Annotated in this window: 212 protein-coding genes, 1 tRNA gene, 1 other RNA gene and 1 riboswitch (1 of these 215 cut by a window edge); of the genes, 120 read left to right on the top strand and 94 right to left on the bottom strand. The window is 68.6% G+C overall.

Going from position 1 to position 222,823, the window contains the following annotated elements:
* The first annotated feature begins 61 nt into the window (after nt 1-61).
* On the top strand, nt 62-688 hold the full coding sequence (locus tag AC1RRW_RS13955) for a DUF2272 domain-containing protein (protein WP_492901371.1): 627 nt from the start codon (nt 62-64) through the stop codon (nt 686-688).
* 3 nt (nt 689-691) lie between these two features.
* On the opposite strand, the gene dapD is transcribed toward AC1RRW_RS13955, so the two are convergent.
* Nucleotides 692-1,537 (bottom strand): 2,3,4,5-tetrahydropyridine-2,6-dicarboxylate N-succinyltransferase, encoded by an 846-nt coding sequence (gene dapD / locus AC1RRW_RS13960; protein ID WP_492901372.1) that lies wholly within the window; start codon nt 1,535-1,537, stop codon nt 692-694.
* A 190-nt stretch (nt 1,538-1,727) separates the two neighbouring features.
* On the opposite strand from dapD, the gene AC1RRW_RS13965 reads away from it, so the two are divergent.
* Together AC1RRW_RS13965 and AC1RRW_RS13970 are read left to right on the top strand one after the other, a co-directional pair.
* Nucleotides 1,728-2,012, top strand: a complete 285-nt coding sequence (locus tag AC1RRW_RS13965) for a hypothetical protein (RefSeq protein ID WP_492901373.1) — start codon at nt 1,728-1,730, stop codon at nt 2,010-2,012.
* Nucleotides 2,013-2,333: 321 nt separating this feature from the next.
* Nucleotides 2,334-2,585, top strand: a complete 252-nt coding sequence (locus AC1RRW_RS13970) for a hypothetical protein (protein ID WP_492901374.1) — start codon at nt 2,334-2,336, stop codon at nt 2,583-2,585.
* A gap of 7 nt (nt 2,586-2,592) precedes the next feature.
* Here the strand turns inward: AC1RRW_RS13970 and AC1RRW_RS13975 are convergent, their stop codons facing one another.
* Together AC1RRW_RS13975 and nth are read right to left on the bottom strand one after the other, a co-directional pair.
* Nucleotides 2,593-3,126 (bottom strand): MarR family winged helix-turn-helix transcriptional regulator, encoded by a 534-nt coding sequence (locus AC1RRW_RS13975; RefSeq protein WP_492901375.1) that lies wholly within the window; start codon nt 3,124-3,126, stop codon nt 2,593-2,595.
* A 66-nt stretch (nt 3,127-3,192) separates the two neighbouring features.
* Complete coding sequence (gene nth, locus AC1RRW_RS13980) at nt 3,193-3,906, bottom strand: endonuclease III (protein WP_492901376.1); 714 nt, start codon at nt 3,904-3,906, stop codon at nt 3,193-3,195.
* Nucleotides 3,907-3,926: 20 nt separating this feature from the next.
* Here nth and AC1RRW_RS13985 point away from each other — a divergent pair, with 20 nt between their 5' ends.
* Both AC1RRW_RS13985 and AC1RRW_RS13990 read left to right on the top strand, forming a co-directional pair.
* Entirely contained in the window at nt 3,927-4,457 is a 531-nt protein-coding gene (locus AC1RRW_RS13985) for a DUF2244 domain-containing protein (RefSeq protein WP_492901377.1), read from the top strand.
* Between the two features lie 193 nt (nt 4,458-4,650).
* The gene (locus AC1RRW_RS13990) at nt 4,651-5,568 is read left to right on the top strand and encodes a methylated-DNA--[protein]-cysteine S-methyltransferase (RefSeq protein WP_492901583.1); all 918 of its coding nucleotides are present in this window, start codon (nt 4,651-4,653) and stop codon (nt 5,566-5,568) included.
* On the opposite strand, the gene AC1RRW_RS13995 is transcribed toward AC1RRW_RS13990, so the two are convergent.
* Entirely contained in the window at nt 5,569-7,152 is a 1,584-nt protein-coding gene (locus AC1RRW_RS13995; RefSeq protein ID WP_492901378.1) for an ABC transporter substrate-binding protein, read from the bottom strand. It abuts the gene before it with no gap.
* A 486-nt stretch (nt 7,153-7,638) separates the two neighbouring features.
* Between AC1RRW_RS13995 and AC1RRW_RS14000 the strand changes: the two genes are divergently transcribed.
* Nucleotides 7,639-8,637 (top strand): AraC family transcriptional regulator, encoded by a 999-nt coding sequence (locus AC1RRW_RS14000; RefSeq protein WP_492901379.1) that lies wholly within the window; start codon nt 7,639-7,641, stop codon nt 8,635-8,637.
* An 8-nt stretch (nt 8,638-8,645) separates the two neighbouring features.
* On the opposite strand, the gene AC1RRW_RS14005 is transcribed toward AC1RRW_RS14000, so the two are convergent.
* Nucleotides 8,646-9,578: a polysaccharide deacetylase family protein gene (locus tag AC1RRW_RS14005; protein ID WP_492901380.1), complete on the bottom strand. Its 933-nt coding sequence runs from the start codon at nt 9,576-9,578 to the stop codon at nt 8,646-8,648.
* 96 nt (nt 9,579-9,674) lie between these two features.
* The gene (locus AC1RRW_RS14010) at nt 9,675-10,214 is read right to left on the bottom strand and encodes a flavin reductase family protein (protein ID WP_492901381.1); all 540 of its coding nucleotides are present in this window, start codon (nt 10,212-10,214) and stop codon (nt 9,675-9,677) included.
* Nucleotides 10,215-10,348: 134 nt separating this feature from the next.
* On the opposite strand from AC1RRW_RS14010, the gene AC1RRW_RS14015 reads away from it, so the two are divergent.
* Together AC1RRW_RS14015 and AC1RRW_RS14020 are read left to right on the top strand one after the other, a co-directional pair.
* Nucleotides 10,349-11,500, top strand: a complete 1,152-nt coding sequence (locus tag AC1RRW_RS14015) for an MFS transporter (protein ID WP_492901382.1) — start codon at nt 10,349-10,351, stop codon at nt 11,498-11,500.
* Between the two features lie 108 nt (nt 11,501-11,608).
* Nucleotides 11,609-11,779 carry a hypothetical protein gene (locus tag AC1RRW_RS14020; protein ID WP_492901383.1) on the top strand — a complete coding sequence of 57 codons (171 nt, stop codon included), beginning with the start codon at nt 11,609-11,611 and terminating at the stop codon, nt 11,777-11,779.
* A 69-nt stretch (nt 11,780-11,848) separates the two neighbouring features.
* Here AC1RRW_RS14020 and ggt read toward each other — a convergent pair whose 3' ends face one another.
* The gene (gene ggt / locus AC1RRW_RS14025; protein ID WP_492901384.1) at nt 11,849-13,444 is read right to left on the bottom strand and encodes a gamma-glutamyltransferase; all 1,596 of its coding nucleotides are present in this window, start codon (nt 13,442-13,444) and stop codon (nt 11,849-11,851) included.
* A 151-nt stretch (nt 13,445-13,595) separates the two neighbouring features.
* Nucleotides 13,596-13,698, top strand: a riboswitch (TPP riboswitch).
* A gap of 70 nt (nt 13,699-13,768) precedes the next feature.
* Here ggt and thiC point away from each other — a divergent pair.
* From thiC to thiE, 3 genes are read left to right on the top strand one after another with little or no spacing between them, the layout of a single operon-like run.
* Complete coding sequence (thiC, locus tag AC1RRW_RS14030; RefSeq protein WP_492901385.1) at nt 13,769-15,631, top strand: phosphomethylpyrimidine synthase ThiC; 1,863 nt, start codon at nt 13,769-13,771, stop codon at nt 15,629-15,631.
* An 8-nt stretch (nt 15,632-15,639) separates the two neighbouring features.
* Nucleotides 15,640-16,395 carry a hydroxyethylthiazole kinase gene (locus AC1RRW_RS14035; RefSeq protein ID WP_492901386.1) on the top strand — a complete coding sequence of 252 codons (756 nt, stop codon included), beginning with the start codon at nt 15,640-15,642 and terminating at the stop codon, nt 16,393-16,395.
* Nucleotides 16,392-17,033, top strand: a complete 642-nt coding sequence (gene thiE, locus AC1RRW_RS14040; protein ID WP_492901387.1) for a thiamine phosphate synthase — start codon at nt 16,392-16,394, stop codon at nt 17,031-17,033. Before AC1RRW_RS14035 ends, thiE begins: the two co-directional genes overlap by 4 nt.
* 2 nt (nt 17,034-17,035) lie before the next feature.
* On the opposite strand, the gene AC1RRW_RS14045 is transcribed toward thiE, so the two are convergent.
* Nucleotides 17,036-17,953, bottom strand: a complete 918-nt coding sequence (locus AC1RRW_RS14045) for a hypothetical protein (protein ID WP_492901388.1) — start codon at nt 17,951-17,953, stop codon at nt 17,036-17,038.
* Nucleotides 17,954-18,239: 286 nt separating this feature from the next.
* On the opposite strand from AC1RRW_RS14045, the gene dnaK reads away from it, so the two are divergent.
* The gene (dnaK, locus tag AC1RRW_RS14050) at nt 18,240-20,156 is read left to right on the top strand and encodes a molecular chaperone DnaK (protein WP_492901389.1); all 1,917 of its coding nucleotides are present in this window, start codon (nt 18,240-18,242) and stop codon (nt 20,154-20,156) included.
* Nucleotides 20,157-20,311: 155 nt separating this feature from the next.
* Nucleotides 20,312-21,442 (top strand): molecular chaperone DnaJ, encoded by a 1,131-nt coding sequence (gene dnaJ / locus AC1RRW_RS14055; protein ID WP_492901390.1) that lies wholly within the window; start codon nt 20,312-20,314, stop codon nt 21,440-21,442.
* A 177-nt stretch (nt 21,443-21,619) separates the two neighbouring features.
* On the opposite strand, the gene AC1RRW_RS14060 is transcribed toward dnaJ, so the two are convergent.
* The gene (locus AC1RRW_RS14060; RefSeq protein WP_492901391.1) at nt 21,620-21,811 is read right to left on the bottom strand and encodes a CsbD family protein; all 192 of its coding nucleotides are present in this window, start codon (nt 21,809-21,811) and stop codon (nt 21,620-21,622) included.
* A gap of 216 nt (nt 21,812-22,027) precedes the next feature.
* Between AC1RRW_RS14060 and AC1RRW_RS14065 the strand changes: the two genes are divergently transcribed.
* Genes AC1RRW_RS14065 through AC1RRW_RS14080 form a run of 4 tightly spaced genes read left to right on the top strand, consistent with a single transcriptional unit; the run spans nt 22,028 to nt 25,234 of the window.
* The gene (locus AC1RRW_RS14065) at nt 22,028-22,642 is read left to right on the top strand and encodes a LysE family translocator (RefSeq protein ID WP_492901392.1); all 615 of its coding nucleotides are present in this window, start codon (nt 22,028-22,030) and stop codon (nt 22,640-22,642) included.
* 5 nt (nt 22,643-22,647) lie between these two features.
* The gene (locus AC1RRW_RS14070; protein WP_492901393.1) at nt 22,648-23,001 is read left to right on the top strand and encodes a hypothetical protein; all 354 of its coding nucleotides are present in this window, start codon (nt 22,648-22,650) and stop codon (nt 22,999-23,001) included.
* A 38-nt stretch (nt 23,002-23,039) separates the two neighbouring features.
* On the top strand, nt 23,040-24,875 hold the full coding sequence (gene recQ / locus AC1RRW_RS14075) for a DNA helicase RecQ (RefSeq protein WP_492901394.1): 1,836 nt from the start codon (nt 23,040-23,042) through the stop codon (nt 24,873-24,875).
* A 59-nt stretch (nt 24,876-24,934) separates the two neighbouring features.
* Nucleotides 24,935-25,234, top strand: a complete 300-nt coding sequence (locus AC1RRW_RS14080) for an Rdx family protein (RefSeq protein WP_492901395.1) — start codon at nt 24,935-24,937, stop codon at nt 25,232-25,234.
* A 46-nt stretch (nt 25,235-25,280) separates the two neighbouring features.
* Here AC1RRW_RS14080 and AC1RRW_RS14085 read toward each other — a convergent pair whose 3' ends face one another.
* The gene (locus AC1RRW_RS14085) at nt 25,281-25,700 is read right to left on the bottom strand and encodes a type II toxin-antitoxin system HicB family antitoxin (protein ID WP_492901396.1); all 420 of its coding nucleotides are present in this window, start codon (nt 25,698-25,700) and stop codon (nt 25,281-25,283) included.
* Complete coding sequence (locus AC1RRW_RS14090) at nt 25,700-26,062, bottom strand: type II toxin-antitoxin system HicA family toxin (RefSeq protein ID WP_492901397.1); 363 nt, start codon at nt 26,060-26,062, stop codon at nt 25,700-25,702. The genes AC1RRW_RS14085 and AC1RRW_RS14090 overlap by 1 nt, the downstream gene beginning before the upstream one ends.
* Between AC1RRW_RS14090 and gyrB the strand changes: the two genes are divergently transcribed.
* Entirely contained in the window at nt 26,061-28,499 is a 2,439-nt protein-coding gene (gene gyrB, locus AC1RRW_RS14095) for a DNA topoisomerase (ATP-hydrolyzing) subunit B (RefSeq protein WP_492901398.1), read from the top strand. The two genes, AC1RRW_RS14090 and gyrB, sit on opposite strands and share 2 nt — an antisense overlap.
* A gap of 33 nt (nt 28,500-28,532) precedes the next feature.
* Here the strand turns inward: gyrB and AC1RRW_RS14100 are convergent, their stop codons facing one another.
* The 4 genes from AC1RRW_RS14100 to AC1RRW_RS14115 form a co-directional block, all read right to left on the bottom strand.
* Nucleotides 28,533-29,465 carry a glutaminase gene (locus AC1RRW_RS14100; protein ID WP_492901399.1) on the bottom strand — a complete coding sequence of 311 codons (933 nt, stop codon included), beginning with the start codon at nt 29,463-29,465 and terminating at the stop codon, nt 28,533-28,535.
* Nucleotides 29,466-29,561: 96 nt separating this feature from the next.
* Complete coding sequence (locus AC1RRW_RS14105; RefSeq protein ID WP_492901400.1) at nt 29,562-30,116, bottom strand: NADPH-dependent FMN reductase; 555 nt, start codon at nt 30,114-30,116, stop codon at nt 29,562-29,564.
* A gap of 16 nt (nt 30,117-30,132) precedes the next feature.
* Nucleotides 30,133-30,939: a class I SAM-dependent methyltransferase gene (locus tag AC1RRW_RS14110; RefSeq protein ID WP_492901401.1), complete on the bottom strand. Its 807-nt coding sequence runs from the start codon at nt 30,937-30,939 to the stop codon at nt 30,133-30,135.
* A 122-nt stretch (nt 30,940-31,061) separates the two neighbouring features.
* Nucleotides 31,062-31,817 carry a Crp/Fnr family transcriptional regulator gene (locus AC1RRW_RS14115; RefSeq protein ID WP_492901402.1) on the bottom strand — a complete coding sequence of 252 codons (756 nt, stop codon included), beginning with the start codon at nt 31,815-31,817 and terminating at the stop codon, nt 31,062-31,064.
* 204 nt (nt 31,818-32,021) lie between these two features.
* On the opposite strand from AC1RRW_RS14115, the gene AC1RRW_RS14120 reads away from it, so the two are divergent.
* The 3 genes from AC1RRW_RS14120 to AC1RRW_RS14130 all read left to right on the top strand — a co-directional run bounded on the left by AC1RRW_RS14120 (nt 32,022) and on the right by AC1RRW_RS14130 (nt 35,288).
* Nucleotides 32,022-33,830, top strand: coding sequence for an ABC transporter ATP-binding protein/permease (locus AC1RRW_RS14120; RefSeq protein ID WP_492901403.1), 1,809 nt, complete (start codon nt 32,022-32,024; stop codon nt 33,828-33,830).
* A gap of 145 nt (nt 33,831-33,975) precedes the next feature.
* Nucleotides 33,976-34,254, top strand: coding sequence for a hypothetical protein (locus AC1RRW_RS14125; RefSeq protein WP_492901404.1), 279 nt, complete (start codon nt 33,976-33,978; stop codon nt 34,252-34,254).
* A 155-nt stretch (nt 34,255-34,409) separates the two neighbouring features.
* The gene (locus tag AC1RRW_RS14130; protein WP_492901405.1) at nt 34,410-35,288 is read left to right on the top strand and encodes a transglutaminase family protein; all 879 of its coding nucleotides are present in this window, start codon (nt 34,410-34,412) and stop codon (nt 35,286-35,288) included.
* A 6-nt stretch (nt 35,289-35,294) separates the two neighbouring features.
* Here AC1RRW_RS14130 and AC1RRW_RS14135 read toward each other — a convergent pair whose 3' ends face one another.
* Genes AC1RRW_RS14135 through AC1RRW_RS14145 form a run of 3 tightly spaced genes read right to left on the bottom strand, consistent with a single transcriptional unit; the run spans nt 35,295 to nt 37,709 of the window.
* Nucleotides 35,295-36,905, bottom strand: a complete 1,611-nt coding sequence (locus AC1RRW_RS14135) for a sensor histidine kinase (protein WP_492901406.1) — start codon at nt 36,903-36,905, stop codon at nt 35,295-35,297.
* A gap of 35 nt (nt 36,906-36,940) precedes the next feature.
* A complete protein-coding gene (locus AC1RRW_RS14140) occupies nt 36,941-37,501 on the bottom strand; it encodes a sigma-70 family RNA polymerase sigma factor (protein ID WP_492901407.1) in 561 nt (186 codons plus the stop codon).
* Nucleotides 37,488-37,709 (bottom strand): NepR family anti-sigma factor, encoded by a 222-nt coding sequence (locus tag AC1RRW_RS14145; protein ID WP_492901408.1) that lies wholly within the window; start codon nt 37,707-37,709, stop codon nt 37,488-37,490. Before AC1RRW_RS14145 ends, AC1RRW_RS14140 begins: the two co-directional genes overlap by 14 nt.
* A gap of 232 nt (nt 37,710-37,941) precedes the next feature.
* On the opposite strand from AC1RRW_RS14145, the gene AC1RRW_RS14150 reads away from it, so the two are divergent.
* The 3 genes from AC1RRW_RS14150 to AC1RRW_RS14160 all read left to right on the top strand — a co-directional run bounded on the left by AC1RRW_RS14150 (nt 37,942) and on the right by AC1RRW_RS14160 (nt 40,082).
* Entirely contained in the window at nt 37,942-38,739 is a 798-nt protein-coding gene (locus tag AC1RRW_RS14150) for a response regulator (RefSeq protein WP_492901409.1), read from the top strand.
* Between the two features lie 192 nt (nt 38,740-38,931).
* Complete coding sequence (locus tag AC1RRW_RS14155) at nt 38,932-39,096, top strand: hypothetical protein (RefSeq protein WP_492901410.1); 165 nt, start codon at nt 38,932-38,934, stop codon at nt 39,094-39,096.
* A 173-nt stretch (nt 39,097-39,269) separates the two neighbouring features.
* Nucleotides 39,270-40,082, top strand: a complete 813-nt coding sequence (locus AC1RRW_RS14160; protein ID WP_492901411.1) for an extensin-like domain-containing protein — start codon at nt 39,270-39,272, stop codon at nt 40,080-40,082.
* Between the two features lie 14 nt (nt 40,083-40,096).
* On the opposite strand, the gene AC1RRW_RS14165 is transcribed toward AC1RRW_RS14160, so the two are convergent.
* Nucleotides 40,097-40,387 (bottom strand): hypothetical protein, encoded by a 291-nt coding sequence (locus AC1RRW_RS14165; protein WP_492901412.1) that lies wholly within the window; start codon nt 40,385-40,387, stop codon nt 40,097-40,099.
* Between the two features lie 92 nt (nt 40,388-40,479).
* Between AC1RRW_RS14165 and AC1RRW_RS14170 the strand changes: the two genes are divergently transcribed.
* Both AC1RRW_RS14170 and AC1RRW_RS14175 read left to right on the top strand, forming a co-directional pair.
* Nucleotides 40,480-40,971, top strand: coding sequence for a DUF992 domain-containing protein (locus AC1RRW_RS14170; RefSeq protein ID WP_492901413.1), 492 nt, complete (start codon nt 40,480-40,482; stop codon nt 40,969-40,971).
* A 161-nt stretch (nt 40,972-41,132) separates the two neighbouring features.
* Complete coding sequence (locus tag AC1RRW_RS14175) at nt 41,133-41,492, top strand: response regulator (RefSeq protein WP_492901414.1); 360 nt, start codon at nt 41,133-41,135, stop codon at nt 41,490-41,492.
* Between the two features lie 7 nt (nt 41,493-41,499).
* Here the strand turns inward: AC1RRW_RS14175 and AC1RRW_RS14180 are convergent, their stop codons facing one another.
* The 6 genes from AC1RRW_RS14180 to AC1RRW_RS14205 form a co-directional block, all read right to left on the bottom strand.
* Nucleotides 41,500-42,873 carry a sensor histidine kinase gene (locus AC1RRW_RS14180; RefSeq protein ID WP_492901415.1) on the bottom strand — a complete coding sequence of 458 codons (1,374 nt, stop codon included), beginning with the start codon at nt 42,871-42,873 and terminating at the stop codon, nt 41,500-41,502.
* Between the two features lie 100 nt (nt 42,874-42,973).
* Nucleotides 42,974-43,393, bottom strand: coding sequence for a hypothetical protein (locus AC1RRW_RS14185; RefSeq protein ID WP_492901416.1), 420 nt, complete (start codon nt 43,391-43,393; stop codon nt 42,974-42,976).
* Between the two features lie 3 nt (nt 43,394-43,396).
* The gene (locus AC1RRW_RS14190) at nt 43,397-43,771 is read right to left on the bottom strand and encodes a glycine zipper domain-containing protein (RefSeq protein ID WP_492901417.1); all 375 of its coding nucleotides are present in this window, start codon (nt 43,769-43,771) and stop codon (nt 43,397-43,399) included.
* A gap of 148 nt (nt 43,772-43,919) precedes the next feature.
* The gene (locus AC1RRW_RS14195) at nt 43,920-45,062 is read right to left on the bottom strand and encodes an AI-2E family transporter (protein WP_492901418.1); all 1,143 of its coding nucleotides are present in this window, start codon (nt 45,060-45,062) and stop codon (nt 43,920-43,922) included.
* A gap of 84 nt (nt 45,063-45,146) precedes the next feature.
* Nucleotides 45,147-48,191, bottom strand: a complete 3,045-nt coding sequence (gene polA, locus AC1RRW_RS14200) for a DNA polymerase I (protein WP_492901419.1) — start codon at nt 48,189-48,191, stop codon at nt 45,147-45,149.
* A gap of 251 nt (nt 48,192-48,442) precedes the next feature.
* The gene (locus AC1RRW_RS14205) at nt 48,443-48,844 is read right to left on the bottom strand and encodes a c-type cytochrome (RefSeq protein ID WP_492901420.1); all 402 of its coding nucleotides are present in this window, start codon (nt 48,842-48,844) and stop codon (nt 48,443-48,445) included.
* A gap of 210 nt (nt 48,845-49,054) precedes the next feature.
* Between AC1RRW_RS14205 and dxs the strand changes: the two genes are divergently transcribed.
* The 8 genes from dxs (at nt 49,055) to AC1RRW_RS14245 (ending at nt 58,754) form a co-directional block, all read left to right on the top strand.
* A complete protein-coding gene (gene dxs, locus AC1RRW_RS14210) occupies nt 49,055-51,028 on the top strand; it encodes a 1-deoxy-D-xylulose-5-phosphate synthase (RefSeq protein ID WP_492901421.1) in 1,974 nt (657 codons plus the stop codon).
* A gap of 5 nt (nt 51,029-51,033) precedes the next feature.
* Nucleotides 51,034-51,990: a 4-hydroxy-3-methylbut-2-enyl diphosphate reductase gene (gene ispH, locus AC1RRW_RS14215; protein WP_492901584.1), complete on the top strand. Its 957-nt coding sequence runs from the start codon at nt 51,034-51,036 to the stop codon at nt 51,988-51,990.
* Nucleotides 51,991-52,027: 37 nt separating this feature from the next.
* Nucleotides 52,028-53,017 carry a magnesium chelatase ATPase subunit I gene (gene bchI / locus AC1RRW_RS14220; protein WP_492901422.1) on the top strand — a complete coding sequence of 330 codons (990 nt, stop codon included), beginning with the start codon at nt 52,028-52,030 and terminating at the stop codon, nt 53,015-53,017.
* A gap of 202 nt (nt 53,018-53,219) precedes the next feature.
* On the top strand, nt 53,220-54,995 hold the full coding sequence (locus tag AC1RRW_RS14225; protein ID WP_492901423.1) for a magnesium chelatase subunit D: 1,776 nt from the start codon (nt 53,220-53,222) through the stop codon (nt 54,993-54,995).
* Nucleotides 54,996-55,097: 102 nt separating this feature from the next.
* Nucleotides 55,098-55,985 (top strand): alpha/beta fold hydrolase BchO, encoded by an 888-nt coding sequence (gene bchO / locus AC1RRW_RS14230; protein WP_492901424.1) that lies wholly within the window; start codon nt 55,098-55,100, stop codon nt 55,983-55,985.
* Between the two features lie 22 nt (nt 55,986-56,007).
* Entirely contained in the window at nt 56,008-57,555 is a 1,548-nt protein-coding gene (locus AC1RRW_RS14235; protein WP_492901425.1) for a phytoene desaturase, read from the top strand.
* Nucleotides 57,536-58,594: a phytoene/squalene synthase family protein gene (locus AC1RRW_RS14240; protein WP_492901426.1), complete on the top strand. Its 1,059-nt coding sequence runs from the start codon at nt 57,536-57,538 to the stop codon at nt 58,592-58,594. Before AC1RRW_RS14235 ends, AC1RRW_RS14240 begins: the two co-directional genes overlap by 20 nt.
* Nucleotides 58,595-58,610: 16 nt before the next feature.
* Nucleotides 58,611-58,754: a hypothetical protein gene (locus tag AC1RRW_RS14245; RefSeq protein ID WP_492901427.1), complete on the top strand. Its 144-nt coding sequence runs from the start codon at nt 58,611-58,613 to the stop codon at nt 58,752-58,754.
* 168 nt (nt 58,755-58,922) lie between these two features.
* Here the strand turns inward: AC1RRW_RS14245 and AC1RRW_RS14250 are convergent, their stop codons facing one another.
* Nucleotides 58,923-59,696, bottom strand: a complete 774-nt coding sequence (locus tag AC1RRW_RS14250) for an enoyl-CoA hydratase (RefSeq protein WP_492901428.1) — start codon at nt 59,694-59,696, stop codon at nt 58,923-58,925.
* Between the two features lie 86 nt (nt 59,697-59,782).
* Entirely contained in the window at nt 59,783-60,673 is an 891-nt protein-coding gene (mutM, locus tag AC1RRW_RS14255; RefSeq protein WP_492901429.1) for a bifunctional DNA-formamidopyrimidine glycosylase/DNA-(apurinic or apyrimidinic site) lyase, read from the bottom strand.
* Between the two features lie 96 nt (nt 60,674-60,769).
* On the opposite strand from mutM, the gene ubiE reads away from it, so the two are divergent.
* Both ubiE and ubiB read left to right on the top strand, forming a co-directional pair.
* The gene (gene ubiE / locus AC1RRW_RS14260; RefSeq protein WP_492901430.1) at nt 60,770-61,549 is read left to right on the top strand and encodes a bifunctional demethylmenaquinone methyltransferase/2-methoxy-6-polyprenyl-1,4-benzoquinol methylase UbiE; all 780 of its coding nucleotides are present in this window, start codon (nt 60,770-60,772) and stop codon (nt 61,547-61,549) included.
* A gap of 142 nt (nt 61,550-61,691) precedes the next feature.
* The gene (ubiB, locus tag AC1RRW_RS14265) at nt 61,692-63,248 is read left to right on the top strand and encodes a 2-polyprenylphenol 6-hydroxylase (protein ID WP_492901431.1); all 1,557 of its coding nucleotides are present in this window, start codon (nt 61,692-61,694) and stop codon (nt 63,246-63,248) included.
* 3 nt (nt 63,249-63,251) lie between these two features.
* On the opposite strand, the gene mutS is transcribed toward ubiB, so the two are convergent.
* A complete protein-coding gene (gene mutS / locus AC1RRW_RS14270; protein ID WP_492901432.1) occupies nt 63,252-65,972 on the bottom strand; it encodes a DNA mismatch repair protein MutS in 2,721 nt (906 codons plus the stop codon).
* Between the two features lie 104 nt (nt 65,973-66,076).
* On the opposite strand from mutS, the gene AC1RRW_RS14275 reads away from it, so the two are divergent.
* A complete protein-coding gene (locus AC1RRW_RS14275; protein ID WP_492901433.1) occupies nt 66,077-67,915 on the top strand; it encodes a methyl-accepting chemotaxis protein in 1,839 nt (612 codons plus the stop codon).
* A 132-nt stretch (nt 67,916-68,047) separates the two neighbouring features.
* Nucleotides 68,048-70,333: an NADP-dependent malic enzyme gene (locus AC1RRW_RS14280; RefSeq protein ID WP_492901434.1), complete on the top strand. Its 2,286-nt coding sequence runs from the start codon at nt 68,048-68,050 to the stop codon at nt 70,331-70,333.
* Nucleotides 70,334-70,474: 141 nt separating this feature from the next.
* Here the strand turns inward: AC1RRW_RS14280 and AC1RRW_RS14285 are convergent, their stop codons facing one another.
* Both AC1RRW_RS14285 and AC1RRW_RS14290 read right to left on the bottom strand, forming a co-directional pair.
* Nucleotides 70,475-70,786 (bottom strand): plasmid stabilization protein, encoded by a 312-nt coding sequence (locus AC1RRW_RS14285; protein WP_492901435.1) that lies wholly within the window; start codon nt 70,784-70,786, stop codon nt 70,475-70,477.
* Between the two features lie 76 nt (nt 70,787-70,862).
* Nucleotides 70,863-71,069, bottom strand: a complete 207-nt coding sequence (locus AC1RRW_RS14290) for a hypothetical protein (RefSeq protein ID WP_492901436.1) — start codon at nt 71,067-71,069, stop codon at nt 70,863-70,865.
* Nucleotides 71,070-71,300: 231 nt separating this feature from the next.
* On the opposite strand from AC1RRW_RS14290, the gene AC1RRW_RS14295 reads away from it, so the two are divergent.
* A tRNA-Arg gene (locus AC1RRW_RS14295) sits at nt 71,301-71,377 on the top strand.
* A gap of 195 nt (nt 71,378-71,572) precedes the next feature.
* On the opposite strand, the gene pta is transcribed toward AC1RRW_RS14295, so the two are convergent.
* The 4 genes from pta to AC1RRW_RS14315 all read right to left on the bottom strand — a co-directional run bounded on the left by pta (nt 71,573) and on the right by AC1RRW_RS14315 (nt 76,437).
* Nucleotides 71,573-72,580 carry a phosphate acetyltransferase gene (gene pta, locus AC1RRW_RS14300; protein ID WP_492901437.1) on the bottom strand — a complete coding sequence of 336 codons (1,008 nt, stop codon included), beginning with the start codon at nt 72,578-72,580 and terminating at the stop codon, nt 71,573-71,575.
* Between the two features lie 120 nt (nt 72,581-72,700).
* Entirely contained in the window at nt 72,701-74,476 is a 1,776-nt protein-coding gene (xsc, locus tag AC1RRW_RS14305; RefSeq protein WP_492901438.1) for a sulfoacetaldehyde acetyltransferase, read from the bottom strand.
* Between the two features lie 164 nt (nt 74,477-74,640).
* Nucleotides 74,641-75,069, bottom strand: coding sequence for a RidA family protein (locus AC1RRW_RS14310; protein ID WP_492901439.1), 429 nt, complete (start codon nt 75,067-75,069; stop codon nt 74,641-74,643).
* Nucleotides 75,070-75,090: 21 nt separating this feature from the next.
* Nucleotides 75,091-76,437, bottom strand: coding sequence for an aspartate aminotransferase family protein (locus tag AC1RRW_RS14315; RefSeq protein WP_492901440.1), 1,347 nt, complete (start codon nt 76,435-76,437; stop codon nt 75,091-75,093).
* A 165-nt stretch (nt 76,438-76,602) separates the two neighbouring features.
* Between AC1RRW_RS14315 and AC1RRW_RS14320 the strand changes: the two genes are divergently transcribed.
* From AC1RRW_RS14320 to AC1RRW_RS14365, 10 genes are all read left to right on the top strand, one after another.
* Entirely contained in the window at nt 76,603-77,394 is a 792-nt protein-coding gene (locus AC1RRW_RS14320) for an SDR family NAD(P)-dependent oxidoreductase (RefSeq protein WP_492901441.1), read from the top strand.
* A gap of 69 nt (nt 77,395-77,463) precedes the next feature.
* Nucleotides 77,464-78,501, top strand: a complete 1,038-nt coding sequence (locus AC1RRW_RS14325; RefSeq protein ID WP_492901442.1) for an ABC transporter substrate-binding protein — start codon at nt 77,464-77,466, stop codon at nt 78,499-78,501.
* 43 nt (nt 78,502-78,544) lie between these two features.
* Nucleotides 78,545-79,420, top strand: a complete 876-nt coding sequence (locus tag AC1RRW_RS14330) for an ABC transporter permease (RefSeq protein ID WP_492901443.1) — start codon at nt 78,545-78,547, stop codon at nt 79,418-79,420.
* Nucleotides 79,410-80,240 carry an ABC transporter permease gene (locus AC1RRW_RS14335; RefSeq protein WP_492901444.1) on the top strand — a complete coding sequence of 277 codons (831 nt, stop codon included), beginning with the start codon at nt 79,410-79,412 and terminating at the stop codon, nt 80,238-80,240. Before AC1RRW_RS14330 ends, AC1RRW_RS14335 begins: the two co-directional genes overlap by 11 nt.
* Nucleotides 80,233-81,336: an ABC transporter ATP-binding protein gene (locus AC1RRW_RS14340; protein ID WP_492901445.1), complete on the top strand. Its 1,104-nt coding sequence runs from the start codon at nt 80,233-80,235 to the stop codon at nt 81,334-81,336. The genes AC1RRW_RS14335 and AC1RRW_RS14340 overlap by 8 nt, the downstream gene beginning before the upstream one ends.
* 3 nt (nt 81,337-81,339) lie before the next feature.
* On the top strand, nt 81,340-82,095 hold the full coding sequence (locus AC1RRW_RS14345) for an SDR family NAD(P)-dependent oxidoreductase (RefSeq protein ID WP_492901446.1): 756 nt from the start codon (nt 81,340-81,342) through the stop codon (nt 82,093-82,095).
* Nucleotides 82,096-82,106: 11 nt separating this feature from the next.
* The gene (locus tag AC1RRW_RS14350) at nt 82,107-82,880 is read left to right on the top strand and encodes an SDR family NAD(P)-dependent oxidoreductase (RefSeq protein WP_492901447.1); all 774 of its coding nucleotides are present in this window, start codon (nt 82,107-82,109) and stop codon (nt 82,878-82,880) included.
* A gap of 17 nt (nt 82,881-82,897) precedes the next feature.
* Entirely contained in the window at nt 82,898-83,989 is a 1,092-nt protein-coding gene (locus tag AC1RRW_RS14355) for an LLM class flavin-dependent oxidoreductase (RefSeq protein ID WP_492901448.1), read from the top strand.
* A 43-nt stretch (nt 83,990-84,032) separates the two neighbouring features.
* Nucleotides 84,033-84,647: an NADPH-dependent FMN reductase gene (locus tag AC1RRW_RS14360; protein WP_492901449.1), complete on the top strand. Its 615-nt coding sequence runs from the start codon at nt 84,033-84,035 to the stop codon at nt 84,645-84,647.
* 166 nt (nt 84,648-84,813) lie between these two features.
* Nucleotides 84,814-85,677 (top strand): MurR/RpiR family transcriptional regulator, encoded by an 864-nt coding sequence (locus tag AC1RRW_RS14365; RefSeq protein ID WP_492901450.1) that lies wholly within the window; start codon nt 84,814-84,816, stop codon nt 85,675-85,677.
* Here the strand turns inward: AC1RRW_RS14365 and AC1RRW_RS14370 are convergent, their stop codons facing one another.
* On the bottom strand, nt 85,678-86,613 hold the full coding sequence (locus AC1RRW_RS14370; RefSeq protein ID WP_492901451.1) for an acetamidase/formamidase family protein: 936 nt from the start codon (nt 86,611-86,613) through the stop codon (nt 85,678-85,680).
* 223 nt (nt 86,614-86,836) lie between these two features.
* Between AC1RRW_RS14370 and AC1RRW_RS14375 the strand changes: the two genes are divergently transcribed.
* Nucleotides 86,837-87,946 carry an AbrB family transcriptional regulator gene (locus AC1RRW_RS14375; protein ID WP_492901452.1) on the top strand — a complete coding sequence of 370 codons (1,110 nt, stop codon included), beginning with the start codon at nt 86,837-86,839 and terminating at the stop codon, nt 87,944-87,946.
* A gap of 1 nt (nt 87,947) precedes the next feature.
* Here AC1RRW_RS14375 and AC1RRW_RS14380 read toward each other — a convergent pair whose 3' ends face one another.
* Complete coding sequence (locus AC1RRW_RS14380; RefSeq protein WP_492901453.1) at nt 87,948-89,111, bottom strand: glycosyltransferase; 1,164 nt, start codon at nt 89,109-89,111, stop codon at nt 87,948-87,950.
* Nucleotides 89,112-89,218: 107 nt separating this feature from the next.
* Here AC1RRW_RS14380 and AC1RRW_RS14385 point away from each other — a divergent pair, with 107 nt between their 5' ends.
* Nucleotides 89,219-90,229, top strand: a complete 1,011-nt coding sequence (locus AC1RRW_RS14385; protein WP_492901454.1) for a glycosyltransferase family 2 protein — start codon at nt 89,219-89,221, stop codon at nt 90,227-90,229.
* 4 nt (nt 90,230-90,233) lie between these two features.
* Here AC1RRW_RS14385 and AC1RRW_RS14390 read toward each other — a convergent pair whose 3' ends face one another.
* The 3 genes from AC1RRW_RS14390 to AC1RRW_RS14400 all read right to left on the bottom strand — a co-directional run bounded on the left by AC1RRW_RS14390 (nt 90,234) and on the right by AC1RRW_RS14400 (nt 95,080).
* Nucleotides 90,234-91,496, bottom strand: coding sequence for an O-antigen ligase family protein (locus AC1RRW_RS14390; protein WP_492901455.1), 1,263 nt, complete (start codon nt 91,494-91,496; stop codon nt 90,234-90,236).
* Nucleotides 91,497-91,540: 44 nt separating this feature from the next.
* Nucleotides 91,541-93,949: an exopolysaccharide transport family protein gene (locus tag AC1RRW_RS14395; protein WP_492901456.1), complete on the bottom strand. Its 2,409-nt coding sequence runs from the start codon at nt 93,947-93,949 to the stop codon at nt 91,541-91,543.
* A gap of 75 nt (nt 93,950-94,024) precedes the next feature.
* Nucleotides 94,025-95,080, bottom strand: a complete 1,056-nt coding sequence (locus tag AC1RRW_RS14400; RefSeq protein ID WP_492901457.1) for an endo-1,4-beta-xylanase — start codon at nt 95,078-95,080, stop codon at nt 94,025-94,027.
* Between the two features lie 154 nt (nt 95,081-95,234).
* On the opposite strand from AC1RRW_RS14400, the gene AC1RRW_RS14405 reads away from it, so the two are divergent.
* On the top strand, nt 95,235-96,467 hold the full coding sequence (locus AC1RRW_RS14405) for a lipopolysaccharide biosynthesis protein (protein WP_492901458.1): 1,233 nt from the start codon (nt 95,235-95,237) through the stop codon (nt 96,465-96,467).
* Nucleotides 96,468-96,471: 4 nt separating this feature from the next.
* Here the strand turns inward: AC1RRW_RS14405 and AC1RRW_RS14410 are convergent, their stop codons facing one another.
* Entirely contained in the window at nt 96,472-97,377 is a 906-nt protein-coding gene (locus AC1RRW_RS14410) for a DUF6492 family protein (RefSeq protein ID WP_492901459.1), read from the bottom strand.
* Nucleotides 97,374-98,126: a WecB/TagA/CpsF family glycosyltransferase gene (locus AC1RRW_RS14415; RefSeq protein WP_492901460.1), complete on the bottom strand. Its 753-nt coding sequence runs from the start codon at nt 98,124-98,126 to the stop codon at nt 97,374-97,376. Before AC1RRW_RS14415 ends, AC1RRW_RS14410 begins: the two co-directional genes overlap by 4 nt.
* 386 nt (nt 98,127-98,512) lie before the next feature.
* Here AC1RRW_RS14415 and AC1RRW_RS14420 point away from each other — a divergent pair, with 386 nt between their 5' ends.
* The 3 genes from AC1RRW_RS14420 (at nt 98,513) to AC1RRW_RS14430 (ending at nt 102,060) form a co-directional block, all read left to right on the top strand.
* Entirely contained in the window at nt 98,513-99,970 is a 1,458-nt protein-coding gene (locus AC1RRW_RS14420) for an undecaprenyl-phosphate glucose phosphotransferase (RefSeq protein ID WP_492901461.1), read from the top strand.
* Between the two features lie 73 nt (nt 99,971-100,043).
* Nucleotides 100,044-100,790, top strand: a complete 747-nt coding sequence (locus tag AC1RRW_RS14425) for an SDR family NAD(P)-dependent oxidoreductase (protein WP_492901462.1) — start codon at nt 100,044-100,046, stop codon at nt 100,788-100,790.
* Nucleotides 100,791-100,800: 10 nt separating this feature from the next.
* The gene (locus AC1RRW_RS14430; RefSeq protein ID WP_492901463.1) at nt 100,801-102,060 is read left to right on the top strand and encodes an allantoate amidohydrolase; all 1,260 of its coding nucleotides are present in this window, start codon (nt 100,801-100,803) and stop codon (nt 102,058-102,060) included.
* Nucleotides 102,061-102,074: 14 nt separating this feature from the next.
* Here AC1RRW_RS14430 and AC1RRW_RS14435 read toward each other — a convergent pair whose 3' ends face one another.
* Together AC1RRW_RS14435 and AC1RRW_RS14440 are read right to left on the bottom strand one after the other, a co-directional pair.
* The gene (locus AC1RRW_RS14435) at nt 102,075-102,449 is read right to left on the bottom strand and encodes a response regulator (protein ID WP_492901464.1); all 375 of its coding nucleotides are present in this window, start codon (nt 102,447-102,449) and stop codon (nt 102,075-102,077) included.
* On the bottom strand, nt 102,442-103,965 hold the full coding sequence (locus AC1RRW_RS14440) for a sensor histidine kinase (RefSeq protein ID WP_492901465.1): 1,524 nt from the start codon (nt 103,963-103,965) through the stop codon (nt 102,442-102,444). Before AC1RRW_RS14440 ends, AC1RRW_RS14435 begins: the two co-directional genes overlap by 8 nt.
* A 325-nt stretch (nt 103,966-104,290) precedes the next feature.
* On the opposite strand from AC1RRW_RS14440, the gene AC1RRW_RS14445 reads away from it, so the two are divergent.
* The 3 genes from AC1RRW_RS14445 (at nt 104,291) to AC1RRW_RS14455 (ending at nt 108,414) form a co-directional block, all read left to right on the top strand.
* Nucleotides 104,291-105,703: a sensor histidine kinase gene (locus tag AC1RRW_RS14445; protein WP_492901466.1), complete on the top strand. Its 1,413-nt coding sequence runs from the start codon at nt 104,291-104,293 to the stop codon at nt 105,701-105,703.
* Between the two features lie 8 nt (nt 105,704-105,711).
* Nucleotides 105,712-107,607 carry a putative bifunctional diguanylate cyclase/phosphodiesterase gene (locus tag AC1RRW_RS14450; RefSeq protein WP_492901467.1) on the top strand — a complete coding sequence of 632 codons (1,896 nt, stop codon included), beginning with the start codon at nt 105,712-105,714 and terminating at the stop codon, nt 107,605-107,607.
* Between the two features lie 111 nt (nt 107,608-107,718).
* Nucleotides 107,719-108,414, top strand: a complete 696-nt coding sequence (locus AC1RRW_RS14455; RefSeq protein WP_492901468.1) for an OmpW/AlkL family protein — start codon at nt 107,719-107,721, stop codon at nt 108,412-108,414.
* Here AC1RRW_RS14455 and AC1RRW_RS14460 read toward each other — a convergent pair.
* The 6 genes from AC1RRW_RS14460 to AC1RRW_RS14485 form a co-directional block, all read right to left on the bottom strand.
* Nucleotides 108,402-108,686 (bottom strand): hypothetical protein, encoded by a 285-nt coding sequence (locus AC1RRW_RS14460; protein ID WP_492901469.1) that lies wholly within the window; start codon nt 108,684-108,686, stop codon nt 108,402-108,404. The genes AC1RRW_RS14455 and AC1RRW_RS14460 overlap by 13 nt on opposite strands.
* Nucleotides 108,687-108,710: 24 nt before the next feature.
* Nucleotides 108,711-109,913, bottom strand: a complete 1,203-nt coding sequence (locus tag AC1RRW_RS14465; protein WP_492901470.1) for a geranylgeranyl diphosphate reductase — start codon at nt 109,911-109,913, stop codon at nt 108,711-108,713.
* Nucleotides 109,914-109,918: 5 nt separating this feature from the next.
* Nucleotides 109,919-111,256, bottom strand: coding sequence for a BCD family MFS transporter (locus AC1RRW_RS14470; protein WP_492901471.1), 1,338 nt, complete (start codon nt 111,254-111,256; stop codon nt 109,919-109,921).
* A complete protein-coding gene (gene chlG, locus AC1RRW_RS14475) occupies nt 111,256-112,176 on the bottom strand; it encodes a chlorophyll synthase ChlG (protein ID WP_492901472.1) in 921 nt (306 codons plus the stop codon). Before chlG ends, AC1RRW_RS14470 begins: the two co-directional genes overlap by 1 nt.
* Nucleotides 112,177-112,269: 93 nt before the next feature.
* Entirely contained in the window at nt 112,270-113,724 is a 1,455-nt protein-coding gene (gene ppsR / locus AC1RRW_RS14480; RefSeq protein ID WP_492901473.1) for a transcriptional regulator PpsR, read from the bottom strand.
* A gap of 75 nt (nt 113,725-113,799) precedes the next feature.
* The gene (locus AC1RRW_RS14485; protein WP_492901474.1) at nt 113,800-114,648 is read right to left on the bottom strand and encodes a cobalamin B12-binding domain-containing protein; all 849 of its coding nucleotides are present in this window, start codon (nt 114,646-114,648) and stop codon (nt 113,800-113,802) included.
* 515 nt (nt 114,649-115,163) lie between these two features.
* Here AC1RRW_RS14485 and bchF point away from each other — a divergent pair.
* The 14 genes from bchF to hemA are packed head-to-tail and all read left to right on the top strand — an operon-like array spanning nt 115,164 to nt 130,922.
* On the top strand, nt 115,164-115,682 hold the full coding sequence (gene bchF, locus AC1RRW_RS14490) for a 2-vinyl bacteriochlorophyllide hydratase (RefSeq protein ID WP_492901475.1): 519 nt from the start codon (nt 115,164-115,166) through the stop codon (nt 115,680-115,682).
* Nucleotides 115,679-116,968, top strand: a complete 1,290-nt coding sequence (locus AC1RRW_RS14495; protein ID WP_492901476.1) for a ferredoxin:protochlorophyllide reductase (ATP-dependent) subunit N — start codon at nt 115,679-115,681, stop codon at nt 116,966-116,968. The genes bchF and AC1RRW_RS14495 overlap by 4 nt, the downstream gene beginning before the upstream one ends.
* A 2-nt stretch (nt 116,969-116,970) precedes the next feature.
* Nucleotides 116,971-118,647 (top strand): ferredoxin:protochlorophyllide reductase (ATP-dependent) subunit B, encoded by a 1,677-nt coding sequence (gene bchB / locus AC1RRW_RS14500; protein WP_492901477.1) that lies wholly within the window; start codon nt 116,971-116,973, stop codon nt 118,645-118,647.
* On the top strand, nt 118,622-122,371 hold the full coding sequence (locus AC1RRW_RS14505; RefSeq protein WP_492901478.1) for a magnesium chelatase subunit H: 3,750 nt from the start codon (nt 118,622-118,624) through the stop codon (nt 122,369-122,371). Before bchB ends, AC1RRW_RS14505 begins: the two co-directional genes overlap by 26 nt.
* Complete coding sequence (bchL, locus tag AC1RRW_RS14510) at nt 122,368-123,291, top strand: ferredoxin:protochlorophyllide reductase (ATP-dependent) iron-sulfur ATP-binding protein (RefSeq protein WP_492901479.1); 924 nt, start codon at nt 122,368-122,370, stop codon at nt 123,289-123,291. Before AC1RRW_RS14505 ends, bchL begins: the two co-directional genes overlap by 4 nt.
* Before the next feature lie 13 nt (nt 123,292-123,304).
* Nucleotides 123,305-124,036: a magnesium protoporphyrin IX methyltransferase gene (bchM, locus tag AC1RRW_RS14515; protein WP_492901480.1), complete on the top strand. Its 732-nt coding sequence runs from the start codon at nt 123,305-123,307 to the stop codon at nt 124,034-124,036.
* Nucleotides 124,033-125,466 carry a BCD family MFS transporter gene (locus tag AC1RRW_RS14520; RefSeq protein WP_492901481.1) on the top strand — a complete coding sequence of 478 codons (1,434 nt, stop codon included), beginning with the start codon at nt 124,033-124,035 and terminating at the stop codon, nt 125,464-125,466. Before bchM ends, AC1RRW_RS14520 begins: the two co-directional genes overlap by 4 nt.
* A 24-nt stretch (nt 125,467-125,490) precedes the next feature.
* A complete protein-coding gene (puhA, locus tag AC1RRW_RS14525; RefSeq protein WP_492901482.1) occupies nt 125,491-126,267 on the top strand; it encodes a photosynthetic reaction center subunit H in 777 nt (258 codons plus the stop codon).
* Nucleotides 126,264-126,935 carry a photosynthetic complex putative assembly protein PuhB gene (gene puhB / locus AC1RRW_RS14530; protein ID WP_492901483.1) on the top strand — a complete coding sequence of 224 codons (672 nt, stop codon included), beginning with the start codon at nt 126,264-126,266 and terminating at the stop codon, nt 126,933-126,935. Before puhA ends, puhB begins: the two co-directional genes overlap by 4 nt.
* 13 nt (nt 126,936-126,948) lie before the next feature.
* The gene (gene puhC / locus AC1RRW_RS14535) at nt 126,949-127,425 is read left to right on the top strand and encodes a photosynthetic complex assembly protein PuhC (protein ID WP_492901484.1); all 477 of its coding nucleotides are present in this window, start codon (nt 126,949-126,951) and stop codon (nt 127,423-127,425) included.
* Nucleotides 127,422-127,742 carry a hypothetical protein gene (locus tag AC1RRW_RS14540; RefSeq protein WP_492901485.1) on the top strand — a complete coding sequence of 107 codons (321 nt, stop codon included), beginning with the start codon at nt 127,422-127,424 and terminating at the stop codon, nt 127,740-127,742. Before puhC ends, AC1RRW_RS14540 begins: the two co-directional genes overlap by 4 nt.
* Nucleotides 127,739-128,809, top strand: a complete 1,071-nt coding sequence (gene acsF / locus AC1RRW_RS14545) for a magnesium-protoporphyrin IX monomethyl ester (oxidative) cyclase (RefSeq protein ID WP_492901486.1) — start codon at nt 127,739-127,741, stop codon at nt 128,807-128,809. Before AC1RRW_RS14540 ends, acsF begins: the two co-directional genes overlap by 4 nt.
* A 14-nt stretch (nt 128,810-128,823) precedes the next feature.
* A complete protein-coding gene (puhE, locus tag AC1RRW_RS14550) occupies nt 128,824-129,681 on the top strand; it encodes a putative photosynthetic complex assembly protein PuhE (protein WP_492901487.1) in 858 nt (285 codons plus the stop codon).
* Between the two features lie 29 nt (nt 129,682-129,710).
* Nucleotides 129,711-130,922 (top strand): 5-aminolevulinate synthase, encoded by a 1,212-nt coding sequence (gene hemA / locus AC1RRW_RS14555; protein ID WP_492901488.1) that lies wholly within the window; start codon nt 129,711-129,713, stop codon nt 130,920-130,922.
* Nucleotides 130,923-131,039: 117 nt separating this feature from the next.
* Here hemA and AC1RRW_RS14560 read toward each other — a convergent pair whose 3' ends face one another.
* Both AC1RRW_RS14560 and AC1RRW_RS14565 read right to left on the bottom strand, forming a co-directional pair.
* Nucleotides 131,040-132,236, bottom strand: a complete 1,197-nt coding sequence (locus AC1RRW_RS14560) for an O-succinylhomoserine sulfhydrylase (protein ID WP_492901489.1) — start codon at nt 132,234-132,236, stop codon at nt 131,040-131,042.
* A 99-nt stretch (nt 132,237-132,335) separates the two neighbouring features.
* The gene (locus tag AC1RRW_RS14565) at nt 132,336-133,073 is read right to left on the bottom strand and encodes a pyrimidine 5'-nucleotidase (protein ID WP_492901490.1); all 738 of its coding nucleotides are present in this window, start codon (nt 133,071-133,073) and stop codon (nt 132,336-132,338) included.
* 646 nt (nt 133,074-133,719) lie between these two features.
* Between AC1RRW_RS14565 and AC1RRW_RS14570 the strand changes: the two genes are divergently transcribed.
* On the top strand, nt 133,720-135,174 hold the full coding sequence (locus AC1RRW_RS14570) for an AMP nucleosidase (protein ID WP_492901491.1): 1,455 nt from the start codon (nt 133,720-133,722) through the stop codon (nt 135,172-135,174).
* Nucleotides 135,175-135,195: 21 nt separating this feature from the next.
* Here the strand turns inward: AC1RRW_RS14570 and typA are convergent, their stop codons facing one another.
* The 3 genes from typA to AC1RRW_RS14585 form a co-directional block, all read right to left on the bottom strand.
* The gene (gene typA / locus AC1RRW_RS14575; RefSeq protein WP_492901492.1) at nt 135,196-137,019 is read right to left on the bottom strand and encodes a translational GTPase TypA; all 1,824 of its coding nucleotides are present in this window, start codon (nt 137,017-137,019) and stop codon (nt 135,196-135,198) included.
* A gap of 159 nt (nt 137,020-137,178) precedes the next feature.
* On the bottom strand, nt 137,179-137,475 hold the full coding sequence (locus AC1RRW_RS14580; RefSeq protein ID WP_492901493.1) for a helix-turn-helix domain-containing protein: 297 nt from the start codon (nt 137,473-137,475) through the stop codon (nt 137,179-137,181).
* A 398-nt stretch (nt 137,476-137,873) separates the two neighbouring features.
* Complete coding sequence (locus AC1RRW_RS14585) at nt 137,874-139,160, bottom strand: TAXI family TRAP transporter solute-binding subunit (RefSeq protein WP_492901494.1); 1,287 nt, start codon at nt 139,158-139,160, stop codon at nt 137,874-137,876.
* 102 nt (nt 139,161-139,262) lie between these two features.
* Here AC1RRW_RS14585 and AC1RRW_RS14590 point away from each other — a divergent pair, with 102 nt between their 5' ends.
* The 7 genes from AC1RRW_RS14590 to AC1RRW_RS14620 are packed head-to-tail and all read left to right on the top strand — an operon-like array spanning nt 139,263 to nt 145,667.
* Nucleotides 139,263-139,952, top strand: coding sequence for a phosphoribosylanthranilate isomerase (locus tag AC1RRW_RS14590; protein WP_492901495.1), 690 nt, complete (start codon nt 139,263-139,265; stop codon nt 139,950-139,952).
* Nucleotides 139,949-141,196: a tryptophan synthase subunit beta gene (gene trpB / locus AC1RRW_RS14595; RefSeq protein ID WP_492901496.1), complete on the top strand. Its 1,248-nt coding sequence runs from the start codon at nt 139,949-139,951 to the stop codon at nt 141,194-141,196. The genes AC1RRW_RS14590 and trpB overlap by 4 nt, the downstream gene beginning before the upstream one ends.
* A 22-nt stretch (nt 141,197-141,218) precedes the next feature.
* Nucleotides 141,219-141,605, top strand: a complete 387-nt coding sequence (locus tag AC1RRW_RS14600) for a DUF488 domain-containing protein (RefSeq protein ID WP_492901497.1) — start codon at nt 141,219-141,221, stop codon at nt 141,603-141,605.
* A gap of 55 nt (nt 141,606-141,660) precedes the next feature.
* Entirely contained in the window at nt 141,661-142,509 is an 849-nt protein-coding gene (trpA, locus tag AC1RRW_RS14605) for a tryptophan synthase subunit alpha (RefSeq protein WP_492901498.1), read from the top strand.
* Between the two features lie 37 nt (nt 142,510-142,546).
* Entirely contained in the window at nt 142,547-143,443 is an 897-nt protein-coding gene (gene accD / locus AC1RRW_RS14610; protein ID WP_492901499.1) for an acetyl-CoA carboxylase, carboxyltransferase subunit beta, read from the top strand.
* 33 nt (nt 143,444-143,476) lie between these two features.
* The gene (locus AC1RRW_RS14615) at nt 143,477-144,799 is read left to right on the top strand and encodes a bifunctional folylpolyglutamate synthase/dihydrofolate synthase (protein ID WP_492901500.1); all 1,323 of its coding nucleotides are present in this window, start codon (nt 143,477-143,479) and stop codon (nt 144,797-144,799) included.
* A gap of 22 nt (nt 144,800-144,821) precedes the next feature.
* Entirely contained in the window at nt 144,822-145,667 is an 846-nt protein-coding gene (locus tag AC1RRW_RS14620) for an aldo/keto reductase (protein ID WP_492901501.1), read from the top strand.
* Nucleotides 145,668-145,671: 4 nt separating this feature from the next.
* On the opposite strand, the gene AC1RRW_RS14625 is transcribed toward AC1RRW_RS14620, so the two are convergent.
* From AC1RRW_RS14625 to AC1RRW_RS14635, 3 genes are all read right to left on the bottom strand, one after another.
* Nucleotides 145,672-146,424, bottom strand: coding sequence for a sulfite exporter TauE/SafE family protein (locus AC1RRW_RS14625; protein ID WP_492901502.1), 753 nt, complete (start codon nt 146,422-146,424; stop codon nt 145,672-145,674).
* A 468-nt stretch (nt 146,425-146,892) separates the two neighbouring features.
* Nucleotides 146,893-147,783, bottom strand: coding sequence for an aldose epimerase family protein (locus AC1RRW_RS14630; protein WP_492901503.1), 891 nt, complete (start codon nt 147,781-147,783; stop codon nt 146,893-146,895).
* A 29-nt stretch (nt 147,784-147,812) separates the two neighbouring features.
* Nucleotides 147,813-148,580, bottom strand: coding sequence for an IclR family transcriptional regulator domain-containing protein (locus AC1RRW_RS14635; RefSeq protein WP_492901504.1), 768 nt, complete (start codon nt 148,578-148,580; stop codon nt 147,813-147,815).
* 82 nt (nt 148,581-148,662) lie between these two features.
* Here AC1RRW_RS14635 and AC1RRW_RS14640 point away from each other — a divergent pair, with 82 nt between their 5' ends.
* The 7 genes from AC1RRW_RS14640 to AC1RRW_RS14670 all read left to right on the top strand — a co-directional run bounded on the left by AC1RRW_RS14640 (nt 148,663) and on the right by AC1RRW_RS14670 (nt 154,154).
* Entirely contained in the window at nt 148,663-149,520 is an 858-nt protein-coding gene (locus AC1RRW_RS14640) for a CoA transferase subunit A (RefSeq protein WP_492901505.1), read from the top strand.
* Nucleotides 149,517-150,290 carry a CoA-transferase subunit beta gene (locus AC1RRW_RS14645; RefSeq protein WP_492901506.1) on the top strand — a complete coding sequence of 258 codons (774 nt, stop codon included), beginning with the start codon at nt 149,517-149,519 and terminating at the stop codon, nt 150,288-150,290. The genes AC1RRW_RS14640 and AC1RRW_RS14645 overlap by 4 nt, the downstream gene beginning before the upstream one ends.
* Complete coding sequence (pcaH, locus tag AC1RRW_RS14650; RefSeq protein WP_492901507.1) at nt 150,287-150,997, top strand: protocatechuate 3,4-dioxygenase subunit beta; 711 nt, start codon at nt 150,287-150,289, stop codon at nt 150,995-150,997. The genes AC1RRW_RS14645 and pcaH overlap by 4 nt, the downstream gene beginning before the upstream one ends.
* Nucleotides 150,987-151,577 (top strand): protocatechuate 3,4-dioxygenase subunit alpha, encoded by a 591-nt coding sequence (gene pcaG / locus AC1RRW_RS14655; RefSeq protein WP_492901508.1) that lies wholly within the window; start codon nt 150,987-150,989, stop codon nt 151,575-151,577. The genes pcaH and pcaG overlap by 11 nt, the downstream gene beginning before the upstream one ends.
* A gap of 63 nt (nt 151,578-151,640) precedes the next feature.
* Complete coding sequence (locus tag AC1RRW_RS14660) at nt 151,641-152,552, top strand: 2-dehydro-3-deoxygalactonokinase (RefSeq protein ID WP_492901509.1); 912 nt, start codon at nt 151,641-151,643, stop codon at nt 152,550-152,552.
* On the top strand, nt 152,549-153,457 hold the full coding sequence (locus tag AC1RRW_RS14665) for a ribokinase (RefSeq protein ID WP_492901510.1): 909 nt from the start codon (nt 152,549-152,551) through the stop codon (nt 153,455-153,457). Before AC1RRW_RS14660 ends, AC1RRW_RS14665 begins: the two co-directional genes overlap by 4 nt.
* Before the next feature lie 181 nt (nt 153,458-153,638).
* Nucleotides 153,639-154,154: a retropepsin-like aspartic protease family protein gene (locus tag AC1RRW_RS14670; RefSeq protein WP_492901511.1), complete on the top strand. Its 516-nt coding sequence runs from the start codon at nt 153,639-153,641 to the stop codon at nt 154,152-154,154.
* A gap of 13 nt (nt 154,155-154,167) precedes the next feature.
* On the opposite strand, the gene AC1RRW_RS14675 is transcribed toward AC1RRW_RS14670, so the two are convergent.
* The 8 genes from AC1RRW_RS14675 to crtD all read right to left on the bottom strand — a co-directional run bounded on the left by AC1RRW_RS14675 (nt 154,168) and on the right by crtD (nt 164,278).
* Nucleotides 154,168-155,397, bottom strand: coding sequence for a methyl-accepting chemotaxis protein (locus AC1RRW_RS14675; protein WP_492901512.1), 1,230 nt, complete (start codon nt 155,395-155,397; stop codon nt 154,168-154,170).
* 165 nt (nt 155,398-155,562) lie between these two features.
* Nucleotides 155,563-156,690 carry a DNA replication/repair protein RecF gene (recF, locus tag AC1RRW_RS14680; RefSeq protein ID WP_492901513.1) on the bottom strand — a complete coding sequence of 376 codons (1,128 nt, stop codon included), beginning with the start codon at nt 156,688-156,690 and terminating at the stop codon, nt 155,563-155,565.
* Between the two features lie 13 nt (nt 156,691-156,703).
* The gene (gene dnaN, locus AC1RRW_RS14685) at nt 156,704-157,819 is read right to left on the bottom strand and encodes a DNA polymerase III subunit beta (protein WP_492901514.1); all 1,116 of its coding nucleotides are present in this window, start codon (nt 157,817-157,819) and stop codon (nt 156,704-156,706) included.
* A 129-nt stretch (nt 157,820-157,948) separates the two neighbouring features.
* On the bottom strand, nt 157,949-159,502 hold the full coding sequence (dnaA, locus tag AC1RRW_RS14690; protein ID WP_492901515.1) for a chromosomal replication initiator protein DnaA: 1,554 nt from the start codon (nt 159,500-159,502) through the stop codon (nt 157,949-157,951).
* A gap of 788 nt (nt 159,503-160,290) precedes the next feature.
* Nucleotides 160,291-160,557, bottom strand: coding sequence for a 30S ribosomal protein S20 (gene rpsT / locus AC1RRW_RS14695; protein ID WP_492901516.1), 267 nt, complete (start codon nt 160,555-160,557; stop codon nt 160,291-160,293).
* A 192-nt stretch (nt 160,558-160,749) separates the two neighbouring features.
* Nucleotides 160,750-161,742 carry a threo-3-hydroxy-L-aspartate ammonia-lyase gene (locus tag AC1RRW_RS14700; RefSeq protein WP_492901517.1) on the bottom strand — a complete coding sequence of 331 codons (993 nt, stop codon included), beginning with the start codon at nt 161,740-161,742 and terminating at the stop codon, nt 160,750-160,752.
* Between the two features lie 113 nt (nt 161,743-161,855).
* Nucleotides 161,856-162,767 carry a carotenoid 1,2-hydratase gene (locus tag AC1RRW_RS14705; RefSeq protein ID WP_492901518.1) on the bottom strand — a complete coding sequence of 304 codons (912 nt, stop codon included), beginning with the start codon at nt 162,765-162,767 and terminating at the stop codon, nt 161,856-161,858.
* Nucleotides 162,768-162,769: 2 nt separating this feature from the next.
* Nucleotides 162,770-164,278, bottom strand: coding sequence for a 1-hydroxycarotenoid 3,4-desaturase CrtD (gene crtD / locus AC1RRW_RS14710; RefSeq protein WP_492901519.1), 1,509 nt, complete (start codon nt 164,276-164,278; stop codon nt 162,770-162,772).
* Nucleotides 164,279-164,420: 142 nt separating this feature from the next.
* Here crtD and AC1RRW_RS14715 point away from each other — a divergent pair, with 142 nt between their 5' ends.
* From AC1RRW_RS14715 to pufM, 11 genes are all read left to right on the top strand, one after another.
* Entirely contained in the window at nt 164,421-165,290 is an 870-nt protein-coding gene (locus AC1RRW_RS14715; protein WP_492901520.1) for a polyprenyl synthetase family protein, read from the top strand.
* Between the two features lie 175 nt (nt 165,291-165,465).
* Entirely contained in the window at nt 165,466-166,602 is a 1,137-nt protein-coding gene (locus AC1RRW_RS14720) for a methyltransferase (RefSeq protein ID WP_492901521.1), read from the top strand.
* A 107-nt stretch (nt 166,603-166,709) separates the two neighbouring features.
* Nucleotides 166,710-167,642 (top strand): chlorophyll synthesis pathway protein BchC, encoded by a 933-nt coding sequence (bchC, locus tag AC1RRW_RS14725; RefSeq protein WP_492901522.1) that lies wholly within the window; start codon nt 166,710-166,712, stop codon nt 167,640-167,642.
* Nucleotides 167,643-167,683: 41 nt separating this feature from the next.
* Entirely contained in the window at nt 167,684-168,655 is a 972-nt protein-coding gene (locus tag AC1RRW_RS14730) for a chlorophyllide a reductase iron protein subunit X (RefSeq protein ID WP_492901585.1), read from the top strand.
* A gap of 7 nt (nt 168,656-168,662) precedes the next feature.
* Nucleotides 168,663-170,201 (top strand): chlorophyllide a reductase subunit Y, encoded by a 1,539-nt coding sequence (bchY, locus tag AC1RRW_RS14735; RefSeq protein WP_492901523.1) that lies wholly within the window; start codon nt 168,663-168,665, stop codon nt 170,199-170,201.
* Nucleotides 170,201-171,652, top strand: coding sequence for a chlorophyllide a reductase subunit Z (bchZ, locus tag AC1RRW_RS14740; protein ID WP_492901524.1), 1,452 nt, complete (start codon nt 170,201-170,203; stop codon nt 171,650-171,652). The genes bchY and bchZ overlap by 1 nt, the downstream gene beginning before the upstream one ends.
* 82 nt (nt 171,653-171,734) lie before the next feature.
* Complete coding sequence (locus tag AC1RRW_RS14745) at nt 171,735-171,968, top strand: hypothetical protein (RefSeq protein ID WP_492901525.1); 234 nt, start codon at nt 171,735-171,737, stop codon at nt 171,966-171,968.
* 132 nt (nt 171,969-172,100) lie between these two features.
* Nucleotides 172,101-172,319 (top strand): light-harvesting antenna LH1, beta subunit, encoded by a 219-nt coding sequence (gene pufB / locus AC1RRW_RS14750; protein WP_492901526.1) that lies wholly within the window; start codon nt 172,101-172,103, stop codon nt 172,317-172,319.
* A gap of 16 nt (nt 172,320-172,335) precedes the next feature.
* Nucleotides 172,336-172,536, top strand: a complete 201-nt coding sequence (pufA, locus tag AC1RRW_RS14755; RefSeq protein WP_492901527.1) for a light-harvesting antenna LH1, alpha subunit — start codon at nt 172,336-172,338, stop codon at nt 172,534-172,536.
* 142 nt (nt 172,537-172,678) lie between these two features.
* Entirely contained in the window at nt 172,679-173,506 is an 828-nt protein-coding gene (gene pufL / locus AC1RRW_RS14760) for a photosynthetic reaction center subunit L (RefSeq protein ID WP_492901528.1), read from the top strand.
* A 57-nt stretch (nt 173,507-173,563) separates the two neighbouring features.
* The gene (gene pufM / locus AC1RRW_RS14765; RefSeq protein WP_492901529.1) at nt 173,564-174,532 is read left to right on the top strand and encodes a photosynthetic reaction center subunit M; all 969 of its coding nucleotides are present in this window, start codon (nt 173,564-173,566) and stop codon (nt 174,530-174,532) included.
* Nucleotides 174,533-174,728: 196 nt separating this feature from the next.
* Here pufM and AC1RRW_RS14770 read toward each other — a convergent pair whose 3' ends face one another.
* Entirely contained in the window at nt 174,729-175,667 is a 939-nt protein-coding gene (locus AC1RRW_RS14770; RefSeq protein ID WP_492901530.1) for an aldo/keto reductase, read from the bottom strand.
* 126 nt (nt 175,668-175,793) lie between these two features.
* Here AC1RRW_RS14770 and coaBC point away from each other — a divergent pair, with 126 nt between their 5' ends.
* The 5 genes from coaBC (at nt 175,794) to AC1RRW_RS14795 (ending at nt 179,546) form a co-directional block, all read left to right on the top strand.
* Nucleotides 175,794-177,086 carry a bifunctional phosphopantothenoylcysteine decarboxylase/phosphopantothenate--cysteine ligase CoaBC gene (gene coaBC, locus AC1RRW_RS14775; protein WP_492901531.1) on the top strand — a complete coding sequence of 431 codons (1,293 nt, stop codon included), beginning with the start codon at nt 175,794-175,796 and terminating at the stop codon, nt 177,084-177,086.
* Nucleotides 177,083-177,589, top strand: a complete 507-nt coding sequence (dut, locus tag AC1RRW_RS14780; protein WP_492901532.1) for a dUTP diphosphatase — start codon at nt 177,083-177,085, stop codon at nt 177,587-177,589. The genes coaBC and dut overlap by 4 nt, the downstream gene beginning before the upstream one ends.
* Entirely contained in the window at nt 177,586-178,038 is a 453-nt protein-coding gene (locus tag AC1RRW_RS14785) for an RrF2 family transcriptional regulator (protein ID WP_492901533.1), read from the top strand. Before dut ends, AC1RRW_RS14785 begins: the two co-directional genes overlap by 4 nt.
* An 84-nt stretch (nt 178,039-178,122) precedes the next feature.
* Nucleotides 178,123-179,109, top strand: a complete 987-nt coding sequence (cysK, locus tag AC1RRW_RS14790) for a cysteine synthase A (protein WP_492901534.1) — start codon at nt 178,123-178,125, stop codon at nt 179,107-179,109.
* On the top strand, nt 179,106-179,546 hold the full coding sequence (locus AC1RRW_RS14795) for a GNAT family N-acetyltransferase (RefSeq protein ID WP_492901535.1): 441 nt from the start codon (nt 179,106-179,108) through the stop codon (nt 179,544-179,546). The genes cysK and AC1RRW_RS14795 overlap by 4 nt, the downstream gene beginning before the upstream one ends.
* A 10-nt stretch (nt 179,547-179,556) precedes the next feature.
* Here AC1RRW_RS14795 and AC1RRW_RS14800 read toward each other — a convergent pair whose 3' ends face one another.
* From AC1RRW_RS14800 to AC1RRW_RS14810, 3 genes are all read right to left on the bottom strand, one after another.
* Nucleotides 179,557-180,417 carry a VOC family protein gene (locus AC1RRW_RS14800; protein ID WP_492901536.1) on the bottom strand — a complete coding sequence of 287 codons (861 nt, stop codon included), beginning with the start codon at nt 180,415-180,417 and terminating at the stop codon, nt 179,557-179,559.
* Between the two features lie 121 nt (nt 180,418-180,538).
* Nucleotides 180,539-181,780, bottom strand: coding sequence for an NAD(P)/FAD-dependent oxidoreductase (locus tag AC1RRW_RS14805; RefSeq protein ID WP_492901537.1), 1,242 nt, complete (start codon nt 181,778-181,780; stop codon nt 180,539-180,541).
* Entirely contained in the window at nt 181,780-182,835 is a 1,056-nt protein-coding gene (locus AC1RRW_RS14810; RefSeq protein ID WP_492901538.1) for a YihY/virulence factor BrkB family protein, read from the bottom strand. The genes AC1RRW_RS14805 and AC1RRW_RS14810 overlap by 1 nt, the downstream gene beginning before the upstream one ends.
* 209 nt (nt 182,836-183,044) lie before the next feature.
* On the opposite strand from AC1RRW_RS14810, the gene AC1RRW_RS14815 reads away from it, so the two are divergent.
* Complete coding sequence (locus tag AC1RRW_RS14815) at nt 183,045-183,779, top strand: outer membrane protein (RefSeq protein ID WP_492901539.1); 735 nt, start codon at nt 183,045-183,047, stop codon at nt 183,777-183,779.
* A 54-nt stretch (nt 183,780-183,833) separates the two neighbouring features.
* Here the strand turns inward: AC1RRW_RS14815 and recR are convergent, their stop codons facing one another.
* The 4 genes from recR to ffs all read right to left on the bottom strand — a co-directional run bounded on the left by recR (nt 183,834) and on the right by ffs (nt 187,074).
* A complete protein-coding gene (gene recR / locus AC1RRW_RS14820; RefSeq protein ID WP_492901540.1) occupies nt 183,834-184,439 on the bottom strand; it encodes a recombination mediator RecR in 606 nt (201 codons plus the stop codon).
* 232 nt (nt 184,440-184,671) lie between these two features.
* On the bottom strand, nt 184,672-184,992 hold the full coding sequence (locus AC1RRW_RS14825; RefSeq protein WP_492901541.1) for a YbaB/EbfC family nucleoid-associated protein: 321 nt from the start codon (nt 184,990-184,992) through the stop codon (nt 184,672-184,674).
* Between the two features lie 35 nt (nt 184,993-185,027).
* Nucleotides 185,028-186,890 carry a DNA polymerase III subunit gamma/tau gene (locus AC1RRW_RS14830; protein ID WP_492901542.1) on the bottom strand — a complete coding sequence of 621 codons (1,863 nt, stop codon included), beginning with the start codon at nt 186,888-186,890 and terminating at the stop codon, nt 185,028-185,030.
* An 87-nt stretch (nt 186,891-186,977) separates the two neighbouring features.
* Nucleotides 186,978-187,074: signal recognition particle sRNA small type (gene ffs / locus AC1RRW_RS14835), an RNA gene on the bottom strand.
* A 269-nt stretch (nt 187,075-187,343) separates the two neighbouring features.
* Here ffs and rpmH point away from each other — a divergent pair.
* The 7 genes from rpmH (at nt 187,344) to argB (ending at nt 192,549) form a co-directional block, all read left to right on the top strand.
* Entirely contained in the window at nt 187,344-187,478 is a 135-nt protein-coding gene (gene rpmH / locus AC1RRW_RS14840) for a 50S ribosomal protein L34 (RefSeq protein WP_067253664.1), read from the top strand.
* Between the two features lie 52 nt (nt 187,479-187,530).
* Complete coding sequence (gene rnpA / locus AC1RRW_RS14845; protein ID WP_492901543.1) at nt 187,531-187,941, top strand: ribonuclease P protein component; 411 nt, start codon at nt 187,531-187,533, stop codon at nt 187,939-187,941.
* Nucleotides 187,942-187,981: 40 nt separating this feature from the next.
* Nucleotides 187,982-189,850 (top strand): membrane protein insertase YidC, encoded by a 1,869-nt coding sequence (gene yidC, locus AC1RRW_RS14850; RefSeq protein ID WP_492901544.1) that lies wholly within the window; start codon nt 187,982-187,984, stop codon nt 189,848-189,850.
* 39 nt (nt 189,851-189,889) lie between these two features.
* Nucleotides 189,890-190,522, top strand: coding sequence for a CatB-related O-acetyltransferase (locus AC1RRW_RS14855; protein ID WP_492901545.1), 633 nt, complete (start codon nt 189,890-189,892; stop codon nt 190,520-190,522).
* 8 nt (nt 190,523-190,530) lie between these two features.
* The gene (yihA, locus tag AC1RRW_RS14860; RefSeq protein ID WP_492901546.1) at nt 190,531-191,202 is read left to right on the top strand and encodes a ribosome biogenesis GTP-binding protein YihA/YsxC; all 672 of its coding nucleotides are present in this window, start codon (nt 190,531-190,533) and stop codon (nt 191,200-191,202) included.
* On the top strand, nt 191,199-191,567 hold the full coding sequence (locus AC1RRW_RS14865; protein WP_492901547.1) for a DUF423 domain-containing protein: 369 nt from the start codon (nt 191,199-191,201) through the stop codon (nt 191,565-191,567). Before yihA ends, AC1RRW_RS14865 begins: the two co-directional genes overlap by 4 nt.
* Before the next feature lie 85 nt (nt 191,568-191,652).
* The gene (argB, locus tag AC1RRW_RS14870) at nt 191,653-192,549 is read left to right on the top strand and encodes an acetylglutamate kinase (protein ID WP_492901548.1); all 897 of its coding nucleotides are present in this window, start codon (nt 191,653-191,655) and stop codon (nt 192,547-192,549) included.
* Here argB and AC1RRW_RS14875 read toward each other — a convergent pair.
* The 3 genes from AC1RRW_RS14875 to AC1RRW_RS14885 all read right to left on the bottom strand — a co-directional run bounded on the left by AC1RRW_RS14875 (nt 192,536) and on the right by AC1RRW_RS14885 (nt 195,284).
* A complete protein-coding gene (locus tag AC1RRW_RS14875) occupies nt 192,536-193,408 on the bottom strand; it encodes a C40 family peptidase (RefSeq protein WP_492901549.1) in 873 nt (290 codons plus the stop codon). The two genes, argB and AC1RRW_RS14875, sit on opposite strands and share 14 nt — an antisense overlap.
* Nucleotides 193,409-193,454: 46 nt before the next feature.
* Nucleotides 193,455-193,808 (bottom strand): MarR family winged helix-turn-helix transcriptional regulator, encoded by a 354-nt coding sequence (locus tag AC1RRW_RS14880; RefSeq protein WP_492901550.1) that lies wholly within the window; start codon nt 193,806-193,808, stop codon nt 193,455-193,457.
* 75 nt (nt 193,809-193,883) lie between these two features.
* On the bottom strand, nt 193,884-195,284 hold the full coding sequence (locus AC1RRW_RS14885) for a leucyl aminopeptidase family protein (RefSeq protein ID WP_492901551.1): 1,401 nt from the start codon (nt 195,282-195,284) through the stop codon (nt 193,884-193,886).
* A 114-nt stretch (nt 195,285-195,398) separates the two neighbouring features.
* On the opposite strand from AC1RRW_RS14885, the gene AC1RRW_RS14890 reads away from it, so the two are divergent.
* Nucleotides 195,399-196,268 carry a tetratricopeptide repeat protein gene (locus tag AC1RRW_RS14890; protein WP_492901552.1) on the top strand — a complete coding sequence of 290 codons (870 nt, stop codon included), beginning with the start codon at nt 195,399-195,401 and terminating at the stop codon, nt 196,266-196,268.
* Between the two features lie 172 nt (nt 196,269-196,440).
* Here AC1RRW_RS14890 and AC1RRW_RS14895 read toward each other — a convergent pair whose 3' ends face one another.
* The 9 genes from AC1RRW_RS14895 to AC1RRW_RS14935 form a co-directional block, all read right to left on the bottom strand.
* Nucleotides 196,441-197,418, bottom strand: coding sequence for a type II secretion system F family protein (locus AC1RRW_RS14895; RefSeq protein ID WP_492901553.1), 978 nt, complete (start codon nt 197,416-197,418; stop codon nt 196,441-196,443).
* A gap of 7 nt (nt 197,419-197,425) precedes the next feature.
* Nucleotides 197,426-198,403 (bottom strand): type II secretion system F family protein, encoded by a 978-nt coding sequence (locus tag AC1RRW_RS14900; protein ID WP_492901554.1) that lies wholly within the window; start codon nt 198,401-198,403, stop codon nt 197,426-197,428.
* A gap of 15 nt (nt 198,404-198,418) precedes the next feature.
* Nucleotides 198,419-199,882: a TadA family conjugal transfer-associated ATPase gene (locus AC1RRW_RS14905; RefSeq protein WP_492901555.1), complete on the bottom strand. Its 1,464-nt coding sequence runs from the start codon at nt 199,880-199,882 to the stop codon at nt 198,419-198,421.
* An 84-nt stretch (nt 199,883-199,966) separates the two neighbouring features.
* A complete protein-coding gene (locus AC1RRW_RS14910; protein ID WP_492901556.1) occupies nt 199,967-201,235 on the bottom strand; it encodes a CpaE/TadZ family protein in 1,269 nt (422 codons plus the stop codon).
* The gene (locus tag AC1RRW_RS14915; RefSeq protein ID WP_492901557.1) at nt 201,235-201,948 is read right to left on the bottom strand and encodes a CpaD family pilus assembly protein; all 714 of its coding nucleotides are present in this window, start codon (nt 201,946-201,948) and stop codon (nt 201,235-201,237) included. Before AC1RRW_RS14915 ends, AC1RRW_RS14910 begins: the two co-directional genes overlap by 1 nt.
* Nucleotides 201,949-202,010: 62 nt before the next feature.
* A complete protein-coding gene (locus tag AC1RRW_RS14920; RefSeq protein ID WP_492901558.1) occupies nt 202,011-203,444 on the bottom strand; it encodes a type II and III secretion system protein family protein in 1,434 nt (477 codons plus the stop codon).
* Entirely contained in the window at nt 203,441-204,214 is a 774-nt protein-coding gene (gene cpaB, locus AC1RRW_RS14925) for a Flp pilus assembly protein CpaB (protein WP_492901559.1), read from the bottom strand. The genes AC1RRW_RS14920 and cpaB overlap by 4 nt, the downstream gene beginning before the upstream one ends.
* A gap of 129 nt (nt 204,215-204,343) precedes the next feature.
* Entirely contained in the window at nt 204,344-204,856 is a 513-nt protein-coding gene (locus AC1RRW_RS14930; RefSeq protein WP_492901560.1) for an A24 family peptidase, read from the bottom strand.
* Nucleotides 204,857-205,009: 153 nt separating this feature from the next.
* Complete coding sequence (locus AC1RRW_RS14935) at nt 205,010-205,183, bottom strand: Flp family type IVb pilin (protein WP_492901561.1); 174 nt, start codon at nt 205,181-205,183, stop codon at nt 205,010-205,012.
* 415 nt (nt 205,184-205,598) lie between these two features.
* Here AC1RRW_RS14935 and AC1RRW_RS14940 point away from each other — a divergent pair, with 415 nt between their 5' ends.
* From AC1RRW_RS14940 to AC1RRW_RS14950, 3 genes are all read left to right on the top strand, one after another.
* The gene (locus AC1RRW_RS14940; protein ID WP_492901562.1) at nt 205,599-206,105 is read left to right on the top strand and encodes a pilus assembly protein N-terminal domain-containing protein; all 507 of its coding nucleotides are present in this window, start codon (nt 205,599-205,601) and stop codon (nt 206,103-206,105) included.
* 150 nt (nt 206,106-206,255) lie between these two features.
* On the top strand, nt 206,256-206,858 hold the full coding sequence (locus AC1RRW_RS14945; protein ID WP_492901563.1) for a TadE/TadG family type IV pilus assembly protein: 603 nt from the start codon (nt 206,256-206,258) through the stop codon (nt 206,856-206,858).
* Complete coding sequence (locus tag AC1RRW_RS14950; RefSeq protein ID WP_492901564.1) at nt 206,855-207,496, top strand: TadE/TadG family type IV pilus assembly protein; 642 nt, start codon at nt 206,855-206,857, stop codon at nt 207,494-207,496. The genes AC1RRW_RS14945 and AC1RRW_RS14950 overlap by 4 nt, the downstream gene beginning before the upstream one ends.
* Before the next feature lie 20 nt (nt 207,497-207,516).
* Here the strand turns inward: AC1RRW_RS14950 and AC1RRW_RS14955 are convergent, their stop codons facing one another.
* From AC1RRW_RS14955 to AC1RRW_RS14980, 6 genes are all read right to left on the bottom strand, one after another.
* Nucleotides 207,517-209,016 (bottom strand): phosphomannomutase/phosphoglucomutase, encoded by a 1,500-nt coding sequence (locus AC1RRW_RS14955; protein ID WP_492901565.1) that lies wholly within the window; start codon nt 209,014-209,016, stop codon nt 207,517-207,519.
* A gap of 163 nt (nt 209,017-209,179) precedes the next feature.
* On the bottom strand, nt 209,180-210,343 hold the full coding sequence (locus AC1RRW_RS14960; protein WP_492901566.1) for a Gfo/Idh/MocA family protein: 1,164 nt from the start codon (nt 210,341-210,343) through the stop codon (nt 209,180-209,182).
* 64 nt (nt 210,344-210,407) lie between these two features.
* Nucleotides 210,408-211,376 (bottom strand): substrate-binding domain-containing protein, encoded by a 969-nt coding sequence (locus tag AC1RRW_RS14965; protein WP_492901567.1) that lies wholly within the window; start codon nt 211,374-211,376, stop codon nt 210,408-210,410.
* Between the two features lie 29 nt (nt 211,377-211,405).
* Nucleotides 211,406-212,425, bottom strand: a complete 1,020-nt coding sequence (locus AC1RRW_RS14970; protein WP_492901568.1) for an ABC transporter permease — start codon at nt 212,423-212,425, stop codon at nt 211,406-211,408.
* Nucleotides 212,412-213,929 (bottom strand): sugar ABC transporter ATP-binding protein, encoded by a 1,518-nt coding sequence (locus AC1RRW_RS14975; RefSeq protein WP_492901569.1) that lies wholly within the window; start codon nt 213,927-213,929, stop codon nt 212,412-212,414. Before AC1RRW_RS14975 ends, AC1RRW_RS14970 begins: the two co-directional genes overlap by 14 nt.
* A complete protein-coding gene (locus AC1RRW_RS14980; RefSeq protein ID WP_492901570.1) occupies nt 213,926-215,077 on the bottom strand; it encodes an ROK family protein in 1,152 nt (383 codons plus the stop codon). Before AC1RRW_RS14980 ends, AC1RRW_RS14975 begins: the two co-directional genes overlap by 4 nt.
* 267 nt (nt 215,078-215,344) lie before the next feature.
* Here AC1RRW_RS14980 and AC1RRW_RS14985 point away from each other — a divergent pair, with 267 nt between their 5' ends.
* From AC1RRW_RS14985 to AC1RRW_RS14995, 3 genes are all read left to right on the top strand, one after another.
* Nucleotides 215,345-216,403 carry a sugar phosphate isomerase/epimerase family protein gene (locus AC1RRW_RS14985; protein ID WP_492901571.1) on the top strand — a complete coding sequence of 353 codons (1,059 nt, stop codon included), beginning with the start codon at nt 215,345-215,347 and terminating at the stop codon, nt 216,401-216,403.
* A gap of 93 nt (nt 216,404-216,496) precedes the next feature.
* Nucleotides 216,497-216,643: a hypothetical protein gene (locus tag AC1RRW_RS14990; RefSeq protein ID WP_492901572.1), complete on the top strand. Its 147-nt coding sequence runs from the start codon at nt 216,497-216,499 to the stop codon at nt 216,641-216,643.
* Nucleotides 216,640-217,041, top strand: coding sequence for a hypothetical protein (locus tag AC1RRW_RS14995; protein ID WP_492901573.1), 402 nt, complete (start codon nt 216,640-216,642; stop codon nt 217,039-217,041). Before AC1RRW_RS14990 ends, AC1RRW_RS14995 begins: the two co-directional genes overlap by 4 nt.
* Here the strand turns inward: AC1RRW_RS14995 and AC1RRW_RS15000 are convergent.
* Genes AC1RRW_RS15000 through AC1RRW_RS15010 form a run of 3 tightly spaced genes read right to left on the bottom strand, consistent with a single transcriptional unit; the run spans nt 217,005 to nt 220,598 of the window.
* Nucleotides 217,005-218,882, bottom strand: a complete 1,878-nt coding sequence (locus tag AC1RRW_RS15000) for an SUMF1/EgtB/PvdO family nonheme iron enzyme (RefSeq protein ID WP_492901574.1) — start codon at nt 218,880-218,882, stop codon at nt 217,005-217,007. The two genes, AC1RRW_RS14995 and AC1RRW_RS15000, sit on opposite strands and share 37 nt — an antisense overlap.
* Nucleotides 218,872-219,348: a DUF4399 domain-containing protein gene (locus AC1RRW_RS15005; protein ID WP_492901575.1), complete on the bottom strand. Its 477-nt coding sequence runs from the start codon at nt 219,346-219,348 to the stop codon at nt 218,872-218,874. Before AC1RRW_RS15005 ends, AC1RRW_RS15000 begins: the two co-directional genes overlap by 11 nt.
* Nucleotides 219,345-220,598 (bottom strand): DUF4399 domain-containing protein, encoded by a 1,254-nt coding sequence (locus AC1RRW_RS15010; RefSeq protein WP_492901576.1) that lies wholly within the window; start codon nt 220,596-220,598, stop codon nt 219,345-219,347. The genes AC1RRW_RS15005 and AC1RRW_RS15010 overlap by 4 nt, the downstream gene beginning before the upstream one ends.
* 169 nt (nt 220,599-220,767) lie before the next feature.
* Between AC1RRW_RS15010 and AC1RRW_RS15015 the strand changes: the two genes are divergently transcribed.
* Nucleotides 220,768-222,213 (top strand): caspase family protein, encoded by a 1,446-nt coding sequence (locus AC1RRW_RS15015; protein ID WP_492901577.1) that lies wholly within the window; start codon nt 220,768-220,770, stop codon nt 222,211-222,213.
* 35 nt (nt 222,214-222,248) lie between these two features.
* Nucleotides 222,249-222,823, top strand: partial view of an OmpA family protein gene (locus AC1RRW_RS15020; protein ID WP_492901578.1) — the 5' end (the start) only. Its footprint extends 604 nt past the window's final position; only the first 575 of its 1,179 coding nucleotides appear in the window; it begins with the start codon at nt 222,249-222,251; its stop codon lies off the right edge, out of view.

Here is a 222,823-nt window from a genome sequence, read left to right on the forward strand (position 1 = left end):
CCTCGTCTCACCAACCGAATGCGCAAACTACCTCAAAAACGCAGGATACGCTTCCGTGTAAATGAAGCATGCTCTAGCTGAGAATTGTCGGAGCGAATATCAGCGCTGGGATGAAGGTGCAGGACGCGAAACACAAGGTAAGGATGAAGGCTTCGCGAAAGACTTCTACCTATTCGTTAAAGAATATTGGGTCAGTATCGGGAACAACAACCTGACCGGCCGAACCGTCGTAAATGGCAAGCGCCCGGCTTGGTCATCCGCCTTCGTTTCTCACTGCATCAAAAAATCACAGGCCGGCCCTCGCTTCCTCTATACTCAGGCACACTGCCACTATATCAATAGAGAGATGATCGCCGCTGAGAATCCCTCGGACGATTTCGGTTATGTTGCACGACTGACTACCGAGTATAAGCCTCGGATAGGAGACATTCTCTGCGGTGGGCGCGAATACGCCAAGAGATATGACTACGCTCAAGCGCGACTAATCTACGAAGCTGACAGCTTCTATCCATCTCATGGCGACATTATCGTGGACGTTTCACCTCAGCGCGTGACCACGATCGGCGGCAACATCATCGACAATGTGGATAAGAAAACATTCCCTCTGACATCGGCTGGCTATATACGGGACCGCATCGTCGATGGCACGTCGATCCCATGGATCGCGGTTCTCAGCTGTAGGCTGTGAGCATCAGTCCCGCAGCAATTCGTTGATCCCGGTCTTCGATCGCGTCTGCGCGTCGACCGTCTTGACGATGACGGCGCAGGAGAGCGAGGGGCTGGGCGTGCCGTCCGAGAACGGCTTTCCGGGCAGCGAGCCCGGCACCACCACCGAATAGGGCGGCACCTTGCCGACATGGACCGCGCCGGTGGCGCGGTCGACGATCTTGGTCGAGGCCGAGATGAAGACGCCCATCGAGAGCACCGAGCCCTCGCCGACGATGACGCCCTCGACGACCTCGGAGCGGGCGCCGATGAAGCAGTTGTCCTCGATGATGGTCGGGTTGGCCTGCAGCGGCTCGAGCACGCCGCCGATGCCGACGCCGCCCGAGAGATGCACGTTCTTGCCGATCTGGGCGCAGGAACCGACGGTCGCCCAGGTGTCGACCATCGTGCCGGAATCGACATAGGCGCCGATGTTGACGAAGGACGGCATCAGCACGACGTTCTGCGCCAGATAGGAGCCACGGCGCGCCGCCGCCGGCGGCACGACGCGGAAGCCCGCGGCGCGGAAGCGGTTCTCGCCCCAGCCGGCGAATTTCGACGGCACCTTGTCCCAGAACACGGCGTCGCCCGGGCCGTTGGCGATGATCATGTTGTCGGTCAGGCGGAAGGAGAGCAGCACCGCCTTCTTCAGCCATTGATGCACGACCCAGTCCGCGCCCTGCTTCCCGGCGACGCGGGCCTGGCCTGAATCGAGCAGCTCGATCGCGGTCTCGACCGCCTCGCGCACCGCGCCTTTGGTGTTGACGCCGATCTCGGCGCGCGCCTCCCAGGCGGCGTCGATGGTCTGGCTCAGATCCGCATTCGTCGTCATGGCTCAGGCTTTCTCGTCATGGTCGGCCTCGTGCCGGCCATCCACGTCTCGCGACGCGGACAAGATGAAGACGTGGATGCTCGGGACAGGCCCGGGCATGACGGGGGAGCGATGGCCGATGAGGGCGGCCGCGTCAAGGGAACGAGCGCGCCTTCGATGTGTTGGAAGGCATGCCACGATGGAGACGCCGATGAACCGGATCGCCCTCACAGTCCTGCTCCTGCTCGCCGCGCAGCCGGCGCTGGCGCAGCCGCGCCCTTCCTCGCCCGAGCGCAGTTGCGCCGCGAACCGGCAGAGCGTCGCGGCCAGCGGCGCGGTCGTGCTGGGAACGGGCGGCTACACCTATGACCGCTTCGTGCGCGACCGCAGCTTCTGCGAGCATGGCGACTATCTGGAGCCCGCCTTCGTGCCGAGCCGCGACACGCAGAGCTGCTTCGTCGGCTATCGCTGCAAGGTCGACCTGCCCTGGGATTGAGGCCAGCGGCCGGCCTTGCCGCCGCGCCGGGCCTGTGGGAGCGGCTTTTTGCGGCTCGTTTCAGGATCGGTCATGCGTCTCAGGATCAGCAACGCTCCCGGCATCTTCGTCGAGGGCGCGGCCATCGCCGAACTCGTTCCCGCCGGCGGCGCGACCCGTCGACGCGAGCTTCGACGCATCGAGCCATGTCGTGCTGCCCGGCCTGCTCAACACGCATCATCATTTCTACCAAATGCTGGCGCGGGTCCATCCGGCCCGTCCGGAATCTTGACTTAATTTGGGCTTTCGCTGAGCGCCGCGAGCTGAAGGAGCCGAAACGCCATGAAAATGCGGGTGATCGCCGTTCTGGGGCTGGCGCTGCTCGGCGGCGGCTGCATCACGCTGGAAGAGCGGCGCGCGCTCGACGCCGAGCAGTGTCGCGGCTACGGCTTCCGCGCCGGAACCGATGCCTTCGCGCAGTGCATGCAGGAGATCGACCTCGACCGCGCGGCGAGCCGCAGGGCCTGGGCCTATCGCGATTTCGGCGGCCCCTATGGCGGCTTCGGCTTCGGTTACGGCTTCCGCCGCTGGTGAACGCGGATCAGGCGCCGTCCCCGGGCGGCGGCCTGAAATCGCGGAGTTCCGGCAGCCTGGCATGGAGCCGGCGCAGATAGCCGGTGAGTTCGGCCCGCTCATCGTCGGAGAAACCGGCGAGCATGAGCTTTTCGCGCGCCGTCGCCAGCGCGATCAGCCGGTCGTGCAGGGCGTAGCCGCTCGGCGTCAGTTCCAGCACCTGACGGCGGGCGTCGCGGACATCGGGGTTTTCCGCGACATGACCGGCCGCGACGAGGGCCGCGACCGAGCGGCTGACCGCGCCCTTGTCGAGCCCGATCACCTCGCAGATGCGCTGCGCCGCGATGGCGGGCTCGATCGCGAGCTGCGAGATCACGCGCCATTCGGTGACGCCGACGCCGAACTGCTCGAGATAGAGCCGGGAGGACGAGCGCGACCAGGCGTTGGAGATCGCGGTGAGGAAATAGGGCACATAGCCCTGGAGATCGAGGACATCGCGCATCGTCCCGCCCCCTTCGCCCAGCGTGTTTCGGCCCGCCCTGTGGCGCATCGTCGAGGGCATGGCGTCTCCTTCGTCCCGGCCGCCCATCTTCCATGCGCCATGGCCGCGGGCAAGCACGATAGGAGGTCAGGCGACGCGCTTGTCGGCCGAGTCGCAGAGATCGGCGAGCAGGCAGGAGGGGCAGGCAGGCCGCAGCGCCTTGCAGGTGTAGCGGCCGTGCAGGATCAGCCAGTGATGGGCGTGGCGGCCGAATTCCTCCGGCACGGCCTTCTCCAGTCCGAGCTCGACCTGCAGCACGTTGCGGCCCGGCGCGAGGCGCAGCCGGTTGGCGACGCGGAAGACATGGGTGTCGACCGCGTGGGTGATTTCGCCGAAGGCCGTGTTGAGCACGACGTTGGCCGTCTTGCGGCCGACGCCGGGCAGGCTCTCGAGCTCGGCCCGCGTCGTCGGGACCCGCCCGCCGAATTCGGCGATCAGCTTTTCGCTGAGCGCGATCACGTTCTTCGCCTTGGTGCGGAACAGCCCGATGGTCTTGACGAGCTCGCGCACCCGCTCCTCGCCCAGCGCCAGCATCGCCTGCGGCGTGTCGGCGAGCGCGAAGAGCTTGCGCGTCGCCTTGTTGACCCCGGCGTCGGTCGCCTGCGCCGAGAGCACGACCGCGACCAAGAGCGTGAACGGGTTGACGTGTTCGAGCTCGCCCTTGGGCTCGGGATCGGCGGCCTGGAAACGCAGGAAGATCTCGCGGATCTCGCCTGGCTTGCGCGGACGGACGGCGCCGGCCATGCGGGCGGCCGGGACCGTCCCGGTGGCGCGGCGTTTCACCCTGTTCTCCTGCCTCATCGCGGCGTTATAGTGCCGCCATGAGTTCCGGCAAGCCTGACTCCAGCGCCAGCGCCGCCGCCATGGCGGAGCGGCCCGTCTTCGACGCGACGATCACGCCGCACCGTTCGCTCGGCCAGAACGGCTTTCGCACCGTGATGACGCTCGTCTGCCTGATCAGCGTCGCGGCCTCGATCCCGTTCATGGTGCTCGGCGCCTGGCCGGTGGCGGGCTTCTTCGGCCTCGACGCGATCGCGCTGTTCATCGCCTTCCACGTCAATTTTCGTCATGCCCGCGCCTTCGAGCGGATCGTGGTCACGCCGCTCGAGGTGCTGCTGCGAAAGGTCTCGCATCATGGCCGCGAGGCGATCTGGCGCTTCAACCCGGCCTGGACGAAGCTGGAGCGCCAGACCGACGAGGATTACGGGCTGCTTCATCTCAAACTGGTCTCGCGCGGGCAGAGCGTCCCGGTCGCTGCGGCGCTGTCGCCCGACGAACGCGAGGGTTTCGCCGAAGCGCTTGGGACGGCGCTGGCCAGCGCGCGACGGGGCGGCGATTTCGGGACGGCGTGAAGTGGGGCCTGCCTACGACAGGCCGTATCGTCTTCCCAGCTTTCGGGTGGAGACGGCTTGCCGCGACGCCTAGTTTCGCATCATCAGATCCAATGCGAGGTGCGATAGAGCCATGACCGCCGCGATCCAGAAACTCAACGCCATGACGCCGACCCGCTTTTCCAACGCCGTGCTGGCGCGCGCGGTCGAGGCGATGCCGCGGGAGGCCGATTTCCCCTCGACCGCGCCCGGCTCCGACTACGACACCGTCCGGCGCGTGCTCGCCTTCATCACCGAGACCTGGCGCGAGCAGCCCTCGATCGAGGCGATCGCGGAGGCGGCCGGCGCGACGCCGACCGACGTCCATCACCTGTTCCGGCGCTGGTGCGGGCTGACCCCCAAGGCCTTCCTGCAGGCGATCACGCTCGACCATGCCAAGGGCCTGCTCGGCGCGTCCGCCAGCGTCCTCGACGCCAGCCTCCAGGTCGGGCTTTCGGGACCGGGCCGGCTGCACGATCTCTTCGTGACCCATGAGGCGATGTCGCCGGGCGAGTGGAAGGCTGGCGGCGAGGGGCTGGTCCTGTCATACGGCTTCCATGCCTCGCCCTTCGGCGAAGCGCTGATCGTGACGACGCCGCGCGGGCTCGCCGGGCTCGGCTGGGTCTCGACCAGCGTAGACGGCGGCAAGGTCGTCGGCGGCCGGGCGGAGGCGCTGGCCGACATGATGCGGCGCTGGCCCCATGCCGATTACCGCTTCGACCCCCAGACGACCGCGTCCTACGCGGCGCGCATCTTCGATCCGAACGCCTGGCAGGCCGAGACGCCCCTGCGCGTCGTCCTGATCGGCACGGATTTCGAGGTCAGGGTCTGGGAGACGCTGCTCAAGATCCCGGTCGGCCACGCCACCACCTATGGCGATGTCGCCAGCCATATCGGCAAGCCCACCGCCTCCCGCGCGGTCGGCGCGGCGGTCGGCAAGAACCCGATCTCCTTCGTCGTGCCCTGCCACCGCGTCATCGGCAAGTCTGGCGCGCTGACCGGCTATCACTGGGGCCTGACGCGCAAGCGCGCCATCCTCGGCTGGGAGGCCGGCCAGACGGGCGGCCAAGCAGGCAGTTCCGTCGCCGCGTGATCAGACCCGGCGCAGGCCCCAGGGATAGGGAGCCGAGCCCGGCAGCATGCCGGTGAGGTTCTTGCGCCAGGCGGTGCGGATGACGAACTGGCCCAGCGGGATGGTCGCGACCTCCTCAAGCGCCAGCCGCGCCAGGGCGACGGCGGCCGTCTTGCGACCGGCGTCGTCCTCCGCATAGAGCCAGGTTTCCGCCAGTTCCTCGGCCCTGGCGCTCTCCCACCAGCCGAACCAGCCCTTGGCCCCCTGTCCGCGCACCAGCAGCGACAAGGCAGGGTTGCCCCAGCCGCTCGCCGGGCCGGTCGTGTGGAAGATGCTCCAGCCGCCTTTCTCGACGCTTTCGCGGTTGCCGCGGCGCTGCACCACCGTGCCCCAGTCGCTGTCGGCCATCTGCACGTTCATGCCGAGCCTCTGGAGCAGTTCGCCGGTGACCTGACCGAGCGGGCCGATATCGGGAAAGTCGGTCGGGTTGATGATCACGACCCTCTCGCCGGCATAGCCGGACGCCGCCAGCGCCGCCTTCGCCTTGTCGAGACTCTGGGGCATCAGATCCTCCTGCTCGCCGGAATAATAGGGCGTGCCGCGCGGCCAGAGGCTGCGGCAGCTCTGCCAGAGCGAGGTGTCGTCGCCCTGGGTGGCGCGCATATAGTCTTCCTGCTTCACCGCCATGCGGACGGCGGCCCGGACCTTCGGATTGTTGAAGGGCGGATGCAGGTGGTTCAGCCGCATGATCGCGAGGCGGCCGGACGTGTCGGTGGCCTCGCGCACGATATCCGGGCTCTTCGCCAGCATCGGATGGAGATCGGCGAGCGGGCGCTCCCACCAGTCGACCTCGCCTTTGATCAGGGCGGCCGCGGCGGTCGCGGGGTCGGGCAGGATCTGCCACTCGATCCGATCGAAATGCGCGACCTTGCCGCCGGCATTGCGACTCGGCGGCTCCGGACGGGGCCTGTAACCTGCGAACTTCTCGTAGACCGCCTTGCTGCCGGAGACGTATTCGCCCGCGACGAAGCGGTAGGGCCCCGAGCCCGTGATCTCCGCTACCTGCTTGTTGGCGTCGGTCGCGGCGAGCCGCTCGGGCATGATGAAGAGCGGCGTGTCGACCTTGGCGAGCGCATCGAGAAGGGTCGGGAAGGCGCGGCTCAGCCTGAGCTCGAAGGTCAGGTCATCGAGGGCGGCGATCCCGGCCGTGACCCTGCCCAGCAACTGGCCATAGCTGTCGCGCTGGCACCAGCGCTTGAGGCTGGCGGCGCAGTCGGCGGCGCGCACGGCCTGGCCGTCATGGAAGACGAGGCCGTCGCGCAGCCTGATCCGCCAGACCTTGCCGCCATCCAGCACCTCATGCCCGGCCGCCATCTGCGGCTGCGGCCTGAACGCCATGTCCATGCCGTAGAGCGTGTCGTAGACGTAATAGCCGTGATTGTTGGTCACGGTCGCGGTCGTCCAGATCGGGTCGAGCGCGCTGAGATTGGCCTGCGGCACGAATTTCAGGACGCTTCGCGCGGTCTGGGCCGCGGCGAGACCGAGGAGCGAGGGGCCGGCCAGGCCCGCGCCGGCGGCGGCCTTCAGGAATGTGCGGCGCTTCATGCGATCTCCCCTCTCGACCAGACCGGCCGCTGCGCCGGATCGTCATGATCAAAGCCGAGATCGCGCGCCTTGTCTGCATGACATTCGCAGATGGGGCCGAGAGCGCGCCGGCGCCGCAATGCCCGAGCGTCGCGTGCAACTGTTCTTACTGTCAGAGGATTTTATCGGCATCAGATCGGCAATCCTACTTCACCAGACCGACAATCCTGGTTCATCAATTACGCAAACTCCAAAATAATTCACTTCTCCGGAGACATTTTTTTATCGACCGGGCAATTTCAAGAACGTAGTCTTCCGATCAGCCGCTTGATATCCGTGTCAACAGCATGCGGCATACCGATTGGCGTTCGCCGCGACGAGTGGGAATTCGGGGGTCTTCGACATGGTCGCGACGGCGTTCGATGTGGCGACCGGACCCGGTCGCCACAGAAGCATGGATTTCCGGACCGGGCGTCGATCCCGCCAGGATTACGGCAGGCGTCCGTCATGACGCCCGAGCTATCTTCCGCGCCGACACAGTCCCGCTACCCAAGACATTTCGCCACCCACGACGTCGCCGATGCGACGGAACATTTCCGCGACGCCGGCATCGACGTGCGCATCCGGCCGCTCGGCAATCACTCCGGGCGCATCGCGCTGTCGTCGATGAAAGGGATCATAGAAGGCGTGAATTTCGCCTGCGCGGCCTTCGAGCAGCCTGTCGAGATCATTGCGCGCGAGAGCTTCGAGGCGGTGGAACTGCTGTTTCCGGTCATGGGATCGACCGACATCACCCTCGGCCGGCGCACCCTCACCTTCGCCGGCCGGAACGCGGCGATCTTCGACGTGCAGCAGATGCGGTCGCTGAAGCGGTCGCCCTCGTCGGAGAATTACGGCATCTTCATCGATCAGAGCATGCTGACCGGCCGGCTGTTCGAGCTGACCGGAACGCCGGTGACGCGCAAGCTGGAATTCGCGCCCGAACTCGATCTTGCGCAGCCCACGGCCGTCGCCCTCAGAGACTTCCTGACCGGCCTCGGGCAGGCCAACATCCTGCCGGAGCTCACCCATGCGCCGCAGAGCAGAAGGCGGCTCGCGGCGCTGGTCGCGGACATGGTGCTGGAGCTGCTGCCGCACAACTACCGGGACGCCCTGCAACGCGCTCCCGGCATGATCGCGCCCAAGCACGTCAAGCGGACGGTCGACTACATCCACGCCCATGCGCAGTCCGGCTTCAGTTCGGAGGATCTGGTGCGGGTCTCGGGCGTCAGCCTGCGGGCGCTGCAATACGGTTTCCGCAAGTTCCTCGACGCCTCGATCTCGGAATATGAGCGCTCCGTCCGGCTCGACCGCGCCCGGTGCGATATCGAGGCCGAGCCGGGCGAACGGATCGCCATGATCTGCCAGCGCTGGGGCTTCTCCAACTTCACGCGCTTCAACCGGCAGTTCGAAGCCGCCTTCGGCGTCAGCGCGGTCACGCTGCGCAGGAAGCTGCTGCAGCGCTGAGGCGGATCTCAACCCGCTCCCGGGCCTGGCTCGGCGTCGGGGCAGGCCGCGAGGAAATGCCGCGCGATCTCGGCGCGCGGCGCGATCCAGGCCGCGCCCGAGCCCGCGACATGAGCCAGGATTCGGTCGAGCGCCGCCATCCGGCCCGGCCGACCGATCATCCGCAAATGCAGGCCGATCGAGAGCATCCTCGGCGCATGCGCTCCCTCCTTCGCCAGCCAGTCGAAGGCGCCGATCACGTAGTCGGCGAAATCGGCGCCGCTGAAGCGGTTGGTGTGGAAGAAATGCATGTCGTTGGTGTCGAAGGCATAGGGCATCACGAGGTGCCGCTTGCCGGCCACCGTGACGCGATAGGGCAGGTCGTCGTTGTAGGCGTCGCTGTCGTAGAGGAAGCCGCCCTCCTCGACGAGCAGCCGGCGCGTGTTCGGCGAGGCCGCCGAGCGCGTGTGCCAGCCGACGGGCCGCCGCCCGGCGACCTCCGCGATGGCGGCGACGGTGCGGGCGATCGCGACGCGCTCCTCGTCCTCCGCCATGCCGGCATGGCTCTGCCAGCGCCAGCCATGGGCCGAGACCTCGTGGCCGCGCGCGACGGCGTCGCGCGCCAGCTCCGGATTGCGCAGCACGGCGAGCCCGCAGGCGCTGACCGTCGCCTTCGCGCCATGGCCGTCGAGCGCGTCCATCACCCGCCACCAGCCGGCGCGGGTGCCGTATTCGAAATGGCTCTCGATGCAGGGATCGGGCCCGTCCAGCCTGTGGTCGACCTCGTAGATCGCCTCGTTGCGGCCGTCCCCGCCGGAAACGGTGAACTCCGCGCCCTCCTCGAAATTGACCACGAAGGAAACCGCGACCTTCGCGCCGCCCGGCCAGCGCGGATGGGGCGGCCTGCCGCGATAGCCGGCGAAGTCGCGATGGGACGCGGCGGGATCGGTTCTACTGCTCATGGGCTCGGGCCGTCGGTTCTGATCATGACGATGGCGCGCGACGCGCCGTGATGATGCTCATGCCCTCTCGCCGGCCATCAGGGCAAATCCGGCGCGTCAGCCGAGGCCGGCCTCGTCGACGGGGCGCAGCACGCCGGCATGGAACAGCAGCGGCCGGTGCGGCCGCGATCTGATCGCGACGACCTCGCCGATCAGGATGACATGGTCGCCGCCATCGTGACGGGCCCAGACGCGGCATTCGAGCAGCGGCTCGATGCCCGCCAGCACCGGCGCGCCGGTGACGCCCGGGCCATGGGCGAGGCCGACGAACTTGTCCGCCTTGCGGCTGCCGGCGAAACGCAGCGCCAGCTCGCGCTGGCCGGCGCCGAGAAAATGCACCGCATAGGCTTCCGCCGCCATGAAGGCCGCGAAGCTCGGCGTCGCCTTCGCCACGCTCCAGAGCACGAGCGGCGGATCGAGCGAGACCGAGGCGAAGGAATTGACGGTCATGCCGACGAGCCTGTCGGGCCCCGCCGCCGTGACGATGGCGACGCCGGTGGGGAACTGCCCCAGCGCCGCGCGGAAGGCGGCTGGGGTCGGGCGTCTGGATGGCTTGGGCTCGGCCGGCTTGGCTTGCGGCATGGTTCTGACGGTCATGGCCTGATCGACATCCTGGCCGGCGGAGAGGCGCAAGCGCTGGGCGGATGCGTCTCATAGACGAATCGGGGCCTGCGTCATAGCAAGCAGTCGCGGCCTCTCGGTCCGCCCCGAGCGCCGGAGCCGAGTTCCCGATGCAAAGCCCTATCCCGCCCGCGCCAGCAAGGATCGGCACGGCGCGGCAGCACGCCACCCGCGTCGCCTTCTTCATCGCCGGCTTCGCGATCGCGGCCTGGGCGCCGCTCGTGCCCTTCGTGCAGGCGCGGCTCGGGCTCGATGCGCAGGGCCTCGGCCTCGTGCTGCTCTGCCTCGGCCTCGGCTCGATGCTGGCGATGCCGCTGGCCGGCGCGCTGACGGCAAGGTTCGGCTGCCGGCGCATCCTCGTCGCGACCACGCTTCTCGCCTGCCTCGCCTTTCCGCTGCTGGTGATCGTCGAGAACCATCTTGCGCTGGCGCTCGCGCTTTTCGTCTTCGGCGCGGGGATCGGCTGCCTCGACTGCGCCATCAACATCCAGGCGATCGTCGTCGAGCGTGCGGCGGCGCGGCCGATGATGTCGGGCTTCCACGGCCTGTTCAGCGTCGGCGGCATCGCGGGCGCGGGCGGCGTCAGCCTGATGCTGCTCGCCGGCGCGACACCGCTCGCGGCGGCGCTCGGCGTCGTCGGCCTGACCTTGCTCGCGCTGTTCTCGAGCGCGCGGCATTTCCTGAGCGAGGGCGGGGAAAGCTCGCGGAGCGGCTTCGCCTGGCCGCGTGGCGTCGTGCTGCTGATCGGCGCGCTCTGCTTCGTGCTGTTCCTGGCCGAGGGCGCGCTGCTCGACTGGAGCGCGGTCTTCCTGACCGGCGTGCGCGGGGTCGATCCGGCGCAGGCCGGCTTCGGCTATGCCGCCTTCGCCGCGACGATGACGCTCGGCCGGCTGTTCGGCGATCGCATGGTGAGACGTGTCGGCGCAGGCCGCATCGTCGTGCTCGGCAGCCTGATCGCGGGCTCAGGCTTCGTGCTGGCGACGCTGCTGAGCGACTGGCGGCTGGTTCTGCTCGCCTATGCCCTGGTCGGCGTCGGCTGCTCCAATGTCGTGCCCGTTCTCTATTCGGCGACCGGCCGCCAGCGCGTCATGCCGGAGAGCCAGGCCGTCTCGGCGGTCACCACGCTGGGCTATTCGGGCATCCTGCTCGGCCCCGCCGCGATCGGTTTCGCCGCCCAGGCGACGAGCCTGCCCATCGCCTTCGGCGGCATCGCCGGGCTGCTGGCGCTGGCGGCGCTGGCCGGATCGCGCCTGCGGCCGTGAGACGGGGATGAGGAGCCTCCCGCCGAAGCGCTGACGAAGGATAAATTTCTCTTCTGTCGCATCAGGAGAGACGGCTTTTCGCTTATTCTCCGTCGCAGCCCGCGCGCGATGAAATTTTCCTCTTGCGACCTCGTCGCGGCGATGAAGAACGGCGAGGTGGTCGAGGCCGGGCCGATCGGCGAAGTCTTCGGGTCGGCGCGCCATCCTTATACGAGGGCGCCGCTCGACTCGATTACGGGGCGGGATTTCGGGCCGAAGCCGGCGCTGGTCAGCGCCTGACGGCCTGAAGTGACGGCATTCCACCTGTCGTCATCGCGAGCGCGGCGAAGCAATGACGATGGAGCCGCCTCACACCGCCAGCGCCATGCCGTCCTTGCGGTGGTCGGAGGCGCCGTACATCACGCCGCGCGCGCGATCGAGCTGGACCGCCTGGCAGCCGCCGAGCGGCGAATCGAGATACTGGATCGCGTGGCCCCGGCCGGCGAGATCGTCGGCGACGGTCTTGGGGATGGTGGTTTCGAGCTGAAGCACGCCATCGACCGCGAAACTGCGCGGAAGGTCCGAGGCCTGCTGCAGGTCGAGCCCGAGATCGACGAGCCCCGAGAGGAACTGCGCGTGGCCGGTCGCCTGATACTGCCCGCCCATCACGCCGAAAGCGATGAGCGGCTTGCCGTCGCGCTCGATCAGGCCGGGAATGATGGTGTGCATCGGCCGCTTGCCCGGCGCGATGGCGTTCGGATGGCCCTCGATCAGGCGGAAGCCCGTGCCGCGATTCTGCAGCAGCACGCCCGATTTCGGCGCGTAGATGCCGCTGCCGAAGGCGTGGAAGAGCGAGTTGATGAAGGAGACCATGTTGCCGTCGCGATCGGCGACGCAGAGATAGACCGTGTCGCGATGCACCGGCATGTCGAAGGCGGAGGCCTCGCTCGCCTGATTCAGGCTGATCCTGGCTCGCAGCGCCGCCACCATCTCGTCCGAGAGCAGCGCCTCGACATCGAACGGGCTGAAGGCCGGGTCGGCGACCAGCGCGTCGCGCCGGCGATAGGCCGCCCTGCTCGCCTCGGCGAGCAGGTGGATGCGGTCGGCCTCGCTCAGCGTCGCGTCACTCAGGTCGAAGCCCGAGAGGATGCGCGCGATCAGGAGCGCCGCGACGCCCTGCCCGTTGGGCGGGCACTCGACGAGGCGATGGCCGCGATAGTCGGTCCCGATCGGGTCGCCATAATCCGATTTCGTCCTCGCCAGATCCTCGGGCTCCATCAGCCCGCCCAGCGCCTTCAGCGTGGCGGCGATCTCGTCGGCGACCGCGCCCTCGTAGAAGGCGGCGCGGCCCTCCTTCGCGACGCGGCGCAGCGTCTCAGCCAGAGCCGGATGCGTCATCTTCGCGCCGACGCCCGGCGCGACGCCGCCGGGCATGTAGACCGGCGCGCCCGCGCCCTGACGCAGGATGCGCGCGCCGTTGCGGCCCCAGTCGAAGGCGACGCGCGGCGTCACCACGAACCCCTCCTCGGCGGCGCGGATCGCGGGCTGGAGCACCTCGTCCAGCCCTTTGCGGCCATGATCGGCGGAGAGCCGGCACCACGCGTCGATCGCGCCCGGCACGGTGACGGCATGGGGCGATTCGAGCCCGATCGTCTCCAGCCCCCGCGCCTTGAACCAGCCGAGTTCGGCCTTGGCCGGGGCGCGGCCCGAGCCGTTGATGGCGACGGGCTTGCCGGAAGCGGGCGCGTAGAGCGCGAAACAGTCGCCGCCGACGCCGGTCATCAGCGGATCGACGACGCATTGCACCGCGACCGCCGCGATCGCCGCGTCGACCGCATTGCCGCCCGCCCGCAGGATGTCGACGGCGGCCAGCGTCGCCGCCGGATGCGAGGTCGCGGCGATGCCGCGATCGCCCACCACGAGCGAGCGCCCCGGCGCCATGTAGTCGCGCGATCCCCAGGCCATGTCCGTCTCCGACAATCCGATGGCGCCATGTGGCACAAACTCGGGGTGGCGTCACGCCGGCGCAGCCCGCGATGCGCCTGCCGGGACCGCATGCGCGGGGCAGCCATGTCCTTTGCCGGTTGCGCATGCAGGCCATCGCGCCTAACCTGCGCCTCGTTCCGAGGGGTGCTCGCAAGAGCTGAGATGGCGATGAGCCGAACCCGTCGAACCTGATCCGGGTCATACCGGCGGAGGGACTGGAACGCGGCTTGTAGCCTTGCCGCAGACAGCGACGAACCGCTTCGACGCCGGATCTCCTGGACCTTGGACCAAGGAGGAGATCCCATGAACGCCCACACGAAAACGCCGAAGAACGGCGTCAAGGCCGCGCCGCGGTCGGTCACCACCGGCCCGATCATCGGCTCGCGCAAGATCTATGTGCCGACGCCGGAGGACGCCTCGATCCGCGTGCCGTTCCGCGAGGTGCGGCTCACGACCGATTCCGAGCCGGCGGTGCGCATCTACGATCCGTCGGGCCCCTTCACCGAAACCGACGTTCGGATCGACCTGAACCAGGGCCTGCCGCAGATCCGCCGCGCCTGGCTCGACGCCCGCGGCTTCGACGCCATCCCCGGCCGTGCGGTCACCGCCGCCGACAACGGCAACATCTCGGCCGAGGCGCTGGTGCCGGCCTGCCCTGCGCGGCGCCCTGTGCTGACCGCGAAGAACGGCCGGATGGCGACGCAGTTCGAGTTCGCCCGCGCCGGCATCGTCACGCCCGAGATGATCTATGTCGCGCATCGCGAGAATCTCGGCCGCGCCGCCATGCTGGAGGGCGCGAAGGAGCGTCATGCCGACGGCGAGAGCTTCGGCGCATCGGTGCCCGAATTCGTCACGCCGGAGTTCGTGCGCTCCGAGATCGCGCGCGGACGGGCGATCATTCCCGCCAACATCAACCATCCCGAGTTGGAGCCGATGGCGATCGGCCGCAACTTCCTGGTCAAGATCAACGCCAATATCGGCAACTCCGCCGTCACCTCCGGCGCGGCCGAGGAGGTCGAGAAGCTGGTCTGGGCGATCCGGTGGGGCGCCGACACGGTGATGGACCTGTCGACCGGCCGCAACATCCACAACATCCGCTCCTGGATCCTGCGCAACTCGCCGGTGCCGATCGGCACCGTGCCGATCTACCAGGCGCTGGAGAAGGTCGGCGGCGATCCGATCAAGCTCGACTGGGAGGTGTTCAAGGACACGCTGATCGAGCAGGCCGAGCAGGGCGTCGACTACTTCACCATCCATGCCGGCGTGCGGCTGCCCTATGTGCCGCTGACCGCCTCGCGCGTCACCGGCATCGTCTCGCGCGGCGGCTCGATCATGGCGCGCTGGTGCCTGGCGCATCACAAGGAGAGCTTCCTCTACGAGCGTTTCGACGAGATCTGCGACCTGATGCGGAAATACGACGTCTCCTTCTCGCTCGGCGACGGCCTGCGTCCCGGCTCGATCGCCGACGCCAACGACCGGGCCCAGTTCGCCGAGCTGGAGACGCTGGGTGAGCTCACCAAGGTCGCCTGGGATCGCGGCTGCCAGGTGATGATCGAGGGCCCCGGCCACGTGCCGATGCACAAGATCAAGGAGAACATGGACAAGCAGCTGCGCGAATGCGGCGAGGCGCCGTTCTACACGCTCGGGCCGCTGACGACCGACATCGCGCCGGGCTACGACCACATCACCTCCGGCATCGGGGCGGCGATGATCGGCTGGTATGGCTGCGCCATGCTCTGCTACGTCACGCCCAAGGAACATCTCGGCCTGCCCGACCGCGACGACGTCAAGACCGGCGTCATCACCTACCGGATCGCGGCTCATGCCGCCGACCTCGCCAAGGGCCATCCGGCGGCGAAGCTCAGGGACGACGCGGTCAGCCGCGCTCGCTTCGATTTCCGCTGGGAGGACCAGTTCAACCTGGCGCTCGATCCCGACACGGCGCGTAGCTTCCACGACGAGACGCTGCCCAAGGACGTCCACAAGGTCGCGCATTTCTGCTCGATGTGCGGGCCAAAGTTCTGCTCGATGAAGATCACGCAGGATCTGCGCGCCGAGGTGCTGGCGATGGGCGACAACGAGCGCGCCGCATTGGAGGGCATGGCCGCCAAGTCCAGGGAGTTCCTGGACAAGGGCGCGCGGATCTATCTGCCGGCGGCGGAATGAGCAGGATTTTGGCCGCGGAACGTCTCGACGCCGCACGCGTCGCAGGCGTTCTGGCGCGCGTGGCGGACATCCGCCCGCGCGTGCAATGCCTGACCAACACGGTGGCGCAGAACATCACCGCGAACATGCTGCTCGCCTTCGGGGCGATCCCGTCGATGGCGATCCATGTCGACGAGGTCGCGGCGATGGCCGACGGGGCCGGCGCGATCCTGATCAATATCGGCACGATCAACGCCGAGAGCGAGCTTGCCATCCCCAAGCTGCTGGAGACGGCGCGCGACAAGGCCAAGCCGCTGGTCTTCGATCCGGTCTTCGTCGAGCTGTCGCCTTTGCGCCAGCATGTGGCGCGCGAGGCGCTGCGGCTGAAGGACACCGTCGTGCGCGGCAACGCGACGGAGATGGCGGCGATCGCGCCTGCGATCGCGGCGGCGGCCGACCGCAACCTGACGCTGGTCACGACGGGCAAGGTCGACCGCGTCAGCGGCGCGGGCGGCGCATTCTCGGTCGCCCATGGCCATTCTCTGATGACGAAGGTGACCGGCGTCGGCTGCGCCGCCGGCGCGCTGATCGCGGCCTGCTGCGCGGTCGAGAGCAATTTCTCCATCGCCTCGGCCGCGGCGCTGACCGCTTACGGCATCGCCGGCGAGATCGCGGCCGAACGCTGCCGGGGGCCGGGCTCGTTCGAATGGGAGCTGATCGACGCGGTGGCGGCGATCGACGAGGCGGTGCTGCGCGCGCGGATGCAGGCCGGAAGCAGGTCATGAGCGTCGACATCCTGCTCTACGGCATCGTCGATCCGCAGATCGCGCGCGGCCGCTCGCTGGCGGAGCTCGCGGCGGCGGCGGCGAGAGGCGGCGCGACGCTGCTTCAGTACCGCGCCAAGCAGGCCTCGACGCGCGAGATGGTGCGCGAGGCGAAGGCGATCCATGCGGCGCTCGCCGGAACGGCTGTGCCGCTGCTGGTCAACGACCGGATCGACGTCGCGCTCGCCGCCGGCGCCGAAGGCGTCCATCTCGGCGCCGACGACATGGAGCTTGCCGACGCTCGCCGGCTGCTCGGCGAGGCCGCGATCATCGGCGCGACGCTGAAGCACGAGCGCGAACTGCCCTATCTCGCCTCTGCCCGCATCGACTACGCCTGCATCGGCGGCGTCTTCCCGACCGCGCACAAGGACAACGCCGCCGCCCCGCTCGGCCTCGCCGGCTACCGCGCCCTGCGCGAGGCGGCACGCAGGGCTTTGGGCGACCTGCCGATCGGCGCGATCGCCGGCATCACGGCGCAGAATGCGGCCTCGGCGATGGCGGCAGGCGCGGACGGCATCGCGGCGATCGGGGCGATGTTCGGCGGCGACGATATCGAGGGCGCGACGCGGAGGCTGCGCGCGGCGCTGCGGACCGCCTGAAACTACTGCGTCGGCGCAAGCGGCAGCGGGGCCGGCCGCGGAGCGGCGGGCCGCGGCTTCGGCTTGACGGCGGGCTTGGGTGCGTCGGTGATGCCGAGCCTGGCGCGGATCGAGGCGGCGCGGGCCTCGGTGATGCGCGCGCCGCAGAAGCCGATCTGGCCCTCGCGCTGGAAGTCGCGGCAGATCAGCTCGCGCTCGGCCGAAAAGCCGGCCTGCTCGCGCGCGATGGCGCGCTGGTCGATCGGATCGGCCTTGGCGGTCAGGGCGCGGTAGCCCTCGCGCACGGCGCGCTCGGCCACGCCGCGCGCCGTCTCGATCTCCTTGGCGCGGGCCGGCAGCGTGCGCGAATCCGGTCCCCATAATCCGCGCGGATCGATGCGGCATTGCGCGGCCGTCACGAGGCAAGGCTGCGTCGGCTCGACCACGAGGAAGGCCCCGTCCAGCACGTCGAAGACGATCGGGCAGGCGGCGGCCTCGAGCTTGTAGCGCGGCACGCCGGCCGGCCGGCCCTGCGCGCTCACGGGCACCGGCGCATCGCCGAAGGAGACGGCGCAGGGCTCGGTCAGGTTCTCGGACTGGAAACCCTGCACGCTGAGCTTGAGGCCGTGGCCGGTCGCGGTCTTCTCGAAGGTCGCCTCGCCGAGCCCGCCATTGCGCCGCAGCGGCCGGCCGAGGATCGCCTCCTCGCCCGCGACCTTGATCGCCGGCATGTTGGGCGGACGCGGCGTCGCCGGAGCCGCGCCCGGCGGCGCGCTCTGCTGGGCGCCGGCCGGGTTGAAGGGCTGCGCGCCAGGCAGTTGCAGCGGCTGGGCCGCGGCATGCTCCGGCCGGCCGGCGAAAGCCAGCATGGCGAGGCAGACGAAAAGGCACGGCGGGCGGTGCAAATCGCGATCCCGGGACGGCACGAACAGGCTCTGCATGAAATGTCATGCCCGTGTGCGCAAGGGCGCTGGCGCAACACCGGGCAGGAATGCGCGAGCGACGGCCTCCGCGCCGGCCTCCCGGCGGATTCTTAATCGGCTTGAATGTCTTGCAAGGGGGGCGACCCGCTCCCTATATACGCCGCCAAGAGGCGGTTCGACACACCGCCCGACGTGGAATGCCGGTTCCGCTCGCCGCGATCGTGGGTGCGGGCCGGTCCATGGGCTGGAAGGCGGCGTATCGGCCGCAGGCCGGCGATCTGCTCAATCGAAAGGGATCCCCTCCATGGGTAAAGTCATCGGTATCGACCTCGGCACGACCAATTCCTGCGTTGCGGTGATGGAAGGCTCGACGCCCAAGGTCATCGAGAATTCGGAAGGCGCCCGCACCACGCCGTCGATCGTCGCGATCACCGACGACGGCGAGCGCCTTGTCGGCCAGCCGGCCAAGCGCCAGGCCGTCACCAACCCCGAGCGCACCTTCTTCGCGATCAAGCGCCTGATCGGTCGGACCTTCGAGGATCCGATGACGCAGAAGGACATGAAGCTCGTCCCCTACAAGATCAAGAAGGCCTCCTCGGGCGACGCCTGGGTCGAGGCCGACGGCGCCGACTACTCGCCCTCGCAGATCTCGGCCTTCACCCTGACCAAGATGAAGGAGACGGCGGAGGCCTATCTCGGCCAGAGCGTGACGCAGGCCGTGATCACGGTGCCGGCGTATTTCAACGACGCCCAGCGCCAGGCCACCAAGGACGCCGGCCGCATCGCCGGCCTCGAGGTGCTGCGGATCATCAACGAGCCGACCGCCGCCGCGCTCGCCTATGGCCTCGACAAGAAGCAGGCCGGCACGATCGCGGTCTACGACCTCGGCGGCGGCACCTTCGACGTGTCCGTGCTGGAGATCGGCGACGGCGTCTTCGAGGTGAAGTCGACCAATGGCGACACCTTCCTCGGCGGCGAGGACTTCGACATGCGCCTCGTCGAGTATCTCGCCGAGGAGTTCAAGCGCGAGCAGGGCATCGACCTCAAGAAGGACAAGCTCGCGCTCCAGCGCCTGAAGGAAGCGGCGGAAAAGGCCAAGATCGAACTCTCGACCACGGCCCAGACCGAGATCAACCTGCCCTACATCACCGCCGACGCCTCCGGGCCGAAGCACCTCGCCATCAAGCTCTCGCGCGCCAAGTTCGAGAGCCTGGTCGACGATCTCGTCCAGCGCACCATCGAACCCTGCAAGAAGGCGCTCAAGGACGCCGGGCTCTCGGCCGGGCAGATCGACGAGGTCGTCCTCGTCGGCGGCATGACGCGCATGCCCAAGGTCCAGGAGGTGGTGAAGCAGTTCTTCGGCAAGGAGCCGCACAAGGGCGTCAATCCGGACGAGGTCGTCGCCATCGGCGCCGCGATCCAGGCCGGCGTGCTGCAGGGCGACGTCAAGGACGTGCTGCTGCTCGACGTGACCCCGCTCTCGCTCGGCATCGAGACGCTGGGCGGCGTGTTCACGCGCCTGATCGACCGCAACACCACGATCCCGACCAAGAAGAGCCAGGTCTTCTCCACCGCCGAGGACAACCAGAACGCGGTGACGATCCGGGTCTTCCAGGGCGAGCGCGAGATGGCGGCCGACAACAAGGCGCTCGGCCAGTTCGACCTGATGGGCATTCCGCCCTCGCCGCGCGGGATGCCGCAGATCGAGGTGACCTTCGACATCGACGCCAACGGCATCGTCTCGGTGACGGCGAAGGACAAGGCCACCAACAAGGAGCAGCAGATCCGCATCCAGGCGTCGGGCGGGCTGTCCGAGGCCGACATCCAGAAGATGGTCAAGGACGCCGAGGCCAACGCGACGGAAGACAAGAAGCGTCGCGAGGTCGTCGAGGCGAAGAACCAGGGCGAGAGCCTGGTGCATTCGACCGAGAAGTCGCTGAAGGACTATGGCGACAAGGTCTCCGCCGCCGACAAGACGGCGATCGAGACCGCGATCGACGCGCTCAAGGCGGCTCTGGCCGAGGACAACGCCGAGACCATCACGGCGCGCTCGACCGACCTGATGCAGGCCTCGATGAAGCTCGGCGAGGCGATGTATGCCGCCAGCCAGGCGGAAGCGCCGACGGCCGGGGGCGGCGAGCAGCCGGCCGAGGCCAAGAAGGACGACGTCATCGACGCCGACTTCAAGGACGTCAGCGACGACAAGAAGAAGAGCGCCTGAGGGCGCGTAGCCACAACCGACGACGTCATGGCCGGGCTTGACCCGGCCATTGCGTTCGCGGATGGCGTCGTGAGGAATTGATCGCTGTCATGCCGAAGATGGCCGGGTCCAAGCCCGGCCGTGACGCGCAAGGGAGCGAAGGGGCTGCTGTTTCGATGTCCAAGCGCGACTACTACGAAATCCTCGGCGTCGCCAAGACGGCCAGCGATGCGGAGCTGAAGAGCGCCTTCCGCAAGCTCGCCATGACCTGCCACCCCGACCGCCACCCCGGCGACAAGGGCGCCGAGGCCAAGTTCAAGGAGTTGAACGAGGCCTATCAGGTGCTCTCCGACGGCCAGAAGCGCGGCGCCTATGACCGCTACGGCCACCAGGCCTTCGATCAGGGCGGCGGCCAGCAGGGCCCGGAATTCTCCGACTTCATGTCGGACATCTTCGATTCCTTCTTCGGCGACGCACGCGGTCGCGGCGGGCCGCGCGCCGCCAACGGGCGCGAGCGCGGCGCCGACCTGCGCTACAATCTCGAGATCGGGCTGGAAGAGGCCTATGCCGGCAAGAGCGCCTCGATCCGCGTGCCGACCTCGGTTTCCTGCGAGGCGTGCTCGGGCTCGGGCGCGAAGCCCGGCTCGAAGTCGCGGACCTGCCCGACCTGCGGCGGCCATGGCCGGGTGCGCGCCAACCAGGGCTTCTTCTCGATCGAGCGGACCTGCCCGAGCTGCAACGGCCGCGGCGAGATCATCGACGACCCGTGTAAGAGCTGCTCCGGCGCGGGCCGCGTCACGCGCGAGCGCACGCTCTCGGTGACGATCCCCGCCGGCGTCGAGGACGGCACCCGGATCAGGCTCGCGGGCGAGGGCGAGGCCGGCCTGCGCGGCGGGCCGGCGGGCGATCTCTACATCTTCCTGTCGATCAAGCCGCACGCGATCTTCCAGCGCGACGGGGCCGACCTGTTCTGCCGCGTGCCGCTGGGCCTGACCTCGGCCGCGCTCGGCGGCGAGATCGAGGTGCCGACGCTGACCGGCGAGCAGGCTCGGGTGAAGATTCCCGAGGGCACGCAAACCGGCAAGCAGTTCCGCCTCAAGGGCAAGGGCATGAGCGTGCTGCGCTCGCGCGACTTCGGCGACCTCTACATCCAGGTCCTGATCGAGACGCCGCAGAAGCTGACGCCGCGCCAGCGCGAGCTGCTGCAGGAGTTCGAGCGCGAGAGCTCGCATTCGACCCACCCGGAATCGGCCGGTTTCTTCGGCCGGGTCAAGGACTTCCTGGGCGGCCTCGGCGGGGCGGCCTAGAGGCAACCCGCCGGGCCGATCTCCGCGTCATCCCGGACTAGCGGCGAAGCCGCGCAGCTCCGGGATGGATGCCGGGTCCGCGCTTCGCTTGCCCGGGATGACGTGGTGCTTTCCAGGCAAAACAAAAAAGCGGGCCGCCTTCCGGCGGCCCGCTCTTCGGTCAGGCTCTGATCGGGATCAGGCCTTGTCGACCACCTTCTTGACGGCGTCCTTGCCCTTGCCGAGCGCCTGCTGGGCCTCGCCCTTGCGCTCCTGGGCGATGCCCTCGGCCTCGAGGCCGGGCTTGTTCGCGGCGCGGCCGGCGGCCTGCTTGACGTTGCCGGCGGCCTCGTTGGCCAGACCCTTGACCTTGTCCATCGTGCTGCCCATCGCCGTATTCCCTTCTCTCGTCCTGAATTGAATGTCGTGCCGCCCGTGCGGCTGGTGCCCGAACAACGGAAACCTCCGGCGAAAGTTCCCGGCCGTTTCGCCGTTCCGGCGGAAATTTGCGACGCGGCGTCGACCGGGAACAGGCAGGTCATGGCGCTGCGCCTTTCGGCGCTGTATCGTCCGGCCCGTCGAAAAGCCGGTTGAAGGAACGACGCGATGGATCTGGCAGGGCTTCTGGTCTTCGCGGGCGTCTATTTCCTGGCCGTCGCCTCGCCCGGACCGGCCGTGGCGGCGCTGGCCGCGCGCTCGCTGTCGAGCGGCTTCCGGCGTTCGCTGCCCTTCGCGGCCGGCATCGTCTTCGGCGACCTGATCTGGTTTTCCTGCACGGCGCTTGGCCTCGCCGTTCTGATGCAGGGCTTCCACGGGCTCTTCGTCGCGATCAAATATGCCGGCTGCGCCTATCTGCTTTATCTCGCCTTCAAGCTCTGGACCGCGCCGGCCGAGGCGCTGCGCGAGGCCGCGCAGGCGAAGGGCGAAGGCGTCCGGCTGTTTTTCGGCGGCGTCGCGCTGACCATGGGCAACCCCAAGGTGATGGTCTTCTTCCTCTCGATCCTGCCGCTGGTGGTCGATCTCGACGCGATGACGCCGCTGCTCTTCGCCGAGATCGCGCTGCTGCTGACGGCGATCATCGGCTCGACCATGCTGGCCTACGCCTTCATGGCCGACCGGGCGCGGCGGCTGGTGGCGAGCCCGCGCGCGATGCGCCGGATCAACCGCCTGACCGGCGGGGTGATGGCGGGCGCGGCGGTGGCGATCGCGGCGCGGGGCTGACGCCGGTGCTGGCGGCGGCCGGGCTGATCGATCTCGGCTTCGCGCTGTTTCACGCCGCCTTCTGGCGGCTCTTCGGCTGGCCGGAGCGGCTGCGGCCTTCCGGCGGCCTGAATACCGCGATCACGCAGACGCTGAACGTGATGCTGAGCTTCGTTTTCGTCATCTATGGCGTGGCGCTGCTCTGGCAGGCGCAGGCCGGCGCGCCCGCCATGGCGTTGCCGCTCGCGGGCGGCCTGTTCTGGCTGCTCAGGCTGGCGCTGCAGTTCCTCTGGTTCGACCTGAAGCCGCTCGCCTCGCGCGCCATAGCGGCCGTCTTCGCGCTGGCCGCGCTGGTCCATCTGTTGGCGGCGCTGGCCTGAGGCTGGCCATGGCGCGGCATCTCGGGCAAACCGGCCCGATGCCGCTTTCTCGCGAATCAGACGCCCGCGCGATCCTCAAATCCGTCTTCGGCTACGACGATTTCCGCCCCGGCCAGTGGGAGGTGATCGGGGCCGCGCTGTCGGGCCGCGATGTCTTCGCCGTGATGCCGACGGGCTCCGGCAAGTCGATGTGCTACCAACTGCCGGCGCTGGTCGCGGGCGGGCTGACGCTGGTCGTCTCGCCGCTGATCGCGCTGATGCGCGACCAGGTCGGTCAATTGACGCGGGCCGGCGTCGCCGCCGCCTCGCTGAACTCGACGAATACGGAGAGCGAGGCGGCCGAGGCCTGGGACAGGCTCAACGCCGGCGACCTGAGGCTGCTCTTCGTCTCGCCGGAGCGGCTGGCCGGCGAGGGGCTGGTCTCGCGGCTGCGCCGGCTCGGCGTGACGCGGCTCGCCATCGACGAGGCGCATTGCGTCTCGCAATGGGGCCACGACTTCCGCCCGGAGTACCGTCTGCTCGCCAAGGCCCGCGAGGCGCTCGGCGGCGTGCCGGTGACGGCGCTGACCGCCACGGCGGACCGGCAGACGCAGGCCGACATCGCCCAGCAGCTCTTCCCGCGACCGCCGCATCTCGTGGTGCATTCCTTCGACCGGCCGAACCTCAAGCTCGCCTTCGCGCCCAAGGACCAGCCCAAGCGCCAGATCGCCGATTTCCTGACCCGGCATCGCGGCGGCTCGGGCATCGTCTACTGCTCCTCGCGCGGCCGCACCGAGCGGTTGGCCGAGGGCCTGCGCGGCAAGGGCTGGAACGCCCTGCCCTACCATGCCGGCATGGAGCAGGGCGTGCGCAACCGCAACCAGGACGTCTTCCTGCAGGAGGACGGGGTCGTGGTCTGCGCCACCATCGCCTTCGGCATGGGCATCAACAAGCCCGATGTCCGCTTCGTCGTCCATGCCGACATGCCGGGCTCGATCGAGAGCTACTACCAGGAGATCGGCCGCGCCGGGCGCGACGGGCTCGCAGCCGACACGCTGACGCTCTACGGCATCGAGGACATGGCGCTGCGCCGCCGCCAGATCGACGAGAAGGCGATCGACGACGAGCGGCGACGGATCGAGCACAAGCGGCTCAACGCGATGATCGATCTGTGCGAATCGGCGCTCTGCCGCCGCGGCGCGCTGCTCTCCTATTTCGGCGAGGAGGCCCAGAGCTGCAAACATGGCGACGCGCCGCTCCGCTGCGATCTCTGCGGCGCGGATGCGCAGCTCATCGACGCCACGCTCGACGCGCGGAAACTGCTCTCGGCGGTGGCGCGCTCGGGCCAGCGCTTCGGGGCGGCCCATCTCGCCGACATCCTGACCGGGACGGTGACCGAGGCGATCCGCCGCCAGAACCATGACGGCCTGAAGACGTTCGGCGTCGGCAAGGACAAGCCGAGAAGCGCCTGGACGGCGCTGGCTCGCAAGCTCTTCGCGGCCGGCGCGCTGGCCGAGGCCAGCGTCGAGCATGGCGGCTTCTGCCTGACGCAGAAGGGCGACGAGATCCTGCTCGGGCGCGAGCCGATCGCGCTGCGGGCGGACCCCTATGCCGACCGGCGGACGCGGCGCAGCGAACGCGAGGCCGCCCGCGCCGACGGGCTCGACGAGGGCACGGCCGGGCTGTTCGAGCATCTGCGCCGCCTGAGGCTCCAGATCGCCCGCGAGGAGGGCGTCGCGGCCTACATCATCTTCACCGACCGGACCCTGATCGCGATGGCGCGCGAGCGGCCGGTGGGGCTCGACCAGATGCGCGCGATCGAAGGCGTCGGCGAGCGCAAACTGACGCAATATGGCGAGGCGTTCCTGGAAGCGATCGCTGGCTTCGACGGCTGACCGGCTTGCGGTCGCCAAACGATCTTGTCAGCGCAGGCCGATCTTGCCACAAGCGGGCCATGACCGAGACCTCAGCCAAACCCCGCGTCGTCATCACCTATTGCAGCATGTGCCAGTGGCTGCTGCGCGCCGCCTGGCTGGCGCAGGAGCTGCTCTCGACCTTCGGGCAGGATCTCGGAGAGGTCGCGCTCGTTCCCGGCTCCGGCGGCATCTTCGTGATCACCTGCAACGGGCAGGCGATCTGGGACCGCAAGGCCGACAACGGCTTCCCCGAGGCGAAGATCCTGAAGCAGCGCGTGCGCGACGTGATCGCGCCGGAGCGCGACCTCGGCCACAGCGACACGCCCCGCCTCGACTGAGGCGAAGCGTGACAACCCGCAAACGACTGCAGGCCCCGACGGGCCGTCAGGCTGCCTCCTGGACCCCGATGTCGAACGTCTTGCCGATCGCAGACATCGCAGCCTCGATCTGATTCAGCCGCGAGGCATGGTCGAGCCGGAACAGTCGGTCGACCGATTCCCGCTTCCAGCCCAGCCGCCGCGCCAGCTCGGCCCGGTTGATCCCGGCTTCCCTTAGCGCCCGATACAACTCGACCTTCAGCGTGGTCAGCATCGGGAGGCGCACTAGCGTACCGGCCGTATCGGCGGCTGGAATCTCCTCGCCGTCGGCGATCATGCTGGCCAGCGCCGTCGCGATCGCGTCTCTGGCGTTAAACAGCGCCTCTTCCCGCGTTTCGCCATAGGTCGCGACCATCGGCACGCTTGGACAGAGCACCAGCAAGGTGTCGTTGTCGTCCGGCGTCAGTTCAACGTGATAGGCGAGCATCACTTCAATCCCAGTTGCTTCTTGATCGCATTGACGAGCCCGGCGCCCAGTTCCTTGCGCGCGCCATGCATGGGTATCTCAGATTTCAAGGCGCCGCGCCGAACGACGAGATGGCCCGATCCGCCCTTTTCGGGGTCGAAGGCGCAGCCGCGCGCCGCAAGCCACTTCGTCAATTCCTGCGCGTTCATCACCATGTCACAGTCAACACTAGTGTTGAATTCAACAGAAATGTTGAGGCGCTTTAGCTGCTCTCGCGCGCACGCACGCGTATGCGCGTGAAAAAGCCGCACTGAACGGCTATATTCGTGATACGAATCGAGACGATCGCGGACGCGCCGCCGCCCGCCGAAGGACCCCGACATGAACGAAGCTGCCCGCGACCTCGAGGACGCCGCCTATGGCGCCGATTCCATCAAGGTTCTCAAAGGCCTGGATGCGGTGCGCAAGCGGCCGGGCATGTATATCGGCGACACCGACGACGGCTCGGGCCTGCACCACATGGTCTATGAGGTGGTCGACAACGCGATCGACGAGGCGCTCGCCGGCCATGCCGACCTCGTCACCGTGACGCTGAACGCCGAGGGCTCGGTCACCGTGACCGACAACGGGCGCGGCATCCCGACCAATATCCACAGCGAGGAAGGCATCTCGGCGGCCGAGGTCATCATGACCCAGCTCCATGCCGGCGGAAAATTCGACCAGAACTCCTACAAGGTCTCGGGCGGCCTGCACGGCGTCGGCGTCTCCGTCGTCAACGCGCTCTCGGTCTCGCTGAAGCTGCGCATCTGGCGCGGCGGCAACGAGCACTACATGGAGTTCCGCCACGGCGACGCGATCTCGCCGCTCGCCGTCGTCGGGCCGGCCGGCGACAAGCGCGGCACGGAGGTGACGTTCACCCCGAGCCAGGACACCTTCACGATGATCGAGTTCGACTACAAGACGCTCGAACATCGCCTGCGCGAGCTCGCCTTCCTGAATTCCGGCGTGCGCATCGTCCTGACCGACGCCCGCCATGCCGAGGTGGTGCGCGAGGAGCTGATGTATGAGGGCGGCGTCGAGGCGTTCGTGCGCTATCTCGACCGCGCCAAGAGCCCGATCATCTCCAAGCCGCTGATGCTGACCAACGAGAAGGACGGCATCACCGTCGACGTCTCGCTGTGGTGGAACGACAGCTACCACGAGAACGTGCTCTGCTTCACCAACAACATTCCGCAGCGCGACGGCGGCACCCATCTCGCCGGTTTCCGCGCCGCGCTGACGCGCCAGATCACCGGCTATGCCGAAAGCTCCGGCATCCTGAAGAAGGAGAAGGTCACGCTCACCGGCGACGATTGCCGCGAGGGTCTGACGGCGATCGTCTCGGTGAAGGTGCCCGATCCGAAATTCTCGTCGCAGACCAAGGACAAGCTCGTCTCCTCGGAGGTCCGGCCCGTGGTCGAGAACGTCGTCAACCAGGCGCTGGCGACCTGGCTGGAGGAGCACCCGCCCGAGGCCAGGCTGATCGTCGGCAAGGTGGCGGAAGCCGCCGCCGCCCGCGAAGCGGCCCGCAAGGCGCGCGACCTGACGCGGCGCAAGGGCGCGCTCGACATCGCCTCGCTGCCGGGCAAGCTGGCGGACTGCCAGGAGCGCGACCCGGCCAAGTCGGAGCTCTTCATCGTCGAGGGCGACTCGGCCGGCGGCTCGGCCAAGCAGGGCCGCGCCCGCGAGTACCAGGCGGTGCTGCCGCTGCGCGGAAAGATCCTGAACGTCGAGCGGGCGCGCTTCGACAAGATGCTCTCGTCGGAACAGGTCGGCACGCTGATCACGGCCTTGGGCGCCGGCATCGGCCGCGAGGAGTTCAACATCGAGAAGCTGCGCTACCACAAGATCATCATCATGACCGACGCGGACGTGGACGGCTCGCATATCCGCACCCTGCTGCTGACCTTCTTCTACCGGCAGATGCCGGAGGTGATCGAGCGCGGGCACCTCTTCATCGCCCAGCCGCCGCTCTACAAGGCGGCGCGCGGCAAGAGCCATGTCTACCTCAAGGACGAGCGCGCGCTGGAGGACTATCTGATCGAGACGGCGCTCGACGGCGCGGTCTTCAAGACCGGCGCAGGCGACGGAATAACCTTCGCCGAGCGCGGCGGCGCCGATCTGCGCGTGCTGATCGAGGAGGCGCGCGGCGTCCGTTTCACGCTCGGCCAGCTGCATTCGCGCTACGACCGCCGCGTCGTCGAGCAGATGGCGATCGCCGGCGCGCTGCACCCGCTCGCGAGCGACAGCGACGCGGAGGCCGCCGCCAAGGCTGCCGCCGTGGCCGTCCGGCTCGATGCGGTCTCCGACGATCTGGAGCGCGGCTGGGAAGGCCGGATCGCCGATGGCGGCTTCCTGTTCTCGCGCATGGTGCGCGGCGTGAAGCAGGTCGCGGCTCTGGACGCGGGCCTGCTCGCCAGCGCCGAGGCGCGCAAGCTCGACGCGGCCGCCGCCTCCCTGCGGGAGGCCTACGCCAAGCCTGGCGTGCTCAGCCGCAAGGGCGACGACCATGCCGTCAACGGGCCGACCGACCTGTTCGACGCCGTCATCGCCATCGGCAAGAAGGGCGTCTCGCTGCAGCGCTACAAGGGGCTCGGCGAGATGAACCCGGACCAGCTCTGGGAGACGACGCTCGACCGCGACGCGCGCTCGCTGCTGCGCGTCCGCAACGACCAGAACGACGAGGCCGACGACCTCTTCGTCAAGCTGATGGGCGACGTGGTCGAGCCGCGCCGCGAGTTCATCCAGAGCAACGCGCTGAACGCGACGGTGGATACGTGACCACGGTCGGGCGGTCGGCCTCGTCCAGCCAAATCAGCCGGAGCCGAACACCGACCAGCCCGTCGCCTCGGCCAGCCGCTCCAGCGCCTGCGTGCCGAGCATCGAATTGCCGTTGGCGTTGAGGCCTGGCGACCAGACCGCGATCGCGGCCTTGCCCGGCGCGATCGCGAGGATGCCGCCGCCGACGCCGGACTTGCCCGGCAGGCCGACCCTGAAGGCGAAATCGCCCGAGGCGTCGTAATGGCCGCAGGTCAGCATCAGCGCGTTGATCCGCCGGGCGCGCTGGGCCGAGACGACGCGCGGGCCGCCCGGCTCCAGCAACCCGCCATGCATCAGATAGCGCCCGGCCATGGCGAGCTGGCGGCAGCTCATCGCGATGGCGCATTGGTGGAAATAGACGCCGAGCGTCAGCTCCGGCGCGTGCTGGATGTTGCCGAAGGCCTTCATGTAGTTGGCCAGCGCGACGTTCCGGAAGCCGGTCCGCTGTTCGGCGCGGGCGACGTGCTCGTCGATCGCGATCCCGTCGTCGTCGGCGAGGTAGCGCACGAAGCGCAGCAGTTCGCCGATGGCGACGCGCGGCTCGTGGCCGGCGAGGTTGACGTCGGCGACGACGAGCGCGCCGGCATTGACGAAGGGATTGCGCGGAATGCCCTGCTCGCGCTCGAGCTGGACGATCGAGTTGAACGGGGTGCCCGACGGCTCGCGGCCGACGCGGCGCCAGAGCGTGTCGCCGGTCTTGCCGAGCGCCTGCGTCAGCGCGAACACCTTCGAGACGCTCTGGATCGAGAAGGTCTCGTCGGCATCGCCGGCGGCGTGCACGGTCCCATCGGCCAGCACGACGCAAAGTCCGAAGCGACGCGGATCGATCCGGGCGAGCGGCGGGATATAGGTCGCGACCTCGCCACGCTCGGGCGCGGCGGCCATCGCCTCGGCAATGTCGCGGACGAGCCGCGCGATCTCCGTCACCGCAGGGCCCCTCCCCGGTTCGCGAGCGGCAGAAGGCCCGGCCGGAGCCGCGCGGTCAAGCTCGCGTCCGGCCTCGGCGGCTGGATGTCCGGATGGTCAGGCCGGCGCGGCGGCCAGTTTCAGAAGCCGGGCCAGCGCCGCGTCGAGCGTCTTGGCATTCGCCTCCGCGACGAAGCCGCCGGCCTCGTCGAAAGCCTTGTCGGCATGCGGCACCGAAACCATCTCGGGAATGACCAGCGCCCCGAAGCCGAGCTCCAGCACGGTGCGCAGCTGCGTCAGGCTGCGATAGGCGCCGCGCGGGCTCGGCGACGCGCCGCCGAGCGCGACGACCTTGCCGGCGAGCGCCGGCCCGCCCGGCCGCGCCAGGCTGATCCAGTCGAGCGCGTTCTTCAGCGCCGGCGCGTAGCCGGAATTGTATTCGGGGCAGGCGATGAACAGGCCGGCGTGCCCTCCGACGAGAGCGCCGAGCGCGGACGCTTCCGGCGTGGGATGGCCGCGATGCGATTCATCCACGAACGGCAGCGGATAGTCGAACAGCGAGATCAGGGTCGCGCCGGCGCCGAGCTTGCGCGCCGCGAGCGCCGCCAGCGTCGCATTGAGCGATCCGGGCCGGTCCGAGCCGGAGAGGACGAGAACCTTTGGCGCGGGCATGGATCAGGGCTCGCCTTCAGTTGGCGCGGCGGTAGACCCAGACGCGGGCGGGGGGGATGTTGCGCAGAACCCAGTCGGAGACGAAGGCCTTGAGGCCGGAGCCCTTGCGCGGCACCGGCGAGATCACCGAATAGGTGAACTGGATCAGCGGCGCGCCGTCCGCCAGCAGCCTGAAGACGTCGCGGGCGAAGGCGCTGCGCATCGCGGGCGGGCGCGAGAACAACGGCAGGCTGGAGACGACCGCGACCGCCTTGCCGTCGAGATGTCCCGCGAGCGTCGTCGAAAGCGCATAGGCGTCGCCCTCGATCACGGTGGCGCGGGGAAAGCGCTGGCGCAAAAGCGTGCAGAATTCCGGGCTGTATTCGACCAGGATCAGCCGCGCCTCGTCGATGCCTCGCTCGAGCAGCGCCTCGGTGACGGGGCCCGTGCCCGGACCGATCTCGATCACGGGGCCGGCGATTTCGGGGTCCACGAAAGAGGCCATGCGCCGGGCGAGCGCCGGGCTCGACGGCGTCACCGAGCCGGTGCGCATCGGGGCGTCGAGCCAGGAGCGGATGAAACGCGCCTCGTCGCCGAGCTTGTTCCTGGCCTCGTCGGCAGCCTTGCTGACACGGGTCCTGAGGCGGCCGGCGGTGAGGCGGACCTCGTCCTCGACCTTGTAGCGGACGGTGGCGACCTTCAGCCGGACCTCGGCCACGCTATCGACGAGATCGGCCGCCGTGACGCGCACCTCGTCCTCGATGCGCGCGGCCACGCTGGACCGGCCGATCCGCGCCGCGAGCGAGGGCGCGCGCGAGCGCCTCTGCCGGACAAGTTGAGACATCTGACCTCTGACGCCGCTGCGACGGGCAGCATAATGACGGAAACGCGACGTTACCGACCCCTCATATGGGGTCAAGACGCCTTGAGGTCCAGAGGTTCTTGCAAGGCCTTCGCGATGGTCGGTCAGATCAGAGGGCGCGGCCGGAATTCCTGTTCGAAGAGCGAGGCCATGCGCGCCGTCAGACGCGGATTGAGCAGCGTCAGCCGGCCGCCGCCGATGGAGAAAAGGCCGGCCCGGCGCAGGCGCGACCAGGTCTTGCTGGTATGGACCAGCGACAGGCCGAGCGCATCGGCCAGCTGCTGCTGCGACAGCGGGAAGGCGAAGCCGCCATCCGTCACGAGGCCGAGCGCGTCGGCACGGCGATAGAGCGAGATCACCATCGCCGCGATGCGCTCTCCGGCGCTGCGCTGGCCGACCGAGGTCAGGTTCTCGTCGATCAGGCTTTCCTCGCGCGATCCGAGCCAGGCGATCTCGTAGGACAGGCTCGGCATCCGCACGAACAGATCCCAGATGCGCTTGCGCGGAAACACGCACAGCTCGACATCGGTCAGCGCCTCGATGCCGTGCTGGGCCGCGCTGAGCAGCGAGGCCTGCAAGCCCACGAGATCGCCCGGCAGCAGGAAGTTCAGGATCTGGCGGCGGCCGTCGGGCAGCGACTTGTAGCGAAAGGCCCAGCCGGAGAAGAGCGTGTAGAGTTCGGCATCCTCCTGGCCCGGATGGATGATGTCGCTTCCGGCTGGAACCTGACGATGATCGACCTTCATCGACTGGATGAAGCGGACCTCGTCGTCGGGCTTGTCCTTGAAGGCCGGTTTCAGACGCAGCGGACAAGCCAGGCACGGCACGCCGAGACGGCTTTCTCTCACAATCCCCGTCATCGCCTGGACGCTTTCCCCCGACCCGCCGCCAGACTGCCAGCCTTCCTGCGTCCGGCTCAAGGTCAAATGACGTAGTTCTGCTACCTGTGCATTGCAGCATGATGCTGGCAAGCAGGGAACCGGCGGCGGCGGCATGCGGTTCTGCTGATGCGTCGGATGCCGCCGCCTCGATCCGTCTGTCCGCCACGCCTGGAGCCGCCGCGCATGACCGACCTGCCCAGCACCACGGAGCGTTCGCGCATGCGCCGTTTCTTCGCGGTCGCCTTGCCGTTCTGGACGGGGCCGACGCGCTGGCGCGCCTGGCTCCTGACGCTGGCCGTGCTGGCTTTCGTCGCGGCCCAGATCACGACCGCCGTCGGCGTGAACGCCTGGAACCGGATGTTCTTCGACGCGCTGGAGACGCGCGAAGCGGCCAATGTCTGGAGCGTGGTCGCGTGGCTTCCGCTGCTCGTCGTGGTCTCGTCGCTGACGCTGTCGGCGCTGGTGATCAGCCGGATGCTGCTGCAGACGCGCTGGCGCGAATATCTGACGCGGCGGCTCGCCGGCTGGTGGATCGCCGACCAGCGCTACTACCGGCTTCAGTTCATCGCCAAGGAACAGACCGCGCCCGAATACCGCATCGCCGACGATGTCCGGCTCGCGATCGAGCCGCTGGTCGAGTTCGCGATCGGGCTGATCAGCGCCGCCGTCACGGCCGCGACCTTCGCCACGATCCTCTGGGTCGTGGCCGGCTCGGCCTCGTTCACGCTGGGCGGCGTCGCGATCGTGATCCCGAGCTATATGGCGCTCGCCGCGATCCTCTACGCCGTGGTCGCGTCGCTGGCGGCCTATTTCGCCGGCCGGCCGCTGGTCCGCAAGATCTCGGCCAAGAACGAGACCGAGGCGCAGTTCCGCGCCGAGATGACACGGCTGCGCGAGAACGCCGAGAGCATCGCGCTGATCCGCGGCGACGCCGACGAGCGCAGCTCGGTCGGCGAAAACTACGGCCGCGTCGTCGCGGCATGGCTCAAGGTCATCCGGCAGCAGGGCGTGATCGCGCTGGTGCTCAACACCAACGGGGCGCTGTTCCCGATCGTGCCGCTTCTGCTGATCGCGCCGAAATATCTCTCGGGCGAGGTTTCGCTCGGCGCCGTGATGCAGGTGGTCGCGGCCTTCAGCGCCGTGCAGGCGGCGCTGATCTGGTTCGTCGACAACTTCGTCAGGCTGGCGGAGTGGTTCGCCTCGGTCAGCCGCGTCGACGAATTGCAGGAGGCGCTGGAAGCGCTCGATCTCGGCACGATCATGGAGGGCGACACCCGGATCCAGATCGGCGAAAGCGAGGACGGCGCGATCCATCTGGAGAATCTCTCGATCGCCCACAGCAACGGCCGGGCGGTGATCACCGACGCCTCGACCGTGATCGGGCTCGGCGAAAAGGTGCTGATCGTCGGCGAGAGCGGCACCGGCAAGAGCACGCTGATCCGGGCGCTCGCCGGCCTGTGGCCATGGGGCTCGGGCTCGATCACCGTGCCGCGCGGCAAGTCGATGGCCTTCGTCCCGCAGAAGCCCTACCTGCCGATCGGAACGTTCCGCACCGTGCTGCTCTATCCGGAGGCCGAACTGCCGGTGACGGACGGGACGATCGTCGCCGCGCTGAAACGCTGCGGCCTCGGCTACATGGCCAGGCGGCTCGACGAGACCGACGCCTGGGACCGCATCCTGTCCGGCGGCGAACGCCAGCGCGTCGCCTTCACCAGGCTCGTGATCCAGCGGCCCGACATCATCATCATGGACGAGGCCACCTCGGCGCTCGACGAGGACAGTCAGAATTCATTGCTTTCGCTGCTCGAGAGCGAGCTCGCCCGCTCGACCGTCATCAGCGTCGGCCACCGGCCCGGCCTCGAGGAGTATCACGACCGCAAGATCACGCTGGAGAAGCGCCTCGCCGGCGCGCACCTGACCTCGCGACGGCTCGGCAAATCACTCTGGCGCCTGTTCCGCACCAAGGAGGCCGCCAACGATCCGGTGACCTGAACCCGGCATCCGTTCGGAAGGACGCGTTCACGAAAACGGCATCTCGCCAGGCGACCTGTCCCGAAACGGAACCTGTACGCGGGAGCGACGTTAATCCGTCATGAAATCGGCCTTTGGCGGCCGGTCACGGCGACGGGAGAGACAGATGTTGACCAACAGCCTTGCCCCCATCAAGCGCGCCAGCCTCTTCTTCGGCTTCATGGGCATCGCTGTCGCGACCCTGACCTTCGGCGCCGGCATCCGGGCTCCGGCCGACCAGAGCTCGACATCGGTCGAGCAGGCCAAGATCGAGCGCAACATTCCGACCGACGTCAGGTTCGCCGCCGTCAATCCCGGCGAGCGCGCCGTGACGAACGTCAAGCGCGCCATCCCGAGCGCGCAGCAGGCGAGTCTCGCCGTCCCGGCGAACACGGTCACCCGCTGAAAATATTTCGATGCGGCGGGAACCGCTTCGATCCCGTTGCGTTCTTTGCAATAGCGCTCCCTCGCGCGACACCTCCAAAGCCGCCTTCGGGCGGCTTGTTTTTTGCGCCGCCCCGATCACGGGCGGCGGACGGCCCGCTTCTCCCGAGGACGACGATGTATCTGCGCATTCGGCATGCGACGACCTACAACTATGCCGGGCCGGTCCAGTTCGGACCGCACCGTCTGATGCTGCGGCCACGCGATTCCTTCGACCTCCGCGTTGTCGACACCGCGCTGACGATCACGCCGCAGGCACGGCTGCGCTGGATGCACGACGCCTATGGCAACTCGGTCGCGATCGCGAATTTCGACGTGCAGGCCGACACGCTCGACATCGTCAGCGAGCTTGTGATCCAGCGCTTCGGCTCGGCCCTGCCGCGCACGGAAATCGAGACGACCGGCGCGATCACCGGCGTGGTCTACAGCGACGCGGAACGGGCCGTGCTGCAGCCCTATCTCGATCTCGCCGCGGCCGACCCCGACGGCTTGCTCGACCAGTGGCTGGCGGATTTCCGCGCCAGGATCGGACAGGGCTCCGGCCATCTGCTGCGCGATCTCGCCCACGCGATCTATACCGGCCTGAGCTATGCGCTGCGTTACGACGAGGGCACCCAGCATCCGGCCGACACGATCAGGCAGGCGGCGGGATCGTGCCGCGACTATGCCTGGCTGTTCATCGAACTGGCCCGCCGGATGGGCTTCGCGGCGCGTTTCGTCACCGGCTACATCCATGACCGCTCGCCGGATGCGGCCGGGCTCGTATCCTCGGTCGGCCTCACCCACGCCTGGGCCGACGTCTTCATCCCGGGCGACGGCTGGGTGGAGTTCGACCCGACCAACGACCTCGTCGCCGACCGCCAGCTGCTGCGCGTCGCGGTGGCGCGTGTGCCGGAGGACGCGTCGCCCGTCTCCGGCAGCTTCACCGGGCTGACCGGATCGTTTCTGGGCCTCAGCGTCGGCGTCTCGATCGAGATGATCGACGCCCCCGCCTGAGGGCCTTCAGCCGGACGTTCCGATTCGCCAGGCGCCGAGCGCGCGGCCTTCCGGCTTGACGGTCTGGACCGCCTCGATCTGGGCGACCAGCCCGGCGAACAGCTTGGGCGGTTCGCTATGGGGCAGCTCGCGATCCGCCGTGATCTCGACCTCGATGCCGCTTTCGTCGTGAGCGCGCGCCGTCAGGCCGATGCTGACTTTCGCCGTGTCCCGCAGCGCGCGCGAGACGACATCGACGATCAGGAAGCCGAGCGGGATGATACGGTCGACCGAGAGCGTGGCCTGCGTGTCCAGCGTGGCCGATATCCACTGGTCGCGATTGCGCAGCAGGTTCGAGATCATGGTCACGACATCTTCGAGGAAGAGATCGACGCGGACCGGCTGCATCTCGCCATCGGCCAGGGTGAAACGGTATGCGGCCGAGAGCACATGCACGCGGCATTCGGCATCCGACAGGGCCAGCCTGGCCTCGCCGCGATAGTCGCGCTTGGTCAGTCCGATATAGCTCTGCACCACCTGAAGGCTGTTCTTGACGCGGTGATGCAGTTCGCGGACGAGGAAGCGGTTGTCGTCGAGCGCGGTCTGGAGCTTGCGCTGCCGCACCTCCTGCTCCTCGACCATGCCGTTGAACGCCTCCGCCACGCTGCGGATATCCGAGGGCATGTCGTCGGCCACCACGGCGCGCGCGCTGGTCAGGGTCGAACGCGCCCGCGCGGCCGCCTCGATGCCGCGCAGCCAGCGCACGGCATGCTGGTCGATCGCGCGCAGATAGACGACGCAAAGCAGCGCCAGGGTCACGAGCGGCGTCAGAAGCAGGATCAGAAACTGGGTGAAGGCCGCGCTCTCGGCGCGATCGTCGAAGCTCGCCAGCACGTAGAAATCCGGCTCCGCCACCATGCGCGCGGCATAGGCGCGCATGGTCCCGGACTGGCTCCCGGCGTCCCAGCGCATGGCCTGACCCGGTATCAGCGGCCGTCGCGGAAGCCAGGACATGTCACGCTCGCCCGCGCCGCGAGCCACCAGCGGTCCATCCGAGCGGCTGACCAGCGCGATCTTGAAACCGGCATCGGCTTCGCCGAGATCGAAGACCGTGTCGAGCAGTTCCTGTGCGATCAGCAGCAGGCCTTCGCGCATCGACCGCGATGCATCGGTGTTGCGGGAATAGACGGCGAAATAGCGCTGTCCGCCGATCGAGACGACGTCGTACCGGACTTCGGCCAGTTCGACGCCGGCCCAGACGCGCACCGAGGGACGCGACGACAATGCGACTGTCGCCGCCGCCATGTCAGCAGCCGATATGGCGGCATCGAGCGCGGCGCCGCAGCTGACCCCGTTCTGCGCGCTGACCCGAATGGCGCGAAAGCCGACAGTCTGGGCCAGCATCGCGGCCGCGGACGCCGTGCAATCCGCGGCTTGCTCCCGCGTCAGGACCGATCCGGCCGCCAGCAGCGCGCGCAGGTTGCCACGATACCAGACCCGCGTTCTGACGGCGTAGTCGTCGGCCGCGCGCACCTGCCCGCTCCGGATCGCGGTCATCACCGTCTGGTAGGTCGTGACGGCCGTGATCGCCGTCAGCAGCGCGATCGGCAACGTGATCAGGACAAGCAACGCCAGCAACCGGCTCCTGACGGTCCTGAACCGCGTCAGCCGCATCAGATGCCGACGATTTCCGAGCCGACCCTTTGCAGCGCGGCCGCGCTTTGCCGGTCAGGGCCGAGATCGTCGAGACCGCCGATCGAGAGAAGCTCGGCGAGCTTCGTGCGCGCCCGGTTCACCCGGCTCTTGATCGTGCCGATGGCGACGCCGCAGATTTCGGCCGTCTCCTCGTAGGACAGGCCCGTCGCGCCGACCATGATGAGCACCTCGCGCTGCTCCTCGGGCAGCTTCGCCAGCGCCTTGCGGAAATCTGCGAGGTCGAGATGGCTCTCCTGGTTGCCGCGCACGGCGAGCCGCTCGGCATAGGTGCCCTCGCTGTCCTGCACCTCGCGGCCGCGCTTGCGGTAGAGCGAATAATAGGTGTTGCGCAGGATGGTGAAGAGCCAGGCGCGCAGACTCGTGCCGGGTTCGAACTTTTCAGAATTGCCCCACGCTTTCAGAAGGGTGTCCTGCACGAGGTCGTCGGCGAGTTGCATCGAGCCCGAGAGCGACGCCGCGAAGGCGCGCAGGTTCGGGATTTCCTTGATGAGGCCGTCCTTGAACTCAGTGGCGCTCATCGGTCGCGTCCCCCGCGGCGCGGCGCTCCTGCGCTTCGAGTTGCGCGAGCAGAACCAGAAACTTGTCCGGAACCGGCGCATTGACGATGTCGTCGTAATGCGCCTTCAGCGAGCGCCCGATCGACTCCTGAACCTTCGGGTCCAGAAAAACATCGGCGTCGTCCGGCCCCCCGGTCGGATCCGCCACACCCGTCTCAATCCCGTTCATCATTACCCTCGCGCCCGTGGCGGCCTACTTTTCCAGAAGGTCGCGCCATGATCATCTTCAACACCAACCGTGAAGGATTGCTCCGCCAAAGTTGAAACATCCGCCAACCACACACATATACGACACCGAAACGGCCGGTTCCCGGAAAAGTTCCAAAGCGAACGTAAAATAAATCGCTTGTCAGCAAGCCGCCGCCAGTGCTCATTTCCGCGCACGTGACAGAGGACGGATTATGTCGATCGCCAAGGAAATTGCGCCCCATCTGCCCTATTTGCGCCGGTTCGCCCGCGCACTCAGTGGCACTCAAACAGGTGGAGACGCCTATGTCGTGGCGATGCTGGAGGCGCTGATCCTTGATCCGTCGTCGTTTCCCCGCGCCCTCAACCCGCGCGTCGGCCTCTACAACATCTTCCTGAAGCTATGGTCCTCGGTGGGCCTCAACACCACGCCCAGCGGGCAAACCGAACTCGACCGCTCCTCCGCCGAGCGCAATCTCGAGGCTCTGACGCCACGTCCGCGCCAGGCCTTTCTGCTGCGCACCGTCGAAGGATTCTCGATCGAGGAGGTCGGGCAGATCATGGACGTCAACGCGGCAGAAGCGGCCGCCCTCGTCCAGACAGCCGGCCAGGAGATCGCCGAGCAGGTCGCGACCGACGTGCTGATCATCGAGGACGAGCCGATCATCGCGCTCGACATCGAGACCATGGTCGAGGAACTCGGCCACACCGTCACCGGCGTCGCCCGCACCCATCGCGAGGCGATCGCGCTCGTCGCCAAGAAGCGCCCCGGCCTCGTGCTGGCCGACATCCAGCTCGCCGATGGCAGCTCCGGGCTCGACGCCGTCAACGAGATTCTGGGCTCGATCGACGTGCCGGTGATCTTCATCACCGCCTATCCCGAGCGCCTGCTCACCGGCGACCGGCCCGAGCCCGCCTTCCTGATCACCAAGCCTTTCCAGCCCGAGGCGGTGAAGGCCGCGATCAGCCAGGCGCTGTTCTTCGACCGCCGCGCCGGCCGCAAAGCTGCCTGACGGGAAGGCTGCCTGACGGGAAATACCCCTGAAGGCGAGCCCGCTTTCGCATCCGGAGGCCCGCGACGCAGCACGCGTCGCGGGCCTTTCGCGTTCAAGCCGGATCGGCATCGGTCCCGGGAACAAAACAGCGTCGGCGCCGTTCTGGCCAAGATGGGGAAGAGGTCGGGATCTTCGGGAGGAGCGACGTTCATGCTGATGATTTTCGTGGCGGCCGTGGTCGCGGCCGCATCGATCGCAACCGCCCTGTTCGGCGGGCTCGTTTCCACCGACGTTCCGATGACCGAAGCCTTGTCCCTGCTGCTCGCCGCGACGACGGCAACCGCCGTCGCTGGCGCTTCCGCGCTCGACGGCTGACCCGCGATGCGGGACGGTCAGGGCGCGTGAGGCGCTTTCCCCGTTGGCTGGCGGCCGTCATGCTTGCCGTGACAATGCCGGCCGATGCGCAGAGCGTGAGTGCGGAGCAGACACGCACAGCCCGCGAACTCCTGCCGCCACGACGGCCGGCCAGCCTTCCGCGCCTCTCGCCGATGGAGCCGGCCAAGGTCCAGACCAATTCCACGCCGGCGGAAACGGACGTCAAAACCGCCAATCCGGCGGAACCGGCCATGCCCACTCCGCCGACCTCGCTGTCCTGCACGGTCGGCCTGTCCGCCAGCCATGGCGACGGCATATCGCCGATCGATCCCGTCAAGCTGAACGCCGGGATCGATCCCGGCTGCCGCGTCGAGGAGCCGGTTCTGGTGCGCAGGCTCACGCTTCGTCAGGGAGAAACCGCGGAGACTCTGGCGTTCGACCCGCCGGCGACGATGGCCTGCGACCTCGCCGCGTCGATTGCCCGCTGGGCTCAGACGGGACTGCGGCCTCTGGGCAAGGGTCACTTCTCGCAACGCGTCACGCGCCTGCGCGTCGGCGGCGGCCATGAATGCAGGCGACGCAACCGCTCCAGCAGCGGCCCGCTCAGCGAGCATTCGACCGGACGTGCGCTCGACATCTTCGGCGTCGTGCTCGAGAAAGACAAGTCCGCCGATGCCGGCACAGCCGCGGCATCGTCCGACGGCAGGGCTTTCAGCGACGGCCAGAGCCCGCAAGACAGCAAGACTTCGCGGAACAGGAAGACGCAACAAGACGGCAAAGGGCTCGACAGGGCGACCTCCGAAACGGTCATCAGCGTCGAGCGCCCCAGCGGACCGGAGCAGATCGCCTTCCTTGAGGCGGTGAGGCAGTCGGCCTGCGGCGCCTTCACGACGGTTCTGGGACCGGGGGCAGACGCGGCCCACGCCAATCATCTGCATGTCGACATACAGGCCCGTCGCTCGGGCTCGAGCCGCTTCTGCCAGTGACGGGGATGGTCTTGCTAGGACAGGCTTTCCCGATGCGCGGTTCTGGAGAACGAGACCCCGGCATGCACGCCCCAACCATGACCGAAACCATGGCCGGCGCGATAGTCGCGTCGGGCGGAGATCACCAGCAACGCCTCGGTGAGATCGCAGCCGGCCGCGATCAGCGCCTCCAGCTCCCAAAACGGCGTGGCAGCGATTGCATCATCCTCGCGCATCGCGAAGATGAGACTCCGGTTCTGTCCGCGTCCGGGATATTGGCTCTGTTCAGGGGACATCGTCGGCCTTCCGTCCGGCTTTTGATCCATAACGCCACATATCCGGTCGGGTTCCGAGTCAAGGCAGGAACTGTGGAGCGATTGCGGCGTTTTCCGGCAACCACGATGACAGGAGATTGAGAATGTTGAACCGAGCAAGCCTCGCCGCCTTCTGCACCGCGGCGGCTCTCATTTCGTCCGACGTGGCCCAGGCGCAGTCCGATGCGCCGGCCGGCCGGCTGACCTGCGCCGTCAGTGGCGCGATCGGCCTCGTCGTGACGTCGCAGCGCTCCATGGACTGCCGGTTCGCGCCGCGCCGCGGCCCGACGCAGCGCTATGTCGGCACGGTGCGCAGCTTCGGGCTCGACCTCGGCACGATCCGGGGCAGCGCGATGTCGTGGCGCGTCTATGGCCCCTATGCGCGAGCGCCTCTCGGCGTCCTCGCCGGCCGCTATGTCGGGGCGAGCGCGGGCGCGTCGGTCGGCGCCGGCGGGGCCGCGACGGCTCTGGTCGGCGGCGCCGACAATCAGGTCCGGCTCCAGCCGCTGTCCCTGCAGTCCACGCGCGGCATCAACGTGGCGGTCGGCGTGACCGGATTCGAACTGACGCCGGCCCCTTCGCGCGGGCGGAGATGAGCGGACGGACACTTAGGATTTGCTAACCCTTTTCTTGCAAGTTGAATCGAATTCGATCCAATCACCTGTAGATTACGGGCGTTTGGGGGAACCTCGGGAAAGCTGTGACGTTGACCGATCACATCGAAGCCGATTCAATTTTAGAAAGGGAGGCTGGATAGATGTCAGATATCCGAATCCTGATCGTGGAGGACGATCCGTTCATCGCGATGGACATCGAATCCGCAGTCGCCGAGGAACTCGGCGACACGGCGGAGTTGATCATCGTCGAGTCGGTGAAGGACGCGCGGCTTGCGGTGGCGTCACCGCTCTCCTGCGCCCTGCTCGATATCGACGTCGTCGGCGGCAAGACGTTCGGCGTGGCGGAAAGCCTGCTCGCCAGCGGCACGCCGTTCGCTTTCGTCTCGGGCTCGGCGCCCAAGGACGTGCCGCGTCCGCTGCGTGATGTCCGCTTCCTGCGCAAGCCGTTCTCGACCCGGGAGATCGCGAGCTTCGTTTCGAACGCCGTCGAGACGGTCTGACCTTCGCTCAGTCCCGCTTCGGAAACGTCACCGTGACCTTCGTGCCCGGCCGCTCAGCGTGGCCGGGCACTAGCGCATCGGAAGACATGACGGCGCGCATGCTGCGCATCAGGCTCGCGACGACCGTCTGGCCAAGCCCCTTGGCGCCGGCATCCCTGGCCATGCCGACTCCGTCATCCTCGACCGAGAGCGCCAGCGCCGGAACGCCCTCCAGTTCGGTCGCGACGAAGCGCACGACGATGCGGCCCGCCATTCCGCCGGGGAAGGCGTGCTTGATCGCGTTGGTGACCAGCTCGTTGACGATCACGACATAGGAGACCGCGTCGCGGCCCGGCAGCCTGATATCGTCCATCGCCAGCTCGATCGTGACAGGCCGGCCCTCGGTGGCCTTGCCGATCTCCTCGATCAGGTCCTCCATGTAGGGCCGGGCGTCGATCTCGTCGGTCTCGATGTCGAGCCGCAGCCGCCGCTGGCCCGCCGCGATCGCCTGGATGCGCGATTGCGCCTGGCTCAGCGCGACGGTGACGGCGGGATCCCTGGCCTGACGGCTCTGCACGTTCAGGAGCGCCGAAATCATGGCGAGGTTGTTGCCGACGCGATGATTGACGTCCCGCAGCAGCGCCTCGATCCGCAGCCTCTCGTCCTCCAGCTCCCGCGTGCGTTCGCCGACGATGCGTTCGAGCTGGGCGTTCGAGATCGCCAATGTCGTGCTGCGCCGCTGGCGCTGGCGCAACTGCGCCCATGCGGCGAAGGCGAGGCTGGCCAGCGCCACGACGATGCCGGCGCTGGCGAGCAGGCGACGCTCTTCCTCACGCCGGTTGAGCGCCACCAGCCTGAGGTTCTCGGCGAGCTGGATCTGGAGCACCGTCTCGCGCAGCGCGTTCATCGTCACCTCGCCAAGCCCCTCGTTGATCTTGGCGAGCGCTTGCGCGCGCTTGCCGTCGCGCGCCAGAGCGACGGTCTCGTCGAGTTCTCCGAGCTTGCTGCGCGCTTCGTTTCGCGCTTCGGCGACGCGGCTGCGCTGCTCGGCATCGGCGGCGGCGAGCCGTTCGAGCGCGTCCAGCTCGGGCATGGCGGCGGCGCGGCCGGAGGTGAAGGGCGCGAGATACTCGGGATCGCCGGTCAGAAGATAGCCGCGCTGGCCAGTCTCGGCGTCGCGCATATGGCCGAGGAAACGCTCCGCCCGCTCGCGCATCTCGATCGAATGCGAAACCTGATTGGCGGCCTCGCGGGCCCGCGCGTTGATCCAGACCGCCATGAGAATGGCGATGCCGACGACCGCGATCGCGGTGATCGTCGTGCTCGCGGAGCGAAGCCTCGCTCCCAGGACCGGCAAAGTGTGCAGCGCGAGGCGGTTGCGAGACCTGATCTGAGCAGACATGGCGACCGTGTTACAGGACGACGTCCGCAACCCCAATGTAAAAAGACAGGCGCTAACCGCGACGGGAAGGGCCGCCGAGGTCCGATCGACCTTCCGGGGCTCAGGCTTCCTCGTCCCCGTCGCCGCCGAAGATCTGCTTGCCGAGCACGGCCGCCAGCACGACGGCCGCGCCAGCGAGCCCGGCTTTCCAGCCGATGCGGGAACCGAGCAGCTTGGCGGCGACCGGCGCGGCGACCAGGGCCGTCTGCGCCAGAGGCCGCGGCGGACGCCGGCGGCTCTTGACGTAGGCCGCCACGCCGAAGCTGATCAACCCCGCCACCACGAGCCCGCCCGCGATCCACAGGCTCGCCGCGACCGCGCCATGGCGCAACGTCAGCACGGTATGAAGCGCATTCAGCGCATAGCCGCCGGCGCAGAGAATGAGGAAGGCGCCGAAGCCGTAGAGCCCCAGCACCGTCAGGTTGCGCTTCACGACACCGGAAATCTCCGAGGCGATGAAGGCCGTTATCCCCCCGAGCATCGTCTATCGCGCCGACAGGAAGCCGACGAAGAGACCGACCGCGGCCGCGAGTCCGAGCGCGCGAAGCGGGCGCTCGCGGATCTCGTCCTCGATCAACTGCTGCAGGTCCGTCGCCTGCTCGCGCGCGACCTCGACCAGCTTGTCGGCATCGAGGCCGGCGGAGCGCAGCCGGCCGGACACGGTGGCGGCCAGCTCCTCGGCGCCGCGCGTCAGGCTCGCCTCGATCTCGCCGGCCTCGCGCCTGACGCGGCGTGCCGTCGTCTTTGCCGCCGCCTTGGCCTCGCCGGCGACCTCGCCGGCCCCTGTCACGGCATCGTCCTTGGCGCGCTTCGCCGCCGAGGCGGCCTGGCGTTTGGCGGAGGCGGTGGTCGTGGCCATGTCTCTCGTTCCTTGTCGCTTGTCTTGAGGTCCATAGTCGCCCGCGAGTCCCGAGCGACCGATACGGGCGGGGATTACCCGGGTTGAACGCGCCTGCCGTCCCGGCGGTTCCGCCGTTCATGACCTGGCGCGCAGGATTCGCCGCGACTCAAGCGGCTTTCGGTTGCGCCGCCGGCTCGGCCGTTTCCCCCTCGGCCTGGGCCCGGCGATATTCCGCGAATTCCTCCTGCGCCACCATGGCGACGAGCAGGATCGGAGTCGAGAGCACGGCCCCGACCGGCCCCCAGAGCCAGAGCCAGAAGATGAAGCCGATGAAGACGAGGAAGGGCGAGACGGTCAGGCTGCGGCCGACGAAGACCGGCGTCACCGCATTGCCCTCGATCAGATGCACGATGAAATAGGCGCCGGCCGGCACGATCGCGGCCAGAAGCGACGGCGCATCGAGCAGCGCGCCGGCGAGTATCATCACCGTGACGATGATCGGCCCGATGAAGGCGAGATAGTTCAGGAGGAAGGCGAGCGCGCCCCAGAACACGGGATAGGGCAGGCCGGCGAGCCATGCGATCGTCATGGTCACAAGCCCCATGCCGAGATTGATCAGCGTCACCAGGCCGAAATAGCGCGCCACGCGGATCTCGATCTCCTCGAAGAAGGAACCTGCCGATTTGCGCGCGCCGCGCCCGAGGCACAGCCGCAGCACGCGGGCCTTGAGATGGCGGCGCGTCGCCAGCCAGAAGTAGACGGTGGCGACGAAGACGAGCATGCCGCCCGCCGCCGCCGACGACGACATCGCTATGTCGAGCAGAGGATTGCCCTGCGAGACGTTGACCTCCGCCCCGTTCTTGCCGGCGAGCGACGCGATGGCGCGCTTGACCTCGTCCATCACCGTGAAGACGCCGCCGAGCTTGGCCTTGAGAGCCGCCATCATGGCCGGCGCCTGGTCGGCCCAGCCGGCGATCGGCACGGCGAGCACGGTCAGCGCGGACAGCAGCACGCCGAGCCCGAGCAGCACGATCAGCGCCGCCGCCAGATGCTGCGGCACATTGCGCCTGACCAGCCAGTCGACCAGCGGACCGAGAACGAGGCCGAAGATCACGCCGGCCGTCACTGGCAACGCGATGACCTTGGTCAGATAGAGCGTCGCGGTGGCGAGGATGACGAAGATGCCGACGATCGCATAGCGGACGATCAGGTCATGCTCCTGCGGCGTGACGTCGTCCTGAGACGACGCCACGGTCTCGATCTCTTCCCGATAGCGCGGAAACGGCTTCCAGGCGGATGAGCTGAGCATGGTTCGGCTCCAACGCGGACGAACCGCGCCCCCCGGCGCGTCGCGACATACAACGTTGGACTGGAAGGGAAAGTTCCGGCGTTCTCAATGCGCCTCGTCCCAGTTTCCCGCTGCCCTGGCATCGACCTGCAGCGGCACCCTCAGCGCCAGCGCGGGATGGGGAGCGTCGACCATGACCTTCGTGATCACCGGCAGCGCCGCCTCGACCTGGGCGTCCGGGATCTCGAAGACCAGTTCGTCATGGACCTGCAGCAGCATGCGGGCGTCGAGCTTCGCCGCCGCCAGCGCCGGATCCATCCGGATCATGGCGCGGCGGATGATGTCGGCGGCCGAGCCCTGGATCGGCGCGTTGATCGCCTGGCGCTCGACGAAGGCGCGCTCGGAAGGGTTCTTCGAGGCGACCGCCGGGAAATGGCAGACCCGGCCGAAGATCGTCGTGACATGGCCGTTGGCGCGCACGAAGGCCTTGGTCTGGTCCATGTAGTCGCGGATGCCCGGGAAGCGCTCGAAATATTTGCGGATATAGGCGCCGGCCTCCTCGCGGCCGATGCCGAGCTGGTTGGCGAGACCGAAGGACGAGATGCCATAGATGATGCCGAAATTGATCGCCTTGGCGCGGCGGCGCACCTCGCTCGGCATGCCGGCCACCGGCACGCCGAACATCTCGGACGCCGTCATCGCATGGATGTCGACGCCGTCGGCGAAGGCCTGCGTCAGTTGCGGGATGTCGGCGATGTGGGCGAGCAGGCGCAGCTCGATCTGGCTGTAATCGGCCGAGATCAGCTTGTGGCCGCTCGATGCGACGAAGGCAGTGCGGATCTTGCGGCCGGCCTCGGTGCGGATCGGGATGTTCTGCAGGTTGGGCTCGGAGGAGGAGAGCCGGCCCGTGGTCGTCGCCGCCAGCGCAAACGAGGTATGAACCCGGTTGGTCCGCGGATTCACATAGGCCGGGAGCGAATCGGTATAGGTGGATTTCAGCTTGGAGAGCTGGCGCCATTCGAGGATCTTCGACGGGAGCGGGTGGCCCTGCTCGGCGAGCTCCTCGAGCACGCCGGCCCCTGTCGCCCATTGCCCGGTCGCGGTCTTCTTCGCGCCGGCGAGGCCCATCTTGCCGAACAGGATGTCGCCGAGCTGTTTCGGCGAGCCGATGGTGAACTTCTCGCCAGCGATCCCGTAGATCTCGTCCTCCAGCCGCGCCAGCGATTGGGCGAATTCGCCCGAGAGCCGCGACAGGATCCGCCGGTCGATGCTGATGCCGCGCGCTTCCATCCGCGCGAGCACGTCGATCAGCGGCCGCTCCAGCGTCTCGTAGACGGCGGTGCGGCCCTCGGCCGCGAGCCTGGGCTTGAGCACGCGCCAGAGCCGCAGCGTCACGTCGGCGTCCTCGGCGGCGTAGTCCGTGGCCTTGTCGAGCGCGACCCTGTCGAAGGTGACCTGCGCCTTGCCGGCGCCGGCGACCTGGCCGAAGCTGATCGTCTCGTGGCCGAGATGCAGCTCCGACAGCCTGTCCATGCCGTGGTTGTTGTTGCCGGCATCGAGCGCGTAGGAGATCAGCATGGTGTCGTCGACCGGCGCGACATCGAGCCCGTAGCGCCTCAACAGGACGAGATCGTATTTCAGGTTCTGGCCGATCTTGAGCACGCCGGGGTCGGCGAGCAGGGGTTTCAGCGCCGCGACCGCCTGCTCGACCGGAATCTGCCCTTCGAGAATGCCCTCGCCGAACAGGTCGGCGCCGCCGCGATGCTGCAGCGGGATGTAGCAGGCCTTGCCGGGCGCGACCGCGAGAGAGACGCCGACGAGATCGGCCTGCATCGGATCGAGCGCGCTGGTCTCGGTGTCGAGCGCGACCGCGCCCGCCTCATGGGCCCAGCCGATCCAGCGCTCCAGATCGGCCAGCGTGCGCACGCATTCATAGCCGGCGAGGTCGATCCTGGCCTCGGCGGCCTCGGATTTGCGCGCGGCGGCGAGGTCGGCGGGCGTCAGCCAGCCATCGTCCGACAAGGCTCTGGTCGGCTCGACCTGACCGGACGGATCGGCAGGCGCGGCCGACGCGGACAGGCCGTCGGAGGCGTCTCCGCCGGCATAGAGCGCCCTGAGTTCGGCGGCGCGCGAGCCGCCGGGAGCCAAAGCCTCGTCGGCGTCGATCGCGGAGGCCTCGGCGCCATAGGCCTCGGCGACGCGCCTGGTGATCGTGGTGAACTCCATCGCCTTGAGGAAGGCGATCAGCTTCGCCGGCTCGGGCTCGCTCAGCGTCAGATGCGCGAGCGGCGTCTCGACCGCGACATCGTCGACCAGCGAGACCAGCCGTCGCGAGATGCGGACCTGCTCGACGATCCCGGGATCGGTCAGGGTCTCGCGGCGCTTGGGCTGCTTGATCCCGGCCGCGCGGGCGAGCAGCGTCTCCAGGTCGCCGTATTCGCCGATCAGCTGGGCCGCCCTCTTGATGCCGATGCCGGGCGCGCCCGGCACGTTGTCGGTGGCGTCGCCGGCCAACGCCTGCACGTCGACGACCTTGTCGGGCGTCACCCCGAAATACTCGACGACCTCGGGCTCCCCGATCCGGCGCTCGGCCCGGAAACCCTTGCCCTTGGCGGCGTCGCCCGAGGCGGGATCGTACATTGCGACGCCCGGCCGGACGAGCTGCATCAGATCCTTGTCGGCCGAGACGATCAGGACGTCCGCGCCCGCCTCGCGCGCCAGTTTCGCATAGGTCGCGATCAGGTCGTCGGCCTCGTAGACATCCTGCTCGACCGGGATCAGCCCGAAGGCGCGCACCGCCTCGCGCATCAGCGGGAATTGCGGGACCAGGTCGGGCGGCGGGTCGGAGCGATTGCCCTTGTAGGCCGGATAGATCTCCTTGCGGAACGAGTTCTCCGACTTGTCGAAGACGATGGCGAGGTGGGTCGGCCTCACCCCGAGCACGCCGTCCTTGACGAACTGGAACAGCTTCGTCGCGAACAGCCGGACCGCGCCCGAGGGCAGGCCGTCGGAGCGGGCGTTGTATTTCCGGTCCTGGTTGATCGACTGGAAATAGGCCCTGAAGATGAAATTCGAGCCGTCGACCAGGAAGAGATGGTCGCCGGGCTTGAGGTCAGGGGCCGCGGCGGGTTTCGTGGCTGTCTCGCTCATGGCGGGGACCATAAGGCGCGCGCGCGAGACGGTCCATCGGTCGGCGGCCCCGAATTCGCGGATGCGCGTCAAAGACCGTCAGCAACCCGCAGGCGCGAGGCAGTTTCAGCTGCAATAGGGACGGCCCTCATCCCGAGGAGGTCACACAGCGACCGTCTCTCGAGGAATGTTCCAGATTGCGCCGGCTCGAGCATCCTTCGAGACGCGCTTGGCGAGCGCTGCTCGGGGATGAGGGCCAGAGAAGGGGGAGGTTACTTCTTCTTTCCGTCCGGGCCGAACTGCTTGAGATAGGCGATCAGGTTCTTGATCTGAGCTTCGTCCTTGATGCCCGGAAAGACCATCTTTGTGCCCGGCGTGACGCCGCGCGGATCCTTGATGTAGGTGGTGAAATTGGTCTCGTCCCACGTCTTGTCGAGGCCTTTGTAGGCTGCCGAATAGGCATAGCCCTCATGCGTGCCGGCCTTGCGGCCGTCGAACAGGCCGTTCAGCACGGGGCCGACGCCGTTCTTGGCGGTCTCGCCGATCTGGTGGCAGGCGCGGCACTGCAGGAAGACCTTCTCTCCGGCGGCCGCGTCCTGGGCCTGGGCCGGTCCGGTCAATCCGGGAGCGAAAGCGAGGAAGGCTGCGGCGACTGCGTAGGCAAGATGTTTCATGGCGAGCATCCTCCATAGACTTCGTCTAAATCAACTAGAGCGCCGCAAGTTCCGCGCAAGCCCTCCGGCATGCCACGCTCCCCAGCCAGCGCGGCCTCGCGGAAGCGCCAAAGCGATTGCATCTCCCGCGACTCCTTCGTAGTGTATCGCCGAGTTGACAGCAATGTGTTAATTTTAGTTGACACACTGGCCTAGCGACGGGGATGCGACATGCTGGAGACCCCCCTTCTCGACACCGTCTCGATCCCGGCCGACATGCGGCATTTTCAGCCCGAGCAACTGAGACAGCTCGCCGACGAGTTGCGGGCCGAGACGATCGACGCGGTCTCGGTCACCGGCGGCCATCTCGGCGCCGGGCTCGGCGTGGTCGAGCTGACGGTGGCGCTGCACCACCTCTTCGACACGCCGCGCGACACGCTGATCTGGGATGTCGGCCACCAGGCCTATCCGCACAAGATCCTGACGGGGCGGCGCGACCGCATCCGCACGCTCCGGCAGGGCGGCGGGCTTTCCGGCTTCACGCGACGCTCCGAAAGCGAATACGACCCCTTCGGCGCGGCGCATTCCTCGACCTCGATCTCGGCCGGGCTCGGCATGGCCGTGGCGCGCGATCTGGCGCGCACGCCCAACAACGTCGTCGCGGTGATCGGCGACGGCGCGATGTCGGCCGGCATGGCCTATGAGGCGATGAACAATGCCGGGGCGCTGGGCAAGCGCCTGATCGTCATCCTGAACGACAACGACATGTCGATCGCCCCGCCGGTCGGGGCGCTCTCGGCCCATCTCGCCAAGCTGCTCTCCGGCAAGGCCTATCTCTCGCTGCGCGACCACGGCCGGCAGATCACCAGGAAGCTCGGCAGGAGGATCGACAAGACGCTGACGCGGGCGATCGAGCATGCGCGCGGCTATCTGACCGGCGGGACGCTGTTCGACCAGCTCGGCTTCTACTATGTCGGCCCGGTCGACGGCCACAATCTCGACCATCTGCTGCCGGTGCTGCGCAATGTCCGCGACGCCGGACACGGGCCGATCCTGGTCCATGTCGTGACCCAGAAGGGCAAGGGCTACGCTCCCGCCGAGGCCAGCGCCGACAAGTACCACGGGGTGGTCAAGTTCAACGTCCTGACCGGGACGCAGGAGAAGGCGCCCTCCAGCGCGCCGTCCTATACGAAGGTCTTCGCCAATGCGCTGGTGAAGGAAGCCCAGGCCGACGACAGGATCGTCGCGATCACGGCCGCGATGCCGTCCGGCACCGGGCTCGACCTCTTCGCCAAGACGCATCCGGCGCGCTTCTTCGATGTCGGCATCGCCGAGCAGCACGGCGTCACCTTCGCGGCCGGCCTCGCCTGCCAGGGCTACAAGCCGTTCTGCGCGATCTATTCGACCTTCCTGCAGCGCGCCTACGACCAGATCGTCCATGACGTGGCGCTGCAGAAGCTGCCGGTGCGCTTCGCGCTCGATCGGGCCGGGCTGGTGGGAGCCGACGGGCCGACCCACGCGGGGGCCTTCGATACGGCCTATCTCGGCTGCCTGCCCGGCTTCGTGCTGATGGCGGCCGGCGACGAGGCCGAGCTGGTCCATATGGTCGCGACCGCGCGCGCCCATGACGAGGGGCCGATCGCGCTGCGCTATCCGCGCGGGGACGGCGTCGGCGTCGAGACGCCGGAGACCGGCGTTCCGCTCGAGATCGGCCGCGGCCGCATCGTCAAGGAAGGCGCGCGGGTCGCGCTCCTGTCCTACGGCACGCGGCTGGCCGAATGCCTGCGGGCGGCCGAGGCGCTCGACGCGCATGGACTCTCGACCACGGTCGCCGACGCCCGCTTCGCCAAGCCGCTCGACCGCGCCCTGATCCGGCGGCTCGCCCGCGACCACGAAGTCCTGATCACGGTGGAGGAGGGCTCGGTCGGCGGCTTCGGCTCCTTCGTGCTGCATGCGCTCGCCGATGACGGCCTGTTCGAGAACGGGCTGAAGGTGAAGACGCTGCATCTGCCGGACCTGTTCCAGGATCACGACACGCAAGGCCGGATGTATGCCCAGGCCGGGCTCGACGCGGACGCGATCGCGGCGACCGCGATCAGCCTGTGCCGGCCGGGCTACGCCTTGCGCGCGGCCGGCGCGAACGGCTTGAGGCTCCTTTCCTCGCACCATGCCGGAACCGCCGCGCTGCACGGAGCCTCGACATGAACGCGATGTCGCCCGTCAGGCGCCCGCTCGCCGTCCTGCTGGCGAAGCCGCGCGGCTTCTGCGCCGGCGTGGTGCGCGCGATCGAGATCGTCGAGCGCGCCGTCCGGCAGCATGGCGCGCCGGTCTATGTCCGCCACGAGATCGTCCACAATACCCATGTCGTCGAGGGACTGCGCGCGCAAGGCGCGGTCTTCGTCGGCGAGGTCGACCAGATCCCCGAGCACGCGACCACGATCTTCTCGGCCCATGGCGTCTCGAAGGCTGTCGAGGCGGCGGCCGCCGCGCGCGGGCTCGACGTGATCGACGCGACCTGCCCGCTCGTCCAGAAGGTCCACAACCAGGGCCGGCGCTATGCCGAGATGGGTTACGACGTCGTGCTGATCGGCCATGAGGGCCATGCCGAGGTCGAGGGCACGCGCGGCCAGGTGTCCGGCCGCCTCCATGTCATCGCCAGCGCCGCCGAGGTCGCCGACCTTCTGGTGCGCGACGACGGCAAGGTCGCCTACATCACCCAGACAACGCTGTCCGTGCAGGATACGCGCGACGTGATCGCCGCGCTGAGGCGGCGCTTTCCAGATATCGTCGGGCCGGACACGCGCAATATCTGCTACGCGACGCAGAACCGGCAGGCGGCCGTGCAGGCGATGGCGCCGTTCTGCGACCTGATCCTCGTCGTCGGCTCGCGCTCCTCGTCGAATTCGAGCCGCCTGCGCGAGGTCGGTGAGCTCGCCGGCGTCGAGAGCCGTCTGATCGAGGGCCCGGACGCCGTCGACGAGCGCTGGTTCGACGAGGTCGAGACTGTCGGCTTCTCCGCCGGCGCATCCGCGCCCGAGCGGCTGATCCAGGAAACGATCGACCGCCTGCGCCGCTTCCGCGATGTCAGCGTGCGCGAGCTCGACGGCACGGAGGAGGAGGTCGTCTTCCGCCTGCCGCAGCGCCTTGCCGAAGCGGTCTCGGCCTGATCATCTAAGCGCCCGCTCCGCCGCCCAAGGTCCGCGCATGGCTACGCCTTTCCCGTTCTCGGCCATCGTCGGACAGGAGGAGATGAAACGGGCGCTGCTGCTGGCGGCGATCGATCCGACGATCGGCGGCGTGCTGATCTTCGGGGATCGCGGCACCGGCAAATCGACCGCGGTCCGCGCGCTGGCGGCGCTGCTGCCGCGGATGAAGGCGGTCGTCGGCGATCCCTACAACCGCGCGCCCGACGCCGCGATCAAGGGCCAGAAGAGCCATCTCGTGCCGGTCCCGGTGATCGATCTGCCGCTCGGCGCGACCGAGGACCGCGTCGTCGGCGCGCTCGACCTGGAGAAGGCGCTGGCGAGCGGGGAAAAGGCCTTCCAGCCCGGCCTGCTGGCGCGCGCCAATCGCGGCTTCCTCTATATCGACGAGGCCAACCTGCTCGAAGACCATCTCGTCGACGTGCTGCTCGACGTGGCGGCCTCGGGCGAGAACGTCGTCGAGCGCGAGGGCCTGAGCATTCGCCATCCGGCCCGTTTCGTTCTGGTCGGCAGCGGCAATCCGGAAGAGGGCGAACTCAGGCCGCAACTGCTCGACCGCTTCGGTCTCTCCGTCGAGGTGACGACGCCGTCGGACCTGCCGAGCCGCATCGAGGTGGTGAAGCGCCGCGACGCCTTCGACCGCGATCCGGAGGGCTTCACGACGCTCTGGCGCGGAAAGGACGAGGCGATCGGGCGCAAGCTCGCCGCCGGCCGCAGGAAGCTCGCGACGATCGTGACTTCGGAAGCGGCGCTGAAGCGCGCCGCGCAGCTCTGCCTGCACCTCGGCACCGACGGGCTGCGCGGCGAACTCACCCTGATCCGCGCGGCGCGCGCGCTGGCGGCGCTGGAAGGCAAGGCCGAGGTGCGAGACAGCCATATCCGCAGCGTCGCGCCGATGGCGCTGCGCCACCGGCTGCGCCGCAGCGCGCTCGACGAGGCGCGCTCGACCGTGCGCGTCGACCGCGCGCTGGAGGAGATCTTCGGGCCATGAGCCGCTTTGTCGCTTCATTTGAAGGCGGGCGTCATCCCCCTCCCCCCGCTTGCGGTGGGGAAGGGTTGGGTGCAGGAAGAGGCTCGACGACCGTTTCAGACGGCGGCCTAGACTCTCCCCCCCGCCCCGACCCTCCCCACCGCAAGCAGGGGGAGGGAGAAGAGGGCGGCGCGCCCTTTGATTTCGTCAAAGGCCGTTTCGCATGAGCGAGGCCGGCGACAATACGGTCGCCGCCGCGCCCACGCCCTGGCAGATGGCCGAGCTGGCCGCCGCGCTCGTCGCGCTCGACCCGGCCGGCATCGGCGGCGCGACCCTGCGCGCGCCGGCCGGCCCGATGCGCGATGCCTGGCTCAGCCGGCTAATGACCTTGCTTGGCGGCAGGCCGCTGCTGCGCATGCCGGCCGGGATCGGCGATGCGCGGCTGCTGGGCGGGCTCGACCTTGCCGCGACGCTTGCCGCGGGGCGCCCTGTCGCGGAGCGCGGCCTGCTGGCTCAGGCGAACGGCGGCGTGGTGCTGGCGGCCATGGCCGAGCGAATCAGTCCGGCCACCGCCGCGCGGATCGCTCTGGCGATGGATGCCGGCGGGATCGCGGTCGCGCATGACGGGCCGGCGGACAAGGCTCCGGGCCGCTTCGGTGTCGTCGCCTTCGACGAGGGCATCGCGCCGGACGAACGCCCGCCGGAAGCGCTGAGCGAGCGGCTGACGCTGCGGCTGGACCTCGGCGAACTCTCGCACCGAGATATTGAGCCGGCTATCTTTACTGTCGAGGATATCGCAGAGGCGCAGCCCCTGCTGCCCGAGGTCACGATCGACGATGCCGCGATCGAGGCGCTCTGCGGGGCCGCGCTGTCGCTCGGCGTCGGCTCGGCGCGCCCGGCGCTGCAGGCGGTCAGGATCGCGCGCATGGTCGCGGCGCTGATGGGTCGTGACACCGTCGCGCGGGAGGACGCGGCGCTCGCCGCCGCCTTGGCGCTCGCGCCACGCGCGACCCGGATGCCGGCGATGGCCGAGGAGGAATCGCCGCCTCCGCCGCCGGAGCGGCCGGACGATCAGTCGCCGCCCGACGAGCACGCGCAGGACAAGGACCAGCCCACGGATCTCGACGACCTCGTGCTGGAGGCGGCCAAGGCCGCTATCCCGGCCGGGCTTCTGGCGCAATTGCTGGCGCGGGCCGGACGGGCGCGGGCGCGAGGCTCCGGCAAGGCCGGCCAGTTCCAGAAGGCGGCCATGCGCGGCCGTATCGTCGGCTCGAAGGCCGGCGAGTTGCGCGGCGGCGCGCGCCTCGACGTGGTCGAGACCCTTCGCGCGGCCGCGCCCTGGCAGGCGCTGCGCCGGCGCGAGCCGGACATGGCGGATCGCAGCGGCATCATCGTCCGCCGCGACGATTTCCGCGTCGCGCGCTACAAGCAGCGCGGCGAGACCGCGACGCTGTTCGTCGTCGACGCCTCGGGCTCCTCGGCCTTGCAACGGCTGGCCGAGGCCAAGGGCGCGGTCCGGCTGCTGCTGGCCGAATGCTATATCCGCCGCGACGAGGTCGCGCTGATCGCCTTCCGGAAGACGCAGGCCGATCTTGTGCTGCCGCCGACGCGCTCGCTGGTCGCGGCCGAGCGGGCGCTGGCCGCCCTGCCCGGCGGCGGCGCGACGCCGCTCGCGACCGCGATCGGCGCGGCGGCCGCGCTCGCCGACGCTGTCCGGCGCAAGGGCCGCACGCCCGCGATCGTGTTCATGACCGACGGCCGCGCCAATATCGACCGCGACGGCCAGCCGGGGCGCGTCAAGGCGCAGGCCGATGCGATGGCGGCGGCACGGGCCTTGCAAATGGAGGGCGTGAGCACGCTGCTGATCGACACCTCGCCGCAGGCCCAGCCCCAGGCCGCCGAACTCTCCGCCGCGATGGGCGCGCGCTACGTGCCGCTGCCGCATGCCGATGCGGCCGGCGTGAGCCGGGCGGTGAATGCGCTTCTGCCGGGGCGGTAAGGGCATGGCGGCGGTGTCTGAAATGGAATGGCGCGCCCAATCGAGACCGGCGCGAAACCTGTCCCCTTCTCCTCGCTTGCGGCGGGGAAGGGGACAGCCCCGATGACCGCCCTCTCCTGGCCGAGCGACGGGCGCGACTGGCCCAGCCGCGAGGCGAGCCGCTTTCTCTCCGCCGGCGGTTTGCGCTGGCATGTGCAGGTGATGGGGGCCGGCCCCGTCCTGCTGCTGCTGCACGGCACCGGGGCATCGAGCCATTCCTGGCGCGATCTCGCGCCCCTGCTCGCCGCCGATTTCACCGTCGTCGCGCCCGACCTGCCCGGTCACGGCTTCACGCAGGCGCCCCATAGCGACCAGCTCTCGCTGCCGGCGATGGCGCGCGCCATCGCGGCGCTGCTGAAGACGCTCGATCTCGATCCTGATCTTGTCGTCGGCCACTCGGCCGGGGCGGCGATCGGCCTGCGCATGGCGCTGGACAAGAGCATGGCGCCAAAAGCGCTGGTCAGCCTGAACGGGGCGCTGCTGCCGTTCCGCGGTGTCGCCTCGCAGCTTTTCCCGTCGCTGGCGCGTCTGCTCGTGCTCAACCCCTTCGCGCCGCGTTTCTTCGCCTGGCGGGCGGGCAGCGCGGGAGCGGTCGATTCGCTGCTGCGGGGCACCGGCTCGCGGCTCGACGCGCGCGGGCTTGCGCTCTACCAGCGCCTGTTCTCCAACCGCGTCCATATCGCCTCGACGCTGGCGATGATGGCGAACTGGGATCTCGACGCCCTCGGGCGCGGCTTCGGCAAGCTCGATCTGCCGGTCGTTCTGGCGATAGGGGCCAACGACAAGGCCGTGCCGCCCGGCGATGCGGCGGAGGTCGCGAGGCGGCTGCCGCAGGCCCGGGTCGAGACCATCGCGCAGGCCGGCCATCTCGCCCATGAGGAGAGGCCGGACGAGGTCGCGGCGCTGATCCTGCGCGCCGCGCGCGAGCACATGCCGCTTGCGTCCGGTTGAATGACAGATACGATGTCAGCCCATGTTGACGGATATGGCTCCACCCGATCTGGTTTCCCGGCCGGCCCGTCGGGCGAAGCCCGGTGCGCGGCCCCATGCGCTCGTCATCGGCGCGGGCTTCGGCGGGCTTGCGGCGGCGATCAGGCTCGGCGCGCGCGGCTACCGCGTCACCGTGCTGGAGCGGCTCGACCAGCCGGGCGGCAGGGCCCGCGTGTTCCGGCAGGACGGCTTCACCTTCGACGCCGGGCCGACCATCGTCACAGCGCCCTTCCTGTTCGAGGATCTCTGGACCCTCTGCGGTCGGCGGATGGCTGACGACGTCAGGCTCACCGCGCTCGACCCGTTCTACCGCCTCGTCTTCGACGATGGCTCGACGCTGGATTGCAGCGGCGACGATGCCGCGATGCGGACGCGGATCGACGCCTTCGCGCCGGGCGATCTCGCCGGCTACGAGGCGTTCCTGAAAGCGGCCGAGGCGATCTACGAGGTCGGCTTCGAGCAACTCGCGGACATCCCGTTCAGCACGCTCGCCGACATGCTCAAGGCGTTGCCCGCAATGGCGCGGCTGCGGGCGGATCGCAGCGTCCACGGCCTCGCCGCGCGCCACGTCAAGGACGAGCGGCTGCGCACGGCGCTGAGCTTCCACCCGCTCTTCATCGGCGGAAACCCCTTCGCGGCGACGGCGATCTACGCGCTCGTGATCCATCTCGAGCGCAAATACGGCGTCCATTTCGCCCATGGCGGCACCGGCGCGCTGGTCGAGGGGCTGGTCGGGCTGATCGAGGGCCAGGGCGGCGCGATCCGGCATGGCGCGGAGGTCGCGGAGATCACCGTCCACGCCGGCGCGGCGACCGGCGTCAGGCTGACGGGCGGCGAGACGATCCCCGCCGACATCGTCGTCTCGAATGCCGACGCTGCCCATACATATGGCGCGCTGCTGCCGGCCCCCCAGCGCAAGCGCTGGAGCGACCGCAAGCTCGCCAAGGCCCGCTATTCGATGAGCGTCGTCGTCTGGCATTTCGGCACGAGGGGCCGTTACGAGGGCGTGCCGCATCACACGATCCTGTTCGGGCCGCGCTATCGCGAACTGATCGACGACATCTTCGAGAACAAGGTGCTGTCGGAGGATTTCAGCCTCTACCTGCACCGGCCGACCGCCACGGATCCTTCGCTCGCGCCGCCGGGCTGCGACGCGTTCTATGCGCTCGTGCCGGTGCCGAACCTGCAGGGCGCGACCGACTGGGAGACGCAGGCCGAGCCCTTCCGCCGTCGCATCCAGCGGCGGCTGGACGCGACGCTGCTGCCGGCCTTGAGCGATCGCATCGTCACCTCGCGCCTGATGACGCCGCCCGATTTCCGCGACGACTATCTCTCGGTGCATGGCGCGGCCTTCGGACTGGAGCCGCGCCTGCTGCAGAGCGCCTGGTTCCGCCCGCACAATCTCAGCGAGGAGGTCGACCGGCTCTATCTGGTCGGCGCGGGCACGCATCCGGGCGCAGGCCTTCCCGGCGTGCTCTCCTCGGCCAAAATCCTGGATACGGTGGCGCCCCATGCGACCGAACTGGCCTGAGCCCGCCGCCGCCGATCTCGACGCCTGCAACCGCCTGCTCAAGGCGGGCTCGAAATCCTTCCACGCGGCCTCGCTGCTGCTGCCGCGCGAGACGCGCGGGCCGGCGACCGCGCTCTACGCCTTCTGCCGTCTCGCCGACGATGCGATCGACGAAGGGCCGGGCGACGAGGCGACCATCGCGCTGCTCAAGGCACGGATCGCCGCCGCCTATGCCGGCCGGCCGGAGGACCACGCCGCCGACCGCGCTTTTTCCGCGACCGTCAGGCGCTTCGCGCTGCCGCAGGTCGTGCCGCTGGCGCTGATCGAGGGCTTCGCCTGGGATGCGCAGGCGCGCCGCCACGAGACCTTCGAGGACCTCTGCGACTATGCCGCCCGCGTCGCCGGCGCCGTCGGCGTGATGATGACGACGGTGATGGACCGGCGCGCGCCCGAGGTCCTGGCGCGCGCGGCCGATCTCGGCGTCGCGATGCAGCTGACCAACATCGCCCGCGACATCGGCGAGGATGCGCGCAAGGGCCGGCTCTACCTGCCGCTGGCCTGGCTGCGCGAGGCCGGCATCGTGCCCGAGGCGTTCCTGGCGCGCCCGGTGTTCAGCCCGGCGCTCGGAGCGCTGGCGGCGCGCCTGCTGGCCGAGGCGGACAGGCTCTATGCCCGTGCCGATGCCGGCATCGACCAGCTGCCGCGCGGCTGCCGCGCCGGCATCCGCGCCGCTCGCCTGATCTATGCCGAGATCGGCCACGAGGTCGCCCGCGCCGGCTTCGACTCGGTCTCGCGCCGCGCCGTGGTCTCGAAGGGCCGCAAGCTCGCGCTGCTCGCCCGGGCGCTGGTCGCCGCCGCGCCGGACGCTGGCAAGCTCGCCTTGCCGCCGCTGCCGGCGAACGCCTGGCTCGTCGCGGCCGTCGCGACGCCGCATCCGGCGCGGATGACGGCCCGTATCGGTTCCGTGCCCTGGTGGAACCTGATCGGTCGCACCAAGATCGTGATCGAGATGTTCGAGCGGCTCGGGCGGATCGAACGGTCGGCGATCCGCGGCCCGTGAAACGGGAGGCAGAACCATGTCGTCCACCGCGATGTTCCTGGCCGAGGTGACGCTGACGCTCGGCGTGGCGCTCGGCTTCGGCTTCTGGCAGCTCTGGGACCTGCGGAAGATCAAGGTCAGGGCCGCCGCCGAGAAGGCCGGCAAGCGCGACGACATTTAATGCATGGTGATTTCGCACGGAAACACACCGTCATCCCGGGTTTGACCCGGGTGTGGATCCATCATGGAGCGCGGTTGCATCCCTACGATGGATACAGGCCGGCGCGACCGCGCCGCTTGTCCGGGATGACGGCGGCGGTTCCGAGCGAGGCGAACGGGCTCAATGCGCTCAGCGGTTCTTGAAGTCGGGCCTCCGCTTCTCGACGAAGGCGGCCATGCCCTCTTTCTGGTCTTGCGTGGCGAACAGCGAGGAGAACAGTCGCCGCTCGAAGCGCAGGCCCTCATTCAGCGTCACCTCGAAGGCGCGGTTGACCGCCTCCTTGGTCATCATGACCGAGGGCAGCGACTTCGCCGCGATGGCGTCGGCCGCCTTCATCGTCTCGGTCATGAGGTCGGCGAGCGGGACGACCCGCGCGACGAGGCCGGCGCGCTCGGCCTCGGTCACGTCCATCATCCGGCCGGTGAGGCATAGGTCCATCGCCTTGGCCTTGCCGATCGCCTTGGTCAGGCGCTGCGTGCCGCCGGCGCCGGGGATGACGCCGAGACTGATCTCGGGCTGGCCGAATTTCGCGTTGTCGGCGGCGATGATGAAGTCGCACATCATGGCGAGTTCGCAGCCGCCGCCGAGCGCGAAGCCGGCGACCGCCGCGATGATCGGCTTGCGGCGCTGGCCGATGCGGTCCCAGTCGGCGAATTTGTCGTCGAGATAGGTCTCGGGGAAGGTGCGCGCCTGCATGTCCTTGATGTCGGCGCCGGCGGCGAAAGCCTTCTCCGAGCCGGTGACGACCATGCAGCCGATGGCGGCGTCCTTCTCGAAAGCGTCGATCGCCGCGTTGACCTCTCCGATGAGCTGGCCGTTGAGCGCGTTCAGCGCCTGCGGACGGTTCAGCGTGACGACGCCGACCTTGCCCTTCGTCTCGACGAGGATGGTCTCATAAGCCATGGCGGCCTCCCGGATGCTCTTGTCGAGGCAGCATTAGCGGGGCGCGATGGGGCGGTCCATGCGCGCGGGCGCAACGCCATATGGGGTCAGCGTCTCGGCTGGCAGGTCTCGCAGAGGAAGGTCGAGCGGCCGGACTGCACCAGCCGGCTGACGGTCGTGACGCAGCCGGGCGCGGTGCAGGGCTCGCCCTCGCGGTCATAGACCCTGAAGCGATGCTGGAAATAGCCCAGCGAACCGTCGGCATGGGCGAAATCGCGCAGCGTCGATCCGCCGGAGACGAGCGCCTCCTCCAGCACCTCGCGGATGATCCTGGCCAGGGCATGCGCGGCCGGGCGCGGCCGGCCGGTCGGTGTCGCGATCGAGCCGGCCTCGGCTTCCGGATGCAGGCCGGCGCGGAACAGCGCCTCGCAGACATAGATGTTGCCCAGCCCCGCGACGAGGCGCTGGTCGAGCAAAGCGGCTTTGAGCGGCGCGAACTTGCCGGCGAACAGCGTCGCCAGCGTCTCGCCCGAGAGCTCGTTGCCGAGCGGCTCGACGCCCATGCCGGCGAAATGCTTCGAGGTCGCGAGATCGGCGCGCGGCACGAGGTCCATGAAGCCGAAGCGGCGGGCGTCGTTATAGGTGACGCGCGCGCCCGACCCGAGATGGAAGACGACATGATCGTGCCGCAGATGCCGGCCGATCTCGTTGTAATAGGCGCCGGGCTCGACCGGCGGGGCGCCGGACGCCTCGACCACGAAGCGCCCGCTCATGCCGAGATGCATGACCAGCGCCTGCCCGTCGTCGAGATCGGCGATCAGGTATTTCGCCCGCCGCGACAGCGCCTCGACGCGCCGGCCGGTCAGCCGCGCGCCAAAGCGATCGGGCAGCGGAAAGCGCAGGTCGGGCCGGTTCTGCTCGACGCGCGCGAAGACCTGGCCGAGCATGGCGGGCTCCAGGCCGCGGCGGACGGTCTCGACCTCGGGAAGTTCGGGCATCGCGCTTCACTCTTCAGCATGCGTCGAGACGGGCCGCGACAAGGCCCGCGCGTTTGGCTATGCATCGCTTGAGCAAAGCACAAGAGCGGCCCACACGTGACAGCAGCCCAAAATATCGACAACCGGGACACCACCCATTTCGGCTATGAAACCGTGCCGCTGGCCGAGAAGCAGGCCAAGGTCGACGACGTCTTCCACAAGGTCGCGGGCCGCTACGACCTGATGAACGACCTGATGTCGGCGGGCCTGCATCGTGCCTGGAAGAGCGCGCTGATCACCGCGCTCAGGCCCGCGAGGGACCGGCCCTTTCGCCATCTCGATGTCGCGGGCGGCACGGGCGACGTGGCCTTCGCCGTCCTGGAGGCAGGCGGCGCGCGGACCGACGTCACCGTGCTCGACATCAATGCCGAGATGCTGGCCGTCGGTCGCGCGCGCGCCGGGAAGCGCTTTCCGGACGACGGACGCATCCGCTTCGTTCAAGGCAATGCCGAGGAGCTCGCCGGCCTGCCCGACAACCAGTTCGACGCCTATACGATCGCCTTCGGCATCCGCAACGTGCCGCGCATCGACGCGGCGCTGGCGCAGGCCTATCGCGTGCTCAGGCGCGGCGGGCGCTTCCTGTGCCTCGAATTCAGCCATGTCGACGTGCCGCTTCTCGACAAGGTCTACGAGGCCTATTCCTTCAACGTCATCCCGCCGCTGGGACGCATGGTGACGGGCGAGGCCGAACCCTACCGGTATCTCGTCGAATCGATCCGGAAATTCCCGAAGCCGCGGGTCTTTGCCGGCATGATCGAGGATGCCGGCTTCCGGCGGGCCAGTTTCACGCCGATGACCGGCGGGGTCGTGGCGCTGCATTCCGGCTGGAAGCTGTGAAGCACGCCCTGCCGCAGCTTACGTCTCCGTCATGGTCGGGCTTGTCCCGACCATCCACGTCTTCCCTTCACCCATCCCGTAAGACGTGGATGCTCGGCACAGGGCCGAGCATGACGGGTGAGGACGAGGCGGCTCGATCCGCATGATCTCCTCGCTCTTCCACCTCGCCCGCTCGGCGCGCGTCGGCTTCGTGCTGGCGCGCGAGGGGGCTCTGGCGCTGGTCGATCCGGCCGTGCTGCCGCCGCTGGCGCGGGGCGCGATCCGGCTCGGGCGGCTGATCGAGCGCAAGGGCGCGGGCTCCTCGGCGACGCGGCTCGCGGCGGCGCTGACCCGGCTCGGGCCGTCATACGTCAAGTTCGGCCAGTTCCTGGCGACGCGGCCGGACGTGGTCGGCATGAAGATCGCGTCCGACCTCTCGGCCCTGCAGGACCGGATGGAGCCGTTCCCGATGGACCAAGCGCGGGCCGCGATCGAGACCGCCCATGGCCGGCCGGTCGAGGCGATCTTCGCCGAGTTCGGGCCGCCCGTCGCCGCCGCCTCGATCGCGCAGGTGCATCGCGCCCGCCTGCATGACGGCTCCGAGGTCGCGGTCAAGGTGCTCAGGCCCGGCATCCGCGACCGCTTCCATCGCGATCTCGCCGCCATGCGGTTCGGCGCGGAGATGGCCGAAAGCCGCTCGGCCGAGGCCCGCCGCCTGCGCTTCTCCGGCGTCGTCGAGACGCTGGCGCGCTCGGTCACCATGGAGATGGATCTGCGGCTGGAGGCCGCCGCCCTCTCCGAATTCGCCGAGAACACGAAAGGCGATCCCGATTTCCGCGTGCCGGAGCCCGACTGGCAGCTGACCGCGCGCGAGATGCTGGTCGACGAGTGGATCGACGGCGTCAGGCTGTCGGATACCGAAGCGTTGCGCGCGGCCGGTCACGATCTGCCGGCGCTCGGCAAGATCGTGATCCAGTCCTTCCTGAAGCACGCGATCCGCGACGGCTTCTTCCATGCCGACATGCATCCGGGAAACCTGTTCGTCGATGCGCAGGGGCGTCTCGTCGCGGTCGATGGCGGCATCATGGGTCGGCTCGGTCCGAAGGAACGGCGCTTCCTCGCCGAGATCCTGCTTGGCTTCATCACCCGCGACTATACCCGCGTGGCCGAGGTGCATTTCGAGGCCGGCTACGTGCCGGCCCACCATGCCGTCGCCGATTTCGCCCAGGCGATCCGCGCCGTCGGCGAGCCGATCCACGACAAGAGCGCCGACCAGATCTCGATGGCCAAGGTGCTGACGCTGCTGTTCGAGATCACCGGCCTGTTCGACATGGCGACGCGGACCGAACTCGTCATGCTCCAGAAGACCATGGTCGTGGTCGAGGGCGTGGCGCGCACGCTCGACCCGCATCTCGACATGTGGACGACGGCCGAGCCCGTGGTGCGCGACTGGATCAGCCGCAATCTCGGCCCGCTCGGCAAGCTGGAGGATGCGGGGCGGGGGCTGAGCGCGCTCGGTTTCAGCCTGGCGTCGCTGCCGGAGACCGTGGGACGCGCCGAGCGCGTTCTCGCCCAACTGGAAGAGAACTCCCGGCACGGTTTCGCGCTGGACGAGCGCTCGATCGCCGCGATCGGCCGAGCCGAGGCGCGGCGCAACCGCTGGGGCAACTGGGCGCTCTGGGTGATCGCGGCGCTCGTGGCCTACGGCGTTTTCGGCTGAGGCTTACTCCAGACCCTTGAGGCGATAGAGCGCCTCCAGCGCCGCGCGCGGCGTCATCTCGTCGAGATCGAGCGCACCGAGCGCGACCCGCAACGGGTCTTCGGCCGGCGCAGCCGGTACGGGCGCGGCGGCCCGCCTGACCGGAGCGGCGAAGAGCGGCAGGTCGTCGACCAGCGAGGCGACGGGCTTCTCGCGCTCGGTCTTCTCCAGCTCGCTCAGGATGGCGCGGGCCCGTTCGACCACGGCCGGGGGCAGGCCCGCGAGCTTGGCGACCTGGATGCCGTAGGAGCGGTCGGCCGCGCCGGACACGACCTCGTGCAGGAAGACGACCTCGCCATTCCATTCGGTGACGCGCACGGTCGCGTTGGCGACGCGCGCGAGCCGATCCCCGAGCGCGGTCAACTCGTGATAATGCGTCGCGAACAGACCCCGGCAGCGGTTGATCTCGTGGAGATGCTCGATCGCCGCCCAGGCGATCGAGAGACCGTCGAAGGTCGCGGTGCCGCGCCCGATCTCGTCGAGGATGACGAGCGCGCGCGGCCCGGCCTGGTTCAGGATCGCGGCGGTCTCGACCATCTCGACCATGAAGGTCGAGCGCCCGCGCGCGAGATCGTCGGCCGCGCCGACGCGCGAGAACAGCCGGTCGACGATGCCGATATGGGCGCTCGAAGCCGGCACGAAGGAGCCCATCTGCGCCAGCACCGCGATCAGCGCGTTCTGGCGCAGGAAGGTCGATTTGCCGGCCATGTTGGGGCCGGTGATCAGGCAGATCCGCCCGCCGCCGTCTCCGCCTGGCGGCGAGAGCTCGGTCTCGTTGGCGACGAAAGGCTTGCCGTCGCGCTTCAGCGCCGCCTCGACGACGGGGTGGCGGCCGCCCGTGATCGCGAAGGCCGCGCCATCGTCGATCCGCGGGCGACGCCAGTCCTCGCGCGCGGCAAGCTCGGCCAGCGCCGCCGTCGCGTCGATCTCGGCCAGCGCCTGCGCGACCAGCTTGATCGCCTCGGCCTGTCCCCGCACCGCCTCGCTCAGCGCCGCGAAGATGCCGAGCTCGAGCCGCAGCGCCCGGTCCGAGGCCGAGGCGATCTTCGCCTCGAGTTCGCCGAGCTCGACCGAGGAAAAGCGCATCGCGTCGGACATGGTCTGGCGATGGACGAAGACCGCCCGCCAGGGCTCCTTCAGGAAGTCCTCGCCGGCGACTTGCGGCGCCTCGATGAAGTAGCCGAGCATGGAGTTGTGCTTGATGCGCAGCGTCCGGCAGCCGGTTTCGGCCACGTAACGGGCCTGAAGCTGCGCGATCACCTTGCGGGAATCGACCTGCAGCAGCCGCAGTTCGTCGAGCGCCGGATCGTGCCCTTCGCGAACGAAGCGGCCGTCGCGGCGGTTCAGCGGAAGCTCGTCCGCCAGGGCGTCGGTCAGGCGGGCGGGCAGGCTCGGGTCGCTTGCCGCAAGCGCCCGCGCCGCCTCGTCGAGCGCGGCCGGCAAGCCGGCATGGCGTCCGAGCCTGTCGGCGATCTCGCGGGCCGCCGTCAGTCCCGCGCCGAGCGCCGCGAGATCGCGCGGGCCGCCGCGATCGAGACCCAGCCGCGAGAGCGCGCGGGCGATGTCGGGCACCTTCGCCAGAGCGCGGCGCAAGTCCTCGCGCAGGACAGAGTCCTCGGCGAGCGCCTCCAATGCGTCATGGCGGCGGCCGATCGCGGCGATCTCGGTCAATGGGCCGGCCAGCCGCTCGGCGAGCAGGCGCGCGCCGCCCGGCGTGACCGTACGGTCGATCGTGGCGAGCAGACTGCCTGCTCGCTCGCCCGAAAGCGTGCGCGTCAGTTCGAGATTGGCCCGCGTCGCGGCGTCGATCAGCATGGCCGAGCCGCCGCCGTCGCGCACCGGCGGCGAAAGCGGCGGGCGGGCGCCGAACTGGGTGCGCTCGACATAGGCGAGCGCCGCGCCGGCCGCCGCGATCTCGGCGCGGGTGAACGCCCCGAAGGCGTCGAGCGTCGCGACGCCGAAGAATTCGCGCAGGCGGCGCTCGGCGGAAGCCGCGTCCAGCCCCTCGCGCGCCAGCGGCGTCACCGGAATGGCGATCTCGCGCCAGAACGCCTTGAGCTCGGGGTCCTCGTGGATCGCGTCGGGGCAGACGATCTCGCGCGGCTCCAGCCTTGCGAACTCGACCGCCAGCCGGTCCCGCGGCGTCTCCAGCACGCTGAAGCGGCCGGTCGAGATGTCGATCGCGGCCAGGCCGTAGAGCGCGGTCGAATCGCTCGGCCGGCGGCGCGCGACGGCGACGAGCAGGCTCGCCCGGCCGGGCTCGAGCAGGCGCTCCTCCGTGATGGTGCCGGGCGTGACGAGGCGCACGACGTCGCGCTTCACGACCGATTTCGCACCGCGCTTCCTGGCCTCGGCCGGATCCTCGGTCTGCTCGCAGACGGCGACGCGATGGCCGGCCGCGATCAGGCGCTGGAGATAATCGTCGGCGCGCTCGACCGGCACGCCGCACATGGCGATGTCCTCGCCCATATGCTTGCCGCGCCTGGTCAGGACGATGCCGAGCGTGCGCGAGGCGATTTCGGCGTCGCCGAAGAACAGCTCGTAGAAATCGCCCATACGGTAGAACAGCAGGCTTTCGGGATTGGCGGCCTTGATCTCGATGTACTGCGCCATCATCGGCGTGACGCGTTGCGCCTCCGCGACGGTTGGCGGCAGCGCGGATTCGGGCTCAGGGATTGGACGCATGGCGACGGGACGCTAGCAAAATGCGCGGCCAAAGCCATCCGTTAGGACGACCTTCAACAATTGAAACCATGGTTGCCAGAGTCTTGGCGATCGGGCTGTCCGGAATGATTCTGCTGCTGAAACTTGTCGAGAGCCTGGCGTTCGTGCTGATGGCGGCGCTGCTCCTGACCTTGCTGCTGCCCAAGCTGGGGCGGCGCATCTGGCTGCGGCAGACCATCGTCGGCGTCGTCTTCGCGATCGCGGGCCTCGGCAGCATGGAAGACCCGTTCATGCTGACGCCAGGCGTGCTGATCGATTCGCGAAATATCGTCGCCGTGCTGTCGGCCCCCTTCGGAGGTGTCCTCGGCATGGTGCTGGCGACGGCGCCGCTGCTGGCGATGCGGAGCGTCGTCGGCGGAGCGGGAGTGCCCGCCGGGCTGGCCGGAATCGGCTTCAGCGCTGCCGCCGGCCTTGCCTATATGCTGCTGCTCCGGCGCCAGAAGCGCCAGATCACGGTGCGGGACGTGCCGGTGCTCGGCCTGCTCGCCAGCCTGAGCGTGGTGGCGTCGATGATCTTCCTGCCGAGCTGGGCGGTCGTCGAGACGGTCATCCGCCAGGCGCTGCTGCCGATGATGTCCGTCAACATGCTCGGGACCGCGATGGCCGGCCTCATCCTCTGCGCCGATGCCGAGCGCGTCGATACGCTGCGCCGTCTCGAGGCGTTCACCGCTAACACGCCCGGCGTGCTCTACCAGAAGATCATCGCGGCCGACGGGTCCATTTCGTACCGTTTCGCCAGCAACGGCATCGAGAAGATGCTCGATGTCACGCGCGAGGAAGTCGAGCGCGATCCCGAGAGCTGGCTGCGCTGGATGGTGCCCGAGGATCGCGAAAAGCTCCGCCAGATCAACGCCGAGCTCGCGCGCAACCCCGTGCTGCGGCGCTCGCGCTTCGAGGCGCGGCACCGGCGCGACGACGGCTCGATCCTCTGGCTGCGCAGCGACTCCGCGCCGCGACGGCTCGCCGACGGCTCGATCTCCTGGGACGGAATCATAACCGACGTCACCGCCGAGCGCACGCTCGACGACCGCCGGCGAGAACTGGAAGGAGGCCGCAAGACCGCGCTGGAAGACCTCGCCAACCAGCTCGAGGTCACGGTCGGAAAAGCCCTGCAGGAGGTCGGCCAGTCGGTCCGCGACATGCACGAGGCCGCCGGGGCCATGGCCGGCAGCGCCGAGAAGACGACGATGCGCGCCGTCGAGGCCACGCGGCAGGCCGAAACAGCCTCGCACCGCGTCGGCAGCGTCGCGGTGGCGGCCGAGGAGATCGAGGCCTCGATCCGCGAGCTGACGCGGCAGTTCTCGCATGCGGACGCAATGGCGCGCGAGGCCGCGAGCTATGTCCGCACGACGCATCAGGACATGGCGGCGCTGACCGGCGCGGCCGACAAGGTCAGCGCCATCCTCGGCTTCATCGAGGAGATCGCGTCGCGGACCAATCTGCTGGCGCTCAACGCCACGATCGAGGCCGCCCGCGCAGGCGTGGCCGGGCGCGGCTTCGCCGTCGTCGCCGGCGAGGTCAAGAACCTGGCCGAGCAGACGCAGAAGGCGACACGCGACATCGCCGAGACGCTGCAGGACATCCGCGGGGCCGCCGCGACCGCGTCCGAGGCCATCGCCCATATCGAGGGCACGATGACGACGATGGAGGATTCCTCGGGCATCCTCGCCGACGTGGTCAACCGGCAGGCCGACATCGCATCCGGCATCGCCGCCGATGCGCAGGCCGTCGCCGGCAGCACCAGCTCCGTCACGGACAGCATCGGCTCCGTCGGCAGCGAGGCGCGCGTCACCGGCGACGCCGCCGGGCGCGTCGTCGAGGCGGCGCGCAACGTCGCCGAACGGACGCAGGCGCTCGACCGCTATGTCGGCGACTTCGTGAAAAGCGTGCGCGGCCGGCTCTGAGGCCCCAGCAACAGTCGACGCGATTTTCGCCGATCCGGCATGAGCGCTTGGCGGCGCCAGCGCCTTGTGGGCGGGCGGACGCTTGCCTATGGTCCGCCTCCCTCAGGAAACGCTCTCAAAAAGAACCAGCGCATGTCCGACCAGCCGCCGATCAAACGCTCCCGCCCGACCTTCACCGATCAGGAGGCGCTGCTGTTCCACTCGCAGGGACGGCCGGGCAAGCTGGAGATCGTCCCGACCAAGCCGATGGCGACGCAGCGCGACCTGTCGCTGGCCTATTCGCCCGGCGTCGCGGTGCCGGTGCTGGCGATCGCAGAGGATCCGAGCAAGGCCTACGACTACACGACGCGCTCCAACCTCGTCGCGGTGATCACCAACGGCACCGCGATCCTCGGCCTCGGCAATCTCGGCGCGCTCGCCTCCAAGCCGGTGATGGAAGGTAAATCCGTCCTGTTCAAACGCTTCGCCGACGTCGATTCGATCGATCTCGAGGTCGACACCGAGGACGCCGACACCTTCATCAACGCGGTGCGCTATCTCGGCCCCTCCTTCGGCGGCATCAACCTGGAGGACATCAAGGCGCCGGAATGCTTCATCATCGAGCAGCGCCTGCGCGAGCTGATGGACATCCCCGTCTTCCACGACGACCAGCACGGCACCGCGATCATCGCCGCCGCCGGCCTGATCAACGCGCTCGACCTCACCGACCGCGACGTCAAGACGACCCGCCTCGTCATCAACGGCGCGGGCGCGGCCTCGATCGCCTGCACCGAACTGCTCAAGGCGATGGGCTTCAAGCCCGACAACGTCATCCTCTGCGACACCAAGGGCGTGATCTACCAGGGCCGCGCCGAGGGCATGAACCAGTGGAAGTCGGCCCATGCCGCGATCACCGACCGGCGCACGCTCGGCGACGCGATGGAAGGCGCGGACGCCTTTTTCGGCCTGTCGCAGAAGGGCGCGGTGACCAAGGAGATGGTCGCCTCGATGGCGAAGAACCCGATCATCTTCGCGATGGCGAACCCCGATCCCGAGATCACCCCGGAGGAGGTCGCCGCCGTCCGCGACGACGCGATCATGGCGACCGGGCGCTCGGACTACCCGAACCAGGTCAACAACGTGCTGGGTTTCCCCTTCATCTTCCGCGGCGCGCTCGACTGCCGCGCCACCACGATCAACATGGAGATGAAGATCGCGGCCGCGGAGGCGCTGGCCTCGCTGGCGCGCGAGGACGTGCCAGACGAGGTCGCGGCCGCCTATCAGGGCGCGCGCCCGCGCTACGGCAAGGACTATATCATCCCGGTGCCGTTCGACCCGCGCCTGATCCATGTCGTGCCCTCCGCCGTGGCCAGGGCGGCGATGGAGACCGGCGTCGCCGGCAAGCCGATCGTCGACATGAACGCCTACAAGGCGCAGCTCTCGGCCAGGCGCGATCCGGTCGCCGGCACGCTGAACCGCATCTTCGAACGGGTCAGGCGCTACCCCAAGCGCGTCGTCTTCGCCGAGGGCGAGGAGGAGCAGGTCATCCGCGCCGCGATGTCCTTCGTCGGACAGGGGCTCGGCCACGCCATCCTGGTCGGTCGCGAGGATCGCATCAACGAGACGGCGGAAGAACTCGGCGTCGATCTCGCCGCCAAGGGCATCACCATCGCCAACGCCCGCCTGTCGCACCGCAACACGGCCTATGCGCAATATCTCTACGAGCGGCTGCAGCGCCACGGCTACCTCTTCCGCGACTGCCAGCGCCTGATCAACCAGGACCGCAACCACTTCGCCGCCGCCATGGTGGCGCTGGGCGACGCCGACGCCATGGTCACGGGCGTCACCCGCAACTACTCGATCGCGCTGGAGGAGGTCCGCCGCGTCATCGACGACCGGCCGGGCCACAGGCTGATCGGCGTCTCGATCGTGCTCTCGCGCGAGCGCACCGTGCTCGTCGCCGACACGGCGATCACCGAGATGCCGACGGCGCGGCAATTGTCCGAGATCGCGATCGAGGCCGCCGGTGTCGCGCGGCGGCTGGGCTACGAGCCCAAGGTCGCGATGCTCGCCTTCTCGACCTTCGGCCATCCGGCCGGCGAGCGTTCGGAGAAGGTCCGCGAGGCGGTCAAGCTCCTCGACGGCCAGCGCGTCGATTTCGAGTATGACGGCGAGATGGCGGCCGACGTGGCGCTCAACCGCGACCTGATGAGCCAGTATCCGTTCTGCCGCCTGACCGGGCCGGCGAACGTGCTGGTGATGCCGGCTTTCCACTCGGCCTCGATCTCGACCAAGATGCTGCAGGAACTCGGCGGCTCGACGGTGATCGGTCCCCTGATCGTCGGCCTCGACAAGCCGGTCCAGATCGTGCCGCTCGGCTCGAAGGATTCCGACATCGTCAACATGGCGGCGCTGGCGGCGTTCAACATCGGCGGGTGAGGGCGTCCGCTCGGTCCAGCTCGTCATCTCGGCCTTGTGCCGGGCATCCGCCTCCTGAACACCGCACTCGCCCAGCAAGGACGTGGATGGCCGGGACGAGCCCGACCATGGCGGGAGGCCGTGCCGCGCCGAGCACGGAGGCTACGACGCCTTCTCGCGGGTCGCGGCCGCCTTCCTGGCCGAGGCGGACCGTGCCGCCGCCGGGCGTTTGGCCGAGGCCTCGCCACCCTTCTCGCCGCCGATCGCGCCGCCGCGTTTCGCCGAGATCTTGGTGTCGGGCTTGCCGCGGCCGGAGCCTGACAGGTTGCCGCCGCCGCTCTCCTTGTTGACGGTCGCCCAGGCGATCGCCTCGGCCTCGTCCCGCGGGCGGCCCTGGTCGACATAGCCCTCGGTGATATGTCCGGCCTTGCGCTTCTGCTTGTCGGTATAGGCGGATTTGTCGCCGCGCGGCATGGCGCTTCTCCCTTCGCAGGTCATCCCGCGGGAAACGCCAGATTGTTTGCGCGGTTCCGAAAGCGGTCCGGCGGCGTCAGGCCGGCCCGAGCGCGGCGTCCAGCCCGGCCTGCAGCACCTCGCGGCAGGCCGCGAGCTGGGTGCGCGCCGAGGCCAGGGTGACGAAGGGCGCGATGTCGGCGAGATCGCGCAGCGCGACCTCGACCGCCGTGACGAGATCGATCTCGGGAAGCGCGTCCTCCATGTCGACGACAGGAAGGCGGAACTGCAGAACTTGACCCATGGCACTGAACGCTCGAACGAATCGGACCCTCAGAATCACCCGGCATGGACCAAGGGGACGTTAACGGCGCAGGGTTTCGCGAAAGCAGCACGCAGGGCGATCCCGCCGCGAAAGGCGCGGAGGAAAGGTCATGCCCGCGCCGCGACCGGGTGTCCGCGAAGGTGGCGAAGCGCCGCTCGCAAGCCGCTGTTGCAGATCGACCCCCGATCGGCTATCCACCCATCACGAAATGCGCCCGTAGCTCAGCTGGATAGAGCGTTGCCCTCCGAAGGCAAAGGTCACACGTTCGAATCGTGTCGGGCGCGCCATTTCGGTACAGATCTGCGAACTTCCTGCACGCTGGCGTGGCCGTCCTTGACGGCCTGCGCCAGCATGTGAAACCGCTCGATCGCCTGGCTCAGCGGCCCGCGCCAAGCCGCTCCGACAGAGTCGAATTCATAGAATTCATGATTTAAGCTGTATATATAACCTGCAGTACAGCTCAGATACGAAGCCGCGCTCCTTTACGTATTTCTATTTTTCTTTGCCTGAACGACGGTAAGAGCAATCATGTGATAGACGTCATCGGCGCTGCATCCGCGGGAGAGGTCGTTTGCCGGCTTGACAAGGCCCTGAAGGATCGGGCCTATCGCGGTGGCGCCGCCGATACGCTGGGCGATCTTGTAGCCGATGTTCGCTGCTTCCAGGCTTGGGAAGACGAAGACGTTGGCTGGCCCACCGAGAGCCGAATGCGGCGCCTTGGCTCTGCCGATGCTCTCGACAAAGGCGGCGTCGAACTGGAGCTCGCCTTCGACCGCGATCTGCGGCGCGGCCAGCCTCGCCAGACGTGTGGCGTCGGCGACCTTAGAGACGCGCTGATGCGTCGCGCTGCCCGCGGTCGAGAAGGACAGCATCGCGACCTTGGGGATTTCGCCAGTCAGGTGTTCGTAGGAATATGCCGAAGCGATGGCGATGCTGGCGAGTTCGGTGGCGTCTGGCTCGATGACCAGCCCGCAATCGGCGAAGACGAAGGCGCCTTTCTGGGGGTGATGCGGCTGGCATAGCAGCATCAGAAAGAAGCTCGAGACAAGCGCTTGTCCGGGCGCCCGGCCGATGATCTGTAGCGCCGCCCGCACCGTCTCGGCAGTCGTATGGGCTGCGCCCCCGACCGTTCCGTCGGCGTCGTTCCGGCGCACCATCATGGCGGCGAAGGCGAGCGGGTTCTGCATGGCCGCCGAGGCCTGCTCGAGCGAAATTCCTTTCCCACGACGCAGCGCGGCATAGGTTTCGGCATAAGCGGCGGCGAGGTTCGATCGGGCGGGATCCTGGATCATCGGGCGCTCGACAGCGGTGCTCTGCCTCGCGAGGGCCGCCGAGATTTTTTCCTCGTCGCCAACCAGGATGATCTCGGCCAGGCCGTCGCGCATGGCACGTAGCGCACCGGAGATCACGCGTGGATCGGCGCCGTCCGACAGCGTGATGCGACGCGGATTGGCGCGAGCTGCCGCGACGAGGCGATCAAGCGGCTTCACCGGAAGGCTACAGGGACATTCGGCCCGGGAAGGGCGAGCCCGGTCGCAAAGATCTGCATGGTCGACCTTCCAGCGTGAGGGGGCCTGGCGCCGGGCCGGGCCGATGCCGATCGTGAGGGCTCAGGCGACGGTTGGGGGTCGCATGTCGCCGGGGTCGATGCCGGCGACCATGACCGGCTTCTTCATCGCGTCGCGCCGGAAGGGCTCGCCGAGCTCCTGGTTGAGGATGACCTCGATGAAGGTGGTGATGCCGTCCTTCTGCGCGGCGCAGGCCTGCAGGAGCGCTTCGGTCAGCTGATCCTGCGTCCTGACCGTCACGCCCTTGAGGCCGCACCCTTCGGCGACGCGCGCATAGCTGAGATGTGGATCGAGCTCGGTGCCGACGAAGTTGTCGTCGTACCAGAGCGTCGAGTTGCGCTTCTCGGCGCCCCATTGGTAGTTGCGGAAGATCACCATGGTGACGGCCGGCCACTCGCTACGGCCGATCGAGGACATCTCGCTCATCGAGATGCCGAAGGCGCCATCGCCGGCAAAGCCGACGACCGGCACGTCCGGGCAGCCGATCTTGGCGCCGATGATCGAGGGGAAGCCGTAACCGCATGGGCCGAAGAGGCCGGGGGCCAGGTATTTGCGCCCCTTTTCGAAGGCGGGGTAGGCGTTGCCGATCGCGCAGTTGTTGCCGATATCCGAGGAGATGATCGCGTCCTTGGGCAGGGCCGCCTGAATGGCGCGCCAGGCCTGGCGCGGCGACATCCGCTCGGGATCGCGCTGGCGGGCGCGCGCGTTCCAGCTGGTGCCGGCATCGTCGTCCTCATGGTCCATGCTCGACAGCAGCTGGAGCCATGCCGATTTCGTCGTGTGGATCAGCGCCTTGCGCTGCTCGCGCCCCTGATCGCCCGCGGACGGCGCGAGCTGCGCGAGGATCTGGCGCGCGACCTGGCCCGCATCGCCGCAAATGCCGACGCTGACGGGCTTTGTCAGCCCGATCCGGTCGGGATTGATGTCGACCTGGACGATCCTGGCGGCCTTCGGCCAATAGTCGACGCCGTAACCCGGCAGCGTCGAGAACGGATTGAGGCGTGTGCCGAGCGCAAGCACGACATCGGCCTTGGCGATCAGCTCCATCGCCGCCTTTGAGCCGTTGTAGCCGAGCGGGCCGCAGGCCAGCCGATGGCTGCCGGGAAAGCTGTCATTATGCTGGTAGTTCGAGCAGACCGGCGCATCGAGGCGCTCGGCCAACGCAGCGCAGTCCGGGATCGCGTTGCCGATCACCACGCCGGCGCCGGACAGGATCACCGGGAACCTCGCCTCGGACAAAAGCCGGGCTGCCTCGGCAATCGCCTTCGCGCCGCCGGAGGGACGCTCGAACTCGATGATCGCCGGCAGCTCGATATCGACCACATGGGTCCAGAAATCGCGCGGCACGTTGATCTGCGCCGGCGCGGAAAGACGCTTCGCCTTGGCGATGACGCGGTTCAGCACCTCGGCCATGCGGCTGGGGTCGCGCACCTCCTCCTGGTAGCAGACCATGTCGCGAAACAGCGCCATCTGCTCGACTTCCTGGAAGCCGCCCTGACCAATCGTCTTGTTCGCCGCCTGCGGCGTCACGACCAGCATCGGCGTATGGTTCCAGTAGGCGGTCTTCACCGCCGTCACGAAACCTGTGACGCCCGGACCGTTCTGGGCGATCGCCATCGCGATCCTGCCGGTCGCGCGGGTGTAGCCGTCGCAGATCAGCCCGCCATTGGTCTCGTGAGCCACGTCCCAGAACGTAATCCCGGCCTTGGGAAACAGGTCCGAAATCGGCATGAACGCCGAGCCGATGATCCCAAACGCATGCGCGATCCCATGCATCTGCAAAACCTTCACAAACGCTTCTTCCGTCGTCATCCTCACGGGAGTCTCCCCTTGTGAACTGTTTGGCGCCGATCTCGCTCCGTTGCGCCGCAATCCGGCCCTTTCACGCGGGCTCCGGCCGAGCCCGCATCGAGCGGATGAAGATTGATGCAGGCGCCGGCATGCCGTGCGATGCGCCGACCTTGTCTCGACGGCCTGCCTGATCATCCCAACGTGATCGCGAAGCGATGTTCCGCTTCGTCAGGGTTCCCGCGGCGATAGGCGGTGACCTCGAATTCGACCTTGAGTTCCGGTTTGCCGAGCGGCGTGCAGAGCGTGGTGTTGGCCGGATCGATCCCCTTGAAGGTCTCGCCGATGATCCTGTTGACGATCTCCTTGTCCTTTCGGTCAGGTACGAAGATCCGGATGCGCACCACGTCGCGCAGGCTCGCTCCGACCGAGGCCAAGGCTCCCTCGATGTTCTTGAGCGCCTGCCTGGCCTGACCGGCAACGTCTTCGGGCAACTCGCGCGTGACGTAGTTCCGTCCCGCCGTGTTCGAGACGTAGATCGTGTCGCCGGCGACGACGAGCCTGGAGTAACTTGAAGTCTCTTCCGTGAGATTACCGGATTTGACCTTGACGATTTCAGCCATCGCTATTGCTCCTTCCGTCATTCACCGGCGCGAGCGCAGGACGTCCTCGACGGCGCTGTCGAGCTTTTCGACGATCTCGTCGAGATGGCTTTCCTCGACGATGTAGGGCGGCGCCAGCATGACGTGGTCGCCGAGCATGCCATCCACGAGACCGCCCATCGGGTAACAGACGAGTCCCTTCTCCAGGGCCGTCTTCTTGAGCTGCGCAGCAAAGCCGGGTTCCGCGAACGGCGCCTTGCTCGCACGGTCGGCGACGAACTCAACAGCCAGGAAGAGGCCTCGCCCGCGGATGTCGCCGACATAGTCGCGCGCGCCGAAGCGATCCTCGAGCCGCTTCTTGAGCTGCCTGCCGCGCTCGGCGACCCGGGCGAGCAAATCCTCGTCCCTGATCGCGGTCTGGACCGCCAGCGCGGCGGCGCAGGCAGTGGGATGTCCGGTATAGGTATGGCCGTGCTGGAAGAAGCCGGTGCCCTCGACGATCGTGTCGAAGACCCGCGCGGACGCGATCACCGCCCCGATCGGCTGATAGCCGGCGCCAAGCCCTTTCGCGATGCAGACCAGATCCGGACAGACGCCCTCCTGCTCATAGGCGAAGAGCGAACCCGTCCGCCCCATGCCGCACATCACCTCGTCGAGGATCAGCAGCACGCCGTACTTGTCGCAGATCCGGCGGATCTCCCGCAGGTAGCCCTTCACCGGCGGTACCGCGCCGAGCGTCGCGCCCCCGACCGTCTCCGCCAGGAAACACATCACGTTTTGCGGGCCCGCCGCGAGGATCGCAGTCTCGAGTTCGCCGGCGGCGCGAAGGCCGTATTCCTCTTCGGTCTCGCCCTCCTGGCGCTCGCGGTACTCGTAGCAGGGCGCGATACGGGTGACATCGACGAGAATCGGCTCGAACATCTTGCGCCGCCAGAGATTGCCGCCGGCCGCCAGCGCACCCAAGGTATTGCCATGATAGCTCTGCCGGCGCGAGATGATGCGAGACCGCGCGGGCTCGCCCTTTTCGACATAGTACTGGCGCGCTAGCTTCAGCGCGGCCTCGACCGCCTCCGAGCCGCCGGACAGATAATAGACGTGGTCGAGATCACCGGGAGCGGCCTGCGCCAGGAAGGCCGCCAATTTTTCCGCCGCCTCGCTGGTGAAGAAGCTCGTATGCGCGAAGGCGAGTTGCGCGACGGCTTCCTGCACCGCCTTGATGGTCGGCTGGTGGCTATGACCGAGACAGCTCACCGCGGCGCCGCCGGATGCGTCGAGATATCGGTTGCCCCGATCATCGATGATGTAGGGCCCTTCGCCCGCGACGGCGCGAGGCATGTCCACTTTCGGGAACCGGTGAAAAACGCTGGATCTGTTGAGGGTCGCGCTCATGGAGGCTCGCTGAAGCAAGGGGCCGATACGGGTCCAGACCCCCACAGGCCGGCATCATCTGATGCCGTTGCAGATAGCAGCGCCGTTCGCAAGATGCAACAAATGATTTATCTATTGACATAATAATCCAAATGTATGATCTTCGGTTCATCGAGGACAGAACCGATGGTCGACACCATGAGCGCCCAGCCCGAAGCCTCTCCGTTGCCGACATCACAGGAATTCGCAGGCTGCGTCGGCGTGGTCACCGGCGCCGCGGGAGGCCTTGGCCGCACCTTGTCCTGCCTGCTGACCGAGCGCGGCGCGGTCATCTATCTCGTCGACCTCGACCGGCGCGGCGTCGAGATACTGGCGGACAAACTCCGTTCTCGTGACGGCAAGGCGCACGCCGCCCCCATCGACGTTGCGAACGAGGAAGAGCTGAGCGAGTTCCGGTCACGCATCGTAAGCGAGCAGCAGGGGCGGCTCGATTTCATCATCAACAATGCCGGCGGCTGGCGTTATGGCCGGGCCCACGAAATCACCATGACGGATTGGGACTGGACCTTCCGGACCAACGTCACCGGCACCTTCCTGGTGTCGCGGATGCTGATGGGCCTGATGGTCGAGCGCCAGTACGGGCGCATCGTCAACGTCGCCTCGGCCGACGCCTACCGCGGCAAACCGAACCTGCCGCATTACGCCGCCGCGAAGGCGGCGGTGGTCAGCTTGACCAAGTCGCTCGCGCTCGAGCTTGCCCCGGCGCAAGTGCTGGTCAATGCGGTCAGCCCGGGCGCGATCGCGACCGATGCCAATCTGAGCCAGGAGTGGTTCGCCGAACGGGTCGCATCGACACCGCTCGGCCGCGGGGCCGCGCCGGAAGACATTGCGGAGGTGATCCTGTTCCTCGCCTCAAGCCGCAATCGCTACATGGTCGGGGAAACCGTGATGGTGAATGGCGGCGCGCTGATGCGCTGAAGGAATGCCTATTGGCCGGCGCAAGATCGGCAAAACAATCAACCCAAGGAAAGAGAGGGGAATTCAACGATGAAAGACCGTAATTCGCATATCAACCGCCGTGGATTTCTCGCAGCCGCAGGCGTCGGCACACTCGGCTTGGCCGCTGGCCTGCCCGAGACGACGCGGGCCCAGCCGAGCCGCATGATCATGGCGACAGGCGGCGGCGCCATAGAAGAAGCCTATCGCAAGACCGTCTTCGCGCCCTGGAAGGAAAAGACGGGGATCGACATCATCACCACCAGCAATGAAGGCGCGCGCCTGAAAGCCATGGTGGAGCAGGGCAAGACCGAGTGGGATGTGCTGCAAGGCGCCGCGGAGGAGATCATCGTCTACGCCCGCCAGGGCCTGCTGGAAAAACTCGACGCCTCGAAGCTCGACAAGACGCAGATGTTTCCCGGCTCGGTCCACGACCATTTCCTGCTGACCGATTTCGCCGCCTACTGCATCGCCTGGAACAAGGAGAACGTGAAGACGAACCCGCCGAAGGACTGGAAGGAGCTTTGGGCTCTCAAAGGCCGTATCGGCTTGTGGAAGCGTCCGTTCCAGACGCTTGAAGTCGCCCTTCTGGCCGATGGCGTCGCGCTGAAAGACCTTTATCCACTCGACGTGGAGCGGGCCTTGAAGAGCCTCGACACGATCAAGTCCAAGATCGTCTGGTGGGCACGCGGCGCGCAAGGCGCGCAACTCCTGCTCGACGGCGAGGTCGAGGCCGGCGCGATCTGGAACGGCCGCGTCCATGCGCCGAAGCTCGCCGGCGCGCCGGTCGACTTCACACTCAACCAGTCGATCCTCGTCAGCGACGCCTGGGCCATTCCCAAGGGCGCTCCGAACGCCGCCAAGGCGCAGGAGCTGGTCGCGCTCGGCTCCACGGCCGCCGTGCAAGCTGCGTTCGCCAAGCAGTTGCCCTACGGTCCGGCCAACAAGGCGGCCCTGGCCCTGCTCGGCGACGACGTGAAGGCGAGCCTGCCCCAGCCCGGCGACAACAACCGCCTTCTCGACCTCGAGTATTGGGCGGCCAATGGCGCGGCGGTGAACGAGCGCTTCAACAAGTGGCTGCTCGCCTGAGGCAGGTTCGCCGGGGGACCGCGAGGCTCGCACGATGGCGCAGATGAACCCAAGGCAAGGCGGGGCTCGCAAGAACTCGTCCTGGAGCGTGGCAGACTTCAATCGTCTGCTCGCGATCCCTCCGGGAGCGGTGCTGGCGCTGTTCTTCGTGCTGCCGATCTTAGGCGTCATCTGGCGGAGCTTTTCCGATCCGGCGATCGGCCTGGCGAACTATCGCAGGCTCTTCGCCGACGGCCCCTATCTCCAGTCGCTCTGGCTGACGATCACGACGGCGCTGCTGGTCACGGCGCTGTGTCTGGTGACGGCCTATCCGGTCGCCTATGTGATGGCGCGAGCCCGCACGTCGATCCAGCAATTGATCGGCGCGCTGGTGGTCATCCCGCTCTGGACCAGCGTCGTCATCAGGTCCTACGCCTGGATGGTGGTGTTCCAGCGTCGCGGCATCCTCAACCAGGCGCTGACCTCGACCGGATTGGTCGACACGCCGGTCAACTTCATACCCGGCAGCATCGCCGTCTATGTCGGCATGGTCCACATCATGCTGCCGTTCATGATCCTGCCGCTCGTGGCGAACATGCGCTCTATCGACGGGCGTCTGCTCGCGGCCGCCGGCGTTCTCGGCGCCACCCCGGCACAAGCATTCCTGCGGATCTTCCTGCCGCTGTCCCTGCCGGGCGTGCTGGCCGGCTCGGCGCTGGTCTTCATGATGTCGCTCGGGTTCTACATCACGCCGGCTCTGCTCGGCGGACCGCGCCATATGATGGCGGCGGTGCTGATCGAGGAGCAGGCGAACCGTCAGCTCGACTGGGGCCTGGCGTCGGCGCTGGCCACGGTGCTGCTGGTCCTGACCGTCGCGGTTTACTCGCTCTATGTGCGCCTTTCCAATCGCGTCGAGGGGGGGCTCGCCCATGGCCGCTAGCGCGATGCTTCCCTGGCGCTATCGCATCGGCGGGCTTGCCCTCGCGGCGGTGGTGACGCTGATCCTCGTCTATCTCATCCTGCCCCAGTTCATCATTCTGCCGCTATCGTTCAGCGACAAAAGCTACCTGTCCTTCCCGCCCACGGGCTGGTCGTCGCAGTGGTATTTCAAGATCGCCGAGAACCTGTCCTGGGCGGAAGCCACGGCGAACTCCCTGATCATCGGCATCCCGGCCGCGGTGCTATCGATGATCTTCGGTACGCTTGCCGCGCTGTCGCTCAAGCGTGGAGCCTGGAAAGGCGCAGGCGTCATGTCCGCGGCCGTGGTTGCGCCGACGATGCTGCCGCACGTCATCCTCGCGATCGGGCTCTATCCGATGATGATCAGGCTCGGCCTGCTGGGCACGCATCTGGCGGCGATCATCGGGCATACGATCATCGGGATACCTCTGGTCTTCATCACCGTGACCGCCGTGCTGGCGAGCCAGAACGGAGCGCTCGAGCTCGCGGCGATGACCCTCGGGGCCACGCCTTGGCAGACCTTCTGGCGCGTGACGTTCCCGATGATCCGTATCGGGGTCTTCATCGGCGGCATCCTCGCCTTCGCCGCGTCCTTCGATGAGCTGATGCTGTCGCTGTTCCTGACGGGCGCCGGCACGCGGACGCTGCCGAAGTTGATCTGGGAGCAGCTCAACGAGTTCCTCACCCCGACGATCGCAGCGGTCGCGACGCTGATCTTCGCCTTCACGCTCGTGCTGCTCGTCATCGCCTCCTTCCTCCAGGTCGTCGGCTCTCGCAATCAGGTTACGGCCAATGGCTAAGCACGGCGCTCACATCTCCCTGATCGACGTCGAAAAGGTCTATGGAACCGTCACCGCCCTCCACCCCACCAATCTCGACATCCAGCCCGGCGAGTTCTTTTCGATCATCGGCCCGAGCGGTTCGGGCAAGACCACGCTGCTGGGCGCGATCGCCGGCTTCACGCCTCCCTCGAACGGGCGGATAGAGGTCGACAAGGTCGATATCGCCGCTCTGCCGCCCTATCGGCGCAACATCGGCATGGTGTTCCAGAACTATGCGCTCTTCCCGCATCTGAGCGTCTTCGAGAACATCGCCTTTCCACTGAGGCTGCGGAAGCTCCCGAAAAGAGGCATAGCCGAGCGCGTCGCGGCAATGCTCGCCACCGTCCAGCTGACGCAGATGGCGGATCGCAAGCCGAGTCAGCTCTCCGGCGGCCAGCAGCAGCGCGTCGCCCTGGCTCGAGCGGCTGTCTACGACCCGCGAATGTTGCTGATGGACGAACCGCTGGGGGCGCTCGACAAGAATCTGCGCGAGGAAATGCAGAACGAGATCAAGGCTTTCCACCGCAAGATCTCGGCGACCGTCCTCTACGTCACGCATGATCAGGACGAAGCCACCGCGATGTCGGACCGCATCGCCATCATGAACGCCGGCCGTGTCGCGCAATGCGGCGCTCCGCGCGAACTCTACGAGCGCCCCAACAGCGCCTTCGTCGCAAGATTTCTCGGGGGAGCCAATCTATTCAAGGTCACGGCGGTCGAGGCGCGCGGCTCGGGCGCAGTGACCTGCCGTACCGTGGAAAACCAAGTCTACGACGCGGTTGGAAGTTCGTGTGGCATCGCGCCGGGCGAGCCTCATGTCCTGTGCGTTCGTCCCGAAGCGATCGAAATCGCTGACACCGACAACGTCCCGGCAGACGGCTTCAACCGGGCCAAGGGCTCGGTGGTCGACGCCGTCTATACCGCCGGAACCTTCCGCTACCAGGTCGATATCGGCGCTTCGGAGCCAGTTTCCATACGCCGCGCCGCGGCGCACCGCACGGTGATGTTCCAGCCGGGCCAGGAGGTCCTCGTCTCCTGGCCGGCCAGCTCCACCCTTCTCATTCCGGAGACATGAGCCATGACTGAACTTGCAGGAAAGGTCGCCTTCATCACGGGCGCCGGCGATGGGATGGGCCGCGCGCATGCCCTGCTCATGGCCGAGAGGGGAGCCGATATCGCGATCGTCGACCTGCGCGGCGAGTTCGCCGAGGAGACCGGCCGTCTGGTGCGCGAGAAGGGACGCAAGGCCTTCGTCGCCGAAGTCGACATGGCCGATATCGCGGCGGTGCAGCGATCGGTGAGCGAAGCGACTGAGGCCCTCGGGTCGATCGACATCCTCGTCAACAACGCCGGCTACGGCCAGCGCAAGCTCATCGAGGAGATCACCGAGGAGGATTTCGACCGCATGTACGACGTCCACGTGCGCGGATCGTTCTTCTGCGCGCAGGCCGTCATCCCGGCGATGAAGGAGAAGCGCTACGGCAAGATAATCAACATCTCCTCAATGTGGGGGATGAACGGCGCGCCCGTCGCCTCCCATTACTGCTCGGCCAAGACCGCGCTGCTCGGCTTCACCAAGGCTTGGGCGCACGAGCTCGCGCCCTGGAACATCCACGTCAACGCGGTCGCGCCCGGCGGCGTGCGCTCCGGCGGACCAATGAAGCTCGACGATAACGACGTGCTGCGCGCCAAGGAGGCCAAGGTGCCGCTCAAGCGCTACTGCCAGCCGATCGAAATGGCATACGCGGTCGCCTTTCTCGCCTCGCCCCAGGCCGATTTCATCACTGGCCAGGTTCTCAGCCCCAACGGGGGCGAAGTCATAGTCGGCTATTGAGGAACGAAATCATGACATCTGGACATGACAACGCGCGTTTCGAAGGCAAAATCGCCTGGATCACTGGCTCCGGCCGCGGCATGGGCAAGGCCCATGCCCTGCTGATGGCGGAGCGCGGCGCCGACATCGTCGTGCATGACGTGCTCGAGGCGGAAGCGGCGGAAGTCGCCGCCGAAATCCGCCAACTCGGCCGGCGCGTGCTCGTCGCCAATGACGATATCGTCAGCCCCGCGGCAATGAAGGCGCTCGCGGCCCGCATCGAGAAGGAACTCGGCCCGATCGACATTCTGGTAAACAACGCCGGCATCGGCGACCACAAGAAGATCGAGGAGATCACGCCCGAAGCCTATCAGAGGATGTTCGACATCCATGTGAAGGGCGCCTTCTTCTGCACGCAGAGCGTCGTGCCCGCGATGAAGCAGCGCGGCTACGGCCGCATCGTCAACATCTCCTCGATCTGGGGCATGACCGGGACGAACACGGCCTCGCATTACTGCGCCGCGAAGGCTGCGATCCTCGGGCTCACCAAGGCCTGGGCCAAGGAGCTCGCGCCCTGGAAGATCATGGTCAACGCCGTCTGCCCCGGCGGCGTGATCACCGAGATGCCGATCCGCGTCCAGGGCTGGGACAAGATCCGCGAGAAGGAAAAGAAGGTTCCGATCGGCCGCTGGGCCCAGCCTGAAGAGATCTCCTATTCCGTCGCGTTCCTCGCCTCAGACGAGGCCGCCTTCATCACCGGGCAGGCAATCAGCCCCAATGGCGGCGAAACCATCGTCGGCTTCTGAGATCACGGAGGAAGATCATGCATTTTGGTTTGTTCTGCCTGTCGACACAGCGCGACAGGAACAAGACAGCTGGCGAAGTCTATCGCGAGACGGCAGATCATGTCCGCGTCGCCGAACAGGCGGGGATCGAGATCGCCTGGTTCGCCGAACATCACTTCTCGAATTACTGCCTTTGCCCCTCTCCCCTGACCATGGCGGCCTACATGGCCGGGCGGACCAAAACGATCAAGCTCGGCCCTGCCGTGATCGTGGCGCCGCTCTACGAGCCGATCCGGATGGCCGAGGATATCGGCATGATCGACCAGCTCAGCGAGGGGCGGCTCGTGCTCGGCTTCGGCACCGGCTACCAGGAGTACGAGTTCCACAAGTTCGGCCGCAACGTGAAGGAGGCGCGCGGCAAGCTGCTGGACACGCTTGACTTCATCGACGCCTATCTCAAGCGTGATGTCGTTTCGTTTCAAAGTGCCGATTTCAATTTCCCGGAGACCACCTTCTCGGTGCGCCCGCGCCAAGGCGCGATCCCCATCTATCTCGCCGGCATGGCGACCGACCTCGAAGCTCAGCGGCGCGCTTTCGAGCGCGGCTATACGCCGTTCTTCACCACCGGCTGGAACGCGGTGGAGACCGTTCGCCAGACGCGTGAAGGACTGGAGAAAACCTACTCCGAAGCGGGTGGCGATCCCAAGAACATGCCCTTCGCCATCCAGCGCTACGTCTTCGTCACCGATGACAAATCCGCAGCCCTGCGTGCCGCCAACGGAGCCCGCTATGTCCGGCGCATCGCAATGGCGATGCGCGGCAAATATGGCGAGCTCGACGGCGCTTTCCTGAAGGAAATGCCGGCTGCCGACGAACCCTCGCTCGAGGAGATCGCAGCGCGGTTGCCCATCGGAGACCCCGACACCGTCGCCGAGCGGCTTGCCGCCGATATCGAAGCTGTCAATCCGACACATGTCAGCATGTTCATGGGCATACCCGGCGTGCCGCAGCAGGAGACGCTGAAGTCGATCGAACGCTTCGGCGCGGAGGTCCTGCCTCGCCTTACCAAGCGTTTCGGCAATCTGGGCCATCTTGGCGGAGCCGCCTGGCCGACGCTGAAAGTGGCCTGACGCGGACTGCCGCTCCTGAACCTCTCACAGCGATGAGGCGATCATGACGACCCTCGTGCCGAAACGACCTCTCATCCTCGGCGTCGGAGGCACCGCACGCAATGGCTCATCGACCGAGAGAGTGCTGCGCGCGTGCCTCGACATCGCCGTGCAGAACGGCGCCGAGGTCGAGATCTTCACGGGCGAGGAGCTTCTGCTCCCGATCTACGCGCCCGGCTCGCTGGAGCGGAACGCGAGCGCGCGCCGGGCCGTCGATCTCTTTCGTCGGATGGACGGCATCGTCGTTGCCAGTCCGGCCTATCACGGCTCGATCTCGGGGCTGGTCAAGAACGTACTCGACTATACCGAGGATCTGCGCAGCGATGAACGCGTCTATTTCGACAATTGTGCTGTCGGCTGCATCTGCTGTGCCGGCGGCTGGCAGGCCGGTGGGCAGACGCTTGCGGCGATGCGGTCGATGGCACATGCGCTGCGCGGCTGGCCCACGCCCTTCGGCGCGATGGTCAATACCTCGCTCCCGATTTTCGACGAGAAGGGATGTCTGACCGACGAATCGGTGACGAACCAGTTGCGAATGGTCGGCGAACAAGTTGTACAGTTCGCGAAGATGCGAATGGCGATGGTCGCGGCTCAAGGCGTCGCCGCAGGAGCGGCCTAGAACGCGGCCTCGGCCCCGAAGAGGTCGGCGGCCGGTCGTGCGAGCGGCAACGTTCGTCGATATCGCAGGGGTCGGGTATCGAAGAGGAAGAGTCGAATCGCCTGCGTCCGGGCTTTCGGTTCAACGATAAAGTCGGGCGTTCTGCGGTCTTAATCGGAGTTTGCCCTTGTCCGACAGCCATGTGTTGCGAGAGTTGAAAGAGAAATTTCCAACGTTCAGCCCTCAGCTGCGCAAGGCGTCGCGTTTCATCATCGACAATCCCAATGAAGTCGCGATGCATTCAATGCGCGCCCTGGCTGGGCAGGCCGGCGTGCAGCCGAGTGTGATGATCCGGTTGGCGAAGGCGATCGGCTTCGAGAGCTACGAGCCGTTTCGCGAGCATTTTCGCAGTTGGATGAGCAAAGGCACGAACAGCTGGGAGCTGCGTGTCCGTAGACTGACGAACAAGGCGAAATCTGAACAATCGTTCTTCGACAACGTCATTCAAAGCGATATCGGCAGCATCGCGGGAATTATGAACGAAGAGAATATCCCTCACTTGAAGCAAGCAGTAAATCTAATCAATAATTCCGACAGGATTTATGTTTTTGGCCTGAGAAGCATGTTCTCCGCAAGTTATTACTTTCACTACCTGATGCGTCTTTTCGGCAGCAAGACCGTGCTGATAACCGGTATCGGCGGCGCGACCGCGGACGCTCTCCGCGATATCTCGGCGAAAGATGCGCTCGTCATCTTTAGTCTTCAACCCTATACGCGCGACGCGGTGACCGCTGCTCAATTCGCGCGGGACCGCAATGTCGGAATTGTCGCGATTACCGACAGCAAGGTGTCGCCAGTGGTATCCGAGCACGGTCCAAACATCGTCGTCACCAGCTCGACCGATGCTCTCCTGCCCTCCATTCTCCCTGCGACGGCGGTCGCGCACCTGCTGGCGACCATGGTTCTAGTTGCCAACGAGGGAGACGAAGCGATGGTCCATATCAAGAGAAGCATGGCCCAGCTCGACCATTTCGAAGTTTACACACCCTAGCTAGGCCACCACGCTCTTCGCCAGCATGCAATGCACGCCCTTCGAGCCGTTCACCGTCTGGGTGATGCGCAGATCGGCCGCGAGCGAGCACAGCATATAGGCCTGCTCGCGCGTCAGCGACGTGCGCTCGCGGATCAGCCCGATCATCTCGCGCAAGGCGTCCTGCGCGCAGATGTCGAGGTCGGGATGCATCGCCATGGTGATGTGGTGGCTCGGCGTCTCGGCGCGCGGCGTGCTGAAGGACAGATCCTCGCGCAGGATGATCTCGAACGTGCCCTCCAGGGCGGTCTCGATCGCGGTGACGCAGACCTCGCCGTCGCCCTGCACGGCATGGCCGTCGCCGCAGGAGAACAGCCCGCCCTCGACGAAGACCGGCAGATACAGCGTCGCGCCCGCGCCGAGTTCCTTGTTGTCGAGATTGCCGCCGAAGGCGCGCGGGACGAGCGAGGTCAGCCGGCCCCAATGCGGCGGCGGCGCCGTGCCCATCACGCCGAAGAAGGGCGCGAGCGGCAGCTCCATGCCCCAGGGCAGCGTGCCGATGCGCCGCTCCGCATCGAGACGGGTATGGATCAGCGCATGCTGGTCGAACTCGTCGGGCAGCGTGCCCGCGAGCGGCTTGATCATGGTGTAGCCCCAGTCGGTCCTGAGCCTCACCTCGCGGATGCGCACCTCCAGCACCTGTCCCGGTTTGGCCCCCTTCACCGCGACCGGGCCGGTCAGGATATGGCCGGGCGCCATGCGCTCGGCCTTTTCATGGATCTCGTGGATCTCGGGCAGCGCATGGAAGCCGCTCGTCGGCTGATGCGCCGGCCCGCCGGTGACGGTGCGGATCGTGACGCTGTCGCCGCTCCCGATCGTCAGGACCGGCTTCAGGCTCGCGTCGAAATAGCCCCAATGGCAGGTGGCGAGGCCGGCTTCGATCAGGTGATGGCTCATGGATATCCAGCTCCGGGTGGAGAGCGCAGCATCGGACGGGCGCGCCCGCGCCGCCAGAGCAAGGCGGGCATGACGCCCATCCTTGCGGGTCGATGTCGCGGCAGGCAGGAATCCGTTGCGGGGCCGTCATTCGGCCTTCGCACTGTCGATCCGGCGCGAAGCCCTGTAGGAGCCGTCCTGGCGAAGGGCGCGTGGGTCCGTGGCGCGGAGGTCTGGCGACGGCATGAGGGAGCTTTGGTCCGGCCTTGTCGGCGGCCTGCGGTCGTTGTCGCCCCGGCGCTTCCCCTATCGCCGGTTCGCCTTCGCGCTGCTGCTCGGCGGGCTCGGCGGCTGGCTCTTCGTGCAGGCGAGGCTGCCGCTGCCATGGATGCTGGGCTCGATGGTGGTCTGCACGGCGGCCGCCCTGCTCCGCCTGCCGGTCGCCGCCCCGCCGGTGATCCGCCCGCCGATGACGGCGGTGATCGGCGTCATGCTCGGCGCGGGCTTCAGGCCCGACATCGTCCAGCAATTGCCGAACTGGCTGCCGACCATCGCGGGCCTCGTGCTGTTCATGGCCGCCTGCGCGCTCTGCAGCGTCTTTTACTTCCGCCGCGTCGCCGGCTTCGATCCGGTCACGGCCTTCTTCTCCGGCATGCCGGGCGGATTGGTCGAGATGGTCACGGTCGGCGAGGAGAAGGGCGGCGACGCCCGCATCATCGCGCTGATCCACTCGGCCCGAATCCTGCTCGTGGTGATGACGCTGCCCTTCATCGTGCAGTGGATCGAGGGGGTCTCGCTCGGCGGCGCGCGTGTCGCCGGTCCCTCGCTGGCGCAGACGCCGCTGTCCGCCGGGCTTGTCTTGGTGGCTTGCGGCGTCGCGGGCGTCGTGGTCGGCCACTGGCTCAGGCTGCCGGCGACCTATCTGCTCGGCCCGATGCTGGTCAGCGCGGTCGTGCATCTCGCCGGCTGGAGCGATTCGGCTCCGCCCTATGAGATCGTCAATGCCGCGCAGCTCGTGCTCGGCGTGACCATCGGCTGCCGCTTCATCGGCACGCCGCCTTCCGTGATCCTGCGCGTCCTCATGCTGTCGGTCGGCTCGACCGCGATATTGCTCGGGCTGACGCTCGCCTTCGCCTGGGCCGTGGCGCAGGTTTCGGTGCACGGCTACGTCCCGCTGATCCTGGCCTATTCGCCCGGCGGCCTCGCCGAGATGAGCCTGATCGCGCTGGCGCTGCGCACCGAGGTCGCCTTCGTCGCCGGCCACCACATCATCCGGGTCTTTCTGGTTATGGTCGGCGCCGGCCCGGTTTTCGGGCTGATGGGACGAAAAGGCGGCGGGAAGCCGGCCGAGTAGTTCAGGCGGTCGCGGCCGCGAGCCCGCGCCCCAGCCCCGCCGCCAACGCCGCCTGCTGGCGGGCGAGAAACGCCGCCCCGTCACGGCGCTGCGGATCGCCGGCCCTGATCTCCGCCAGCCGTCGCAGGAGCGACCCGGCAAAGGCCTCCGGCGTGTCGGCCAGCGTGAAATTGTCGGGAATTTCGGTGAAGCCGCGGCAGGACAATGTCGTGCTCACCGCCGGCAGGCCGAGCTCCATCGCCTGCACCGTCTTGAGCTGGACGCCGGTGCCGGCCCGGCTCGACAAAGCGACGAGCCGGCAGGAGCGCAGGAAGTCGTCGGCATCGGGCACGCGCCCGAGCGGTCTGACCTGCGGCGGGGCGGCGAGATCGGGCGGCAGCCGGCCGGCGACCGCGATCGTCACATCGGCCGGCAGCAGCGGGCAGACCTCGCGCAGGAACCAGTCGAGCCCGATGAAGTTGGGCGCCCAGCTCCAGGTTCCGATCAGCCCGATATCGTAGGCGGGGGCTGCGTCGGTCACCGTGGATGCGGTCGCAACGCCGGAAACCAGCGGCAGCACGGCGGCTTTGTGCTGATACGCCGGCCCCAGAGCCGCCTTGTCCTCCTCGGCGAGCGTCCAGATGAAGCGCGATCTGTCCCAGAGCCGTCGCTCGATCGTTTCCAGCAGTCTTGCCTCGCGGGCATAGAGCCAGCGCATAACCGGGTTGCCGGCATGGGCGGCGCTCTGCCGGGCCGAAACATGCTCGATGTTGTGCTCGACGAGGACGCAAGGCGCGATTTCCAGCAGCTCCGGAAACGCGCCGGGCAGCATCACCGAGTTCAGGATCAGCGCGTCGAACGGCCCCCGCGCCCGCACCGCCTCGACCAGCCTGCCCGCGCCCGCGAGCCGGAGCTTGGCGCAGGCGACCGGCAGCTTGGCGCGCACGGCCTCCACGAGCCATCGCAGCTTCTGCCCCTTGCCGGCCTCGGCGTTCTCGATCGCGACATGGTCGATCACCACGCTCCGCTCCGGATCGGCCGGCGTCTCGCCCGGCCGCAGGAAACCGAAGGCGACGACCTCGTGGCCGGCCGCGCGCAGCGCCGAGAGGATCGCCGCATTGGCGATCTCGAAGCCGGTGTCGGGTTTTTCGACCGGGATCAGGGCGGTGAGGAAGGCGAGGCGCAAGGGCATGTCCGGCTGCGGAGGCTGCCGCGAGGAAGGCCGCGTTTGCGCGCGCCGGTCAAGAGCCGCGCTCACCGAACCTTAAGCGCGCCAGCCTAGTCTCAAGCGCCATGACCCCGACCCCACAGATGCGGATGGATGATCCCGAAACCTTCGTCGTCGTCGCGCGATCGCCGCCGGAGGCGCTCGCCGAGGTCAAAAGCGTCGTCTGCGTGCCGACCTTCAAGCGCCCCGACATGCTGGAGGAGACGTTGCGCTCGCTGGCGGCCCAGGCCGGCGGGCATGATGTCGCGGTCGTCGTGGTCGAGAACGAGGGCATCGCGCGCGAGGGCGCGGCCCGCGCGACCGCTCTGCTCGAGGCCGGCCTGTTCAAGGGCCTCGTCATCGTCGAGCCGCGCCAGGGCAACTGCAAGGCCTACAACGCCGCCTGGCGCTGCGCGCTGACAAGGTTGCCGGAGCTGCAAAACGTGCTCGGCGTCGACGACGACGAGCAGGCCGAGCCCGGCTGGCTAGACGCCTTCCTGCGGGCGGCGGGGACGGCTCCGGCCGAACTCTTCGGCGGCGCGGTCGTGCCGCGTTTCGAGGACGCCTCGCGTGCCTGGCTCGTCGCGCATCCGGTCTTCCGCTCGCACTACGACGCATCCGGACCGGTGCCGATCCTCTATTCCAGCGCCAACTACCTGATCCGGCGCGAGGTTCTGGAGCGGCTCGGCCACCCCTTCCTCGACGAGCGCTTCGATTTCACCGGCGGCGGCGACAGCGATTTCTTCACCCGCGCCAAGGCCGCCGGCTTCCGTTTCTGGTGGGTGCAGGAGGCGCTCCAGCGCGAGACCATGCCGGCGCGGCGCACGGAAACCGACTGGATCGCCGCCCGCGCCCGCCGCAACGGCGCGATTTCGGCCGCGATCGAGCGCCACAGGTTCCCCGGAGCGGCTGGACGGCTGCGCGTGCTGGCGAAGTCGCTGGCCCTGCTTGGCGCGGCGCTGCCGCGCGGGCTTCTCCTGGGACTGAAGACGGGCTCCGTGCTGATCGGCCTCTACCATCTTCAGGTCGCGCTCGGCCGCCTCGCCCTGGAGGTCGGCGTCGCGGCCGAGCAATATCGCAAGCCCGAGACGAACTGAGGTCTTACGGCGAGACCCGGTATTTCGAGGTCAGCCTCAGCCCGATCACCGAGATCAGCATCGCGAACCAGATCGGGTCGGCCCGGCGGAAGAAGAAGCTCTCCAGGCAGGCCGAATAGATCGCGAACAGCCAGATCCGGAAGAACAGCTCGGCCAGCGCCTTGTTCTCGAAGGTGGCGATGACGCGGTGGTGGTCGCGCAGGGGCAGCAGGACCAGCACGATCGTCCCCAGCACGAGGCCGGGAATGCCGAGCCCGATGGCGAGGTCGACATAGCCGTTATGGCCATGGACCATGCCGTTCGAGATGCCGCTCTCATATTCCTTCGGTTCGGCGAAGAGCACGAAATCGCTGCCCCAGAAGCCCTCGAAGCCGTAGCCGAAGATCGGCCGCTCCCAGAGCCGGTCGAGCGCGAAGCGCCAGATCTCGGTGCGGCCGGTGAAGGTCTGGCCCGGGCTGAGCGACTGTACGATCTCGTTGATCGGCTGGTAGAGCACCGAGCCGATCGTCGCCGTCAGCAGCAAGGCGAGCGGTCCAAGCGCGATCAGCCCGCGCAGCCAGATGCTCCTGATCCGCGCGCAGGCGAAGCCGAGCAGGACGACGAAGGGCCCGAGCCCCATCGAGGTCTTCGAGCCGGTCATGAACAGGAACGTCGCCGCCAGCCCAAGGATGACGAGCCCGAAGAGCATCGAGTAGGAGGCGGCGACGAAGATGCCGATCAGCATCAGGATCACCATCATTGCGCCCGCGATATTCTTGTGGTCGAACAGGCCGCGCCAGGCGCCGGCATGCTGGGGCTCCAGCGCGTCGCCGCTGGAATGCGTCGCGACGTCGCGGAAGAGGACGATGCCGGCATAGCAGATCGCGAGCACGATCAGGGCAGCCAGGCCGAGCAGCAGCGCGAAATGGCGCTGGCCGCGCGGCAGCAGCATCAGCGTTCCGGCGATCACCAGCACCACCAGCGTGAAGCTCAGCGCCCGCATCGAGATCTCGGGATTGGCCGAGTAGATGACGCCGATCATCATCCAGGCGATCAGCAGCAGCCAGGCCGGGCGGAGATAGGCCAGCGCCGCCCGCCCGCCCGAGCCCGCCGCGCAGAACAGCCCGAGCACGGCCATCAGCGAAAAGGCGATCTGGTTGACGACGTTGCTCGTATTCTCGGCGGCGACATCGTAGGAGCCCCGGAAAGGCGAGGTCGAGACCCAGACCAGGAGCACCGCCGCGACGAAGACGACGCTGCGAAGATAATGGCCGGCGTCGGCGGACATGTCCGCCGTGCCCGCGTGACGGTCCGTGGCGCCCGCCGCGCTCATCAGGGCTGGTTGACGACGAAGCCGCGGATACGCGCGGCGTTCGCGCCGAGCACCGCGTTGGCCCGCTCGAGATCGGCCACGCCGACTTCGCCTTCGCGGATCACCAGCACGATATCGTCGACGACCTGCGCAAAGCTGTCGGTCAGGCCGTCGCTGCCGATCGCCGCGCCGTCGATGATCACCGGGCCGAAGCGCCGCGCCGCGCCGAAAATCTCATGGGCGATCTGGTCGACGCCAACCGCCTCGCCGCGGCCCGCGCGCGGCAGGAAGAACAGCCCCGTGCCCTCGTCCTGGCGCGCCACGCGGACCAGGCCGGCCGCGCCCGTCGCGATCTCGTGCAGGCCGAGTTCGGCGTCGGACGCATAGACATGGGTCAGGCCGGCCTCGCCGAGGCCTGCGTCGATCAGCAGCGCCGGCCGGCCCGAGGTCGCGGCGTCGAGCGCGAGATTGAGCGCGACCGTCGAGGCGCCGGCCTGTCCGCGCAGGCCGACCACGAGGATGCGGCGCGGCCGGCCGTCTTCCGAGAGCGCCGCGCCGAGGCCGCGGATCGCCCGGGCGAAGCTGGCGTCGGGCTTGTCGAGAACGTCCACGAGATGCGTCTTGAGCTGGAAGACCGAGCGCGCCTCGCCGTCATGGCGCCGCCAGCGCCGGTGGCGGACCGCGGGCACGGTGGCGAGCAGCGGCGCGGCCGCCGCCTGCAGCACATCGGGGAGCCTGTCGGCCTGCCCGCCCTTGATCGTGGTGAAGCGGCGCGCCGGCGCGCCGCCAGGCTGGGCCGGCGCGGTCATGGCGCGGCTGGCGGCCGGAGGCTGCGTCTCCGCGGCGGCCGAGACAGCCGCTTCGATCGGCTCCTCCCGCGCAGACTCGCGGCGGCTCCATAAACGGAAACCGCGGGGCCCCTTCCCTGGAAGGGTCGGGGCGGGTGGTGACTGATCCATGCCGGCCGGCCGCGTCAGCGCCATGCCCAGCACCATGATCGCGCCGATCGCGCCGCCGCCCATGCCGCCGAGCATGGCGATCGCCCGCCGGCTCAGGCCGGATTTCTCCAGCGGCGGCATGGCGTAGCTGATGATGCGGGCATTGGTGGTGTCGATGCCGGCAAGCTCGCCGGTCTCGCGCGCGCGGCGCAGGAAGGCGTCGTAGACGACGCGGGAGGATTCGACCTCGCGTTCGAGTTCGCGCAGTTCGACCGAGGCGCGGCCGGCGGCGTATTGCGAGGTGGTCAGTTGCGCCACGCGCTGGGCGATCTGCTTCTCGGACTCGACCGCGCGGTCGTATTCAACCTTGGCGGCGCGGGCGATGCGCGAGAGTTCGTCGGCGATCTGGCGGCGCGCGTCGCGGACCTGCGCCTGCGCCGCGCTGAGCGCGGGGTGGCGCGCGCCGAGCGAGGCGAGCAGGTCCGCCTCCTTGCTCAGCGCCGCGCCGAGCTGCGAGCGCAAGGCCGTCATGGTGTTGGAGGCGACGGCCTCGGGGATCGCGCCGGCCTCGACGCTGCTGGCGCGCACGGCCAGCGTCTGGTCGTATTTCGCCTTGGCCTCGGTCGCCTTGATGCGCAGCGCGACGAGCTGGGCGTTGTTCAGCGCGAGCTGCTCCTCGCCGATAGATTTCCCGCCGACGCCGACGATGTTGTTGGCTTCCTTGTATTTCTCGGCCTTTTCCTCGGCGATGCGCAGGCGGTTGCGCAGCTCTTCCAGGCGTCCCGTCAACGCGCCGGTGGCGCGCTGGGCGGCGTCGGCGCGCACCGAGGCCTGGTCGTCGAGATAGGCGTTGGCCAGCGCGTTGGCGATGCGGGCGGCCTTGGTCGCCTCGCGCGAGGTCACCGCGATGTCGATGACGAAGGTGCGCTCGCCGCGCCGGACCGCGACCTGCTTGTCGAGCGCGGCCAGCGCGTAGAGCAGCCCGTCGCGGGGCGGCTCGCCGCCTCGCGGCAAAAGATCGGCCAGAAGGCGCGACAGCCCGGTCTTGGTCGCCTCGCCGCCGAATTCGGGGTCCTTGTCGAGCCCCTCGGTTTGCACCACGCGCGACTTGATGCTGTCCGACGCGATCACCCGCGCCTGGCTTTCGAGATAGCCGGTTGTCGATGTCGGATCGCCGCCCGTGGCGTTGGGCGAGACCTCGTTCTGGAGCACGCGCAGGTCGCGCGGGTCGATGAAGAGCTGCGCGGTCGAGACGTATTTCGGCGGGATGAACAGGCTGGCGAGCGCCGCGAGGACGATCCCGGCGACGGCCGCCAGCAGCACAAGCCGCTTTCGCGCCCACAGCGTCCGCATCAGCCACGCCGGGTCCGTCAACTGTGCGAGCACGGGCGGGCGCGGCTCGCCCGGCGGCGCGGCGCGCCTGCCCCGGTCCTGCCGCCGCTCCGCTTCGCCAATGGCCGTATCGGTGTTGAACATGACGCTACGCTTCACTCTGCAACCTCTGGCCGGTCGCGGACGGCGAATGTCGCCGCCGCGCTGGCTTCGTCCATCGTCGGGAACCGGTCATCAGCTTGCGCCGCGCCGGTAGCGGTCGAGCACCTTCATCATCGGTTTCGGGCGGAACTCGGCGTCGAGCGGCAGCGGGCGGGCGCTGGCGCCGTCCTTGCGCGGAAAGGTCTCGTGAATCCAGGAATAGCGGTCGCTCAGCCCCCAGGTCACGATCGCCTTGGGCCGGCGCACCGAGACGATGGTGTTGAGATAGGTCGAGACCAGACTGGCCGCGGCGCGGTCGCGCGTCTGCATGTCGGCCGGCAGCTTCCAGTCGATCACGTCGAGTTCGGTGATCTCGACATCGAGGCCGAGTCGGCCGATCTCGTACATGAACTGCTGCAGGCCGTTCGTGTCGATCGGGTTCTCGCCATAGAGATGCGCCTGCATGCCGATGCCGTGGATCGGAATGCCCTTGTCCTTCAGCCTGCGGCAGATATCGAGCGCGATCTTGCGGCGCAGCGCCACGCCCGGCAGCGGCTCCTCGAAATTGAAGTCGTTCAGCACCAGCCGCGCCGAGGGATCGGTGCGGGCGGCCGCGCGGAAGGCGATCTCGATATGCTCGGGGCCGAGCAGGCGCTGCCAGATCGTATCGCGATAGGGCTCGCCCGGCGTCGGGTCGAAGCGGATGACCTCGTTGACCACGTCCCAGGTCGCGATCCTGCCCTTGTAGCGGTCGACCACGGTCTCGATGTGGCGCACGAGTTCGCGCTCGGCCTCGGCCTTCGTCGTCATCGTCCTGGCCCAGGCCGGCAAAGCCTCGCCCCAGAGCAGGGTGTGGCCACGCAGGGCCTGGCGATTGGTCTGCGCGAAGGCGACGAGTTCGTCCGCGCCGGAAAAGTCGAAGCGCGCGCGATCCTGGCGCAACGCCTCCCATTTCAGGTCGTTCATCGGCACGATCACATCGCAATGGCGGCGCAGCGCGTCGCGATAGCGCGGGTCGCTGCGGAAGATCTCGATCTGGGCGGCCGAGCCGATCGGTATCGGCGCGGGGCTGGCCGTGGCGGGACGCGCGCCGATACCCGAGGCGGCCAAAGTGGCCGCGCCCGAGATCAAAGCCTTTCTGCGCGTCATCGCATTCATGTGTCGTTCCAGGCCAATATGTTTCGGAAAGCGCCGAAACCTGTTTCGTTTAGGGTCGATCAACGCCTTCCGGGCTAAACAGAATGCCTTCGACGGACCCGCTCAGGCAGGGTCCGGGCCAGAAGAAGCCGTCCGAACGGACCCCATGTCGCCTGATCGCGCCGCCATTTCCGCCTACCTCACGATCCTGAGCGGCTCGGCCGGCCGGCTCGTCATCTCACTTGTCTACTTCCTCATCGTTGCGAATACGTTGACCCTCGGAGAATTCGGTCTGTTCGCGACCGCTTCCGCCACCGGGCTGATCCTGTCGCGCCTGCTCGCCTTCGGCTTCGTCTCGCCGGTCTATCGCATCGCCACGGTCAAGCCGCGTCTGCTTGGAGCCTATGCGGCAGGTTTCGCCGCCCTCGCCGCCGTCTCGATCCCGGTGATCGTCGTCGCGGCGGCGGCGGTCCATGCCGCGCTGTTCTCGGGGAGGCTCGCGCTTTTGCCGTTCGCGCTGATCGTGACGGCGGAGGTGCTGGGCTGGCGTCTCGTCGAGGTCGTCGCCATCGTCAACAACGGGCTCAGGCGCTTCCGGCAGGCGGCGCTCCTCGTCATCCTCGGCTCGTCGCTGCGCACGTTCGCGGCCATCGGCTTCCATCTGTTCGGCCAGGCCAGCCTGACGATCTGGGCCTTCGCCTATCTCGGCGCGACGCTGGCGACGGCGCTGATCGCCCTCGTCGTCTTCATGCCGGCGCTGCGCTGGCGCTTCGACAAGCGAATCTATCCCCGCCGCATGCCGGACGCCGTCTTCGCCGCCGCCGCCGACATCGTCTTCTACATCCAGGCCGAGTTCGACAAGCTCCTGGTGCTGGCGCTCGCGGGGGAGCGGACGGCGGGCCTTTACGCCATCGCGATGCGCGTCATCGATCTCACCGCCATGCCGGTGCGCAGCTTCAGCCAGATGATGGTGCAGAAGATCATGAAGGAGCGCGGCCTTGTGGGAGGTCTCAGCCGGCGCGCCGTCGTCGAGGCCGGCATCGCGCTGATCTCGATCGGCGGCCTCGCTGCCGTCATCCTGATGCTGAAACCCTTTCCCGGGCTGCTCGGCCGCAACGTCTCGGAAGCCGCCCATCTCTTCCTGCCGATGCTCGCGGTGCCTGCTTTCCGCAACCTCGTCGAATACCACGCCGAGCTGCTCTACGCCCGCGAGCGCACCGGCTCGCGCATCGCGCTGCTCTGCGCGATCACGGGGCTCAAGGCCGCGCTCATCTCATGGGTGATGCTGCAATTTGCGCCTGGCGACGCCTGGGCGATCTGGCTCAACGGCGTGTTCGGGCTGGTCTATCTGTTCTCGGCGGCGGTGACCTACCGGCTGCTCCGACAGGCCGGGCGCTGATGCGCTACTGGGCCTCGAACAGCGCCTTCAGCCGCGCGATCGGCTGGCCGATGAAGGATTGCACACCGACCGCGACCTGGCCGCGTTCCAACACCTCCTCGAAGGAGCGCAGCGACGCGATGCCGCCGGCATCGCCTCCCCAATAGACCTTGCAGAGCTCGTGGCTGTCGGCGACATGGCCCGACGCGGCAAGGCCGAGCACGCGTTCGACGAAATAGCCGTAGATCATGTATTCCGAGAACTGGCGCTGGCGGGCGATCGCGGCGACCCAGTCGCGTCCGCTGGTCGCCTCGATGTGGCGGTGCAGGGCGAGCACGTTGTCGCGCCGCCAGCTCACCAGATTGTTGATGTAGTCCGGGCTCGGCATCGCGGGCGCGGGCAGGCCGAGCAGTTCGGCCGCCATATCGCACCAGGAGAGATGCTCGGTCATGCCGGCCGTGATGCCGTCGGGCTTTGCATAGAGCCTGACCGCTCCCTCCGTCGTCAGGCTTTCCAGCGAGAACGCCCGCAGGAACAGCATGTCGGAATCGGCGAAGAGCACGACGTCCTCGCCGCTCACCGCCGGCAAGGCGAGTTTGCGCAGCTGCTGCGCATGCCAGCCGCGCAAGGGCGGCACGCCGCGGCGGAGCGCCCCAAGCCCGGTCCAGACCCGGCGTCGGCCGAGGCTGACCGGGTCGGGCCGCGCCTTGAGCCAGGGCGGCAGCAGCGCCGCTTCCGGCAGCACCGTCCGGCGCGGGCCTTCCAGCGGCTTGAACAAGGCCAGATCGCCATCCTCGACGAGGATGTAATGCATGGCATGGCCGCTGACGAAGCGGTCGATGCTGGCGCAGAGCAGCCGGCAGCGCTCGATGTCGCCGGAATAGCTCGGCGTCGCGATGCAGTAACTCGGATCGCTCCGGCCCGGGCTCATGGCGCGGGCCGCCGCGCGAAAAACTTCAGGCGCAGCATGCGCAGCAGGAAGACCGGGTTGCCGAGCACATAGCGCCGCCAGAGCCGGGCGGGTTCGAGCCAGAGCCGCCAGGCCCATTCCAGCCGCAGCGCCCGGACGGTCTCGGGCGCGCGCGCGACCTCCCCGGCCAGGAAATCGAACAGCGCCCCGATCCCCGCCGCGACATGGGCATGACGGGCGTCGATCCGCCCGGCGATGAAATTTTCCTGCAGCGGATTTCCGAGCGCGACCAGCAGCAGGTCGGGCGGGTCGGCCGCCAGCCTCTCCAGCATGGCGGCTTTCTCGGCCTCGCCGACGAAACCGTGACCCGCGACGTCGAAGCGATGCCGCGGAAAATCCTGAGCGAGCCTGGCGGCGGCCTTCTCGGCGACGCCAGACTTGCCGCCGAACAGGGCGACGCGCAGCGAATGCGTCTGCGCCGCCAGCAGCGCCGGCGTGAAATCCGTGCCGTTGAGATTGGCCGGGAAGGGCGCGCCATGCAGCAGCCGCGCGCCGATATCGACGCCGATCCCGTCGGCCAGAACAAGGAAGTCGGCGAGCTGGCGGCGCAAGACTTCGTCATGCGCGGCGAGGTTGACCAGATGGGCGTTGCAGAAGGCGAGCTTGAGATGGCGCCCGGCGCTCGTCGCGTCGCCGACCAGAGCCAGCGCCGCCTCGCGATCGAGCACGGCGATCGCGACGCCGCCGATATCGCGCGTCGCAACGCTCATTGGCGCCGGCGCGGACGCGGCGGCCGAAGGGGCAAGGGTCAGGCTGGCGGGCACGATGGATCTGTCCGGACGTCGCGACGACCATGTCATGGCGCAACCGCGCGCCGGGTCAAGCCGAAGCCCGCCGGAGGGTGAATGCGGTCTTCGCGAAAGTGGATATCGCCTGGCCGGGCTCATTGTCCCGGCGATGTGCCGGTTTGGCGCAGGGAGCGGGCCGAACCGTGCGACAGACCCGTGCAAACCTTCAGATCAACTGAAAACCAGGCTTCCTAGCTTCGTTTTGACGCAAGGACATGAGGCACGCCGCTTGCGGCTGCTCCGGCGGAAGGCATTCGCGATCGGACATCTGTCCCGTTCCGGATCGCCGCTGCGCTGGGATGCCGGGCATGATGAGCGTCAACGATCTGAACTACGCCGCCGCGACCGCGGCCGAGGAGCGCGCCAATTCCTGGCGTCACTGGGTCGGCTTGGCTACGGCCCTGACCGACGCGGGCGTGGTCTTCGGCATCGTCGCGCTCGCCTCGGTCGCTTATCACCTGCAGGCCTACGGCCATCTCGGGAACCCTCAGGTCACCTTCGAGCTGGCTGGCATGATCGCGGCGATCTTCGTCTTCACCAACCTGCTGCGCGGCCGCTACCAGATCGCCAACTATCTCTCCACCAAGGGCCAGATCGCCTCGGCCTTCACGGTCTGGAACATCACCATGGTCGCCTTCATCGCGATCGGGTTCATGGCCAAGATCGTCGACCATTATTCGCGCGCGGTCGTGATCGCGACCTATCTCGCCGGCATCCCGCTGATCTCGCTGGCGCGCTCGGGCATCGTGCGCACCATCTCGATGGCCAGCAAGACCGGGCTGATCACCTCCGAGCGCGTCTTTCTCATCGGACGCGAGCAGGACGTGATGTCGTTCGTCTCGCGCCATCAGCCGTGGAACATCGGCTTCGTCATCATCGACGTCGCCTTCCTGCGCGATGCCCAGAGCCGCCGCATCAACGATCCGGCCGCCGCGCTCGCCGCCGATCTCGCCACGGCCGTCGCCCGCTGCCGGCAGATGCAGCCGGACGCCGTCTTCATCGCCATGCCCTGGGCCGACCAGGACACGATCGACGCCTGCGTCGACGCCTTCATGAACCTGCCCGTCGCGATCCATCTGACGCCGGAGCGAATCATGGACCGCTTCGACAATCCGCACATCGTCCGGATCGGCTCGCTCGCCAGCCTGCGCCTGACGCGGCCGGCCCTGTCCTCGCTCGAGATCGCGGCCAAGCGCGTCTTCGACATCGTCGCGGCGAGCGCCATCCTCGTCATGGCGATGCCGTTGCTGCTTGCGATCGCGGCGCTGATCCGGCTCGATTCGAAGGGCCCCGTGCTGTTCCTGCAGCGCCGCTACGGCTTCAACCGGAAGGCCTTCCGCATCTTCAAGTTCCGCACCATGTCGACGACCGACGATGGCGACGTGATCCGGCAGGCGACGCGCGACGACCCGCGCATCACCCGGATCGGCCGCATCCTGCGGCGCTATAATCTCGACGAGCTGCCGCAATTGCTCAATGTGATCGCCGGGCAGATGTCGCTGGTCGGGCCGCGCCCGCACGCACTCGCCCATGATCACGAGTTCCAGCGCAAGATCGCGCGCTACGCAAGGCGCCACAACGTCAAGCCCGGCATCACCGGCTGGGCCCAGGTCAATGGCCTGCGCGGCGAGACCGACACCGAGGACAAGATGGCGCGGCGCATCGCCTGCGATCACTGGTACATCGACAACTGGTCGTTCTGGCTCGATCTCGCCATCCTCGCCCGCACCGTCGTGAGCGCGCGCTCCTATCGGAACGCTGTGTGAGCGCGGCTCGTGCTTTGCAGGCCGCGAGGCGTGATCTAGGGTCGCGCCTCGTCGTCTCGAAGCGGGCCTCGCCATGAACCGGATCGATCTGAACGGCCGCGTCGCCATCGTCACCGGCGGGGCGCAGGGCATCGGCCGGGCCGTCGCGGCGCGCTTCGCGGCGAGCGGGGCCAAGGTCGAGATCTGGGATCTCGACGGCAGGCTCGCGACCGAGGCGGCGGCCGAGATCGGTCCGGATGCGCGGGGCATCGCGATCGACGTCACCGACGCCCCGGCCGTGAAGAAGGCGGCCGATGCGCTGGAGGTCCGCCTCGGCAGCGTCGACATCCTCGTCACCAGCGCCGGCATCGCCGGCCCCAACCACAAGACCTGGGAATATCCGGCGCAGGACTGGGCCAGTGTGATGCGGCTCAACGTCGACGGCACGCTGCATTGCTGCCAGGCGGTGATCCCGGGCATGCTGAAGCGCAATTACGGGCGGCTCGTGCTGGTCGCCTCGATCGCCGGCAAGGAGGGCAATCCCAACGCCTCGGCCTATTCGGCGTCGAAAGCGGCGGTGATCGCGCTGACCAAGTCGCTCGGCAAGGAGCTCGCCGCGCAGGACATCGCCGTGAACTGCATCACCCCGGCGGCCGCCCGCACCCGAATCTTCGACCAGATGAGCGAGGAGCATATCGGCTACATGCTGGCGAAGATTCCGCGCGGGCGCTTCCTGCTTCCGGACGAGGTCGCGTCGATGGTCGCCTTCCTCGCCTCGGCCGAGAACAGCTTCACCACCGGCGGCGTTTTCGACCTTTCGGGCGGCCGCGCGACTTATTAGTCTCAGGCTCATGACCCAGACGCTTCCCTCCGCCGCCGTTCTCGGCGCGCGCGCCTTCGCCGCGCTCGATGGCCTCAACCGCTTCACCGACGAGCCCGGCAAGCTGACCAGGCTCTATCTCTCGCCCGCCCACCGGCAGGCGGCCGAGTGGACGCTCGGCGCGATGGAAGTGGCGGGGCTCGCCGCGCATATCGACGCGGCGGGCTCGGTGCAGGGGCGGCGCGAGGGGCCGGTTCCGGGCGGGCCTTGCGTGATGATCGGCTCGCATATCGACACCGTGAAGGATGGCGGCCGCTTCGACGGCAATCTCGGCGTGGTCGCGGGCATCCTCGTCGCGCAGGCGCTGCGCGACGCCGGTATCGCTCTGCCCTTCGCGCTGGAGGTGGTCGCCTTCGGCGACGAGGAGACCGTGCGTTTCCCGACCTCGTTCTCGACCTCGGCCGCGCTGGTCGGGCGTTATGACGAGGGCTGGTTCTCCGCTCGCGACGCCGACGGCGTCGTGCTGCGCGACGCGTTGATCGGCTTCGGAGGCGATCCGGACGGCATCCCGGCGCTCGCGCGGAAACCCGGCTCGATCAAGGCCTATCTCGAGATCCATATCGAGCAGGGCCCGGTGCTGGAGGCGCGTGGCGAGCCGGTCGGCATCGTCACCGCGATCAACGCGCAGAAGCGGGCGCGGGTGAGGATCGCGGGCGAGGCCGGTCATGCCGGCACGGTGCCGATGCGGCTGCGCAGGGACGCGCTCGCCGCGGGCGCCGAAATGGCGCTGGCGCTGGAGGCGATCGCCAGCGCCCATGACGATGCGGTCGGCACGGTCGGCGTCTTCAGGCCCGACCCCGGCGCGACCAATGTCGTTCCCGGCGCGGTCGAGTTCACGATCGATTTCCGTGCGCCGCGAAACGAGACGGTCGCGAGCATGGACAAGGCGATCGGCGAAAAATTCGCCGCGATCGCGGCGCGGCGCGGCGTCGGGCTGACGATCACGCCCTATTCGCACGACCAGGCGACGCCGATGACCGATGCGCTGCAGGACGCGTTCGCCGCCGGAATCGCCCGCACCGGCTCCAATCTCAGTGCGCGTCGCCTGCCCTCGGGCGCGGGTCACGACGCGATGATCATGGCGCGGCTCTGCCCCGCCGCCATGCTGTTCGTCCGCAACGAGAAGGGCATCAGCCACTCGCCGCTGGAGAACATGACCGAGGCGGATGCCGGGCTCGCGATCCGCGTGCTGCTCGAAACGGTGCTCGAGCTGGCGCGCCGGGAGGGCTGACGGCCGGCGCCGCCTCAGGCCGCCCGGACGCCGAGGCAGGCGTTGATCTTGCCGAGCAGGCGCGGCAGGTCGATCGGCTTGGTGTCGAAATCGGCGCAGCCGACCTCGACGCTCTTGGCCCGGTCGCTCGACAGCGCATGGGCGGTGAGCGCGATGACCGGGATCGGGGCCGTGCGGGCAGAGGCCTTGATCAGGGTCGTCGCTTCCCAGCCGTCCATGTCGCCGAGCGCGACGTCCATCAGGATCAGGTCCGGATTCTCCCGCGCGGCCATGGCGACGCCGGTCGGGCCGTCGGACGCACAGGTGACGGTGAAGCCCTGACGCTGAAGCCGCCTCGTCAGCATGTCGCGGTTCATTTCATTGTCTTCGACGAGCAGGATCTTAGGCATGCGTGCCAACCGTATTTGCCGTTTTGAGGGTCTTGCGGTGAAGGACGGCGGCGACGCGCGCGCCGAGGCGATCCATCGGGACGACCGGCGTTTCCGGCATGTCGGGTGCGGCCAAGGGTCGGTCGCCGATATCCGGCGAAACCGGAACGATGACGGTGAAGGCGCTGCCGACGCCTTCCCGGCTCTCGACCAGGATGTCGCCGTGCATCAGCCGGCAGAGCTTGCGGCTCAGCGCCAGGCCGAGGCCCGTGCCGCCATATTTGCTGGCGCTCGAATCGTCGCCGACGGTGAACTGCTCGAACAGGTTCGCGATCTGGCCGGGCGCGATGCCGATTCCCGTATCCTCCACGCGCAGGCTCAGCCGTTGCGACTGCGCTGGTCCGATCCGGGAGGCGATCAGCCTGATTTCGCCGCCATGGGTGAACTTCGTCGCGTTGTCGAGCAGCTGGGACAGGGCCTGGCGCAGCTTGGCGCCGTCGCAGACGATGCTGCCGAGATTCGGCTCGAAGCGCGTCGTGAGGCTGTTGCCGCCGCGTTCCGCCGCGGCGCGGTGATGCTCGACCACCTGCTCGAGCAGGCGCGCGACGTCGAGCGTCTCGGAATCCAGCTCCATCTTCCCGGCCTCGATCTTCGAGAGATCGAGAATCTCGTTGACCAGCCTGAGCAGATGCTGTCCGGCGCTGTGGATGCGTTCGAGGTCGGCGGCGGTCTCGGCGTCGTTCTCGTCGGCCGCGTCCTCGATCAGGAGCTGGCTGTAGCCGATCACGGCGTTGAGCGGCGTGCGCAGTTCATGGCTCATCTTGGCTAGGAAATCGACCTTGGCCGCGCTGGCGCGCTCGGCCTCCTCGGTGGCGCGGCGCAATTCGGCGGCGGTCGCGAGATGGCCGCGCATCTCGCCTTCGAGTTCGCCCTGCGAGGCGAGGACCTTGGCGTAGAACAGCGCCATCATCGTGACGTAGAGCGATGCCGCCGCCGTCGAGACCAGCCCCAGCCCCTGCAGCGCGGCGAAGTCCATGGCCGGCGCCTGCGCGAAGCCGCTGAGCGAGAATGCCCAGAACACGGCGAAGTTCAGCGCGAACATCAGGAGCACGATCAGGCGCAGCCGCGGCTCGGCGCCGATATAGAAGAAGGCCAGCAGCGGGATCGTCAGAACCCAGGGCAGCGTCGGCGAGGTGACGCCGCCATAGAAGAAGCAGCTCCACAGGATGCAGAAGATCAGGTTCTGGATCGAGATCAGCGCCAGCAGGTGGTAGTGGCCGATCGCGCGGAGCACGAAGGGAAAGATCCAGAAGCCGGTGATGCAGGCGGTCAGGACCCAGATCGCATAGCCCGGGTTGGGATCGAGGATGTACAGCGCCAGCGGCACCGTGTTGCCGATGAACGGCCCGAACAGATGGCTGATCAGGAACATCCGCGCCTGCTTGCGCATCTCGCGGTCGGCGGCGATCTCGGCCGGGATGAACCAGTCGACGAGGTCGTTCAGGGCCGCCTGCGAGGTGGGGAGCGAGATCGCCATGATGTCCTGTCGCAATCGATCGCAGCCGGATCTTGGAATGCCGTCGGCCACCGCGCGACAGCCGGGCCGGAGCGCGATGCAATGATGACGGGCCGTCGTTAAGGCGGCGTAAACTGGGGCCTGACGTGCAGCTTTACCGTAGACCACAGCACATCGATGAGGAGTTTCGGCTTCGCCGGCGAGCTGACAAGTATCCTATTCAAACGTATCTACCCTTCCCTGCAACCTGTGCTGGTCAATTCGGAGAGACCGTTTTTTAACCTGAGCGCGGTTATGATCTTTGCCGGCGAGGATTGGTCGAAGACCGTCCGAACGAGACATGTGAATGAACCGGCTGATCACCTTCATCGACTGGTTCGTCCCCGAAGCGTCGAAGTTCGAGCGTTCGGAACTCAGCCTGGCGCGGAATTTCGTCTTCACCCATCTGTTCGGGCCGCTGCTGTCGCAGTCGATCGCGTTGTTCCTCTATCTGACGGATCCGGCGCCGGGCTTCGCCTGCTGGACGATCATCATCTGCACCTGGCTGTTCTGGCTGCTGCCTTTCGTCCTGAAATACACGCGCAACCTGCAGCTTTCGGCGCTGATCTCGGTCGAGCTGCTCGCCTTCACGGCGCTGTTCGGCGCGTTCCACTATGGCGGCGTCTCCTCGCCGTTCCTGCCCTGGCTGATCGTCAGCCTGCTGCTCGGCTTCTTCTATCTCTCGGACAAGCCGCTGCTGGTGATCGTGCTGTTCGCGCTCAACATCGTCAGCTTCTATCTCGCCTACGGGCTTTACGGCTTCCCGCAGCTCGTGCCGCTGTCGCAGCTCGAGCCGGTCGGCTGGATCTCGATCCTGTCGGCGACGATCTACATGTCGTGGATGGCGATCTACTACGCCAACATCATCTCGATGCGCTCGGACATCGAGCGCGAGACCGAGCGCCATCGCGCGACCGCGATCCGGCTGCGCCAGACCAAGGAGCGGGCCGACGCGGCCAACCGCTCCAAGTCGATCTTCCTCGCCAAGATGAGCCATGAGCTGCGCACCCCGCTCAACGCCGTGATCGGCTACAGCGAGATCCTGCTCGAGACCTTCGAGCCCAATGGCAAGAACGAGAACAAGCGCGCCGATCTGGCCCGCATCAACGCGGCCGGCAAGCATCTGCTCGCGCTCGTCGCCGACGTGCTCGACCTGTCGAAGATCGAATCCAACAGCATCGAGCTGAAGGTCGAGAGCTTCGATCTGGCGGAATTCACCCGCGACGTCGTCACCACGACGCAGCGGCTGGCGGCCGAGAAGGGCAATGCGCTGACATTGAACTGCATCGGCAGCCTCGGCACGGTCTCGACCGACGCGACCAAGCTGCGCCAGGTCGTGCTCAACCTGATCAGCAACGCGGCCAAGTTCACCGAGGGCGGCACGATCGGGCTGACCGTGCGCCGCGACCGCAAGGGCGCCGCCGACTGGATCGAGATCCAGGTCCGCGACACCGGAATCGGCATCACGCAGGAGCAGCTCCAGCGCCTGTTCCAGAACTTCGGCCAGGCCACGGCCGGCACCGCCGGCAAATATGGCGGAACCGGGCTGGGTCTCGCGATCAGCCAGAAGCTCTGCGCCCTGATGGGCGGCGGCATCAGCGTCACCAGCGATCCCGGGCGCGGCTCCTGCTTCAGCGTCCGCGTCCTGGCCGATCTCTCTCCCGAGGAGACGGCCGCCGAGGCGCCGGCCGCCCCTCTTTCCTTCGCTCCCGCCGTCTGAGGCAAATCATGGTTTCTCTCATGGGCAGCGCCGGCGAGACCGCGTCCGCCGCCTCGATCCATCCGGACCTGCCGCCGCCTGCCGCCGCCGTGCTGCCGAGTCTGTTGATCGTCGACGACATCGCCGACAACCGGACGATCCTGGCGCGCCGTTTCCAGCGGCGCGGTTTCGAGATCGTCGAGGCATCGGGTGGCCGGGAAGCGCTGGAGTTCGTCGCGTCGCGGCAATTCGACACGATTTTGCTCGACGTGATGATGCCGGAGATGGACGGCACCGAGGTGCTGCGCCGCATCCGCGAGACGCATTCGGCCAGCGCCCTGCCGGTGATCATGGTCACGGCCAAGAGCCAGAGCGAGGACATCGTTTCGGCGCTGGCGCTCGGCGCGAACGACTACGTCACCAAGCCGGTCGAATTCGATGTCGCGCTGGCGCGCGTCACCAGCCAGATCGAACGCAAGCGCGCGGAGGCGCAGGCGCGCCACAGCGCCGAGCGCCTTCGCCTGCTCAACGAGGAACTCGAGGCCCGCGTCAGCGAGCGCACCGCCAGGCTCGTCGCGGCAAACCAGCAGCTCGAGCACGAGATCGTCCAGCGCCACGAGATCGAGGCGCGCAACGCCTATCTGGCCCGCCACGACATCCTGACGGGCCTTGGCAACCGGCTGATGCTGCGCGAATGTCTCGCCGGCGCGCTGTCTGAAAGCGCCGCCGGAGCCGCCGACCGGACTTGCGTCCTGTTCATCGATCTGGACGGCTTCAAGAGCGTCAACGATGCCTTCGGGCATGGTTTTGGCGACGCTTTGCTGAAGACGGTCGCCGAGCGACTGCGGGAGGAATCGGGGCCGGGCGACCATGTCGTGCGCCTGGGCGGCGACGAATTCGCCGTGCTGACGCGCTCAGAGGGCGACATCGGACCCGCCTCGCGCCTCGCCGGCCGCATCATCGAGGCCTTGAGCGCGCCGGTCATGCTGGATGGTCATGCGGTCCATGTCGGCGCGAGCATAGGCCTGGCGCTGGCCGGGGTCGACGGCCAGAGTTGCGAGGAGCTGATGAAGGCCGCCGACATGGCGCTCTACCGCGCCAAGTCCGAAGGCCGCGGCGTCTGGCGCGTCTTCGACCCGGCCATGGACGCCTGCGCGCAGGCGCGGCGCCTGCTCGAAGTCGATCTGCGCAACGCGCTCAGCGAAGGCGAGCTCGCGCTGTTCTACCAGCCGCTGGTCGATGTGAAGAGCCAGGCCATCACCGGCTTCGAGGCGCTGATGCGCTGGCGCCATCCCGAGCGCGGCTATGTCTCGCCGGCCGAGTTCATCCCCGTGGCCGAGGATCTCGGCCTGATCGTGCCGCTCGGCGAATGGGCGCTGCGCGAGGCTTGCAGGGAGGCGGTCAAATGGCCGGCGGGCATCAAGATCGCCGTCAACCTCTCGCCGATCCAGTTCCAGCGCGGCAATCTCGTGCCGGCCGTGATCGGCGCGCTGGCGGCGTCGGGGCTCGCGCCTCAGCGGCTCGAACTGGAGATCACCGAATCGGTCATGCTCGACAAATCCGCGCAGAACCTCGACACGCTCAAGGCCTTGCGCCAGATCGGCGTCCGGATCGCGATGGACGATTTCGGCACCGGCTATTCGAGCCTGGGCTATCTGCGCAGCTTTCCGTTCGACAAGATCAAGATCGACCAGTCCTTCATCCGCGACCTCGGCAACGGCACGGAGAGTCAGGCGATCGTCGATGCGATCGCGGGGCTCGGCGCCAGCTTCGGCATCACCACGACCGCCGAGGGCGTCGAGACCCAGGCCCAGCTCGATCGTTTGAGCGGCAATGGCTGCAACGAGGTCCAGGGCCGACTCTTCAGCATGCCGGTTCCGGCCGACGAGGTGCCGGGGCTGCTGACGGCATATCCCGGAGGTTGAGCGCCGCGTCCGGCGCTCGCCTCCTAACCCTTTTCGATTAATCAGTTTTTAAGGTTAACGCGCAAAACTCGAGCTTGGGAATCGCTGTGATTCCGACGCTTCGGGTCAGACATGATCAGCTTTCGATCTGCCATCCTCGGTTCCCTCTGCGCCTGCGCAGGCCTTGCCGGCGCGAACGCGGCCGATCTTGGCGTCCGCAAGAGCTACGAGCCCCTGCCGCCGGCGGAATTCGACCTCAAGCGCTTCTACATCCATGCCGGGCTGGCCGGTCTGCTCTATTCCGAAGGCGCGAAGATGCGCGCTGCCGGCACGCCGATCCCGGGAGCCGATATCCGCATCCCCGATTCGCTGACCTTCGCGATCGAAGCCGGTTACTTTTTCTCCCCCAATTTCGCGCTCGGTTTCGCCGGCGGCTTCCCGCCGCTGGCCAAGGTCGAGGCCAAGGGCTCGATCAACGGTCTCGGCACGCTCGGCAAGGTCGCGGGCGGGCCGACCGCGCTGACGGCTCAGTATCACTTCACCGGCATGGGCAATTTCCAGCCCTATATCGGCGTCGGCCCCAGCCTGATGGTCATCTTCAGGGACCAGGACGGCGTCGTCACCGGCCTGAAGACCGACAATGCGCTCGGCGTCGCCGGCCAGATCGGCTTCAACTACATGTTCAACGAAAACTGGGGCGTCTTCTTCGACGCGAAGAAGGTCTATCTGCGGGCGAAGACCGCCGGCAATCTCGGCCCGGCGCCGATCCGGGCGACCGTGACGCTCGATCCGCTGGTGTTGCACACCGGCGTGACCTACCGCTTCTGAACGTCGTCGCGCCCCCGGCGCATCCGCAAGGCGAGATCGAGCGCATGGGCGAGGCCGCCCAGCGTCAGCCCGGCGAGCACGGCGGCGCCGGAGCCGCCCGAGAGCGCGGCGCGTAACGCCGCCAGCAGCCCGAGCCCGGCGAGCGCGATCAGCGCGATGTCCCGAAGCGGCAGCCCGTGCCGGCTACGCGTCGCGAACAGCGTCGAAGCCTCGACGACCAGCACCGCGATCGCCAGATCGACGGCATGCAGGACGAGCGCCGGCGCGATCATCGGTTCGCGCCGCTCAAAGCACGCTCACGTCCGCGCCACGCCGAGCAGATGGCCGAGATCGTTGAAGAAGACCCGGACATGGGCCATGAACTTGCCGCGCACCAGCGCCTTGTTCATGTAGGAATCCCAGGTCAGCTTCTGCACGTCGGGGTCCTTGCAGATCGCGACGAACTGCTCGCGGCGCTTGTCGTTGCGGTACCAGACCCATTGCAGCAGGCCCAGAATCCAGAAGACCCGGCCGTGGTCGGCCATGAAGCGCTTGCGCGCCGTGGCGAGCGCCCGCGCTTCGCCGGTCGCCAGCGCCCGGTCGACCGCCTCGCCGGCGAGCCTGCCGCACAGCATGGCGTAGTAGATGCCCTCGCCGGAGGCGGGCGCGACCACGCCGGCCGCATCGCCGGCCAGAATGACATCGCGGCCATTGTCCCATTTCTTCAGGGGTTTCATCGGGATCGGCGCACCTTCGCACCGGATCGTCTGGGCATTGTCGAGCCCTGTATCGCTGCGCAGCCGCGCCACCGCGTCCTTGAGCGAAAAACCTTTATGGGCGCTGCCGGTGCCGATGCTGGCCGTCTCGCCATGCGGAAAGACCCAGCCGTAGAAGTCCGGCGAGACCCGACCCTGATAGATCACGTCGCAACGTCTCGAATCGTACCGGGCGCCGCCTTGCGCCGGCGCGCGGACGATCTCGTGATAGGCGAAGACGAAGGGCGGACGCTTCGCCGCCGGCATCGCGGCCCGCGCCAGGTTGGAGATCGCGCCGTCGGCGCCGATCACCATGCGGGCGCGCAAGGTGGAGAGCGCCTCCTCGCCCTTCGCCCGGTAGTGCAGCCGCGCCGTGCCGTCCGCGTCCCGGCTGAACTCCTCGAAGGTGCCGGTGATCCTCGTCACGCCGCTCTCGGCCGCGCGCTCGCGCAGCCACTCGTCGAAATGCTCCCGGTCGACCATGCCGACATAGCCGTCCTCGATCGGCATATCGACGCCGATGCGCGAGGGCGCAACCATCCGCGCCGAGGTGATGCGCGCCACGATCTGCGAGGGCGGGATCGCGAAATCGCGGATCGCGCGGGGCGGGATCGCGCCGCCGCAGGGCTTGATCCGCCCCGCGCGGTCGATCATGGCGACGCTGCGGCCGGCCTTGGCGAGGTCGGTCGCGGCGGTCGCGCCGGACGGGCCGCCGCCGACCACGACGACGTCCCAGATCGGCTCCTGCTGCGAGATGGCGTTCATCGGCGTCATCCTGGGCTTGGTCTGGGGCTGAGGTCGAGCGTGCGGGGCGCGGCCTGCCGCTCCCGCATGGCGGCCTGCCGCGAGACCGCGACGGCCAGGCCGGCCGAGACGAGGAAGAGCGCGGCCTCGGCCGTGAACACGGCGGCGTAAGCCGAGACCGGGGACGACATGATCTGTCGGGCGAGGTCGGTCGCGCCCGCGCCGATCAGCCCGCCGAGGCCGAAGGCGACGCCCTGCGCCGCGCCCCACAGTCCCATCCGGACGCCCTGCCTGTCGGCGCGTCCCTCGCCGACGAGGCGCATCATCGAGCCGATCGCCGCGACCGCATAGGCGCCGTTGGCGACGCCGAGGCCGAACACGATCGCCCGCAGCGGGAAGCCTGCGCCGATGAAGGCGGAGACGGAGAGCCCGGCGAGCGCGACGGCCGAGGCGATGCAGCCGCCGACGGCCCAGAGCCTGAGCGATTGCGCCTTCGCGCCGGCGAAGGTCGTCACCAGCGCGACCAGCACCATTCCGGCAAGCACGCCGCCATTCTGCACGCCGGCGAGCTTGGTGCTCTCGCCCGGCGTATAGCCGAAGACGGTGCCGGCGAAGGGCTCGAGGATCAGATCCTGCGCGCTGTAGGCGATCATCGAGACGAAGACGAAGATCGCGAAGAGCCTGGCCTGCGGCTCGGCCCAGACCTCGGCGAGCGCCGTTCTGAACGAGGTGTCCGGCGCGGCCTCGCTTCGGGCCCCGGTCCTCACCTCGTCCTCGACGCCATGGACCGCGAGCAGCGTCACCAGCATGGCGAGCGCGCTGACCGCGCCGGTGACCGCGACGAGGCGCGCCGTCGAGAACGGATCGAGGAAATGGCCGGCGGTCGCGGCGGTGACGATGAAGCCCGCGATCATCATCACCCAGACCACGGTCGCCGCCGCCGGACGGCGTTCGTCGGCGACGCGGCGCGACAGCAGCACGAGCAGACAGGTGCCGCTGGCGCCGACGCCCATGCCGATCATCAGGAAGGACAGCGCCGCCAGCGCCACGCCCGGCCAGAACAGGGTTTCCATCAGCGCGACGCCGAGCGCCGCCCCGAAGCCGCCGAGCGCGAGCGTCGCCATGCCGCCGAGGATCCAGGGCGTCAGCCGGCCGCCGACATCCGAGCCGTGGCCCCAGCGCGGCCGCAGCACCTGCACGGCATAGTGCAGCGCGACCAGAAGCCCCGGCAGGATCGCGGGTAGGGCGAGCTCGACCACCATCACCCGGTTGATCGTCGATGTTGTCAGCACGACGATCGCGCCGAGCGCGGTCTGCACGAGGCCGAGCCTGACGATGCCGAGCCAGCCCAGCGCGGGTTTCATCACGCGCCCCCGACCAGAAGGCCGCGAATGGCGAATGCGGCGGCGAGCATGCCGAGCACATAGAGCGTCGTGCCGGTGGCGTTGTACCAGGCGGCGCGCTCGCGCGGCGCCTTCAGCAGCCTCGCCATCAGTCCGAGCTGTGCGAGCAGGAGAAGCGCGACGATTCCCGCATGGATCGGCTGGTTCCAGGACCAGAGCAGCGCGAGGACGACGAGTTGCGGCAACGCCATCACCCAGCAGGCGAGCTTTGCCGCGCGATCGACGCCGAGCTGGACGGGCAGCGACTTCAGCTTCATCACCCGGTCGCCCTCGACCGATTTGAAGTCGTTCAGCGTCATGATGCCATGCGCGCCGATGCCGTAGAGCAGAGCGACCGCGAGGATCCGCCCGTCCGGCACGCCGCCGATCAGCGCGGCCGCGCCGGTGAACCAGGGCAGGCTCTCATAGCACAGCCCGCAGGCGGCGTTGCCGAACCAGCCGTTCTGCTTCAGCCGCAGCGGCGGGGCGCTGTAGACCCAGGCCAGCGCGAGTCCGACGCAGGCCGCGACGAAGACGGCGACGCCGAGCAGGGCGGCGACGGCGAGCGAGACCGCCGTCCAGGCGATGGCGATATGGAGCCCCCACCGGCCGGGAATGCGGCCGGACGGGATCGGCCGGTTCGGCTCGTTGATCGCATCGACATGGCGGTCGTACCAGTCGTTCGCCGCCTGGCTGGTGCCGCAGACCAGCGGGCCGGCCAGCAGGATGCCCAGGATGATCGCGGGGACATGGGCGGAGAGCGGCTGTCCCGACGAGACCACGCCGCAGCCATAGGCCCACATCGGGGCGAACCAGGTGATTGGTTTCAGCAGTTCGAGCGCCGCGGCCGGCGATGGGCGCGAGGGGCTGACGATCGGGCCGGGGACGATGACGTGCGTCATGCCCGAAGGCTAACGCGCGGGACGGAAAAGCGTCAACTCAAATTGACATAATGGAGCGGATAGAATGTCAGGTCAGGATGACGATTCTGGTCGTCAGTTCAGCTCACCCGCATCGTCGTCGTCGAGATCGCCGAGACCGTAGCGACGCAGCTTGGCGTAGAAGCTCTGCCGGCTCAGGCCGAGCATCTGCGCGGCCGAGGCGCGGTTGTCCTTGCTCAGCTCGAGCGCGGCCTCGATGCAGAGCTTCTCGATGACGTCCGTGGTCTCGCGCACCAGATCCTTCAGCGAGACCCGGCCGACGAGCTCGGTCAGATGCTCGACCGAGCGCGGCAGCGAGCGGCCGCGGTGGCCTTCCAGCGCCGTGCGCACGCCGAGGCTGCGGACGACGAAGCCATAGGACGGCGCCTCGCCGCTCAGGGCCGGAACCGCCGAAAGCTCGACCTCCTCGACGCTGCCGAATTCGCCGCGGATGATCGTGGTGAAATTCCGCACGACGCCATGCTCGGTCAGGGTGACCATCAGCAGCGGCAGGTCGATGCCCGGCCGCCCGAGCCAGCGCTCCAGCGGCTGGCCGAGCGCCTGCTGCTTCGTCGCCTGCTGGGTCAGGTCGAGGAAGGCGCGGTTGGCTTCCAGAACCTTGAAATCGGGGCCGATCACGACGAAGCCGTCGGGGAATTTCTCGAGCACGCCGAGCACGCGGCCGGCGACCTGGTCGTCGCCCCCGCGTCCGCCATCGGCCTGCAGCGGCGTCAGCCGGACAAGCAGATAGGATGCGTTGTCCTGCCGGAAGGCCGAGGCCGAGGCCCGGAAGCGACGCCCGCTTTCGGCCGGCGCGACCTCGATGTCCTCCGCCCTGCCGGCCGCCTGCGCGGTGCGCAGCATCTGTTGCAGGGGCTCGGCGCTGTCCGGCGCCAGGCAGGACACGAGCGCGATCGCGTGGAGCCTGTCATGAGCGAGCGTCAGTTCGCGCTGCGCGGCGGGATTGGCCTCGACGATCTTGAGGCTGACGGCATCGACGATCACCACCGGCTCGGAGGCGAGGTGGAACAGCATGCGGTAGCGCGTCTCGGCCAGGCGCAGCCGGGCATATTCGCGCTCCATCGCCTGCTGCGCCTCGACGAGACGCTGCTGCAGATTGGAATAGTTGCGCAGGTCGCGCCCGAGCGCGACGACCGTGCCGTCCTCACCGATCTGCATCGCCGAATAGCGCACCGCGACGTCGGGTCCGCTGACGGAGGGATGGTTGATCTCGCGGAACCGCACGGCGGTTTCGTTGCCGGCATTGGCCAGCAGGTCCTCGACCTTTGGCCTGCTTTCGACCGTGACGATGTCGACCCAGCGCTGGCCGATCCAGGATTGATGCCCCTCGCGGCGCAGTTCGTCGGTTCCCAGCGAGATGTCGCGGACCACGCCGCCGCGGTCGACGACCAGCGCGATGTCGCTAGCGGCCGTGATCAGGCTGCCGGCGATATCGGGCGCGAGCCTGCCGAGCCAGCCGGACTGGCCCGTGAAGCCGCGGGTCGGCGTCTGGGGCTGGAAGACGTTCATGGCGGCGAAGGCCCGGTTCCTGACTTGTGGCGGCCTGCGAGCGAGGCGATAGGCAGATAAGGGTGTGCAAGGTCTTCAACAAGAAATCTTTTTGCCTTCGAGCAGTCCCTCGATGCGGTCGATGGCTTCCGCGGCGTCGCGTGCGCCGAAATCGGCGCCGAGCGACGCGGCCAGTTCCGGTTCGCACGAGAACAGATTGCCGCCGAGCATGATCCGGATTCCCTTGTTCAGGGCGTTGTCGCGCACGGCCTTGACGACCGAGGCGATGCCGGCCGAGGCGACCTCGCCGCTCGCCGACAGGCCGACCGCGTCGAACCACTCGGTCCGGACCTGTTCGAGCAGGATCGCCTTGGACGGCAGGAACTCGGACTGGACGTGCCAGCCGGCGCGGCGAAAGAACTCCTCGACGACGGCGAGTCCGAAAGTGTGCTGCTCGCCCGGCACGACCGCGAGCAGGAGCCGGCGTCCGCTGCCCTGCCGCGCCGGTTCGGCCTCGAAGGCCGGCCCGTAGATCCGCAGCAGCTGCTGCAGCCGGGACAGGCCGAGAGTCACGTCGACGAAGCTGCAGCGGTCCTGCTCCCACATCACCCCGAGATGGCGCGCCGTCGCCGAGAGCACGTCGGTGATCACCGCCTCCGCCGACATGCCGCCGGCGCGCAGCGAGTCGAGATGGGCGCGGGCGGCGTGCAGGGGCTGCCGGACGATCATCTCGGAGAAGACGACGACATCCTGGTCGGAGACGATGATCGGCGTCAGGTCGGGCGTCCGCGGCGCCGGGCGCGTCGCGGCCGTGGCGCGGTGGGCCAGCATCAGCCGCGGAATGATCTCGGTCTCGATCGTGCGGGCGAGATCCCCGCGCAATTCCGGCGGGGGAGCGGCGTCCTCGCTCGGGCACCAGAGCGGCCCCTTCAAGCCTGGAAACACGCCCGTCTCGTCCTGGAATAGCGCTGGCGCCGTGAAAACCCCGCGTGCTGAACCCGGCATAAGGTCACCTCCCATGGGCGGGCGACCTTCCAGCGCAGGCGCTCTGACGGCCCTGTCATTCGGCGATTGCAGGATGGCGACCGACGATCCGGAAGGCTGTTCCTCTCGACCTAGTGAAGGAGAGTGAAGCATGCCAAAGGCCCCTCGGCAATCGTGAGGTTCGCGCTTTTTAGCCGGACATCAGGCGTTTGCCCGCAATCTTGCAGATCATTCCAGTGAAAAGGCGGTCGGCTCAGGCCAGACGAAAGCGCCGCCGCGAACCGGGCGTTGGCGTGCCGCGCCCGCATCGGCGGCGCAGGATCGCGAGCCTACTCCGATTCTCCGGACTGTCCAGTCTTTATGACATCTCTAGGGAAATCGGTGTCAATCAGAGTTGACACATATGCGGGGCCGCGCCAATCTCGCCTGACAAGCGCCGTCGCCCCCGCGGCGGCGTGACGGACTGGAGACGTCCGATGCCAGCTCGGACTGCGCGACCCGGCGGACCGGCGCTCTACACGGCGGATCAACGCCTGCGGCGTGACGCCTCGCGCTGGACGCTGGTGCAGGGCGTCCTCGCCCCGCTGCAGTTCCTGGTCTTCCTCGTCAGCCTGGCGCTGGTCTTGCGCTATCTCGCGACCGGCGTGGGCTATGGGGCCGCGACGCTCTCGATCATCCTCAAGACGCTGGTGCTCTACACGATCATGGTCACCGGCGCGCTCTGGGAGCGCGACGTCTTTGGCCAGTATCTCTTCGCCGCGCCCTTCTTCTGGGAGGACGTCGTCTCCTTCGTCGTGATCGCGCTGCACAGCTACTATCTCTACGCGATCCTGGCCGGGGCGCTGGGGCCGCGCGAACAGATGCTCGTCGCGCTCGCGGCCTATGCCGTCTACGTCGTCAACGCGGCGCAATTCCTGCTGAAGCTGCGCGCGGCCCGCATGCAGGCCGCCACTTCCTCGTCGCGCCAGTCCGGCGGGCTGGAGTTGGCGTCGTGAACGCGCCGCTGCTCGCCCGGGCCGTCACCGCGCAGGGCTGCGACGCCCCGCCGGTCCTGCGCGAGCGCGGCCAGCGCGAGGTCTTCTGCGGCCTGACCGGGATCATGTGGCTGCACCGCAAGATCCAGGACGCCTTCTTCCTGATCGTCGGCTCGCGCACCTGCGCCCATCTGATGCAGTCGGCCGCCGGCGTGATGATCTTCGCCGAGCCGCGCTTCGCCACCGCGATCATCGAGGAGAAGGATCTCGCCGGCTTGGCCGACGCCAATGCCGAGCTCGACGCGGTCGTCACCCGGCTGCTGGAGCGCCGGCCCGACATCAAGCTGCTCTTCCTCGTCGGCTCCTGCCCGTCCGAGGTGATCAAGCTCGATCTGTCGCGCGCCGCGCTCAGGCTCGGCCAGCGCTTCGCCCCGCGGGTCCGGGTGCTGAACTATTCCGGCAGCGGCATCGAGACGACCTTCACGCAAGGCGAGGACGCCTGCCTGACCGCGCTGGTGCCGACGCTGCCGGCCGAGCCTGCGGGGGAGGACAGGTCCCTGCTCGTCGTGGGCGTGCTGGCCGATGCCGTCGAGGACCAGTTCCGCCGCCTGTTCAGGGCGATGGGCATCGAACGCGTCGCCTTCCTGCCGGCCCGCCGGGCCGGCGATATGCCGGCGGTCGGCCCGGACGCCAGCTACCTCCTCGTCCAGCCCTTCCTCGGCGAGACGGCGCGCGCGCTCGAAAATCGCGGCGCGACGCGGCTGGCCGCGCCGTTCCCGCTCGGCGCGGAAGGCACGACCGGCTGGCTCCGGGCCGCGGCCGACGAATTCGGCGTGTCGGAGGAACGCTTCGAGGCCGTCATCGCCGCGCCCCGCGAGCGCGCCGACCGGGCGCTGGAGCATTCCCGCGCCGCGCTCAAGGGCCGGCGCATCTTCTTCTTCCCCGACAGCCAGCTCGAGATCCCGATCGCGCGCTTCCTCAATCGCGAACTCGGCATGGAGCTGGTCGAGGTCGGCACGCCCTATCTGCACAAGGACCATCTCGCCGCGGACCTCGCGCTGTTGCCGGCGGGCGTCCAGCTCAGCGAGGGCCAGGACGTCGACCGCCAGCTCGACCGCTGCCTCGCGGCCGCGCCCGACATCACCGTCTGCGGCTTGGGCCTCGCCAATCCGCTGGAGGATCGCGGGCTTACGACGAAATGGGCGATCGAGCTCGTCTTCACGCCGATCCAGGGTTTCGAGCAGGCCGGCGATCTCGCCGAACTGTTCGCGCGGCCCCTGAATCGTCGCGCGGCGCTGGAGGTGTAGCGATGCACCTCACCGTCTGGACCTATGAAGGCCCCCCGCATGTCGGCGCGATGCGCGTCGCCACCGCGATGACGGACGTCCATTACGTCCTGCACGCTCCGCAGGGCGACACCTATGCCGACCTGCTCTTCACCATGATCGAGCGGCGCGGAAAGCGCCCGCCCGTCACCTACACGACGTTCCAGGCGCGCGATCTCGGCGGCGATACCGCCGATCTGTTCCAGCGCGCGGCGCACGACGCCTTCGAGCGCTTCCGGCCGGCAGCCATGCTGGTCGGGGCCTCCTGCACCGGCGAGCTGATCCAGGACGATCCGGCGGGGCTGGCCCGCGCGCTCGGCTTGCCCGTCCCGGTCATTCCGCTGGAACTGCCCTCCTATCAGCGCAAGGAGAACTGGGGCGCGGCGGAAACCTTCTACCAGCTCGTGCGCAACCTCGCCGGCCCGCATATGCCGATGCCGGGCAGCCAGCGCCCGGCGCGCGACCCAGGCAAGCGCCCGAGCTGCAACATCCTCGGGCCCACAGCGCTCGGCTTCCGCCACCGCGACGATGTCCGCGCGGTGAAGGAGCTGCTGGCGAGCCTCGGCGTCGACGTCAACGTCACCGCGCCCTGGCGGGCCGGCGCCGCCGACATCGCAAGGCTCGGCCAGGCCGATTTCAACGTCGTGCTCTATCCCGAGATCGCAGGCCTCGCCGCGCAATGGCTGAAGCGTTCCTTCGGCCAGCCGATCGTCGCGACGGTGCCGATCGGCGTCGGCGCGACGCGCGACTTCATCACCGAGGTCGCTCGCCTCGCCGGCGTCGACGCGACCGCCGTGCTCGCCGACGAGACCTCGCGCCTGCCCTGGTATTCGCGCTCGGTCGACTCGACCTATCTCACGGGAAAACGCGTCTTCATCTTCGGCGACGCGACCCATGCCATCGCCGCCGCCCGCATCGCCAGCGAGGAGCTCGGCTTCAAGGTCGTGGGGCTCGGCGCCTATTCCCGCGAGCTCGCCCGCGACGTGCGCGAGGCGGCCGGCCGGCTCGGGCTCGAGGCGCTGATCACCGACGATTATCTCGAGGTCGAGGCGGCTTGCGCCGCGCTGCAGCCCGAGCTCGTGCTCGGCACGCAGATGGAGCGCCACATCGCCAAGCGCCTCGGCATCCCCTGCGCGGTCATCTCGGCCCCGGTCCATGTCCAGGATTTCCCGGCGCGCTACTCGCCGCAGATGGGTTTCGAGGGCGCCAACGTCATCTTCGACTCGTGGGTCCATCCGCTAATGATGGGGCTGGAAGAGCATCTGCTCGGCATGTTCCGCGACGATTTCGAGTTCCACGACGGAGCCGGGTCGTCGCATCTCGGCCATGGCGCCACCCCTGTCATTCCGGGGCTTCGCGAAGCGAGGAACCCGGAACCCACGACCGGGCTGAACCCTCCCGGCCGGCCGGTCGCAGACGCTCACCCGGTCGTGGGTTCCGGCTTCGCCCCTGACGGGCCGCCCCGGAATGACGATCTGGCGCTCGCCGACCGCCCGATCGTCCTGAGCTGGGCGCCCGACGCCGAGCTCGAACTCAAGAAGATCCCCTTCTTCGTCCGCGGCAAGGCGCGGCGCAACACGGAGGCCTACGCTGGCGAACGCGGAATAAGCCCGATCACGGTGGAGACGCTCTACGATGCCAAAGCCCATTTCGGCCGCTAGAGCAGGATGCGAAAAAGTGGGACCCGGTTTTTCGCGCCAATCCTGCTTCAAAGATGACGCGACCCCGATCCGGGTCGTGATCGTGACGCTCGACAGGCATCTGTCGAGCGCCGTCGATCGCGCGGCCGCGACGCTGCGCCGTGACCTGCCGGGCCTGCGCCTCTCGCTGCATGCCGCCGCCGAATGGGGCGAGAACCCCTCGTCGCTGGCCGAGGCCCGCGCCGATATCGAGCGCGCCGACATCGTCGTCGCCAACATGCTGTTCATGGACGACCACATCCAGATGATCGCGCCGACGCTCAGGGCTCGCCGCGAGGCCTGCGACGCCATGCTCTGCGCCATGTCGGCCGGCGAGGTGGTCAAGCTGACGAAGCTCGGCGGCTGGCGCATGGACGCGCCCGAGACCGGCATGATGGCGCTGCTGAAGCGCCTGCGCGGGGCGAAGAAGCCTGGCGGCAACGCCGGCGCGCAGCAGCTCGCCATGCTCAAGCGCCTGCCGCAGATCCTGCGCTTCATCCCCGGCAAGGCGCAGGATGTGCGCGCCTATTTCCTCGGCCTGCAATATTTCCTCTCCGGCTCCGAGGCCAACGTCGTCAACATGGTCCGGCTGCTGGTCGACCGCTATGCCGACGGCCCGCGCCGTGGTCTGCGCGGCACGGTCAAGGCGGCCGCGCCCGTCCATTACCCCGAGCTCGGCGTCTATCATCCGCGCCTGCCCGGCCGGATGTCGGAGCGTGCCGACGCATTGCCGAATCGGGCCGGCCAGGCGCGCGGCGTTGTCGGCGTGCTGGTGATGCGGTCCTATCTGCTGGCCGGCAACACCGCCCATTACGACGCCGTCATCGCCGCGCTCGAGGCGAAGGGCCTGAACGTCATCCCGGCCTTCTCCGGCGGCCTCGATGCGCGTCCGGCGGTCGAGGCCTTCTTCAAGCGCGATGGCCGTCCGGTCATCGACGCGCTGGTCTCCCTGACCGGCTTCTCGCTGGTCGGCGGCCCGGCCTACAACGACGCCTCGGCGGCCGACGCGATGCTGTCGGAGCTCGACGTGCCCTACATCGCCGCCCAGGCGATCGAGTTCCAGAGTCTGGAGCAGTGGAACGCCTCGGATCGCGGCCTGATGCCGGTCGAGGCGACGATGATGGTCGCGATCCCCGAGCTCGACGGCGCGACCGGGCCGATGGTCTTCGGCGGCCGCTCCGACAGCGAGACGGGCGAAGCCCGCGCCGACATGCGCCCCGACGTCGAGCGCGTCGCGATGCTGGCGGCGCGGGTGACGAAGCTCGTCGCGCTGCGCAGGACCGAACTGGCGCGGCGCAAGCTCGCGATCGTGCTGTTCAACTTCCCGCCGAACGCCGGCAACACGGGGACGGCGGCGTTCCTGGCCGTGTTCGAATCGCTGTTCAACACGCTGAAAGGGCTCGGCAGAGCCGGCTACAGCGTCGAGGTTCCGACCTCGGTCGATGCCTTGCGCGACGCCATACTGCACGGCAACGCCGCCCGCTTCGGCGCCGACGCCAACGTCCATGCGCGCATCAACGTCAACGACCATGTCCGGCGCGAGCGCCATCTCGCCGAGATCGAGGCGCAATGGGGGCCGGCGCCCGGCCGCCAGCAGAGCGACGGAACCGCGCTCTTCGTGCTCGGCCGCGAGTTCGGCAACGTCTTCGTCGGCATCCAGCCCGGCTTCGGCTACGAGGGCGATCCGATGCGTCTGCTCTTCGAGAAGGGCTTTGCGCCGACGCACGCCTTCTCGGCCTTCTACCGCTGGCTGCGCGAGGATTTCCGCGCCGACGCCGTGCTGCATTTCGGCACCCATGGCGCGCTCGAATTCATGCCCGGCAAGCAGGTGGGCCTGACCGCGCAATGCTGGCCCGACCGGCTGATCGGCGACCTGCCCAACATCTATCTCTACGCCGCCAACAACCCCTCCGAGGGCGCCATCGCCAAGCGCCGCTCGGCCGCGACGCTGGTCAGCTACATGACGCCGCCGGTCGCGAGCGCGGGGCTCTATCGCGGGTTGGTCGAGCTGAAAGCCTCGCTGGAGCGCTGGCGCCAGCCCGGCGCGGAGAACGAGTGCGCCGATCTCGCCGAACTGATCCAGGCGCAGGCCGCGGCGGTCGATCTCGCCGAGGCCGAGCCGGCCTGGGGCGATGATGCGGGCGCGGCCATCGCCGCGCTGACCAACGCCGTGCTCGAACTCGAATACACCCTGATCCCGCACGGGCTGCACGTGGTCGGCAACAAGCACACCGTCGCCGAGAAGGTCGACACGCTGCTGGCCGTCGCCGAGGCGTCGCATGGCCAGAAGCCCGCTCGCGACGCCGTCGAGGCGCTCGCGACGGGCGCCGCGACGGCGGCGGCGCTGGCGACAGACGCATCCCAGCTCGCCATGTTCGGCGAGCTTGCCCGCACCGGCGAGATGATCGACCGCGACAGCGAGATCGAGGGCCTGCTGACCGCGCTCGACGGCCGCTTCGTCAAGCCGGCGCCCGGCGGCGACCTGCTGCGCACCCCGGCGATCCTGCCGACCGGGCGCAATCTGCACGGCTTCGATCCGTTCCGCATTCCCTCGGCCTTCGCCATGAGCGACGGCGCCAGGCAGGCCGCCCGGCTGCTCGCCCGCCATGTCGAGGGCGGCAACGTTCTCCCGGCCTCGATCGCGATCGTGCTCTGGGGCACCGACAACCTGAAGAGCGAGGGCGGCCCGATCGCCCAGGCGCTGGCGCTGATGGGGGCGAAGCCGCGCTTCGACGGCTATGGCCGGCTCTGCGGCGCGGAGCTGGTCCCGCTGGAAGAACTCGGCCGCCCGCGCATCGACGTGGTGATGACGCTGTCGGGCATCTTTCGCGATCTGCTGCCGCTCCAGACCCGCCTCCTCGCGGAAGCGGCGCTTTTGGCGGCGCGGGCCGACGAGCCGGTCGAGCGGAACTATCTGCGCCGCAATGCGCTGGCCTACCAGGCCCAGCATGGCTGCGATCTGGAGACCGCCGCCTTGCGCGTCTTCTCCAATGCCGACGGCGCCTATGGCGCCAACGTCAACCACCTGGTCGAGAACAGCCGCTGGGACGACGAGGACGAGCTGGCCGAGACCTATCAGCGCCGCAAGAGCTTCGCCTATGGCGTCTCGGGCCGGCCGGTGCAGCAGAAGGAGCTTCTGGGCACCATCTTCGCCGGCGTCGAGCTGGCTTACCAGAACCTCGAATCGGTCGAACTCGGCGTCACCACGATCGACCAGTATTTCGATACGCTCGGCGGCATCTCGCGCGCGGTCAAGCGTGCCGGCGGCTCCCCGGTCCCGGTCTATATCGGTGACCAGACGCGCGGCGAGGGCGCGGTGCGGACGCTTTCCGAACAGGTCTCGCTCGAAACCCGCACCCGCATGCTCAACCCGAAATGGTATGAGGGCATGCTCAAGCACGGCTATGAGGGCGTGCGCCAGATCGAGCACCACGTCGCCAACACAATGGGCTGGTCAGCCACCACCGGCGCGGTCCAGCCCTGGGTCTTCCAGCAGACGGCGCAGACCTTCCTGCTCGATCCGGTGATGCGCGAGCGCCTCGCCGCGCTGAACCCGACCGCGTCGGCAAAGCTGGCGAACCGTCTGATCGAGGCGCAGCAGCGCAAATACTGGCAGCCCGACGAGGCGACGCTGAATGCGTTGCGGCTTGCCGGAGAGGAGCTGGAAGACCGGCTCGAAGGCATCGGCGTGGAGGCCGCGGCATGACGACCCTTTTCCAGCATCCCGGCCTGCCGAACTATGCGCGCAAGGCGCCGCCTCCGGGCGAGGACGGCGAAGGCTCGGTCCAGGTCCGGCTCGACCAGCTCATGGGCGTCGAGAGCACGAAAGTCTTCGCCGTCTACGGCAAGGGCGGCATCGGCAAGTCGACGACCTCGTCGAACCTCTCGGTCGCCTTCTCGAAGATGGGCAAGCGCGTCCTGCAGATCGGCTGCGATCCCAAGCACGATTCGACCTTCACCCTGACCAAGAAGCTGATGCCGACGGTCATCGACGTGCTGGAGACGGTGAACTTCCATTCCGAGGAGCTGCGCGTCGAGGATTTCTGCTTCGAGGGCTACAACGGCGTGATGTGCGTCGAGGCCGGCGGGCCGCCGGCCGGCACCGGCTGCGGCGGCTATGTCGTCGGCCAGACGGTGAAGCTGCTGAAAGAGCATCACCTGCTCGAGGACACGGACGTGGTGATCTTCGACGTGCTCGGCGACGTGGTCTGCGGCGGCTTCGCCGCCCCGCTCCAGCATGCCGAGCGCGCGGTCATCGTCACGGCCAACGATTTCGACTCGATCTTCGCGATGAACCGCATCGTCGCGGCGATCAGGGCGAAGTCGAAGAACTACGAGGTCCGCGTCGGCGGCGTCATCGCCAACCGCTCGGCCGGCACCGACGAGATCGACCGCTTCAACGCCGCGACCGGGCTGAAGCGCCTCGCCCATTTCCCCGATCTCGACGCCATCCGCCGCTCGCGGCTGAAGAAGGCGACCCTGTTCGAGATGGGCGACGCGCCCGAGGTGCTCGCCGTCCAGCGCGAATACCTCAACCTCGCCGAGCAACTCTGGGCCGGCGGGCCCGCGCTCGACGCGCGGCCGATGAAGGACCGCGAGATCTTCGATTTCCTGGGCTACGAGTGAGAGGGCGGCATCGATGTCCGACGCGACCTACGCCCGGCGCCGCAGCGAGCTGAAGACCTATTTCGACCGCACCGCGGTCGAGGCCTGGGCGAAGCTCACCTCCGACGCGCCGGTCAGCGGCATCCGCGCCACGGTCCGGGCCGGGCGCGACGCGATGCGCGCGACGCTGCTCTCCTGGCTGCCCGGCGACCTGCGGGGGCAGCGCATCCTCGACGCCGGCTGCGGCACCGGAGCGCTCGCCGTCGCCTGCGCGTTGCGCGGGGCGCATGTCGTCGCCATCGACCTGTCGCCGACGCTGGTGGCGCTGGCGCAGGACCGCGCCCCGCGCGATCTCGCCGGGGGCTCGATCTCCTTCCGCTCCGGCGACATGCTCGACCCCGCGCTCGGCGGCTTCGACCATGTCGTGGCGATGGATTCGCTGATCCATTACCGGGCCGCCGACATCGTGCGCGTGCTTTCGGGGCTGGCGGCGCGGACCTCGTCCTCGCTGCTGATCACGCACGCCCCGCGGACGCCGGCGCTGACGCTGATGCACATCGTCGGCCGCGCCTTCCCGCGCTCGGATCGCGCTCCGGCGATCGAGCCGGTCAGCGATGTCGCGCTGGCGCGGCAGATCGCGGCGGAGCCCTCGCTGGCAGGCTGGCGCGCTGGGCGGGCGCAGCGGATTTCGAGCGCCTTCTACAAGTCGCGGGCGCTGGAGCTCGTCACGCAAGAGCGCCCGGCGCAAGGGAGCCTGGCCAGATGAACCCGGTCTCGGCCGCGCTGGTGAAGGGTCTGACGCGGATCGGTCCGCGCTGGCTGCCCTTTGCCGATGCGGCTTCTCCGGAGCTGCCGCTCGGGCGGATTCTCAGGCTGTCGCTGTTCCAGATCTCGGTCGGCATGGCGACGGTGCTGCTGGTCGGCACGCTCAACCGGGTGATGATCGTCGAACTGAACGTCCCGGCCTGGATCGTGGCGCTGATGGTCTCGCTGCCCTTCCTGTTCGCGCCCTTCCGCGCGCTGGTCGGCTACAAATCGGACACGCACCGTTCGGTGCTGGGCTGGCGGCGCGTTCCCTACATCTGGTTCGGCTCGCTGATGCAGTTCGGCGGGCTGGCGATCATGCCCTTCGCGCTGCTGGTGCTCTCGGGCGACGGCGTCGGGCCGATCTGGATCGGCCAGGCCGGCGCGGCGCTCGCCTTCCTGCTGGTCGGGGCGGGGCTCCATACCACCCAGACGGCGGGTCTTGCGCTCGCGACCGATCTCGCCACGCCCGCGACCCGCGCCCGCGTCGTGGCGCTGCTCTATGTGACGCTGCTCGCCGGCATGGTGCTGTCCGGTCTCGTCTTCGCCTGGCTGCTGGCCGACTTTTCGCCGCTCAGGCTGATCCAGGTCGTGCAGGGCGCGGCCATGGTGACGATGGGGCTCAACATCGTCGCCCTCTGGAAGCAGGAGGCCCGCAATCCGGCCCTGACGCGTTCCGATGCGGCGCGCCCGGCCTTCCGGACGGCGCTTGCCGCCTTCGCCGCCGACCGGCGCAGCTTGCGCTTCCTGATCGCGGTCGGGCTCGGCACGGCCGCCTTCAACATGCAGGACATCATCCTGGAGCCGTTCGGGGCTCAGGTCCTGCGTCTCAGCGTTTCGGGCACGACGGTTCTGACGGCCCTGCTCGCCGCCGGCTCGCTCGCCGCCTTCATGCTGGCGGCGCGCGCTCTGGCGGCCGGCGTCGACCCCTACCGGCTGGCGGCGCTCGGCGTCGTCGCGGGGCTTGTCGCCTTCCCTTGCGTGATCTTCGCCGGCGCGATCGACGCCGCCAACCTGTTCCGCTTCGGCGTGGTCCTGATCGGCTTCGGCGGCGGGCTCTTCGCCGTCTCGACGCTGACCACCGCGATGGCGATCGAGAGCGGCGGCATGCACGGTCTGGCCGTCGGCGTCTGGGGGGCGGCGCAGGCGAGCGCGGCCGGCCTCTCGATCGCGCTCGGCGGCGCGCTGCGCGATCTCGTCGCCATGCTCGCCGCGAATGGGTCGCTCGGCCCCGCCTTCGCCGATCCGTCCGTCGCCTACGGCGTCGTCTACCATGTCGAGATCGCGCTGCTCTTCGCCACGCTCGTCGCCATCGGCCCGCTTGTCCGCAGCGCCGATGTGATGCGCGCCACCCCGTCAACCCGATTCGGCCTCGCGGAATTTCCAAGCTGAAAGCCTTTGAAGGAGGGCTCTCCAATGCGCGCCATCATAGGAAATATCGACGTCGCCCAGATCACGATCTGGCTGTTCTGGCTCTTCTTCGCCGGCCTGATCGTCTATCTGCGCCGCGAGGACCGGCGCGAGGGCTATCCGCTCGAATCCGACACCCATCCGGGCAAGATGCTCTCGCCGAGCCTGATCTTCTACCCGTCGCCGAAAACCTTCCGGCTCGGCAGCGGCGCGACGGTCCAGGCTCCGAACGGGCGGGCCGATTCGCGTCCGCTCGCCGCCGTGCCGACGGCGAGGTTCCCAGGCGCGCCGCTGGCGCCCAACGGCGTCAACCCGATGCTGGATTCGATAGGCCCGGGCTCCTGGGCCGAGCGCTCCGACATGCCCGACATGACCTATGACAACCACCTCAAGATCGTGCCGGTGCGCGTCGCCACGGGCTACAGTGTCTCCGCCGGTCCCGATCCGCGCGGCTTCGACGTGCTCGGCGCCGATCGCAAGGTCGCCGGCAAGGTCGTCGATCTCTGGGTCGATCGCTCGGAATGCATCCTGCGCTATTTCGAGGTCGCGCTCGACGGCGGACGCAACGTCCTGCTGCCGACCGTCTTCTGCGACATCGCCGCGGGCGCGCGGCCGGGCGCCGGGCGGGTCTTCGTCACGGCGCTGCTGGCGCATCAGTTCGCCGATGTTCCGGGCACGCGCACGCCCGATGCGGTGACTCGCCTCGAGGAGGAGAAGATCGCCGCCTATTACGGCGCGGGCACGCTCTACGCCACGCCGCTGCGCGCGGAGCCCAAGCTATGAGCGGGCATGCGATCCACGACGATTTCGCCTTCGAGCCGATTCCGGGTCTGCCGGAGCGGCCGCCGGAGGGCGAGCGCATCCTCTGGCAGGGCTCGCCCGACTGGCGCGGCCTCGCCTGGAGCGCCTTCCATGTCCGCGAGGTGGCGTTCTACTTCGCGGCCCTGGTCGCGGCCCAGCCGGTGCTGGCGCTGATCGACGGCTCGCCCGTGGCCGGCTCGCTGCAGCCGATGCTCTGGGTCGCGATGGCGGGCGCCGTCGCCATCGGGGCGCTTGGCCTGCTCGGCTGGCTCTCGGCGCGCGGCGCGGTCTACACCATCACCAGCCGGCGGCTCGTGCTGCGCTTCGGCATCGCCTTGCCGATGACGATCAACCTGCCCTTCGCGGTCGTCGCCGGCGCCGGTGTGAGACTGTCGCGCGGCGGCCATGGCGACCTGCCGGTCGCGATCGTGCCCGGCGAGAAGGTCTCATACGTCATCATGTGGCCGCATGTCCGGCCCTGGAAGCTGGGCAAGCCCGAGCCGATGCTGCGCGCGGTTCCCGATGCCGCGAGCGTGGCCGACATTCTCGGGCGGGCGCTCGCCGCCCATGCCGGCGCGCCGGTGCGCGTCGCGCGCGAGGTCGCCGGCAACGACCGGCGCCTGCCGGCCGGCATGGCGGCTGCGGGCTGAGGAGGACAGAGCGATGACCGACGCGACCCTCGAGAACCGGGCTCCCGTCGCCGGCGGCTCGCCGCCGCGCTGGACCCTCGTCGCCATGGCGCTGCTCGCCCTGTCGACGATCGCGATCGCGGGTCTCGGGCGCCGGACCGGCATCGGCGTCACCGGCGTACCCGAGAGCCCGACGGTCGCCCGGGTCGATCTGCGCTTCGAGGACCGCGCCGACGGCTCGGTCGTGATCCGTGACGGAGCGGGCGCGGTGCTCGCCACGCTCGCCGTGAGCCAGGACGGGTTCGTTCGCGGGTCGATGCGCAGCCTGACCCGGCAACGGCAGATCGCCGGCGTCGGTCGGGAGCAGCCCTTCCGGCTGGAGCGGAGGGAAAATGGCCGGTTGAGCTTGAGCGATCCCGCGACAGGGGGCAGGATCGAGCTGGACGCCTTCGGACCGAGCAATTCCGCCGCCTTCGCGCGGTTCCTGCCCGCCGGGGAAACGCGTCCATGACCGATCTCCCGCTGACGGACCATGCAATGGCAGAGCCGAAGCAGTTCGACGTTCCCTGCACCATCGAGGTCTCGCACACCTTCGACAGCCTGCACGCCCATTGCGTGCTCGACGGCGACATCAGGATCCGGCCGGGCGACGAGGTCATCGTCCATGGCGAGCCGATCAAGGTGCCCTATGGCGAGGTCCAGACCTTCCGCCGCATCGCCACGGTGACGCGCGCGAACTGGCTGGAGCAGGTCTGGACGAAGATCAGCGGCCGTGCCGAATTCATGGAGCTGCTCGAGTTCAGCTTCTCGGAAAGGACCAAGCTATGACAGCCGCGACCATGCAGGTCGGCGCGATGCGCGCGGCCCCCAACGAATCGACGCGGATGGCCCAGCAGGACACGCTGCTCACGCCGCGCTTCTACACCACCGATTTCGAGGAGCTCGACAAGGTCGACGTCTCCTCCGTGCGCGAGGAATGGGACGCGCTGATCGCCGAGATGAAGAGCGACCCCAACAAGGGCCACTTCACCCGCAACGCCGAGTGGAAGCTCGAGCTGGAGAAGATTCCCGAGCCGCTGCGCAAGGAGTTCATCGACTTCCTGATCTCCTCGCTGACGGCCGAATTCTCGGGCTGCGTGCTCTATGCCGAGATGCGCAAGCGCGGCGCCAATCCCGACATCTGCGAGCTGTTCAAATACATGAGCCGCGACGAGGCCCGGCATGCCGGCTTCATCAACGACGCGCTGAAGGAGTTCCACATCGGCGTCGATCTCGGCTTTCTGACCAAGGCGAAGAAATACACCTTCTTCAAGCCGAAATTCATCTTCTACGCGACCTATCTCTCCGAGAAGATCGGCTATGCCCGCTACATCACGATCTATCGGCACCTGGAGAAGCACCCCGATCTGTGCTTCCACCCGATCTTCAAATGGTTCCGCGAGTGGTGCAACGACGAGTTCCGCCATGGCGAGGCCTTCTCGCTGCTGATGCGGGCCAACCCGCATCTGCTGACCGGCGGCAACAAGCTCTGGGTGCGCTTCTTCCTGCTCGCGGTTTACGCCACGATGTATGTGCGCGACCATGTCCGGCCGGAATTCCACAAGGCGCTGCGGATCGACCCGACTGAATACGACCACACCGTCTTCCGGATCACCTCGGAGATATCGAGGCAGGTCTTCCCGGTCGTCCTCGACACCGACAACCCGAAGTTCCGGGCCGGGCTGGAGCGGGTGCGCATCCTCAGTCTCAGGATCGCCGACGCGGCCGAGAAGGGCCGGACCATCCGCAAGCTCGGCCTTCAGGCGCAGGTCGGCGCGGCGCTGCTGCGGCTCTACCTGATGCCGACCATCAAGAACGACATCCCCGCGACCAGCCGGCTCCAGCCGGCATACTGAAAGGGGCAAGCGCCTTGGCCGCCCATGGCATTCCGATCGTCGCGACCTTGTTCGCCTGGTGGTTCTCCACCGGGGCGATCCTGTATCTCGACGGCCTGCCGCGGGCGACCTTCCGCTGGAGCCTCGGCGTGGCCTCGCTGATCGCGCTCGCCGCGCTCTGGGGACTGGCCGCGACCGCCGACCAGGCCAGCGTCACGGGCGCCTATCTCGCAGTGCTCTGCGCCGTGCTGCTCTGGGGCTGGAACGAGATGGCCTTCCTGTTCGGCTATCTCACCGGCCCGCGCCGCGAACCCTGCCCGCCCGACGCCAAGGGGCTCGCGCGCCTTGCCGCCGCGACGCGCGCGATCCTGCATCATGAGCTGGCGCTGCTGGCCTCGCTCGCGCTCGTCGCCGCGCTGACCTGGGGCGGAGCCAATCGTTTCGGCCTGATGACCTTCGCGCTGCTCCTCGCGATGCGGCTCTCGACCAAGCTCAACATCTTCCTCGGCGTGCCCAACACCACGGTCGAGTTCCTGCCCGCGCATCTCGCCTATCTGAAAAGCTATTTTCGGCAGAAGCCGATGAACCTGCTCTTCCCGTTTTCCGTGACGCTGGCGACGCTGCTCACCGCCTGGCTCGTCCACAAGGTGGTCGTCGGAGACCCGGCGCTGGCTACGGGGTTCGTGCTTCTGGCGACGCTGGCCGCGCTCGGCGTCATCGAGCACTGGTTCCTCGTGGTGCCGCTGCCGGTCGCGGAACTCTGGTCCTGGGGCCTGCGCTCGCATGAACGCCATGCCGTCAGACCAGCGCCACGGCCGGCCCTGTCGCCAGCCCGCATCGCGCCCGAACCCGCGACACCGCGTGCCATTTCCCCCTCGTCCCTGGTTGCGTAGGACTGACGAGATCCGCAAGGAGGCTGCCGATGGACTTTGAGAACTTCTTCCGCCGGGAACTCGACGGCCTGCGCAAGGAAGGCCGCTATCGCGTCTTCGCCGATCTCGAGCGCAAGGCCGGGCAGTTCCCGCGCGCGACCTTCCACGGCGAGGACGGCCCGCGCGAGGTCACCGTCTGGTGCTCGAACGACTATCTCGGCATGGGCCAGCATCCCGACGTTCTCGCCGCCATGCATGCCGCGCTCGACGGCTGCGGGGCAGGGGCCGGCGGCACCCGCAACATCGGCGGCACCAACCATTATCATGTGCTGCTGGAACAGGAGCTCGCCGATCTGCACGGCAAGGAATCGGCGCTGCTTTTCAACTCCGGCTATATGTCGAACTGGGCCTCGCTCTCGACCTTCGCCGCGCGCATTCCCGGCTGCGTCGTGCTGACCGACGGGCTCAACCACGCCTCGATGATCGAGGGCATCCGCCATAGCCGGGCCGACAAGGTCGTCTTCCAGCACAACGATCCCGACGATCTGCGCCGCAAGCTGCGGGCGATCGATCCGCGCCGGCCCAAGCTGATCGCGTTCGAGTCGGTCTACTCGATGGATGGCGACATCGCCCCGATCGCCGAGTTCTGCGACCTCGCCGACGAGTTCGGCGCGATGACCTATGTCGACGAGGTCCATGCGGTCGGCCTCTACGGCGAGCGCGGCGGCGGCGTCTCCGAGCGCGACGGCGTGGCGCATCGCCTGACCGTGATCGAGGGCACGCTCGCCAAGGGCTTCGGAATCATGGGCGGCTATATCGCGGCCTCGGCCGCGACCTGCGACTTCATCCGCAGCTTCGCCTCCGGCTTCATCTTCTCGACCTCGCTGCCGCCGGCGCTGGCGGCGGGCGCGCTCGCCTCGATCCGCCATCTCAAGCAGAGCCGGTCGGAGCGGGCCGGCCATCAGGCGCGCGTCGCCTCCGTTCGGGCGCGGCTCGATGCGATCGGCATCCCGCATTTGCCCAATCCGAGCCATATCGTGCCGGTGATGGTCGGCGATCCGGTGCTGTGCAAGCGCATCAGCGACGAACTGCTCGAGCGCTTCGACGTCTATGTCCAGCCGATCAACTACCCGACCGTGCCGCGCGGCGCCGAGCGCCTGCGCATCACGCCCTCGCCGCTGCATTCGGACGCCGACATCGATCACCTGATCGGCGCGCTGACGGCGATCTGGGGTCAGGTGGGCCTGAAGCTCGCGGCTTAGTCGCGGTCGGCCACAGCCGTCATGGCCGGCCTTGCGCCGACCATCCACGTCTTCCTTCGGCAAGGACAGCGTTCAAGACGTGGATGCTCGCCACAAGGGCGAGCATGACGGTGACGCTTACGACGCCGCCAGCGCCTGAGCCAAGTCCGCGATCAGGTCGTCGGGGTGCTCCAGCCCGATCGAGAGGCGGATCATGCCGTCGCTCACGCCCATGCTCGCCCTGACCTCGGGGGTGAAGCGCTGATGCGTCGTCGTCGCCGGATGCACGATCAGGCTCTTGGCGTCGCCGAGATTGTTCGAGATGCGGATCAGCCCGCAGGCGTTGAGCAGGCGGAAGGCCGAGCCCTTGCCGCCCGCGACCTCGAAGGCGATCAGCGTCGAGGGTCCGCTCATCTGCCTTGCGATGATCTCGGCCTGGGGATGGTCGGGGCGGCCGGGAAAGATCAGCTTGGTCAGGCCCGGCTGGCCGGCGAGCCAGTCGGCGACGGTCGCCGCGCTCTCGGCCTGCTTGCGGATGCGCAACGGCAGCGTCTCCAGCGCCTTCAGCATCACCCAGGCGTTGAACGGCGACAGCGCCGGCCCGGTCTGGCGCAGGAAGGTCTGGACATGGGTCTGGATGAACTCCTCCGAGGCCAGGATCAGCCCGCCGAGACATCGTCCCTGCCCGTCGATGTGCTTGGTCGCCGAATAGACCACGCAATCGGCGCCGAGTTCGAGCGGACGCTGGAACAGCGGCGTCGCGAAGACATTGTCGACGACCAGCGTTGCGCCGGCCTCCTTCGCCACCGCCGCCACGGCGGCGATGTCGATCACCTCCAGAGTCGGGTTCGACGGGCTCTCGAGGAAGAGCACCTTGGTGTTCGGCCGCACCGCCTTGCGCCAGGCCGCGATGTCGGTCCCGTCGACCAGCGTCGAGTCGACGCCGTAGCGCGGCAGGTGCTCCTCGACGACATAGCGGCACGAGCCGAACAGGGCCTGGGCCGCCACGACGTGGTCGCCGGCGCGCAACTGGCCCATCACGGCCGCGGTGACGGCCGCCATGCCGGTCGCGGTGGCGCGGCAGGCCTCGGCGCCCTCGAAGGCGGCCATGCGCGCTTCCAGCATGGCGACGGTCGGATTGGAGAAGCGGGCGTACTGGAAGCCCGGATCCTTGTTCAGGAAACGCGCCTCGCATTGTTCGGCGCTGTCATAGACATGGCCCTGCGTCAGGAACAGCGCCTCGGAGGTCTCGCCGAACTGCGAGCGTAACGTGCCGGCATGGACCAGCCGCGTTTCGGCATGCAGGCGCGCCATATCTTCCATGGACCCTGACATCAGCGCGCTCCGATCGTTCGATATAACGGATGCGGGGAATATCAGCTTCGCAATCGTTCGTAAAGACGAACGATTTTTCTGTCAGGGGAACGGCGTGATTCAGCCACGCGGCCGTTCGAGGCCCAGCGGCTTGAGGAAGCCGGCAAGGTCGTCAGTGACGTAGTGGACGTGGCCGGCCTCGATCGCGACCTGCTCCCAGGCTTCGCGGAACGGGTCCGGCGTCTTCGGGATGATCAGCACCGTCTTCATGCCGAGTTCGCTCGGCGCGATCAGGTTCTTCTCGATATCCTCGAACATCGCCGCCCGCCCGGGATCGACGCTGTGCTTGGCGAGGAAGGTCTCGTAGGTCGCTCGCTCGGGCTTGGGCAGGAAGCCGGCATGGACGATGTCGAAGATGTCCTCGAAATGGTCGAGAATGCCGAGCTTGCCCGCGACGTTCCTGGCATGGCCGACCGAGCCGTTCGTCAGGATGAGCTTGCGGCCCGGCAGCGCGGCGATCGCGGCGCCGAGCGCGGGGTCGGGTTCGAGCAGGCTCAGATCGATGTCATGGGCGAAATCGAGGAAGACGTCGGGGTCGATCCGATGCTCTTCCATCAGGCCTTTGAGCGTCGTGCCGTAGCGGTGGTAATAATATTGCCGCAGCGCGTGCGAGGACAGCCCGTCGAGGCCGAAGAGTTCCTGCAGGAACAGGGTGATCCGCTCGTTGACCTGCGGCCAGACCCGGCTCTCATGCGAATAGAGCGTGTTGTCGAGATCGAAGATCCAGTGGTCGACATGCGCGAACGCCGCCGGCTGGAGCGGCGGCGCGGCGACTGGGATGGCGGCGTGCGTGTTCATGGACGTCCGGAGATGGCTCGGCCAAGCGTGACTTGCAAGTTCTTAACACTTGCAAGTCCTTTGCTGGACCTTGACCATCCCCGGCGACCATCGAACCCATGTCCGGGCTCAGGCGTCCGGCAGGCCGGTTTCGGCGACTCGGCCGAGATCATCCAGTGCGTGCCGAAGCGGTCCCGCGGCATGCCGCAGCGCGGCGCCCAGAACGTCTCCGTCATGGTCTCCCGATCCGCGCGCCGTCCGACAGCGCGACGCGTCCCAAACCTGGAAATCGGCGATCAGCGGACAGATCCGCTCCGGCGTCGCATCGATCGCGATCGCGCGCTGGACAGGCCGCGGCGGCGGGCAGGACGGTCTCGCGCATGGTCGTGGTCCTTTGCCGTGGGCGGGACGGAATCGTCACGCATCGTCAGGGTGGCCGGGGTCAGCGGCGCCTCGACCGGCGGCCGGGCCTTTCATTCCCTGAAGGAGATCCTCCAGCCGGCCGAGGCTCCGGTCCCAGAAGCGCATAGTGCTCCAGCCATGGCGACCGGCCTGTCGACGGCGTCCGCAGGCTCGGTCCCCAGCCTCGCCAGCGGCATCGTCGGTTGTTGTCAGGACGGTGCGAGCCCGGCTAGAAGCTCAGCCGAACGAAAGGATCGTTCGCCCCATGACATTCGAGACCGCCGCGACGCCCGAAGCCGCCATCGACCGGCTCGAAGCTCTCTACGGGCAGGCGAAGGCGACGCTGCGCGCCGATCTGCAGTGTTTCTTCGAGACAGGCGACCCGCCGGGGCAAGACAGGCGCGCGCGCTATCGCTATCCGGCGCTGCGCGTGACCTATGCGCCGTCGGCACTGCCGGCGGCGACCCGGCGGGGCTACGCCAAATTCGCCGCGCCCGGCATCTACTCGACCACGGTGACGCAGCCGGCCGAATTCCGCGGCTATCTTCTCGACCAGCTCAGGCCGCTGGTCGAGGAATACGGCGCGACGATCGAGACCGGCGTCAGCGACCAGGAAATCCCCTATCCCTACGCGCTCGACGGCGGCGACGAACTCGGCCGCGGCAAGGTCACGGCAGCGGAGCTGGCGCGCCATTTCCCGACGCCGCTGCTCTCGCTGGTCGGCGACGAGATCGCCGACGGCAGCTTCGACATCGTCGACGGCCAGCCGCGCCCGCTCGCGCTGTTCGACGCGGTCAGGGTCGATTATTCGCTGCGCCGGCTGGTGCACTACACCGGCGCCGACTGGCGCGCCGTGCAGCCCTGGGTGCTGCTGACCAACTACCACCGCTATGTCGACCAGTTCGTCAGGCTGGCGCTGGCCGAGATCGAGGCCGGCACGGCGCTGGCGCTGGTGACGCCGGGCGGCATCCGGATCGACCGACAGGGCCTCGATGTGTCCGCGGCCGAGCGCGTGATGTCGGCGCCCTGGCACCGCTTCCAGATGCCGGCCTATCACCTGATCCGCGAGAACGGAGAGGGCGTGACGCTGGTCAATATCGGCGTCGGCCCCTCCAACGCCAAGAACATCACCGACCATCTCGCGGTGCTGCGGCCGAACTGCTGGCTGATGGTCGGCCATTGCGGCGGCCTGCGCCAGACGCAGATCATCGGCGACTACGTGCTGGCCCACGCCTATCTCAGGCAGGACGGCATCCTGGACGAGCTCGTGCCGCCGGACGTGCCGGTGCCGGCGCTCGCCGAGGTCCAGGTCGCCCTGCAGGAGGCGGCCGCCGAGGTCACGGGCGAAAAAGGCGACCGGCTCAAGAACCGCTTGCGCACCGGCACCGTGGTGACGCAGGACGACCGCAACTGGGAGCTGCGCTGGACCAAGGAGCGCCGCCGCATCAACCTGTCGCGCGCCATCGCGGTCGACATGGAGTCAGGCACCGTCGCGGCGCAGGGCTACCGGCTGCGCGTGCCCTACGGCACGCTGCTCTGCGTCTCCGACAAGCCGCTGCACGGCGAGATCAAGCTGCCCGGAGCGGCCAACGCCTTCTACGAGCGCGCCGTCAGCGAGCATCTGCGCATCGGGCTGGCCGCGCTGGAGAAGCTGAAGGAGGCGGGCTCGACGATCCACTCGCGCAAGCTCAGAAGCTTCGACGAGCCGCCGTTCAGGTAACGACGGCCGGGAAATCCGCGCCTACGCGACTTCCTGCTTCAGCTTCTGCGAGCGCTTGCGCTCGTTGGGGTCGAGCACGCCCTTGCGCAGGCGGATCGACTTCGGCGTGACCTCGACCAGTTCGTCGTCGTCGATCCAGGCCAATGACCGTTCCAGGGTCATCCGGATCGGCGGCGTCAGGCGCACCGCCTCGTCCTTCGAGGTGGTGCGGATGTTGGTCAGCTTCTTGCCCTTGAGCACGTTGACCTCGAGATCGTTCTCGCGCGTATGCTCGCCGACGATCATGCCCTGATAGACCTTCCAGCCGGGCTCGATCATCATCGGGCCGCGATCCTCCAGGTTCCACAGCGCATAGGCCACCGCCTCGCCTGTCTCCATCGCGATCAGCACGCCGTTGCGGCGCCCGCCGATCTCGCCCTTGTAGGGCAGGTAGGCGTGGAACAGCCGGTTCATGATCGCGGTGCCGCGCGTGTCGGTGAGCAATTCGCCCTGGTAGCCGATCAGCCCGCGCGTCGGCGCGTGAAAGACCAGTCGCAGCCGGTTGCCGCCGGAGGGGCGCATCTCCAGCATGTCGGCCTTGCGCTCGGACATCTTCTGCACGACGACGCCGGAATGCTCCTCGTCGACGTCGATCACGACCTCCTCGATCGGCTCCAGCAGTTGGCCGCTCTCGTCGCGCTTCAGCACGACGCGCGGGCGCGAGACGCCGAGCTCGAAGCCCTCGCGGCGCATCGTCTCGATCAGGATCGCGAGCTGCAATTCGCCGCGGCCGGAGACGACGTAGCTGTCCTTGTCGGAGGCCTCCTCGATCTTCAGCGCGACATTGCCCTCGGCCTCCTTGAACAGCCGGTCGCGGATGACGCGGGTGGTGACCTTGTCGCCCTCGGTGCCGGCGAGCGGCGAATCGTTGACCATGAAGGTCATCGAGACGGTCGGCGGGTCGATCGGCTGGGCCTTGATCGGGGTCTCGACCGACGGGTCGCAGAAGGTGTCGGCGACGGAACCCTTCACCAGCCCCGCGATGGAGACGATGTCGCCCGGGATCGCTTCCTCGATCGGCGTGCGCTCCAGGCCGCGGAAGGCGAGGATCTTGGTGATGCGGCCGGTCTCGACGGTCGCGCCGTCGCCCGAGAGCACCTTGATCGTCTGGTTCGGCCTGGCCGAGCCGGAGACGACGCGGCCGGTGATGATGCGGCCGAGATAGGGATTGGCCTCGAGCAGCGTGCCGAGCATCCGGAACGGACCCTCCTCCGTGCGCGGCTCGGGCACATGGGAGAGGATGAGATCGTACATCGGAGCCAGGCCCTGGTCCTGCGGGCCGGCCGGATCATGCGCCATCCAGCCCTGCTTGCCCGAGCCGTAGAGGATCGGGAAATCGAGCTGGTCGTCATTGGCGTCGAGCGCGGCGAAGAGGTCGAAGACCTCGTTGATCACCTCGGTGACGCGCGCGTCCGGCTTGTCGACCTTGTTGATCGCCACGATCGGGCGCAAGCCCAGCTTCAGGGCCTTGGAGACGACGAACTTGGTCTGCGGCATCGGCCCCTCGGCGGCGTCGACCAGCACGATCGCCGAATCGACCATGTTGAGGATGCGCTCGACCTCGCCGCCGAAATCGGCGTGGCCCGGCGTGTCGACGATGTTGATGCGGGTGTCCTTCCAGACGACCGAGGTCGCCTTGGCGAGGATGGTGATGCCGCGCTCCTTCTCCAGGTCGTTGGAGTCCATCACGCGCTCGATGATGCGCTGGTTGTCGCGATAGGTGCCCGACTGCTGCAGCAGCTTGTCGACGAGCGTGGTCTTGCCGTGGTCGACGTGGGCGATGATGGCGATGTTGCGCATGGACATGCGGGAAAGGCCTTGTTCATGGCCACGGGCCGGCGGGGTGGAAACCCGGCCGGCGCAGCCCGTTCGTGAGGAATCTGGAATTCGCTGCGCTGCACATAAACGCTGGAGGGCGTTTGGGCAACCTCGACCGATGCGAGCCTGTGCTCGTCGTTGAGCGGTTCAGGCGGCCGAGCGCAACAGAGCGCGGATATCCTCTGGCCGTTTCGCGATAACCGTCAGATAGGCACGCAGGGCTCCGAGCGGCCGCGAGCGACCTTGCTCCCAATCCCTGATCTGCACGACGCTGAAGCCATACGCCTCGGCGAAGTGGGATTGAGACAGTTTCAAACCCTGCCGGATCGCCTTTACGTCGACATGGGCCGGGAGGTGCAGCGCCGCCGGCTCCGCCTTGCCCTGCGCGATGGCAACAGCTTCTTCGAGGCCTTCGGCGATCCTGGCAAACGCTAATTTGGTCATCGGCGCTCTCCCGACCGGCTCGGCTTCGACCCATAGGCCGCGACGAGCTTTTTGGTGATATCGCCCAAGGCGATGCATTCGGCTTTGTTCGCGCGATCGCGCTTGGCGAAAACGGTGATGAGGAATACGGGGATGTCGGCACCTGAGTAGGACGTGATGCTTCTGTGTCCGCCACTCTTGCCTTTGCCCGCGAGCCGCAGTTGCCCGCAGCTCCGGTTCGGGCAATCTCGTCTCCAGCCATAGAATTGGAAGCGAGGATGTCGACCAGCGCTGAGACGTCCTCTCCGTCATTCCAGCATCCCGCGCCGCGCGGCGAAAGGCGTGCGTTTCGACCACGGAATGGATGACAGGATTATACGTAACTTACGCAGTTGAAACAAGCCCGACCGGCCGCCTCGTCACGACTCCGCCAGTTGCCGCTGGCGCTCGGCCACGGCCCGCCCGACCTGGTCCATCACCAGCCGATAGGCGGCGAGACCGGAGCCGTCGAGATCGTCCTTGGCGTAGTCGCCGAGCACGCGCGTCAGGATGACGTCGGCTTGGTTCTCGAAGCCTGCAAGGCTGCCTTCGTCCTCGCAGGATCTGATTTCAGGCAGCAAGGCCAGCAACTCGTCCAGGCCCGACATCGCCCTGCGCCGGCGCGCGGCGCTTTCGCGACCGAGCAATCCGGCGGTGCCGGTGCCGAGCAGGGACAGCCCCATCACGCCGAGATAGAACCAGTCGCCATAGCGCTCGAAGAAGGTCTTCTGCTCGCCATCGATGAAGGCGGCCGCGCCGGTATGGACAGGCAAGGCCGAATCCTTGTCGGTCGAGGGCGCTTCCAGTCCCTGGATCAGCGGGAGTTCGGCGGCGAGGGTGACGCGCAGCGCCAGCACGGCGCTGACGAGATTGCCGACGACATCGTCAGCGAGATCCTGCGAGGCGACGAGCCGCGAGGTGATCGCGATCGTCGGCAGCGCCTCCGAGGGGCGGGGCGGATCGCCGCCGAGCGCGCCGCGCACGATCTCGCCGGTCTCGATCGTGCGGATGCGGGCCGCGATCGCGTCGGCCTCGCGCACCGGGATCAGCACCGGATCATCGCCCCAGCCCGAGCGCAGCCGGCCGACGGCCTCGTTGTTGGTGCGCGCACCCACCGCGTTGATCGAGAAGAAGGCGTTGATGCGGCCCTCCTTCGCGGCGGGCACGATCTCGTCCTTCGTCAGGCCGACGATCGTGACCTCCTCGGCCGCGACCTCGTATTGCGCCAGCACGAGCCTGAGCAAGGCGAGGTTGCCGGGCGGATTGCGCACCACGCCGATCGTCTTGCCACGCAGATCGGCGATGCGGCCGATCGCGGTCTCCTTGCGCGTGATGAAGAACGGGAATGAGCGCCGCGTGATCAGCGCCGTATCGGCCTTGCCCGGCAAGGCGATATCGGGCCGGATGATGGCGAGATCGGCCGCTCCGGCATCGATTTTCCTGGCGCTCTCCTCCGGGCCTTCGGTCAGGATGAGCTTCAGCCTGATCTGCGACTTTTCGCGGTTGAGGCCCTGCACGAAGCCGGCCGCCATGCGGGCGTCCTCGGAGCCGAGCGGCCCGACCGCGAGCTTCAGCGTCCTGGGCTGGCTGACCAGATAGAAGGCCGCGGCCACGATGCCGAAGATCGCCAGCAGCCCCGCCAGTATCGTGAAACCGCGTCGCCTCATGCCCCAACCAATTCCCGCGCGCGCCGCGCCATGTTCGGCAGCTTGGCTTTACCGGCCATCATGTCGCAAGTGCGACGTGCGCGATCATGCTATAGGCCGCCCATGACGACGTTGAAACCCGGTCTCGAGGTGAAGATCTGCGGATTGTCGACTCCCGACACCATGCGGGCGGCGCTGGATGCCGGCGCCGACATGGTCGGTCTCGTCCTTCATCCGAAGAGCCCGCGATACGTCTCGCGCGAGCATGCCGCGGAGCTTGCCGGCCTGGCGCGGAAGCGCGCCGATATCGTCGCGCTGATCGTCGATCGCGATCTCGGCGAGGTGCGGGAGCTTGTCGAGGCGCTGAAGCCCGACTGGCTCCAGCTTCATGGCCGCGAGACGCCCGACGAGGTCCGCGCCATCCGGGTCGCGACCGGCCTGCCGGTGATGAAGGCGCTGGGCATCGCCGGCGTGGACGATCTCGCCGCCGTCGCGGCCTATCGCGGCGTCGCCGACCGTATCCTGCTCGACGCAAAGCCGCCGAAGGACGCAGCCTATCCCGGCGGCCATGGCCGGCCTTTCGACTGGGCGCTGCTGGCGAAGCTCGACCCCGGCTTTGGCTTCATGCTATCGGGCGGGCTCGATGCGGCGAATGTCGCGGAGGCGATCCGCATGGCGCGGCCGGCCGGCGTCGATGTCTCGTCGGGCGTCGAAAGCGCGCCGGGCGTCAAGGATGCCGACCGGATCGGGGATTTCGTCGCGGCGGCGCGGGCCGCCGCGCAAAATTTGGACAAGAAGGCAGGCCCGGCATGAACGCGCCCCAGAACCCGAATACCTATCGGTCCGGCCCGGACGAAAACGGCCGCTTCGGTCTGTTCGGCGGCCGTTTCGTCGCGGAGACGCTGATGCCGCTCGTGCTCTCGCTGGAGCAGGCCTATGAGGCCGCCAAGGTCGATCCGGCCTTCCGGAAGGACATGGCCTCCTATCTGAAGCACTATGTCGGCCGGCCCTCGCCGCTCTATTTCGCCGAGCGCATGACCGAGCACTTGCGTGGTGTAGCGACGGCCGCCGGCCTATCGGGCGGCGCGAAAATCTATTTCAAACGCGACGAACTGAACCACACCGGCGCGCACAAGGTGAACAATGTGCTCGGCCAGATCCTGCTGGCCAGGCGCATGGGCAAGAAGCGCATCATCGCCGAGACAGGCGCCGGCCAGCACGGCGTCGCGACCGCGACGCTGTGCGCCCGCTTCGGCCTCGAATGCATCGTCTATATGGGCGCGGTCGATGTCGAGCGGCAGAAGCCAAATGTCTTCCGCATGAAGATGCTGGGCGCGCAGGTCGTGCCGGTGCAGTCCGGCTCGAAGACGCTGAAGGATGCGATGAACGAGGCGCTGCGCGACTGGGTCACCAATGTCGCGACGACGTTCTACTGCATCGGCACGGCGGCGGGCCCGCATCCCTACCCGGCGATGGTGCGCGATTTCCAGTGCGTGATCGGCCGCGAGACGCGCGAGCAGATGCAGGAGGCCGAAGGCCGGCTGCCGGATTCGCTGATCGCCGCGATCGGCGGCGGCTCCAACGCGATCGGCCTGTTCCACCCCTTCCTCGACGACCCCGAGGTCAAGATGTTCGGCGTCGAGGCGGCCGGCCACGGCCTGTCCACCGGGCTGCACGCGGCCTCGCTGACCGGCGGCACGCCGGGCGTCCTGCATGGCAACCGGACCTATCTGCTGATGGACGGCGACGGCCAGATCAAGGACGCCCATTCGATCTCGGCCGGGCTCGATTATCCCGGCATCGGCCCCGAGCATGCCTGGCTGCACGATTCAGGCCGCGTCAGCTACATTTCCGCGACCGACGACGAGGCGCTGGAGGCCTTCCAGCTCTGCTCCAAGCTCGAGGGCATCATCCCCGCGCTGGAGCCGGCCCACGCGCTCGCCAAGGTGATGCAGCTCGCGCCGAAGCTGCCCAAGGACCATCTGATGGTGATGAACCTCTGCGGCCGCGGCGACAAGGACATTCCCCAGGTGGCGGAGATACTGGGCGGGATGTGAGGCTGTTCAGGCCGTCTCGAATATGCCTCTCCGCATCGTCCGTCTCGGCTCGGCCCGCCATCCCGACGAAGGCACGCGCATCGGCGCCGTCCGGCGTCCGCCGCGCGGCGTCCGCAAGGAGCGCTTCGCCGCGGACGACTGGTTCGACGTCTGGTATCCCGAGCTGTCGCCGAGCGCCGAACTGGTCGCCAGGGCCCAGGCGGCGAGCACCGATGCGCAATGGGCCGGCTTCGTGCGCGCCTTCAGGGCCGAGATGGCGGGGCCGCCGGCCAGCCGCACGCTCGATCTGCTGGCCGCGCTTTCGCACAGGGCCGACCTCTCCGTTGGCTGCTATTGCGAGGACGAGGCGCGCTGCCATCGCTCGGTGCTACGCCAGTTGCTCCGCGACCGCGGCGCGACGATCGGTTGAGGCGGCCCGACCTGCCCTCTCGCCAGCCCGCGCCGGCCATGCTAACCGCTGGCGCATGACGACCAACGGCCAGACCCGCATCCAGACCCGTTTCGCCGCCTGCGCCGCCGAGGGGCGCGCCGCGCTGGTGACCTTCGTCACCGCCGGCGATCCGGATTTCGACACCTCTTCGGCGATCCTGCATGCGCTGCCGGCGGCCGGCGCCGACATCATCGAACTCGGCGTGCCCTTCACCGACCCGATGGCGGACGGCGTCCCGGTCCAGCTCGCCGGCCAGCGCGCCCTGAAGGCCGGCCAGACGCTGAAGGCCACGCTGGCCATGGTCGCGGCCTTCCGCGACGCCGGGCATGACACGCCGATCGTGCTGATGGGCTACTACAACCCGATCTATGTCTACGGCGTCGAGCGCTTCCTGCAGGACGCCAGGGCGGCCGGCGTCGACGGCCTCATCGTCGTCGACCTGCCGCCAGAGGAGGACGCCGAACTCTGCCTGCCGGCGCTGGCGGCAGGGGTGAACTTCATCCGCCTCGCCACGCCGACCACGGATGACGAACGCCTGCCCAAGGTCCTGCGGAACACCTCGGGCTTCGTCTATTACGTCTCGGTGACCGGCGTCACCGGCGGCGCCATCGGCGATTACGAGGCCGTCGGCGAGGCGGTCGCGCGGATCAAGCGCCATACCGATCTTCCGGTCGCGGTCGGCTTCGGCGTCAAGACGGCGGCCGATGCGGTGGCGATAGCCAGGGGCGCGGACGGCGTCGTCGTCGGCTCGGCCCTGGTCGAGCGGGTCCGGTTGTCGCTGGATGGCGACGGCAGGGCCACGGAAAAGACCGTATCGGCCGTCACGTCGCTGGTGGCGGAGCTCGCCGCCGGCGTCCGCCGGGCGGCGAAGGCCGCGGCCTGAGCCGGCCTTTCGCGGCAAAACCGTCAGGATCGAAGCGATGAACTGGATCTCCGAAGTCGTCCGGCCGCGCATCAAGACGCTGTTCAAGCGCGAGAGCCCGGAGAATCTCTGGATCAAATGTCCCGATTCCGGGCAGATGGTCTTCCACAAGGATGTCGAGGCCAACGGCTTCGTCATCCCCGGCTCCGACCACCATATGCGCGTCAAGGCGCCCGATCGCCTTCGCATGACCTTCGACGAGGGCAAATGGCTCGACGTCGCACTGCCCGAGGTCGCGGTCGACCCGCTGAAGTTCCGCGACGAGAAGCGCTATCTCGACCGGCTCAAGGACGCGCGCGCCAAGACCGGCGCGCAGGACGCCTTCAAGGTCGGCTATGGCCGGGTCAAGGGCCTGCCGATGACGCTGGCCGTGCAGGATTTCCACTTCATGGGCGGCTCGCTCGGCATGGCCGCCGGAGAGGCCTTCATCAGGGGCGCCGAGACCGCGCTGGAGAAGAAGACGCCCTATGTCGTCTTCGCGGCGTCTGGCGGCGCGCGCATGCAGGAAGGCATCCTCTCGCTGATGCAATTGCCGCGCACCACCGTCGCGGTCCGGATGCTGCGCCGCGCCGGACTGCCCTATTTCGTCGTGCTGACCAACCCGACCACCGGCGGCGTCACCGCCTCCTACGCCATGCTGGGCGACATCCAGATCGCCGAGCCTGGCGCGCTGATCGGCTTCGCCGGTCCGCGCGTCATCGAGCAGACCATCCGCGAAAAGCTGCCCGAAGGCTTCCAGCGCGCGGAGTATCTCAAGGATCACGGCATGGTCGACATGGTCGTCCATCGCCACGACCTGCCCGGGACGCTGGCGAGGCTCGGGCGGCTGCTGACCCGTCAGCCCGATCCCGCCAAGCTAGCCGAGCCTTCGCCGCCGCTCACCGAGGCGGCCTGAGCGACGCGCGCGGACGAGGGCCGGAAACGCGTCATGGGGTCGTCGGACACGCTGCTGGCGCGGTTCCTCGCGCTGCATCCCAAGCTGATCGACCTGTCGCTCGGGCGCATGCTGCGGCTGCTGGAGCGGCTGGGCGATCCCCAGGCCAGGCTGCCGCCGGTGATCCATGTCGCCGGCACCAACGGCAAGGGCTCGACCATCGCCTTCATGCGCGCGATCCTCGAGGCGGCGGATCTGCGCGTCCATGTCTACACCTCGCCGCATCTGGTGCGCTTCCACGAGCGCATAAGGCTCGGCGCTGTCGGCGGCAGCCGCTTCGTCGACGAGGACATGCTGGTCGATGCGCTGACCCGCTGCGAACGCGCCAATGCCGGCGACGCGATCACATTTTTCGAGATGACGACGGCGGCGGGCCTGCTGCTGTTCTCCGAGCACGAGGCCGATGTCGTGCTGCTGGAAGTCGGGCTCGGCGGCCAGTTCGACGCGACCAACGTCATCGCCCACCCGGCCTGCGCCGTGGTGACGCCGGTCTCGCTCGACCATGCCGAGTATCTCGGCGACACCGTCACCAAGATCGCGGGCGAAAAGGCCGGCATCTTCAAGCGCGGCGCGCCGGCCGTGATCGCGCCGCAGGAACCCGAACCGACCGCCGTGCTGGAGGCGACCGCCGAGCGCGTCGGAGCGTCGAAGATCCTCATCGGCGCGCAGGATTTCAACGTCCGCGAGGATGGCGGCCGGCTGGTCTACGAGGATGGCGAGGGCCTGCTCGACCTGCCCCTGCCGCGCCTCGCGGGCCGGCACCAGCACGTCAACGCCGGCACGGCGATCGCGGGCCTGCGCGCCGCCGGCTATGGCGGGCTGCCGGCCAGGGCGTTCGAGCAGGGCATGCTCGGCGCCGACTGGCCGGCGCGCCTCCAGCGCCTGTCGCGCGGGCAATTGGTCGAATTGCTGCCGCCGCGCGCCGAACTCTGGCTCGATGGCGGCCACAACCCCGATGGCGGCCGCGTGTTGGCGCAGGCCATGGCCGATCTCGCCGATCGCAACCCGGCCCCGCTGGTGATGATCGTCGGGCTGCTCTCGACCAAGGACGCCAAGGCCACGCTCGGCCATTTCAAGGGGCTGGCGCAGACGCTTCTGACCGTCCCGATCCAGAACTCGCTGGTGGCGAGGCCCGCCGCCGAGGTCGCGGCGCTCGCGGGAGAGGCCGGGCTGCAGGCGGAGATCTCGGGCTCCGTCGAACAGGCGCTGCGGACCATCGCCGAACGCAACTGGCCGGCCCCGCCGCGCATCCTGATCTGCGGTTCGCTCTATCTGGCGGGCGAGGTGCTGTCGGCCAACGGCACGCCGCCGGTGTGACGTCGCGGCCAAGCAGGACATCATGACCTCGCAACCATTCGGGGCCGGCGGCCCGGCCGTCCCGCCCGTCGGTCAGGGCGCCTGGAACATCGAACTCGGCGACCGCCACGAGGCCGTCGCGGCGCTGCGGCGCGGGCTCGATCTCGGCCTGAACCATGTCGACACCGCCGAGATGTATGGTTCCGGCCGGTCAGAGGAGATCGTCGGCGAGGCGATCGCCGGCCGGCGCGACGAGGTCTTCCTCGTCTCGAAGGTGCTTCCGCACAACGCCTCGCGCAGCGGAACGGTCAGAGCCTGCGAGGCCTCGCTGGCGCGTCTCGAGACCGACCGGCTCGACTGCTACCTGCTGCACTGGCGCGGCTCGCATCCGCTGGCGGAGACCTTCGCCGCCTTCGAGACGCTGCGCGCGCAGGGCAAGATCCTGTCCTGGGGCGTCAGCAATTTCGACGTCGACGATCTGGAGGAGGCGCTCGCCGTGTCGGGCAAGGGGGAGATCGCCTGCAACCAGGTGCTCTACCATCTGCGCGAGCGCGCCATCGAGCATGCCGTCATCCCGTGGTGCGAGCGCCATGGCGTCGCGGTCACCGCCTACAGCCCCTTCGGGCAGGACGATTTTCCCGAACCCGGCAGCGCCGGCGGACAGGTGCTGGCCAGGATCGCGGAGAGCCGTGGCGCGAGCCCGCGACAGGTCGCGCTCGCCTTCCTGACCCGCCGCCCCTCGGTCTTCGCGATCCCGAAGGCGGCTCGGACCGCCCATGTCGAGGACAATGCCGGCGCGCTTGGCCTGCGCCTGGGCGACGACGACATCGCGCGCATCGACGCGGCTTTCCCGCGCGGCCCGAAACCGCGCTCGTTGCCGATGCTGTGAGGCGTCAGAAACCGGCGGCGCGGCGCAGCAGATCGAGCCCTATCACCGTCAGCACGGTCTTGATGATCGCGACGAACCAGCGCTCGGGCAGCCGGTCGAGCAGCTTCGTGCCGGCGATGGTGCCGAGGAAGCCCGAGACGATCATCGCCGCGATCAGCGGCAGCCAGCCGGCGAAGGCGAAACCCAGCGCGGCGAAGGCGAAGACCTTGAGCAGGTGCTGCACCATCATGCAGGCGGCGTGCGTGGCGATGAGCTCGCGCTTCCGCAGGCCGAGCGGCAGCAGCAGCGCCTGCACGAAGGGGCCGGTCGCGCCGACGAACATGGTCACGACCGTCGAGATGCCGCCGCCCACGACCAGCCCGCTCGAGGCGAGGCCGGGAATCCGCGGTTTCGGGATCCAGGCCAGGACGAGGATGAAGCCGCCGAGCACGCCGAGCAGCACCCGCTCCGGCATCGCCACGACGATATAGCCGCCGATCGCGACGCCGACGAGAGAGCCAAGCGCGAAGCGCGCCACCATGCCCCACTGCGCATGGATGCGTTGGACGAAGGCGCGCCCGACATTGGAGCCGAGCTGGACGAGGCCGTGGACCGCGATGACGACGGCTGGCGAGACCGTGCCGGCGAGCGCGCCCAGCATGACCGCGCCGCCGCCGATGCCGAAGGCGGCGGTAAAGGCCGAGGTCATGAAGCTGACGGCGACGAGCAGCAGCGCGATCGCGGGCGTGACGCCGGCCGGCAGGAGCATCTCTGTCATGGGTACCGGGCAAAGAGACGGGCGTCGAAAGGAGGGGATCACCCTGCTACACCCCGCGCTCCGAGCCGGTAAAGCGCGCGCCGCGCATGCCCTCGCCGCGATGGCGGAAACCACGATTCGCGTGGACGCTTTACGACGTCCGCGAGCAGGCGTTTTCTTGAGCGCGCTGGCGGCGGCCTTCGCGCCCGACGACGCCGATCGGTCTCACCAGTTGCGCCCCCCGGAGTGTGTGATGCGTCGCGTCCTCGGCATCCTGGCCTTTCTCGGCCTGTCGCTGCTCGCCCTCTTTCCGGCGCGGGCCGGCGTCGACGTCCGGGTCGATCTCGCGGCCCAGCGCATGACCGAGCTGGGATACGGCGCGGGGCCAGATCCTGCTGCGCCCGGCCCTTCCGTCCGGAGCGCTCGGCTACCATCCCTCCGACATGCCGCGCTACCACCAGACCGGCCCGCGCTGGCGCTGAGCACAGCTCAAAGCGCCGCCGGCGCGATCCGAAGCCAGCCCGAGAGCGTCTCGCCCGGCTCCAGCCGCATCAGCGGCGCGGCTTCGCGCGCCGGCTTCTCGCTGGGCGAACCGATCGCGTGGCTCTGCGGCTCGACGCAGAGGAAATCCGCGCCCGCCGGCGCCCAGACCACCGGACAGCGCAGGGTTTCGCTCGCTGTCAGGGTGAGGCCAAGCCCGGTCGAGGGCGTCTCGATGCGCGCGACGCCGTCCCAGCCGAGGAAACTCCATGCCGTTTCGCGACCCGTCGCGAAAACCGGCTTGCCGGCATAGGGGCCGCCGCCGGACAGATCTTGCGAGCCCGTCGCGCGAAAGGCCTCGCCGAAGACGAGCGCGCCCGTCGCGGTCATACCGAGTTGCGTGTCGGGCGCGCAGGCAAACCAGGGATGATGGCCGAGGCCATAGGGTAGGGCCTGGTCCGCCTCGTTGGTGACCGCGATCGCGACGGTCATGCCGGCCGGATCCAGGCTGACGTCCTGCGTCGCCCGGTAGCGATAGGGGTCCGACCCGGTCGTCCTTCGGTGCTCCAGCGCGATATGGCTGGCGGTCCGACCCAGGATTCTCCAGGCGGATTGCCAGCCGAAACCGTGGATGTTGCCGCCGCCATGGACGTTGTTCTCCGGCACGGTGAAGCGGCGTCCGCCGTCGTCGACCACGCCGCCGAAAGCGCGGTTGGCGAAGGGGACCATCGCCCAGCTCCCGAACATGTTGGGCCGGCGGGTCGACGGCGTCGCGCCGTCCGGCGCATGCAGCAGCCTGTGTAAGCGCCCGTCCGGCCGCCGCCAGTCGAGTCCGGCAACGATGCCGCCGGCGTCCGGCACGATGCGGGCGCTCAGCGCGCCGGCGGTCAGGGTGATCATCGGCACGGATCTTTCATGGGATTTGCTCTTCACTTGATCAGCGGCTGGAGCTGCAGCCGCATCGCCTGCATGCGCGGCAGGAAGCGCGCGACCATCGCCTCGGCCGGGACCCGCTGCACCTGCACCGACAGGTTGAACGCGCCGACGACCGCGCCGCGATGGCTGAGCAGCGGCATGGCGAGCGAGGCCAGCCCGAGTTCGAGCTCCTGGTCGACAAGGCACCAGCCCTGCGCGCGCACATCCTCCAGCAGCGCCATCAGCCTGGCCGGATCGGTGACCGTGCGCGGCGTCAGCGCGCGCGGTGTCCCGGCCCGGATCAGCGCCTCGGCGGCCTGCGGCTCCAGCGCCGCCAGCAGCACGCGCCCCATCGAGGAGCAGAACGCCGGCAGGCGCGAGCCGACCGACAGCCCGACCGACATGATGCGGCGCTGGGCCGAGCGCGCGATATAGACGATCTCGTGCCCGTCGAGCAGCGACGCGGAGGAGGATTCATGCGCCTCCTCCGAAAGTCGTTCGAGGAAGGGCTGCACCAGCTGCGGCAGCGCCGTCGAGGCGAGCCAGGCATAGCCGAGCCGCAGCACGCGCGGCGTCAGCCGGAAGAACTTGCCGTCGAATTCGGCATAGCCGATCCTGGCCAGCGTCAGCAGGCAGCGGCGCGCGGCCGCCCGCGACAGCTCGGTGGCGCGGGCGACATCGGCGATGGTGAGCCTGTCATGGACGGCGTCGAAGCACTCGATCACCGCCAGCCCCTTTTCGAGGGCCGCCATATGGTCGCGGTCTGGCGTTCCGGCCGGCATGCTTGACCCGTTTCTCCGCACGGCATAAAGTGCGATAATCAAAACATTGTGCGATAAACGCACATTTCGAGGAGATGTCAAGGTGGCGGAGTTCGTCTCCCTGAGCGAGGGCGTCGAGGCGGTCCTGAGCGATGGCTGCTCCGTCGCGATGGAGGGTTTCACTCATCTGATCCCGCACGCCGCCGGCCACGAGGCGATCCGCCAGGCGAGAAAGCGGCTGACGCTGATCCGGATGACGCCCGACCTGGTCTACGACCAGATGATCGGCATGGGCTGCGCCGAGAAGCTGGTGTTCTCCTGGGGCGGAAATCCCGGCGTCGGCTCGCTCCATCGTTTCCGCGACGCGGTCGAGAACGGCTGGCCGCATCGGCTGGAGATCGAGGAGCACAGCCACGCCGCCATGGCCAACGCCTACGAGGCGGGCGCGGCGAACCTGCCCTTCGCCGTATTCCGCGGCTACAAGGGCGTCGATCTGCCGTGCGTCAACGGCCGGATCGGATCGGTGACCTGTCCCTATACCGGCGAGGTGCTGGCGACGGTTCCGGCGATCCGTCCGGACGCCGCGATCATCCACGCCCTCAAGGCCGATCGCGAGGGCAACGTCATGCTGGAAGGCATCGTCGGCGTGCAGAAGGAGGCGGTGCTGGCGGCGAAACGCGCGCTCGTCACGGTCGAGGAGATCGTCGAGGATTTCGGGCCGCGCAACGCCAACGCCGTGATCCTGCCGGCCTGGACCGTCACCGCGATCGCCCATGTGCCCGGCGGGGCCTTCCCCTCCTACGCGCAGGGCTACACCAGGCGCGCCAACGACTTCTACATCGCCTGGGACAAGATCGCCCGCGAGCGCGAGACCTTTCTGGCCTGGATGAAGGCGAACGTGCTGGAGCGGGGTCCCGAGGTTTTTGCATCGCATGCGGGCGCGAAGCGGGAGGCCGCGTGATGACCGCGACCCCGACCGAGATGATGACCATCGCCGCCGCGCGGCTGCTGACGAATGGCGACGTCTGCTTCGTCGGCATCGGCGCGCCCTCGGCCGCCTGCAACCTCGCCCGGCTGACGCATGCGCCGAAGATCACGCTGATCTACGAATCCGGCACGCTCTCGACGCGTCCCTCCGTGCTGCCGCTCTCGATCGGCGACGGCGAACTCTGCGACACGGCGCTGACCACCGTCTCGGTGCCGGAGATGTTCCGCTACTGGCTGCAGGGCGGCCGCATCACCATCGGCTTCCTGGGCGGCGCGCAGATCGACCGCTTCGCCAATCTGAATACGACGGTGGTCGGCCCCTATGACGCGCCGAAGGTCAGGCTGCCCGGAGGCGGCGGCGCGCCCGAGATCGCCAGCAACTGCCAGCAGATCTTCGTCACCATGGCGATGGGGGCGCGCGCCTTCGTCGAGAAACTGCCCTTCATCACCTCCTTCGGCCATGGCGCGGGCAAGGGCGACCGCGAGCGGCTCGGCCTGAAAACCAAGGGCCCGACCAAGGTGATGACCGATCTCTGCGTTCTAGAGCCCGACCCGGAGACGGCGGAGCTCGCCGTGACCTCGCTGCATCCCGGCGTGACGCGCGAGCAGGTTCAGGCCGGCTGCGGCTGGCCCCTGCGTTTTGCCGCCTGCGTGGCGGAGACTCCGCCCGCGACCGAGCAGGAACTCAACGTGCTGCGCGACCTGCATGCGCGCACCAAGCGAGCCCATGGAGTGGCGGCATGAGCCTGATCTACCCGCTGGACGGCCTGACGGCGCATCCCGCCAACGCCTCGCCCGACTACAAGTCGACCCTGAAGCGCGCGCCCTCGCAGCCGCTGATCCTGCTGCCGCACACGCTCTCGGAGACGACGGGGCCGGTCTTCGGCCATGTCGCGGTCACCGAGACCGACATGGACCTGACGCGCCAGCACGCGGGCGAGCCGATCGGCGAGCGCATCATCGTCACCGGCCGCGTGCTGGACGAGGACGGGCGGCCGGTGCCGCGCACGCTGGTCGAGATCTGGCAGGCCAACGCGACCGGCCGCTACGTCCATGTCCGCGACCAGCATCCGGCCCCGCTCGATCCGAACTTCACCGGCGCTGGCCGCGCGCTGACCGATGCGGACGGGCGCTACCGCTTCGTCACGATCAAGCCCGGCGCCTATCCCTGGCGCAACCATCACAACGCCTGGCGGCCGGCCCATATCCACTTCTCGCTGTTCGGACCGAGCTTCCTCTCGCGTGTCATCACCCAGATGTATTTCCCGGGCGACCCGCTGTTCCGATACGATCCGATCTTCCAGTCGATCACCGACGAGCGCGTGCGCGACCGCCTGGTCTCGCGCTTCGACATCAGCACGACCGAGGACCACTGGGCGCTGGCCTATCAGTTCGACATCGTCCTGCGCGGGCGCGAGGCGACGCCGACGGAGGAGCCGCATGAGCACTGAACCCGAGAACACCGAGGCAAAGCCGGAACTGACGCCCTCCCAGACGATCGGCCCGTTCTTCGCCTATGCATTGACGCCGCGCGCCTATGGCGGGCGCGAACTCTTCACCGGGCAGGTCGCGGCGGAAGGCATGGCCGGCGAGCGGATCCGCGTCGAGGGCACGGTCTTCGACGGCGACGGCGCGGCGGTGAGCGACGCGATGATCGAGATCTGGCAGGCGGACGGGCAGGGGCGCTTCAACGCCGCCGGCAATGCCGGCTTCACCGGCTTCGGGCGCTGCGAGACGAGCGCGGAGGGCGGCTACTTTTTCGAGACGGTGCGGCCGGGCGCGCTGCCCGGACCGCACGGGACGAGGCAGGCCCCGCATCTCACCGTGTCGATCTTCGCGCGCGGCGTTCTGGTGCGGCTGATGACGCGGATTTATTTCTCCGACGAAGCCGCCAACATGTCCGACCCGGTCCTCGCTCTGGTGCCGTCCGAGCGCCGCGATACGCTGGTCGCCAGGCGCGGGCCGGACGGCGTCTTCCGGCTCGACATCCGCCTGCAGGGCGACGGCGAGACGATCTTCTTCGAGGCGTGAGCGGCACTCGCCATGACGGCGCAGGATCGCTAAACCGGGCCGACCGACCGCCGGAGCCTGCCCATGCCAAGTCCGCGATCACACCCGCCCCTGATCGCGCTCGACTGGGGCACCACCCGCGCCCGCGCCTTCCTGATCGGCGAGGACGGCGCGGTCGTCGACCGGCGCAGCGCCGACCAGGGCATCCAATCCGTGCCGGAGGGCGGCTTTCCCGCCGCCTTCGAGGCCATCGCCGGGAATTTCCGCCGCGCGCGGCCTGACGCCGCGATCATGCTCGCCGGCATGGTCGGCAGCCGCAATGGCTGGGTCGAGGCGCCCTATGTCGCCTGCCCCGCGACGCCGCACGCCATCGCCGCGTCCGCGATGCAGGTCACGCTGGCGGATGGCGCGAGCGCGTTGATCCTGCCCGGCCTCTCCTGCGACGAGGGGGCCTTCGACGTGATGCGCGGCGAGGAGACGCTGATCGTCGGCCTCGGACTCGATCACGGCGTCGTCTGCCTGCCGGGCACGCATTCCAAATGGGCTCAGGTCGAGGGTGGCCGCATCACCCGCTTCGCCAGCTTCATGACCGGCGAGGTCTATGGCCTGCTGCGCCAGAACTCGATCCTGTCGCGGCTGGCGGCCGAGCCCGCGGGCGGCGAGGCGACAGAGGGCGCGCGGCTCGGCTTCGCGGCGGCGGGTCGGGCAGGCGGGCTGCTCAACGCCGCCTTCGCGGCCCGCACCGGGGTTCTGGCCGGCCGCATGGCTCCCGGCTGCGTCGGGCCGTTTCTTTCGGCGCTGCTGGTCGGGCAGGAGATCGCCGGCGCGCTCGCTCTCCTCGGGCGGCCGGACCGGGTCCATCTCGTCGCGCACGGGGTCATGGCGGACAGCTACGGCGCGGGACTTGCCGCTGCCGGCCTCGCCTTCGAGACCGTCGCGCCGGAAGCCGCCTTCATCGCAGGTGTCGGCCTGCTCGCGAGAGGACTGGAATCGTGATCGTCGTCTTCGGCTCCCTCAACGTCGATCTGGTGACAGTGGTCCAGCGCCTGCCGAAAGCCGGCGAGACCGTGATGGGACCGGACTATGCGCTGCATCCCGGCGGCAAGGGCGCCAACCAGGCGCTCGCCGCCCGCCGCGCCGGCGCTGAGGTCGCCCTCGTCGGCGCGGTCGGGCGCGACGGCTTTGCCGAGATCGCCTTGTCGCTGCTGGCGCAGGACGGCGTCGGTCTCGCCCATGTCGCCCGCATCGATGCCCCGACCGGCGCCGCCTTCATCGCGGTCGAGGCGACGGGCGCGAACCAGATCGTCGTCGCCGCCGGCGCGAACGCGCGGGCAGACGCGTCGGCGCTGTCTGGTTTGCCGCTCGGCGAGACCGACATCCTGCTGCTGCAGCGCGAGGTTCCCGAAGACCAGTGCCTGATCGCGGCGCGGGCGATGAAACGGGCCGGCGGCCGGGTCATCCTCAACCTCGCCCCGGCCGGCGCGCTTTCAGCCGATCTCCTGGCCTGTCTCGACATCCTGATCGTCAACGAGCACGAGGCTCTGATCCTGGCCGAAGCGCTCGGCTGGCCGGCTCTGGAGCCGGACGATTTCGCCAGGCGCATCGACGCCGAGCGCGAACTCGCCTGCATCGTCACGCTCGGCGCGGACGGCGTCGTCGGCTGGCATGGCGGGGTGCGCCGGCGGCTCGATGCGCCGAAGGTCGCGGTGGTCGACACGGTCGCCGCCGGCGATAGCTTCTGCGGCGCATTCGCCGCGGCGCTGGCGGGAGGTTACGGCTTTTCCGGGGCGTTGCAGCGCGGGCTCGCGGCCGGCTCGCTCGCCTGCGCCAGCGCCGGCGCGCAGCCGAGCGTGCCGCGACGCGAGGCGATCGAGGCGCTGGTCGGCGCGGCGTTCATCTGAGAAACGGCCCGGCTCGACACGTGCCGTTAAGGGTCTTGGCGCGAAGCGGGCCCGAACCGGCGCGATCCCTGCAATCGCGCCGATCGACTTCACCCTTCGTCAGCACCTCGGCCGCCATCGTCGGCGGGCTGTCGACGCAAGCTGGAATGGTCGGATGGGGCAAAGTCCGTTGCGATGGGCCTTGGGCGTTGCTGCCGCGACCGCGCTCGGCGCGGCCGGGTATGGCGACAGGATCGCCGGCTTCACGGGTGGCGATGCGCCGAGCCTTGCGACGGCGCGCGCGTCCGGTCCGGCCCCTGCGCCTGTCGCCGCCCCGCCCGCGGTCCGGCCGACCCTCACAGTCGCCGCCGATTATCGCGGTCACTACGTCGTGCATCCCTCGATCGACAATTTCCGCATCAGGATGATGGTCGACACCGGCGCGAGCGTCGTGGCGTTGACGGCCGCCGATGCGCGCGCGCTCGGCATCCAGCTCTCGTCGAGCGACTACAAGATGACGCTCAATACCGCGAACGGCGCGGTCAAGGGCGCGCGCGTCAATCTGCGCGAGATCAGGCTCGGCGATATACTGGTGCGCAACGTCGAGGCGGTGGTGCTGCCGGCCGGCGCGCTTTCGATCAGCCTTCTCGGCGCGTCCTTCCTCGGCAAGCTGCAGGGTTACGAGGTCCAGACCGGGCGGATGGTGCTGCGCGGCTGAGGCCGGGCGAGGCTCAGCCGCTCTGGGCGATGGTGGTGCGGTGGCGCTCGGCCCGCGCGCGTGCGACTTCGCCGAGGAAATCGCCGATCGAGCGTTCGAGTTCCTGCGACAGGCTCGACGTCGCCTTGACGCGCTCGTCCATCTGCCGCGCCAGCGTCGCGGCCTCACCCGCGATGCCTTCGACGAGCGCGGCATGATGGGCAATGGCGTCGACGCCCGATGACGAGGTTTCGGCCTGGCCGGCGATGGCGTCGATCCGGCCGGCCTGGTCGGCGACCGATTCCGCGACGATGCGGGCGCTTTCCTGCATCGCCTGCATCGAGAGGCTGAGCTCGCGCACCGCAGTCTCGATCGCCTCGCCGGCGCTGACGACCTCGTCGACGCCGTGACGGATCGTCTCGGTCGCGCTGTTGGTGGCGTTGGCGAGAGACTTGACCTCGGCGGCGACGACGGCGAAGCCCCGGCCGGCCTCGCCGGCGCGCGCCGCCTCGATGGTGGCGTTGAGCGCCAGCAGATTGGTCTGCGAGGCCAGGTTGCGGATCAGCTCGACGACGCTGCCGATGCGCTCATTGGCCTGGCGCAGCGCCTGGACGTTGTCGGTGATGCCGCGGCATTCGGCGCTGGCCTCGTCGGTGGCGCGCGTCGAGGTCGCCGTCTCCCGCATGATGCGGGCGCTGGAGGCCCCGAAATCGCGCGTCGCCCTGACGATCTCGGCGACCGAGGCCGAGACCTGCTCGGGCCGGCGCTGGGTCCCGGCCACCGCCTGCAGCGTCGCGCCGGCCTTGTCGGCGAGCCGTCCCGACAGGCCCGCGACCTCGCCCATGCCGGATTCGATCGCGGAGATGCGCTCGGCGATCCCGTCGCGGAAGGAGCGCTCCAGCACCGAGAGCTTGTCGTTGATGCCGTTCTCGATCGTCTCGTCGAAGCAGGACAGCGAGAACGAGATGTCGGTCAACATCACCGTGCAGAAGACGCGCAGCGCCGCGTCGACCGGCCCCCAGCGCCGCTTCCAGCCTGCGACGATCAGGGCCGAGAAGCGCGAGAAGTCCTCGGCGAAGAACTGCGGATAGTCGGCGAGGCAGATCTTGCGGCCATTGGCGCGCATGATGATGCGGTTCTTGGCCGCGACATAGATGTCGTCGAGCTCGAGCCGGAACAGCTTGCGGTATTTCAGCGTCTCGTCGGCATAGGTTTCCGGTTGGCGCAGATGCAGGGCGTCGCCGAAGGTCTTCTGGTAGAGCATCCTGACGGAGGCGTCGAAATGCGGCTCCAGGATCGCCAGCAGATGGCCGGCGATGGCCGGTCGGCAGCCGAGAATTGAGGCAGCTTGGGTTGCATAGCGCGCAGTTTCGCCAAGAATGGTTAATCGTTCTTCGCGTTCCGGCCGGAAAGGGTTTTGAACACGGCTTCAGCCGAGGCCTATGACGGTCCCAGGTTTCACCAGCAGCCGCTGCGCGCCGGTCGGCAGGTCGGAAAACAGCGCCGGGTCGGCCCCGGTCAGCCAGATCTGGCAGCCGAGCCGGGTCAGCCCGTCATAGAGCGCCGCGCGCCGGCGCGGATCGAGATGGGCCGCGATCTCGTCGAGCAGCACCAGCGGCGCGATGCCGGTCATCGCCGCGACGAGGCGGGCATGCGCGAGCACGAGCCCGATCAGCAATGCTTTCTGCTCGCCGGTCGAGCCGAGCTCGGCCGGGATGTCCTTCCGGGCATGGCGCACGACGAGGTCGGAGGCCTGCGGACCGACGAGCGCGCGCCCGGCGGCGCGATCGCGAATGCGGCTCTGTCGCAGCACGGCGCGATAGGCGTCCTCGGCGTCGAGCGCCGGCCGGCTTCCGACAAGCTCGTCGATCTCGCCGGCCAAGGTCAGGGCGGCGTCGGGGAAGGGCGAGGCGACGGCGCTGCTCTCCGATATGATCGCGGAGAGCCGCGCCACCGTCTCGGCGCGCGCCGCCGCGACCGCGACGCCGAGTTCCGCGATCTCGCGCTCGACCCCGTCGAGCCAATGGGTTTCGTGGGGCGTTTCCTCGAGGATGCGGTTGCGCGAGCGCAGGCCCCGCTCGAGCGCATTCGATCGGGCGGCGTGCGCCGGGTCGACCGCCAGCACGAGCCGGTCGAGGAAGCGGCGGCGCTCGCCGGCGGCGCCCCTAAACAGCCCGTCGAGATCGGGCGTCAGCCAGACCAGCCGCAGATGCTCGCCGAAGGCCAGGGCCGAGCCGGCCGCGACGCCGTCGATGCGGGCGAGCCGCGCCCGTCTGCCATCGCCATCGGGAAGGCCAAGCCCGACGCCGAGCTTCGGGCCGTCTCCGGCGAGCGCCACCGACACCGCGAAGGAGCCGGGACCGCCTTGCCGCGCCATGGCGGGCAGTTCCGCCCGGCGCAGGCCGCGTCCCGGCGCGAAGAGCGAGAGCGCCTCCAGCAGATTGGTCTTGCCGGCGCCGTTCTCGCCGACGAGCGCCAGGATTCGGCCCCCGATCGCGAGATCGAGGGCCTCGTAGGAGCGGAAATCCTGCAGGATCAGGCGCGCGACGGCGGCCACGGAGAACCGCGGCCTAGACGCGCATCGGCATCAGCACATAGAGCGCCGACGCTCCCTCGCGGTCCTGGATCACGGTCGGCGAGCCCGGATCGGCGAGCTTGAGCAGGGCGGTGTCGCCGTCGAGCTGGGCTGCGATATCCATCAGGTAGCGCGCGTTGAAGCCGATATCGAGCGGGCTCGCAGCGTAATCGACCTCGATCTCCTCGGTCGCGGAGCCCGAATCGGGATTGGTCACCGAGAGCGTCATCCGGCCATCGGCCATGGACAGCTTCACGGCGCGGCCGCGCTCGGACGAGATCGTCGAGACGCGGTCGACGGAGGCCGCGAAATCGCCCTTGTCGACGGTGAGCAGCTTGTCGTTGCCGCTGGGAATGACGCGCTGATAGTCGGGGAAGGTGCCGTCGATCAGCTTGGAGGTCAGCACCACGGCCTGGGCCGCGATGCGGATCTTGGTGGCGGAGAGCTCGACCGAGACCTCGCTGTCGCCATCCTCCAGCAGCTTCTGGATCTCGGCGACCGCCTTGCGCGGCACGATCACGCCCGGCATTCCGGCGGCGCCCTGCGGGGCGGCGGTATCCACGCGGGCGAGGCGGTGTCCGTCGGTCGCGACGGCGCGCAAGAGGCTGCGGCCCTCGACCTCGATCGCATGCAGATAGATGCCGTTGAGATAGTAGCGCGTCTCCTCGGTCGAGATCGCGAACTGGGTCTTGTCGATCAGCCGCTTCAGCTCGCCCGCCGCCAGCCTGAAGCTGTGCGCCATCTCGCCGGCGGTGATGTCGGGGAAATCGCTCTCCGGCAGGGTCTGGAGCTGGAAGCGCGAGCGCCCGGAGCGCAGCACGAGGCCGGTGTCGCCGGTGGTCTCCAGCGAGACCTGCGCGCCGTCGGGCAGCTTGCGCACGATGTCGTAGAGCGTATGCGCCGGCACCGTGGTCGCGCCGGATTCCGCGACATCGGCCGGCGCCGTCTCGACCACCTCGATGTCGAGGTCGGTCGCCTTCAGCCTGAGACCGCCATCGGTGGCGCCGAGCAGCAGATTGGAGAGGATCGGGATCGTGTTGCGGCGCTCCACCACGCGATGCACGTGGCCCAGCGACTTCAGCAGCGTGGAACGTTCGACCGTGACCTTCATAGCAATCGTCTTCTGGCGTGGCTTGCGCCCGCGCGGTCGCGCGGGCGGCGGAGTGGCCGCAGACATTGCCGGAGGGCGTCTGGCGGCGCAAGGGCGCAGAGCGCGCCGCGCACAGCCCTCGTCGCGGTCTTACTCCTGCAGCATGCGCTTCAAAAGATCGACCTCGTCATGCAGCGAGCGGTCCTCGCTGATCGCCTTCTCGATCTTGCGCACGGCGTGCAGAACCGTGGTGTGGTCGCGTCCGCCGAAGCGGCGGCCGATCTCGGGCAGGGAGCGCGGCGTCAGCGCCTTGGCGAGATACATCGCGATCTGGCGCGGCTTGACCACAGCGGCGGTGCGCCGCTCCGACAGGATGTCGGCCCGGCTGACATTGTAGCGCGAGGCGACGAGCTTCTGGATCTCCTCGATCTTGACGCGGCGCGGCTCGCGGGTGCGGACGAGATCGCGGATCGCGGCCTCGGCCGTCTCAAGCGTGACGGGCTGGCCCGACAGCGTCGCATGCGCCAGCAGGCGGTTGGCGGCGCCGTCGAGATCGCGGCCGTTGGTGGCGACGACGCGGGCGACATAGCTCACGACGTCCGGGTTGACGTGGAAATTGGCATGGGTCGCCTGGAGCGCGGCCAGCCGCGCGCCGATGATCCTGGCGCGCAGTTCCTCGTCGAGATCGCCGACCTCGACCACGAGCCCGCCGCCGAGCCGCGAGCGGATGCGCTCGTCGAGCGTCTCCAGATCGTTGGCGAGCCGGTCGCCGGCGACGACGATCTGCTTGCCGGCGTCGATCAGCGCGTTGATGGTGTGGCCGAACTCCTGCTGGATCGAGCGGCCCTGGATGAACTGGACGTCGTCGACGACGAGCAGGTCGATGCCGCGCAGCTTCTCCTTGAAGGCGAGCGCGGTCTGCGCCTTGAGCGCCGCCACGAAGCCGTACATGAAGCGGTCGGCCGTGAAATAGGCGACGCGCTTGCCCTGACGGCGGGCCTCCTGGGCGATCGCCTGCAGCAGATGGGTCTTGCCGAGGCCGACGCCGGCATGGAGATAGAGCGGGTTATACGGCGACTGGCCGGCCGGCGCTGCCGCGATCCGCTCCGCGGCGGCGAAGGCGAGCTGGTTCGACTTGCCGACGATGAAGCTCTCGAAGGTCATGCGCCGGTCGAGCAGCGTGCCGCAGGCGTCGACGAGATCGGCCTCGCCGGCCGAGGCGGCCATCTTGTCGACAGGGCTCTGCGCGGCGGCCGGAGCGGCGCCGGCAGCGACGGGCGTGGCGCGGGGGCGTTGCGGAGCGCCCGTCTCGCGGATCGTATTGGGACTCGCCTCGCGCGCCACCTGGCGCACCGAGAGCACGATGCCGTTGAGTCCGGCCAGTTCGGCCATGCAGTTGACCCGCAGCCGCTCGGCGTAATGCGCCTCGAGCCAGCTCTTCAGGAAACGGGTCGGCACCGTCAGATAGGCCACGCCGTCGACGATCGCGCCGATCTCGACACGGGCGAACCAGCTCGAGAAGACGTCCTCGCCGAGCTCGGCCCGCAGGCGCCGGCGCACCCGCTCCCAGGCCTCCGCGATCGAGACAGGCCTGGGCTCCTCGTCGCCGTCGCCGCCGGGTCCCAGCAGCGGCAGCTCCGCCACCAGAGTCACGGGAGCCGCCGCTGCCGCGATCGCCTCGGTCGTATCCTGCCGTTCGAACATTGGTCTGCCCCATCTTCCAAAATCTGGCGCGCTTCGACGGGGACGATCGCGCATGACCGCCCCGCCGGCGCTGTTGGCCGGTTGAAATGCCGGACCCATCCGCGCGACGGCCTCAGCCGCGCGGGTTGCCCGTCCCCGATGTCTTCGATTACGCTAGACTGCTCGCCGCAGGCGGAACCGCACCTCGTCTCAGGTCAACAAGACAAAGCACAGCACCTCCAACCCCCCTAGGTCGCGAGCCAAAACGCCAATCATCTTTCGGAAATCCCCGGCGGCCATTGCTGTCCGGTCGGCGATGAAAAGACCTTACAGGTCGCTCTCGAACGGGCGCAATATGCCTGCGGGCCGGCTTCCCGGAGTCACCCCCGAAGCGACCCGGGATGACCTACCGGCAGGCCGGTTGCAATTGGTTGGGGAACTTAAGATTTTCTTCACCAAGCCGGCTTTTGAGAGGCCCCAAATCTTTTTTTTGAAGACGCCCTCCGGCCGCCCGAAGAGTCCGCGGGATTCCGGCCCGCCAAGTGCTTTGCCTGCTAAATTGATGAAAAATATAGGCTTTTGATGCGCGGCCAAAATGGCTGCCAGGCCGATTTTCCGACCCTGAGAGGCGACCAAGAGTCAAGCGCGCAAAGCCGTGGAAAGATTGCGAAATCGACTTGCCAGAGCTTGCGATTCGGACATTTCGGCAGCGTTGCCCGAATGCAACAGCGAGATCGTCAGCCAACGAAAAACCCGGCCTCTCGGCCGGGTTCGACATCCCTGAAATCGCGGTCGGGAACGGCCCGTGATCAGGCGCCGAGAGCGCCGACCCGGGCCGACAGGCGCGAGACCTTGCGGGAGGCGGTGTTCTTGTGGACCACGCCCTTCTGGGCGGCGCGCATGATCTCCGGCTGGGCGGCCTTGAGAGCGGCGGCGGCGGCGCTCTGGTCGCCGGAGGCGATCGCCTCCTCGACCTTGCGCAGGAAGGTGCGCATCCGCGACCGGCGCGCCTTGTTGACCTCGGTGCGACGCGCGATCTTGCGCGTGGCCTTTTTCGCCGACGTCGTATTGGCCATCGGAAAGATCCTCGTCGTCATCGTGGTCGGACGCCCGGGCTTTCATGCCCGGCGAGGACCGACCGCTACCATATGGAAATGCGGGTGCGCTGACCTGGGCTTTCGCCCGGCATCGCGAGAGGCTGGGCTATAGTCGCTGATCCGCCCGGCGTCAACGGCCGATTGCGGCTCCGATGACGTTTGGACGCGCGCTCAGGCGATGAACCGGGCGAAACTCGCCAGATCGACATTGCCGCCGCTGATGATGACGCCGACGCGCTTGCCCCTGACCGGGACGGCCCCGGAAAAGGCCGCCGCCGCCGCGAGGCAGCCGGTCGGCTCGACCACGAGCTTCATGCGCTCGGCGAAGAAGCGCATGGCCTCGACCAGTTGCGCGTCGCTGACGGTCAGGATGTCCTCGACCAGCGCCTGGATGATCGGGAAGGTGTAGTCGCCGAGGAAGGAGGTCTGCGCGCCGTCGGCGATGGTCTTGGGCACCGCGATCTTCACGATCTTGCCCGAGCGGAAGGATTGCTGGCCGTCATTGCCGGCCTCCGGCTCGACGCCATAGACTTGGCACGCCGGGTTCAGCGCCTTGGCCGCGAGCGCGGCGCCCGAAAGCAGCCCGCCGCCGCCGAGGCAGACCAGGAGGATGTCGAACGGGCCGGCGTCCTCGATCAGCTCCTTGGTCGCCGTGCCCTGGCCGGCGATGACGTCGGGATGGTCGTAGGGCGGGATCAGCGCAAGCCCGCGCTCGGCCGCGATGCGGTTGCCGATCTCGAGCCGGTCCTGGCTGTAGCGGTCGTAGAACACGACCTCGCCGCCATAGCCCCTGGTCGCCGCGACCTTGGCGGTGGGCGCGTCCTCCGGCATGATGATCGTCGTCGGCACGCCGAGAAGCTGGCCGGACAACGCGATCGCCTGGGCGTGGTTGCCGGAGGAGTAGGTCAGCACCCCGGCCTTCTTCTGTTCGGGCGAGAGCGCCGAGATGGCGTTGTAGCCGCCGCGGAACTTGAAGGCGCCCATGCGCTGCAGGTTCTCGGGCTTGAAGACGAGGCTCGCGCCGGTGCGCCCGTCGGCGGTGCGCGAGGTCAGCGCCGGCGTGTGATGGGCGACGCCTCTGATCCGGCCGGCGGCGGTCTCGACGTCCGTATAGCTCGGCAGGACGAGCGCGCTGGCGGGCTCGATGCGTGCGGCGGCGGTCATGGGGTCATCATCCTGCGCTGAGGCGGCGTGTCCGCCATGGTGTCAGCACAGGCGGGCGCGCTTCAAGTCGAAGTAAGTCGCGGCCGCCATGCGTCGGGCTGATCGGTCGCGCTTCAACGCCGGCGCGGCATGCGGAAGGGCAGCATCGCCTGGACGACCGGGCTCCTGAAGCGGTCGAGCGAGAGGCTTTCATGCATCGCGGTCACCGCCTCGCCATCGAGATGCGTCCGCACCAGCGAGCGCGCATAGAACGGCGTATCCTCCAGCGTCTCGACGAGCTCCGCCGGGCGGCCCGCATCGCCGCGCGTCTCGCGCGCGATCCGCCAGCCGCTCTTGCGCAAGGGCGCGACCGGCGGCGGCGGGAACGCGCCCGTCCTGCCGTGCTGGTCGAAGCGCCAGCCATAGTCGAAGGCCGAGCCGTCGCGGCGCGTGCCGCCATAGAGCACGGACGCGCCCTCGCGCGTGAGCGCGCGCGACCAGTGCCAGTCGCGAAATCCGTCCGCGATCGGGGCGTCGCCCCGGTTCATGTCGAGATAGCCCGGCCCCCGCCAGCGCAGATCGGGCTCTTCCAGATCGACCTCGACGGTCGAGAGCGGCGCGATCGGCCACCAGCAATGGTTGCCGACAGGATTCAGCGTCACGACATGGTCGGTGATCGCCTGCGGCCGGACGCGGACCGTGCCGCGCACCCGCCGAGGGATCGGCAGCGGCATGCCGATCTCGTCGATCGCGATGGTCAGGGTCCCGCCGCCCCAGTGCAAAGCGCTCGGGCCGACGGTGAAGCGCTCCGGCGCGACCGCGACATGCCGGCGGCCGCGCTCGGTCATGGTCCAGCGCCCGACGCCCGGCCCGTAGAGCGCGACGTTGAGCGCGCAGTGGTTCAGCGGGTCGGCCGGGCCACGTCGCCGCGCCCGCGCATAGTAAGGCGAAAAGACGCTGCCGATGAAGGCGATGATGCCGAGGCCGTGGCGGCCGTCATCGCTCAGCGCATCGACATACCACCAGACATAGCCGCCCGGCGGCACGGCTACGTCGAAGCGCGGTCCGCCAGCAGCGCCTGCGCCGCGATAAGCCCCGACAGGGCCGCCATCGGGACGCCCGGCCCCGGATGGACCGAGCCCCCCGCCCAGTACAGCCCCGGCAGGCGCGAGCGCGAGCCCGGTCGGGCGAAGCTCGCCATCGCGCCATGCGTCGCCCGGCCGTAGAGCGCGCCGCCCGTCGCCGGGAAGCGCTTCTCCCAGTCGCAGGCTTGAGTCGTCAGGACGTGATCGTGCTGGAGCTTGACCGTCAGCCCGCAGGCGGCCAGCCGCGACAGGGTCGTATCCAGGCATTGCGCGATCTCCGTGGAAGGCAGGGGGCCGTGGTCGCCGGTGGGCGGGGCGTTGACGAGGATCAGCAGGCGCTCGGCGCCGGCCGGCGGCGGCCCTGTCGATGTAGCGTCCGCTTCCTGGCGGTCCTGCGCGCAGACATAGATCGTCGGCTCGGCCGGCAGCCGGCCGCGCTTGAAGATGGCGTCGAACTCGGCGCGATAGTCGCGCGAGAAGAAGACGTTGTGCCGGTGCAGCGGGAATCCCGAGGTCCGCGCCACCGCCGACCAGGTCACGGCCGAGAGCGAGCGGTCGGACGGCTTGATCGCCGGCGCGAAGGCGGCGGCATCGGGTCCGAAGCGGCCGGACGCGATGGCGTTGACGTCGGCGTTGCTGAGGACGGCGTCGCAGAACAGCGTCTCGCCGTCGCCCAGATGCACGCCCGCCGCGCGGCCTCCGGCGACGACGATCTCGGTGACCGTCCTGCCGTAGATCAGCCGCGCGCCCCTGGCGGCGGCGAGCCCGGCCAGCGCCCGCGCCAGCCCGTGCATGCCGCCATCGACCGTCCAGACGCCCTCCTGCTCGACATGGGCGACGAGCATCAGCGTCGCGGGCGCCGCGAACGGCGAGGAGCCGCAATAGGTGGCGTAGCGGCCGAAGAGCTGGCGCAGGCGCTGGTCCGTGAAGGCTTTTCCGAGCGCGTCCCACAAGGTCGCGAAAGGGCTCGTCGACCAGAGCTTGCCGAGCCCGCCAAATCCCGCCTGCTGGACGAGGTCGAGCGGACTCGGGCGCTCGCGCGCCATGAACGAATCCTTCAGCGCATCGTGGATGCCGCGCGCCCGTTCGCAGAAGGCGAGGTAGTTGCGCCCCTCGGCCGGGCCGGCGAAGGCGGCGATGGCGTCGGCGGAAACCTTGCGGTCGGCGAAGAGATCGAGCCGCTCGTCCCCGCTCCAGGCGTGCCGGGCCAGGATCCTGGCCGGCGTCAGCGTCAGATGCGCGTCGAGCGCCTCGCCGATCTCGGCCAGGATCCTGTCGAAGACCCAGCGCATGGTCAGCACCGTCGGCCCCGCATCGAGCTTGCGATGGTCGACCAGGACCTCGCGCATCTTGCCGCCGGGCTGGTCCTCCTTCTCGACCAGCGTGACCTCGAAGCCCTTGGCCGCGAGCAGCAGCGTCGCGACGAGCCCGCCCATGCCGGCGCCGATCACCACGATGCGCTGCCTGGCCATCCCGACTCAGTCCTCTCACCGTCCTTGCGCCCGCAAGGACGGCCCGCGCCTTTCCGGATTGACTTCCCAATCCCGACTGTCCAATCTACTTTACACATGGAATGACAGTTTGAAAGAACGATCATTCGCGGGGGAGACGGCGATGGACGCGGGCGCACGCATCGAACAGACCCTGACCGCGGCCTTGCAGGCCTCCGGACATCGTGACTGTCCGCCGCTTCTCGCCAATGCCATGCGCTACGCGGTCTTTCCCGGCGGCGCCCGGATCAGGCCGCGCCTGACGCTGGCGGTGGCCAAGGCCTGCGGCGACAGCCAGCCGGAGCTGGCCAATGCGGCCGCGGCCGCGATCGAGTTCCTGCACTGCGCCTCGCTCGTCCATGACGATCTGCCCTGCTTCGACGACGCCGACATCCGGCGCGGCAAGGCCTCGGTGCACAAGGCCTATGGCGAGCCGATCGCCGTGCTCGCCGGCGACGCGCTGATCGTGCTCGCCTTCGAGACGTTGGCCGAGGCCTCCGCGCGCCAGCCGCAGCGGCTTGGCGCGCTGATCCGCGTCGTCGGCGGGGCCGTCGGCAGCCGGGGCGGCATCGTCGCCGGCCAGGCCTGGGAATCGGAACCGGCGATCGACTGCTCGCTCTACCATCAGGCCAAGACCGGCGCGCTCTTCGCCGGCGCGACCATGGCAGGCGCGGCCGCGGCGGGCGTGCCCCATCACGACTGGCGCGGTCTCGGCGAAAAACTCGGCGAGGCTTTTCAGATCGCCGACGACATCCGCGACGTGGCGGCGACACCCGAAGAACTCGGCAAGCCCTGCGGCCAGGACGCGGCGCACCTGCGTCCCAACCACGCGCTGGCGCATGGGCTCGGCCCGGCGATCGCCCATCTCGACGAACTGGTGCTGGAGGCGATCGCCTCGATCCCGGCCTGTCCCGGGCGGAGCGAGCTCGGCACGCTGATCGGCCTGACCGCGAAGAGCTTTCTGCCCGAGGGGCTGCAGCGCCGGGCGGCGTAAGTTCGCCGAGGAGCACTGCCCTAAGTCCCTCCCCCTGGCGGGAGGGGCTGGGGTGGGGCGAACGACCTCGCGAGTCGTCTTTTGCCAGGAGCTATCCGGGAGGCGATCCATTCTTCACGCGCTCACCAGGCGGGACGCCCCCCACCCCAAGCCCTGCCCACACGGGGAAGGGGCTTTGCGGGCATCGCCGTCGAGCGCCCCGTCATGGGCCGACCGTATCGCCTCTCTCCGCAACCGCCTCGTCGCCACGCCGCGCTTTCAGCGCTTCGCCGCCGCCTTTCCGCTGACGCGGCCGATCGCCGAGCGGCAGTCGCAGGCGCTGTTCGATCTCTGCGCCGGCTTCGTCTATGCCCAGGTGCTGGCGGCGTGCGTGAGGCTCGACCTGTTCGCGATCCTCGAGCCGGCCCCGCTGACGCCGGCCGAACTCGCGCCGCGCCTCGCGATGACGCCCGACGCCGCCGGGCGGCTCCTGAAGGCGGCGGCCGCGCTCAGGCTCGTCGAGCCGCGCTACGGCGGGCGCTACGGCCTCGCCATGCTCGGCGCGGCGCTGGCCGGCAATCCCGGCGTCGGCGCGATGATCGCGCATCACCATATGCTCTATGCCGATCTCGCCGATCCGCTGGCGCTGCTGCGCGGCCAGGCGCAGCCGACGCAACTGTCGCGCTTCTGGAGCTATGCGCGGGCGAGCGACCCGGCGAACGCGCCGCCACAGGACGTCGCCGCCTACAGCGCCCTGATGGCGGGCTCGCAGCACCTCGTCGCCGACGACATCGTCGCTGCTTACGATTTTCACCGCCACCGCCGCGTCGTCGATATCGGCGGCGGCGAGGGCGCGTTCCTCAGCGTCGTGGCCCAGCATGCGCCGGACCTCGCCCTGACGGTGTTCGACCTCCCGGCCGTGGCCGAGCGGGCCAGCGTGCGCTTCGCCGAGAAGGGGCTGGCGAGTCGCGCCCGAGCCATCGGCGGAGACATGCATCGCGATACGCCGCCGGGCGACGCCGACCTCTACACGCTGGTCCGGGTGCTGCACGACCATGACGACGACGCGGTGCGCGCGCTGCTCGCTCGCCTGCGCCGCGCGATGCCGCCGGACGCCGCGCTGCTGATCGCCGAGCCCATGGCTGGCACGCCCGGCACGGCGCGCATGGCGGACGCCTATTTCGGCTTCTACCTGCTGGCCATGGGGTCGGGCCGGGCCCGCACGCCGGCCGAGCTGACGCAATTCCTGGCTGAAGCGGGCTTTTCCGAGATCCGCGCGCTGCGCACCCGCCGGCCGCTCCTGACCGGCGCGCTCAGCGCCCACGCGGCCTGACAGGATAAGTGTAAGTTCAAATTGACATCCAAGATTGTTGATCTAACCTGACAGTCGGGTGGCAGGGGCCGACTTCGCGGCGGAGACCCGGCCTCAAGAGTGCTCCGATGCAAGCGCTGGCCGTCCTCGTCGAGAAACCCGAACATCTGGCGCTTCGCCGGCTCGAACTGGTTTCGCCCGGCGCGGAGGATGTCGTGGTCGCCACCGAATGGAGCGGCATCTCGACCGGCACCGAGCGCCTGCTCTGGTCGGGCCGCATGCCGCCTTTTCCGGGCATGGGCTATCCGCTGGTTCCCGGCTACGAATCGGTCGGCCGCGTGACGCAGGCGGGCGCGAAGTCCGGCCACGAGATCGGCACGCGCGTCTTCGTGCCGGGTTCGCGCGGCTTCAAGGATGCGCGCGGGCTGTTCGGCGGCGCCTCCTCCCGTCTCGTCGTGCCCGGCGCCAAGGCTGTGGCGATCCCCGATCATCTCGGCCAGGCCGGCGTGCTGCTGGCCTTGGCCGCGACCGCGCAGCATGCCCTGGCGGGCCACGCCCTGCCGGATCTCATCATCGGACATGGCGTGCTCGGCCGCCTGCTCGCCCGCATCGCGGTCGCCCATGGCGGCGCGCCGGTGGTGTGGGAGAGCAATCCGCTGCGGGCTGCCGGGGCGGAGGGCTACGCCGTCGTCTCGCCAGGGGCCGACAGCCGCGAGGACTATCGCGCGATCTGCGACGTCAGCGGCGACGCCGCGCTGCTCGACACGCTGATCGGGCGGCTCGCGCCGGGCGGCGAGATCGTGCTCGCCGGCTTCTACGACCAGCCGATTTCCTTCGCCTTCCCGCCCGCCTTCATGCGCGAGGCGCGCCTGCGCATCGCCGCCGAATGGAAGCCGGCCGACCTCGACGCCGTGCAGGCGCTGCTGACCGAGGGCCGGCTCTCGCTCGACGGGCTGATCACCCACAGCGCCGCCGCCAACGACGCTCCGCAAGCCTACCGCACCGCCTTCGGCGACCCGCTCTGCCTGAAGATGATCCTGGACTGGAGAGCCTGCTCGTGAACATCCAGATCAGAAATCCGATCCCCTCTCCCGCCGCCGCCATGGCCGCGCGCCTGCGCGAGGAGGCGGCGCGGCCTGAAGCCGAAATCGTCACGACCGCGCCGACCAAGGAAACCCAGATCATCGCGATCTACGGCAAGGGCGGCATCGGCAAGTCGTTCACGCTGGCCAATCTCAGCTACATGATGGCCCAGCAGGGCAAGAAGGTGCTGCTGATCGGCTGCGATCCGAAATCCGACACCACCTCGCTGCTGTTCGGCGGCAAGGCCTGCCCGACCATCATCGAAACCTCCTCGCGCAAGAAGGCCGCCGGCGAGGAGGTCCGGATCGGCGATGTCTGCTTCAAGCGCGACGGCGTCTACGCCATGGAGCTCGGCGGCCCCGAGGTCGGGCGCGGCTGCGGCGGGCGCGGCATCATCCACGGCTTCGAGCTGCTGGAAAAGCTCGGCTTCCACGACTGGGGCTTCGACTTCGTCCTGCTCGACTTCCTCGGCGACGTGGTCTGCGGCGGCTTCGGCCTGCCGATCGCCCGCGACATGTGCCAGAAAGTCATCGTCGTCGGCTCCAACGACCTGCAGAGCCTCTACGTCGCCAACAATGTCTGCTCGGCGGTCGAGTATTTCCGCAAGCTCGGCGGCAATGTCGGCGTCGCCGGCATGGTCATCAACAAGGACGACGGCACCGGCGAGGCGCGGGCCTTCTGCGACAAGGTCGGCATCCCGGTGCTGGCCGCGATTCCCGCCAATGACGACATCCGCCGCAAGAGCGCCAACTACCAGATCGTCGGCCGTCCGGGCGACGTCTGGGCGCCGCTGTTCGAGGAGCTCGGCCTCAACGTCGCCGAATCGCCGCCGATGCGGCCGACCCCGCTGACGCAGGACGGCCTGCTCTGCCTGTTCTCCAAGGAGACGACCGGGGCCGATTTCGTGCTCGAGCCGGCGACGATGGAGGACATGTGCGGGCCGTCGGCCGCCAGGAAGGCCTCTCTCGAAGTCGTCTACGACGCGGTCTGAGGCGGCGATGACGATCCACCAGCCTGTGCCCGGCGCTGCCTCCGCCCCCGCGATCAACGCGGCGGCGACGCAAGGCGATGGGCTCGGCTGCCATTCCGGCAAGGACGCGCTGCGGGCCGCCGCGGCGAGCGCCGGCAACGGCGAGATGCTGGAGCGCTTCGCGCGCGATTATCCCGTCGGCCCGCACGACAAGCCGCAGAGCATGTGCCCAGCCTTCGGCTCGCTTAGGGTCGGCCTGCGTATGCGCCGCACCGCGACCGTTCTCTCGGGCTCCGCCTGCTGCGTTTATGGCCTGACCTTCACTTCGCATTTCTACGGCGCGCGTCGCTCGGTCGGCTATGTCCCGTTCAATTCGGAGACGCTGGTCACCGGCAAGCTGTTCGAGGACATCCGCGAGGCGGTGTTCAAGCTCGCGGATCCCGCGCTCTACGACACCATCGTCATCACCAATCTCTGCGTGCCCTCCGCCTCGGGTGTGCCGCTGCGGCTGCTGCCGAAGGAGATCAACGGCGTCCGTATCATCGGCATCGACGTGCCGGGCTTCGGCGTGCCGACCCATGCCGAGGCCAAGGATGTGCTTGCCGGAGCGATGCTGGCCTATGCCCGCAAGGAAGCCGAGGCCGGCCCGGTCCAGGCTCCGCGCGCCGGCAAGGCCCAGCGCCCGACCGTGACGCTGCTCGGCGAGATGTTCCCGGCCGATCCCGTCGGCATCGGCATGATGCTGGAGCCGCTGGGGCTGGCCGCCGGTCCCGTCGTGCCGACGCGCGAATGGCGCGAGCTCTATGCCGCGCTCGACTGCGCCGCGGTCGCGGCGATCCATCCGTTCTACACGGCCTCCATCCGCGAATTCGAGGGGGCCGGCCGCACGGTCGTCGGCTCCGGCCCGGTCGGCGTCGACGGCGCGGCGGCCTGGCTCAAGGCGATCGGCGATGCCTGCGGCGTGGCGGGCCCGCTGGTCGAATCGGCGCAGAACAAGCTGCTGCCGGCGATCAGGGGCGCGCTTGCGACCATGCCGATCAGGGGCCGGATCACGCTCTCGGGCTATGAGGGCTCGGAACTGCTGGTCGCGCGCCTGCTGGTCGAGAGCGGGGCCGACCTCCGCTATGTCGGCACCGCCTGCCCGCGCACGCCTTGGTCGGAGGCCGACCGCGACTGGCTCGCCTCCAAGGGCGTGATGGTCAACTACCGCGCCACGCTGGAGCAGGATCTCGCCGCCATGGCCGAGTTCCGGCCCGATCTCGCCATCGGCACGACGCCGGTGGTCCAGAAGGCCAAGCAGCTCGGCATTCCGGGGCTCTATTTCACCAACCTGATCTCGGCCCGGCCGCTGTTCGGGCCGGCCGGCGCCGGCTCGCTCGCCCAGGTCGTCAACTCGGCGATAGGCAACAGGAGCCGCATGGACGCGATGAAGGCGTTCTTCGCCGGGGTCGGCGAGGGCGACACCGCGGGCACCTGGCAGGACACGCCGAAACTGCATCCGGACTTCCGCGAGAAATTCGCCAGACGCGCCGCCAAGGCCAGGGCGATCGCCGAGGAGATCCCGTGATGCTGATCCAGGATCACGATCGCGCCGGCGGCTATTGGGGGGCGGTCTACGTCTTCTGCGCCATCAAGGGCCTCCAGGTGGTCATCGACGGACCCGTGGGCTGCGAGAACCTGCCGGTGACCTCGGTGCTGCACTACACCGACGGCCTGCCGCCGCACGAGCTGCCGATCGTGGTGACCGGCCTCGCCGAGGAGGAACTCGGCCAGCACGGCACCGAGGGCGCGATGAAGCGCGCCAATGCGGTGCTCGATCCGCATCTGCCGAGCGTCGTGGTGACGGGCTCGATCGCCGAGATGATCGGCGGCGGCGTCACGCCCGAAGGCGCCAACATCCAGCGCTTCCTGCCGCGCACCATCGACGAGGACCAGTGGCAATGCGCCGACCGGGCGCTGTTCTGGCTCTGGAGCGAATACGGCGCCAAGCGCGGCATCGTGCCCAGGCCCAAGCCCCGCAAGGAGGGCGCCCGGCCCAAGGTCAACATCGTCGGCCCGGCCTATGGCATGTTCAACATGCCCTCCGACCTCGCCGAGGTCAGGCGCCTGATCGAGGGCATCGGCGCCGAGGTCCACATGACCTTCCCGCTCGGCTCGCATCTGGCGGAAGTGCAGCGACTGGCCGACGCCGAGGTCAATGTCTGCCTCTATCGCGAATATGGCCGGCTGCTCTGCGAGGCGCTCGACCGGCCCTATCTGCAGGCGCCGATCGGCCTGCATTCGACCACCGCCTTCCTGCGCTCTCTCGGCGAGCTCCTGGGTCTCGATCCCGAGCCCTTCATCGCGCGCGAGAAGCACACCACGATCAAGCCGCTCTGGGATCTCTGGCGCTCGGTGACCCAGGACTTCTTCGGCACCGCCTCCTTCGCCATCGTCGCCAACGAGACCTACGCCCGCGGCATCCGCCATTTCCTCGAGGACGAGATGGGCCTGCCCTGCACGCTCGCCGTCTCGCGCCGCGCCGGCACGAAATCCGACAACGACGCGGTGCGCGCCTCGCTGAAGGAGAAGCCGCCGCTGGTCCTGTTCGGCTCGTTCAACGAGCGCATGTACATGGCCGAGGCCGGCGGGCGCGGCGTCTATATCCCGGCCTCCTTCCCCGGGGCGGTGATCCGCCGGCACACCGGCACGCCGTTCATGGGTTATTCCGGCGCGACCTACCTCGTCCAGGAGGTCTGCAACGCGCTGTTCGACGCGCTCTTCCACATCCTGCCGCTCGGCGCCCAGATGGACGCGGTCGAGGCGACGCCGTCGCGGCTGCATCGCGAGCTGCCCTGGTCGGACGAGGCCAAGGCGATGCTCGACGCCATCCTCGAAAAGCAGCCCGTGCTGGTGCGCATCTCGGCCGCCAAGCGCATGCGCGACGCCGCCGAATCCCGCGCCCGCCGTGACGGCGACGAGCGCGTCACGACCGGCCATCTCGACGCCGCCGGATCCCGCGAGGGAGCTCTCGCATGAGCCCCCTCGCTCGTCATTTCGATCCGGCCGGGCCGCGCCCCGGCGACGGTCCGCAACGCCTTGCAGAAGGGGAGACAAACCCATGACCATGCAGTTCTCGGCGCGCCATTCCGGAGACGGCCCGTCGCGGCATGCGAAGTCCGCCGCCGACCGCCGGATGTGCCGTCGTCTCGTCGTGGCGTCGATGCCGGTCTTCCTCGTCGCGACGCTGGTTCGCCGGCTGGTGCGGCCAGCCCCGGCCAGCCGGCGGCTCTCGCTTTACGCGGAGGCGCGCGCCAGCGCCTACGCCACGATTCCCTTCATGTTCATGGGCTGAGGCTCTGGACGCTGAAGGACGCGAGCTCCCGCCCGGTTCGCCGGACGGGGGAAAGCCGGAGGTCAAAGACCGGCGCCCAGCCGCACGGGACCCGTGCGGTAACGGCCGCAAGGCCAGACGAAAGGACAGATCATGACAGAGAGAGACTCGCTGTCAGGATTGACCGAAGCGGAAGCCCAGGAATTCCACGGCTTCTTCATCACGAGCTTCATCGCTTTCACGGTCATCGCCGTGATCGCGCATTTCCTGGTGTGGTCGTGGCGGCCCTGGCTGCCCGGTCCCAACGGGTATGCGTCCCTCGATGAAGGCGTACGGACGGCCGTCACGGCCGCCGTATCCCTGATCTCGTGACGAGGAGCGGACCATCATGTGGAAAATCTGGCTGTTGTTCGATCCGCGTCGCACGCTGATCGCTCTCTTCACCTTCCTGTTCGGGCTCGCCATCCTGATCCATTTCATCCTGCTCTCCACGAACAGGTTCAACTGGATCGAAGGCCCGAAGAAGGCCGCTGCGGCGCTGCAGATCGAGGCTCCGGCCTCGGATGTGGTGATCCGGCGCATCGGTTGACGAAATCGGTGACGACACTGGCGGACGAGGACAGCGCGCCCTGCGCGCGACCCCGTCCGCCGATCCGACCTGAAACCGCGAAAGATCAACCGTTTGAAACGATGCGCGGCCGGCCAGGCATGCGCTCGCGGAGGATGCGACCATGGCCTTGCTCAATTTCGAACGTAAATATCGCGTCAGGGGCGGGACCCTGATCGGGGGCGACCTCTTCGATTTCTGGATCGGGCCCTTCTATGTCGGATTCTTCGGCGTCGCGACGGCGTTCTTCGCCGCGCTCGGCACCGCGCTCATCCTCTATGGCGCGGCCATCGGGCCGACCTGGAACCCCTGGCTGATCTCGATCGCCCCGCCCGACGTCAAATACGGCCTCAGGCTCGCGCCGATGAACGAGGGCGGCCTCTGGCAGATCATCACGATCTGCGCCTTGGGCTCGTTCATCTCCTGGGCGCTGCGCGAGGTCGAGATCTGCCGCAAGCTCGGCATCGGCTATCACGTGCCCTTCGCCTTCGGCTTCGCCATCCTGGCCTATATGACGCTGGTGGTCTTCAGGCCGATGCTGCTCGGCGCCTGGGGCTACGCCTTTCCCTACGGCATCTTCAGCCATCTCGAATGGGTCTCGAACGTCGGCTATCAATACCTGCAGTTCCACTACAACCCGGCGCATATGATCGCGGTGAGCTTCTTCTTCACCACGGCGCTGGCGCTCTCGCTGCATGGCGGCCTGATCCTCTCGGCGGTCAACCCCAAGCGCGGCGAGCCGGTGAAGACGCCCGAGCACGAGAACACCTTTTTCCGCGACACGATCGGCTATTCGATCGGCACGCTGGGCATCCACCGGCTCGGCCTGTTCCTGGCGCTGCAGGCGGTGTTCTGGAGCGCGGTCACCATGATCATCAGTGGTCCCTACTGGAGCGAAGGCTGGGCCGAGTGGTGGGATCTCTCGAAGCATTTCACGATCTGGCGGCGCTGATCGCAGCGCGGCGCCCCGAAACCCGACGCGACATCCGTCTGTCCAAGGATCAAGGCGATGGCAACCTATCAGAACATCTTCACCCGGGTTCAGATCCATGGCGCGCCGGATCTCGGCGTGCCGATACCAGGCCGCGGCACGCGGCGCGGAAGCGCGACCAAGACCTATAATCTGTTCGGCCTGATCGGCGACGCGCAGATCGGCCCGGTCTATCTCGGCTGGACCGGCGTCACCTCGATCGTCTGCGGCATCATCGCGATCGAGATCATCGGCCTCAACATGCTGGCCTCGGTCGGCTGGAGCCCGACGCGCTTCGTGCGCGAGTTCTTCTGGCTCCAGCTCGCGGCGCCGCTGCCCCAGCACGGCCTGAAAATCCTGCCGCCGCTGCAGGAGGGCGGCTGGTGGCTGATCGCCGGCTTCTTCCTGACCACCTCGATCCTGCTCTGGTGGGTGCGCACCTATAACCGGGCCCGCGCCTTGGGCATGGGCACGCATGTCGCATGGGCCTTCGCCTCGGCGATCTTCCTCTATCTCGTGCTCGGCTTCATCCGGCCGCTGCTGATGGGGTCATGGAGCGAGGCGGTGCCCTTCGGCATCTTCCCGCATCTCGACTGGACGCAGAACTTCTCGCTGCGCTACGGCAACCTGTTCTACAATCCGTTCCACGCGCTCTCGATCGCGTTCCTTTACGGCTCGGCCCTGCTCTTCGCCATGCACGGCGCGACGATCCTGGCCGTCTCCCGCTATGGCGGCGACCGCGAGATCGAGCAGATCGTCGATCGCGGCACGGCCTCGGAGCGCGCTGCCCTGTTCTGGCGCTGGACCATGGGCTTCAACGCCACGATGGAGTCGATCCATCGCTGGGCCTGGTGGTTCGCGGTGCTGACCACGCTGACCGGCGGCATCGGCATCCTGCTCACCGGCACCGTGGTCGACAACTGGTACGAATGGGCGATCAAGCACAAATTCGCCCCCGCCGATCCGACCTTCTGGCAGCAGATCGCGGTGCCTCCGCCGAAGGTCTGATCCGGACCAGCTCGGGAGATGCGGCATTGGGGGAGACCGGAAACGGTCTCCCTTTTTTGTTGATTTGACCGGCCCGACGAAGAACGGCCTCATCCTGACGAGCCGCGCAGCGGCGTCTCGCGGGATCGTCCAGCTCTGGAGCATCCTTCGGGACCTGCCTTCGGCGCTCCTCGGGATGAAGAAGATATTGGACGCCTCAGGCCGTGATCGCGTCGATCGCGGCCAGATCCTCCGGCGTCAGGGCCCATTCGGCCGCCTTGACGTTGGCCGCGATCTGCTCGGGTTTCGTCGCGCCGGCGATCACGCTGGAGACGACGGGTTGCGCCGCCAGCCAGGAGAAGGCGAGCTCGACCAGCGTCTTGCCGCGCGCCTCGGCGAAGTCCGTCAGCGCCTCGATCCTGGTCCAGTTCGTCTCGGAGAAGATCTGCCCGGCGCGCTGCGGCAGCTTGGTCAGGCGGGCGCCCTCGGGCATCGGCGCGTCGCGGCGGTACTTTCCGGTCAGCGCGCCGTTGGCGAGCGGGAAATAGGGCAGGAGGCCCATGCCGTAATGCCGCGCGGCCGGAATCAGGTCCTTCTCCGCCCCGCGCACCAGCAGGCTGTACTCGTCCTGGGCCGAGACGAAGCCCGGGATGCCGAGATCGCGCGCCGTCCAGGCCGCGTCGGCGACCTGCCAGGCGACGACGTTGGAGCAGCCGACATAGCGGACCTTGCCCTGCCGGACGAGATCGTCGAGCGCGCGCAGGGTCTCCTCGATCGGCGTCAGCGCGTCGGGCCGGTGGAGCTGGTAGAGGTCGAGCCAGTCGGTCTTCAGGCGGCGCAGCGAATCCTCGACCGCCTGCATGACGTAACGGCGCGAACCGCCCTTCCTGACGCCTTCTGAATCCATCTCCATGCCGAATTTGGACGCGAGCACGATCTGCTTGCGGCGCGCGCCGAGCACCTCGCCGAGCGCCGTCTCCGAGCCGCCTCGCTCGCCATAGATGTCGGCCGTGTCGAACAGGGTGATGCCGTGCGCGATCGCCGCATCGACGACCTTGCGCGTCGCCTCGAGATCGATCCGCCCGCCGAAATTGTTGCAGCCGAGGCCGACGAGCGAGACGCGCAGGCCCGAGCGGCCGAGATTGCGGGTGAGCATGGGGTTGGGTCCTCCGGCGAAACAGGACCGGAGAGGACCAGAGCCGGCGGCCAGGCGCAATGGCGTGGAGCGCAAGGCGGGCGTCTCCCGCCGGCAGGGCTCCCCCATGACAGGCCGGCCTCCGCGATGCTAGGTAACGACGCCCTCGTTCCGGAGCCTGCCTTGTCCGCCTCCCGCTCCATCCTGCTGATCATCGGCGGCGGCATCGCCGCCTATAAATGCCTGGAGCTGATCCGGCGGCTGAAGGATCGCGGGATTTCGTCGCGCGTGATCCTGACCAAGGCGGGCGAACAGTTCGTGACGCCGCTCTCGGTCTCGGCGCTGGCCGGCGAGCGCTGCTTCACCGACCTGTTCTCGCTGACCGACGAGGCCGATATCGGCCATATCGCGCTGTCGCGCTCGACCGACCTCCTGGTCGTCGCGCCGGCCACCGCCGACATGATCGCAAAAATGGCGACGGGCATGGCCGTCGACCTCGCCACGACCGCGCTGCTCGCGACCGACAAGCGCGTGCTGATCGCGCCCGCGATGAACCCGAGAATGTGGGAGCATCCCGCGACGCGGCGCAACATGGCGCAACTCGCGGCGGATGGCGCGCTCGTCGTCGGCCCCAATAGCGGCGCGATGGCCGAGCGCGGCGAGAGCGGGCCCGGCCGCATGGCCGAGCCGATGGAAATCCTGGCGGCGATCGAGCGGGCTCTCGCCCATGATCCGGCCGCGCCGCGCGCCACCGGCTTCCTAGGCCGGCTTCCCGGCGGAGCCGCCTCGAAGCCGCTGGCCGGCAAGCGCGTGCTGGTCACCTCCGGGCCGACGCATGAGCCGATCGACCCGGTGCGCTACATCGCCAACCGCTCGTCCGGCAAGCAGGGCCATGCCATCGCGGCCGCGGCCGCCGCCGCCGGTGCGCAGGTGACGCTGGTCTCCGGCCCGGTCGCGATTCCCGATCCGGCCGGCGTGAGCACGATCCATGTCGAATCGGCGCGCGAGATGCTCGCCGCCGTGCGGACGGCATTGCCCGCCGACATCGCGATCTTCGCGGCGGCCGTCGCCGACTGGCGCGTGGCGGACGCCGCGCCCGAGAAGATGAAGAAGGCGGCGGCCGGCACGCCGGCGCTCTCCCTGGTCGAGAATCCCGACATCCTCGCCACCGTCGCCGCGCTGAAGACGGGCCGACCAGCGCACGTCGTCGGCTTCGCGGCCGAGACCGAGAACGTCTTAGACCATGCCCGCGCCAAGCTCGACCGCAAGGGCTGCGACCTGATCGTCGCCAACGATGTCGGCGGGACCGGCGTGATGGGCGGCGAGAGCAACACCGTCCATCTGGTTTCGCGCGACGGCGTGGAGACCTGGCCGACGCTGCCGAAGTCCGAGGTCGCCGCCCGGCTCGTCGCCCATCTCGCCGGGCTGGCGACGTCGTGAGCGCGCCCGTCGTCATAGCCGTCGCGCGGCTGCCGCATGGCGAAGGCCTGTCGCTCCCGGCCTATGAAAGCGAAGGCGCGGCCGGTATGGATTTGCGCGCGGCGCTGGTCGAGGGCGAGGTGCTGACGCTGGCGTCGGGCGCGAGCGCGCTCGTGCCGACGGGCCTGAGCCTGCGGATACCGGCCGGCTTCGAGGGGCAGGTCCGGCCGCGCTCCGGACTCGCGGCGAAGCACGGCGTCACGATCCTGAACGCGCCCGGAACGATCGACAGCGACTATCGCGGCGAGGTGAAGGTCGTCCTGATCAATCACGGCCCGGTCCCTTTCGGCGTCAGGCGCGGCGACCGGATCGCCCAGTTCGTGCTCGCGCCCGTGACGCGGGCCACGCTGAGCGAGGTCGACGCGCTCGACGAGACCGGGCGCGGGACCGGCGGCTTCGGCTCGACCGGCGTCGCCGGCGGCAAGGCAAGCGCTGAGACAAGCGTGAAGGCGGTCCGGCCATGATCCCGCTCTCGCGGCGCTCCTTGCTCGCCATCGCCGCCGTGGTCGATGTCGCGCTGCATGCCCGCCCGACACCCGTCGCGGCCAAGCTCCTGGCGGCGCGTCACGACCTGCCGCCGCGCCATCTGGAGACGCTGCTGCAGGCGCTGGTCAAGGCCGGCATCCTGAAGGGCGTGCGCGGCCCGCGCGGCGGCTACGAGCTGGCGCGCGAGAGGCGGCGCATCACGGCGGGAGAGATCGCGCGGGCCGCCATGCTCGCCGATGCCGGGGAGGCGCTCGGGCCGCTGCCGCGCTCGCGGCTGGTCGACAACGTCATCGGCCCGCAGGTGGAGCAGGCCTCGCAGGCCTTTCTCGCGACGCTCGACGGCGTCACGGTCGCGGAGCTGTGCCGGCGGGCCGGGGAGGCGAAGGTTCTCGACGGTCCGGATGCGAATGCTGATTTTACGATATGAAACTGTATATTATTAGTTTTATCGACAGCGCCTGTGAATTCGACTAGCGTTGCCTCGCATCAGACGCTTCTCAAGGAGGATCCGATGACCGAGGCCGTTCGCAAGCTCCATCCCGCCCCGACCAGGACGCCCGGCCGCGGCCGCGTCTACGAGTCGATCACCGACACGATCGGCGACACCCCGCTGGTGAGGCTGAACCGCCTGCCGGCGAAACGCGGCGTCAGGGCCACGATCCTGGCCAAGCTCGAATTCTTCAACCCGATCTCCAGCGTCAAGGACCGCATCGGCGTCCACATGATCGACGCGCTGGAGGCGTCCGGCGCGCTGAAGCCCGGCGGCACGCTGATCGAGCCGACCTCTGGCAACACCGGCATCGCGCTCGCTTTCGCCGCCGCCGCGCGCGGCTACCGTCTGATCCTGGTGATGCCGGAGACGATGTCGCTGGAGCGGCGCAAGATGCTGGCGCTGCTCGGCGCCGAACTCGAGCTGACGCCCGGCCCCGGCGGCATGCGCGGCGCGGTCGCCCGGGCCGAGGAGCTCAAGGCCGGGATCCCGGGCGCGATCATCCCGCAGCAGTTCGAGAACCCGGCCAACCCCGAGATCCATCGCCAGACCACGGCCGAGGAGATCTGGAACGACACGCAGGGCAAGGTCGACATCTTCGTCGCGGGCGTCGGCACCGGCGGCACGATCACCGGCGTCGGACAGGTGCTCAAGGGGCGCAAGCCCGGCGTGAAGATCATCGCGGTCGAGCCGGAGGATTCGCCGGTGCTGTCGGGCGGCTCGCCCGGACCGCACAAGATCCAGGGCATCGGCGCGGGCTTCGTCCCCGGCATCCTCGACCGTTCGGTGATCGACGAGGTCGTAACCGTCGGCAACCAGACCTCCTTCGAGACGGCGCGGGCGCTGGCGAAGTCGGAGGGCATCCCCGCCGGCATCTCGTCGGGCGCGGCGGTCGCGGCGGCGCTCGAGGTCGGTGCACGGCCGGAGAACGCCGGCAAGACGATCGTGGTGATCGTCCCCTCCTTCGCCGAGCGCTACATTTCGAGCGCGCTGTTCGAGGGGCTTTGAGCGCAGCAGTCCAGATCGTCCGGCTGAGCGGGAGCCTGCCGGACGATTTCGAGGCGCTGCGGCAGGAGGCCAGCGCGGAGGGCTATGCTTTCCTGGATCGTCTGGCCGCCGAATTTGCGCGCGGCGACTATGAGGGCGCGGGCGATCCGCCGGTTCTTTTTGCGGCTTTCAGCGAAGGCAGGCTCGCAGCCGTCGGCGGCCTGACGGCGGACCCTCATGATCCCGCGCCCGACCTCGTTCGACTGCGGCATGTCTATGTCGGGCAGGGCGAGCGGGGCGGCGGCGTCGGGCGCGTGCTCGCCATCGCCGTGATTCAACAGGGGCTTGCGCTTGCGCCGCGTCTTTCGCTGCGGGCAGCCGATGCGCGGGCGGCTGGGTTCCGGGATGCGCTCGGCTTCGAGCGCGCCGGCGGCAGCGAAACCCGCACCATCTGCTGACCCGCTGAGATCAGGCCTTCAGCACGAGCCGGCTTCCCCATGGGTCTGCAACGGTCGGACCATCGGGACCGACCTCGCCGCCAGCGCCGAGGATGCGCTCCCGCATCGTCTCGAACTCGCCCGCATCCCGCGCCACCAGCTCGAACCGATCGAGCCCGAGCTCGCCCGCCTGCCGCGCGCCCGCGCCGCGGCTGCCCCAGACATTGCCGGCGATGTGGTGGTGGTAGCCGCCGCTGGAGAGGAAGCTCGCGCCGGGATAATGCACCATCACGTCGAAGCCGAGCTTGCCCTGATAGAACGCCTCCGCCTCTGCCGTGTCGCCGACGCGCAGATGGATATGGCCCATGCGCGTGCCGGCGGGCATGCCGGCACAGGTTCCGCCCGTGCTCTCGCGCGCCAGCGCGTCGAGATCGAGCCGCTCCGTCGCCATCCTGATCGCGCCGTCGCGGCGCGGCCAGTCGGAGCGCGGCCGGTCGCGATAGATCTCGATGCCGTTGCCCTCGGGATCGGAGAGATAGAGCGCCTCGCTGACGAGATGGTCCGACGCGCCCTCCAGCGGAATGCGCGCCGCCGCCGCGTGGCCGACCCAGTCGGCGAGCGCGGCGCGCGAGGGCAGCAGGATCGCCAGATGGAACAGGCCGGCCGGCGAACGCGGCCGCGAGCCGCCCTCGACCAGCCTGACCAGCGCGACGCCGTCGACGCCGAGCGTCGCGGTCCCGGCATCCTGGGCGATGACGCCGAGGCCGATCGCATCGCGGTAGAAAGCCGTCAGTCCGGGGAGATCGTCGACCCGCAGCGTCACCGCGCCGATATGGAACGGCGCATCATGGGCCTCGAGCGCGACGGGTCTGGTATCCTGGACCGCAAGCATGGCAGCCTCCGCGTGAAACGCGGCCTGCGTGGCCGCCTGCCCGGGGAGATGGCGCGTCCCCGTCCCGATGTCGCCCCCGATACCGGCAAATTCACGCTTGCAACAACGCAACCGCGCCGGATCAGGGACGCGTCGGGTCAGGTCTGTCTATCGCGAATTGGCGGAACCAGTCGCGCTCATGGCCGTGGATCAGCGCGCCGAGCAGGCGCGAGGCGAGGAAGCTGAAGGTGATGCCGTTGCCGCCATAGCCATAGGCCGCCAGCAGGCGCGCATGGCCCGGCACCCGTCCGATCAGCGGCAGCCCGTCGCCGGTCTGGCCGAAGGCGCCGGACCAGCTGTGACCGAGCGAGAGTTCCGCGCGGGGCATGAGCGCGCCGAGCCTCTTCAGCAGGGCCCGCGCCTTCTCGGGCTGGAGACGCTCCCGGCGCTCGGCGTCATCGTCCTCCTCGTCCTCGCCGCCGATGACGATGCGGCCGTCGCGCGTGGTGCGGCAATAGGCGTAGTCCTCCGAGGCCTCCCAGACGAGCGCCGGGCCGGGCCAGAGCGCCTGGGGGCCCTGCGGAAGCGTCGCGATCGCCCAGGACGAGGCGACGCGGTGCAGGTCGGTCTTCACGCAGTCAGGCATGACATAGCCCGTCGCCAGAACGGCATGGCCGGCCTCGATCGTCCGCCCGCCGGCGAGCTGGACCAGCGCCGCCCGGCCTTCGCCGGAGAAGGCGACCGCCTCGTCGCGAACCAGCCTCGCGCCGCGCTTCATCGCAATCGACAGCAGGTTGTGGCAGAGGCTGAGCGGATCGGCCTCGGCCGAACCGGGCGAGACGATCGCGCCCTCCCGGTCGAGCCCGAGCCGCGTCAGCAGGCCGGCCTGGTCGAGCACCGCTCCCGGCAGGCCGGCCTTTTCGCGCAGCGCCGATTCGGTTCGCAGCTCGGCCAGCCCGACGTCGCCGGCGGCGAGATAGACGCTGTCGCGGGCCAGGAAGCCGGCGTCGATCCCGAGGCTTGCGATCAGCTCGCGCAACCCGTCGACGGCGCGAAAGCTGCGGCGGTAGACGTCGGCCGCCTTCTCGAAGCCGTAGAACCCCGTGAGATGTTCCAGCGACTTGTCGATCTCCCATTGCAGCATGGCGGTCGAGGCCGCCGTGCTGCCGAAGCCCTCGCGCTCGCGATCGACCAGCACGATCTTCCGGCCGAGCCCCGTCAGGTGCTCGGCCATGAGAGCGCCGGTGATGCCGCCGCCGACGATGACGACATCGCAGCGGATGTCCGTATCGATGCTCGTTCCCGGAGGTCGCGGCGGGCCTGCGAGCCAAGGGCTCCGTCCGCTGCGCAGGTCGGTCTGGCGGGTCGTATCGTGATCGAGCATCAGTCGCGGTCCGCGACCGGCGGGCCGATCGTGTCGGCCATGGTCGCGCCGCGCAGGCCGATCGGCTTGGGCTGGCCGAGCGTCGTGTCGCGCGCGGTCTGGTATTCCAGCTGGGCGTTGAGTTCGGCGCCTGCCAGCACGATCGTCGCCGAAAGCCAGAGCCAGGTCATGAAGACGACCACCGTCGAGAGCGAGCCATAGGCCGCCGTGTAGTTTCCCAACGTGCCGACATACCAGGAGAAGGCGAAGGACGCCGCCGCCCAGAAAACCGCCGCCGCGATCGCGCCTGGCATCACCCAGATGAAGCGCGCAGGGTGGCGGCTCGGACCGATCCAGTACAGGAAGGCGATCGACATGGCCGCGACGATGAAGAAACTCGGCCAGCGCACCAGCCGCAGCAGCCGCTCCAGCTCGAAGGCGGCCGGAAACAGCGCCGAGATCACCGGGACGCTCGCGATGATGATGAGGGCCGCGCTGAGCAGGGCGACGCCGCTGATCGTCATCATCAGCGAGATGGCGTTGAGAGCGATGAAGCTGCGCTTCTCGCGCTCGCGATAGATGATGTTGAGCGCGTCGAAGACCGCCTTCACGGCGGCGTTCGCGCTCCAGGCGGCGACGAGGAAGCTGATCAGGAAGGTCAGCGAGAGCGTCGACATGTCCTGTGTCGCCAGCCTGACCGCCTGCTCGCGGATCAGGTCGCGCGCGGCGTCCGGAAAGAACAGCGTCAGGCTGTCCAACTGGCCCGCGATCGTCAGCGGGTCGGTGAAGTAGCGGTAGACCGTGACGAAGAGCGAGAGCGCCGGCACCAGCGACAGCAGCGTGAAGAAGGCGACCGCGCCGGCCAGCGACATCAGCCGGTTGTCGATGACGTTGTCGGCGAAGCGCAGCAGGACATCCTTCCAGCCGAGCCAGGTCATCTGCCAGGGAGCGCCGGCCGTGCGTCCGCGCTCCTCCTCGCGCCGGCCGCGCAGGAAGCGACGCGAGACGGCGTCGTAAGCGTAGCCAAGCGCAACGGCCGCGCCGGCCATGCCCGTGATCCGCTTCAGAAACGCCATCCGCCGGGACCCTCTCACGCCGCGCCTCTTCCGCCGTCGCGCCGCGGCCAGGTCAGCCTGCCGCAAACACGCCATCATCCGAAATGTTCCGGCTGCCGGGCAGCACGCGCAAAGCGAGACGATTTATTAACCTTAACACTTTCATAGTGCGGTCAGGCCGACGCGTTTGACGGACGCGCCTCCGATTTCGTCCACGGGTAGAGACCGCGATGAACATATCTTTGAAAGCCGCTCTGGCGAGCCTCGTGATCCTGGGCAGCAGCGCGGCCGGCGCGGCCGACCTGCCGTCGGGTAAATATCTTCCCCGCGCTCCGGCGCTGCCGAGCCTGTACGACTGGACCGGCTTCTATGTCGGCGCCCAGGCCGGCTACAGCTGGGGCGGCGACAAGACCAAGGAGTTCTTCACCGCCGGCCGCGTGCCGGTCGGCGTCGAGTTCACCTACAGCACCGATTCGGCGGTGGGTGGCGCCCATGCCGGCTTCAACTACCAGATGGCCTCGCTGGTCATCGGCGCGGAGGCCGACATCGAAGGCACCAACGGCCGCGGCGGCTTCAACGATCCCGGCGGTCGCAACGCCTTCGATCCCGGCGGCGTCGTCCGCGTCCGCCGCGACTGGCAGGCTTCGGTGCGCGGCCGCATCGGCTGGGCCTTCGACCGCTTCATGATCTACGGCGCCGGCGGCGTCAGCTTCTCGAAGTTCGACTACAGCTACTACAACCCGGTGGCGCGCGCCGGCGAGGGCGGCGCCTTCGACCGCACCGGCTGGACCGCCGGCGGCGGCGTCAACTACGCCATGACCGACAGGATCATCCTCGGCCTCGACTATCGCTACACCGACTACGGCAAGTTCGACTATGTCGCGCGCTCGGCCTTTCTCGGTCTGACCGCCGAGCAGAACCCGACCATGCACACGGTCCGCGCCAGCGTCGCCTACAAGTTCTGAGGCGAAGACAGCAGATGCCGACGCCGCGCCCCCAAGGCGCGGCTTTTCGCGTTCCTAGAACCCGGTGCGCTGGCGGATCGCGGCGGCGAGCGTGCCGTCGTCGAGATAGTCGAGCTCGCCGCCGACCGGAACGCCATGGGCGAGCCGGGTGACCTTCACCGGCAGATGCGCGAGCAGGTCCGTGACGACATGCGCGGTGGTCTGGCCGTCGACCGTGGCGCTCAGCGCCAGGACGACCTCGCGCACCGCCGGTGCGCTGGCGCGCGCGACCAGCGCCTCGAGCGAGAGATGCTCGGGCCGCACCCCGTCCAGCGCCGAAAGCACGCCGCCGAGCACATGATAGCGCCCGGAGACCGCGCCCGAGCGCTCCAGCGCCCAGAGATCGCCGATATCGGCGACGATCACGAGCTGCGCCCCGTCCCGGCGCGTGTCGCGACAGAGCGAGCAGGGGTCGCTGGTGTCGATGTTGCCGCAGGTCGAGCAGACGACGATGGTGTCGCGGGCGACGGCCATGGCCTCGCTCAACGGCCCGAGCAGTTGCTCGCGCTTCTTGACGAGATGCAGCGCGGCGCGGCGGGCCGAGCGCGGCCCGAGGCCGGGCAACCTGGCCAGGAGCTGGATCAGCCGTTCGATCTCGGGGCCGGCGATGGCGCGGGACATGGAGAGCTTTCCGCTCAGCTTCGCGCGTGACGCATGGAAGCGCCGCCCTGTCCCCTTCCCCCCGCTTGCGGTGGCGAAGGGCTGGGGAGGGGGAGGCGTGCAGAACCTGGTTCGACGCCCGCAACAGGCGACGGCCTGGACTCTCCCCCCCACCCCGGCCCTCCCGACCGCAAGCGGGGGGAGGGAGGGAAGCCACGACCTGCGCGGCGCATTTGATTCAACTGTCTCGTGGTCAAAACAGCTTCATGCCGGGCGGGATCGGCAGGCCCCTGGTGATCTCGGACATGCGTTCCTGCATCACGCGCTCGGCGCGGGTGCGGGCGTCCGCGCAGGCGGCGACGATCAGGTCCTCGACGATCTCGCGCTCGTCCGGGATCATCAGGGACGGGTCGATCTTCACCGCCTTGAGCGCGCCCTTGGCCGTCATCGTCACGCTGACCATGCCGCCGCCTGCCGAGCCCTCGACCTCGATGGTGTCGAGCTCGGCCTGCATGTTGGCCATCTTCTGCTGCATGTCCTGCGCCTGCTTCATCAGGCCCATCATGTCGCGCATGGTCGGTTCCCCCTCGGATCGGGATAGATTTGGGATCAGAAATCGACGCCGTCGAAATCGGGCTCGCTGTCGTCGAACAGCGGCTCGGCGTCGGGAAGATAGTCGCTCTCGGCCGGCGCGTCTGGCGCCGCTTCCGCCTCGGCCGCGCGCGGATCGCGCACATCGACGATGCGCGCGCCCGGAAAGCGCTCCAGCACGGCGCGCACGGCAGGATGGGAGGCGGCGTCGCTCTCGCGCCGGCCGCGCGCCGCTTCCGCCTGTTCGCGCAGGGTCGCGCCGCCCTCGGCGTTGACGACGGCGACCATCCAGATCTGGCCGGTCCATTCGCGCAGCTTGCGCGAGAGATCGGTCGCGAGCGTGCGCGAACTGCCGGTCGCCAGCGAGAACTCGATGCGCCCCTGTTCGAAGCGAACCGGCCTGACATCGCGCTCGAGCGCGAGCTTCAGCGTGATGTCGCGATGCTGCGAGGCCAGCGCCACGACATCCTCGAGCGAGGCGAGAATGACCCGCGGCCGCGCCAGGGCCTGCGTCGCTGGCGCGGCCACCGGCATCGGGGTGGCGCTGGCCAGCACGGGCCGCGCGGCGAGCGCGGCGTTGCCGCCGCCCGAGGGGGGGCGCGGGGCGGAGGACGGCATGGGGCTGCCGGCGTGCATCGCGCCCGTGCCGTCGCGCATCGCCTTCAGCGCCTCGTCGGGCGTCGGCAGGTCGGCTGCGTGCGCCAGGCGCACCAGCGCCATCTCGGCGGCCATGATCGGCCGGTCGGCCTGCTTCACCTCGGCGATGCCGCGCAGCAGCATCTGCCAGGCGCGGGCGAGGATCCGGATCGAGAGCCGCCGGGCGAAATCGCCGCCGCGGACGCGCTCGGCCTGGGCGAGGCTGTTATCCTTCGCGGCGTCCGGGACGAGCTTCAGCCGCGTCACCAGATGGGTGAACTCGGCGAGATCGGTCAGAACCACGACGGGATCGGCGCCCGCGTCGTATTGCGCGCGCAACTCGCCGAGCGCGGATGCGATGTCGCCCTTCATCACCTGTTCGAACAGGTCGATGACGCGGGCGCGGTCGGCCAGCCCCAGCATGGAGCGGACGTTGTCGAGCGTGATCGCGCCGGCCGCGTGCGCGATGGCCTGATCGAGAATGGACAGCGAGTCGCGCACCGAACCCTCGGCCGCGCGCGCGATCGCCGCGAGCGCCTCCTCCTCGGCTTCGATTCCCTCGCGGGCGCAGATGCCGGCGAGATGGCCGATGAGCGGGGCCGACTCGACGCGGCGCAGGTCGAAGCGCTGGCAGCGCGACAGGACGGTGATCGGCACCTTGCCGATCTCGGTCGTGGCGAAGATGAACTTCGCGTGCGGCGGCGGCTCTTCCAGCGTCTTCAGGAGGGCGTTGAAGGCCGGCGTCGACATCATGTGGACTTCGTCGACGATGTAGACCTTGTAGCGCGCCGAGACCGGCGCGTAGCGCACCGCGTCGTTGATCTGGCGGACATTGTCGACGCCGTTGTTGGAGGCGGCGTCGATCTCCATCACGTCGATATGGCGGCCCTCGACGATGTCCTTGCAGTGGATGCCGAATCTGGCGAGGTCGGTCGTCGGCGCGCCCTTGCCGTCCTCTGTCTGGTAGTTGAGGGCGCGCGCGAGGATGCGCGCCGTCGTCGTCTTGCCGACGCCGCGCACGCCGGTCAGCATCCAGGCCTGCGGAATGCGGTTGGCGGCGAAGGCGTTGGTCAGCGTGCGCACCATCGCGTCCTGGCCGATCAGGTCGCCGAAATGGGCCGGGCGGTATTTGCGCGCGAGCACGCGATAGGCGGCCTGGACCGGCTCCGCCTTGACGGGCGCGGGGTCGAAACCGGCAAAGCCCGGCTCGTCCGGTGAGGGGCCTGAATGGTCGTCGTCGCTCATCGGTCTGGTTTGGCGTTTGCGCGCGCGGGGGTCAACGCCCGTTTCGCGGCTTATCCCGGGCGCCGCGACAGCGCCCGGCAGCAACACGGTGGGAGGCTGGACGAAGACCCGTTCGGTCTCGTTAGGGCTGCTTCCTTCCGGACCTGACCCGGTTGGCGAGCGAGACGTCCCTCGCCAACCTCCCGGGCGCTATATCGGGGGTTTGGCGGCCGAGCGCAAGCCTTCCTGCAGCGTAGCGGGGTTCCGCCCGCGGCGCGCGGTCCCGCCTGCGATCGACAGGCTTCTTCTTGTCGCGGGACATGCCTTTTGCATTGACTTGGACCCGGCCATCCGCCATAAGCCCGCGACTTGCGCAGCCTTGGCGGGCGCGCGGAGCTTTTTGCATGACAGGCTCGGATGGCCGCGCTTCTCCCGGGAGGCCTGAGACCGCCGCGCTGACCCCGGAGACGGATCGTGAAGAGAACCTATCAACCCAGCAAGCTGGTCCGCAAGCGCCGCCACGGCTACCGCGCCCGCATGGCGACCGCCGGCGGCCGCAAGGTCATCGCCGCCCGTCGCGCGCACGGCCGCAAGAAATTGTCGGCCTGAGCCGCGGGCGCGTGAGTTTCGCGCGCCTCGCCCGGAAGACTGGCCAATCGCCATGCGCCTCGCCCGTCTGACCCAACGCAAGGAATTTCTGGCGGCGGCCGAGCATGGCCGCCGTTTTCGTTCGTCCGCGCTTTCCGTTCAGCTTCTCGACCGGCCGGTCGACGACGACACGGGCCCGCGGCTCGGGATCACGGCTTCGCGCAAGGTCGGGAACGCCGTGAAGCGCAACCGCATCCGCCGCCGCCTGAGGGCCGCCGCGGCGCTGGCTCTGGCCGACAAGGCGACGCGGCCCTGCGACCTCGTGATCGTCGCCCGGCCCGAGACCCTGTCCGCCGCGTTTCCGACGCTCGTGGCGGACCTCTCGGCCGCTCTCGATCGCGCCAGGCCGGGCAAGCCCGGCCGCCATCCCGCCTCCAGGGCCCGCCGCGCCGAGGATCCGGCCGCGGCCCGCCCGCAATCCTAGAGCCTTCGGGCGCCAGCGAGACCTGTTTGCGATCATGATGATGAAAGAAGACAACCGCAATCTGCTGCTGGCGATCACGCTGTCGGTCGTCGTGCTTCTCGGCTGGCAATACTTCTACGGCGTGCCGCAGATGGAAAAGCAGAAGCAGATCGCGCAGCAGAACCAGCAGACGCAGACGCCCGCGGTGGCGCCCGGCGCCACGGCCGTTCCCGCGCCCAGCGTCTCGGGCCAGCCCGGCGTGCCGGCGACGCCCGGCGCGGTTCCGGCGACGCCGGCCGTCGAGACCCGCGCCCAGGCGCTGGCCCGAAGCCCGCGCGTTCAGATCGATACGCCCAAGATCGCGGGCTCGATCGCGCTGACCGGGGCGCGCCTCGACGATGTCTCGCTCAAGGCCTATCGCGAGACGGTCGACCCCAACAGCGCCAACATCATCCTGCTCTCGCCGCTCGGCGGCCCGAACGCCTATTATTCCGATTTCGGCTGGGTCGCGGCGCCGGGCGCCAATGTTCCGCTGCCGACCGCCACGACGCTGTGGAGCGCCGATGCGCAGACGCTGCGTCCCGGCACGCCGGTCAACCTCACCTGGGATAATGGCCAGGGTCTTCTCTTCAAGCGCGCGATCAGCGTCGACGAGAACGCGATGTTCACGATCCGCGACGAGGTCGAGAACAAGGGGTCCGCCGCCGTCACGCTGTTCCCCTACGGTCAGGTCGTGCGCCACGGCAAGCCGGCGACGCTCGGCTACTACGTGCTGCACGAGGGCATGATCGGCAATCTCGGCGAGCAGGGCCTGCAGGAATATACCTACGACGCCACGGACAAGGAGCCGCTGCTCTCTGCCGGCACAAACGGCAAGGTCTGGAAGGACGTCATCGGCGGCTTCCTCGGCATCACCGACAAATACTGGGCGGCCGCAGTCGTCCCGGACCAGGCCCGCAGATACGAGGGCCGCTACTCCTCGGTGCAGACCGGCAGCGCCCGGACCTACCAGGCCGATTTCCTGGGCGAGGCGGTCACCGTCGCGGCCGGCGCCAGTTCGGTGAACCAGGCCAGGCTCTTCGCCGGCGCCAAGGAGGTCGCCGCGATCGATGGCTACGAGAAGACTCTCGGCATCAAGCGCTTCGAGCTGATGATCGACTGGGGCTGGTTCTATTTCATCACCAAGCCGCTGTTCTACGTGATGGACTGGATCTACAAGCATGTCGGCAATTTCGGCGTCGCCATCCTGCTCGTCACCGTGCTGCTGAAGGGCCTGTTCTTCCCGCTCGCGAGCAAATCCTACGCCTCGATGGCCAAGATGAAGGCGGTCCAGCCCGAGATGCTGGCGATCCGCGAACGCTTCGCCGACGACAAGATGAAGCAGCAGCAGGCGCTGATGGAGCTCTACAGGACCCAGAAGATCAACCCGCTCGCGGGCTGTTGGCCGGTTTTGATCCAGATCCCGGTCTTCTTCGCGCTCTACAAGATCCTGTTCGTCACCATCGAGATGCGGCATGCGCCCTTCTTCGGCTGGATTCGCGATCTCGCCGCGCCTGACCCGACCAACATCTTCTTCTTCCTGCCGGCCACGCTGACCGCGCTGCTCCATATCGGCATCTGGCCGATCATCATGGGCGTCACGATGTTCATCCAGATGAAGATGAACCCGGAGCCGCCGGACCCGGTGCAGAAGATGATGTTCACCTGGATGCCGGTGTTCTTCACCTTCCTGCTCGGCTCGTTCCCGGCCGGCCTGGTGATCTACTGGAGCTGGAACAACCTGCTCTCGGTGCTTCAGCAGGGCTACATCATGAAGAAGCATGGCGTGAAGATCGAGCTGTTCGACAACATCAAGGCGATGTTCGGGAAAAAGCCGGCCGCGACGGCCGTGGCCGCTCCGGGCAAGCCGGCGAACAGCAACAAGAAGTAGCGACGATGGCGCGGGTTTCGGCCCGCGCCGTTTCCCGCCATGCCCCTGCCCGACCCCCTGACCCGCAACCCGATCTCCGGCTGGAAGGGGACGGCCTTTCTCAGGGCGATCGTCGACGACCCGCTGATCGAGGTCGGCGACTGGAGCTATTACGACGACTCGCGCGGGCCGGAGCATTTCGTCGCGCGCTGCGTGCGCTACCATTTCGACTTCATCGGCGACCGGCTGATCATCGGCAAATTCGTCGCGATCGCGCAGGGCGCGCAATTCGTGATGAACGGGGCGAACCACCCGATGGGCGGCTTCTCGACCTACCCCTTCGGCATGTTCGGGATCGAGGGCGCGCCCGACTGCAAGACCACGAAGACCGGCTTTCGCGGCGACACGCGCATCGGCAACGACGTCTGGATCGGCCGCGAGGCGGTGATCATGCCGGGCGTGACCATCGGCGACGGCGCGATCATCGGCACGCGAGCGCAGGTGACCAGGGACGTGCCGCCCTACGCCGTCGTCGTCGGCAATCCCGGCCGCGTCGCGAAGGCGCGCTTTTCGCCAGAGATCGTCGCCGCGCTGCTCGACATCCGCTGGTGGGACTGGGACGCGGACCGGATCGCCCGCAACATCGCCGCGGTCACCGCCTCCGACATCGACGCGCTGCGCGCGGCCGTGTAGTCAGGGCCATGACCAGCAGCCTGACCAAGCCCTATGCCGACGACGAGATCGGGTCCGCCCGAAAACTCTTCGAGGGGCCGTGGGACTTCGTCTGGGCCTCGACCCATATCGACGACCTGCCGCCGATGGTCGGCCAGGAGATCGCCTTCGCCGGCCGCTCCAATGTCGGCAAGTCGAGTCTGATCAACGCGCTCACCCGGCGCAACGCGCTGGCGCGGACCTCGCATACGCCCGGCCGCACGCAGCAGCTCAACTTCTTCCGCCAGGTCGGAGCCGACGAGCGCCTGACCATCGTCGACATGCCGGGCTACGGCTATGCCGCCGTCGGGCGGGCCAAGGTCGCGTCCTGGACCAACCTGATCCACAACTACCTGCGCGGCCGTCCGAACCTGATGCGGGTCTATCTGCTGATCGACGCCCGCCATGGGCTGAAGGACGTGGACAACGCCGTGCTGGAGACGCTCGACAAGGCGGCGATGTCCTATCAGCTCGTCCTGACCAAGGGTGACGCGATCAAGAAGGCCGACCGGCAGTTCATGCTCGAGGCGACCTTCGACGAGATCAAGCGCCGGCCGGCGGCGTTCCCGGAGGTGCTGCTGACCTCGAGCGAGAGCGGACTGGGCATTCCGGAGCTGCGCGCGGCCGTCGGGCGGGTGCTGGCCGAGCGGGGCGAGGCGTGACCGCGACCCGCATCCATCTCGTTCTCGCCGTCCTGACGGGGCTCGCCGGCGTCGCGCTTCTGGCGGTGGCGGCGCATGTCACGGGCACGACGAACGTCCAGACCGCCGGCCAGATGCTGCTGTTCCACGCACCGACCGTGATGGCCGCGACCGTGGCGCGCAAAGCCGGGCTCCTGCACGACTGGCTGGCCCGCATCGCCATCTCGGTCATGATGCTCGGCGTCGCGCTCTTCGCAGCCGACCTGACGCGGCGCGGCTTCGCCAGCGAGGCGCTGTTTCCGCGCGCGGCCCCGATCGGCGGGTTCCTGATGCTCGGCGGCTGGGCCGGGCTGACGCTGTCGGCGCTGTTCGCAAAGCGCGCCTGACCCGCGCGGATATTCTTCCGCCCATCGCCATTGTCCGCTAGAAGGCGCTCCGGCGCGGTCCTTCGCGCGTCCGCGGAGCCTGCCGATGATCCCTCCCGCCCATATGACGCCCTCGCAAGCCGCCGACCTCTTGGTCCAGGCGCTGCCGCATATGCAGCGCTACGACCAGGAGATCATCGTGATCAAATATGGCGGCAACGCCATGGGCGACGCGGCGACGGCGGAGGATTTCGCCGAGGACATCGTGCTGCTGGAGCAGTCGGGCCTGAAGCCCGTCGTCTGCCATGGCGGCGGACCGCAGATCGCCGCCATGCTCGGCAAGCTCGGCATCAAGTCCGAGTTCAGGCAGGGGCTGCGCGTCACCGACGAGGCCACCGTCGAGGTCGTCGAGATGGTGCTCGCCGGCTCGGTCAACAAGGAGATCGTCGGCTACATCTCGCGCGAGGGCGGCAAGGCGATCGGGCTCTGCGGCAAGGACGGCAACATGGTCACCGCCCGCAAGGTGACCCGCACCATCGTCGACCCGGATTCCAGGATCGAGGAGGTGCTCGATCTCGGCTTCGTCGGCGAGCCCGAGACGGTCGACACCTCGGTGCTCGACGCCGTCCTCAAGGCCGAGCTGATCCCGGTGCTGGCGCCGGTCTGTGCGGCGGCCGACGGCCAGACCTACAACGTCAACGCCGACACCTTCGCCGGCGCGATCGCCGGCGCGCTCAACGCCAAGCGCCTGCTGCTGCTGACCGACGTGCCGGGCGTCCTCGACAAGGACAGGCGGCTGATCCCGGATCTCACGGTCGAGGAATGCCGCCGGCTGATCGCGGACGGCACGATCTCCGGCGGCATGATCCCGAAGATCGAGACCTGCATCTACGCGCTGGAGAAGGGCGTCGAGGCGGTCGCCATCCTCGACGGCAAGGTGCCGCATGCGGCGCTGATCGAGCTCTTCACCGATACCGGCTCGGGCACGATCATCCGGCGCTGAGAGCCGGCAGCCGCCTGATGCCCGTGATCGCGCCGAAGCTCTTGGCGCGGATGCGGTCGCGGGCTTCCCGCAGCGGCTCGGCCATCACCCGCATCGTGTAGGCGGTGGCGTGCAGCAGCGTGTCGGGGTCGCTCAGGATGCCGACATGGCCCTTCCAGAAGACGAGGTCGCCGCGCCTCAGTTCGGCGAGGCTCTCGTCGAAGGGAACAGACTCGCCCAGCGCCGCCTCCAGCATGTCTGAATCGCGCGGCGAGGGGATGCCCGCCGCCGCCAGCGAAAGCTGCGTCAGGCCCGAGCAGTCGAGGCCGAGGCTGGTCTTGCCGCCCCAGAGATAGGGCGCATGCGCGAAGCGCTCCGCCACCGCGACGAAATCCGGCTCGAAGCGGTCGCGCGGCGCGAGGTGACCGGCGAAGACGTGGCCGCCATCGGCCAGCACGAGGAACTCGCCGGCTTCGCCGGTCACCGTGACCCGCGCGCCGAGCGGCAGGCTCTCCAGCGGCGGCAGCTTCATCGACGGTCCGGGGTAGACGAAGGTGCGCAGGGCCGAGACGCGGTGGCTTGGGTCGCCCGAATCGGGGCGAAGCGCGTCGTCCGGCAGGTAGCCGACATAGCCGTCGCCCGCGAGCTGGACCCAGGCCCAGCCCTCATGGCGCTCATAGACGTCGACCCGCTCCCCCATCAGCGCCTCGGTGTCGAGCGCCGCATCGGGTCGCGGCTCGCGGCGAAGGGGAGCGCTCGCGGCGACGACGCGCATCGGCTCGGGATCGACGAAGGCGCGCGCCTCGACCTGACCGATCAGGCGGCTTGCGGCAAGATCGGGACGGAAGGGCGTGATGCGGCGGTCTGGAATCGCGGTCATGACGGCAATGTAACGGCCGCGCGTTAACGGAGCGAGAGCGCCCTCGTCACGCGCCGCCGAGCTCGCGCGCCCGCTCGGTCACGAGGTCGGCTAGCTTCTCGACCGCGAGCGCGCCCGCGACCGTGCGCTGGACCACGACGTTGCGGCGGTCGAAATCGTCGCGCTTGCGGCTGACCAGGCCGAGCTTGCCCATGGTGTCGAGCGCGCGGGTGATCACCGGCTTGGTGACGCCGAGCTGCCGGGCGAGACCGCGCACGGTATGGGGCGGCATTTCGAGATAGATCGTCAGCAGGATCGCGGTCTGGCGGGCCGAGAGCTCGGCCTGGCCGGCGCGCACCAAATCGAGATGGACCTGCCGCCAGAGCCTTAGCGCCTGCGAAGGCCTGATCTCGAGTGGCATGAAGGATCCCGGTCGTTACGGGTCCGTATCATTATTGCAGTTTGGCCGCGGCGCAACGATCCTCGCCCAACAGGCTTAATCGCGCGCGCGGCTCAGGCGCGGATGGAGCTGCTTGACCAGCGCATAGGTCAGGCGCGCCGCCTGGCACTCGCCGCCCTCCGTCCGTCCGGGTTTCGCCGACGGCGTCCAGGCATAGATGTCGAAATGGGCGTAGGAAGCGGTTTTTTCCACGAAGCGGTTGAGAAAGAGCGCCGCCGTGATCGAGCCGGCCATGCCGCCGGTCGAGACGTGGTTCACATCGGCGACGCGGGAGTCGAGCATGGCGTCGTAAGGCGGCCAGAGCGGCATCCGCCAGACCGGATCGTTGACCGCCTGGCCCAGCCGCGCGATCTCGGCCGCCAGCCCCTCGTCATGCGTATAGAAGGGCGGCAGTTCCGGCCCGAGCGCGGTGCGCGCCGCCCCCGTCAGCGTGGCGTAGTCGAGCAGCAGCTCGGGCGCCTCCTCGTCGGCCAGCGCCAGCGCGTCGGCGAGGATCAGCCGGCCCTCGGCGTCGGTGTTGCCGATCTCGACGGAAAGACCCTTGCGGCTCGCCAGCACGTCTCCGGGGCGGAAGGCCGCGCCGGAAACGGAATTCTCGACCGCCGGCGCCAGCAGCCGCAGCCGCACCGGCAGCCCTGCCAGCATGATCATGCGCGCGGCGGCGATCGCGGCGGCCGCCCCGCCCATATCCTTCTTCATCAGGAGCATCGAGGCGTCGGGCTTGAGGTTCAGCCCGCCGGTGTCGAAGGCGACGCCCTTGCCGACCAGCGTCACCTTCGGATGGGCCGGATCGCCCCAGACGAGATCGACCAGACGGGGCGCGCGCGGCGAGGCGCGGCCGACCGCATGCACCATCGGGAAGTTCGCCGGCAGCAGGTCCTCGCCGACAATGCTGGTGACGCTTGCGCCGGTCTCCGCGGCGAGAGCCCGGATCGCGGCCTCGATCTCGGCCGGGCCCATGTCGTTGGCGGGCGTGTTGACGAGGTCTCGCGCCAGCCAGACCGAATCGGCGATCAGGCTCAACTCGTCCCCGTCGACGCCTTCGGGCAGCACGAGGCGGGCCGCGACCGGGGCCGGCTTGCGATAGCGGTCGAAGCGGTAGGCCTGCAGCAGCCAGGCGAGCGCGGCGAGGCTGGGATCGTCGATCTCGCCCGCAAGCGCGTAGTCGCCGGCCGGCAGGAGGGCCGCGAGCCGGCCCGCCGCGAACGGGTCGCGCCGGCGCGCCTCGGCCTGTTCCGCGCCGAGCAGCACGCTCGCGATCGCGCCTTGCCCATCGGGCAGCAACAGGAACTGTCCCGGACGGGCGGCGAAACCATGCGCCCCGGCGAAGCGCCGCGCTTCCCCCGGCAGGCTCGCCAGCAGCGCCGGCAGCTCGGCTTTCGATACGACATGGACCGGAACGGCGGCAGGCGAAGACGCGGCGAGGAGGCTGTGCACGATGGAATCCGGATCAGGTCGGGAGCGGCGCGAGGCGGCCGGTTAAGGATGCGTTAGGGTTAACGCTTTATCACCGGATCGACCAGATTCCATTGTGGCAAGGCGATCCCGCCCATGTTTCCCAGCTCGATCAGGCATCCGATCACGCCCCTGGTGTTTCGCCGCGCCGGCCTGCGCGCCTTGCTCTGCGTCGCGGCGCTAGGCCTCGCCGGCTGTCAGGGGCGCGGCCTCGGCGATGTCACCGGCTCGATCGGTTCCGCCAGCACGGCGCGGACGCAGGCCGATTGGCAGGCCGAGAGCCAGAGCTGGGGCAAGCGCTACGAGGCCAATCCGAAGGACCGCGACGCCGCGTTCAACTATGCCCGCGCCCTGCGCGCGCTCGATCAGAACGCCCAGGCGCTGGCGATCCTGCAGAACGCCGTGCTGGTTCATTCGAACGATCGCGAGATGCTGGGCGCCTATGGCCGCTCGCTCTCGGACAATGGCCGGCTCAAGGAGGCCGACGAGGTTCTGTCACGGGCCCATTCGCCCGAACGGCCCGACTGGCGCATCCTGTCGGCGCAGGGCGTCGTCGCCGATCAGCTCGGCGAGCACGCGCGCGCGCAGCAGCTCTACCACGCCGCGCTCAAGATCGCGCCGAACGAGGCGACGGTGATGTCCAATCTCGGCCTGTCGCTGGCGCTGTCTCGGCAATTGCCGGAAGCCGAGCGCGTGCTGCGCGAGGCCGCCTCCGGCAGCGGCGACGTCCGCGTGCGCCAGAACCTCGTGCTGGTGCTCGGCCTGCAGGGCCGCTTCGCGGAGGCCGAAACGCTCGCCCGGCAGGATCAGACCCCGGCCGAGGCCGCCCAGACCATCGCCTATCTCAAACGCAGCGTCAGCCAGCAGAACAGCTGGAATCTGCTCAAGGGCGACAAGGGCAAGGCGAAGCCCGTCACGCCCGGAGCGTCCGAACCGCGGGACGATACGGTCCAGCCCGCGACCTGACCGGGGGGGCCGGACCTGTCCGGGGAGCCGGATCCGCGCGATCTCGCCTCGGGAACCAGAAACCCGTCAGGCGGCTTCCATCGAAGCCGCCTGACGGGTTTTGTCACGGGAGCCCGAGGGTGGGAGGGTTCGAGCCCCTTCTTCGGGCTTTCGCGGCAACGTCAACCGCGTCTCATTTCCATTTGAACACCTGGATCAGCGCCGGCGTCATGATGACGACGAAGAGCACGGGCAGGAAGAACAGGATCATCGGGACCGTCAGTTTCGGCGGCAGCGCGGCGGCCTTCTTCTCGGCCGCGTTCATGCGCTGGTCGCGGCTCTCCTGTGCCAGCGTCCTGAGCGCGCTTCCCAGCGGCGTGCCGTAGCGCTCGGCCTGGATCAGCGCGGTCGAAACCGATTTGACGCCTTCCAGCCCGGTGCGGGCGGCGATGTTCTCATAGGCCTGCCGGCGTTCCGCCAGATAGGACAGTTCGGCCGTGCAAAGCGCGAACTCCTCGGCCAGCGGCACGGACTGCGTGCCGATCTCGGTCGAGACCTTGCGGAAGGCGAGTTCGATCGACATGCCCGATTCGACGCAGATCAGCAGCAGGTCGAGCGCGTCGGGAAAGGCCATCTTCATCGAGGCCTGGCGCTTGGCGATCTGGTTGGAAAGGAAGACCTCCGGCGCCTTGATGCCGATATAGGCGGCGCCGATCGCGATCCCCAGCCGGATCATGACGCTCTGGCCGAAATCGTTGACGACGAAGACGTAGAACAGGGTGAACAGGAACAGCCCGATCGGCGCGACGAGCCGGAAGAACAGGAAGCCGATCTCGGCCTGCTGTCCGCGATAGCCGGCCATGGCGAGCTGCTTCTTGGCGGTTTCGGTGCCGAGCCAGTCGCCGAGCTTGAACCGCTCGACGATGCGCCGCATGAACTCCTTCGGCTCCTGCCGCAGCGCCGCCTTGTCCTTTCCCCGCGCCAGCCGCTCGCGTTCGCGCGCGCGCAGCTTCTCGCGCTCGCTGGCGACGCTCTTCATGCGCTTGCCGAGGGCGTTGCCCTCGGTCAGCGGGATCGCCAGCGTCAGCACCGTCGCGGCGGCGGCGATGGCGACGAGCACGGTCAGCAGGAACTGACCGTTGACCAGCATGTCTGCGATCTTGCCGAGCATGCGCGCCTCAGATGCTGAAGTTGATCATCTTGCGCATCACCAGGACGCCGACGAGCATCCAGACGGCGCTGACGACGAGGCCGAGCTTGCCGGCCTGGGTGATCCAGAGCAGCTCGATGTATTTCGGGCTGCTGAGGTAGACGAGCACGCCCACGACCGGCGGCAGCGAGCCGATGATCCATGCCGAGGCCTTGGCCTCCATCGAGATGGCCTGGATCTTGTCGCGCATCTTGCGGCGTTCGCGGATGACCTTGGAGAGATTGCCGAGCGTCTCGGAGAGATTGCCGCCGGTCTTCTGCTGGATGGCGAGCACGATGCCGAAGAAATTCGATTCGCTGCAGGGCATCCGTTCGAACAGCTTGTTGGCGGCGTCTGTCAGCGGCAGACCCAGCGTCTGGGCCTCGATGATCAGACGGAATTCGGTCGCCACCGGCTCCTGCGCCTCCGCGGCGACGATGCGCAGACAGTCGTTCAGAGGCAGGCCGGACTTGATGCCCCGGACGATGACGTCGAGCGCGTTCGGGAACTCGTTGCCGAACTTCTTCAGGCGCTTGATCTTGCAGCGCTTGATGAACCAGGAGGGCAGGCCGAAGCCGCCGATGAAGAGGCCGACGAGTCCGAGGATCGGATTGCCGCTCGCCGCCATCAACAACAGGCCGGTGAAGACCGCCATCACGGCGCTGACGACGTAGTACTTCTTGCGGCTCCAGCCGAGACCCGATTGCAGCAGGCGAATCTCGAGGGACGCCGAATTGCGCGCTTTCTCGCGGGTCTCGATGTCCTTGAGGCTCTGGGCGATCTGGCCGCGCTTGGCGCGGCTCTGGGCTTCGCGGTCGATCCCGCGCGCCGCGACCGGGCTGGCGAATTCCTTGCGGCGCTTTTCGGCCCGGGCCTGACCGCTGAGCATCGGGTAGAACAGCGCATAGATGACGCCGCCGACCGCGAGCGCGGCCAGGACAGCGACCGCGAGGAAGCTGGGGGTCATCGTCTGACGCTCCGCTCAGGCCGCATGGGCTTCGCCGTGCTGCTCGAGCAGGTCGATCGCCGCGGCCAGACGCTGCTCCTCGCCGTAATAGCGGGCCCGATCCCAGAAACGCGGCCGGCCGATGCCGGAGGATTTGTGCCGGCCGATCAGCTTGCCCGCCGCGTCCTCGCCGAGAACCTCGTAGGTCATCAGATCCTGGGTGATAATGACGTCGCCTTCCATGCCCATCACCTCGGTGATGTGGGTGATGCGGCGCGAGCCGTCGCGCATGCGCTGGGCCTGGATGATCACGTCGATCGAGGAGCAGATCATCTCGCGCAGCGTCTTCGAGGGCAGGCTGAAGCCGCCCATGGTGATCATCGACTCGATGCGGCTCAGGCATTCGCGCGGGGTGTTGGCGTGCAGCGTTCCCATCGAGCCGTCATGGCCGGTGTTCATCGCCTGCAGCAGGTCGAAGGCCTCGGGTCCGCGCACCTCGCCGACGATGATGCGTTCCGGGCGCATGCGCAGGCAGTTCTTGACGAGATCGCGCATCGTCACCGCGCCGGTGCCCTCGAGATTGGGCGGGCGGGTTTCGAGGCGCACGACATGGGGTTGCTGCAATTGCAGCTCGGCCGCGTCCTCGCAGGTGATCACGCGCTCGTCGTGCTCGATGTAGTTGGTCAGGCAGTTGAGCAGCGTCGTCTTGCCGGAGCCCGTGCCGCCGGAGATGACGAGGTTGCAGCGGACCTTGCCGATGATCTTAAGGATCTCCGCGCCGGGAGGCGCGATCGCGCCGAAGCGGACGAGCTGGTCGAGCGTCAGCTTGTCCTTCTTGAATTTGCGGATGGTGAGCGCCGGGCCGTCGATGGCGAGCGGCGGGGCGATGACGTTGACGCGGGAGCCGTCGGCGAGGCGTGCGTCGCAGATCGGCGAGCTTTCGTCGACGCGCCGGCCGACCTGGCTGACGATGCGCTGGCAGATGTTCATCAGCTGGGCGTTGTCGCGGAAGCGGATATTGGTCAGCGTGATCTTGCCGCCGACCTCGATGAAGGTCCGGGTCGCGCCGTTGACCATGATGTCGGCGATGTCGTCGCGCGCCAGCAGTGGCTCCAGCGGGCCGTAGCCGAGGACGTCGTTGCAGATGTCGTCGAGCAGCTCTTCCTGCTCGGAGATCGAGAGCACGACGTTCTTCAGCGAGATGATCTCGTTGATGATGTCGCGGATTTCCTCGCGCGCGGATTCGCCGTCGAGCTTAGCGAGCTGGGACAGATCGATGGCCTCGATGAGAGCGCCGAAGATCATGCTCTTCATCTGGTAATATTCATCGGAACGCGGCGCCTCGGCGACGGGCGCCGGAGCAGGCTTGCGCGCGTCGTTCGAAACCATGGCGAGCGGGGGCTCGGCCGGGCGCGGAGCCGCTGCCGAGGGAGCCGCTGCCGGCGCCTTCAGGTTCAGGGCTGGCGCCTGGGTTGCGCCGGGAGACCGCTTTCCGAACATGTCAATCCTCTTTGACAGCGGCCGTGACGGCGCGCCGGTTGCTCAGCCTGTGCCCGTCGCCGCCCGTCCCATCGCGGATCATGCTCAGGCCTTGCGACGCTTGAGCTTGGCGACGAGCGGCTCGAACAGGCCGCGCTTGCCGCGCTTGGCCTCGCCGCGCCCGGTCAGGGCGCTGGCGATCTGGACGAAGGCCTCGCTGACCTTGCCGGTGGGCTGGACCTCGGCGATCATCTGGCCGTTGTTCGCGGCCGTGCCGAAAAGCTGCGCGTCGAAGGGGATCGAGGTCAGGACCTCGACGCCGAGCGCCTTGGCGAATTCGGCCGCGTCTATCTCCGGGCGCTTGGGCACGCCGACCTGGTTCAGCACCAGGCGCGCGCCTGAATCGTTGGGCCGGCTGGCGCGCGCGAGATCGATCAGGTTCTTGGCGTTGCGCAGCGAGGCGAGTTCGGGCGCCGCGACGACGACGACCTCGTCGGCCCCGATCAGCGCCCGCTTGACCCAGGCGCTCCAGACATGCGGCACATCGAGCACCACGCAGGGAACGCTGGCGCGCAGCAGGTCGAAGAGCTGGTCGAACGCATCCTCGGAAAGGTCTATGGTGCGGTCCAGCATCGCCGGCGCGGCGAGCAGGCCGAGGTTGTCGCTGCAGCGCGAGAGCAGCCGGTCGAGCATGTTGGCGTCGAGCCGCTCGGGGGCGAACACCGCCTCGGCGACGCCCTGCGGCGGATCCTGGTTGAAGTCGAGACCGGCCGTGCCGAAGGGGATGTCGAGATCGACGATGACGGTCTGGGCGTCGAGATTGCGCGCGATCGCCCAGGCGACGTTATGAGCGACCGTCGAGGCGCCGACGCCGCCCTTGGCGCCGAGCACCGCGATGACGCGGCCGAGATTGCGGGCGCTCGCCGAGACGTAGAGCTCCGACAGCGTCCGCAGCACGTCGAGCGTGCCAAGAGGCGCGATCAGATACTCGCTGACGCCGCGGCGGATCAGGTCGCGATAGAGCTGGACGTCGTTGACATGCCCGATGACGACGACCTTGGTGCCGGCGTCGCAGCTCTCGGAGAGCGAATCGAGATGGCCGATCAGCGATGCCGGCTCGGAGACCGTCTCCAGCACGATGATGTTGGGCGTCGGCGCGGCGCGGAACGCCTCGACGGCGGCCGCCGGACCGCCCATCTGGATGCGGGCATGGGCCTTGTCCATGCGCCGGTCGGCGATCGCCGCCTGCATGGTCGCCGCCACGCCCTGCGTTTCGCAGAAGGCCTGCAGCGTGATGCGCGGCAGCGGCGCGATGACGTCCTCGCCCGAGACCAAGGCCTGATGACGCGGCTGCGCGCCCTGTTCGGCGTCCATCAACGGCCTCCGACGGCGGAATTGATCTGGGGCGTTTCCTGCCGGTACTGGGTCGAGGGGTCCTTGCCCTCGCGCAGCTTGCCGATGGCGTTCATCCGCTTGACCATGTCGGATCGGCCCTCGCCGCGGGCCCTCACCAGATCGATCGGATCGGCCACCTGCGCGGCCAGCGTCGCCTGGCTGGCGCAGCCGAAATTCCAGTAGGGCTCGTTGGAAGCGGAATTCTGGAAATCGGAAGCGCCGGTGTCCTTCGGCCACTGGCCGCAGGAATGCGGCACCTGGGCTTGGAGCGCGCCGAAAGTCAGGCGGATCGGCGAGGCGAGGCCGGGATCGTTGACCTGGTAGGTCGTGACCGAGAGATAGGCGGCGGGCACGCCGCCGCGCGCCAGCGCGGCGCGGATGCCGGCGAGCGCGTCATTCGAGGCGGCCTCGCGGCGCGTGCCGGTCGGAACCTGCGCGACCAGCCCGCCGCGGCCGCTGCGGCGATACTCCTGGGCGAATTCCCTGACGTCCTCGGCCTGGCGCGGATCGAGCGGCGCTCCGGCGCGGCCGACGAAGACGTCGAGCGAGCGCGGCGCGTCGCGCAGCACGATCGGGTGACGGTCGCGCACGTCGGTCGGCGTGATCGAGGCGGTCAGGTCGCCCTTGGCGGCGCAAGCGCCGAGCAGCAGCCCCGCTCCAACCGCTGCCGCGAGGCCGGGTCCGCGCCGCATGCTGCCTTGCTGTGATCGAACCATCATGACCTCGCCATCCCTATGCCGCCTGTCCGGCGCTCTCAGTCCGCGATGAAGCCGACGCGGCCCTTGTAGGCCTGCGGCGCTGCCCCGCCATTGGTGCCGTAGATCTTGTTGAGACGCCCGAGCAGCACGGCCTGCGCGTCATGGGACTCGACGAAGCCGTCATCGGGACGCTGGACCTGATTGGGCTCCATCGGCTTGGCGATGTAGGGCGTGGCGGTGATCATCAGCTCCGTCTCCTCGCGCTGGTAGTCGCGCGAGCGGAACAGCACGCCGATCACCGGCAGGTTCATCAGCCCGGGCAGGCCGTTTAGCGAGGATTTCGAGACGCGCTGGATCAGCCCGGCGGTGGCGAGCGTGCCGCCCGAGGGAAGTTCGACCGTCGTGTCGGACTTGCGGACCCGGAAGGCCGGCGCGTTGATGGCCGCCTGGTTGTTGTCGCTCAGCCGAATCTGGTTCTCGAAATCGAGCTCGGTCACCTCGGTTGCGATGCGCATGCTGATCTTGTTGTCGGACAGCACGATCGGCGTGAAGTTCAGCGCCACGCCGACGGGCCGGTACTCGATGTTCAGCGTGCACCGGGCGCTTAAATCACAGGTGTAGCCCTTTGGAACCGGAACTTCGCCGCCGGCCGTGAACTTGGCGCTTTCGCCCGAGATCGCGGTCACGGTCGGCTCGGCCAGCACGCGCGACAGGCCGGCGCGCTCCAGGGCGCGCAGGGTGAAGTTCGTCGAATTGCCGAGCCCGGCGGTGATCGCGGTGGCCGACAGCGCCTGCGGCGATAGCGGCAGCGGGTTGTCGAGCGACGGCATAACCGAGAAGTTGCCGAGCTTCCACTCGCCGGTCGAATTGATGCCGAGCTGCTTGATCGCCTTGCGCGAGACCTCGGAGACGACGACCTTGACCATGACCTGGTCGCGGCCGCGGATGGCGAGCGAGTTGATCACCGCGCCCTTGCTCGTGGCGAACAGGCCGCCCGCGGTGCCCACGAACGCGTTGGCGATGTCGACGGCCTGCGTCGCCTCGGAGGCGTTGGCGACGGTGCCGACCAGCAGGATCGAGGTGCCGGCCGCCTTGACCTCGATCTGGGCGCGCGGCATCGCGCTGCGCAGGGTCTGGCGCAACACGTTGAGATCGCGCCCGACCTCGATCTCGAGCGCCGAGATCTGCCGGCCCTCGGCGTCGATGACGAACATCGAGGTGTTGCCGTCGGCGATGCCGATGATGAAGAGCTTGCGGGCCGAGCGGACGACCGCGTTGGCCACCTTCGGATTGGCGACGAAGACCTCCTTGGCGTCGCGCGGCAGCTCGACGATCAGGGATCGGCCGATCGAGAGATCGAGCTTGCGCGAGATCGCATGCTCGCTCGCCCCGACATTCAGGACCGGGGCCGGCCCGGTCGACTGGGCCAGCGCTGGCCCGGCGAGCAGCAGAACGAGCGCGGCGGGGATTGCGGTGCGTTTGACGGTCATGGTTTCACGCTTCTGCTGGTGACGCCGTGGCGCACGAGGGTCAGTGCGCCGTCATCGACCGCCTGGTCGGCTTCGCCTGCATCCTTGAGGCTGCGGAGCGCCAGCGACAGGGCGCCGCTGCGCTGGCCCTGGGCGACGATTTCGACCTGGCGGGGAAGAAGCTCGAGGGTCGCCGTTTCGCCGATGACGACCTTCTCGCCGTTTCGCTCCTGGATGTTCTGGCCGATCGCCAGCACGCGCACATTGGTTAGGATGGTCTGGCTGAGGAAGGTCTCGGGCTGGCCCGGCGCCTCCTCCTTGTAGGTGCGGATCACGTCGACGCGGTCGTTCGGCAGGATGAAGCCGCCGGCCGTGTTGGCGCCGCGGCTGTCGGTCGAGATCGCGATGGCGCGTCTGCCGGACGGCAGCACCGCGGAGAGAAAGCCGGTGCCGTCCGTCTTGATCAGCTTCTCACGGCGGATCGGCTCGGAACCGAGCAAGGCGTAGCGCGCGACCTGGCCGACCAGCTCGGCCTCGGCCTGGGGCGCCTCATCCTTGCGCACGACGCCGGCCGGAACGCCGGCCGCGGGCCAGTCGAGCCAGCGCAGATCGGTGGCGGAAATGGTGTTGCCGAGGGGGATGTCGGCGGCGGCCACCAGCACGGGCACGGTCGGAGCCGCCTCGATGCGGGCCGCCGGCGCCGGGGTCTGCGACGGCTGCTGGATCAGCACGGCCGCACCGACGCCGGCGAGCAGGGCCACGACCAGAACGATGATGCGGGCGGGACTCATTGCGACAGACCCTCAGCCAAAACGAGTTGGCGCTCGGCGAGGATGCTGCGGTCGAAATCGTCAACTTATGGTTAATCGGACGTATCTTTTTTTCCCGACCGCCTTGCGCGGCGGCGATCCGCGCTCCGTTCAGACGCCGATGGCGGCCTTCCAGAGGGACGTGTGCGGCAGGATGAACAGCGCCGAGAATCCCAGCGCGACGCCGTAGGGCACGCCCTGATTGGCGGCGTGCAGGCGCTGCGCCCACGACCAGCGCGCGGCGATGGCCGGCAGGGGCGCCCAGCGGAAGTTTAGCAGAAGCAGGGTCAGAACCCCGCCGAAGAAGGCCGCGAGCAGAAAATAGGGCAGGAGCTGGCCGAAACCGAACCAGAGCGCGGTCGCCGCCGCGAGCTTGGCGTCGCCGCCGCCGATCCAGCCCGCGGCGAAGAGGCCGAAGCAGATCGCCAGAACGAGGCCGCCGGCCGCGAGATGCCAGCCGATCTGGCTCCAGGACAGTCCGAGCAGGCCGGCGCAGAGCGCGAAGGCGACGAGCAGCAGAAGGCATAACCTGTTCGAGATCGTCATCGAGACGAGGTCGCTCGCCGCGGCGAAGGCCATGGCGGCCGGGAAGACGACGAGCAGGGCGATCAGCGACAGCGACATCCGTCGATCCTCGAATGGGTAGGCTGCATCATGACCTCTGCCTCTCACCAAAGCCTTACCGGGAGAGGAAGAAAGCTCGCGATGCGGGAGGCTTGGACGCAGAACGCCCCGGCGTTGGCCGGGGCGTTCGACGATCAGACATGCGGCGCGGGATTAGCCGACGCCGGTCAGGCGGTTGGCGATACGCGTGAACAGCGCCGTCAGGTTGTTGCCGAGCAGCGTCAGGCCGGTGATGCAGATCACGGCGACGAGGGCGGCGATCAGGCCGTATTCGATGGCGGTCGCGCCGGATTCGTCCTTGACGAAACGAGCGAAGAGATTGGTCATGGGAGAACTCCTTGTTACACCACGGTTTGACTGCTGCCTTCGCTCTGAACGGCTTCGGTCAGCGACACATGGACATTACCGCGCTCCTCTTGCCGATCTATTAAAGGGATTGAAGAATTCGCTCGAATCCGGAAACGTGCTTCCGATGGTTAACGCTGAATTGATAAGACTAAATACAATCACGATGGTAGGCATGCGCTGGGATGCGAGTTACATGCAGTATCTTTCCCTGGAATTGAAGATTATAATCTGTTTCCGTCTCGCGGGGAGTTCGCCCGGAAGCGGTATGGCCCTGAAACAATCCGATGAAGCCGGCCGAATTCTCGCCGCTCAAAGCCCTCGGCGGACGTTCGTTAGGGATTGATTCATCATTCTGCGCTTTCCTGCACGGGTGGCAAATCTTGAGGCGCAGTCCATGTCCGCTGTTTCGCATGTCGCCGGGCCGCGGCGCGCCGGCTCCCGTCCCGCCGCGATCCTGCTCGCATCCGGGCTGGCCCTAGGCGCATCCGGCGCCGCCGTCGCCGCCCAGACGACTGTGCCGGAAACGGTCGCGGTGATGGTCGACTACGCCAAGGTCGTGCGTTTGCCGGAGAAGGCGCAGACGGTGATCGTCGGCAATCCCGGCATCGCCGACGTCTCGGTCCAGCGCAATGGCGTGATGGTGGTGACCGGCAAGAGTTTCGGCGTCACCAATCTGATCGCCCTCGACGCCAGCGGCGCGCTGCTGGCGGAATCGCTCGTGCGCGTGGGCGCGGCGTCCGATTCAGTGCTGACGGTGCAGCGCGGGCTCGAGCGCGAAAGCTATTCCTGCACGCCATCCTGCCAGCCGACGGTCAGGCTCGGGGACGTCCAGCGCTTTTTCGGAGAGGTCGGAGGCCAGGCGGCCAGCCGGAGCGCCGCCGCGACCGGAGCCCCGAAATAACCGCAGAGGGTGCGAAAAGGCGGCCTGAGCGAAGGTGAACGCTTCGCTAACGGCCTCAAATCGTAGCGCGAGGCGACTCTAACGGATCGGCAAGTGTTTTCGGCTAGATTTCAGTCGGAAACCTGAATGAAAACCGGACGCCAGAAGCGCATGACGGACCAACCGGCCCCTACCGAGACCCTGCCAGTTCCCAGGCGGCGCGGCCTCCTCGGCCGCTTTCGACGCGATCAGGACGGCGCGACCGCAGTCGAGTTCGCGTTGGTGCTGACGCCCTTCCTTGCGTTGCTGTTCGCCATATTCGAAACCGCGCTGATGTTCTGGACCAACCAGGTTCTGGAGGAAGCCGTGACGCAGGCCTCGCGGCAGGTCCTGACGGGGCAGGCGCAGTCCACATATCCGGCGTCGGCCGGCAACGCCGCGAACACCGCCGCCTTCCGCGACGCCGTCTGCGCCCAGGCGCCGGCGCTCGTCAATTGCTCGAGGGTGTTCATCGACGTGCGCAGCTATGCCTCGTTCTCGGGGGCGCAGTCGGGAACGTCGGCTTCGAATCCGGTCAGCGGCGGCTCGCTCAACACCAACGGCTTCAGCTACAACCAGACCGGGCCCGGCCAGATCGTCGTGGTCAGGGCGGTGCTGGAATACGACCTGATCTTCGCGCGATGGAGCACGGCTCTCGCCAATATCGGCGCTGGCAAGCGCGCGCTCGTCGCCTCGACCACCTTCAAGTCCGAACCGTTCGTGCCCGCGACATGATCCCGATCAAGCTCCGCCGCGCCTTCTCGCCAGGCCGCAACCGCGCCGCGCTGCGCCGCCTCGTCAGGCGTGTCGCCGCCGATCGTCGCGGCGTCGCCGCCGTCGAGTTCGCGATGATCCTGCCGGCCCTGCTGGCGGTCTATTTCGGCGTCGTCGAAACGGCCCAGGCGGTCATGGCCGATCGCAAGGTGACGCAGCTCAACCGCGCTTTGGCAGACCTGACGGCGCAAACGTCTTCCCTCAACGACACCGATCTCGGCAACATCTTCGATGCCGCGCTCTCGGTGATGACGCCCTATTCGGCGGGCGCGACGCGCATGGTGATCTCGAGCGTGGTGATCGACGCGGCCGGCGCGGCCAGGGTCTGCTGGAGCGCCCAGCGCAACTCGACCGCGCTCGCGCGCGGTGCGGCCGTGACGCTGCCGAGCGACCTCCGGGTTCCCAACACCTCGCTGATCATGGCGCGGGCGTCTTATGATTTCGCGCCGGTGATCGGATACATGATCACTGGCACGATCAGCATTGGCGATACGCCGATCTACATGCGCCCGCGCATCGGCAAGGTTGGCGGCGTGGGCAGCGTCGAGCAGGTCGAGCGCACGGGAACGCCCGCGACGCCGATGTGCCCGGGCTTCTGAAGCATGCCCGCGTCGGATCGTCAGATCGTCTGGTTGTAGGCCCCCACTTCCGGGTTGCTCCGCAGCACGCCGTCGATCGCGGCGAACATCTCGCGCATGCGCGCTTCCGAGACCGGGCTCTCGCAGACCACGACCAACTCCGGCTTGTTGGACGAGGCGCGCACCAGCGCCCAGCTGCCGTCCTGCGTCGTGACGCGCACGCCGTTGACGGTGACGACCGAACGGATCGGCTGGCCGGCGAAGCTCTCGCCTTTCGCCTGCATCGCCTCCACCGCCTTGGTGACGCGATCGGAGACCTCGTATTTGATCTCGTCGGCGCATTTGGCCGCCATGGTCGGCGTGCCCCAGGTCTTGGGCACGGCGGCGTAGAGTTCGGCCATCGACTTGCCCGGGTTGCGGTCGAGCATGTCGATCACCGCGATCGCGGTGACGACGCCGTCGTCATAGCCGCGCCCGACCGGGGCGTTGAAGAAGAAGTGGCCGGACTTCTCGAAGCCGGCGAGCGCGTTCAGGTCGCGCACGCGGCGCTTGATGTAGGAGTGGCCGGTCTTCCAGTAATCGGTCTTGACGCCGAGGCGCTGCAACTCCGGATCGGTGTCGAACAGGCCGGTCGACTTGACGTCGACGACGAACTGCGCGCCCGGATGGAGCTTGCCCAGATCGCGCGCCAGCATCACGCCGATCTTGTCGGCGAAGATCTCCTCGCCATGGTTGTCGACGACGCCGCAGCGGTCGCCGTCGCCGTCGAAGCCGAGCGCGACATCGGCGCCGTGCTCCTTCACGGCGTCGGCCATGGCGTGAAGCATCTTCATGTCTTCGGGGTTGGGATTGTAGCGCGGAAAGGTGTGGTCGAGCTTGGCATCCATCGGGATGACCTCGCAGCCGAGCGCCTCCAGGATCTTCGGCGCGAACGCGCCGGCCGTGCCGTTGCCGCAGGCGGCGATGACGCGGAGCTTGCGCGTGATCTTCGGGCGGCTGGTCAGGTCCTTGAAGTAGACCTCCGGGAAGTCCGGCACGAACTGATAGGAGCCGCCGCCGGACAGGTCGAAATCGCCGGCCAGCACGATGTCGCGCAGCCGCCCCATCTCGTCGGGGCCGAAGGTGACGGGACGCTGCGCGCCCATCTTGATGCCGGTCCAGCCATTGTCGTTATGCGAGGCGGTGACCATGGCGACGCAGGGCACGTCGAGCGAAAACTGCGCGAAATAGGCCATCGGCGACATGGCGAGCCCGATATCGTGGACCTTGCAGCCGGCCGCCATCAGGCCGGTGACCAGCGCCATCTTGATCGAGGAGGAATAGCCGCGGAAATCGTGTCCGGTGACGATCTCCGGCTTGACGCCCATGCGCCGGATCAGCGTGCCGAGCCCCATGCCGACGGCCTGCACGCCCATCAGGTTCAACTCTTTGCCGAAGAACCAGCGCGCGTCGTATTCGCGGAAGCCGGTCGGCTTCACCATCGGAAGCGACTCGTAGTCGAAGGTGTTCGGGAAGAGCTCGGGCAGAGGCTTGGGAAACATCGGGCCATCCATCGGCAGAGGAATTTCGCCGGCCTTGGAAGCAGGACCGGGGACTGACGCGCGCAAGCCATAGCCGATAGCCGCCGAGATGGGAAACGCGTTATCGGCCGGCGCCGGGCAGGGCGGCCCGGATCGAGGCTGCGCCACGATCGAACCGCATCGCTCAGCCGAGCGTCAGCCAGCGCCCCCGTCGCGAGGATTCCACGGCGCGCTCGATGAAATGCACGCCGCGCGCGCCGTCCTCGACTCGGGGATAGTCGGCGGCGAGCGGGTCGGTCACGCCGCCGGCCCGCCGGGCACGTATATCGGCCGCGACGCCGCGGTAGATGTTGGCGAAGGCCTCGATGAAGCCTTCGGGGTGGCCGGCCGGGATGCGGCTCGCGGCCTGGGCCGAGGCGCTAAGCCAGGGCGAGCCGCGGGTCAGGATCTGCTTCGCGCCGTCGAGCCGGTAATGCACCAGGCGGCTGGGCCTTTCCTGTCGCCATTCCAGCGTGCCGAGCGCGCCCGAGACGCGCAGGCGCAGATCGTTCTCCAGCCCGGCGTTGACCTGCGAGGCGACGAGCACGCCGCGCGCCCCGCCCTCGAAGCGCAGCAGCACGCTGGCGTCGTCGTCGAGCGCGCGTCCCGGCACGAGCGCGGTCAGGTCGGCGACCAGTTCCTCGATCCGAAGTCCCGTCACGGTGGCGACGAGGTTTTCCGCGTGGGAGCCGATGTCGCCGAGCGCGCCGGCGAGCCCGCCGCGGGCCGGATCGGTGCGCCAGCCCGCCTGCTTGTTGCCGGTCTCCTCCAGCGCGGTCGCGAGCCAGCCCTGGTTGTATTCGACAACGACCTTGCGGACCGGGCCGATCACGCCCGCGCGCACCATCTCGCGCGCCTGCCGCACCATCGGGTAGCCGGTATAGTTGTAGGTCACGCCGAAGACCGCGCCGCGCGCGGCGACCGCCGCGACGAGCGCGTCGGCCTGCTCGCCGGTATGGACCAGCGGCTTGTCGCAGACGACATGGAAGCCTGATTCGACGAAGGCCCGCGCGATCTCGAAATGCGTATCGGTCGGCGTGACGATCGAGACGAGGTCGATGCGCTCGCCGGCCGCGCGTTTCAGCTCGTCGTCGAGCAGATCCTGCCAGCTTCCGTGATTGCGCTCGCTCGCGAGCCCCAGCGCCCGCCCCGAGGCCAGCGCGCGCTCGGGCGTCGACGACAGCGCGCCGGCGGCGAGTTCGGCAAGCCCGTCGAGCGCGATGGCGTGGCGATGCACCGCGCCGATGAAGGCGTCGCGCCCGCCGCCGATCATCGCATAGCGCAGCTTGCGCGGGGTTTCCTCGCTCATGGCATCGTCCATCATGGCAGGTCGGCCGCCGCGAAGGCGGCGGCCGCGGGAAGGGGCGCCGGGTTCAGAACGGCGAGTCGGGGAAGTAGAAGTCCTTGGCGTTGGTCTTGTCGATCAGCACCGAGGGGATGATCGTCGTCGCCGGCAGCTTCTCGCCCTTCAGCCGCGCCTCGGCCGTCAGCTTGATCGCGTCGTAGATGAATTTCGGCGAGTAGCTGACATTGGCGCCGATGCGGGGATCGGAGCCGTCGAGGATGACCTTGACCATGTCCTTGGCCCCGGCGCCGCCGAAGATCAGCCTGATGTCCTTGCGCCCGGCCTGCTCGATCGCGCGCAGCGCCCCGAAGGCCATGTCGTCGTCCGCCGCCCAGAAGGCGTCGATCTCCTTGAAGCGCGTCAGGAAGTCCTGCGTCACCTTGAAGGCGTCGTCGCGGTTCCAGTTGGCGAATTTCGCGTCGAGCAGCTTGATGTCCGGATAGGCCTTGAGCACGCCGGCGAAGGCCTCCATGCGCTCGGTGTCGAGCGTGGTCGGGATGCCGCGCAGCGCGACGACATTGCCCTTTCCGCCCAGCATCCTGGCGATGTATTCGGCCGGGATCCTGCCGAAGGCGGTGTTGTCGCCGGCGACATAGGCGTCCTGCGCCGAGGTGTCGGTCAGGCCGCGATCGACCACGGTCACATAGGCCCCCTTGGCCTTCACATTCGCGACCGGCCGCGTCAGCGCAGCCGACTCGAAGGGGAAGACGACGAGCGCGTTGATCTTGTTGACCGAGCTCAGGTCCTGGAGCTGGTTCGCCTGCTCGGTCGCGTTGGCGGCTGTACGGATCGTGATCCTGAGGTCCTTGTTCCTGGCCTCGAGATCCTTCTTGGCCTGGTTGGCCCAGTAGTTGATCCCGCCCATGAAACTGTGGGTCGCGGCCGGGATCGAGACGCCGAGATTGACCGGTTCGGCGGCGGAGACATGGCCGGCGAAGCCGAGCGCGACGGCGGCTGCGGCCGATGTCAGCAGGTTGCGTCTGGTCTGGAACGGCATGGTCTTCTCTCCCTTTTGTGAGCCGCGCCCTAGCGGCGGCCCTTCTGCAGAAACGCGACGGTGATGATGACGAAGCCCTGCACGGCTGCGTTCAGGTAGACGCTGATGATGCTCGTCAGATTGAGGATGTTGCTGATCACCGAGAGCAGGATCGCGCCGATGACGGTGCCGGCGATGCTGCCCTGGCCGCCTTTCAGCGCGGCTCCGCCGACGATGACGGAGGCGATCGCCTCGAGCTCCCAGAGCAGGCCGGTGGTCGGCGAGGCCGAGCCGAGCCGCGGCACGTAGAGCAGGGTCGCGATGCCGACGCAGATGCCGAGCAGCGTGTAGGTCGCGATCTTGATCAGATCGACGTCGACGGCGGCGTAGCGCGCCACGGTCTCGTTCGAGCCGATCGCCTGGACGTAGCGGCCATAGGCGGTCTTGTTCAGGATCAGCGCTCCGACGAGCGCGACCGCGAGGAAGACCCAGACCGGCACGGGCACGCCGAGCGCGCTGCCGTAATAGACCGGCGCGTAGAGGTCGGCGAGGGTGTTGGACAGCGTCAGCGCGCCGCCATCGGCGAAATAGGTCAGATAGGCGCGGAAGATGCCGAGCGTGCCGAGCGTCACGATGAAGGGCTCGATCCTGCCCTTCGCGATCAGCACGCCGTGGATCAGCCCGAACAGCGCGCCCAGCACGACCGCCAGCCCCGCGCCGAGCACGACCGCGAGCAAGTCTGAGCCGAGCGCGGGCGCGGCCCAGTTCATGAACATGATGACGCAGCCGGCGATCAGCGCCGCCATCGAACCGACCGAGAGGTCGATGCCGCCGAGGATGATGACGAAGCACATGCCCACCGCGATGATGCCGATGAAGGCGGTGCGGGTGAGCACGTTCATCAGGTTGTCGGGCGTGGCGAAGTCGCCATTGAGCAGCGTGCCGACGATGCAGAGCGCGATCAGGCCCGCGACCGGCCCGATGCTGCCGAGGCGCTCCGCGAAGGACGCCTTCGCCTCGCTCCGGCGCGATCCGGCCTCGGTCGTGACTTGCGTTTCAGGCTGCGACATGCCGCGTCCCCGTGGCGTGGGCGATCATGATGTCCTCGGTCAACTCGTCGCCGCCGAGCGTCGCGACGATGCGGCCGGCCCGCATCACGCAGACGCGGTGGGCGAGGCCGATCAGCTCCAGCAGTTCCGACGAGATGACGATCACCGCCAGCCCCTGCCGCGCCAGGCGCTGGATCAGGAAATAGATCTCGCGCTTGGCGCCGACATCGACGCCGCGCGTCGGCTCGTCGAGGATGACGACGCGGGGATCGGGATGGAGCACCTTGGCCAGCGCCAGCTTCTGCTGGTTGCCGCCGGAGAGCGACGAGGCCCTGACGCCGGGCGAGCCGGCGCGGATCCCGAAATCGCCGATCGCCCGGGCCAGCGCCTGCTTCTCGGCCGATGGGTCGAGCCAGGGTTTCGCATAGCGCTCCAGCGCCATCAGCGTCAGGTTCGGCCTCAAGGGAAAGTCGACATGCAGGCCCTTGCCCTTGCGGTCCTCGCTCAGATAGCTCAGCCCGCGCCTCGTCGCCTCGCGCAGCGAGCCGATCGTCAGCGGCTTGCCCTCGACCTCGACCTCTCCGGTCGCCGGACGCAGGCCCAGAATGCCCTCGAACAGTTCGGTGCGGCCCGCGCCGACGAGACCGGCGAAGCCGAGGATTTCGCCGGGGCGGACCTCGAAGCTCGCATCCCTGGCCCATCCCGGCACGCTGACCTCGCGGGCGCGCAGCGCCGGCTGAAGCGCCTCATCGACGCGCAGGCGCGGCGGAAACAGGTCCGCCATCTCGCGGCCGACCATCATCGTGGCCATGGCGTGGCGCGTGACCGAGGCCGTCGCGGCGCGCCCGACGAAGCGGCCGTCGCGCATCACGACGATCTCGTCGGTGATGGCCTCGACCTCGTCGAGCTTGTGCGAGATGTAGATCACGGTGACACCGTCCGCCCGCATCTGCCGGATCAGCGCGAACAGGCGCGCGGCCTCGGACGGCGTCAGCGTCGCGGTCGGCTCGTCCATGATCAGAAGCCGCGCCTTGCGCGACAGGGCTTTCGCGATCTCGACCAGTTGCTTCTCGGCGACGATCAGCCGGCGCACCGGCGTCGCCGGGTCGATGTCGAGCCCGACCTGCCTGAGCGCCGATTCTGTCTCCGCGCGCATGGCGCGCTCGTCGAGGAACCAGCCCGTGCGGCGCTCATGGCCGAGGAAGACGTTGCCGGCGATGCTGAGGTCGTCGGCGAGGCTGAACTCCTGATGGATCAGGACGATGCCGCGCGCCTCGGCCTCGCGCGAACTGCGGAAGGAGACCGGCTCGCCGTCGATCGCGACCCGTCCCTCGCTCGCCTGCTCGAAGCCGGCGAGGATCCTCATCAGCGTCGATTTGCCGGCGCCGTTCTCGCCGAGCAGGCCGTAGACGCGGCCGGGTTCGAGCGAAAACGAGACGCCGTGCAGCACCTCAACCGGCCCGAAGCGCTTGACGACGCCGTCGAACGAGACGCCGACGCCTCTGCTGGACACGGGCGCGCTCATGCGGCGGCCCTTCCGTTGCGCAAGGCCTCGCGCATGGCGAGAACGCCGGCGCCGACCAGCCCGGCATCGCCGCCGAGCGGCGCATAGGTCACCTCGAGATGGCGCGTGGAAAGCGCGAGCGAGCGCTGGTTCACGCTCTGGCGGATCGCGGCCAGGAACATCGGGCCGATGGCGGAGACGCCGCCCCCGATGAAGATGTGCGAGGGGTTGTAGAAATTGACCAGCGCCGCCAGCACCTGCCCGATCAGATGGCCGCAGCGCCTGACGATCGCATCCGCGGCGGAGTCGCCCGCGCGGCTGGCCGCGCCGACATCGACCGCCTCCAGCTTGCCGGCCGCTTCGAGCCGATCCGCGAGCCAGGGGCTTTTGCCCGATTGCGCGGCCTCCAGCGCCATCGCGACGATGGCGGGCGCCGCGGCCATGGCCTCGACGCAGCCGCGATTGCCGCAGCGGCAGAGCGGGCCCTCGGGATCGAGTCCGATATGGCCGATATCGCCGGCCGAGCCGGTCGCGCCGCGATAGAGCTCGCCATGGCAGACGATGCCGCAGCCGATGCCGGTGCCAATCTTGATGACGAGGAAGTTCTCGATCTGCCGGTGCAGCCGCCAGAGCACGCCGAGCGCCATCAGGTTGACGTCGTTGTCGACGTAGACGGGAACCGGCGTGACCTCGCGCATGTCGTCGCGGATGGAGAACGAATCCCAGCCCGGCATCAGCGGCGGATTGACCAACTGGCCGACCGCGAAATTGACCGGCCCCGGCACGCCGATGCCGACCGAGAGCACGTCGTCCGGAGACAGTCCGTTATCGGCGAGCATTTTCGGCATCAGCGCCCGCAGCCGCGCCATGATCGGCCCCGGGCCGGCCTGGACGTCGGCGGCCTGCGAATGGCGCGCGACGATGGAGAGGTCCGGCCGCAGCAGGGCGAGGTCGAGGCTGGTCGCGCCGATATCGACGCCGAAGACGACGCCGACATCGCCATGGAGCCTGAGCGTCTCCGGCCGCCGGCCGCCGGTCGAATGCCGGACGCCGACCTCGTCGAGCAGGCCCTGCGCGAGAAGTCCGGCCGTGAGCGCATTGGTCTTGCTGCGCGAGAACGAGAGCGTCTCGGCCAGCGAATGGCGCGCGCAGCCGCCGGACCAGAACACGGTCTCCAGCAGCGAGAGCTCGCCGGGGCTTAACTGGCGCCAGGGCAGGGCGATGTCCGCCTCCCGATGTTTCCTCTTAGCGGTCTTCTGGCCGCTCCGCCGGTGAGGCTAGGCGAGCGCGGCGATCCCGTTCAAGACCGAACTTCGGCCAAATCATGACGTAAGTCGGGTCGAAAGCGATGGCCATCGCGGACCGGCGAGAACTGGACGGGAGGGCGGCCGGTGCTGCAACCTCGTCTCCGGCTTGGTTCTCGAAAGGCTTTGCAGATGCCGGCGACGATGAAGGGACCCGCGATCTTCCTCGCGCAATTCGCCGGCGACGCCGCGCCGTTCTCCTCCTGGCGCGAGATCACGCGCTGGGCGGCGGGGCTCGGCTATCGCGGCGTGCAGATCCCGTCCTGGGATGCGCGCTATCTCGATCTCGCCAGAGCCGCCGAGTCTCAGAACTATTGCGACGAGATCGTCGGCATCGCCGCCGAGAACGGCATCGCGATCACCGAGCTCTCGACGCATCTGCAGGGCCAGCTCGTCGCGGCGCACCCGGCCTACGACGCGGCCTTCGACGCCTTCGCGCCCGCGCATCTCCACGGCAAGCCGGCCGAGCGGCAGCTCTGGGCCGTCGCGCAGATGGGGCTGGCTGCCCGCGCCGCGAAACGGCTCGGGCTGGCCGGCACGGTCAGTTTCACCGGCGCGCTGGCCTGGCCCTTCCACTATCCGTGGCCGCCGCGGCCGCCGGGGCTGGCGGAGGAGGCCTTCGCCGAGCTGGCGCGGCGCTGGCGGCCGATCCTGGACGCCTACGACGCGGAGGGTATCGATGTCGGCTTCGAGATCCATCCGGGCGAGGACGTCTTCGACGGCGCGACCTTCGAGCTGTTCCTCGACCGGCTCGACGACCATCCGCGCTGCCGGATCAACTACGACCCCTCGCATTTCCTGCTGCAGCAGCTCGACTATCTCGCCTTCATCGACATCTATCACGCCCGCATCAGCGCCTTCCACGTCAAGGACGCCGAGTTCCGCCCGACCGGCCGGCAGGGCGTCTATTCGGGCTATGCGCCCTGGCTCGACCGCGCCGCCCGGTTCCGCTCGCCCGGCGACGGGCAGGTCGACTTCAGGGCGGTGTTCTCGAAGCTGGCGCAATACGGCTTCGAGGGCTGGGCCGTGCTCGAATGGGAATGCGCGCTGAAGCACCCGGAGGACGGCGCGCGGGAAGGCGCGACATTCATCGCCGAGCACATCATCCGCGTCACCGCGACCGCTTTCGACGATTTCGCCGGCGGCGCGCCGGACAGCGGTCTGGCGCGCAGGATGCTGGGGCTGGCCTGAGGCCGCTCGATGACCGGCTAACGGCCCCGCGCTGGCGGTCCTCGTCGGGGAGGTGTTTCGCGAGGTCGGCGAGGCGTATCGCGGGAGGACGCCATGGCGGAGGATGTCGCTTCGCCGACGCGCCGGACCGCGGCGCTGGAAGCGCCCATCAAGGCGCGGCTCGACGTCATCGACCTCCATGCCGGCGGTATCGCCATCAATACGCCAGGCGCGCTCGTCCTCGCCGCCAGGGCCGGATGACCGTGGCGTCGCGCGGCTCGCTCGCGCTCGCCGCCGGCAACCTGCTCGTTTCCGGCAATCGCGCCGAAATCCGCTCCGGCGGCGCGCCGACCATCACCAGCAGCCAGACCACGATCACCACGGCCGCCCAGTTCAACCTCGTCGCCGGTGCGTTGGCCGACATCGCCGTCGGCGGAGCGCTCTCGATCCAGAGCGGCGGCGCGCGCTCACCATCGAGAAGGACGGCGCGGTCGATCTCAAAGGCAGGGACATCACGATCAACGCGAACGGCGCGTCAAGGCCAAGGCGAGCCGCGACATCGTCATGAAGGGCTCGAAAATCAAACAGGACCGACCGAAGCCGGTCGGCGGGCCGTTACGCGTCAGAGCTCCCGGACCACGCGCATGCCGTTGGTGTAGAAGCGCACGTTCGATTCGTATTTGAAGCGCGCGGCCGAGCGCAGGTAGCGCGGGTCGTTGTTGAACGAGCCGCCCCGCAGCACGCGTTCGCGGCAGCCCGGCGTGGCGAAGGCCGAGCCATCGCGCGACTTGGCGCGGTAGTTCTCGCTCCAGCAATCGGCGACCCATTCGGCGGCGTTGCCCGCCATGTCGCGGAGTCCGAAGGCGTTGGCCGGAAACTGCCCGACCGGGGTTGCCTGCCGGCGCGGTTGCGGATTGCAGCCATTGCAGTTGGCCTTGTCGACCTCGATCGCGGCGCCCCAGGGATAGCTCGTCTTCGAGCCGGCGCGGGCGGCGTATTCCCATTCGCTTTCGGTCGGCAGCCGGTAGCGTTTCCCGGTCCGGGCCGAGAGCCAGGCGGCATAGGCGTTGGCGTCGTCCCAGTGGATGTCGGTGACCGGGCGCTCGCCGCGGCCGAGCCCGCGATCGCTCGGCCGGTACTGGCAGCCGCCCTGGTCGACGCAGGCGTCCCACTGCGCGAAGGTGATCTCGTTGACGCCGATATAGAAGCTCTTCAGCGTCACGGCATGGACGGGCTTCTCGAACTCGAACATCTCGTTCGAGCCCATCTCGAAACTGCCGGCCGGCACCAGCGCCATCTCCGGACAGTCGGAGCAGTCGCGCAGCGTGCGGTCGCTGGAGGGCGGCGAGGGTGCGGGCGGCGCAGATGCGGCAGGCGGCGCCGGAACCGCCGGCGCGGTCGGGCTCGCCTGCGGGCGCGCCGGCCCCGGCGGCGGCGTGGCGCTGGCGAAGGACTGCCCTTCGCGCGACCGGTAGGACTGCTCGCGCGCCCGCGCCAGGGCCGCGAAGCGCCCGTTCGGATAAGCGTCGAGATAAGCCCGGTACTCGGCCGCGTTTTCGCTCGAGCGGATCGATTCCCAGAAAGAGAGTTCGTAGGTGTCGGGCTGGCCGGAGGTTCCGGGCGGATCGACCGGCGAGATCACCGCGCGCGTCGTCTGCGCAACCTGCGGCGCGCGCGCCGGCAATGTCACGATGAGCCCGGCCGGCGGGGCCGAGGACAGCCAGAACGGCTGGTGCGCGCGCGGCTGCCTGGCGGCGGCGTTGCGCGCCCGCGTCAGCGCGGCGGTCATGTCGAGATTGGCCGTCCGGATCGCCTTGAGCCATTCGGCGACGGCTCCGGTCTCGATAGGCGCGTCGTCGCGCACCGTGCGTCCGGGCTGGGCGGTCGCGGCGACGGCGATCGTCTCCATCTTATCGATCGCCGCGAGCCCCTTGAGCTTGCCGTCGATCGCTTCCTGCCACGGGTTCTCGCGGCTCGCATCGAGCAGCACGAGCGCGCTGCGCGGACGCGAGACGATCAGCGCGTCGATCAGGACGTCGAGATCGAAGGCGCGGTCGAGCACCTCCTGCGCCGATCGGGAAGGCGTATCCACCGGCACAAGCAGATTGCGCCCGCGCGACTGCACCGCCTGGCCGGCGTAGAACACGACCGCGAGCCCGTCGCGCCGGAGCCGCGTGGAGAACTCGGCGATCGCGAGCGCCAGTTCGGTGCGCGAGGTGTCCTCGGCCGCGACCACGTCGAATCCGCCCTGGCGCAGCGCCTCCGCCGCCGACCGCGCCTGGTCGGCCACGGGCAGCACTGCCGATCCATAGCGCGCATTGCCGATCACCAGCGCCACGCGTGCCTGCGCGCCATCGGCCGGCTGCGCGATGGCGGGGCCGGCGAGGACGAGCCAGCCGAAGGCGGCGGTCGCAAGCGCGCACGCCGCGATCGCCCGCGTCACGGCGAGGAATGGGCGGGCGCTGGCGGTCGGAGCGTCGGGTCTGGACCTAACGGACATTGATCCTGATCTTCTGCGACATCACCGGAGGATCATGCGGCACATGCAGGTAATCGCCAAGCAAGAGCTGCAAGGTATGCCGCCCCTTGGGCAGCGTGACGACGACCTCGGTCTGGCCATTGCCGAGATGGATATGGTTGTAGTCGGAGGGGATCGGCTGGTCCAGCGCGATCGTCTCGACATCGATCAGCAGATGATGGTGCCCCGTCGCAGGCGTGGTCACGCCGGCAGGGGCGACGCCCATCTCCTTCAGGCCGATCCTGACGGTGAAGCGCTCCGGGACGCTCAACCCGTCGAGCGGGTAATGGAAATAGACCTGCGCGCCGCGCGGCGAGGGCAGTCGCTTGACGGCCTGCGCCGGCTGCGCGACCTGTTGCTGGGCGGCCGGGCGACCCACCGGCCAGCAGGTCGCCAGCGCGGTCAGGCCCGCCGCCATCGTCGTCCGTCGGGTTATCGTTCTGGTCATCGTCGGCGTGCCGTTGGCTTGCGGGGATTGCCGACGAAGACCTTGATGCGCTCGGACATGACCGGCGGGTCGTGCGGCACATGCTGGTCGTCGGCGAGGATGAGCTGCAGCGTGTGCCATCCAGGTTTGAGCGTGACCACCTTCTCGGTCTGGCCGCCGCCGAAATGCAGATTGTTGAGGTCGGACGGGATCGCGGCGTCGAGCGGCGGCGTCGGCGCGTCGATGATGAGATGGTGATGGCCGGTGTTGGGTTTGACGATTCCCGCCGGCGCCACGCCCATGTTGCGCAGGCCGAAGCGGATGGTCGAGCGCGGATAGATCGTCGCGCCGTCGCGCGGGTAGACGAAGTAGACCGCCGCATCCGGCGGGGAGGGCTTGCGCGTCGAGCCTGGAGCGGCGGCCGGCGCCGGGGCCGGGGCCGGGGCGCTCGCCCCTTCGGCGACGCGGATCCGGATCTTCCGCGACATCACCGGCGGGTCGTGCGGGACATGGTCTTGGTCGCCCATCAGCAATTGCAGCGTATGCTCGCCGGGCGGCAGGTTGAGTTCGGTTTCCGTCTGGCCGCGGCCGAAATGGACATTGTTGAAATCGCTGGGGATTTCGCGGTCGAGCGGCGGGGTCTCGGTGTCGATCAGGAGATGATGGTGGCCGCCGCCGGGATTCGGCGTCCCGGCCGGCGAGATCGCGATGTTCTCGGCGCCGAAGCGGATCGTCGCGCGCGGCGGGATCGTGGCGCCGTCGGCGATATCGCGGAAGAAGACTCGCGCGCCCGGCGGCGAGGCCGTACGCGCCTTCTCCTCGGCGCCGACGACCTCGATCTCGATCGGCTCCGACATCACCGGAGGATCGTGCGGGATGTGATCCTGGTCGGCGAAGAGGAGCTGCAGCCGGTGCCGCCCGGGCGGCAGCGAGAGTTCGGTTTCGGTCTGGCCGCCGCCGAAATGGAGATTGTTGAAATCGGCCGGGATCGGGCGGTCGAGCGGCGGCAGCGACGTGTTGATCAGGAGGTGGTGGTGGCCGGAGTTGCGCCGCGCCGTGCCGGCCGGGACGACCTCCATGCCGCTGATATCGAAACGGACGGTGAACTTCGTGCCGACGCGCGAGCCGTTCTGCAGTCCGACGAAGCTGAGTTTGGCGCCGCGAGGCGATGGGCTGCGCTGCTGCGCCTCGGCGAACGGAGCGAACATCGTCGCCAGCGCCACGACGAACGCCGTGACGCAGAGCAACCGGCCAGGCCGGACGAAGCACATCCGCGTCTCTCCACGTTCGACAGGAACGGGAATGCTATCATCCTGCCGTTGCCAGAGCAAGAAATCGTCAGCCTCTTTTAAGCTGACATTTGTCGCGCCGGCCGCAATCGGCGGATTTCGACTGGATTCCGGCGTCGTCGTCCGGTAGCTTCCCTACAGGAATCCACTGATGTCTCCGTCCGCAAGACTTGTCCTGATGCTGGCGCTGGCGTTCCAGCTCCTCGCCTTCCCGGCCTCGGCCGAGGAGAGGCGGGTCGCGCTCGTCATCGGCAATTCCAGCTACCGCAACGCGCAGCCATTGCCGAACACCCTCAACGACGCGCGCGACATGACGGTCGCCCTGCGCAAGGTCGGGTTCGAGGTGATCGACGGGCTCGATCTCGACAAGGGCGGCATGGACCAGGCGGTCACGCGCTTCGCCCGCCTCGCGCGCGATGCCGATGCGGTGCTGTTCTACTATGCCGGCCACGGCTTTCAGTTCAACGGCGAGAACTATCTCGTCCCGGTCGAGGCGAGGGTCGAGGACGAGGTCAGCGTCCAGTACGAGACGACCAGGCTGAGCGACGTCATCACCGCGCTGAGTTTCGCCAAGGGCGTCAAGATCATGGTGCTCGACGCCTGCCGCAACAACCCCTTCCTGCGCCAGCTCGCGAGCAAGCAGGCGACGCGCAGCTTCGCGGTCGGCGACGGTCTCGCCCCGATCGCGCGGTCGCAGGGCATGGTCGTGGCCTATGCCACCCAGGCCAACGACGTCGCCGCCGACGGCGTCGGCCGAAACAGCCCGTTCACCGCCGCGCTCTTGCGGGAGATACAGACGCCCGGCCTCGAGATCGCGAGCATGTTCCGCCGCGTCCAGAAGGTTGTCCACGACGCGACAGGCGGGCGGCAGACGCCGGAACTCTCGCTCTCGCTGCTCGGCGACTTCTACATCAATCGCGAGGAGACCGACGCCGATGTCTGGCGCTCGGTCCGCGCCAGCGACGATCCGGTGGTCCTGAACGGCTTCATCAAGCGCTTCCCGACCAGCTTCTTCGCGATCGACGCCCGCACCAAGCTCGACCTGATCGAGCGCCGCGCCGCCGGGGAGCGCGATCGCGACCGGCTCTCGCGTGAATTCGGCGAGCGCGAGCGGGCCCTGCTGGAGCGGCTGAAACAGGCCGAGCGCGAGCGCCGGCAGGGAGCCGAGGGCCCGGCGCGCCGCGCCGCCGAGAGCGCGGCCGCGCTCGTGACCGCCCCCCTTCCGGCACAGCGTGCCGCGCCGGACAAGGCCGCCGCCGGGCGTGACGAGAAGGAGCGCCTCGCCACCGAACTCGACCGCAAGGATGCCGAACTCGCCTCGCTCGAAGGCGAGCGCAGGCGTCTCGACGAGGAGCGGCGCATGCAGGAGCAGGCCATGGCGGCGCGCCTCGGTTCGCTGACGCTCGGGACGCCGGAGCCGCCGGTGCAGCTCACCGTGCCGCAGCGCCCGGCGCCGGTCGACCGCCGCCTGGGCGAGACCCTGACCGCGACGCCGGCCGCACGCCTGACGCCGGCGGCCTGCTCCAGCGCCCTGGCGCGCGCGCAGATCGGCGATCTGTCAAACCAGGTCCGGGACGCGCTGAGGCAATGCCGTTGAGGCCGCAAACGCGCCTGAGCAGGAAGGCTGCCGTCATGTCATCGATCCTTCGCCGCGCCGGTCGTTGTCTCGCCTTCTTCGGCCTGCTCGCCTGCGCGCCGGCCGTGCTGGCGCAGCCCGCGCCGCCGACGCCGATCCCCTATCCGGACGCGGTACGCCGGGCCGCCGACGATGTCTTCGGCAAGGCGAACCTGCCGGCCGGTCCGGTCGAGTTCGTGATCGATCCGCTGATCGACGGCATATCCGGCGCGCAGTCGACGGCGACGCGGGCGATGCAGGAGACCCTCGCCGAGGTCGTCCGCACCGCCCATCCCCGCTTCACGCTGCTGCCGTTCAACTCGGAATCGCTGGCGCGCCGGCCGGTCGTCCTGGTCGGCACCTTCACCGCGATCAACAATCTCGGCGACGCGCAGGGCCCGCGCGACGCCTTCCGCATCTGCTTCACCCTGGCCGATCTCGCCTCCAGGACCGTGGTCTCGAAGGGGGTCGCCCGCGCCCGCCCCGAAGGCGTCGACGTCACGCCGACGGGCTATTATCGCGACGCGCCGGTCTGGGGGCAGGACCCGGCGACAGACGCCTATGTCAAGACCTGCCAGGGCACGAAGCTCGG

Source organism: Allobosea sp. GW821-FHT12C12, assembly GCF_058807355.1.

Bases quoted from the DNA above. Each gene is read 5' to 3' on its own strand.
- AC1RRW_RS14190 (WP_492901417.1), bottom strand. From the start codon at position 43,771: ATGGCCACGACCACCGCCTCCGCCAAACGCCAGGCCGCCTCGGCGGCG.
- AC1RRW_RS14240 (WP_492901426.1), top strand. From the start codon at position 57,536: ATGCGACCGAACTGGCCTGAGCCCGCCGCCGCCGATCTCGACGCCTGC.
- recQ (WP_492901394.1), top strand. From the start codon at position 23,040: ATGCCGCTTTCTCGCGAATCAGACGCCCGCGCGATCCTCAAATCCGTC.
- AC1RRW_RS14250 (WP_492901428.1), bottom strand. From the start codon at position 59,696: ATGGCTTATGAGACCATCCTCGTCGAGACGAAGGGCAAGGTCGGCGTC.
- AC1RRW_RS14360 (WP_492901449.1), top strand. From the start codon at position 84,033: ATGACGACCCTCGTGCCGAAACGACCTCTCATCCTCGGCGTCGGAGGC.
- bchM (WP_492901480.1), top strand. From the start codon at position 123,305: ATGTCCGACGCGACCTACGCCCGGCGCCGCAGCGAGCTGAAGACCTAT.
- AC1RRW_RS15005 (WP_492901575.1), bottom strand. From the start codon at position 219,348: ATGACCAGAACGATAACCCGACGGACGACGATGGCGGCGGGCCTGACC.
- bchI (WP_492901422.1), top strand. From the start codon at position 52,028: ATGGCTACGCCTTTCCCGTTCTCGGCCATCGTCGGACAGGAGGAGATG.
- AC1RRW_RS14080 (WP_492901395.1), top strand. From the start codon at position 24,935: ATGACCGAGACCTCAGCCAAACCCCGCGTCGTCATCACCTATTGCAGC.
- AC1RRW_RS14420 (WP_492901461.1), top strand. From the start codon at position 98,513: ATGATGAGCGTCAACGATCTGAACTACGCCGCCGCGACCGCGGCCGAG.
- AC1RRW_RS14430 (WP_492901463.1), top strand. From the start codon at position 100,801: ATGACCCAGACGCTTCCCTCCGCCGCCGTTCTCGGCGCGCGCGCCTTC.
- AC1RRW_RS14875 (WP_492901549.1), bottom strand. From the start codon at position 193,408: ATGACCGCGATTCCAGACCGCCGCATCACGCCCTTCCGTCCCGATCTT.
- AC1RRW_RS14340 (WP_492901445.1), top strand. From the start codon at position 80,233: ATGGCTAAGCACGGCGCTCACATCTCCCTGATCGACGTCGAAAAGGTC.
- puhA (WP_492901482.1), top strand. From the start codon at position 125,491: ATGCGCGCCATCATAGGAAATATCGACGTCGCCCAGATCACGATCTGG.
- AC1RRW_RS14355 (WP_492901448.1), top strand. From the start codon at position 82,898: ATGCATTTTGGTTTGTTCTGCCTGTCGACACAGCGCGACAGGAACAAG.
- AC1RRW_RS14520 (WP_492901481.1), top strand. From the start codon at position 124,033: ATGAACCCGGTCTCGGCCGCGCTGGTGAAGGGTCTGACGCGGATCGGT.
- AC1RRW_RS14385 (WP_492901454.1), top strand. From the start codon at position 89,219: ATGACCCCGACCCCACAGATGCGGATGGATGATCCCGAAACCTTCGTC.
- pcaG (WP_492901508.1), top strand. From the start codon at position 150,987: ATGAGCACTGAACCCGAGAACACCGAGGCAAAGCCGGAACTGACGCCC.
- AC1RRW_RS14630 (WP_492901503.1), bottom strand. From the start codon at position 147,783: ATGATCACCCTGACCGCCGGCGCGCTGAGCGCCCGCATCGTGCCGGAC.
- AC1RRW_RS14785 (WP_492901533.1), top strand. From the start codon at position 177,586: ATGATCCCGCTCTCGCGGCGCTCCTTGCTCGCCATCGCCGCCGTGGTC.
- accD (WP_492901499.1), top strand. From the start codon at position 142,547: ATGAACTGGATCTCCGAAGTCGTCCGGCCGCGCATCAAGACGCTGTTC.
- AC1RRW_RS14600 (WP_492901497.1), top strand. From the start codon at position 141,219: ATGCCTCTCCGCATCGTCCGTCTCGGCTCGGCCCGCCATCCCGACGAA.
- nth (WP_492901376.1), bottom strand. From the start codon at position 3,906: ATGAGGCAGGAGAACAGGGTGAAACGCCGCGCCACCGGGACGGTCCCG.
- AC1RRW_RS14890 (WP_492901552.1), top strand. From the start codon at position 195,399: ATGTTTCCCAGCTCGATCAGGCATCCGATCACGCCCCTGGTGTTTCGC.
- AC1RRW_RS14985 (WP_492901571.1), top strand. From the start codon at position 215,345: ATGCCGGCGACGATGAAGGGACCCGCGATCTTCCTCGCGCAATTCGCC.
- pufA (WP_492901527.1), top strand. From the start codon at position 172,336: ATGTGGAAAATCTGGCTGTTGTTCGATCCGCGTCGCACGCTGATCGCT.
- bchB (WP_492901477.1), top strand. From the start codon at position 116,971: ATGCACCTCACCGTCTGGACCTATGAAGGCCCCCCGCATGTCGGCGCG.
- yihA (WP_492901546.1), top strand. From the start codon at position 190,531: ATGACCAGCAGCCTGACCAAGCCCTATGCCGACGACGAGATCGGGTCC.
- AC1RRW_RS14325 (WP_492901442.1), top strand. From the start codon at position 77,464: ATGAAAGACCGTAATTCGCATATCAACCGCCGTGGATTTCTCGCAGCC.
- chlG (WP_492901472.1), bottom strand. From the start codon at position 112,176: ATGACGCACGTCATCGTCCCCGGCCCGATCGTCAGCCCCTCGCGCCCA.
- AC1RRW_RS13995 (WP_492901378.1), bottom strand. From the start codon at position 7,152: ATGAAGCGCCGCACATTCCTGAAGGCCGCCGCCGGCGCGGGCCTGGCC.
- AC1RRW_RS14205 (WP_492901420.1), bottom strand. From the start codon at position 48,844: ATGAAACATCTTGCCTACGCAGTCGCCGCAGCCTTCCTCGCTTTCGCT.
- recR (WP_492901540.1), bottom strand. From the start codon at position 184,439: ATGTCCCGCGCCATCGCCGGCCCCGAGATCGAACGGCTGATCCAGCTC.
- AC1RRW_RS14195 (WP_492901418.1), bottom strand. From the start codon at position 45,062: ATGCTCAGCTCATCCGCCTGGAAGCCGTTTCCGCGCTATCGGGAAGAG.
- AC1RRW_RS13990 (WP_492901583.1), top strand. From the start codon at position 4,651: ATGCCGCGGGAGGCCGATTTCCCCTCGACCGCGCCCGGCTCCGACTAC.
- AC1RRW_RS14010 (WP_492901381.1), bottom strand. From the start codon at position 10,214: ATGACCGTCAGAACCATGCCGCAAGCCAAGCCGGCCGAGCCCAAGCCA.
- AC1RRW_RS14635 (WP_492901504.1), bottom strand. From the start codon at position 148,580: ATGCCGGCCGGAACGCCAGACCGCGACCATATGGCGGCCCTCGAAAAG.
- AC1RRW_RS13970 (WP_492901374.1), top strand. From the start codon at position 2,334: ATGAAAATGCGGGTGATCGCCGTTCTGGGGCTGGCGCTGCTCGGCGGC.
- AC1RRW_RS14315 (WP_492901440.1), bottom strand. From the start codon at position 76,437: ATGAGCGCGACCCTCAACAGATCCAGCGTTTTTCACCGGTTCCCGAAA.
- trpA (WP_492901498.1), top strand. From the start codon at position 141,661: ATGACGACCAACGGCCAGACCCGCATCCAGACCCGTTTCGCCGCCTGC.
- AC1RRW_RS14470 (WP_492901471.1), bottom strand. From the start codon at position 111,256: ATGAAACCCGCGCTGGGCTGGCTCGGCATCGTCAGGCTCGGCCTCGTG.
- rnpA (WP_492901543.1), top strand. From the start codon at position 187,531: ATGCGCCTCGCCCGTCTGACCCAACGCAAGGAATTTCTGGCGGCGGCC.
- AC1RRW_RS14895 (WP_492901553.1), bottom strand. From the start codon at position 197,418: ATGCTCGGCAAGATCGCAGACATGCTGGTCAACGGTCAGTTCCTGCTG.
- ubiB (WP_492901431.1), top strand. From the start codon at position 61,692: ATGATCTCCTCGCTCTTCCACCTCGCCCGCTCGGCGCGCGTCGGCTTC.
- AC1RRW_RS14425 (WP_492901462.1), top strand. From the start codon at position 100,044: ATGAACCGGATCGATCTGAACGGCCGCGTCGCCATCGTCACCGGCGGG.
- pufL (WP_492901528.1), top strand. From the start codon at position 172,679: ATGGCCTTGCTCAATTTCGAACGTAAATATCGCGTCAGGGGCGGGACC.
- AC1RRW_RS14580 (WP_492901493.1), bottom strand. From the start codon at position 137,475: ATGACCAAATTAGCGTTTGCCAGGATCGCCGAAGGCCTCGAAGAAGCT.
- hemA (WP_492901488.1), top strand. From the start codon at position 129,711: ATGGACTTTGAGAACTTCTTCCGCCGGGAACTCGACGGCCTGCGCAAG.
- AC1RRW_RS14465 (WP_492901470.1), bottom strand. From the start codon at position 109,913: ATGAACGCCATCTCGCAGCAGGAGCCGATCTGGGACGTCGTCGTGGTC.
- AC1RRW_RS13975 (WP_492901375.1), bottom strand. From the start codon at position 3,126: ATGCCCTCGACGATGCGCCACAGGGCGGGCCGAAACACGCTGGGCGAA.
- cpaB (WP_492901559.1), bottom strand. From the start codon at position 204,214: ATGAGTCCCGCCCGCATCATCGTTCTGGTCGTGGCCCTGCTCGCCGGC.
- dnaN (WP_492901514.1), bottom strand. From the start codon at position 157,819: ATGAAGGTCACGGTCGAACGTTCCACGCTGCTGAAGTCGCTGGGCCAC.
- AC1RRW_RS14375 (WP_492901452.1), top strand. From the start codon at position 86,837: ATGAGGGAGCTTTGGTCCGGCCTTGTCGGCGGCCTGCGGTCGTTGTCG.
- AC1RRW_RS14155 (WP_492901410.1), top strand. From the start codon at position 38,932: ATGCTGATGATTTTCGTGGCGGCCGTGGTCGCGGCCGCATCGATCGCA.
- AC1RRW_RS14150 (WP_492901409.1), top strand. From the start codon at position 37,942: ATGTCGATCGCCAAGGAAATTGCGCCCCATCTGCCCTATTTGCGCCGG.
- AC1RRW_RS14065 (WP_492901392.1), top strand. From the start codon at position 22,028: ATGGATCTGGCAGGGCTTCTGGTCTTCGCGGGCGTCTATTTCCTGGCC.
- thiC (WP_492901385.1), top strand. From the start codon at position 13,769: ATGAACGCCCACACGAAAACGCCGAAGAACGGCGTCAAGGCCGCGCCG.
- AC1RRW_RS14995 (WP_492901573.1), top strand. From the start codon at position 216,640: ATGACCGTGGCGTCGCGCGGCTCGCTCGCGCTCGCCGCCGGCAACCTG.
- AC1RRW_RS14345 (WP_492901446.1), top strand. From the start codon at position 81,340: ATGACTGAACTTGCAGGAAAGGTCGCCTTCATCACGGGCGCCGGCGAT.
- dxs (WP_492901421.1), top strand. From the start codon at position 49,055: ATGCTGGAGACCCCCCTTCTCGACACCGTCTCGATCCCGGCCGACATG.
- AC1RRW_RS13965 (WP_492901373.1), top strand. From the start codon at position 1,728: ATGAACCGGATCGCCCTCACAGTCCTGCTCCTGCTCGCCGCGCAGCCG.
- AC1RRW_RS14450 (WP_492901467.1), top strand. From the start codon at position 105,712: ATGGTTTCTCTCATGGGCAGCGCCGGCGAGACCGCGTCCGCCGCCTCG.
- AC1RRW_RS14060 (WP_492901391.1), bottom strand. From the start codon at position 21,811: ATGGGCAGCACGATGGACAAGGTCAAGGGTCTGGCCAACGAGGCCGCC.
- AC1RRW_RS14830 (WP_492901542.1), bottom strand. From the start codon at position 186,890: ATGAGCGACGACGACCATTCAGGCCCCTCACCGGACGAGCCGGGCTTT.
- AC1RRW_RS14005 (WP_492901380.1), bottom strand. From the start codon at position 9,578: ATGAGCAGTAGAACCGATCCCGCCGCGTCCCATCGCGACTTCGCCGGC.
- argB (WP_492901548.1), top strand. From the start codon at position 191,653: ATGATCCCTCCCGCCCATATGACGCCCTCGCAAGCCGCCGACCTCTTG.
- AC1RRW_RS14415 (WP_492901460.1), bottom strand. From the start codon at position 98,126: ATGAGCGTTGCGACGCGCGATATCGGCGGCGTCGCGATCGCCGTGCTC.
- AC1RRW_RS14920 (WP_492901558.1), bottom strand. From the start codon at position 203,444: ATGACCGTCAAACGCACCGCAATCCCCGCCGCGCTCGTTCTGCTGCTC.
- AC1RRW_RS14910 (WP_492901556.1), bottom strand. From the start codon at position 201,235: ATGGACGCCGAACAGGGCGCGCAGCCGCGTCATCAGGCCTTGGTCTCG.
- AC1RRW_RS14130 (WP_492901405.1), top strand. From the start codon at position 34,410: ATGTATCTGCGCATTCGGCATGCGACGACCTACAACTATGCCGGGCCG.
- pcaH (WP_492901507.1), top strand. From the start codon at position 150,287: ATGAGCCTGATCTACCCGCTGGACGGCCTGACGGCGCATCCCGCCAAC.
- AC1RRW_RS13985 (WP_492901377.1), top strand. From the start codon at position 3,927: ATGAGTTCCGGCAAGCCTGACTCCAGCGCCAGCGCCGCCGCCATGGCG.
- AC1RRW_RS14170 (WP_492901413.1), top strand. From the start codon at position 40,480: ATGTTGAACCGAGCAAGCCTCGCCGCCTTCTGCACCGCGGCGGCTCTC.
- AC1RRW_RS14565 (WP_492901490.1), bottom strand. From the start codon at position 133,073: ATGAACACGCACGCCGCCATCCCAGTCGCCGCGCCGCCGCTCCAGCCG.
- trpB (WP_492901496.1), top strand. From the start codon at position 139,949: ATGAACGCGCCCCAGAACCCGAATACCTATCGGTCCGGCCCGGACGAA.
- bchY (WP_492901523.1), top strand. From the start codon at position 168,663: ATGACGATCCACCAGCCTGTGCCCGGCGCTGCCTCCGCCCCCGCGATC.
- AC1RRW_RS14880 (WP_492901550.1), bottom strand. From the start codon at position 193,808: ATGCCACTCGAGATCAGGCCTTCGCAGGCGCTAAGGCTCTGGCGGCAG.
- AC1RRW_RS14940 (WP_492901562.1), top strand. From the start codon at position 205,599: ATGTCCGCTGTTTCGCATGTCGCCGGGCCGCGGCGCGCCGGCTCCCGT.
- dnaA (WP_492901515.1), bottom strand. From the start codon at position 159,502: ATGTTCGAACGGCAGGATACGACCGAGGCGATCGCGGCAGCGGCGGCT.
- AC1RRW_RS14700 (WP_492901517.1), bottom strand. From the start codon at position 161,742: ATGACCGCCGCCGCACGCATCGAGCCCGCCAGCGCGCTCGTCCTGCCG.
- AC1RRW_RS14175 (WP_492901414.1), top strand. From the start codon at position 41,133: ATGTCAGATATCCGAATCCTGATCGTGGAGGACGATCCGTTCATCGCG.
- AC1RRW_RS14145 (WP_492901408.1), bottom strand. From the start codon at position 37,709: ATGAACGGGATTGAGACGGGTGTGGCGGATCCGACCGGGGGGCCGGAC.
- AC1RRW_RS14810 (WP_492901538.1), bottom strand. From the start codon at position 182,835: ATGGCGTTTCTGAAGCGGATCACGGGCATGGCCGGCGCGGCCGTTGCG.
- AC1RRW_RS14280 (WP_492901434.1), top strand. From the start codon at position 68,048: ATGTCCGACCAGCCGCCGATCAAACGCTCCCGCCCGACCTTCACCGAT.
- AC1RRW_RS14445 (WP_492901466.1), top strand. From the start codon at position 104,291: ATGAACCGGCTGATCACCTTCATCGACTGGTTCGTCCCCGAAGCGTCG.
- AC1RRW_RS14730 (WP_492901585.1), top strand. From the start codon at position 167,684: ATGGCCGCGCGCCTGCGCGAGGAGGCGGCGCGGCCTGAAGCCGAAATC.
- AC1RRW_RS14805 (WP_492901537.1), bottom strand. From the start codon at position 181,780: ATGCTCGATCACGATACGACCCGCCAGACCGACCTGCGCAGCGGACGG.
- puhB (WP_492901483.1), top strand. From the start codon at position 126,264: ATGAGCGGGCATGCGATCCACGACGATTTCGCCTTCGAGCCGATTCCG.
- AC1RRW_RS14275 (WP_492901433.1), top strand. From the start codon at position 66,077: ATGATTCTGCTGCTGAAACTTGTCGAGAGCCTGGCGTTCGTGCTGATG.
- polA (WP_492901419.1), bottom strand. From the start codon at position 48,191: ATGAGCGAGACAGCCACGAAACCCGCCGCGGCCCCTGACCTCAAGCCC.
- AC1RRW_RS14560 (WP_492901489.1), bottom strand. From the start codon at position 132,236: ATGTCAGGGTCCATGGAAGATATGGCGCGCCTGCATGCCGAAACGCGG.
- AC1RRW_RS14320 (WP_492901441.1), top strand. From the start codon at position 76,603: ATGGTCGACACCATGAGCGCCCAGCCCGAAGCCTCTCCGTTGCCGACA.
- AC1RRW_RS14590 (WP_492901495.1), top strand. From the start codon at position 139,263: ATGACGACGTTGAAACCCGGTCTCGAGGTGAAGATCTGCGGATTGTCG.
- AC1RRW_RS14950 (WP_492901564.1), top strand. From the start codon at position 206,855: ATGATCCCGATCAAGCTCCGCCGCGCCTTCTCGCCAGGCCGCAACCGC.
- AC1RRW_RS14045 (WP_492901388.1), bottom strand. From the start codon at position 17,953: ATGCAGAGCCTGTTCGTGCCGTCCCGGGATCGCGATTTGCACCGCCCG.
- AC1RRW_RS14410 (WP_492901459.1), bottom strand. From the start codon at position 97,377: ATGAGCCCGGGCCGGAGCGATCCGAGTTACTGCATCGCGACGCCGAGC.
- puhC (WP_492901484.1), top strand. From the start codon at position 126,949: ATGACCGACGCGACCCTCGAGAACCGGGCTCCCGTCGCCGGCGGCTCG.
- AC1RRW_RS14505 (WP_492901478.1), top strand. From the start codon at position 118,622: ATGCCAAAGCCCATTTCGGCCGCTAGAGCAGGATGCGAAAAAGTGGGA.
- AC1RRW_RS14965 (WP_492901567.1), bottom strand. From the start codon at position 211,376: ATGCCGTTCCAGACCAGACGCAACCTGCTGACATCGGCCGCAGCCGCC.
- AC1RRW_RS13955 (WP_492901371.1), top strand. From the start codon at position 62: ATGAAGCATGCTCTAGCTGAGAATTGTCGGAGCGAATATCAGCGCTGG.
- bchZ (WP_492901524.1), top strand. From the start codon at position 170,201: ATGCTGATCCAGGATCACGATCGCGCCGGCGGCTATTGGGGGGCGGTC.
- rpsT (WP_492901516.1), bottom strand. From the start codon at position 160,557: ATGGCCAATACGACGTCGGCGAAAAAGGCCACGCGCAAGATCGCGCGT.
- AC1RRW_RS14625 (WP_492901502.1), bottom strand. From the start codon at position 146,424: ATGACAGAGATGCTCCTGCCGGCCGGCGTCACGCCCGCGATCGCGCTG.
- AC1RRW_RS14745 (WP_492901525.1), top strand. From the start codon at position 171,735: ATGACCATGCAGTTCTCGGCGCGCCATTCCGGAGACGGCCCGTCGCGG.
- typA (WP_492901492.1), bottom strand. From the start codon at position 137,019: ATGTCCATGCGCAACATCGCCATCATCGCCCACGTCGACCACGGCAAG.
- bchO (WP_492901424.1), top strand. From the start codon at position 55,098: ATGACCGCCCTCTCCTGGCCGAGCGACGGGCGCGACTGGCCCAGCCGC.
- AC1RRW_RS14815 (WP_492901539.1), top strand. From the start codon at position 183,045: ATGAACATATCTTTGAAAGCCGCTCTGGCGAGCCTCGTGATCCTGGGC.
- AC1RRW_RS14000 (WP_492901379.1), top strand. From the start codon at position 7,639: ATGACGCCCGAGCTATCTTCCGCGCCGACACAGTCCCGCTACCCAAGA.
- AC1RRW_RS14105 (WP_492901400.1), bottom strand. From the start codon at position 30,116: ATGCCCGCGCCAAAGGTTCTCGTCCTCTCCGGCTCGGACCGGCCCGGA.
- AC1RRW_RS14245 (WP_492901427.1), top strand. From the start codon at position 58,611: ATGTCGTCCACCGCGATGTTCCTGGCCGAGGTGACGCTGACGCTCGGC.
- AC1RRW_RS14390 (WP_492901455.1), bottom strand. From the start codon at position 91,496: ATGTCCGCCGACGCCGGCCATTATCTTCGCAGCGTCGTCTTCGTCGCG.
- AC1RRW_RS14675 (WP_492901512.1), bottom strand. From the start codon at position 155,397: ATGCTCTACCAGAAGACCTTCGGCGACGCCCTGCATCTGCGCCAACCG.
- AC1RRW_RS14405 (WP_492901458.1), top strand. From the start codon at position 95,235: ATGTCGCCTGATCGCGCCGCCATTTCCGCCTACCTCACGATCCTGAGC.
- pufB (WP_492901526.1), top strand. From the start codon at position 172,101: ATGACAGAGAGAGACTCGCTGTCAGGATTGACCGAAGCGGAAGCCCAG.
- AC1RRW_RS14335 (WP_492901444.1), top strand. From the start codon at position 79,410: ATGGCCGCTAGCGCGATGCTTCCCTGGCGCTATCGCATCGGCGGGCTT.
- AC1RRW_RS14960 (WP_492901566.1), bottom strand. From the start codon at position 210,343: ATGAGCGAGGAAACCCCGCGCAAGCTGCGCTATGCGATGATCGGCGGC.
- AC1RRW_RS14225 (WP_492901423.1), top strand. From the start codon at position 53,220: ATGAGCGAGGCCGGCGACAATACGGTCGCCGCCGCGCCCACGCCCTGG.
- bchL (WP_492901479.1), top strand. From the start codon at position 122,368: ATGACGACCCTTTTCCAGCATCCCGGCCTGCCGAACTATGCGCGCAAG.
- AC1RRW_RS14440 (WP_492901465.1), bottom strand. From the start codon at position 103,965: ATGGCGATCTCGCTCCCCACCTCGCAGGCGGCCCTGAACGACCTCGTC.
- dnaK (WP_492901389.1), top strand. From the start codon at position 18,240: ATGGGTAAAGTCATCGGTATCGACCTCGGCACGACCAATTCCTGCGTT.
- AC1RRW_RS14160 (WP_492901411.1), top strand. From the start codon at position 39,270: ATGGAGCCGGCCAAGGTCCAGACCAATTCCACGCCGGCGGAAACGGAC.
- AC1RRW_RS14455 (WP_492901468.1), top strand. From the start codon at position 107,719: ATGATCAGCTTTCGATCTGCCATCCTCGGTTCCCTCTGCGCCTGCGCA.
- yidC (WP_492901544.1), top strand. From the start codon at position 187,982: ATGAAAGAAGACAACCGCAATCTGCTGCTGGCGATCACGCTGTCGGTC.
- AC1RRW_RS14400 (WP_492901457.1), bottom strand. From the start codon at position 95,080: ATGACGCGCAGAAAGGCTTTGATCTCGGGCGCGGCCACTTTGGCCGCC.
- acsF (WP_492901486.1), top strand. From the start codon at position 127,739: ATGACAGCCGCGACCATGCAGGTCGGCGCGATGCGCGCGGCCCCCAAC.
- dapD (WP_492901372.1), bottom strand. From the start codon at position 1,537: ATGACGACGAATGCGGATCTGAGCCAGACCATCGACGCCGCCTGGGAG.
- AC1RRW_RS14935 (WP_492901561.1), bottom strand. From the start codon at position 205,183: ATGACCAATCTCTTCGCTCGTTTCGTCAAGGACGAATCCGGCGCGACC.
- crtD (WP_492901519.1), bottom strand. From the start codon at position 164,278: ATGGCCAGGCAGCGCATCGTGGTGATCGGCGCCGGCATGGGCGGGCTC.
- AC1RRW_RS14945 (WP_492901563.1), top strand. From the start codon at position 206,256: ATGACGGACCAACCGGCCCCTACCGAGACCCTGCCAGTTCCCAGGCGG.
- AC1RRW_RS14020 (WP_492901383.1), top strand. From the start codon at position 11,609: ATGAAATTTTCCTCTTGCGACCTCGTCGCGGCGATGAAGAACGGCGAG.
- cysK (WP_492901534.1), top strand. From the start codon at position 178,123: ATGACCGAGGCCGTTCGCAAGCTCCATCCCGCCCCGACCAGGACGCCC.
- AC1RRW_RS15000 (WP_492901574.1), bottom strand. From the start codon at position 218,882: ATGTCCGTTAGGTCCAGACCCGACGCTCCGACCGCCAGCGCCCGCCCA.
- thiE (WP_492901387.1), top strand. From the start codon at position 16,392: ATGAGCGTCGACATCCTGCTCTACGGCATCGTCGATCCGCAGATCGCG.
- bchF (WP_492901475.1), top strand. From the start codon at position 115,164: ATGCCAGCTCGGACTGCGCGACCCGGCGGACCGGCGCTCTACACGGCG.
- AC1RRW_RS14235 (WP_492901425.1), top strand. From the start codon at position 56,008: ATGTTGACGGATATGGCTCCACCCGATCTGGTTTCCCGGCCGGCCCGT.
- mutS (WP_492901432.1), bottom strand. From the start codon at position 65,972: ATGCGTCCAATCCCTGAGCCCGAATCCGCGCTGCCGCCAACCGTCGCG.
- coaBC (WP_492901531.1), top strand. From the start codon at position 175,794: ATGCTAGGTAACGACGCCCTCGTTCCGGAGCCTGCCTTGTCCGCCTCC.
- AC1RRW_RS14800 (WP_492901536.1), bottom strand. From the start codon at position 180,417: ATGCTTGCGGTCCAGGATACCAGACCCGTCGCGCTCGAGGCCCATGAT.
- AC1RRW_RS14120 (WP_492901403.1), top strand. From the start codon at position 32,022: ATGACCGACCTGCCCAGCACCACGGAGCGTTCGCGCATGCGCCGTTTC.
- AC1RRW_RS14115 (WP_492901402.1), bottom strand. From the start codon at position 31,817: ATGACGGGGATTGTGAGAGAAAGCCGTCTCGGCGTGCCGTGCCTGGCT.
- AC1RRW_RS14955 (WP_492901565.1), bottom strand. From the start codon at position 209,016: ATGTTTCCCAAGCCTCTGCCCGAGCTCTTCCCGAACACCTTCGACTAC.
- ggt (WP_492901384.1), bottom strand. From the start codon at position 13,444: ATGGCCTGGGGATCGCGCGACTACATGGCGCCGGGGCGCTCGCTCGTG.
- AC1RRW_RS14900 (WP_492901554.1), bottom strand. From the start codon at position 198,403: ATGACCCCCAGCTTCCTCGCGGTCGCTGTCCTGGCCGCGCTCGCGGTC.
- AC1RRW_RS14715 (WP_492901520.1), top strand. From the start codon at position 164,421: ATGGACGCGGGCGCACGCATCGAACAGACCCTGACCGCGGCCTTGCAG.
- AC1RRW_RS14110 (WP_492901401.1), bottom strand. From the start codon at position 30,939: ATGTCTCAACTTGTCCGGCAGAGGCGCTCGCGCGCGCCCTCGCTCGCG.
- AC1RRW_RS14460 (WP_492901469.1), bottom strand. From the start codon at position 108,686: ATGATCGCGCCGGCGCTCGTCCTGCATGCCGTCGATCTGGCGATCGCG.
- AC1RRW_RS14015 (WP_492901382.1), top strand. From the start codon at position 10,349: ATGCAAAGCCCTATCCCGCCCGCGCCAGCAAGGATCGGCACGGCGCGG.
- AC1RRW_RS14930 (WP_492901560.1), bottom strand. From the start codon at position 204,856: ATGTCGCTGTCGCTGATCGCCCTGCTCGTCGTCTTCCCGGCCGCCATG.
- ispH (WP_492901584.1), top strand. From the start codon at position 51,034: ATGTCGCCCGTCAGGCGCCCGCTCGCCGTCCTGCTGGCGAAGCCGCGC.
- AC1RRW_RS14855 (WP_492901545.1), top strand. From the start codon at position 189,890: ATGCCCCTGCCCGACCCCCTGACCCGCAACCCGATCTCCGGCTGGAAG.
- AC1RRW_RS14825 (WP_492901541.1), bottom strand. From the start codon at position 184,992: ATGCGCGACATGATGGGCCTGATGAAGCAGGCGCAGGACATGCAGCAG.
- AC1RRW_RS14615 (WP_492901500.1), top strand. From the start codon at position 143,477: ATGGGGTCGTCGGACACGCTGCTGGCGCGGTTCCTCGCGCTGCATCCC.
- AC1RRW_RS14905 (WP_492901555.1), bottom strand. From the start codon at position 199,882: ATGTTCGGAAAGCGGTCTCCCGGCGCAACCCAGGCGCCAGCCCTGAAC.
- AC1RRW_RS14290 (WP_492901436.1), bottom strand. From the start codon at position 71,069: ATGGGTCAAGTTCTGCAGTTCCGCCTTCCTGTCGTCGACATGGAGGAC.
- AC1RRW_RS14770 (WP_492901530.1), bottom strand. From the start codon at position 175,667: ATGCTCACCCGCAATCTCGGCCGCTCGGGCCTGCGCGTCTCGCTCGTC.
- AC1RRW_RS14310 (WP_492901439.1), bottom strand. From the start codon at position 75,069: ATGGCTGAAATCGTCAAGGTCAAATCCGGTAATCTCACGGAAGAGACT.
- AC1RRW_RS14620 (WP_492901501.1), top strand. From the start codon at position 144,822: ATGACCTCGCAACCATTCGGGGCCGGCGGCCCGGCCGTCCCGCCCGTC.
- AC1RRW_RS14180 (WP_492901415.1), bottom strand. From the start codon at position 42,873: ATGTCTGCTCAGATCAGGTCTCGCAACCGCCTCGCGCTGCACACTTTG.
- AC1RRW_RS14990 (WP_492901572.1), top strand. From the start codon at position 216,497: ATGGCGGAGGATGTCGCTTCGCCGACGCGCCGGACCGCGGCGCTGGAA.
- ppsR (WP_492901473.1), bottom strand. From the start codon at position 113,724: ATGAACGTCTTCCAGCCCCAGACGCCGACCCGCGGCTTCACGGGCCAG.
- AC1RRW_RS14125 (WP_492901404.1), top strand. From the start codon at position 33,976: ATGTTGACCAACAGCCTTGCCCCCATCAAGCGCGCCAGCCTCTTCTTC.
- AC1RRW_RS14585 (WP_492901494.1), bottom strand. From the start codon at position 139,160: ATGAGGCGACGCGGTTTCACGATACTGGCGGGGCTGCTGGCGATCTTC.
- AC1RRW_RS14285 (WP_492901435.1), bottom strand. From the start codon at position 70,786: ATGCCGCGCGGCGACAAATCCGCCTATACCGACAAGCAGAAGCGCAAG.
- AC1RRW_RS14140 (WP_492901407.1), bottom strand. From the start codon at position 37,501: ATGAGCGCCACTGAGTTCAAGGACGGCCTCATCAAGGAAATCCCGAAC.
- AC1RRW_RS14970 (WP_492901568.1), bottom strand. From the start codon at position 212,425: ATGTCGCAGCCTGAAACGCAAGTCACGACCGAGGCCGGATCGCGCCGG.
- AC1RRW_RS14435 (WP_492901464.1), bottom strand. From the start codon at position 102,449: ATGCCTAAGATCCTGCTCGTCGAAGACAATGAAATGAACCGCGACATG.
- AC1RRW_RS14915 (WP_492901557.1), bottom strand. From the start codon at position 201,948: ATGCGGCGCGGACCCGGCCTCGCGGCAGCGGTTGGAGCGGGGCTGCTG.
- mutM (WP_492901429.1), bottom strand. From the start codon at position 60,673: ATGCCCGAACTTCCCGAGGTCGAGACCGTCCGCCGCGGCCTGGAGCCC.
- gyrB (WP_492901398.1), top strand. From the start codon at position 26,061: ATGAACGAAGCTGCCCGCGACCTCGAGGACGCCGCCTATGGCGCCGAT.
- AC1RRW_RS14330 (WP_492901443.1), top strand. From the start codon at position 78,545: ATGAACCCAAGGCAAGGCGGGGCTCGCAAGAACTCGTCCTGGAGCGTG.
- AC1RRW_RS15015 (WP_492901577.1), top strand. From the start codon at position 220,768: ATGTCTCCGTCCGCAAGACTTGTCCTGATGCTGGCGCTGGCGTTCCAG.
- AC1RRW_RS14370 (WP_492901451.1), bottom strand. From the start codon at position 86,613: ATGAGCCATCACCTGATCGAAGCCGGCCTCGCCACCTGCCATTGGGGC.
- AC1RRW_RS14165 (WP_492901412.1), bottom strand. From the start codon at position 40,387: ATGGATCAAAAGCCGGACGGAAGGCCGACGATGTCCCCTGAACAGAGC.
- AC1RRW_RS14660 (WP_492901509.1), top strand. From the start codon at position 151,641: ATGCCAAGTCCGCGATCACACCCGCCCCTGATCGCGCTCGACTGGGGC.
- AC1RRW_RS14090 (WP_492901397.1), bottom strand. From the start codon at position 26,062: ATGTCGGGGTCCTTCGGCGGGCGGCGGCGCGTCCGCGATCGTCTCGAT.
- pufM (WP_492901529.1), top strand. From the start codon at position 173,564: ATGGCAACCTATCAGAACATCTTCACCCGGGTTCAGATCCATGGCGCG.
- AC1RRW_RS14085 (WP_492901396.1), bottom strand. From the start codon at position 25,700: ATGCTCGCCTATCACGTTGAACTGACGCCGGACGACAACGACACCTTG.
- AC1RRW_RS14185 (WP_492901416.1), bottom strand. From the start codon at position 43,393: ATGCTCGGGGGGATAACGGCCTTCATCGCCTCGGAGATTTCCGGTGTC.
- AC1RRW_RS14975 (WP_492901569.1), bottom strand. From the start codon at position 213,929: ATGAGCGCGCCCGTGTCCAGCAGAGGCGTCGGCGTCTCGTTCGACGGC.
- dnaJ (WP_492901390.1), top strand. From the start codon at position 20,312: ATGTCCAAGCGCGACTACTACGAAATCCTCGGCGTCGCCAAGACGGCC.
- AC1RRW_RS15010 (WP_492901576.1), bottom strand. From the start codon at position 220,598: ATGTGCTTCGTCCGGCCTGGCCGGTTGCTCTGCGTCACGGCGTTCGTC.
- bchC (WP_492901522.1), top strand. From the start codon at position 166,710: ATGCAAGCGCTGGCCGTCCTCGTCGAGAAACCCGAACATCTGGCGCTT.
- AC1RRW_RS14350 (WP_492901447.1), top strand. From the start codon at position 82,107: ATGACATCTGGACATGACAACGCGCGTTTCGAAGGCAAAATCGCCTGG.
- AC1RRW_RS14570 (WP_492901491.1), top strand. From the start codon at position 133,720: ATGACATTCGAGACCGCCGCGACGCCCGAAGCCGCCATCGACCGGCTC.
- AC1RRW_RS14540 (WP_492901485.1), top strand. From the start codon at position 127,422: ATGACCGATCTCCCGCTGACGGACCATGCAATGGCAGAGCCGAAGCAG.